This window comes from Pseudomonas sp. DW-iso3 (genome assembly GCF_058725305.1).
Genome location: NZ_JBZXDZ010000008.1, coordinates 111,358 through 342,043, shown reverse-complemented (window position 1 = coordinate 342,043; position 230,686 = coordinate 111,358). Strand labels below are relative to the sequence as shown.

Genomic DNA, 230,686 nt, shown 5'->3' with positions numbered 1-230,686 from the left:
CTGTACCTGAAGGTCAACCGCAAGCTCAGCGCCAGCCAGCGCACCACCAGCTGGCAACGGCTGTTGCTGGAGCGCCTGGCCCACGAATGGGGCTGGGACCAGCGCCAATTGGCGCTGCTGGACAGTCGCAGCCAATGGAAGGTACGCCAGGTCGCTTCCGAGCGGCGGGCGCTGGTCAGCGAGCTCAATTACAGTTATCGCTTCCTGACCCAGTTCGCCCGCACCGAACAGACCGTTAGCCTGATCAACAAGCGCGACCTCAACGTACTGGGGCGGCGCTTGTACGCCGCGTTCGAGCGCAAGGCCGGCAAAGTCGAGTTCATCAACCCCGGCATCGCCCCGGACCTGGCCGAAGACACCCTGACCCTGGTGCAATCGCCCAACCGCAAGGAGCCGGGCCAGCATCATTGGGGCCTGTACAACGGTAACCTGACGGCCCTGGAATGGGAGCACTTCGCGCCGATCAAGCGCAGTCGCGACCTGCTGGAGATGCTCACCTGGTGCCATCGCAACGGCGTGATCGACAGCAGCACGCGCCTGGCCTTGCACCCTGGCACCAGTGACATGACTGAATTCGAGCTGTTCAACCTGCTGGGCAGCCTGCAACAGACCATCGACCTGCCCTTGACCAGCGTGGATGAACAACGCCTGCTGCGCTCGGCAGTGCCCGAAGAAGTGTTGTTGCTGATCAACGTCGGCGTCGACCCGCTCAAGCACCATCGCGACCTGAATATCCTGATGACCACCGAGCGCACCGACTCCCTGAGTTACGCCGGTGTGCGCGACAACCTGGTGCTGACCCTGGACCAGGTCACGCTCAACAGCTGGAACGAGGTGATGGTCAGCCGCTACGACGGCCCCCACGCGTTGCTCGACTGCCTGCGCGACTACCTCAACCAGTTGCCTCCCGACCATCTGCCACGCATGCGAGTGCGCTGCTTCTGTCACAACCGCGCGCAATTCATTGCCCAGCGCGTGGAAGAGATCTTCGACACCGCGCAGAACCTGCTGCTCAGCCAGGGTAATCACCGCTATGTGCTCCAGGTGCAGCAGCACTATCACGTCATGGAGCTGATGCCGGGCCAAGCCAACCATGTATCACTGGCGACCCAGGATGCGCTGGTCGCCTACCTCAGCGAAGAACTGGCCAGCTACAGCCCTTTGCACCTGGACGCCATGGCCTTGGAAGACCACGATCTGGCAGTGTTGCTGCCGATGGGCATGGCCGATTGCGTGCAGGTGTTCTACCGCGTCAACGAGGGTTTTGCCGAGCTGTATGTGCTGGATGAATTCAACGCGCTTTGGCAGCAGCGCTTGCCGTTTCACGATGAACAGAGTCTGTTGGCGCCGTTGCAGCGTTTCTTGCAGTCGATCATTTATCGCCGGGACGCATTGTCCCCGCTGGATCCGCAAGAGCCGCTGGGCGCGGTACAGGTCTTGTATTACCAGCTATTGCCGTCGGTCAGTGGTCGCGCACGCGGCATCGAACCTCGGCCAGCGCCGTTGAACCCGACGAACAAACCGTTTTATGACGTGCAGGCAATTATCGGCAAGGCAGCGCAGGGCCAGGTAGGTATCACGCTGTACTGCAATCAGCGGGAGTTTTCCGAACTGGAATTTGGCGACCAGCTGTTTGCAGTGGTCGCCCAGGAAATCGTCGGGCAACGCCGGGAGACCGAGCGTTACCGCTGCTACATAACGGACCTGGATCTGTCCGGCCTGCTCGGCGATGTGCAAAGCCCAAGCAACCTGTACCTGCGTTACAAGGCCGAACTTGAGCTGTCGCTCAACGAGGCACTGAGCCAGATTTAGAGAGGGAAGGCGCCGCCGTCTTTAGGCTGCCCTTCAACACTGAGCAATTCCAGCTTGAGGGTCTTGCCACCCGGTGCCGGCCAGTCGATGTGCTGGCCAACTTGCAGGCCGAGCAACGCGCTGCCCACGGGTGCCAGGATCGAAATCTTGCCTTCGTCGGCGTTCGCGTCTTTCGGGTAGACCAGGGTCAGGTGGTAGTCCTTGCCGCTGCCTTGCTCTCGGCAATGCACACTGGAGTTCATGGTCACGACACCCGCAGGCACTTCATCGTGACCAACCACGTCTTCGGCGCGGTCGAGTTCGGCTTGCAACGCTTCGACGCCGGGAGATTCGTCGCCCAGGCGGTCGATCAGTTGCTCCAGACGCTGCACGTCAAGACGGGTGAGGATGATGGACGGTGCGGTGGTCATGATTCAGGCAGACTCCTTTTTTCTGCACAAAAAAGCAAAACCCCGCCAGGAAAAGGCGGGGTTCTCACGGGCCTCGATGAGTTGAGGCGTACCCGGACACTACCACAGCGTCACAAATAAACAAGACGGCCTCAGGCGCGCGCCCTGCGCTGCTCGGCTTCCGCGCAGATCAGTCGGCGCCGCGCGTCGTCGGCAGAGCGCCATTCGCGGATATCTTCCACGTGCCGGAAGCACCCGAGGCAGACTTTCTGCTCGTCCAGACGACACAAACTGATACAAGGTGACGGCACCGCCGGGCTGACATTACTGAACAACGGTTTCGGCGGGCGGACAGGTGCAGGCTGGGTCACGGTCAGATCTCGTCAAAATCCAGCTCGGCGCCGGCTTGTTCCAGAACCAGCCGCGCGAGCATTTCACTGAGCAGCTCATCGCTGGTGTCGCACTGCCAATTGTTGTCTTCTTCGTTGTAATCGAAGTGAAAACCACCGGAACGTGCAGCCAGCCACAGCTGACGCAAAGGCTCCTGGCGACTGAAGATCAGTTGAGTGCCATTCTCGAACTTGACGGTCAGCACGCCGGCCGAGTTTTCCAGGTCCACGTCCAGGCCGCTGTCGTCGAAAATATCCTCCAACGCCTGCTGGGTCGAATCCACCAGGTCGTGAAAACGGGCTTCGGTCAAACTCATTGTGGCAACCTCAAAAGTGTCTGGTTTTGCTCAAGCGCCGCACGATACGGGCGAGCCCCGCCGATTGCAAAGGATACCGATTTCAACACGATTGACGGTGTGAAAAATCCTCAAGCAGCGTAGTCCGCTTCCTGACTCTCTCGGCAAACCCCCGCCGGACGGGTATTCCAGCGCATAGGCAAGCTGGCGGGTGGTCGGTATACTCGGGCGCAATTAATGCATATTCAAGGATTTCGCCATGAAGCGCCTGATCTCTTCCCTTGCTGCGCTCGTCGCGGTCGCTTGCCTCGTTAGTGCCTGTGGTCAAAAAGGCCCGCTGTACCTGCCCGATGACAGCAAAGACCCGAATGAACAGGCGCAATCGTCGCAAAAACCATCCAAAGCGCATAAGCACGACACCTACGAATAAGGGTACTCCATGGACGCTTTTAACTACCGGGACGGCGAGCTGTTCGCGGAAGGCGTGGCGTTGTCCGCGATAGCCCAGCGCTTTGGCACCCCGACCTATGTGTATTCGCGTGCGCATATCGAAGCCCAGTACCGCTCGTTCACCGACGCCCTCGACGGCGTGTCGCACCTGGTGTGCTACGCGGTCAAGGCCAACTCCAACCTCGGCGTACTGAATGTCCTGGCGCGATTGGGCGCTGGTTTCGACATCGTCTCCCGTGGCGAGCTGGAACGTGTGCTGGCCGCTGGCGGCAAGGCTGAAAAGATCGTGTTCTCCGGCGTCGGCAAGACCCGCGAAGACATGCGTCGCGCCCTGGAAGTCGGCGTGCACTGCTTCAATATCGAATCCACCGACGAGCTGGAGCGCCTGCAGGTCGTGGCCGCCGAGATGGGCGTGCGTGCGCCGATCTCCCTGCGCGTCAATCCGGACGTCGATGCCGGGACCCACCCATACATCTCCACCGGTCTCAAAGAGAACAAGTTCGGCATCGCTATTGCCGACGCCGAGGATGTGTACATCCGCGCCGCCCAACTGCCGAACCTGGAAGTACTGGGCGTCGACTGCCATATCGGCTCGCAACTGACCACGCTGCCGCCATTCCTGGATGCGCTCGATCGCCTGCTGGCGCTGATCGACCGTCTCGGCGAATGCGGCATCTACCTGCACCACATCGACCTCGGTGGCGGCGTGGGCGTGCGTTATCGCGATGAAGAGCCGCCGCTGATTGCCGACTACATCAAGGCTGTGCGCGAGCGTATCGAAGGCCGCGACCTGACGCTGATGTTCGAGCCTGGCCGCTACATCGTCGCCAACGCTGGCGTGCTGCTGACCCAGGTCGAGTACCTCAAGCACACCGAGCACAAGGATTTCGCCATCGTCGATGCGGCGATGAACGACCTGATCCGCCCGGCGCTGTACCAGGCCTGGATGAATGTCACCGCCGTGACGCCTCGTGCAAGCGAAGCCCGCGCCTATGACATCGTCGGCCCGATCTGCGAGACCGGTGACTTCCTGGCCAAGGATCGTCAGCTCGCGCTGGAGGAAGGCGATCTGCTGGCCATTCATTCGGCCGGTGCCTACGGGTTTGTCATGAGTTCCAACTACAACACCCGCGGGCGTACCGCCGAGGTGCTGGTGGACGGTGATCAAGCGTTTGAAGTGCGTCGCCGCGAGACGGTAGCCGAGTTGTATGCTGGCGAAAGCCTGCTGCCGGAGTAAGCCATGCTGCTGCGTTTTACCAAGATGCACGGGCTGGGCAATGATTTCATGGTCCTCGACCTGGTCAGCCAGCACGCGCACATCCTGCCCAAGCACGCCAAACAGTGGGGCGACCGTCACACCGGCATTGGTTTCGACCAGTTACTGATCGTCGAGGCTCCCAGCAACCCGGAGGTGGATTTCCGTTACCGGATCTTCAACGCCGACGGTTCCGAAGTGGAACAGTGCGGTAACGGTGCGCGCTGCTTCGCGCGCTTTGTGCTGGACAAGCGCCTGACCGCCAAGCGGCAGATCCGTGTCGAGACCAAGAGCGGCGTGATCGAACTGGATATCCGCAGTGACGGCCAGATCAGCGTCAACATGGGTGCGCCACGCCTGGTGCCGGCGGACATTCCGTTCCAGGCCCCCGAGCAAGCTGCCAGCTATGCACTGGATGTTGACGGCAAGACCGTCGAGATCGCCGCCGTGTCCATGGGCAACCCCCATGCCGTGCTGCGGGTCAACGACATCAACAACGCGCCCGTGCATGAATTGGGGCCGAAGATCGAACACCACCCGCGCTTTCCGGCACGGGTCAACGTGGGCTTCCTGCAGGTGATCGACCGTACCCGCGCGCAATTGCGTGTGTGGGAACGCGGCGCCGGCGAAACCCAGGCCTGCGGCACCGGTGCTTGCGCCGCTGCCGTGGCCGCGATCAGCCAGGGGTGGATGGATTCGCCGCTGCTGATCGACCTGCCCGGTGGACGCTTGTCCATTGAGTGGGCAGGCCCTGGCCACCCGGTGATGATGACCGGGCCGGCCTCGCGCGTATACGAAGGACAGGTCCGTCTATGAGTGAGCCAATCTAATGACCGATAAGCCTCAAGTACCCGCACACGCTACCCCGAGCGACAGTCTGGAGGCCGCTGCCGTCGCGGCGTACCTTGAGGCTAATCCGGACTTCTTCGTCGAGCACGAAGAACTGCTGCCGGCGCTGCGCATCCCCCACCAACGCGGCGATACTGTGTCGCTGGTGGAGCGGCAGATGAAGATCCTGCGCGAGCGTAATATCGAAATGCGCCACAAGCTCTCGCACTTGATGGACGTCGCACGCGACAACGACCGCCTGTTCGAAAAAACCCGTCGCCTGATCCTGACCCTGATGGATGCGACCAGCCTGGAAGAAACGGTGATCGCCGTCGAAGACAGCCTTCGCCAGGACTTCCAGGTGCCCTTTGTCAGCTTGATCCTATTCAGCGACAACCCGATGCCGGTGGGTCGCTGGGTCAGCGGCAGCGACGCACAAACGGCCATCGGCGGCCTGTTGTCCGAAGGCAAGACCATCAGCGGCACCTTGCGCGAGCATGAGCTGGACTTCCTGTTTGGTGCCGAGCAGCGCAAGCAGATCGGTTCCACTGCGGTGGTCGCTCTCAGCCATCAAGGCCTGCACGGTGTACTGGCCATCGCCAGCCGCGATCCCCAGCACTATAAGAGCTCAGTGGGCACGCTGTTCCTGACCTACATTGCCGAAGTACTGGGCCGCGTCCTGCCGCGCTTCACCACCGCCCTGCGCGCGGTGCGCTAACCATGGAACGGCAACTGGACGCTTACTGCGCTCACCTGCGCAACGAGCGCCAGGTGTCGCCCCATACGCTGGAAGCCTACCGGCGGGACTTGAACAAGGTCTTGGCCTACTGTGAGAAACAACAGATCAGCAGCTGGAAGGCTCTGGATATCCAGAGCCTGCGCAGCCTGATCGCGCGCCTGCACCAGGCGGGTCAATCCTCGCGCAGCCTGTCGCGCCTGCTCTCGGCGGTACGCGGGCTCTATCACTATTTGAACCGCGAAGGCCTGTGCGATCACGACCCGGCCAACGGCCTGTCGCCGCCCAAGGGCGAACGACGTCTGCCCAAAACCCTGGACACCGACCGCGCCCTGCAATTGCTGGATGGCGCCGTCGAGGATGACTTCCTGGCCCATCGCGACCAGGCCATCCTGGAGCTGTTCTATTCATCTGGCCTGCGTCTGTCGGAGCTGACTGGCCTGAATCTCGACCAATTGGACCTGGCGGACGGCCTGGTGCAAGTACTCGGCAAGGGCAGCAAGACCCGCGTGCTACCGGTGGGCCGCAAAGCCCGGGAAGCCTTGCAACTGTGGCTACCGCTGCGCCTGCTGACCAATCCCGCGGATGACGCGGTGTTTGTCAGCCAGCAAGGCCGGCGCCTGGGGCCACGGGCGATTCAAGTGCGGGTCAAGGCCGCCGGTGAGCGCGAGCTGGGTCAGAACCTGCACCCACACATGCTGCGACACTCCTTTGCCAGCCATATGCTGGAATCGTCCCAGGACCTGCGCGCGGTTCAAGAGCTGCTCGGCCACTCCGACATCAAGACCACGCAGATCTACACCCATCTGGATTTCCAACACCTGGCAACGGTGTACGACAGCGCCCATCCACGGGCCAAACGCATCAAGGGCGGCGACTCATGAGTATCAAGCTGATCACTTTCGACCTGGACGACACGCTCTGGGACAACGTACCCGTCATCATCAGCGCCGAAGCGTCGATGCGCGAATGGCTGACGGTCAACGCTGCGAAGGTCGGCGATTTGCCGCTGGAGCACTTCGCCAGTCTTCGCCAACAGGTGCTGGAGCGCCATCCCGAGCTGAAACACCGGATCAGCCTTTTGCGTCACAGGGTGTTGATGCATGCGTTTGAAGAGGCTGGTTATCCACAGCCTGAGGCCACGGAAATGGCGGATGTATGCTTCGAGGCGTTCATACACGCGCGCCACCAACTCGCCCCCTTCCCCGAAGCGGAGCCCATGCTCAAAGCCTTGCGCCAGCACTTCTTGCTGGGGGTGATCACCAACGGCAATGCCGACGTGCAGCGCGTGGGCCTGGCGGACTACTTTCACTTTGCCCTGCGCGCTGAAGACATCGGCATCGCCAAGCCGGATGCGCGACTGTTTCAAGAAGCGTTGCAACGCGGTGGCGTGGATGCCAGCGCAGCGGTGCATATTGGCGATCATCCAGGGGATGACATTGCCGGGGCGCAGCAGGCGGGGCTTCGGGCGGTGTGGTTCAACCCGACGGGTAAGGTTTGGGAAGCCGATAAGCGCCCGGATGCAGAGGTTCGCAGCTTGGCCGAATTAGCGCCTTTGCTGGCTGGCTGGAAATAACGCCCATGAAAAAGCCCGCAGCGACGGCGGGCTTTTCCTTACAAGCTGGTGACTGACCTCAGATAGGTCGGCTGCCGTACTTGTTATCAGGCTTCTTCGGTGGATCTGCCACCACGTTGGCCTCGACTTCCTGCACTTTGCCGCCTTTAGCGAGGAATTCTTCCATCGCACGGGCAAGGGCATCACGCTCTTTGTTCTTGGCTTCAACGCTCGGCAATTCATCTACCGACACAGCAGCCTTGGCTTTGCCCTTGGCAGCCGGGGCAGGTGCGTCATCGCCACCGTCGTCGTCAGCCACGTCTTCCGCCGCCGCTTCCAGACCTTCTTCGGTGTCGTCGTCGTCACCTACTTCCAGGTCGTCGTTTTCCAGATCATCGTCGCTCATGTTCTACCTCATGACTTGCGAAAAGCAGATTAGTTATAGCCCAGCTTCACCTTCTGTCGACGGCTGCCGGAAAAAAATCAACATCCACGGGATAACCAGTGGCTTATGCCCCATCACCCTGCAAGGTGGCGAGGACTTTACGAGCACCGCCATGATCACGGTGCTCGCCCAGATAAACACCTTGCCAGGTCCCCATCGCCAAGCGGCCGGCCTTCACCGGCAAACTCAGCTGGCAGCCCAGGAGACTGGCCTTGAAGTGCGCCGGCAGGTCATCCGGACCTTCGTCGTTGTGTTCAAACCCGGCAAGGCCTTGCGGCACCAGCGCGTTGAAATAACGTTCGAAGTCACGGCGAACCGCCGGGTCGGCATTCTCGTTGACGGTCAACGAGGCCGAAGTGTGCTGCAACCACAGATGCAACAAGCCCACGCGACAGGCCTTCAACTCAGGCAAGCCGGCCAGCAACTCATCGGTCACCAGGTGAAAGCCCCGAGGCTTGGCCCGCAGGGTAATCAAGGTCTGTTGCCACATACAGTTCTCCGCCCATCGGCGCGCATTCTAGCGCGCTCTGGGAAAAAACAAAGTGCCGAATACGCCTACATGCCTGTAAGACATTGGCACGCGGAAAAGTGCCGGGTGAACCTCATCACAAACTCGACGAAAAAACCGACACAGCGTGTTATGACTGACAAACGCCAGGCAAAAAAATGCCCGGCAAGCCGGGCATCTTTTTTATGCGTACTTACAAGTTGTAGCCGCGCTCGTTGTGTTGCGCCAGGTCGAGGCCGACGGCCTCCTCTTCTTCGGTCACCCGCAGGCCCATGACCATGTCCAGCACCTTGAGGATGACGTAGGTCACGATCGCCGTGTAGATCACAGTGAAGCCAACGCCTTTGCACTGGATCCAAACCTGCGCGGCAACGTCAGTCACGGTGCCGAAGCCGCCCAGCGCAGGGGCTGCGAACACACCGGTGAGAATCGCACCGACGATACCGCCGATACCGTGCACGCCGAACGCGTCCAGGGAGTCGTCGTAGCCCAGCTTGCGCTTGAGGCTGGTGGCGCAGAAGAAGCAGATCACACCGGCAACCAGGCCGATCACCAAGGCGCCCATCGGGCCCACGGTGCCAGCCGCTGGGGTGATGGCTACCAGGCCCGCCACCACACCCGAGGCGATGCCGAGTGCGCTTGGCTTACCGTGGGTGATCCACTCGGCGAACATCCAGCCCAGCGCTGCAGCAGCGGTAGCGATCTGGGTAACCAGCATTGCCATGCCGGCAGTGCCGTTGGCCGCAGCCGCGGAACCAGCGTTGAAGCCGAACCAGCCGATCCACAGCATGGCTGCGCCGATCAGGGTGTAACCCAGGTTGTGCGGAGCCATTGGAGTAGTCGGGAAGCCTTTACGCTTGCCGAGCACGATGCACGCCACCAGGCCAGCCACACCCGCGTTGATATGCACCACGGTGCCGCCGGCGAAGTCCAGCACGCCCCAGTCCCACATCAGGCCACCGTTGCCGCTCCAGACCATGTGCGCGATCGGCGCATAGACCAGGGTGAACCAGATAGCCATGAAGATCAGCATCGCGGAGAACTTCATACGCTCAGCGAAGGCACCGACGATCAGCGCCGGGGTGATGATCGCGAAGGTCATCTGGAAGGTGATGAACACCGCTTCCGGGAACAGCGCTGCAGGGCCGGTGATGCTGGCCGGGGTCACGCCCGCCAGGAACGCCTTGCCCATGCCGCCGAAGAAGGAGTTGAAGTTGACCACACCCTGTTCCATACCGGTGGTATCGAACGCGATGCTGTAGCCGTATACGACCCAGAGGATGCTGATGAGGCCGGTGATCGCGAAACACTGCATCATCACCGACAGAATATTCTTGGAGCGGACCATGCCGCCGTAGAACAGCGCCAGGCCAGGGATGGTCATGAACAGCACCAAAGCGGTGGCGGTCAACATCCAGGCGGTGTCGCCGGAATTGAGGACTGGAGCAGCCACTTCGTCTGCCGCCATGGCCAGGCTTGGCATTACGATGGACAACAGGGCTCCGAGCCCTGCGAATTTACGCAGAGTCATATTGTTTTCTCCTGGGGCGTTGGGGTTTGGCGGCTTAGATTGCGTCGGTATCGGTTTCGCCGGTACGGATGCGAATAGCCTGTTCCAGATTGACCACGAAGATCTTGCCGTCACCGATCTTGCCGGTGTTGGCGGCCTTGGTTATCGCCTCGATAACCCGGTCAAGATCCTTGTCGTCAATGGCGACATCAATCTTCACCTTCGGCAGGAAATCGACCACGTATTCCGCGCCGCGATACAGCTCGGTATGACCCTTCTGCCGACCGAAGCCTTTGACCTCAGTAACGGTAATGCCCTGCACGCCGATCTCGGACAACGACTCGCGTACATCGTCCAACTTGAACGGCTTGATGATGGCAGTGACTAGCTTCATGAAAACTCTCTCCCGAATTGGTGGACTTGCCCCAGGAAAACAAACCCGTCTCAAGTCTAAGCGCAGTGCCTGGCTTTGTAACGCGTCGTCGCCTCGGCATTTGCCTTTGCGACGCCAGCGAACCACTGGTGACGAAACCTGTACCCCTGATCCGTCGGCGCACTGCATTCGTCACAGCGACTGCATCAGTGCATGGGTCATGTTCGTCTAAGCAGAAACCTTGCCAGCTCCGTAAAAATCACTGAAATCAGTCCTTTGCCCACTTATCCCCACCTGCGAGGCTTTTGGGCGACGGCAATGCGCACAAAAACAGTGCGTAGCCGCCCGACCCTCTGCGCGAAAAGCGTGCGCCCGCCGTCGTGAAAAAGACTATAGACGCTGCGTGATACACTGCCGGCCAACAGTTTTCCGGAATATTTCCCATGCTCGCGCCCAAAGACCTCCTCGACGCCCTGAGCGGCCACGCCTCTCGCCTGTTCAGCGGTGACACCCCATTGCCCCGCAATGAAATCGAAAGCCAATTCAAGGCCTTGCTGCAAAGTGGTTTCAGCAAGCTCGACTTGGTGAGCCGCGAAGAATTTGATAGCCAGATGGTGGTACTTGCCCGCACGCGTGCGCGGCTGGAGAGCCTGGAGGCAAAAGTCGCGGAACTGGAAGCGCGATTGACGCCAGCGGGCGAATAACCGGCATCAACCGGTCCCTGTGGGGCTTGCCGGCCCTCGACCGGCGCCTGCTGAAAATACAATTCAGCTTTTTACTGGTGGTGCTCGGTGGCCGCTGCAACCAACTCGCCGTGGCGTGGTGGGCCTTGCAGGAAACCGGTTCCGCCGTCGTCTTCGCCAACATGATCGCCTGCTCCATCGCGGCGCAGGTGCTGGCCCGCCCTCTGCTGGGATGGCTGGGCGACAAGTACAACAAGATCCTGATCCTCAGGCTGGTTTCCCTGACCAGCGTGTTGACCGCGCTGTTGATGTTTTTTCTGTCTGCGACGCAGCTGTTCAACCCCTGGAGCGTCGGCGCCCTGATGCTCATCAGCAGTGCCGTCGCCGGTGTGCGCGAGCCGCTGCAGTCGTCGATCATTCCATTGTTTGCGCGTGACGATCAGGTCTCACTGGCCGTGCGCACCAAAAGCATGCTGTCGTCCATTTCCAACCTGCTCGGGCCAGCCATGGCCAGCGCGTTGATTTTCAGCTTCGGTACCCCGCTGGCGTTTGCCGTCGACTTCATTGCGATGCTTGGCGCGGCAGTGTTGATCGCATCCATTCCACTCCACCTCGGCGCCAGCGCCCCAGATGAACCTGAACCGACCTCCAGCGGCTGGCGCATGATTTACTCGGGTTTCAAGGCGGTCTATGGGGTGAAGGTCGAGTTCTACCTGGCTCTTGTGGCGATGCTCGTCAACTTTGCCCTGTTTCCATTTTTTACCATCCTGCTGCCGCTGTACGTGAAGACAGTTATCCACTACCCGATCACCTACCTCGGCCTGCTGGATGCGTGCTTCGGCCTGGGCATCCTGGCGGGCAGCTACACGATCACCGGCTGGTTGACCCAACGGGTACCCCGCGACCTGTGTGTCGCGGCAGGCTTTGCACTGTTGGGGGGCAATATGTGGCTGGCCGGCGCGCTCTCATCGATAGTCGTCGTGCCCCTGGCGTTTTTCTGTGGAGGGGTGGGCCTGATGCTGATCAACATTCCGACCTCTGCCGTGAGATTACTGGCGACCCCCAAGCAGCACCGCAACCGGATCTTCGCCACCGTGTCCTTTCTGTCCGCGGCAGCCAGCCCGCTGGGCAGTTTCGCCATGAATGGCCTGATCGCCAACCTCGGTGTCACCCTGACCATCACGTCGCTGGGGGCGATGGTGCTGGGGTTGTCACTGCTGGTGTTCCTGATTCCCGATTTCCGCACCTTCATGCGTGCCCCGGACACCCAACTCAACGGCGCCTATCTGGATAAGTATCCCAACGCCTTTGCACGTTGATACGTCCTGTAAAAGTCTGATTCGTTGCCCATGCGTTCCCTCGACTACCTTTGAGAAACCGCAGGAAGCGGCCTCAATTCTTCAAGGAACGAGCATGTCCCTCGCCATCGTCCACAGCCGTGCCCAAATTGGCGTCGAAGCTCCCGCCGTCACCGTCGAGGTGCACATGGCCAATGGTCTGCCGTCCCTGACACTGGTGGGTTTGCCGGAAACGGCGGTCAAGGAAAGCAAGGACCGGGTGCGCAGCGCCATTCTCAATTCTGCCCTGCAATACCCGGCCCGCCGCATCACCCTGAACCTGGCGCCTGCCGACCTGCCCAAGGACGGCGGGCGTTTTGACCTGGCGATTGCCTTGGGAATCCTCGCGGCCAGCGTGCAGGTGCCGGCGTCGATGCTCGATGAGGTGGAATGCCTGGGAGAATTGGCCCTGTCCGGCGAAGTGCGGGCAGTGAAAGGCGTGTTGCCGGCAGCATTGGCGGCGCGCAAGGCGGGGCGCACCGTAATCGTGCCGCGGGCGAATGCGGAAGAAGCCTGCCTGGCGTCGGGGTTGAAAGTGCTCGCCGTGGATCACTTGCTGCAGGTGGTGGCACACCTGAACGGACATCAGCCTATCGAGCCCTACCAATCCGACGGATTGCTGTATCTGAACAAACCTTACCCGGACCTGAGCGAAGTACAGGGCCAGCTCGCCGCCAAGCGCGCACTGCTGATCGCGGCGGCGGGGGCGCATAACCTGCTGTTAAGCGGCCCGCCCGGCACCGGCAAGACATTGCTCGCCAGTCGCCTACCGGGTTTGTTGCCACCGCTGAGTGAGCAGGAAGCCCTGGAAGTGGCGGCGATTCAATCGGTCGTCAGCGTGGCGCCACTCAGTCATTGGCCGCACCGACCGTTTCGCCAGCCGCATCATTCGGCGTCGGGCCCGGCGCTGGTGGGAGGCGGGTCAAAGCCGCAACCGGGAGAAATCACCCTGGCCCATCACGGCGTGCTGTTTCTGGATGAGCTGCCGGAGTTCGACCGCAAAGTATTGGAGGTGCTGCGCGAGCCACTGGAATCAGGGCACATCGTGATTTCCCGTGCCCGCGACCGCGTGAGCTTCCCGGCCCGCTTCCAACTGGTCGCCGCCATGAACCCCTGCCCTTGCGGGTACCTCGGCGAACCCAGCGGACGTTGTCGCTGTACGCCGGAGCAGATCCAGCGCTATCGCAACAAGCTCTCCGGGCCGCTGCTGGACCGCATCGACTTGCACCTCACTGTGGCGCGAGAAACCACTGCGTTGAATCCTACCCAGCAGGCAGGCGATAACACAGCCGAGGCGTCGGCACGGGTCGCCCAGGCCCGCGATCGCCAACAGCAACGCCAAGGCTGTGCGAATGCTTTCCTTGATCTGCCGGAGCTACGCAAGCACTGCAAGCTGGCGAAGGTCGACGAATGCTGGCTGGAAAACGCCTGTGAACGGCTGACGCTTTCCCTGCGCGCAGCCCATCGACTGCTCAAAGTGGCACGCACCCTAGCCGACCTTGAGCACACCGATAGCATCAACCGGGCGCATCTGGCGGAAGCGTTGCAGTATCGGCCCGCGGCTGTTGGCTAGGGTGACTGTGGAAAGTCCAGCAGCAACCGCGCCACTTCCATCACTTCATCCAAGGCCGCTTCGGCCGACTCCGTGGAGGGCTGGAGCATCAGGTCGTCGGCGTAGCCCATCGCCACTGCAAAGATTTGGCGGGCAGCGCGTTGTGGCGAGTCACAACGCAGGACATTGGCAGCGACACCTCGCTCGATCACTTCGGCGAGCATGCCTTGCCATTGAGCATTGATCACCAGGTAAGCCTGGGCCATTTGCGGGTCTTGCATCGCTTCGTCCCAGGCATCCAGCCACAGCGCCCAGCCTGCATCGGCGGTGCTCGGAAGGCAGTCACGCAAAAAACCCACAAAGGCATCCAGCGGGGGGGCTTCTGCCAGAGGCGCCCGTACTTCGTCCAACTGCTCATTGGCAAACCGCACGAAGGCTTCGCGGCGCAGCTCCTTCCAATCACTGAAGTAGTGATAAACGTGGCTACGGGACAGCCCGGCATGTTCGGCCAGGTCGCGGGTGGACACATCGGCAAACCCCTTGCTGCGAAACAACTCCAGGGCGGCGGCGATGATCTGGTCTTTACGGTCGATACGCGACATGGCAATTCCTTTCGGCACCGGCAGATAAGCGGCGCTTGCTTTTTGAGCGATCGCTCAAGGATACTTGAGCAGTCGCTCAATAATAGCGTCTATCATCCCTTTGGTGCACCCATGACATCCGTCACGCCTCAAATCCTGATCGAAGAAAGCAAGAAAATCGGCCAGCAATCCGCCGGCCAGACCCTCAATGCGATCGCCAAAGCCTATCCCGGCAAGCTGTTCGGCACGCTGTCATTGGTTGCATTGGAAAATGCCCTGCTGCTGGCATACCCGTTGTTTGCAGGGTTTGCGGTGGATGCAATCATTCGGGGCGATGCCAGCAACGCTCTGTTCTACGCCGCCGTGGTCCTGGCGTTCTGGGTCGTCGGCGCGGCACGCCGGGCGCTGGACACCCGAACCTTCACCCGGATCTACGCCGACCTGGCGGTGCCGGTGATTCTGAACCAGCGCCTGCAGAATCACAGCACCTCCAAGTCAGCGGCACGGGTGGTGCTCGCACGAGAGTTCGTCGACTTCTTTGAGAAACACGTGCCGATCATCGCCACGGCGCTGGTATCGATTATTGGTGCGGCGGTGATGCTGATCGTGATCGAGCCCTGGGTCGGTCTCGCGTGCCTGGGCGCACTGGTGCTGTGTATCACGCTGTTGCCGCGCTTTGCCCAACGTAACCAAGCGCTGCATGAGCGCCTGAATAATCGCTTGGAAAAGGAAATCGGCCTGGTGGAAAAAGTCGGTGCGCCGACCCTGCGACGCCACTACCAGGTGCTGTCTCGCCTGCGGATCTGGCTGTCAGACCGCGAGGCCGCTGCGTACCTGTTTCTCGGCACACTGGCTGCCTTGCTCTTCGTGGTCGCCATCAGCCAGTTGGCCTTGTCCCCCGCAGTCAAGGCCGGTCATGTGTATGCGGTCATGACCTACCTGTGGACCTTCGTCACCAGCATGGACGAAGCCCCTGGCATGGTCGACCAACTGGCGCGCCTCAAAGACATCGGCAAGCGCGTGGACCCAGGGCTGGGCGACCGCTAGGTCTCAACGAAACCGATCCACTTCATGCCGCAGGCCCGCCGCCAGGGTCTCCAGTTCCTTGGCCGTGATCGCCAGGTTCGACACCACCTCGCGCTGCTCGCTGTTGGCCAGCGCAATGCTCTGCAGGTTGCTGCTGAGCAAAGTCGCGGTGCTGCTCTGTTCCTGGGTGGCGGTGGTGATCGCAGCGAACTGCTGACCGGCCGAGCGGCTTTGCTCGTCGATACGCGCCAGGGCCGACGCCACATCGGCGTTGCGCGACAGGCCTTCCTGCATCAATACGTTGCCGCGCTCCATGGTGCTGATGGCGTTGCCGGTTTCCTGCTGGATGCTCTGGATCATCCCGGAAATTTCGTCGGTGGCCTCACGGGTACGCGACGCCAGGTTACGCACCTCATCAGCGACCACGGCAAACCCACGACCCTGCTCACCCGCCCGTGCGGCTTCGATGGCGGCGTTGAGTGCCAGCAGGTTGGTTTGTTCGGCGATCGAGGTGATCACGCCGACGATCCCGCCAATTTCCTGGGAACGCTGGCCCAGGGTGTTGATCACCGTAGCCGTGCTGTTGAGCGCGGCGGCGATGTGTTCCAGGGACGACGACGCTTCTTGCATCGAGTTGCGCCCGATACGGGTTTGCTGGGCGTTTTCCTGGGCGAGGCGTTCGGTGCTGCCCATGTTATCGGCGATGTTCAGCGACGTGGCGCTGAACTCTTCCACTGCACCAGCCATGCTAGTGATCTCACCGGACTGCTGCTCCATGCCCTCATAAGCACCACCGGATAACCCAGACAACGCCTGGGCACGGCTGTTGACCTCTTCGGCTGCCTTGCGGATATGCGAGACCATGGTCGACAGCGCTTCACCCATCTGGTTGAAGCTGCGCGCCAACTGGCCGATTTCGTCATGGCTGGACACATTCAGGCGTACGCTCAAGTCCCCCGCACCCAGGGCTTCGGCCTGGCGCACCAGGTCGCCCAACGGCGCCAACTTGCTACGCAGCAACCAGACCGTTGCGCCGACCGCCAGCAGCATGGCAAGCACGCTGCCGATCACCAGGCGGATGCCGACGTCCCAGGTCACCGAGCGAATCTCGGCCTTGGGCATGCTCGCGACAACTGCCCACGGCCCGCCGTCGAAGGGCACAGAGACGCTGTAGAATTCTTCGTTCTTGTCCGTCCAGAAGCGACCTTTGCCTGGTGTTTTGGCCAGGTCCAACATCACTGGAACCGCCTGGTCCAGCGCCTGCACGCCAGCCGGGGGCACCAGCCAGCGCTTCTGCTCGTCCAGCAGGGCCAGGGAGCCGGTCTGGCCGATACGGAAGCGCTTGAGATTCTCGAACTGGGCATTCTGCGCATCGGTGTAGTCAAAACCGATGAACAGCACGGCGATGACCTGGCCGCTGCTATCACGCACGGGGCTGTATTGGGTCATGTAGGAGCGGTCGAACAATACCGCCCGGCCGATGTAGGTTTGCCCGCTGAGCACACGCTGATAAGCCGGGCCTTGGCGATCCAGGACCGTACCGATGGCGCGGTTACCATCCTGTTTGGTCAACGACGTGCTGATGCGGATGAAGTCTTCGCCGCTGCGTACAAACACCGTGGCCACGCCGCCGGACATCTGCTTGAACTCATCCACATCCTCGAAGTTGTTGTTCAACACCTCGCTGCCCAGATACAGGCTCGGGGTCTGCACACCGGCCACGGTCACTGGTTGGTCTGCACGCACACTCAAACCGGCACCAAAACGCTTTTCGAACAGCCCGCTCAACCGCTGGGTACTCTCGCGCAAGGTGCCGTGGAAGGTGTTGAGTTGATCGGCAAGCAAGCGCGCCTCGCTGGCCAGGTGTTCCTCGCGGGTGGCGAGGTTGGCGGAGTCGAGGGAACGCAGAGCAAACACAGTACTGCCGCTGATGACGACAGCCAGAATCACGGCGAGTGCGAGGCCTAGCTGTGAGGCTATCCGAGCGCGAGGTTGAGTCATGAAGGCTCCTGGCCGAGGCCAGGATCATCCTGATCTCATAGCGTTGCTCGGCAAATTATCTGGTGGGAAACGTTGGTGCACGATTGTTCCAACACACCTTCTTCGGCTGGGCGAAGCAATACTTGAGCGAATCACAGGGGTATCACGCAAACGATTGCACGAACGCTCTGCAACCACTCAATCGAGACGTTCGACTGAAGGCAACGCCATCGCCTTGACCTCCGCCTGGAGAAACTCCGCCAAGCGCCGCAGCCGCTCACCGCCGGGGCGGGTCTTCGGCCACACCAGGTAATAACTTTCACCACTGGCTACGGCTGTTGGCCAGGGCAGGCTCAATCGGCCCTGGGCCACGTCTTCGGCCACCATCAGCAGGTCACCCATGGATACGCCGTAACCCCGCGCAGCGGCGATCATGCCCAGTTCGAGGGTATCGAACACCTGCCCGCCCTTGAGCGACACCTGGGATGACAAGCCCATGCGCTCCAGCCAGTTGCGCCAATCACGACGGTCAGGCGTGGGGTGCAGCAACTCGGCGGTGGCCAGGCGCTCGACATCCCAGGGTCCATCCTCCAGCAGGTTGGGGGCGCCCACCGGAATCAGCAATTCCGGGAATAGATAACTGGCCTCCCAATCCGCCGGAAAATGGCCGTAGCTCAGCAGCACGGCGCAGTCGAACGGTTCCTGGTTGAAGTCCACCTCGTCCACACTCATCCAGGCGCTGGTCAGTTGCACCTCATTGCCGGGCTGCAACGCACGGAACCGGCTGAGCCGCGCCAACAGCCAGCGCATGGTCAGGGTGGACGGTGCCTTCATGCGCAGGATGTCGTCTTCGGCATTCAAGGTATGGCAGGCCCGCTCCAGCGCGGCGAAACCTTCGCGCACGCCAGGCAACAACAGACGCGCCGCCTCGGTGAGCTGCAAGGTGCGGCCGCTGCGCTGGAACAAGCGGCAGGCGAAGTGCTCTTCCAATGTGCGGATGTGTCGGCTCACCGCACTTTGCGTAATAGACAGTTCCTCCGCCGCACGGGTGAAGGAATTGTGCCGCGATGCCGCCTCAAACGCGCGAAGGGCATAAAGGGGAGGAAGGCGACGTGACATTTGGCAAGCTCCTACAAGCAATGCCGTAACGTACCAGATTCATCAGGCATGAGTTTTAGTCATATGAACGATCGCATTTATCCCTTTGTGCAATGCGCTGAGAGCGCCGAGAATCAACCCTCCCTCAACCCTTCGACTATTCGAGCGTGATGATCATGCAGCATCCGGCACGTACCGAACTCTGGGCCATTCTGCGGCTGTCAGGGCCGTTGATTGCCTCACAGTTGGCGCACATGCTGATGGTGCTGACCGACACCCTGATGATGGCGCGCCTGAGCCCCGAAGCCCTGGCCGGTGGCGGCCTGGGCGCGGCAAGCTATTCGTTCGTGTCGATTTTCTGCATCGGCGTGATTGCCGCCGTGGGCACCTTGGTGGCAATCCGTCACGGCGCGGGGGATATCGAAGGCGCCACCCGCCTGACCCAGGCCGGGCTGTGGCTCGCCTGGCTGATGGCCTTGGCGGCCGGCTTGCTGTTGTGGAACCTCAAGCCGCTGCTGCTGCTGTTCGGCCAGACCGAGACCAACGTGCACTCGGCGGGGCAATTCCTGACGATCCTGCCGTTCGCCCTCCCGGGTTTCCTGAGCTTCATGGCCTTGCGCGGCTTCACCAGCGCGATTGGCAAGGCCCAGCCGGTGATGGTGATCAGCCTCGGTGGCGCGGTGGCCAACTACCTGCTCAACCATGCGTTGATCGAAGGCATGTTCGGCCTGCCGAAACTGGGCCTGATGGGCATCGGACTGGTCACGGCCGTCGTCGCCAATGGCATGGCGTTGGCGCTGATGTGGTACATCCACCGCAACCGTACCTATGCGGCGTACCCGTTGAGCACCGGCCTGCTGCGCCTCAATACCCAGTACCTGCGCGAGCTGTGGCGCCTGGGCCTGCCGATTGGCGGCACTTATGCGGTGGAAGTCGGGTTGTTCGCGTTTGCGGCGCTGTGCATGGGCACCATGGGCAGCACGCAGTTGGCGGCGCACCAGATCGCGCTGCAAATTGTCTCGGTGGCGTTCATGGTGCCGGCGGGGATGTCTTACGCGGTGACCATGCGTATCGGCCAACATTACGGCGCTGGGCAGTTGCTGCAGGCACGCCTGGCCGGGCGCGTCGGCATCGGATTTGGCGCAGCGGTGATGTTGGGATTTGCCGCCGTGCTGTGGCTTTATTCCGATCCTTTGATCGGATTGCTTATCGACCATAACGACCCGGCCTTCCATGACGTGATCGTCCTGGCCGTCAGCCTGCTCGCTGTCGCCGCCTGGTTCGAGCTGTTCGACGGTGTGCAAACCATCGCCATGGGCTGCATTCGCGGGCTCAAGGACGCCAAGACCACCTTCCTGATCGGCGCGGGTTGCTATTGGTTGATCGGGGCACCGTCGGCCTGGCTGATGGCCTTCACCCTGGGCTGGGGACCGACCGGCGTATGGTGGGGCTTGGCGCTGGGCCTGGCGTGCGCGGCAGTCAGCCTGACTTGGGCATTTGAAGCGAAGATGAAGCGCATGATTCGGCGAGAGCCTGAAACCTACAGCACGTTGCAAGCAGCTCAGCCGGATTGAAGGCTGTAATCGGTCAGTGTGGGAGCTGGCTTGCCTGCTCCCACAGTTGATTGGGTGGGCACCCAATCAACCCAGCAAGGCCTGCTGGCTTTTCCCGAAGGTCAGGTACTCCACAAGCTCCGCCAACGGCAGCGGCTTGCTGATCAGGTAACCCTGGGCCTGGTCGCAGCCAAACAAGCGCAACAGTGCAAGTTGCTCCGGCGTTTCCACGCCTTCGGCGACCACTTCAAGGTTGAGATTGTGGGCCAGGTTGATCATGGCGTGCACCAGTTTGCGGTTCTCTTCGCGCTCTTCCATACCGCCGACAAAACTCTTGTCGATCTTCAACAAGGCGATCGGCAGGCTGTTGAGGTGCACGAACGATGAAAAGCCCGTGCCGAAATCGTCCAGGGAGAACCGAACACCGAGGCGGCCGAGGGCGTCCATGGTCTGCTTGACCAGGTCACTGCGGCGCATCACGGCGGTTTCGGTGAGTTCGAACTCCAGCCACTGTGCCTCAACGCCCCGCTCGGCAATCAGCCGGCTGAGGGTGGAGAGCAACTGGCTGTCCTGGAACTGACGGAATGACAGGTTGACCGCCATGTGCAGCGGCGGCAGGCCGCGTTCGCGCAGGTCCTGCATGTCGCGCAGCGCGCGGGAGATCACCCAGTAACCCAACGGCACGATCAGGCCGCTTTGTTCGGCCAGGGGCACGAACTCACTCGGCGGCAACAGGCCACGCTCGTCGTGGCGCCAGCGCACCAAGGCTTCAAGGCCGACGATATGCCCGTCGTCGAGGTCCAGGCGCGGTTGGTAGTGCAGCTCCAGTTCGTCACGACGCAAGGCGCGGCGCAGCTCACTTTCCAGGTCGGCCAGGCTGCGCGCGTTGCGGTTGATGCGTTCGTTGAAGATATGAAAGGTGCAGCCTTGGGTGCTTTTGGCCTGCTGCATGGCGATATGGGCGTGCCACATCAGCGGGTCGGCGCCGGCGCGGGCACGGGCATGGGCCACCCCCAGGCTGCAGCCGATCAGCAGGCTTTCGCCATCCACCCAGTACGGTTCGGCCATGACTTCGGTGATGCGCTCGGCCATCCACTCGGCACGCTGGGGCGCGCGGCGGGTGTCGATCAAGAGGGCAAACTCGTCACTGCCCAGGCGCGCCAGTTGGTCCCCGACCTCAAGTTGGCTCTTGAGCCGCGAGACCACTTGCAGGATCAGCCGGTCGCCGGCCTGGTGGCCGAGGGCGTCGTTGGCGTGGCGGAAATTGTCGAGGTCCAGGTGGCCGAGGGCCAGGCCACGGCCTTCATTCTCGACCAGTCGTGCGGCGAGCAAGGTCTGGAAGCCCTGGCGGTTGGCAATACCGGTGAGCGGGTCCTGTTCGGCCAGGCGCTGCAGGGTGTTTTCCAGTACGCCACGCTCGCGGACGTGGCGCAGGCAGCGGCGCACTGTATCGGCATCCAATACATCGCGCACCAGCCAATCGCTGACGCCCAGCGGCGAAACCAGCGGTTCCTGCTCCAGCAGCAATACGCACGGCAGGCTGCAGCGGCCAGGGCCGGGCTGCAAGCTGGGCGTGGTCAACAGCACGGCGCTGTGGTCGTCATCGAACAGACGGCTCACGGACTCCCAGTTTGGTGCGCTGATCAGCACAGCCCCATCGCCCATCGGCGCCAGGCACTCGCGCAACAACGCTGCCCACGCGGGCTCGTCGGCCAGCAGCAGCAAACGCAAGGGTTCGACAGGCGTAGACAAGCTAGCTCCCTAGACTCTGCAAAATTTCGTGACAGCGGGCATTATGACGTGCGGCCAGATGATCACCAATGATAGGGGTTACCAAACACGCGAACTGTAAAGATTAGTCGCAAATAACCCCGACATCCTGCGGCAAAGTATCAAAACCGGCAAATTTAGATCGAGTGGTACGTCACACTGTCGTTCTGACAGAGCAGAATCCTGCGAGCCTGTTAAAATGCCCGCCCTTTTGAACAACGACTCCCTGAATTCTGTATGTCCCGACTCAATCCCCGGCAGCAAGAAGCCGTGAACTACGTCGGCGGCCCTCTATTGGTGCTCGCCGGTGCAGGCTCCGGCAAGACCAGCGTGATCACCCGCAAGATCGCGCACCTGATCCAGCAGTGCGGCATCCGCGCCCAGTACATCGTCGCCATGACCTTTACCAACAAGGCGGCGCGGGAAATGAAAGAGCGTGTCGGCACCCTGCTCAAGGGTGGCGAGGGCCGTGGCCTCACCGTGTGCACCTTCCACAACCTGGGCCTGAACATCATCCGCAAGGAGCATGCGCGGCTGGGCTACAAGCCGGGCTTCTCGATCTTCGACGAGACCGACGTGAAGTCGCTGATGACCGACATCATGCAAAAGGAGTACGCAGGCGACGACGGCGTGGACGAGATCAAGAACATGATCGGCGCCTGGAAAAACGACCTGATCCTGCCCGCCCAGGCCCTGGAAAACGCACGCAACCCCAAGGAACAGACCGCCGCCATCGTCTACACCCACTACCAGCGCACGCTCAAGGCGTTCAACGCAGTGGACTTCGATGACCTGATCCTGCTGCCGGTGAAGCTGTTCGAGGAACACGCCGACATCCTCGAAAAATGGCAGAACAAGGTGCGCTACCTGCTGGTAGATGAATACCAAGACACCAACGCCAGCCAATACCTGCTGGTGAAAATGCTGATCGGCAAGCGCAACCAATTCACCGTGGTAGGCGACGACGACCAGTCCATCTACGCCTGGCGCGGCGCCCGCCCGGAAAACCTGATGTTGCTCAAGGACGACTACCCGTCCCTGAAAGTGGTGATGCTGGAGCAGAACTATCGCTCCACCAGCCGCATCCTGCGTTGCGCCAACGTGCTGATCTCGAACAACCCCCACGAGTTTGAAAAACAACTGTGGAGTGAGATGGGCCACGGCGACGAAATCCGCGTGATCCGCTGCCGTAACGAAGACGCCGAAGCCGAGCGCGTGGCCGTGGAAATCCTCAGCCTGCACTTGCGCACCGACCGGCCCTACAGCGATTTCGCAATCCTGTACCGCGGCAACTACCAGGCCAAGCTGATCGAGCTGAAATTGCAGCATCACCAGGTGCCGTATCGCCTGTCGGGCGGCAACAGCTTTTTCGGACGCCAGGAAGTCAAAGACCTGATGGCCTACTTCCGGCTGATCGTGAACCCGGACGACGATAACGCCTTCCTGCGCGTGATCAATGTGCCGCGCCGCGAGATCGGCTCCACCACCCTGGAAAAACTCGGCAACTACGCCACTGAACGCAAGATCTCGATGTACGCCGCCACCGACGAAATCGGCCTGGGCGAGCACTTGGACTCGCGCTTCACCGATCGACTGGCGCGCTTCAAGCGCTTCATGGACAAGGTCCGCGAGCAGTGCGCCGGCGAAGACCCGATCAGCGCCCTGCGCAGCATGGTCATGGACATCGACTACGAGAACTGGCTGCGCACCAACAGCTCCAGCGACAAGGCCGCGGATTACCGCATGAGCAATGTCTGGTTCCTGATCGAAGCGCTGAAGAACACCCTGGAAAAAGACGAAGACGGCGAGATGACCGTCGAGGACGCCATCGGCAAGCTGGTACTGCGCGACATGCTTGAGCGCCAGCAGGAAGAGGAAGACGGCGCCGAGGGTGTGCAGATGATGACCTTGCATGCGTCCAAGGGCCTGGAATTCCCCTACGTGTTCATTATGGGCATGGAAGAGGAAATCCTCCCGCACCGCTCCAGCATCGAAGCCGACACCATCGAAGAAGAACGCCGCCTGGCCTACGTGGGTATTACCCGCGCGCGTCAGACTTTGGCCTTCACCTTTGCCGCCAAGCGCAAGCAATACGGCGAAATCATCGATTGTGCCCCCAGCCGGTTCCTGGACGAGCTGCCGCCGGACGACCTGGCCTGGGAAGGCAATGACGACACCCCGACCGAGGTAAAGGCCGTTCGCGGCAACACCGCCTTGGCGGACATACGCGCGATGTTAAAGCGCTAGAATCGACTACTTTTTAATCTACTTTCGGCACGCATCGCGCCATTAGAGGAAGCTTTCCGTGGAAGCACTGCACAAGAAAATTCGCGAAGAAGGCATCGTGCTTTCCGATCAGGTACTCAAGGTCGACGCCTTTCTGAACCACCAGATCGACCCGGCACTGATGAAGCTGATCGGCGACGAATTCGCCGCCTTGTTCAAGGATTCGGGCATCACCAAGATCGTCACCATCGAAGCCTCGGGCATCGCCCCGGCGATCATGACCGGCCTGAACCTCGGCGTACCGGTGATCTTCGCCCGCAAGCAACAGTCCCTGACCCTGACGGAAAACCTGCTGTCGGCGACGGTGTATTCCTTCACCAAGAAAGTCGAAAGCACTGTGGCGATCTCCCCGCGCCACCTGACCAGCAGCGACCGCGTGCTGGTGATCGATGACTTTTTGGCCAACGGCAAGGCGTCCCAGGCGCTGATCTCGATCATCAAGCAGGCCGGCGCGACCGTCGCCGGTTTGGGGATCGTGATCGAGAAGTCGTTCCAGGGTGGTCGTGCCGAGCTGGATGCGCAGGGTTATCGGGTTGAGTCGCTGGCACGGGTGAAGTCGCTGGCGGGTGGCGTGGTCACTTTCATCGAGTAATCGCTGCCTGAATGCCGTTAACCCTGTGGGAGCGGGCTTGCTCGCGAATGCGCTGTGACAGTCAATGTAGACGTCGACTGATACACCACTTTCGCGAGCAAGCCCGCTCCCACATTCGGTTTTGCGTTGGGCTGTCAGTGCACGGTGGCCTGCAGGCCGGCGAGCAATAAACGTTGATACAAATCCTCTTTCAGCCCCTCCGGGTTATCCAACCGCATCCGTTTCAAATGCTCGGGATACGCCTCCGGCTCCGGCGCATCCAACGCCGCCTTACCCAGCTCCAGAATCTCCGTCAGCTTGAATTTGCTCTTGAGCCAGTTCAACGCCCGCAACAGATCCCGCTCTTCATCCGTAAAATCGCTGCCCAGCGGATACTCCGGGAACAACCGGCGATGCCGCGCCTGAATACCTTGGAGCCGCTCCGGCGTGTTATCGGCAAAGCGCGGATCCAACTGGAAATCCTTCGGCAACTTGCCGGCCTTCTGCGCCTTTTCGATCAAGTCATCCTGGAAGCGCGAGTCGGTTACGTTGAGCAGCGCTTCGATCACCTTGGCATCCGTCTGGCCGCGCAAATCGGCGATTCCATACTCAGTGATGACGATATCCCTCAGGTGCCGGGGAATCGTGCAGTGGCCATAGTCCCAGACGATATTGGAACTGACCTCCCCCGCCGATTCGCGCCAGCTGCGCAGGATCAAAATCGAGCGCGCGCCCTCCAGCGCATGACCCTGGGCAACGAAGTTGTACTGCCCGCCCACGCCGCTGAGCACGCGCCCGTCTTCCAACTGGTCCGCTACCCCCGCGCCCAACAAGGTCACCATGATCGCACTGTTGATAAAGCGAGCATCCCGCCGTTGCAGTCGTTTGAGTTCTTCCTGGCCGTACAGCTCATTGATGTAACTGATGCGGGTCATGTTGAATTCGAGGCGCTTGGCGTGGGTCATTTCCTGCAGGCGCTGGTAAAAACTTCGCGGGCCGAGGAAGAATCCACCGTGGATCGAGATCCCGTCGGGCTGCGCGGCGTCGTCGAGCGTGCCTGCGTTAGCCTGCTGCTGCGTCGCCACATCCGGGTAGACCTTGCGGCGGATAATCCCCGCGTCCGCCAGCACCAGCAGCCCGTTGACGAACATTTCGCTACACCCGTAGAGGCCACGCGCGAACGGATCGACACCGCCTTCGTGGCTGATCAACGGCGCCCACTGATAGACGTCCAGGTCAGTCAGCAGCAATCGGTAGGCCTCATTGTCCGCCTGGCGCGCCAGCAGCGCGGCAGTCAGCGCATCCCCCATGGAGCCGATGCCGATCTGCAGAGTGCCACCATCGCGCACCAAGGTGCTGGCATGCAGGCCGATAAAGTGGTCCTGGAAGCCCACCGGCATGTTCGGTGTGGAGAACAGCGTGGTGCTGTCTTTTTCATCGATCAGGTAATCGAAGGCGTCCATTCCCAGCTCCGCATCACCCGGCATGTAGGGTAAATCGCTGTGGACCTGGCCGACGATCAGCACGGTTTCACCGGCATCACGGCGCTTGGCGATCATTGGTAACAGGTCGAGGGTGATATCCGGGTTGCAGCTCAGGCTCAGACGATCAGGGTATTCGCTGCTGCTGGCAACCAGTTGAGCGACCAGGTTCAGGCCGGCGGCGTTGATGTCGCGGGCGGCGTGGCTGTAATTGCTGCTGACGTAATCCTGCTGGGCCGACTCGCTGTGGAGCAAGCTGCCGGGCTGCATGAAGAACTGCTGCACGTGGATATTTTTCGGGAGGTTGTCCTTGTGCAGGGCGGCGAGGAAATCCAGTTCGGGATAATCGCCAAACACTCGCTCGATAAAGGGTTCGAGAAAGCGTTTCTGCAAGCCATCGCCCAGTGTTGGCCGGCCCAGGCTCAAGGCGGTATAGATCGTCAGCGACCGCTCCGGCAATTTGGCAATGCGCCGGTACAGCGCGTTGGCAAACAGGTTCGGCTTGCCCAGGCCAAGCGGCATGCCCATGTGGATATGCGCCGGCAACCGCTCCAGCACATCGTCAACTGCTTGCTCGATTGAACACAACTGCACCATCCGACCCTCCTGAACATTCCATGATTAGGGGTTGGACCGAGCTTGCCGGGTCTTTGCTGCAAAGAACAGCGCTGAAACACAAATCACGGGTACAAAAAAGCCGCTTGTAAGCGGCTTTTTGGCGAAGATCAGTTTATTTCAAACCGGACATCTTCTCGATCGCACCTTTGAGGTCATCATCCGAGCAATCGGCGCAGGTGCCCTTTGGCGGCATGGCATTGATACCGGTAATGGCCTTGGCGAGGATGCCATCCAGGCCGCCCTGGTGGTCAGCGCGTTCTTTCCAGGCAGCGGTGTCACCGATTTTCGGCGCGCCCAACAGGCCAGTGCCGTGGCAAGCGTTGCAATGCTTGGCGATGATTTCATCCGGCGTCTTCGCAGCGCCGCCGCCTGCGGCGACCGCCACTTCCATGCCTTTGCATTCCTGGCCCTGGACGCAAACCTGGCCGACAGGCTCCAGGCGCTTGGCAATGTCATCATTGGTCGCAGCTTGAGCGCTGACAGCCCATAGGGCCAGTACGGTTGCTGGTGCAGCCAGCATTTTCATAATTAGGTTCACGCGTTCACCCTCAATGGTGGCTATTCACGCCTGCGGCCACGGTTTCGCAGGCGGCGAAAGTATAACGGTTAGCCCGCCCTGCCGAAACAACCCTATTAAATAAAGGGAGATTCAGCTTCACGGATACAGCTACGGGAGTCTCTGCCACGCAGGCAGGACGCCTCTTTTCTTAAAAGTTCGCGGGTGTGGCTGCGCTGATTAGTCGCGCCGGCACGTCGAACGGATTGCGAAAACGATGAGGCTTGGTGCTTTCAAAGTAGTAGCTATCGCCCGCTTCGAGCACAAAAGTTTCAAGACCGACCACCAACTCCAGACGACCTTCCACCAGAATCCCGGTTTCTTCGCCTTCGTGGGTGAGCATTTCTTCGCCCGTGTCGGCGCCCGGCGGGTAGATTTCGTTGAGAAACGCAATCGCCCGGCTGGGGTGAGCCCGGCCTACCAGTTTCATGGTGACGGCGCCGTCAGAGATATCAATGAGCTCATTGGCTTTATAGACGATCTGCGTCGGTATTTCCTGGAGGATCTCCTCGGAAAAGAACTCGACCATGGACATAGGGATGCCGCCCAGCACCTTGCGCAAGGAGCTGATCGAGGGGCTGACGCTGTTTTTTTCGATCATCGAAATGGTGCTGTTGGTGACACCCGCGCGCTTGGCGAGCTCGCGCTGGGAAAGACCCTTCAGTTTACGGATGGATTGCAGTCGTTCGCCGACGTCCAATGCAGGAGCCTCCTAGGATTCAGGCTTTGTTGTAATTGAGCGTTATCATGGCGACAGCGTTCAGTATTTACAACACTTGGGCCTAAATCCCGGGCGCTTGTGTTCGTGACTGGCGGTCAAGCCTCGGAATAGAGCCTTGGCACGCGGCGCAGGTTGCAGAACAGTTGGTAAGGAATGGTCTCGGCGGCGACCGCCACATCACTGGCCAGGATGTTTTTGCCCCACAACTCCACCGTGGAACCGAGCCCGGCCTGAGGCAGGTCAGTCAGGTCGATGCACAGCATGTCCATGGACACACGGCCCAGCAACTGGCTGCGCTGCCCGGCCACCAGTACCGGCGTACCGGTCGGCGCGTGGCGCGGGTAGCCATCGGCATATCCCATGGCAACCACGCCGATACGCATGGGTTTCGGCGTAATGAACTTGGCGCCGTAGCCCACCGGCTCCCCGGCCGGCAGCTCACGTACGCAGATAACCTTGGACTCCAGGGTCATTACTGGCTGCAAGCGCGAGGCTACGGCCTGGTCTTCGCCAAAAGGCGTCGCACCGTAGAGCATGATGCCGGGACGGACCCAATCGCTAGACACATTCGGCCAGCCCATCACCGATGGCGAGTTGCGCAGGCTCACCTCGGCCGACAAGCCCTGGCGCGCCGCGTCAAACACCGCCACCTGTTCATCACTGCGTACGCAGTCGAGTTCATCGGCGCGGGCAAAGTGGCTCATCAGTACGATCTTGGCCACCTTGCCGCTGGCCAGCAAGCGCTGATAAGCCTCGTGATAATCCTTGGGGTGCAAGCCAACACGGTGCATGCCGGAATCGAGCTTGAGCCAGATAGTCAGCGGTTTGCTCAGCTTGGCCTGTTCGATGGCCTCCAACTGCCACAGCGAATGCACCACGCACCAGAAATCATGCTCGATGATCAGTGGCAGCTCATCAGCCTCGAAGAAACCTTCCAGCAGCAGCACCGGCGCACGAATCCCGGCGGCGCGCAGCTCCAACGCCTCTTCGATACAGGCGACGGCGAACCCATCGGCCTCGGCTTCCAACGCCTGGGCCACACGCACGGCGCCATGTCCGTAGGCATCGGCCTTGATCACGGCAAGGGCCTTGGCCCCCGTGACTTCACGGGCCAATTGGTAGTTGTGGCGCAGGGCTTGGAGGTCAATCAGGGCACGGGCAGGACGCATGGCGGCAGGCTTCTAGGCGGCAGAGTGAAGAAAAACCGGCACCGACAGGCAACCTCGGCACCGGGAGAGGGATCGTTGTTTAAGGCAGGGCAGCCACGACGGACAGCTCTACCAGGATTTCCGGTTCGCACAGCTTGGCTTCAACCGTGGCACGGGCCGGCGCAACACCTTTGGGCAGCCACTTGTCCCATACCGCGTTCATGCCGGCGAAATCCGCGTCGATGTCTTTCAGGTAGATCGTCACCGACAGCAACTTGGTCTTGTCAGTGCCGGCCAGGTCCAGCAAACGCTCGATATTGGCCAGGGTTTCACGGGTCTGCTGTTCAATTCCGGCATTCATGTCGTCGCCGACTTGCCCGGCCAGGTACACGGTACCGTTGTGGACAACGATCTGGCTCATGCGCTCATTGGTGAGCTGGCGCTGGATTGACATGTTGTGCGGACTCCTGGTGGTTGCCGTAACGGGAAATATCGAGGCCTTCCGCACTGATCTGCGGCGTTTTCTTGGCCATCAGGTCGGCCAGCAAGCGACCGGAGCCACAAGCCATGGTCCAACCGAGGGTGCCGTGGCCGGTATTCAGGAACAGGTTCTTGAACGGGGTAGCACCGACAATCGGCGTGCCGTCGGGGGTGGTCGGGCGCAGGCCGGTCCAGAACGTGGCTTCGGTCAAATCGCCGCCCTGAGGATAAAGGTCGTTGACGATCATCTCCAGGGTTTCGCGCCGACGCGGGTTAAGCGACAGGTCAAAACCGGCTATTTCAGCCATGCCGCCGACGCGGATGCGGTTGTCGAAACGGGTGATCGCGACCTTGTAGGTCTCGTCGAGAATGGTCGAAGTCGGCGCCATCGCCGGGTTGGTGATCGGCACGGTCAGCGAGTAGCCCTTGAGCGGGTACACCGGCGCCTTGATCGCCAGCGGCTTGAGCAATTTCGGCGAGTAGCTGCCGAGGGCCAGCACGTAGCGGTCGGCGGTTTCCAGCTTGCCGTCGACCCACACGCCGTTGATACGGTCACCGGCGTAATCGAGGCGCTGGATGTCTTGCTCGAAGCGGAATTCCACGCCGAGCTGCTTGCACATGTCGACCAGGCGGGTGGTGAACATCTGGCAGTCACCGGTCTGGTCGTTAGGCAGGCGCAAGGCGCCGGCGAGGATATCGGTGACGCTCGCCAGGGCCGGCTCGACGCGGGCAATGCCGGCGCGGTCGAGCACTTCGAACGGCACGCCGGACTCTTTCAACACGGCGATGTCCTTGGCTGCGCCATCCAGCTGCGCCTGGGTGCGGAACAGTTGGGTAGTCCCCAGGCTACGGCCTTCGTAGGCAATGCCGGTTTCCGCGCGCAGTTCGTCGAGGCAGTCGCGGCTGTACTCGGACAGGCGCACCATGCGCTCCTTGTTCACCGCATAACGGCTCGCGGTGCAGTTGCGCAGCATCTGCGCCATCCACAGGTATTGGTCGATATCGGCGGTGGCCTTGATCGCCAGCGGCGCGTGGCGTTGCAGCAGCCACTTGATGGCCTTGAGTGGCACACCCGGTGCGGCCCAGGGCGATGCATAGCCTGGCGACACCTGGCCGGCGTTGGCGAAACTGGTTTCCATGGCAGCAGCAGGCTGACGGTCGACGACAACCACTTCAAAGCCGGCCCGCGCCAAATAGTAGGCACTGGTCACACCAATGACGCCGCTACCCAAGACCAGAACGCGCATTTTTATATCCTCATCGCGGGCATGGCCGCTGACGTGTGTTATTCGAGCAATGATGAGCGCAGTGTAAAAAACAATTGCCAGTGCATTTCACTATATAACTGCCTATATTTGGCGACAATTCTCGGCAAAAACCCTTTTCACAGAGGCGTATCCCCTATGCGTACCAACACCCAGACCAAGCGGGAGCTGGACAAGATCGACCGCAACATCCTGCGCATCCTGCAAACCGACGGGCGTATTTCGTTTACGGAGCTGGGGGAAAAGGTCGGGCTGTCGACCACGCCCTGTACCGAGCGCGTGCGCCGGCTAGAGCGTGAAGGGATCATCATGGGCTACAACGCGCGGCTCAACCCGCAGCATTTGAAAGGCAGTTTGCTGGTATTTGTCGAGATCAGCCTCGATTACAAGTCCGGCGACACCTTTGAGGAGTTCCGCCGCGCCGTGTTGAAACTGCCCCATGTGCTGGAGTGTCACTTGGTGTCGGGCGACTTCGACTACCTGGTGAAGGCGCGAATTTCCGAGATGGCGTCGTACCGCAAACTGCTGGGCGATATCCTGCTCAAGTTGCCCCATGTGCGGGAGTCAAAGAGCTATATCGTGATGGAAGAAGTGAAGGAGAGCCTGAACCTTCCGATCCCGGACTGACTGACACAACACAGTAACCGAGTTAAACCAGTACCTGCCGGGTACTCGCCATGTATTCGTGGATCTGTTTTTCCACCCGCGGGTGAATCAGCTCCACCGGCCTGCGCCCGTTGGGGCACGGCAACGTCTTGGTCGTGCCGAACAGCCGGCAGATCAACGGTCGCTCGTCGTACACCGTGCAGCCGTGGGGGCCCAGGTGCACGCAGTTCAGTTCATCCATGGCCGCGTCCTGCTCGGCGGCGGTCTTGCGCGGCAGGCGCGACATTTCCTCCGGCGAGGTGGTCACCGGCCCACAGCAGTCGTGGCAACCGGGAACGCACTCGAACGAAGGAATCTGCCGACGCAGCGCGCTGATTTTCTGACTGTTGCAACTCATCGAAACACATACCGAACGGCGAATAGACGTGGATTCTGACGCAAAACGCCCTGCGCAGACAGTTTTGTCCGACCGCTGTATCCTGCGTCAAATTTTCCAAACAGGGATGCTCCCCATGACTGCCAGCGCCCGGCACGCTCCGTCCTATTATGCAGCCAGCAGTGTGGCGCAACCCGATTACCCGGTGTTGACGGGCGACATGACGGCCGATGTATGCGTGGTCGGCGGGGGCTTTTCCGGGCTGAACACGGCGCTGGAGCTGGCCGAGCGGGGTTTCAGCGTGGTGTTGCTGGAGGCACGCAAGATCGCCTGGGGCGCCAGCGGACGCAACGGCGGCCAATTGATTCGTGGCGTCGGGCATGGCTTGGACCAGTTCGCCAACGTGATCGGCACCGAAGGCGTGCGCCAGATGAAGCTGATGGGCCTGGAAGCGGTGGAGATCGTGCGTGAGCGCGTCGAACGCTTCCAGATCCCCTGCGACTTGACGTGGGGCTACTGCGACCTGGCCAACAAGTCCCGCGACCTGCAAGGCCTGGCCGAAGACGCCGAAGAGCTCCGCGGCCTCGGCTATCGCCATGAAGTGCGCCTGCTGCACGCTGACCAAATGAGCAGCGTGATCGGCTCGGACCGTTATGTAGGCGGCATGATTGACATGGGGTCCGGCCACTTGCACCCGCTGAACCTGGCCCTTGGTGAGGCCGCCGCCGCGCAGCAGCTGGGCGTGAAGCTGTTCGAGCAGTCCGAAGTCACGCGCATCGACTACGGCCCCGAAGTCAACGTACACACCGCCCAGGGCAACGTACGCGCCAAAACCCTGGTGCTGGCCTGCAATGCCTACCTCAATGGCCTCAACCCACGCCTGAGCGGCAAAGTGTTGCCCGCCGGCAGCTACATCATCGCCACCGAACCGTTGAGCGAAGCCCAAGCTGTCGATTTGCTGCCGCAGAACATGGCGGTGTGCGACCAGCGTGTCACGGTGGATTACTTCCGGCTGTCCGCCGACCGTCGCCTGCTGTTCGGCGGCGCCTGCCATTACTCCGGTCGCGATCCCAAGGACATCGGCGCCTACATGCGCCCGAAAATGCTGCAGGTGTTCCCGCAATTGGCCGACGTGAAAATCGATTATCAATGGGGTGGCATGATCGGTATCGGTGCCAACCGCTTGCCGCAGATTGGCCGCCTGACCGACCAACCCAACGTGTATTACGCCCAGGCCTACGCCGGCCATGGCCTCAACGCCACCCACCTGGCGGGCAAGTTGCTGGCCGAAGCCATCAGTGGCCAGCAACAGGGGCGCTTTGACCTGTTCGCCCAGGTGCCGCACATCACCTTCCCCGGCGGCAAGCACCTGCGCTCGCCGCTGCTGGCATTGGGGATGCTCTGGCACCGCCTCAAAGAGCGGATGTGATTCAATCGCGCCAGAAGGATTTCAGACCTTCCTGGCGCGCTTGTTCGGCGGTCAATCCGACATCGCGCAGCTGTTCGCTCGTCAGATGCAGCAGAGCCTTGCGCGTGTGACGACGGTGCCAGAACAGACTCCAGCGGCCGATGTCGCGCGGCGCCGTAGCCCGCTCCTGCTCTGCCTCCAGTTCCTGACTGTGTAACGCCAGCCGCACATCGCTCATGCCGTTCATTTTGCTGCCCCTCATTTGCATTGTTGCCTTGAGTGACAAGCATGGGCGTACGGCAGAAACCATTACAGATTCAACCCACCTTTATTAAATACATACAGATACTGCCTATGGTTGGCTGAATCCTGTATTTTCTGCCTATCTGTAATGGTTTATCGGGAGCAAACGCCATGACCCTGTACATGAACCTCGCCGAGTTGCTGGGCACCCGCATCGAACAGGGCTTCTATCGCCCTGGTGATCGTTTGCCTTCTGTACGGGCCTTGAGCGTGGAACATGGGGTCAGCCTGAGCACCGTGCAGCAGGCCTATCGATTGCTGGAAGACAACGGCCTGGCGATGCCCAAGCCAAAATCCGGCTATTTCGTGCCGGTCAGTCGCGAGCTGCCGGCCCTGCCCGAGGTTGGCCGTCCGGCACAGCGGCCCGTGGAAATCTCCCAGTGGGATCAGGTACTGGAGTTGATTCGCGCAGTTCCGCGCAAGGATGTCATACAGATGGGCCGAGGCATGCCGGATGTATTGTCGCCGACCATCAAGCCCCTGCTGCGCAGCCTGGCCCGCGTGAGTCGCCGCCAGGATCTACCGGGCCTGTATTACGACAACATCCTCGGCTGTGTGGAATTGCGCGAGCAAATCGCCCGTCTCTCCTTGGATTCCGGCTGCCAGCTGACGGCCGAGGACATCGTGATCACCACCGGTTGCCATGAGGCACTGTCCGCCAGCATCCATGCGATCTGCGAGCCAGGCGACATTGTCGCGGTGGATTCGCCGAGCTTTCACGGCGCCATGCAGACCCTCAAGGGCCTGGGCATGAAAGCCCTGGAAATCCCCACCGACCCGATCACCGGCATCAGCCTTGAAGCCCTGGAATTGGCGCTGGAACAGTGGCCGATCAAGGTCATCCAGCTGACCCCCAACTGCAACAACCCCTTGGGCTACATCATGCCCGAGGCGCGCAAAAAGGCGCTGCTGACCCTGGCGCAGCGCTTTGACGTGGCGATCATCGAAGACGATGTGTATGGCGAGCTGGCCTACAGCTACCCGCGCCCGCGCACCATCAAGTCCTTCGACGAAGACGGCCGTGTATTGCTGTGCAGTTCATTCTCGAAAACCCTGGCACCGGGTTTGCGCATCGGTTGGGTCGCACCGGGCCGATACCTGGAACGGGTGCTGCACATGAAATACATCAGCACCGGCTGCACCGCAACCCAACCGCAGATCGCGATTGCCGAATTCCTGAAAGGTGGTCACTTCGAACCGCATTTGCGGCGGATGCGTACCCAATACCAGCGTAATCGTGACTTGATGATCGACTGGGTCAGCCGCTACTTCCCTACCGGCACCCGCGCCAGCAGGCCCCAGGGTAGTTTCATGCTCTGGATCGAGCTGCCGGAAGGCTTTGATACGCTCAAGCTCAACCGTGTGTTGGTAGAGCAAGGCGTGCAGGTGGCCGTCGGCAGCATCTTTTCGGCGTCGGGCAAATACCGGAACTGCCTGCGCATGAACTACGCTGCCAAGCCAACGCCGCAGATTGAAGAAGCCGTACGCAAGGTGGGTGCTGCCGCAATCAAGATGCTGGCCGAGGCGGCCGACTGACCTTTTGCAGGAATTTGCCGTCACATGCCGACAACCGCCCTGATCTGGAAGCAACTCCCTTGATGATTCAACGGCTATTACCGTTTTTCCTGCTGGGAGCCCTGGCCCTGGGCGGCTGCGCAACGGTGAGCACACCGCGCATCCCCAGCGACGCCCTGCCCGCCGCACAATCATCGTTCGGCCGCTCGATCCAAGCGCAGGCGGCGCCGTATCAAGGCCGCTCCGGCTTTCGCCTGCTGCCCAATAGCAGCGAGGCTTTCATGGCCCGCGCCGAACTGATCCGCAACGCCCAGATCAGCCTCGATCTGCAGTACTACATTGTGCATGACGGCATCAGTACGCGCATGTTGGTGGACGAACTGCTCAAGGCTGCTGACCGTGGCGTGCGCGTGCGCATCCTGCTGGACGACACCACCAGCGACGGCCTCGACCAGATCATCGCCACCCTCGCCGCCCATCCCAAGATCGAGATCCGCCTGTTCAACCCCTTGCACCTGGGCCGCAGCACGGGTGCCACACGGGCCATGGGACGGCTGTTCAACCTGTCGCTGCAGCATCGGCGCATGCACAACAAGCTGTGGCTGGCGGACAACAGCGTGGCGATCGTCGGCGGACGCAATCTGGGGGATGAGTATTTCGACGCTGAGCCCAACCTGAACTTCACCGATATCGACATGCTCAGCGTGGGGCCCGTCGCCGAGCAGCTTGGTCATAGTTTCGACCAATACTGGAACAGCGCCCTGAGCAAGCCGATCGATGACTTTGTCGCCAATATGCCCTCCAAAAGCGACCTGGCCGCCGCGCGTGTGCGCCTGGAAGCGTCCCTGGCCGAATCGCGCCAGCAGAACCACGCGTTGTACAACCGCTTGCGCACCTACCAGACCCAACCGCGCATGGACACCTGGCGCCGCGAGCTGATCTGGGCCTGGAACCAGGCATTGTGGGACGCGCCGAGCAAGGTGCTGGCCAAGGCCGACCCGGATCCTCGGTTGTTGCTCACCACCCAACTGGCACCGGAGCTGGAAGGGGTCAATCATGAGCTGATAATGATCTCGGCGTACTTCGTGCCAGGGCAACCCGGCCTGGTGTACCTGACCGGGCGCGCCGATGCCGGTGTGTCGGTGAGCCTGCTGACCAACTCCCTGGAAGCCACCGACGTGCCTGCCGTGCACGGCGGTTATGCGCCCTATCGCAAGGCGCTGCTGGAGCACGGCGTGAAACTCTACGAGCTGCGCCGCCAACCGGGCGACCCCAGTGGCGGCAGCGGCCCACACCTGTTTCGCCGAGGCACCTTCAGGGGCTCCGATTCGAGCCTGCACAGCAAGGCGATGATCTTTGATCGCGAGAAGTCGTTTATTGGTTCATTCAACTTCGACCCGCGCTCGGTGCTGTGGAATACCGAAGTGGGTGTGCTGGTCGAAAGCCCTGAGCTGGCAGAACATGTGCGCAACCTGGCGCTGCAAGGCATGGCGCCGCCCTTGAGCTACGAGGCGAAACTGCAGGACGGCCAAGTCGTGTGGGTGACCGAAGATAACGGCCAACTGCACACCTTGACCCGCGAGCCTGGCAGTTGGTGGCGACGGTTCAATGCCTGGTTTGCCACCTCAGTAGGCCTGGAACGCTTGCTGTAGGAGCGAGCTTGCTCGCGAAAAACGTTAACGATAACGCGTGCCGCCTGGTTTAACGCGGCGTCCTTGAGTTCTTCGCGAGCAAACTCGCTCCTACACCGGTTGTGCCGCTCCGAATGCGCCTTGGCGCAGCAACAACAGCACCAGGCCCAGCGCACCGGCCGCCATCAGCAACGGCAACGCATGCCCGCTGATCCACTGGCTGCCAGCGCCGGCCACCAGCGGACCGATCAGGCAACCGATCCCCCACAACTGCGCCACATGGGCATTGGCGCGTACCAGTGCATCGTCACGGTAGCGCTCGCCGATCAGGATCAACGACAGGGTGAACAACCCTCCGGCACTCGCGCCGAACACCACCCAGACCAGCCAGATCAGCGGCGTGTGCATCAGCAGTGGAATCGCCAGGCTCGACACCAGTAACAGCACCGCACAACTCAGGAACAGCGTACGTCGCGGCAGGTAGTCGGCCAATGCGCCAATAGGCAATTGCAGCAGCGCATCGCCGACCACTACGGTGCTGACCATGGCCAGGGCCATCTCGGCGGTGAAGCCCTGCTGCAGGCAATACACCGGCAACAGCGTCAGAATCATCGCCTCGAACGCGGCGAACAACGCCACCGCCCAGGCAATCGCGGGCAGGCTCAGGCAGAAGCGCCAGAGGTCGGCGAAGGTCACGCTGAAGGACTCGGCGGTGGGCGCGCCGGAGCGGCCCAGCAACAGGAATGGCGCCACTACCAACAAGCCCACGCCGACCCAGAAGCCGTAGTCATGGCCTGTGCCGATCAGGCCCAGCAGCAACGGACCCGACAGCTGGCTCAAGGCATAGCTGCAGCCATACAGCGCCACCAGCCGTCCGCGCCACTGCTCCACCACCAACTGGTTGATCCAGCTTTCGCCCAAGATAAATACGATGGTCAGGATCACCCCGATCATCAGGCGCAATACCAACCACACCGGGTAGCTGGGCAGGATCGCCAGCAAGCCGATGGACACCGCGCCCGCCCACAGGCACAGGCGCATGAGGTTGGCGGTGCCGAGCCATGAGGCCATGCGACTGGAGACCTTCGCGCCCAGCAGTACGCCAAAGGCCGGCATCGCTGCCATCACGCCGATTGCGAAACTGCCGTAGCCCCAGCTTTCGAGGCGCAGGGACACCAGCGGCATGCTGACGCCCAGGGCCAGGCCGACACTGAGCACCGAAGCCAGGACTGCGAAATAAGTCGCCCAACGCATTTCCACGCTCCTGTGGATAATTCTTGAGGTCATGCAAAACAGTGTGGGAGCGGGCTTGCTCGCGAAAACGGTTGCACATTCAACATTGATGTCGACTGTCATACCGCTTTCGCGAGCAAGCCCGCTCCCACATTTGGACTGCGGTGTTGCTTAGAGCTTGATCCAGGTCGCCTTCAGCTCGGTGTACTTGTCGAACGCATGCAGCGACTTGTCGCGACCGTTGCCCGATTGCTTGAAGCCACCGAACGGCGCGGTCATGTCGCCGCCGTCATACTGGTTGACCCACACACTACCGGCGCGCAGGGCTTTGGCGGTGAGGTGCGCCTTGGAGATATCGGCTGTCCACACGGCTGCGGCCAGGCCGTAGATGGTGTCGTTGGCGATGGCGACAGCTTCTTCGGCGCTGTCGAAGGTGATCACCGACAGGACGGGGCCAAAAATCTCTTCCTTGGCGATCTTCATGGCGTTGGTCACACCATCGAAAATCGTCGGTTCGACATAAGTGCCACCGGTTTCTTCCAGGGTGCGCTTGCCACCGGCGACCAACTTGGCGCCATCGGCATGGCCGGCTTCGATGTACGAGAGCACGGTGTTCATTTGCTGGGTGTCCACCAGCGCGCCCACATTGGTTGCCGGGTCCAGTGGGTTGCCGGGCTTCCAGCCCTTGAGGGCCTCGATCACCAATGGCAGGAATTTATCCTTGATGGAGCGTTCCACCAGCAGGCGGGAACCTGCGGTGCAGACCTCGCCCTGGTTGAAGGCAATGGCACCGGCGGCGGATTCGGCGGCGGCTTGCAGGTCAGGCGCGTCGGCAAACACGATGTTCGGGCTCTTGCCGCCAGCTTCCAGCCACACACGCTTCATGTTCGATTCACCGGAGCGGATCAACAGTTGCTTGGCGATCTTGGTGGAACCTGTGAACACCAGGGTGTCGACGTCCATGTGCAGCGCCAGCGCGTTGCCGACGGTGTGACCGTAGCCCGGCAGCACGTTGAACACGCCTCTTGGAATACCGGCTTCAACGGCCAGGGCCGCGATACGGATGGCCGTCAGCGGGGATTTTTCGGACGGCTTGAGGATCACCGAGTTACCAGTGGACAGCGACGGGCCGAGTTTCCAGCAGGCCATCATCAACGGGAAGTTCCACGGCACGATGGCGCCAACCACGCCAACGGGTTCGCGGGTCACTAGGCCCAATTGGTCGTGTGGGGTCGCGGCGACTTCGTCGTAGATCTTGTCGATGGCCTCTCCGCTCCAGCTCAGGGCATTGGCCGCGCCGGGTACGTCGATGTTCAGGGAGTCGCTGATCGGCTTGCCCATGTCCAGGGTTTCGAGCAGCGCCAGCTCTTCGGCATTGGCCTTGAGCAACGCGGCGAAACGGAGCATGGCGGACTTGCGTTTGGCCGGCGCCAGGCGCGACCACACACCGGAATTGAAAGTGGCGCGGGCGTTTTCCACGGCGCGCTGGGCGTCGGCCGCGTCACAGCTGGCAACAGTGGCCAGCAGGCGGCCATCGACCGGGCTGATACATTCGAAGGTGTCACCGGATACGGCGGCGGTGTACTCGCCATTGATATAGGCACGGCCCTCGATCTTCAGATCCTTGGCGCGTTGTTCCCAGTCGGCACGGGTCAGGGTGGTCATGCGAGTGTCCTCCTCTTATTGAATACAAGGGCCGGGCGGTGTCCCCCGGCAGCCTCAAAGAATTCTTGCCCGGCCAGCCTGCTGTTCGGCTCAAGGCAGCTGCCACCCTAAACCAGCGGCTGGGGATGTTTCAATATATTTGACATAACCCCGGCAAACGCCCTTGCGATGTTCATTTTAATAAACATAGACTTTGGGTTCTCCAACCGCAGGCCAGACGGGACACGCACATGAGCATCCAGGACATCGTCGACTTCAGCCAAGCCAGCACCGCCCCAGAACGCTACCGCCCCGCTGCCGAAAAAATCCTCAAGGGCGATCCCGAGCAAACGATCTATAACCACTACAACAGCCCGTGCGGACAGATGAGTGCCGGCGTGTGGGAAGGTGAAGTCGGGCAGTGGAAGGTCAACTACACCGAACACGAATACTGCGAGATTGTGCAGGGCGTGTCCGTGCTACGTGATGCCGACGGCAATGCCAAGACCTTGCGCGCCGGCGACCGTTTCGTGATCCCCGCCGGCTTCAGCGGTACCTGGGAAGTGCTGGAGCCTTGCCGCAAGATCTACGTGGTGTTCGAACAGAAAGCCTGACCGGCAAATCGCAGGCAAAAAAAAGCCCGAATCGTGAGATACGGGCTTTTTTTCACAAGGAGGAAAATCAATTACTTGATTTTGCCTTCTTTGTAGATCACGTGCTTGCGAACGCGCGGGTCGAACATTTTCTTTTCGAGCTTGTCCGGGGTAGTACGCTTGTTCTTGTCGGTAGTGTAGAAGTGACCAGTACCGGCGCTAGAGATCATTCGAATCAATTCACGCATGATATAGCTCCTTAGATTGTGCCAGCGCGGCGCAATTCAGCCAGCACGACAGTGATGCCACGCTTGTCGATGATGCGCATGCCTTTAGCAGATACGCGCAGACGGACGAAACGTTTCTCTTCTTCAACCCAGAAGCGGTGATGCTGCAGGTTCGGCAGGAAACGACGACGGGTTTTGTTATTTGCGTGGGAAATGTTATTCCCAGTCACCGGACCCTTACCGGTAACTTGACAGACTCTCGACATGCCTCAGCCCTCTAAAACCACATGCCCAACCCGGCATGGGTTGGCCGCTTAATCTCTCAGTCATTTGGCGCCAGGCGCCGCGTTTCTTTAGGGTCTTACCGGCTACACCTACAAGCGAAGGAACCGGGCCCCTAGAAAAGAGCGCTGCTTTATACCAGAAAGACCCCAGTGCAACAACAGCCCGAGTGTTTTTACTGGCGTAAATCTTGGCGGCAGACGCCTGAACCGTTGCCAGGAGGGGCCGCTGTCACAGCCGACCGCTCGTCGCACAGAATGATTTACAGCGCTCGCGGGCACGGTGAAGTGCACGACAAAACGCGCTGAGGTGCCATCAAAACAGTATTTGGGGCAAAAGCACAGGCAAAAATGGGCTAGTCATTTACCAATCAGACCACTACGGTAGGACTTTTCCAGACTGCACTCGCAGATGGGCCTTCGATCTGCAAAGGAAACCGAACATGCGCCTCGCTGCCCTACCGCTATTGCTCGCCCCTCTCTTTATCGCGCCGCTGGCCTCTGCCGCCAGCAACTTGAGCGTCTGCACCGAGGCCAGCCCCGAAGGGTTCGATGTGGTGCAATACAACTCGCTGACCACCACCAACGCCTCGGCCGACGTGCTGATGAACCGCCTGGTGGACTACGATGCGGCGAGCGGCAAACTGGTGCCCAGCCTGGCGGACAGCTGGGAAGTTTCGCCGGATGGCCTGACCTATACCTTCAAGCTGCACCCGGATGTGAAATTCCATCGCACCGAGTACTTCACGCCAAGCCGCACCCTGACCGCCGAAGATGTGCGCTTCAGCTTCGAGCGCATGCTTGACCCCGCGAACCCATGGCACAAGATCGCCCAGAGCGGCTTCCCCCACGCGCAGTCGCTGCAACTGCCGACGCTGGTCAAGAAAATCGACGCCCTCGACCCGCTGACCGTGCGCTTCACTTTGGATCACGCCGACTCCACCTTCCTCGCCGCCCTGAGCATGGGCTTTGCCTCGATCTACCCGGCGGAATACGCCGACAAACTGCTCAAGGCCGGCACCCCGGAGAAGCTCAACAGCCAGCCGATCGGCACCGGGCCGTTCATCTTCAGCCGCTTCCAGAAAGATGCCGTGGTGCGGTACAAGGCCAACCCGAACTACTTCGCCGGCAAACCGCCTGTGGATAACTTGATCTTCGCCATCACCCCGGACGCCAATGTGCGCCTGCAGAAACTGCATCGCGACGAATGCCAGATCGCCCTGTCACCCAAGCCGCTGGATGTGGGCGAAGCCGAAAAAGACCCGGCGCTCAAGGTGGAGAAAACGGCGGCCTTCATGACCGCCTTCTTGGCCATCAACAGCCAGCACCCGCCTCTCGACAAGCCAGAAGTGCGCCAGGCGATCAACCTGGCGTTCGACAAGGGCAGCTACCTCAAGGCCGTGTTTGAAGGCACCGCCGAAGCCGCCAACGGCCCCTACCCGCCCAACACCTGGAGCTACGCCAAGGATCTGCCCGGTTATCCACAGGACCTCGCCAAAGCCAAGGCACTGCTGGACCGCGCCGGGCTCAAGGACGGTTTCAAGACCACCATCTGGACCCGCCCTACCGGTAGCCTGCTGAACCCCAACCCAAACCTCGGCGCACAGCTGCTGCAGGCTGACCTGGCCAAGGTCGGCATCCAGGCCGAGATCCGCGTGATCGAATGGGGCGAGCTGATTCGTCGCGCCAAGGCTGGCGAACACGACCTGCTGTTCATGGGCTGGGCCGGCGACAACGGCGACCCGGATAACTTCCTGACCCCGCAGTTTTCCTGCGCAGCGGTGAAATCCGGCACTAACTTCGCGCGCTACTGCGACCCTGCGCTGGACAAACTGATCAGCGCCGGCAAGACCACCAGCGAGCAAGGCGTACGCAGTAAGCTGTACCAGCAGGCCCAGGCGCAGATCCAGCAACAGGCGCTGTGGTTGCCGCTCGCGCACCCGACGGCGTTTGCCCTGGCTCGCAAGAATGTTGAGGGCTACCAGGTGAGTCCGTTTGGTCGCCAGGATTTCTCGAAAGTCAGCGTCAAGCCCTGAGCACCAGGCCCGTCCCGATGGGGCGGGCTAGATCCACCCATATTCCGCCATCGACAACGGATCGCCATCCCCCACGATGATGTGATCCAGCACCCGCACATCCACCACTTCCAGGGCTTTCTGCAGCAACTTGGTCAATTTTCGATCAGCTGCGCTCGGCTCAAGGCTGCCGGAAGGATGGTTATGGCACAGGATCAACGCCGCCGCGTTGTAGGCCAAAGCGCGCTTGACCACCTGCCGGGGATACACCATCGCCGCGTCGATGGTGCCTTGGGACAACGCCTCGAAGCCCAGCACCCTGTGCCTTGAATCAAGGAACAGGCAGCCGAAGATCTCATGAGGCTCATGGCGCAGCATGGCCTTCAGGTAGTCCCGTACGGCCACGGGGCTTTCCAGCACCGATTCGCTTCGCAGGCGCTCGGCCATGTGCCGCTTGGCCATTTCAAGCACTGCCTGCAACTGGGCAAACTTCGCCGGCCCCAGGCCCAGTTGCTGGTTGAACAACGTCTGGCTGGCCTCCAGCAGTGGGCGCAGGCCACCGAATTGCGCCAACAGATGGCGCGCCAGGTCCACCGCACTCCTGCCGGAAACCCCGGTACGCAGGAAGATCGCCAACAGTTCGGCATCCGACAGACTCGCCGCGCCCCACTCCAAAAGCTTTTCCCGGGGCCGTTCTGCCACCGGCCAATCACGAATACTCATCCCACCTCCCTGCGCGTGCGCCGCTGTTGCCTCGCGGACGCTGTGTTATCGTAGGCCCTCTTTTTTGCATGTGATTTCCCCTGGGGAGGGGGCATCGCAGGCGTCACTGAACTGGCATCACTGAACTGGAAAGGCAAACCAATGCAGCGTCTGTATCGGAAACGCATCGTTCTCGGCGTTGGCGGCGGCATTGCCGCCTACAAGAGCGCAGAACTGGTTCGCAGGCTCCTGGACCAAGGCGCCGAAGTGCGCGTGGTCATGACCCGCGGTGGCAGTGAGTTCATTACCCCACTGACCATGCAAGCGCTGTCCGGCCACCCGGTTCACCTGGACCTGCTCGACCCGGCAGCTGAAGCCGCCATGGGCCATATCGAGCTGGCCAAATGGGCCGACCTGGTGCTGATCGCGCCGGCCACCGCCGACCTGATCGCACGCCTGGCCCAGGGCATCGCCGATGACCTGCTGACCACCCTGGTACTGGCCACCGACGCCACCGTCGCCATCGCCCCGGCCATGAACCAGGCCATGTGGCGCGACCCGGCCACCCAGGCCAACACCCAACTCCTGCAAAGCCGTGGCCTCAAAGTGTTCGGCCCGGCCTCCGGCAGCCAGGCCTGTGGCGACGTCGGCATGGGCCGCATGCTTGAAGCAACCGACCTGGCGCTGTGCGCCGCCGAGTGTTTCCAGCACCTGGCCCTGACCGGCAAGCACGTGCTGATAACGGCGGGGCCGACCCAGGAAAACATCGACCCGGTGCGCTACATCACCAACCATAGCTCAGGAAAAATGGGCTTTGCCTTGGCTGAAGCGGCGGTCGAGGCAGGCGCACGCGTCACCTTGATCACCGGCCCGGTGCATTTGCCAACCCCTGACCGGGTCACGCGAATCGACGTAGTCAGCGCCCGCGACATGCTGGCGGCCTGTGAGGCAGCCATTCCGTGCGACCTGTTCATCGCCTCGGCGGCGGTGGCGGACTACCGCCCGGAAGTCGTCGCCCCGCAAAAACTGAAGAAAGACCCTACAAGCGGTGACGGCCTGCTCCTGCAAATGGTGCGCAACCCGGACATCCTGGCGACCATCGCCACCCGTGCGGACCGTCCGTTCAGTGTCGGCTTTGCCGCCGAGACCGAACACCTGCTGGACTACGCAGCACGCAAATTGAAAGACAAAAACCTCGATCTGATCGTTGCCAACGATGTCGCCAACCCGAGCATCGGCTTCAACAGCGAGGAAAATGCCATCAGCGTGATCGACCGCGAGTTGCACGCCACCGTTTTCGCCCAGACCAGCAAGGGCAAGATTGCCCGCCAACTGATCTCTTTTATCGCCCAACGGCTGAACCAGGTTTAATGTCCATGCACGCTTTGCAAGCCAAGATCCTCGACCCACGCATCGGTAACGAATTCCCACTGCCGGCCTACGCCACTCCAGGCTCCGCCGGCCTCGACCTGCGCGCCATGCTCAAGGAGGACACCGTCCTTGAGCCGGGCCAGACCATCCTGATTCCCACCGGCCTGTCGATCTACGTCGGCGACCCTGGCCTGGCGGCGCTGATCCTGCCCCGCTCCGGCCTGGGCCACAAACACGGCATCGTACTGGGCAACCTGGTGGGCCTGATCGACTCGGACTACCAGGGCGAGCTGATGGTGTCGTGCTGGAACCGTGGCCAGACCGCGTTCAACATCGCCGTCGGCGAGCGCATTGCCCAGTTGGTACTGGTGCCGGTGGTGCAGGCGCACTTCGAGCTGGTCGAGGAGTTCGATGAAACCCAACGCGGCGCAGGCGGTTTTGGGCATTCCGGAAGTCACTGACTAAGCTGAATCTGGCCGGGCGCCATTGCCCGGCCAAACGCCACCGCAAGGCTTTTCAGGACGAAGAATGCGCGGACCTTATCAGCGAGATTTCTCCATAGAAATCAACGAATTACGCGACAATCCAGACGAAACCAGCGCTCCGATGGCATTTTTGCACCACGAACTCTCTGCCGAAAACACCGTCATACCCTTCAGTTTGAGCCTGCCGGTCAGCCACATTAAGGCCAGCCTTGCCCCCTTCAGATGGAGTTCCCCCCCGCGATGAGTACCGCAGCCCGAGTAGTCCCGACATTCCCCGACAGCATCTTTCGCGCCTATGACATTCGTGGCGTGGTGCCCAAGACCCTGACTGCCGAAACCGCCTACTGGATTGGCCGCGCCATCGGCTCCCAGAGCCTGGCCCAGGATGAGCCCAATGTTTCGGTCGGCCGTGACGGTCGCCTGTCCGGCCCGGAACTGGTGGAGCAACTGATCCAGGGCCTGGCCGACAGCGGTTGCCATGTGAGTGACGTTGGCCTGGTGCCAACACCTGCGCTGTACTACGCAGCCAACGTACTGGCCGGCAAATCCGGAGTGATGCTCACCGGCAGCCATAACCCGTCGGACTACAACGGCTTCAAGATCGTCATCGCTGGCGACACCCTGGCCAACGAACAGATCCAGGCGCTGCACGACCGCCTGAAAAACAACGACCTGACCAGCGGCAAGGGCACCGTCACCAAAGTTGACATCCTGCAACGCTACTCTGATGAAATCACCCGTGACGTCAAACTCGCGCGCCGCCTCAAAGTGGTGGTGGATTGCGGTAATGGTGCGGCCGGCGTGATCGCCCCGCAGCTGCTCGAAGCCCTGAACTGCGAAGTGATCCCGTTGTTCTGCGAGGTCGACGGCAACTTCCCCAACCACCACCCGGACCCAGGCAAGCCTGAAAACCTGGTGGACCTGATCGCCAAGGTCAAGGAAACCGGGGCTGATGTCGGCCTGGCCTTTGACGGTGACGGCGACCGTGTGGGCGTGGTGACTGAAACCGGCGAAATCGTATTCCCGGATCGCCTGCTGATGCTGTTTGCCCGCGATGTGGTAGCGCGCAACGCCAACGCCGAGATCATCTTTGACGTGAAGTGCACCCGCCGCCTCACTCCGCTGATCAAGGAATATGGCGGCCGCCCGCTAATGTGGAAGACCGGTCACTCGTTGATCAAAAAGAAAATGAAGGAAACCGGCGCGCTGTTGGCCGGCGAAATGAGCGGCCACGTGTTCTTCAAGGAGCGCTGGTTCGGCTTTGATGACGGTATTTACAGCGCCGCACGCCTGCTGGAGATCCTCAGCAAGGAAAAATCCACCGCCGAAGAGCTGTTCCAGACCTTCCCGAACGATATTTCTACGCCAGAGATCAATATCCATGTGACCGAGGAGAGCAAATTCAGCATCATTGACGCACTGCACGATGCGCAATGGGGCGAAGGCGCCAACCTGACCACCATTGATGGTGTGCGAGTCGATTACGCCAAAGGCTGGGGCCTGGTTCGCGCGTCCAACACCACACCGGTGCTGGTCCTGCGTTTCGAGGCGGATACCGAGGCTGAGTTGCAGCGCATCAAGGACGTGTTCCACGCCCAGTTGAAACGTGTTGCCCCTGATCTCCAATTACCGTTCTGATTTTTTACCGGAGCCCTGAATGACCCTCGAACGCGAAGCCGCTGCCAACACTGCCAAGGTCCTGTCCGAAGCGTTGCCGTACATCCGACGCTACGTCGGCAAGACGCTGGTGATCAAGTACGGCGGCAATGCCATGGAAAGCGACGAGCTGAAAACCGGCTTTGCCCGCGACATCGTGTTGATGAAAGCCGTGGGGATCAACCCGGTGGTGGTCCACGGTGGCGGCCCGCAAATCGGCGACCTGCTCAAGCGCTTGTCGATCGAGAGTCACTTCATTGATGGCATGCGCGTCACTGACGCGCAGACCATGGACGTGGTGGAGATGGTCCTCGGTGGCCAGGTCAACAAAGACATCGTCAACCTGATCAACCGTCACGGCGGCAGTGCCATCGGCCTGACCGGCAAGGACGCGGAGCTGATCCGGGCGAAAAAACTGACCGTGACCCGTCAGACGCCGGAAATGACCCAGCCGGAAATCATCGACATCGGCCAAGTGGGCGAAGTGATCGGCATCAACACCGACCTGCTGAACCTGCTGGTCAAGGGCGACTTCATTCCGGTGATCGCGCCGATCGGTGTGGGTGCCAATGGCGAGTCCTACAACATCAACGCCGACCTGGTGGCCGGCAAGGTGGCCGAAGCACTGAAAGCTGAAAAGCTGATGCTGCTGACCAACATCGCCGGCCTGATGGACAAGCAAGGCAAAGTGCTGACCGGCCTGACCACCCAACAGGTGGACGACCTGATCGCCGACGGCACCATCTACGGCGGCATGCTGCCGAAGATCCGTTGCGCGCTGGAAGCGGTGCAAGGCGGCGTCGGCAGCTCGCTGATCATCGATGGCCGGGTGCCGAATGCGGTACTGCTGGAGATCTTCACGGATACCGGCATGGGCACGTTGATCAGTAACCGCAAGCGTCCTTAAACGCCAAAAACTAAAAAGCCCCGCACAATCCGATTGAGCGGGGCTTTTTTATGGACGCTGATTTTGCAGCAGTGCGGAGATCCCCTGTGGGAGCGGGCTTGCTCGCGAAAGCGGTGGATCAGTCAGCACCTGTATCACTGAAAGACCGCCTTCGCGAGCAAGCCCGCTCCCACACAAGCCCACTCCACAGGTTTTACTGTGTCAGACGCCGAATTGCTCGCGGTACGCACGCACCGCCGGCAGGTGCTGCTTGAGCTGCGGATCATCCTCCAGGAACTGCAACACCTGGTTCAACGACACGATGCTCACCACGGGAATGCCAAAATCACGCTCCACTTCCTGGATCGCCGACAACTCACCGTTGCCACGCTCCTGGCGGTTCAGCGCGATCAGCACACCGGCGGCCTTGGCGCCGTCCTGGGACGCGATGATCTGCATCACTTCACGGATAGCCGTACCGGCCGTGATCACGTCATCGATGATCAATACATCGCCGGTCAGCGGCGCACCCACCAGGCTGCCGCCTTCGCCATGAGCCTTGGCTTCCTTGCGGTTGAAGCACCACGGCAGATCGCGCCCATGATGTTCCGCCAGGGCCACGGCCGTTGCAGCTGCCAGGGGGATACCCTTGTAGGCCGGGCCAAACAGCACGTCGAAGGAAATACCGCTTTCAACAATGGCTGCCGCGTAGAAACGCCCCAACTGAGCCAGGGCCGAACCCGAGTTGAACAAGCCCGCATTGAAGAAATACGGGCTGGTGCGCCCGGACTTGAGGGTGAACTCACCGAAGCGCAAAACCCCGCGATCGATGGCAAAACGAATGAAATCGCGTTGATACGCCTGCATGAAAAAAGCCTCAGATACCACGGATTTAGCTAATTAGGTAGACGGCGTGTATCATACACGCACGCGATTTTTGGGGCCATTTATGCGGATCATCAGTGTGAACGTTAATGGTATTCAGGCTGCAGTCGAGCGTGGTTTGCTCAGTTGGCTGCAAGCCCAGAATGCCGACGTCATCTGCCTGCAGGATACCCGCGCCTCCGCCTTTGAACTGGACGACCCAGCCTTCCAACTGGATGGCTACTTCCTTTATGCCTGCGATGCCGAAGTGCCCACCCAAGGTGGCGTGGCTTTGTATTCGCGGTTGCAACCCAAGGCGGTCATCAGCGGCCTCGGCTTCGAGACAGCCGACCGCTACGGGCGCTACCTGCAAGCCGATTTCGACAAGGTCAGCATCGCGACCTTGCTGCTCCCTTCGGGGCAGAACGGCGATGAAGACTTGAACCAGAAGTTCAAGCTAATGGACGATTTCGCCCGTTACCTGGATAAACAGCGACGCAAGCGTCGCGAGTACATTTATTGTGGCTCGCTGTACGTGGCGCAACAGAAGCTGGATATCAAGAACTGGCGCGACAGCCAGCAATCCCCGGGCTTCCTGGCGCCGGAACGTGCCTGGATGGACGAGATTGTCGGCAACATGGGCTATGTGGATGCCCTGCGCGAAGTCAGCCGCGAAGGCGACCAGTACAGCTGGTGGCCGGATAACGAACAGGCTGAGATGCTCAACCTGGGCTGGCGTTTCGACTACCAGTTGCTGACCCCAGGTCTGCGCCGGTTCGTCCGCAGTGCACGCCTGCCACGCCAGCCACGCTTCTCGCAGCATGCGCCGCTGATCGTGGACTACGACTGGACACTGACCATCTGAGGTCTTTTTCCAGCCACAAAAAAACCGACATCGCTGTCGGTTTTTTTGTGGGTGCTCATTATTTGATCACACGCCAGGTCAACGGGTAGCGATAGGGAATCCCTTTGTTGGCCTTGATGCTGCCGATGATGGTCAGCACGATCGTGGCGACCGCCAGGGCAAACATCAGGAAAAACCCAACCACCGCGAAGGCCAGCACGATGCAAGCGATCCAGGCGATGGCCACGGTGATCTGGAAGTTCAAGGCTTCCTTGCCTTGATCATCAATGAACGCATCCTTTTCCTTCTTCATCTGCCACAGGATCAGCGGCCCCACGACACTGCCGAAGGGGAACACAAACCCCAGAAACGCCGCGAGATGGCACAACATTGCCCCCTGGCGCACTTCGTAGGAAGGCGTCGGCACCGGCACTTGGCTGTTGTCATTCATGGCGTTTCTCCTTGAGGCGGGCTCAGTCAGCCAGGGCGGCGTTCTGCAACTCGAAGATTTCGGTCATGCCTTTCTGGGCCAGGGCCAGCATGGCATTCAGGTCGGCCGGCTGGAATGGCGCGCCTTCGGCGGTGCCCTGCACTTCGATGAAACCACCGGTGCTGGTCATGACCACATTCAGGTCGGTTTCGGCGGCCGAGTCTTCCAGGTAGTCCAGGTCCAGCACGGGCTCGCCCTGATACATGCCTACCGACACAGCGGCGATCATTTGCTTGAGCGGGTCGCCCGCCTTCAGGCCGCCGCGCTTCTTGATCACTTTCAGTGCGTCAACCAGGGCCACCATGGCGCCGGTGATGGACGCGGTACGGGTGCCGCCGTCGGCCTGGATCACGTCGCAGTCGACGTACAGGGTCACGTCGCCCAGCTTGGACATGTCCAGGGCTGCGCGCAGGGAGCGGCCGATCAGGCGCTGGATTTCCAGGGTACGACCGCCCTGCTTGCCACGGCTGGCCTCACGCTGGTTACGCTCGCCGGTGGCGCGCGGCAGCATGCCGTACTCGGCGGTCAGCCAACCCTGGCCCTGGCCTTTAAGGAAGCGCGGCACGCCGTTTTCAACGCTGACGGTGCAGATGACCTTGGTATCGCCAAACTCGACCAGTACAGACCCCTCGGCGTGTTTGGTGTAGTTGCGGGTGATGCGGATCGAGCGGAGCTGATCGGCAGCGCGACCACTTGGACGTTTCATAGGGAGACACCTGTACTGAGGACGAAAAACTGCCGAGCATTATAGAGCCGCGAGCCGATTCGGGGCACTGCTAAAAAATTCGGTTACGAATGCTCGGGTTTGGGCGTGTCCGCCCCACTGCGCTACAATCCTGCGCCTTCTTAATCATCAGCCCGTGTTTTCGGGCTGCAACGCGAGGTACCTCCATGGTGCACAGCATGACCGCCTTCGCGCGCGTCGAGAAAGCCGGCGTCCAAGGCACCCTGAGCTGGGAGCTGCGCTCGGTCAACAGCCGTTACCTGGAGCCGCACCTGCGCCTGCCGGAATCGTTCCGCGACCTCGAAGGCGCCGTGCGTGAAGCGCTGCGCCAGGGTATTTCCCGTGGCAAGCTGGAATGCACGCTGCGTTTCACCGAAGAAACCACCGGCAAAGCCTTGCAGATTGACCGCGACCGTGCCGCGCAACTGGTCGCCGCCGCCGAAACCATCGCCGGACTGATCAAGCAGCCCGCCGCGCTCAACCCGCTGGAAGTGCTGGCCTGGCCCGGCGTGCTGGTGGCCGACGCCACCGACCCGCAAGCCCTCAACGCTGAAGCCCTCGCCCTGTTTAACCAGGGTTTGAAGGAGCTGAAAGCCGGCCGCGAGCGCGAAGGTGCCGAACTGGCCCGCCTGATCAACGAGCGCCTGACCTCCATCGAAGAAGATGTTGTCACCTTGCGCGAACTGGTGCCGCAAATGCTCGCCACCCAGCGCCAGAAGGTGCTCGACCGCTTCACCGACATGAAGGCCGACCTCGACCCGACGCGACTGGAACAGGAAATGGTCCTGCTTGCGCAAAAGAGCGATGTCGCCGAAGAGCTGGATCGCCTGAGCACCCACATCCTCGAAGTGCGCCGAGTGCTCAAGTCCGGCGGTGCCGCCGGTCGGCGCCTGGACTTCCTGATGCAGGAACTCAACCGCGAAGCCAATACACTGGGCTCCAAGGCGTTCGATCCGCGCAGCACCACCGCGGCGGTCAACCTCAAAGTGTTGATCGAGCAGATGCGCGAACAAGTACAGAATATTGAGTAAGGCAACCTCCATGACCCACAGCACCGGCACCCTTTACATCATTTCCGCCCCGTCGGGCGCGGGCAAAAGCAGCCTGGTCAAGGCCTTGACCGACGCTGACGAGCAGATCCGCATCTCGGTCTCCCACACCACCCGCGCCATGCGCCCAGGTGAGGTGAACGGCGTGCACTATCACTTCGTCGAGCGCACCGAGTTCGTCAAGATGATCGAACACGGCGACTTCCTGGAACGCGCCGAAGTGTTCGGCAATCTCTACGGCACCTCGCAGAGCCACTTGCAGCAGACCCTGGACGAAGGCCACGACCTGATCCTGGAAATCGACTGGCAAGGCGCCGAACAAGTGCGCCGGCTGATGCCCCAGGCGCGCTCGATCTTCATCTTGCCGCCGTCGCTGGAAGCCTTGCACCAGCGCCTGACCAATCGTGGCCAGGACAGTGACGAGATCATCGAAGGCCGCATGCGCGAAGCCGTCAGTGAAATGAGCCACTACGTCGACTACGACTACCTGATCATCAACGACGATTTTGCCCACGCACTGGATGATTTGAAGGCGATTTTCCGCACCAATCAACTCCAGCAAAAGCGTCAGCAACAGCGTTTCGGCAAATTACTGGCCGAACTGCTCGGTTGATTGGCTCTTCCCAAAACCGCTGCAAGGGCTTTACATTGGCACTTGTAGCGGTTTTGCGAGGGCCTGCGAGAAATCAGCGCTTCCCTAAACGCTGGTGATTTTTTAAACTGTTCAGTCCGCTCGCCCAACCGGGCAGCGCGCATCTTGCATTCGCTCCGAGGAATACCATGGCCCGCGTAACCGTTGAAGACTGCCTAGAACACGTGGATAACCGCTTTGAGCTGGTCATGCTCTCTACCAAGCGTGCCCGTCAACTGGCCACTGGCGGCAAAGAGCCCCTGGTCCAGTGGGAAAACGACAAGCCTACTGTTGTAGCCCTGCGTGAAATCGCTGAAGGCCTGATGAGCTACGAGTTCATCGCCAACGCTGAAATCGTTGAAGACGAACCGCTGTTTGCAGCGTTCGAGGACGAGTCCAACGAGGCCGTCTAAGCCTATGCCTGGTCGACGTAGCACGGCGCGGGGTCACAGCCAACGGCAGGAGTTCACACTTTGCCGAGCATAGACGCCCTCGCCGATCGCTTATCGGCCTACCTCGGCCCAGACCAGGTCAACCTGGTCCGCCGAGCGTATTTCTACGCCGAACAAGCCCACGACGGTCAGCGCCGCCGCAGTGGCGAGGCGTATGTCACCCATCCTCTTGCGGTGGCAAATATTCTTGCCGATATGCACATGGACCATCAGAGCCTGATGGCTGCGATGCTGCATGACGTGATCGAAGACACCGGTATTGCCAAGGAAGCGCTCAGCGCGCAATTTGGCGAAACCGTGGCCGAACTGGTCGACGGGGTCAGCAAACTGACCCAGATGAACTTCGAAACCAAAGCCGAAGCCCAGGCGGAAAACTTCCAGAAGATGGCCATGGCCATGGCCCGCGATATCCGGGTGATCCTGGTCAAGTTGGCCGACCGGCTGCACAACATGCGCACGCTGGAAGTGCTGTCCGGCGAAAAACGCCGGCGCATCGCCAAAGAAACCCTGGAAATCTACGCCCCCATCGCCAACCGGCTGGGCATGCACGCCATTCGTATCGAATTCGAAGACCTCGGTTTCAAGGCCATGCACCCGATGCGTTCGGCGCGCATCTACCAGGCGGTCAAGCGCGCGCGTGGCAACCGCAAGGAAATCGTCAACAAGATCGAAGAGTCGCTGAGCCACTGCCTGGCGATCGACGAGATCGAGGGCGAGGTCAGCGGGCGGCAGAAGCATATCTACGGCATCTATAAAAAGATGCGCGGCAAGCGCCGGGCCTTCAACGAGATCATGGACGTGTATGCGTTCCGGATCATCGTCGACAAGGTGGACACCTGTTATCGCGTGCTGGGCGCTGTACATAATTTGTACAAACCTTTGCCGGGCCGCTTCAAGGATTACATCGCGATCCCCAAGGCCAACGGCTATCAGTCGCTGCACACCACGTTGTTCGGCATGCATGGGGTGCCGATCGAGATCCAGATCCGCACCCGCGAAATGGAAGAGATGGCCAACAACGGCATTGCTGCCCATTGGCTCTACAAATCCAGCGGCGACGAGCAGCCCAAAGGCACCCATGCCCGCGCCCGCCAGTGGGTCAAGGGCGTGCTGGAAATGCAGCAACGGGCCGGCAACTCCCTGGAATTCATCGAAAGCGTGAAGATCGACCTGTTCCCGGACGAGGTCTACGTATTCACACCCAAAGGCCGGATCATGGAGCTGCCCAAAGGCTCCACGGCGGTCGACTTTGCCTACGCCGTGCACACCGATGTGGGTAACAGCTGCATCGCCTGTCGGATCAATCGTCGTCTCGCGCCGCTGTCCGAACCGCTGCAGAGTGGCTCCACGGTCGAGATCGTCAGCGCTCCGGGCGCACGCCCGAACCCGGCATGGCTGAACTTCGTGGTCACCGGCAAGGCCCGCACGCACATCCGTCACGCGCTCAAATTGCAACGCCGCTCCGAGTCCATCAGCCTGGGCGAACGCCTGCTGAACAAAGTCCTCAACGGTTTCGACAGCGCCTTGGACAAGATTCCTACAGAGCGCGTGCAAGCGATGCTCCACGAGTACCGCCAGGAAACCATCGAAGACCTGCTGGAAGATATTGGCCTGGGCAACCGCATGGCCTATGTAGTCGCCCGCCGCCTGCTCGGCGAAGGCGAACAGCTGCCGAGCCCCGAAGGTCCGCTGGCGATTCGTGGTACCGAGGGCCTGGTGCTCAGCTACGCCAAATGCTGCACACCGATCCCCGGCGACCCGATTGTCGGCCACTTGTCGGCCGGTAAAGGCATGGTGGTGCACCTGGACAACTGCCGCAACATCACCGAAATCCGCCACAACCCGGAAAAATGCATCCAGCTCTCATGGGCCAAGGATGTCACCGGCGAATTCAACGTCGAGCTGCGGGTGGAGCTGGAACACCAGCGCGGCCTGATCGCCCTGCTCGCCAGCAGCGTCAACGCGGCCGACGGCAACATCGAGAAGATCAGCATGGACGAACGCGATGGCCGCATCAGCGTGGTCCAGCTGGTGGTCAGCGTGCACGACCGCGTGCACCTGGCCCGTGTGATCAAGAAACTGCGCGCCTTGACCGGGGTCATCCGCATCACCCGTATGCGTGCATAACCGCTCTACTACAAGGAGTCATTCATGACCAAGACTGTTATCACCAGTGACAAGGCCCCAGCCGCGATCGGCACCTACTCCCAGGCGATCAGGGCGGGCAACACCGTCTACATGTCCGGCCAGATCCCGCTGGACCCAAAGACCATGGAACTGGTGGAAGGCTTCGAAGCACAGACCGTACAGGTCTTCGAAAACCTCAAGTCGGTCGCCGAGGCTGCCGGCGGCTCGTTCAAAGACATCGTCAAGCTGAACATCTTCCTCACCGACCTGAGCCACTTCGCCAAGGTCAACGAGATCATGGGCAAGTACTTCGAACAGCCGTACCCAGCCCGCGCCGCCATCGGCGTTGCCGCCCTGCCAAAGGGTGCGCAGGTTGAGATGGACGCGATTCTGGTCATCGAGTAAAACACCCGGCGCAGCCCCCATAGGCTGCGCCGATTTCGTTTCAGAAGGATTTCATGATGCGCAAAGCGCTTGTAGCCTCATCACTGCTCGCCCTGTTGCTTGGCGGCTGCGCCAGCAACCCTGCCGACCGGGATGCGGGCGGCACCTGGATCAACCAGGTCGCCATCGATGCGGCAGCCAAAGGCGGCCCTTTGCGTGAAGCCCTGCAAAGCTTCGGCCCGAACCTCGAATGGGAGGTCAATACCAAGGCCTCGCAGGCACGCTACTACAACGGTTTTGAAGTAGCGGAAGGCAAGTTGCTGAGTGAAAAATCCGGCGCCTGGAGCGTGGACTTCTACGGCAGCTCCGCCACCGAACTCAAGCGCAAAGGCAAGCAACTGCTGCAAGTGGCTAATGATAACGAGCCTGAACAGTTGTTCGCCCGCCCCAAAGAGCCTGCGCCGGACGGTGCGCCCATCGGCGCCAACTTTGAGCGTGCGTTGTATGCAGCCTACATGGGCGGCGACTGGAAGATCAGCGACGGCTTCGGCAGCGGCGCCATCGTACAGTTCCAGGCTAACGGCAAGGTCGCCGGCCTGCCGAATGTCGATCAGTACTCGCTGTGCCTGGCGGGCGATTGCGCGTCGATGAGCGGCGGCTACGACAGCATCTGGCTGCAACTGAATGGCCAGGGCAATCCGTGGATCTTTATCCGCAAGGGTAAACAACTGGAGATCTTCCAGGCGGTCAACACCGCGCAGGCGGATGAAGTGCCTTCGTTTACGCCAGGCCCACGCCAGTGGTTGCTTGAAAAGCAATAAGTAGCCGAACGCAGACCCAAATGTGGGAGCGGGCTTGCTCGCGAAAGCGGTGTATCAGCAACACATTCAGTGCCTGACACTGCGCCTTCGCGAACAAGCCGGCGCCCACATTTTTCACCGCATTTCAGCCTTTGAGGATCGCCGCGTAGCCTTCCCGGTAAGTCGGGTACGTCGGCACCCAACCCAGCGCCTTGATACGCGCATTGCTGCATTGCTTGCTGCCGGCGCGCCGCACACTGGCGTCATCGGCCCATTCGGTCACACCCAGGTACTCGCGCAACCAGTCCACCACTTCGGCCAGTGGCGCGGGCGCATCGTCGACGCCGATGTAGACCTTGTCCAGCGAACCGCCCTTTTCTACATGCCGCAACAAAAAGGCCAGCAAACCCGCAGCGTCTTCCGCGTGAATGCGGTTGCCATATAAAGGTGGGTCGATTGCGACGCGGTAGCCTTGGCGAACCTGAGTCAGCAGCCATTCGCGACCGGGGCCATAAATGCCCGTCAGGCGCACGATACTGGCCGGGATGCCGCTGTTGAGCGCCACCTGCTCAGCCTCCAACATGACTTGCCCGGAATATCCCTTCGCCTGGGTTTCCGACGTTTCGTCGACCCACTCACCCTTCTGCTGTCCGTAGACACTGCTGCTGGATACAAACAGCAGGTGCTTCGGCTCCTGGCCGTAGTCGCCCAGCCACTCCAGCACATGTTTCAGCCCTTGTACGTAAGCGGCGCGATAGCCAGCCTCGTCGTGATCCGTCGCAGCGGCGCAGTACACCAGGTAATCCACCCCGCCGATCGGCCAGGTGTCAGGGCACTGCTTCTTGAACAAGTCCCCGGCAATACCGATCACGCCATCAGGCAGCCGCGAAATATCGCGGCGCAGGCCATGGACCTCCCATTCCGAGGCCAGCAACTGGCTGGCCAGCCGACTACCTACATCGCCACAACCGGCTATCACAACAGAAGGCGCTGCCATCACAAAAAACTCCGTACTGAAAGGTCTAGGTTAGCCTTCGCAGATGACCGTCGGCCAGAAAAAGGACAAATAAAGTAACTGTATTACTTTTGTTAACAAGAATTACTTGCAATAATAACCGCCCATTTGTCCTCGACCCCATGGGTCTGGAAGGACGATCACTCATTTTTTTACTCAGGTCCGGCCAGCATGACACGTAATACAACCCCCGCTTCGCCAACCAAGCTTCACAGCCCATCCCGCGCCTGGCGTGCGATTGCTGCGCTGCTGTTCAGCGTACTGCTGGCACCGACCGCTGCCTTCGCTGACGCCACCGCGCCAGCCACCCCGGCTGCAGCCGAGCAAAACGCCGCGGCACCGGCCGCTCCCGCCGCAGCGCCCGCTGCTACCGACCCGGCCCAGGCTGCTGACCCAGCCTCCGCCGACGAGACCGGGGTGGTTCTGGAAGGAGACAACACCCTGGGCATGGCCCACGACCTGTCGCCATGGGGCATGTATCAGAACGCTGACGTGGTAGTGAAAGCCGTCATGATCGGCCTGGCCATCGCCTCGATCATCACCTGGACCATCTGGATTGCCAAAGGCTTCGAGTTGCTGGGCGCCAAACGTCGCCTGCGCAACGAAATCGTCCACCTGAAAAAGGCCACCACCCTCAAGGAAGCCAGCGAAAGCGCGACCAAGAAAGGCACCCTGGCCAACACCCTGGTGCACGACGCGCTGGAAGAAATGCGCCTGTCGGCCAACACCCGCGAAAAAGAAGGCATCAAGGAACGTGTGGCCTTCCGCCTGGAGCGCCTGGTGGCGGCCTGCGGTCGTAACATGAGCAGCGGCACCGGCGTGCTGGCGACCATTGGTTCGACCGCGCCCTTCGTCGGTCTGTTCGGTACCGTGTGGGGCATCATGAACAGCTTCATCGGCATCGCCAAAACCCAGACCACCAACCTTGCTGTCGTTGCCCCAGGCATCGCCGAAGCCCTGCTGGCTACCGCCCTGGGCCTGGTTGCCGCGATTCCTGCGGTGGTGATCTACAACGTCTTCGCCCGTTCGATTGCCGGCTACAAGGCTCAGGTATCGGACGCGTCGGCAGAAGTCCTGCTGCTGGTCAGCCGCGATCTCGATCACCTGCCTACCGAGCGCAGCTCGCAACCGCACATGGTGAAAGTGGGGTAATCGGCCATGGGCCTGCATTTGAATCAAGGCGACGACGAACTCGTCGAGAACCACGAAATCAACGTCACGCCGTTTATCGACGTGATGCTGGTGCTGCTGATCATCTTCATGGTGGCGGCACCGTTGGCGACCGTGGACATCAAGGTTGACCTGCCCGCGTCCAGCGCCAAGCCGGCGCCGCGGCCGGAGAAGCCGATCTTCCTCAGCGTCAAGGCGGACCAACGCCTGTTCCTGGGTGAAGAAGAAGTCAAGGCTGAAACCCTGGGGCCGGTGCTCGACGCCAAGACCCAAGGCAAGAAAGACACGACGATCTTCTTCCAGGCTGACAAGGGCGTGGACTACGGCGACCTGATGAGCGTGATGGATGCCCTGCGGGCAGCCGGCTACCTCAAGGTAGGCTTGGTCGGACTTGAGACGGCAGCCAAGAAATGATCACGACGCGCCACAAACTGACGCGTTATGGCACCAGCCTCGCCGTCGTACTGGGCGTGCATGCCGTCGCGATCGCTATCGCGCTTCATTGGTCAGCGCCGCGTACGGTGCAGTTGCCGCCGGCGGCCATGGTCATCGACCTGGCACCGATGCCCGCACCGCCACCGCCAGCGCCGCCCAAGGTGGTGACGCCGCCGCAGCCGCCTGCACCGGTGGAAGAGCTGCCCCTGCCGAAACTGGCCGAGGCACCCAAGCCAACGATCCAGGTGCCCAAGCCGGTCAAGCCCAAGCCCAAACCACAGCCGCCGAAGCCAGTGGAGAAGAAGATCGAGCCGCCCAAGGAGAAACCCTCCGAGGATCCGCCGAGCGACGCTCCACCGACCCAGGCACCGGCTGAGAAATCGGCCCAGCCTGTACCAGGCCCCTCTCCGCAGCAAATCGCAGCGAAGGCATCCTGGGAAGGCACCCTGCTGGCTCACCTGCAGAAGTACAAGAAGTATCCGCCAGGCGCCCAGGCCCGTGGCAAGGAAGGCCTGAACCGCCTGAAGTTCGTGGTCGATGCCGACGGCAACGTGCTGTCCTACGAGTTGGTGGGCCGCTCCGGCAACGCCGACCTGGACCGCGCCACCCTGGATATGATCCGCCGTGCCCAGCCGTTGCCCAAGCCACCGGCAGACATGCTCAGAGGCGGCAGTATCGAGATCGTTGCACCGTTCGTGTACAACATCGAGAAACGCCGCCGCTAAGGGTTGCAGGCATCAGCTTGTGTAGGAGCTGGCTTGCCTGCGATAGCATCACCTCGGTGCAATTGATAGACCGAGGTGCCTGCATCGCGGGCAGCCCAGATGGGTTTATCGCATCAGCAAAATCACCGATATTCCCCGCTCAATCCCCAGCAAAGTTCTGATAACGTGCGTCTATCGATTGCAGCCGGTATGCTTGGCCCGCAACCTCATGGACGCCCGCTATGACTCTTACAGAATTACGCTACATCGTTACCCTCGCCCAAGAGCAGCACTTCGGCCACGCGGCCGAGCGTTGCCATGTCAGCCAGCCGACGCTGTCGGTGGGCGTGAAAAAGCTTGAAGACGAACTCGGTGTGCTGATTTTCGAGCGCAGCAAGAGCGCCGTGCGCCTTACGCCGGTGGGTGAAGGCATTGTTGCCCAGGCCCAGAAGGTGCTGGAGCAAGCGCAGAGCATTCGCGAACTGGCCCAGGCCGGCAAGAACCAGCTGACCGCACCGCTGAAAGTCGGCGCCATCTACACGGTCGGCCCGTACCTGTTCCCGCACCTGATCCCGCAACTGCACCGCGTCGCACCGCAGATGCCGTTGTATATCGAAGAAAACTTCACCCACGTGCTGCGCGACAAACTGCGCAACGGCGAGCTGGACGCGATCATCATCGCCCTGCCGTTCAACGAAGCCGACGTGCTGACCCTGCCGCTCTACGACGAGCCGTTCCAGGTGCTGATGCCGGCCGACCATCCGTGGACCAAAAAAGACACCATCGACGCCGCCTTGCTCAACGACAAGAGCCTGCTGCTGCTCGGCGAAGGCCACTGCTTCCGCGACCAGGTCCTGGAAGCCTGCCCGACCCTGACCAAGGGCAACGACGGCGCCAAGCACACCACCGTGGAATCCAGCTCCCTGGAAACCATCCGCCACATGGTCGCGTCCGGTCTGGGTATTTCGATCCTGCCGCTGTCAGCAGTGGACAGCCATCACTACGCCCCCGGCGTGATCGAAGTGCGCCCACTCACGCCGCCGGTGCCGTTCCGTACCGTGGCGATCGCTTGGCGCGCCAGCTTCCCACGGCCGAAAGCGATTGAGATCCTCGCCGATTCGATCCGCCTGTGCTCGGTGGCCAAGCCGACAGCTGCGAGCTAAGCAACGGTATGACTGAGCTGTCGCAGGTGTCGGTGACGGCACTCAAGGGTGTCGGTGAAGCCATGGCCGAGAAGTTGGCCAAGGTCGGCCTGGAAAACCTCCAGGACGTCTTGTTCCATTTGCCCCTGCGCTATCAGGACCGGACCCGCGTCGTGCCCATCGGCCAGTTGCGCCCTGGGCAGGATGCCGTGATCGAAGGCACCGTCAGCGGCGCCGACGTGGTGATGGGCAAGCGTCGCAGCCTGGTCGTGCGCCTGCAGGACGGCACCGGTGGCCTGAGCCTGCGCTTCTACCATTTCAGCAACGCGCAGAAGGAAGGGCTCAAGCGCGGCACCCGCGTGCGCTGTTACGGCGAAGCACGGCCCGGGGCATCGGGCCTGGAGATCTATCACCCGGAATACCGCGCGATCACCGGCGACGAGCCGCCGCCGGTCGACACCACACTCACCCCCATCTACCCGCTCACCGAAGGCCTGACCCAGCAACGCCTCCGCCAACTGTGCATGCAGACGCTGACGATGCTCGGCCCGAAAAGCCTGCCCGACTGGTTGCCGTTGGAGCTGGCCCGCGATTATCAATTGGCGTCGCTGGACGATGCGATCCGCTACCTGCATCACCCGCCCGCCGATGCCGATGTCGACGAACTCGCACAGGGTCATCACTGGGCCCAGCACCGCCTGGCCTTCGAAGAGCTGCTGACCCACCAACTGTCCCAGCAACGCCTGCGCGAAAGCATGCGTTCGCTACGTGCGCCGGCGATGCCCAAAGCCACCCGCTTGCCCGCGCAGTACCTGGCCAACCTCGGCTTCGCACCGACCGGTGCCCAACAGCGCGTCGGGAATGAAATCGCTTACGACCTCAGCCAGCAGGAGCCCATGCTGCGCCTGATCCAGGGCGATGTGGGCGCGGGCAAGACCGTGGTCGCCGCCCTCGCCGCCCTGCAAGCGCTGGAAGCCGGTTATCAAGTGGCGTTGATGGCACCGACCGAGATCCTCGCCGAGCAACACTTCATCACCTTCAAGCGCTGGCTCGAACCCCTGGGCCTGGAAGTCGCGTGGCTGGCCGGCAAGCTCAAGGGCAAGAACCGCGCGGCAGCCCTGGAACAGATTGCCGGCGGCGCACAGATGGTGGTGGGCACCCACGCGCTGTTCCAGGACGAAGTGCAGTTCAAGAACCTCGCGCTGGTGATCATCGACGAACAGCACCGCTTTGGCGTGCAACAACGCCTGGCCCTGCGTCAGAAAGGCGTGGGCGGACGTATGAACCCACACCAACTGATCATGACCGCCACGCCGATCCCGCGCACCCTGGCCATGAGCGCCTACGCCGACCTCGACACCTCGATCCTCGATGAACTGCCGCCCGGCCGGACTCCGGTCAACACCGTATTGGTCACTGACACCCGGCGTGTCGAAGTGATCGAGCGCGTGCGCGGCGCCTGTGCCGAAGGGCGCCAGGCGTACTGGGTGTGCACGCTGATTGAAGAGTCCGAGGAGCTGACCTGCCAGGCTGCCGAGACCACTTATGAAGACCTCACCAGCGCTCTGGGTGAGCTCAAGGTCGGCCTGATCCACGGGCGCATGAAGCCCGCTGAAAAAGCCGCGGTGATGGCCGACTTCAAGGCCGGCAACCTGCAACTGCTGGTGGCCACCACCGTGATTGAAGTAGGTGTGGACGTACCCAATGCCAGCCTGATGATCATTGAAAACCCCGAACGCCTGGGCCTGGCGCAGCTGCACCAGTTACGCGGCCGGGTCGGCCGGGGCAGCGCCGCCAGCCATTGCGTGTTGCTCTACCACCCGCCGCTGTCGCAGATCGGTCGTCAGCGCCTGGGCATCATGCGCGAAACCAACGACGGTTTTGTCATTGCCGAAAAAGACCTGGAGCTGCGCGGCCCTGGGGAAATGCTCGGCACTCGCCAGACCGGCCTGCTGCAATTCAAGGTCGCCGACCTGATGCGCGACGCCGACCTACTGCCGGCCGTGCGCGATGCGGCGCAAGCGTTGCTCGAACGCTGGCCGGATCATGTCAGCCCGTTGCTGGATCGCTGGCTGCGCCATGGGCAGCAATACGGCCAAGTGTGACCTGAGGCTTTGTAGGAGCGGGCCAGCCCGCGCCTACAAATGAACCGCGTCACAAACCTCAGTTAGTCGACCAACAGTTGTATCAAGCTGGTTATACTTCGTTGACTGTAAGAAATTGGATCAGGCCATGTCAGAAGTTGCCCTCGCCACAGCCCCACTGACCGCCCCGCCGGTCATTCGGGCTCTGCTCGCAAAACTCGCCATCCCCTACACGGAAGTCGCCGATCTACCGGGCCTGAATCCTGCGCAAAAAATCCAGGCAGTATTGCTGGAAGACGCGGTGGGCGCACTGATGGTGCTGTTCCCGCAGAACCAGTTGCTTGACCTCAACCGCCTCGCCGAACTCACCGGTCGCCGCCTCACGGCCGTGTCGCCGGATCGCGTCGAGCGCATGCTGGGCAAACACGAACTGACCCTGCTGCCGGGCCTGCCACCGCTCACCAGTTCACCTTGCCTGTACGAAGGCAGCCTGCTCGACGAACCCAGCCTGCTGGTGCATTCGGGTGAAGCAGGCCTGTTGCTGGAGATCTCCAGAGACGCCTTCAAGACGATGCTCACCAAGGCCAGCGCCGGCCACTTCGGCGAGCCGTTGAGCAATATCCGCCCCAACCTCGACCGCCCCAATGATGACCGTGAGGAAATCACCCAGGCGATGCAGGCGTTCACCGCCCGCCGTATCCAGCAACGCCTGGAAGCGACTATCGAGATTCCACCGCTGGCCGATACCGCGCAGAAGATCATCAAGCTGCGCGTCGACCCGAACGCCACCATTGATGACATCACCGGCGTGGTCGAGACCGACCCGGCGCTGGCCGCACAAGTGGTGAGCTGGGCCGCGTCGCCGTACTACGCCTCGCCGGGCAAGATCCGCTCCGTGGAAGACGCCATCGTGCGCGTGCTGGGCTTTGACCTGGTGATCAACCTGGCGCTGGGCCTGGCACTGGGCAAGACGTTGAGCCTGCCCAAAGACCATCCGCACCAGTCCACGCCGTACTGGCACCAGTCAATCTACACCGCCGCCGTGATCGAAGGCCTGACCCGCGCCATGCCGCGCGCCCAGCGCCCGGAAGCCGGCCTGACCTACTTGGCCGGCCTGCTGCACAACTTCGGTTACCTGCTGCTGGCCCACGTGTTCCCGCCGCACTTCTCGCTGATCTGCCGTCACTTGGAGGTCAACCCGCACCTGTGCCACAGCTATGTCGAGCAACACCTGCTGGGCATCAGCCGCGAGCAGATCGGTGCCTGGTTGATGCGCTACTGGGACATGCCGGATGAGTTATCCACCGCCCTGCGCTTCCAGCATGATCCGACCTACGATGGTCAATACGCCGAATATCCGAACCTGGTGTGCCTGGCCGTGCGCCTGCTGCGCAGCCGCGGCATCGGGTCCGGGCCGGATGAAACCATCCCCGACGAGTTGCTTGAGCGCCTGGGGCTGAGCCGGGACAAGGCGGATGAAGTGGTGAGTAAGGTGCTGGATGCCGAAGTGTTGTTGCGCGAGCTGGCTTCGCAGTTCAGCCAGGGCTGAGCCACCCACACCCTGTAGGAGCGAGCTTGCTCGCGAAAAACCTGACAACACCGCGGGGCTCCAGACACCCCGCGTCATCGTTCACGACCTTCGCGAGCAAGCTCACTCCTACGGTAGTTACTTCTTTTTCTTCGGCTTCAAATACTTGGTCAACCCCTGGAACCAGATCACCAGCGCCGGGTTGCCCTTGATCTGGATCGACTTGTCCTGAATCCCCGTCATGAATGCCAATTGCTTGTTCTTCGCCTGCATCGTAGCGAAGCCGTAGGCGGCATCTTTAAAGGCGATGGCGAACGCCGGCGACGGGTGAACACCCGAGCGACTGGTGATGCGCTGGTCTTTGACGATGAAATGACGAGCAACCTTGCCGTCGAGGGTCTGCAGCTGGAAGGCCAGGTCTTTGTCACCCAGTTGCTGCTGGAAGGCGGGATTGGTGCGGCTGGCTTTGCCCATCATCAGGCCCAGCACCCACAGGAGAAGACGAAATTTCATGCACACGGCCTCGGTGTAATTATTGAGTGGCCGCAGCAGTTTAACGATTTGCTAAAGGAACGCCACCGATCTTGCGCATTAGCGGAAGATCGGCTGGCGTTTGACGCTTATAGCAGCATGTTGTTTAAACGTTAGGGCAAGGTACCGGTGCCCAGTCGGCCAGGTTCGGATCGCGGCAGCTGCCTTCGAGTTGTGCCTTGCCGGCGCTGGCAACCTGCTTGCTTTCAGCTTGCTTGGCCTGCACGGTCTGGATGCTCTTCTCGGTGGTGACTGCTTCTTTTGGCACAACCGGCAGCTTCTTCGCGACTTTCGGTGGCGTCTTGCCTTTCTTGGCGGGTACCGGTGGCGGCGTCACGTCGGCTTGGGCCACGGTGACTACGTCGTTACGCTGCACACCCACTTGCTGCAGGTCTTTTTCGTAGGCCTGGGTGTAGTTGTTCAGGTCTTCGCTGGCCTTGCCGTTGACGGCAACGATCAGGTCATTGGACTCCTTCAAACCCGCAACGATTTCCGCCAGGCGCTTGCGGCCTTCGGTGTCGTTGACGGTCTTGGCTTTGCGGTCGGCCACCAGCTTGGTGAACGCGCTCTGGTAGCACTGCTGCGAGGCTTTGGCGTAGGCGGTGCTGCGGTCGATATCCGATGCGCTTTTATTGAAGTCTGTGGAGTAAGAAGCAATGCGCTGGTTGTCATCGCTGATCTGCTTCTGACGCTCGGTGTAGTAACCCGCCGCGCCGCCGGCCAGGGCGCCGCCAGCGGCACCGATGGCAGCGTTACGGCCGCGCTTGTCGGAGTCGCCGGTCAGGGCGCCCAGCAGTGCACCACCGGCAGCGCCGATGGCTGCACCGGTCACAACCGACTTGGTCATGTCCGAATCGGTCGCGCGCAGGTGTTGCACCGGCTCGTAGCAGTTGGGGTAGTACTCGACCTTGGTGCTGGACGCGACCTTGGAGGCCGGCGACGTGGCGCAACCGGTCAGCACAGTACTGAAACCGGCCGCGATCAGCAGCAAGTGACGCTTGGAAACCGCCTTACGGGAAAAAAGCATAGGTGTGTTCTCGTTTAAGTTTGACTTGCCCAGCACGGCCCACCGCCGCCTGAGTCCCTTCCAAGCTCGCCATACAGCCAGCGCTCATCGCTGACCGCTCGCTGCGAGCAGTTCCTTCAAGATCGTTGCCGGGTCGGCCCGCTGTTGCTTGCGGTAGTTGCCAACATGGCGAACGAACAGTGTTGCGCGCGTCACCAGGCTCTTGCCGAGCACCGGCTTGCGATCCAACTCCTCCTTGATCCGTTGAAACTGCGCCTGGATCACCGCATCGGTGTAACGCGTGCCGGTGGCCAGGTTGTCGATATAAATCGCCACCGCGCCATCGAGCGCGCTGCGGCCATTGGTGATGGCCATGTCAAACAGCTGCGCGCTGGCCTCGTCCTTGTTGTCCTGGGCCTGCTGGCGACTCTTCTGCAGGTTGGCCAGGCGGATGTTGTAGTTGGCGATGGTTTCGGCCACCAACGCGGCCGACTGGATCAGGTTGCCCGCCGCCTCTTCGCGTTGCTGGGCGATCAGCGAGACGTTGCGCTTGAGCTCTTCATTGACCAACCCCAGCTCGGCTTGCAGCTTGGGGTCGACGCTGGCGGCGATGATGCTGTCCAGGCGCTTGGTCGGGTCCTGGGCGTCGTCGATGGCGTCGGTCAGCGAGGCGAGGCGACCTTCTTTCTGCCACTGGGCGAACAGTTCCTTGTAGCGCGAACGCGGTGCCGACAGTGCGCCGATCGCCACGCGAAAACCGGTGGTCTCGTTGCTTTGCTCGGTGCCGTCGGCGGCGAACAGTGGGTACTCACGGCGCATGCCGGTAAACAGCGTGCCCTCGCCTTCGAGGTAGTTGCCGCCCTTGACCACAAAGCCGCCATAAGCGCCCTGGCGACGCCCGGCGTGCACCAGCTGGAAGGACTCCTGGACCATTTCGGCCGCATTGCCGATCACATCAAACAGGCCAATCGGGTTGGGCAATTTGGTGCCGATAGGCATCAGGCGCGCGGCTTGGCCGGTACCGCCGGCCACCTGGTTGAACACAGCGTAATCGCCGAGCGGGCCGTCGCTGTCACTGCCGTCGACACGACGGGGGAACAGGCGCCCTTCCAAGTCCTGGCGGCTGACCGCATGGCCGCCGCGTGCGGCGAATTCCCACTCCACTTCGGTGGGCAGGCGCACAAAACCGAGACCACCGTCATCCGCCGAAGAACCGCGACCACTCACCGGCAGTAGCTCACGGTGGTATTTCATCAGCCAGGCGCTGTACACCGCCGAGAAACGCTCGGCCTCAAAGCGCGACAGCTTCACCTTGGGCAAGCGCGCGGCCATGCCAGTGGGCGCATCGCACGCAGGCGCGGGTTCACCGCTGGCCAGCGACTGGGCCTGGGACATCACCTGGGCGTACTGGCGTGCGGTCACTTCGTACTTGCCGATGAAGTACAACATGGGCTTGAGCGGGGTCTTGGCGTCGGTCTTCGGCATCAACGGCGCGATGACTTTGTTCCAGTCTTTCGGGAGATCCTTGAGGGTGAACTGGCCATTGATGAAGTCGCGGCGGTAGCCGGAAATAAACGACTGCTGATAGCCCGCCTCGCCTTCGGCAAAGGGGTAGCCGAGGTTGATTTCGCGGTCGTCCAGGGAGCCCTGGGCCAGCACATAGGCATAGCGGAACACCATGTTGCCTTCGCACGGCAGCGGCAGGCTGACGTCGCCTTCCAACGGCTTGGGGTTGTCGAGCTTGTCGCTTGCCTCGTCGGCCCAGGCCATTGAGGCCAGGCTCAGCGCCACACAGGCGCCCAGTAACTTAAACATCTCTGATTCCTTCAGAAGCCTGGATCCGCGCCACTCGCCAACCACCACAGGCCGCCGCCACGGCGCTGACGCCCATGACTGCAATCAGGGCCAGGCCGTAATGACGCGCCAACAGGTGGCTGGCGTATTCGCCCGGCACCTGCACAAAAAGCTTATTCAACGCCGCCTCGGCCACGCCATACAGCCCAGCACTGAGCACGGCAGCAAACCCTGCGCTGTACAGCGCCTGCACCACCACGAACAACAGCAGCCCGCCCGTGGAAAACCCCAGCAGGCGCAGCACCGACAATTCCCGCCGCTTGCGCGCGACGGCGGCCAGGGCCCCGGCAAAGATCGCCGCAAACGCCCCCGCCAACGCCAAGCCGCAGATCACCCAGAACACGATCGACAGGTTGCGGCTCAACGACTGCACCTGCGCGATGGTCTGTGCCTGGGTCGACACTAATAAATTCTGCCCCGCGAAGTACACCCGCAGCGGCTCCACATCAGTGAGGTTACGGGCATACAAGCGAAACGCCGGGTAAACCCGCTGCTCATTCGTCCCCACCGCCTCACCGCTCCAACCCAACGCGGGCACTGCACGACCGTCGCGGTAGTCTTCCGCCCCTTCCAGCAGTTTCAGATCGGCAAACAAGCCGTCACGGGCAAAGACTTCCAACGGCAATACCGCCAGCACCTGCAGGCGCGTGCGTTGGGCTTCCACGCGTCCCGCCACTTGCCGTGCAAAGCTGGTTTCCAGCCAATCCCCTGGCCGCGCCGCAAGCTTCTCGGCGGCGGTGTGGCTCAGCACGATCTGACCCAGGCCCTGCGGCACCGGCAGGCCGGCCAGCAACGGGTCACCCGAGGCGGTCGGTAGCATCTCCAGGACCAGCGTGCCCACCTGCGCGGTCGCCGCAATCTGCCGCGTACGCGGCAGCGCGAATGCCACATCGTTGCGCTGACCGAGCTGCTCGATAAAGGCGCTGCTGAATCGACCACCGCCCAGCGGAATAATTTCACGGGTGGCGGGGTCGGTCTGCAAACGTTCGGTCAAACTGCTAACCAGTCCAAATTTCAGGCCGAATAACACCAACAACGGTGCGATGACGGCGACCAGTGCCAGCACCGAACAGGCGGACAGCCAGGCATCGTTGCGATAGTCCTGCCAGGCCAGCGACGCCACCAGACCGATGCGCATCAGCACACCTCCCCGAGGGTCGCCGTAACGCCGCCATCGGCGTCGCGACGGCAACTGATGCGCCGCACCTGCAAGCCACTGGCGCGGGCCAGGGGTTCGTCATGGGTAGCGATCACACACGCCGCACGGTGTTCGCGAGCCTGGGCCAGCAACGCCTGCATCACGCGCTCGGCATTCAAGGGGTCGAGGGACGCCGTCGGTTCATCCGCCAGCACCAGTTGTGGCGCATGGGCCAGGGCGCGGGCACAGCTGACGCGTTGGCGTTGGCCCACCGAAAGCGCCGTCGGCTTCTTGGTCAACTGGTCGCTGATCTCCAACTGCTCGGCCAGGCGCGCCACGCTGCCATCGTCCTTCAAACCCAACAGTTGCCGGGACAACGCGATATTGCCGCGCACATCGAGAAACCCCAGCAGACCGCCGGTTTGCAGCACATACCCCAGATGCTGGCTACGCAGCGCGGCCAGGGTGGATTGCTGATCGCCGTGCCACAGCCCGGCTATGTCCTGCTGATGGAATTCGAACTGCCCGACCTGATCCGGCGCCAATACCAGCGCCAGCAAATCCAGCAAGGTGCTCTTGCCGCAACCACTGGGCCCGACAATCGCCAGTTGCTCACCCGCACGCAGCGCCAGCGCCGGGATCACCAGGCTATAGCGCTGGCTACCGACGCCTCGGCTCTTGTGCACCGCGCTCAGGTTCAGCATTACGGCAACGTCGACAACGGCACGCGGTACAACGCATCGCCCGGCTCGGCATCGCCGAAACGGACCCAGTTGGCCAGGTCATTGTGGAAGGTTTCGTAGAGGCGGATCTTCGAGTCCAGCTCATCGATGAAGTCTTCCTGCTCGGCCACGCTCAACGACAACCACAGGTCCTGGGTCATGTTCAGCGACTTGCTGCGGTACGGCAGGCCTTCCAGGTATTCGCCGAGAATGCCGCCGTCGGCCAGGTTGCCGCCCTTGCGCAAGGCCTGCGGGTCGCGACTCATGTAGGCCGAAGCGCTGGCGATTTCCTGAAAGAAGTCCTTGGGCGAGGTCTGCGTCTTGCGCGCCGCGTCGACGATCAACTTCAGCGACTGCTGCAGATCGTTGAGCTGCAGCTTGGTCAGCATCACGCACACCTGGAACGCCGGCAGTGCCGGGTTGGTCAGGTCGCGGTCGGCGGTCCAGGCGCTGACCAGTTGCGGCGCCTGGCTTGCGGTTTTGCGACCGAGGAAATCCATGTGCATGGCATAACCGACGGCGGCGGATTTGTCCGCCAGGCTCGGTGCGCTGTTCAGCAACGGCACCGGCTGCGGCGTGTTGCTGCGTACCTGGTGCACCAGGTTGGCGAACACCGTACCGATCTCATCCACGCGCTCACCGAGTTTGCGCACGTCGCCCCCAGGCACCGCGGTGTAGAGGTCGCCGATCTGCGGGTTGGCGTCGGCGGTGAGGATGCGGTACTGGCTCTCGGCGCCGGCATGGGTTTTCTTGCCGGCGTCGGTGCGCAAGTGCAGGGCGTAGATCTTGATCTGCTTGCCCAACGCGGCCTGGCGCACTTCGGCTTCGTTCATCTGGGTGGCGGCAAAAGGATCGTTCTTGCGCAGCGCACCCGCATCGGTGACCAGCAGAATGATGCGCCCGCCATAGCCGGACCAATCCATGCCATCCACCGCCTGCATCACCCCGGCGAACGCGTCTTCGTTGAACGAGTGGCTGGACACAGTGGACGCCTTGACCTGGCGCGCCATGTCGAGGAAACGCTGCGGGTCGCGGCCCTGGTCGAGGGTGATCAGGGTCTTGGCGACGTATTCCAGGCCAGGGGTTTTCTTGATGCTGCTGCGAAAGCCCACCATGCCGAAGCTCACGCTGTCCAACTCGCCCCGCTCGCCGATACGGGTTTGCAGCTCATGCACGACGTCGCGGACCTGGTCGATGTAGGGCTGCATGGAAACGGTGGTATCGACCACGAGAACCACCGCCGTGCGAAAGGCGTCGGCATTGGCGCTGATCACCGGTGTAGCCGGTTTGGCGGCGCTGGTGCCTGGGTCGATGGAGGCCACATTGAGCAACTGCACCGGCTGGCCGTTTTCGTCGAAGCTCTCTTTGGCGTCGAAGATCGGCAGCAGGTAGAACTGGTTTTGCGGCACGGCGCTGGCGGCCGGCTCCAGCGCCAGGATCTGGCTGTTGTCTTCGCTGTTTTTCTGCGCCTTGGCCAGTACGCCTTTGGCGGCGGCCGGGTCAGTCAGCAGCTTTTCCACTTCAGCGGATTGGCGCAGGAACATCACCGGCGCCCGCCCCGAACGCTCGGTGAATTTGAGCACCAGGCTCTGCTTCCAGTCGCTGACCTGGGACGCAGGCAACCAACCGTCACTGCGACCATCGGTGGCGGCGCCGACACGTACCCACGGGCTGCCGTCAACGTCCTTGCGTTGGTAGACGTAGAGCACGGAGAACGCCGGCAGGGCTTTGCCCGGCGCGCTGCCGGCGTCAGCGGACAGCTTGGCGCCCGGCTTGCTGAGCACGCGCTGGAACAGCGTCTTCTTGCCTGCCATGAGCAACGGACGTTGACCGCCATCCGCTTCGGCCACAGGCGAAGCCACCGTAGGCACTGCCGCAGCGGGCGGTTTGGCCACAGGCTCATCGCCGCCACTCAACCACCAATAGCTCGCGCCACCAATGGCCAACGCAACCGCCACCGCAACAGCGGCCAGTGCCAACACCGGACCACGGCGCTGCTCGCTGTGCTGGATCGGCGGCACCACCGGTTGGCGCACCGGCTGGGGTTTTTCGGTAGGGATTTCGATGGATTCCGGGGTGATGCCGGCTAAATCAAAACTCATCGGGATCGGCAGCGGCCGCACTAACGTGGCTTCCGGCGACTCCGACGGCAGGTTATCCAATGCTTGTAACAACGCTGCCGCATCCGGAAAGCGCTCCGCCGGATCCTTTGCCAACAGCTTGCGTAGCACGTCCTGATAACGGCCGTGGTGCACCGGTAATTCGGGCAGCGGTTCGGTCAGGTGCGCCAGCGCCGTCGACAGTGCATCCGTGCCGGTGTACGGCAGCTTGCCGACGAGAATCTCGTACAGCACCACGCCCAGCGCGTACAGGTCCGCCCGACCATCAATCTCTTGGCCCCGCGCCTGCTCCGGGCTCATATAGCTCGGCGTGCCCACGGCAAAACCGGCCTGGGTGAACTGGGTGCGATCATCCAGCGACTTGGCGATACCAAAGTCGGACAACACTGCCGTGCCATCCGCGCGGAACAGAATGTTCGCCGGTTTCACATCGCGGTGTACCAGGCCCTGAGCATGGGCATAGCCCAGTGCCGAGGCGATCTGGCGGATCAGCGTCACCCCCTGCTCCGGCGTCATGCCGGCGGCGATGCGCTCTTTGAGCGTGCCGTTGGGCAGGTATTCCATGGCCATGTAGTACAGCTCACCGACATTGCCGATGTCATGGATGGTCACCGTGTGCGGATGCGACAAGCGCGCCAGGGTCTTGCCCTCGCGCAGGAAGCGCTCGCAGAAGCTCGGGTCGGCCGCCAATGCCGCCGCCATCACCTTCAAGGCCACTTTGCGCTCCAGGGAACGCTGGGTCGCCAGGTACACGCTGGCCATGGCGCCTTCGCCAATTTCGCCTTCGATGTCATAACCCGGGATGACGATGTTCATGGTGATACCTTCACGACGATGGCAGTGATGTTGTCCGGCGCACCCCGGCTGAGCCCCAGATGCACCAGGCTGCGCACGATTTCATCCGGCGTGTCGTGGCCCAGGACTTCGCGGATTTCATGGTCTTCAACGGTCTTGTTCAGGCCGTCGCTGCACAACAGGTAGCTGTCACCGGGGGCGATCAGCAGGTCGACCACCGCCAATTCCAGGTACGCCTCCACGCCAATCGCTCGGGTGACGATGTTGGCGCGTGGATGCGTGCGCGCATCAGCTTCGCTGAGCAGACCGCTGTCTTGCAGGTCTTGCACGTAACTGTGGTCGCGGGAGATCCCTTCGAGCACGCCATCGCGCAGGCGGTACAAGCGACTGTCGCCAGCCCACAAGCACACGCCGCGCAAGCCACGCGCGGCCAACAGCACCACGGTGCTGCCCATCATGGTTACGCCACGGTGGGCGGTTTCTTCGCGCACGGCGGCATTGATGCGCAGCAGGTCATTACGCAGCGCTGCGGTGTATTCATCCAGGGAACGCCCTACCGGCACGCTGCGCAGGCTGTCGACGATCAGGCTGCTCACATAGTCCCCCGCCGCATGCCCGCCCATGCCGTCGGCCACCACCCACAGGCGGTTTTCCGGCAGGTCCAGGCAGGCGTCTTCGTTGACCTGGCGGACCATGCCCACATGGCTTTTGCTCGCGGATTTGTACGTCGACCCCATCTACACCACACCTTCTTGTCCGAGCAAAAACTGCGCAAAATCGCCAGCGGCAGGCAGGCCCTGACACCGCAACAAACCAGGGGAAATACGTTGTGACCCACGGCCCCACCACAGGCTCGCGCCGTCGCAGGCCTGTTCGGCGAGGGCGGTCATACGCTGGTGCGGTTCGGTGGCGGCCACCCGTTGCAGGCCGGCGAAACGGCTGTCTACCGCGCGCGACTCAGTCGACGGGAGGCCCAGGGCATCGAGGCCTTCATTGAAGCTTTCGAAGGTAGCCCCGGCATCCAGGGTGCTGAGCAACAGCGCTTCGGTCTGCTCGAACCAGCTGTCCGGGCCACCTACCAGGGAGGCAGGATTGGTGTCGTGATCGAGCAACGCCACCACCGCCAGCGGGAAGTAGCGTCCGACCCGATCGATGCTCGGCATCACCACGCCTGCCGCCGCGTCCGGCCCGCACACCCCGGGCGCCAGCACAAAACGCCACAACGGGCTGACCAGGTACGTGTTGAGCCAGTCACCGCCGAGGCTGTTTTGACTGGCAAGCAAACCTGCTGCCAGCCAACTGTCCCATGGGCCGATGAAACTCTGGGGCAAGGCGCGGCTGACAAAGTCACCGCGGCTGGCCAACTTGCCGTAGAAACCCACAGTCGTCATAACCGCTCCGGCAGGCTGAAGCCACTGAGCACGCGGCTCTTGAACGGGTTGAAGGCGCTGTTGGCGCGCAATTCGTAGGCGATGCTTGCGCCATCGACGCGCAGGCGCAGGTTGAAACGGTCCGGCGAGTTACCGGCGGTGAGGTCTGACTGCTCCAGCAAGCGGAACCAGGCCCAGGGCCCGTCCAGGGTCACGCCGGAACGGCCACTGGCCGACGGCGGCATGATGGAGATACGCACCACGCCAATGCTGCCGGGGTTTGGCCATTGCATCGCTACCGGGCGGCTCGGGCCGTGATCGTAGCTCAGTTGTTGGCCGTCGAGGTCCAACAGGAACTGAGTGATGGTCGGGTCCATCGACACCGGCTTGAGTTCGAAACGCACAATCGGCTGGGTGCCACCGGCGCGGAAGAACGCATCGCGAATGGTCGCGGCACGCTGGAAGGTTTGCAGCACGCCCGGCGCAATCCCAAGCTTCTGCGCCGCGCCCGGCTGCCAGCGCCAGGTCTGCGCGGAGGTGTCGACGTAAGGCTGCAGGTACTTGCGGAAGTAGTTGTCCATCACCCCGCCCACGCCAAAGAACTGCCCGAAGTCATCCAGGGTCGCGTCACGCGCGCTGCCCGGCGACATCGGGTAACGCCCGGCCAGCGACTGGCGATACACGTTGACCACTTCGCTGACCCAGGCCGCGTTCAGTTGATTGCGCACCCCGCCCATCATGCTATTGGTGGTGGAATTGACCACCGACTTGACCATGCCCTGCACCAGCGGTGGCTGGCGCTCGGCATTCAGGCTGACGCGCGTGGCCGCAGCCGCCGCTTGGTTTTTCGCCTCACCGAGCAACGCGTCGCCGCTGGCGCCGACCATGGCGCTGACCTGCACATACAGCGCATTCATGTCCGTGAGCAGGCCATCGATGGCCGCCGGCTCGCCTTCGTTCTTGCTGACGATGCTGTTGAGTTCGGCAAAGTGCGCGGTCACAGGATCATCCGCCGCCGCTGGCGCATTCGCAGCCGGCTGCTCTTGGCCGAGCAGGCTGCCCAGGCGCTCCTTGAGCTTGTCGACACCCCCTTCTACCGGCACGCCTTTGGCGGCCAACTGGCGTTCTTCGGCTTGCAGATCGGTTTCCTTGGCCACGGCCACCAGCAGCTTTTTCAGCGGCGAGGTCGGGCCGGAAATCACCCGCAGCACGTCGGCCGCCTGGGCCACGCTGGTGATCGGCACGAAGTCGATGTCCGCCAGCAACGCATCCCACTGGCGCTGGTAATCCTGGAAATACAGGCGCCGCACATCGGCAGCCAGGCTCACCACGTTCTGCTGGTCGGCCTGTTCGTGCCCCAACACCCATTGTTCTTCAGCGAGGGTGCCGGTCTGGTTCAGGCTGCTCAGCAGAAACGCCTGGCGATAGCCCTTGGCGGTGAAGAACCCACTCAACGGCTCGCCCAATGGCTTGCCACTTTTGCGGCTGAACACCAGCGCAGCGTCACGGCCGGCGGCTTCGTTGAGGCGAAAGTCCGGGATGCCTTCAGGCAGTTTCTGGCGCTTGACCCGGTCATACACACGTTGGGCCACCGGCAGTTGTTGCAACTGGCGACGCAGGTCGTCGATCAGCCGGGGATCCAGGCGCGCAGTGGGCGGATGGCGTTCGAACAGCGACTGCAAGTGCCCGGCCAGCGCCTGGCGCTGATCCGCCGGCAGGTCGCGTGGCAGGTTGCGGTCCCAGTCGAGGGCGATCCAGGCCTTGATGAAGTCCGGGTCGTAATGCTCGGAATCGGCGAGCATCAGGTAGGCCTTGAGGCCTTCGTAAAGGAAGTCGGAATTGCCGCCGCCGTGCAGTTGTTCTTCGATACGCGTCACCAGGCGTGGTGCGAACACCGCGATCAACAGCTTGCGGTAGACGCTGGCAGACTCGGCTTCAAGCATGTCGCCCTGGTACAGCCCCAACCCTTCGGACCAGCTTGGAGAGTCGCCCGCCAGGTTCTTCACAGCGTTGAGCAATGGCAGCACAGCGAGGATGTCACGCTGCGCCGGGCTCAGGTTCTGCACAGTCTGGCCCAGCGGCGCGACCTTCTGGTCGACCTGGGCGATATACGCCTGGTTGGCGCGGTAACTCACCCACCACAAACTGCTGACCACCACGACCAACGCAACGGTGGCGGCGAGCACACCGCGCGCAATCCACTTGCGTCGACGCTCGACCTTGGGGTTCACACCCACTAGGCCACGCTCGGCAAACGCCACGGCGGTGAAGAGTTTTTCGATGAAGTAACTGCGCCCTGTGCCGCTCTGACGCGCCAGGTGCTGGCGGTCCAGGTTCATGCTCTGCGCCATCGCACCGATCAAGCGATCAATCGGACTGCCTTCTTGGGTGCCGCTGGTGAAATACATACCGCGCAGCAGCACACGCTCTTCAAAGGCATTGGGCTTGAACACACCTTCGAGGAAGCTTTGCAGGCAATCCTTCAACGCACCGAACTGCTGCGGGAAGCCGTAGATCAGGTCGCGCCGCGCCGGGTCACGCTCCTGTTGCAGGCGTTCGACCAGACGTTCGTTGAGGCGCTGTTCCAGGCCGGCGAACTCGCTTTGCAGGTGCGCCAGCGGGCTGTCAGTGTTTTTGCCGTCGTCCAGGGCAAAGGTCATGCCCCACACCTGGGCGCGCTCTTCCTTGCTCAGGTTGTCGAAGAACTCCATGAACCCTGGCACCAGGTCGAGTTTGGTGAGCATCAGGTAGATCGGGAAACGCACACCCAGCTGGGTGTACAGCTCCTGGATACGCAGACGGATAGCGGCGGCATGGGCGGCGCGCTCGGCGTCGGTGCCGAGCAACAGGTCCGACAGGCTGATGGCAATGAAGGCACCATCGATGGGGCGGCGCGAGCGCTGCTTTTTCAGCAGGTCGAGAAAGCCCAGCCACGCGGCTTTGTCCACCGTGGAGTTGCTGTCCTGGGTGGTGTAGCGGCCGGCGGTGTCGAGCAACACCGCTTGATCGGTAAACCACCAGTCGCAGTTGCGCGTACCGCCGACGCCGCGCACGGCACCGGCGCCCAACTGGGCAGCCAACGGGAAGTGCAAGCCGGAGTTGACCAACGCAGTGGTCTTGCCCGAACCCGGAGGGCCGATAATCACGTACCACGGCAGCTCGTAGAGGTTGCGGCGTTCGTCGCCGCCCAACTTGGCCTTTTTCAGCAGCGCCAGGGCCTCGTCCATGCGCTGACGCAGGGTGGTGAGCTCTTCGGCAGTAGCAACGCTGTTGGGGTCGGCCGGGGTTTCTGCCGCCAGGCTGCGCATCACTTCGGCCGCTTGGCGCCGCGCCTGGATGATGCGAAACACGCGGTAGGCGATCCACACCGCGAACACCAGGATAATCAGCGCCCAGCGGCGCCCTTCCGGCACCAGCACGTCGAGCAACGGCCCCACAAACCAGATGATCAGGCTCAGCGCGATCAAGCCCAGCACGGGGATCACCCAGCGAATCATGAAACTGAAAAACGCCTTCACTCGACGCCCTCCGCCAATACGGTGATTTCAACCCGACGATTGCGGGCACGGCCTTCGGCGGTGGCGTTGGTCGCCACCGGCTCGGTGTCGCTGCGACCCTCGGCGCTGAAGCGATCCGCCTGGCCCGTCTTGGCCGCCAGGATCTCCAGCACCGACTTGGCCCGCGCTTCGGACAGCGCCCAGTTGGACGGGAAGCGCAGCGTGGCAATCGGGCGATTGTCGCTGTGTCCGGTGACGCGCACCTGGCCCTTGACCTTGCGGATGGCGTCGGCGATGCGCAGCATCAGTGGCTGGTAGTCATCGACGATGCTCGAGCTGGCGGACGCAAACAGTTCATCGCCACGGATGGTCACCACGGAACGGTCGACTGCATCTTCAACGGCAACGCGCCCGGCCTTGATATCTTCCACCAGGAAGCCAGCCAGGCGCGGGCGTTCGATGACTTTGGGCTGCGCCACCGGGCGGTCGATGGCCTGCACCGGTATCTCGCCCAGGGCATGGATATTCTTGAACACCGGCTCGGCATCCGACGCCAGCTTGAGGCGCAAGCCGAACAGCAGCGCCAGCAGCAGCGCGACACCGATGGCCACGGCGATCCACGGTGGCATGAATTGCGCCAGGCGATCACGGGCCACGGTCACGCCACGCCAGTGCGGCGACAGTTCACGCTCGTGTTCGCCACGCGCACTGCGAATGGCCGCAGCGGTACGTTCACGCAGGGTTTCCAACTGGCTGCGACCGTCGTTCATCACGCGGTAGCGGCCTTCAAAACCCAGGCACATGCACAGGTACAACAGCTCCAGCAGATACAGGCGTTCCCGTGGGCTTTGCAGGCAGTGATCGAGCAACTGGAAGACCTTTTCGCCACCCCAGGCTTCGTTATGCACGGTGATCAACAGGCTCTGTTTACCCCAGTCACTGGTGCTGCCCCAGGGTGTGCTCAACACCGCTTCATCCAGCGCGGTGCACAGCGCATAACGGGCCAGCAGCACTTCGTTGCGGGCGATACCGGCCGCTTCGGCGCGCTCTTCGAACTGGCGCAGGTAGGCCAGCAACTGCGCGCGCAGGCTGGCCGGCGCTGGATGGGCGATGGTGTTGCGCAGGCGCGTCAGCAATGCCAACAGCGGGCCAGCGGCGCTTTCCAGCGGGTTGAGGCCCTGGCTCTTGCCGGTAAGCATCGGCGCGGCCGGCATGGCCAAAGGCGCAGGTTCGGCACGCGCAGGTTCCGGCGCTCGGCCACCCGGACGCGGCATGAACTGGGTGCGGTCATCATCATTGGGATGCATCGCGGATTATCCTCGGATCGCCCAGAAGGCCAGGTTCAAGCCCGGGAACTGCCCGGCGATGTGGAAGGCGAAGCCGCCGGAGTTGCCCAACTGTTGCCAGGCATCGCTGCCGCGATCCAGCTCGTAATAGGTGGAACCTGCGTGGTACGGCAATTGGCGCGGCGCCACGGGCAGAGGCAACAGGGTGATGCCCGGCAGTTGCAGGTTGACCAGGTCGCGGATGTGCTCCACCGAGCCGACCTTGCTCTGCTGGCCGAAGCGCGCACGCAGGGTCTCGCCGGGGACATCGGCACGCACCACCAGAATGAAGCTGGCGCTATCGAGCAGGGTCTTGTCGGCCAGCATCGCCACGTGGACACCGTAGGCTTTCTCGACAATCGGGATCGGCGTGGCCTTGCTGTCGATCAGCATCGACAGCGCTTCACGCAGGGCGGCCATCACCGGGGCAAAGCTCAGGGCCAGGTCGTCGTGCTGATACTGCGGGTATTCCTGGGGGCGTCGGCCCGAGGTCGAGAACGTCGAGAACTCACCCGCCAGGCTCACCAGTTCGCTGAAGAAACGCTCCGGGTGCAGCGGGCTCAGTTGGCTCAAATGCTGGATCAGCGGTTGGGCACGGTTGACCAGTTGCAGCAGCATGAAGTCGGCAATCTCCGATGCGCCACCGGCGCCCGAGGCGACCACGCGCCCCGCCAGGGCTTCGCCGCGTTGGTGCAGCAGGCCAAGCAGTTCGCTGCGAAATGCCGTCAGTGGCTTGCTCGCGGCCACGTCCAGCACCGGCGGGATGTAGGTGTCGTCGAGTACCAGTGCGCGGTCGGCGCGCTTTTCCTTGATGCGCACCAGGCCGATGGCGGCGTAATCGCTGATGCCATCCTGGGCGGTCAGCAGGCGCAGGGCCCGGGCGCCCACGGCCACCGGAGCGCGGTTTTCGAACGGTGCGTTGTCGTCGCGCACTTCGCGCACCTGGCTCACGTAACGCGCGGCTTCCAGGGCTTCGCCTTCATCCACCGTATCGCGAGCACCGGCACGCTTGAGCGGCAGCGCCAGGTACACCAGGCCATCACGCAGGTTGTCATCGATGTTCAACGGGCTCGGCGCCAGGTCGTCCTGGGGAATGTTGAACGGCGTGCCGTCGGGCAACAGACCGCGCGCCGAGACAATCGCCAGCTTGCCCTGGGCCAGCAGGCCCTGGTCGATCAGCAATTCGGAAAAACCCCAACTGCCTGCGGACAGCGGGCGGCTACGGGCGTCGATCAGGTTTTCCAGGTAACGGTCATGCTGCTGGAAGTGCTGCGTTCCGATGAACATGCCTTCCGACCAGACCACGCGATTGTTCCAGGACATGGGGGCTCCGATTGCTTCTTATTGGGCAGGGCTGGATGGGGTGACCACGACGTCGGCGCGCACGGCACGCACATCGAGGCTGATCTGGTATTCGGTGTATTGGCGCGCGGGCACATTGATCACCGTGCGCCACTGCGCGCGGTCCAACTCGCGATAGCCCACGAGCAAACCGATCTGGCGCGTGGACGGGTCGAGATCGCGCTGGATGGTCAGTTGCTCGCCGGGTTGCACCATCACTTCATCCTGGTCCAGCAGGTCCAGGCCAAGGGTGGATTGGGCGCGGTCGGCCAATGCGAAGTAATCGGAGCGGGCGAAGGTGGCGGCGTTTTTCAGTTCGAAGATGCGCACCCGCACCGGGGCGGCCTGGCCGTTGGCGCCGGGGTTGAGCCCGCTGATCGCGTGAAAGTGCAGCTCGACGGCAGCCGTATCCGCTTCGGCCTCGGCGGTGGTTTCGGGTTTGGCGGCGTCTTTGGCACACGCCGTCAGCAGCAGCAAGGTGGCGGCTGCGAGTAAAAACCTGGGAATCATCCTGCGTCCTCAATGACGTACTTAGCTATCCGTTAATCCATGTGTTGCGGCGCGGTTTTACCGACGCTGTCGTGCGCTGTGCTCTTCGTAGGCCCGGCTGAATTCACGGCCGAACAGGTCCTGGAAGTCTTCCTGGGCCTCGCGGGAAATATTGCTGTAGAGCTCGGTGAACTGTTGCCAGTACTGCGCCTGGCGCGAGCCATTGAAAAGGCTCGACAGCCCGCCAGGCTTGCCCATGCGTTCTTCCAATTGCGCCGGTTCGAATCGGCTGAGCAAGTGCTTGATGGCCGCTTCCACGCCGGCCATCACCGCCAACTGGTGGGCACGCAAGTCGTTAAAACTGTCGCGCACGGCGAGGTCCGGTGCCATAAACGCTTGGTTACCGTGACGCAGCAAAAGCAGCAACGCTTCATCAGCATTGGGGGCAAATTTCAACGGATTGTTTTCCGCAGGCTGAATCATCGTCTGCTGCATGCGGAACTCGCCCTTGAGGCTGGCGCGGGCACGCAACACGTCGATCAGGCCTTCGACCATCAGGCGGTAGCTGCGGCCGATGCTTTCCATCTGGGCCTCGGCCTGGGCTTTGTCCAGGCGCAATTGGTCCAGGCCAGCGCCGCGCAGGAAGGCTTGCAGGAGGTCGGGTTGTTGGCTGTCTGCCACGGGGAGCATGGGCTCGACCACGGGTGGCGGCGGGGTGACTGGCTGTGGCGTCGGCGGTGGTGGAGCACTGACGACAGGCGCAGGCGCATCGCCAAACAGGTCCCAGTCTTCGGGGATCACCGCGCACGATACCACAGGCGGCTCGGCCACAGGCATCGCGACCGGCGTCGGCGGGCGGAAGTCGTGTTGCTCGGAAGGCACGTGGTCCGGCACCGTCGGTGGTGGCACGGCAGTGGGACTGAGGAAATCAAACAGGTCCGGCAGCGTGTCCATTGAGGACGCTCCCTGGAACTGCGGCGCAATCACCGGCGTGGCGACGGGCGCGGGCGTATTCACCACAGCGCCCATCAGCGCTTCAAAGCTGTTCGGAGAGTCACCGGCAAACGGCTGGCTGTCGATGGATTGCACATTGAAGTCGATGCGCGCCTGGATCTCGTAATCGCCGATGCGGATCAGTTCACCATCTTGCAACAGTTCACTATTACCCCGGCGCATACGAATACCGGCTTTAACCAACTCCACACCATTTGTGCTGTTATCGGTTAAATAATAGCGGCCATCTTTGTATTGAATAACGCAATGTTGCGAGGACACCAGGCGCTCTGGATCAGGCAATACCCAGTCATTATCCGAGCTGCGGCCGATAGCCATCGCGCCCTGATTCATGGACTTTTCGGAGCACTGCCCAGGGGTAATCTTGTGATAACTAGTGATAGTCAAGCACAGCGACATCTTGCCTCCTTGCTGATACTTCGCGCGCGGTCGATTCCCGGAACAGCGCTTCCCGGGGTATCCCCATCAGGTCGAGCAATCGACCGTCCAAAACCTGTCAATACCAGCATGATCGCTGATCTTAACTGGGCTCTATGACAAAAATCCTGTCCCGGTGCGTCGTTCGACCCACCAGTCGCGCAGGTTGTTAAGCACCGCACATCTGTCACAGAGGGCGAATAGCTTACCTTGACAAGCCCTAAGTACTACACCAAAAATGCACAACTTCTTGAATACCAGTGATGGCACATTAGTGGCATCTTGCTTATATGACCAAGAAAACATGCAAAGTTCCTCGCGCAACTAATGCATGAATTGCCCGCCATCTAACGGGCTGATAGGGAGATCAAATTCAGTGGATGTGCCGTTGCTGCTCACCGCCGTTTCCGCGACTTCGCCTTGTGGCGAAGACATGGAATATGACGCGCAATTTCTGCAATTGGAGCGTGATGCCAAGGGCCAACCCGAGCGCAGCATGGGCGACGCCATCCTGCCCGCTGAACCGCCGGAATGGCGCAGCATCCAGCAGCAAAGCCTCGACTTGCTCGCGCGCAGCAAAGACCTGCGCATCACTCATTTCCTGTTGCAAAGCGCCCTCGCCCTCCAGGGCGTGGCCGGCCTGGCCGAAGCCCTGACGCTGATCGACGCCCTGCTGCGCGACTACTGGGCCGACCTGCACCCGCGCCTGGACGCCGACGACGATAACGACCCCACCGTGCGCATCAACGCCCTCACCGGCCTGACCTGCGACACCAACATCCGCCTGCTGCGCGAAAGCATCCTCACGCGCTCGCGCACCTTCGGCCCCGTGACCCTTCGCGCGGCGCTCAACGCCAGCGGCCTGTTGAACTTCCCCGATGAACAACTCGGCGCCCAGCAACTCAACGCCGCGTTCCTCGACAGCGACCCCGAGCAACTGCAGGCCACCCGCGACTCCCTGATTGCAGCGCGTACGGCGTGCGAAGCCATCGAGCAACAGGTCAACGATCAGGTCGGTTCCGCCCAAGGCGTGGACCTCAGTGCCTTGAAGCAACCGCTCAAGCAGGCGTTGCAGATACTCAACCAAGCGGTGCCCGGCACCGCTGGCAGCAGCGAACCCGAGGCCGTCAGTGACGACAATGCCCCCTCGGTCGACTTCGCCGCCGCCCCCGCAGCACCGCGTCCCGTTGGCGATATCGCCAGCCGCGACGATGTGCTGCGCAGCCTCGACAAGATCCTTGCGTACTACACCCGGCACGAGCCTTCGAGCCCGCTGCCGGTGCTGTTGAACCGGGCCAAGAATCTGGTGCATGCCGACTTTGCGGCCATCGTGCGCAATCTGATTCCCGACGGCATGTCCCAATTTGAAAACCTGCGTGGCCCGGACGGCGAGTAAGCCGCCCGACTGTGCAGTAACAACACCGTCGCTCAAGCGACCAGGAGCAGCAACGTGGCGAAGCAAAGTTCTCAGAAATTCATCGCGCGCAACCGCGCGCCTCGAGTGCAGATCGAGTACGACGTCGAGCTTTACGGCGCCGAAAAAAAGGTCCAGCTGCCCTTCGTGATGGGTGTGATGGCCGACCTCGCCGGCAAGCCCGCCGAGCCTCTGGCGCCAGTGGCCGACCGCAAGTTTCTTGAGGTGGACGTCGACAACTTCGACTCACGCCTCAAGGCCATGCAGCCGCGCGTGGCGTTCCACGTACCGAACGAACTGACCGGCGAAGGCAACCTGAGCCTGGACATCACCTTCGAAAGCATGGACGACTTCAGCCCGGCCGCCGTGGCCCGCAAGGTCGACTCGCTGAACCAACTGCTCGAAGCCCGCACCCAGCTGGCCAACCTGCTGACCTACATGGACGGCAAGACTGGCGCTGAAGAAATCATCATGAAGGCGATCAAGGACCCGGCACTGCTTCAGGCACTTGCCAGCGCGCCCAAGCCTGCAGGGGATCAGTAATCATGACCGACAATACCGCCCGCGAAGGCAGCCAGATCCTGGGTGCCACCGAAGAAGCCAGCGAGTTCGCCAACCTGCTGCTGCAAGAGTTCAAGCCCAAGACCGAGCGTGCCCGCGAAGCCGTGGAAACCGCCGTGCGCACCTTGGCCGAACAGGCTTTGGCACAAACCGACCTGGTGTCCAATGACGCGATCAAGTCGATCGAATCGATCATCGCCGCCATCGACGCCAAGCTGACCGCCCAGGTCAACCAGATCATCCACCACCAGGATTTCCAGCAGTTGGAAAGCGCCTGGCGCGGCCTGCACTATCTGGTCAACAACACCGAGAGCGATGAGCAGCTGAAGATTCGCGTGCTCAACATCTCCAAGCCGGACCTGCACAAGACCCTGAAGAAATTCAAGGGCACCGCATGGGACCAGAGCCCGATCTTCAAGAAGATGTACGAAGAAGAATACGGTCAGTTCGGCGGAGAGCCATACGGCTGCCTGGTGGGCGACTACTACTTCGACCAGTCGCCACCGGATGTGGAACTGCTGGGCGAACTGTCGAAAGTCTGCGCCGCCATGCACTCCCCGTTTATCGCTGCCGCTTCGCCGACCGTGATGGGCATGGGCTCGTGGCAGGAACTGTCAAACCCGCGCGACCTGACCAAGATCTTCACCACCCCGGAATACGCTGGTTGGCGCTCGCTGCGTGAATCGGAAGACTCGCGCTACATCGGCCTGACCATGCCGCGTTTCCTGGCACGCCTGCCGTACGGCGCCAAGACCGACCCGGTGGAAGCGTTCGCCTTCGAAGAAAACACCGACGGTGCCGACAGCTCCAAGTACACTTGGGCCAACGCCGCGTACGCGATGGCAGTGAACATCAACCGTTCGTTCAAGCACTACGGCTGGTGCTCGCGCATCCGTGGCATCGAGTCTGGCGGTGAAGTGGAAAACCTGCCGGCGCACACGTTCCCTACCGATGACGGTGGCGTGGACATGAAGTGCCCGACCGAAATCGCCATCAGCGACCGCCGTGAAGCGGAGCTGGCGAAGAACGGTTTCATGCCGCTGCTGCACAAGAAAAACACTGACTTCGCCGCGTTCATTGGCGCCCAGTCGTTGCAGAAGCCGGCCGAATACGATGACCCGGACGCCACCGCCAACGCCAACCTGGCCGCGCGCCTGCCGTACCTGTTCGCCACCTGCCGCTTCGCCCACTACTTGAAGTGCATCGTGCGCGACAAGATCGGCTCCTTCAAAGAGAAGGACGAGATGCAGCGCTGGTTGCAGGACTGGATCCTCAACTACGTTGACGGTGACCCTGCGCACTCCACCGAAACCACCAAGGCCCAGCACCCATTGGCGGCCGCCGAAGTGATCGTGGAAGAAGTGGAAGGCAACCCGGGGTACTACAACTCCAAGTTCTACCTGCGCCCGCACTACCAGCTCGAAGGGCTGACCGTGTCGCTGCGCCTGGTATCGAAGCTGCCTTCTGCCAAGAGCGCATAAGTAACGGTTGAACCGGTTCTTCTGTGGGAGCCGGGCTTGCCCGCGATGCAGGCGACGCGGTCTGCCAGCCAGACCGCGGTGATGCTATCGCAGGCAAGCCAGCTCCCACAGAAAAGCACTGCCCCATTGGCGGTAACCCAATATCGTGGCTGAGACCACACAGGGAGAAAACATGGCTGTTGATATTTTCATCAAGATCGGCGACATCAAGGGCGAGTCCATGGACAAGGCCCACAAGGACGAAATCGACGTACTGAACTGGAGCTGGGGCATGGCCCAGTCCGGCAACATGCATGTCGGCGGTGGCGGCGGCGCGGGCAAGGTGAATATCCAGGACCTGTCGCTGACCAAGTACGTCGACAAGGCTTCGCCGAACCTGATGATGCACTGCGCCAGCGGCAAGCACATCGACAAGGTCAAGCTGACCGTGCGCAAGGCCGGTGGCGAAAGCCAGGTCGAGTACATGGTGATCAACCTGGAAGAAGTGCTGGTGACTTCCCTGAGCACGGGCGGTTCGGGCACCGATGACCGCCTGACCGAGAACGTCACCCTGAACTTTGCCCAAGTGATGGTCGACTACCAGCCGCAGAAAGCCGACGGCACCAAAGACGGCGGCGCGATCAAGTTTGGCTGGAACATCCGCTCCAACACCAAGCGCTGATAGCCCTGGTGGCCGTGGCTGCGCGCCACGGCCCCAGGCCTCCCCGCTCACCCACCGTCCCCCTCACAACCCGTCCGTGGAGCTGCTTTGGTGGTAACTGAAATCGCTTCCCGCGACCGTCTGCAACCGTCCCTGCTGGACCGGCTGACCGACGACGACCCGACCAATCCCAAGGAAAGCGCCGACAAACGCGTGCTGTCCCTGACCCAATTAAAAGCCTCGGTGCTGCGTGACCTGGCATGGCTGCTCAACACCACGTCGTTGCTCGATGCCGATGCCACGCTGCACACCCCGGCCGGCACATCGGTGGTCAATTACGGCCTGCCGGCGCTGGCGGGCAACAGTGTTTCCAGTGTCGACATCAAGGCCCTGGAAGCCCTGATCTACCAGGCCATCGCAACCTTTGAACCGCGCATCCTGCGCCACACCCTGCGGGTCAAAGCCCGCGTCGGCCATGGCGAGATGAACCATAACGCCCTGAGTTTCGAGATTGAAGGCGACCTGTGGGCCCAGCCGGTGCCATTGCGCCTGCTGCTGCAAACTGACCTCGACCTGGAATCAGGCCACGTACGCGTGGTGAATGCCGACCAGCGGAGACGCTCATGAACCCGCGCCTGCTGGAGCTGTACAACCAGGAACTGCACCACGTGCGCGAAAGCGCCGCCGAGTTCGCCAAGGAATACCCGAAGATCGCCAGTCGGCTGACCCTGTCCGGCATGGACTGCGCCGACCCGTACGTCGAACGCCTGCTCGAAGGTTTTGCCTACCTCACCGCCCGCGTGCAACTCAAGCTCGATGCCGAGTACCCGACCTTCACCCACAACCTGCTGGAAATCGCCTACCCGCACTACTTGGCGCCCACGCCGTCGATGACCGTGGTGCAATTGCAGACCGACCCGGACGAGGGCTCCCTGGCCAGTGGTTTCCCACTGCCCCGCGACACTGTCCTGCGCGCCGCATTAGGCCGTGAAACCCAGACCTGCTGCGAGTACCGCACTGCTCATCCGGTGACGTTATGGCCGTTGCAAGTGAGCAACGCCGAGTACTTCGGCAACCCCGCCGCCGTGTTGGGCCGTTTGGCCGCCAGCGAGCCGAAAGCCAAGGCCGGCCTGCGCCTGACCCTGCGCACCGGCGCCGAATTGCCCTTCAACAGCCTCGACCTGGATAACCTGCCGCTGTACCTCAGCGGTGCTGACGAACAACCGTTCCGCCTTTACGAGCAACTGCTGGGCAACGCCTGCGCGGTGTTTGCACGCAAGCCGGGGGGCGATTGGGTCGAGCGCCTGCCACAAGACGCACTGCGCTCGCGGGGTTTCGATGACGCCGACGCCGCCATGCCGGTTGTTGCGCGTGCGTTCCAGGGCTATCGCCTGTTGCAGGAATACTTTGCCCTGCCCCACCGCTTCCTGTTCGTCGAGTTCGCTGAGCTGAGCCGCGCGGTCAAACGCTGCGACGGCCAGGAACTGGAACTGATCGTGCTGTTCGACCGCCATGAGCCGAGTTTGGAAGGCAGCGTCGGCGCGGCGCAGTTCCTGCCGTTCTGCACCCCGGCGATCAACTTGTTCCCCAAGCGCGTGGACCGCATCCACTTGTCTGACCGGGTCAACGAACACCATGTGATCGCCGACCGTACGCGCCCGATGGATTTCGAGATTCATTCGTTGAGTGGCATCACAGGACACGGCACTGGGCCGGAGCAGCCATTTTTGCCGTTCTATGCAGTGCGTGATCCCTCCCGCTACGGCCGGGACCAGGCGTACTACACGGTGCGCCGCGAGCCGCGCGTGTTGTCCAGCGACCAACGCCGCAACGGTCCGCGCTCCACTTATGTCGGCAGCGAAACCTTCGTCAGCCTGGTGGACAGCCGGCAGTCACCGTACCGCCACGACCTGCGCCAACTCGGCGTGACCGCGCTGTGCACCAACCGCGATCTGCCACTGTTCATGAGCATCGGCAACGGCAAGACCGACTTCACCCTGGCCGACAGCGCCCCGGTGCTGTCCGTACGTTGCGTGGCAGGCCCCAGTCGTCCGCGCGCCAGCCATGCCCATGACGCCAAGGCCTGGCGCCTGATAAGCCAGTTGTCGCTCAACTATCTGTCGTTGAGCGAACAGGGCCAGGGCGCCGCGGCCTTGCGCGAACTGTTGCGCCTGTATGGCGACAGCAACGACGCCGCCCTGCAATTGCAGATCGAAGGCCTGCGCGACGTCAGCAGCAAAGCGGTGACCCGCCGCCTGCCGATGCCCGGCCCGATCGTATTTGGGCGCGGGCTGGAGATCACCCTGGAATTCGATGAAAACGCGTTTCGCGGCACCGGCGTGTTCCTGCTCGGTGCGGTGCTGGAACGCTTCCTGGCACGCTACGTGTCGATCAACAGTTTTACCGAGACGGTGATCCGTACCACCGAACGCGGCGAGATCATGCGATGGAAAGCCAAGCCCGGACGTCGTCCGACCCTGTGAGTACCCTGGATGCGATGCATCAGGAGCCCTGGGAATACGATTTCTTCCAGGCGCTGCGGCGTATCGAGTGCGAATCGCCGGACCTGCCGCGCCTGGGCCATTCCCTGCGCCTGGCGGATGATCCGCTGCGCCTGGGGCAACAGGCCGACTGCACCTTCGCGCCGGCCACGCTGGCCTCGGTCGATCCCGGTGGCGACGGCAAGCCGGCGCGGCTCGAGCAGTTCTTCTTCGGCCTTGGCGGACCCAATGGCCCGCTGCCGCTGCATATCACCGAATATGTGCGCGAGCGCCAGCGCAACAACGCCGACAGCACCAGCAAGCAGTTTTTGGATGTGTTCCACCATCGCCTGCTCAGCCTGTTTTACCGGGCATGGGCAGAGGCCCGGCCGACGGTCAGCCACGACCGCCCGGACGATGATTACTGGTCCGCGCGCCTCGCTGCGTTGAGTGGACGGGGCATGCCGAGCCTGCTGAATCAGGGACTCATCCCGGACACCGCGAAGCTGCATTACAGCGGCCATCTGTCCGCGCAAACCCGCTATCCCGACGGCCTGAAAGCCATTCTCGGCGAGTACTTCGGGCTGCCTGTGGAGATTGAAGAGTACGTCGGCCAATGGTTGGAGTTGCCCGAACGCAGCCGCGTCAGCGTGAGCGCCAACCGCCTGGGCGTGGACTTTTGCCTGGGCAGCTTCGTATGGGACCGCCAGCACAAATTCCGTATCCGCCTGGGCCCGCTCACGCTGGAGGACTACATGGGCATGCTGCCCGGCCAACAGCCGTTCAACGAGCTGGTGGCGTGGGTGGCCGAGTACCTGGGCCATGAACTGGACTGGGACCTCAACCTGGTTTTGCAACAACCTGAAGTGCCGGCACTGCAACTCAACGGCCAGTTCCGCCTGGGCTTCAACACCTGGCTCGGTAGCCCTGCGCACGACGCCAACGACCTAATCCTGGCCCGGCATTACGCCGATCAGGCCACCACCTCAAGGAATCCAGAGCATGGGTGAAATCAGTCGCGCCGCACTGTTCGGCAAACTCAACAGCGTGGCCTACAAGGCCATCGAAGCCGCCACCGTGTTCTGCAAGCTGCGGGGCAACCCGTATGTGGAACTGGCTCACTGGTTTCACCAGTTGCTGCAACTGCAGGACTCGGACCTGCACCGCATCATCCGTCAGTTCAACGTGGAGCCGGCGCGCCTGGCCCGTGACCTCACCGAAGCGCTGGATCGTTTGCCGCGTGGCTCGACCTCGATCACCGACCTGTCCTCGCATGTGGAAGAAGCGGTTGAGCGCGGCTGGGTCTACGGCAGCCTGATGTTCGGTGAAAGCCAAGTGCGCACCGGTTACTTGGTGCTCGGTATCTTGAAGACACCCAGCCTGCGTCATGCGTTGCTGGGCTTGTCGTCGGAATTCGACAAGATCAAGGCCGAAGCCCTGAGCGAGCGCTTTGACGAATACGTCGGCGATTCGCCGGAAAATGCCCTGAGCGCAAGCGACGGTTTCAACGCCGGCGCCGTTCCGGGCGAAGCCAGCGGTGCGATGGCGCCGAGTGCGATGGGCAAGCAGGAAGCCCTCAAGCGTTTCACGGTCGACCTGACCGAACAGGCGCGCAGCGGCAAACTCGACCCGATTGTTGGCCGTGATGAAGAAATCCGCCAACTGGTCGACATCCTCATGCGCCGCCGCCAGAACAACCCGATCCTCACCGGTGAAGCCGGGGTGGGCAAGACCGCGGTGGTCGAAGGTTTCGCCCTGCGTATCGTCGCCGGTGACGTGCCGCCAGCATTGAAAGACGTGGAACTGCGCAGCCTTGATGTGGGCCTGCTGCAAGCCGGCGCCAGCATGAAAGGCGAATTCGAACAGCGCCTGCGCCAGGTTATAGAAGACGTGCAGGCCTCGCCCAAGCCGATCATTCTGTTTATCGACGAAGCCCACACACTGGTGGGTGCCGGTGGTGCCGCCGGCACCGGTGATGCAGCCAACCTGCTCAAGCCGGCGTTGGCACGTGGCACCTTGCGCACCGTGGCCGCGACCACCTGGGCCGAGTACAAGAAGCACATCGAGAAGGACCCGGCGCTGACCCGGCGTTTCCAGGTGGTGCAAGTCGCCGAGCCGTCGGAGGACAAGGCGCTGCTGATGATGCGCGGCGTGGCGTCGACCATGGAAAAACACCACCAGGTGCAGATCCTCGATGAGGCGCTGGAAGCCTCGGTGAAGCTATCTCATCGCTACATTCCAGCGCGCCAGTTGCCGGACAAGTCCGTGAGCCTGCTGGACACCGCCTGCGCTCGCGTCGCCATCAGCCTGCACGCGGTTCCGGCCGAAGTGGACGACAGCCGCCGTCGCATCGAAGCCCTGGAAACCGAGTTGCAGATCATCGCCCGCGAACACGCCATCGGCATTGCAATTGGTGCGCGCCAGACCAACACCGAGACGCTGTTGAGCGCTGAGCGTGAGCGTCTTGAAACCTTGGAAAGCCGTTGGGCTGAAGAGAAAGCGCTGGTAGATGAGTTGCTCGCCACCCGGGCAACGTTGCGCGAAAAAGTCGGTGTCGTGGACAGCCCTGCCGGCAACAACGAGAGCGATGAATTGCGCGCCCAGCTGGTCGACCTGCAACAACGCCTGACCGCGCTGCAAGGCGAAACCCCACTGATCCTGCCCACCGTGGATTACCAGGCCGTGGCCTCGGTGGTCGCCGACTGGACCGGCATCCCGGTCGGCCGCATGGCGCGCAACGAGCTGGAAACGGTGCTCAACCTCGACCAGCACCTGAAGAAACGCATCATCGGCCAGGACCACGCCCTGCAGATGATCGCCAAGCGCATCCAGACATCCCGCGCCGGCCTCGACAACCCGAGCAAGCCGATTGGCGTGTTCATGCTGGCCGGCACCTCCGGCGTGGGCAAGACCGAAACCGCCCTGGCCCTGGCCGAAGCCATGTACGGCGGCGAGCAGAACGTCATCACCATTAACATGAGCGAGTTCCAGGAAGCCCATACGGTGTCGACCCTCAAGGGCGCACCTCCGGGCTATATCGGCTACGGCGAAGGCGGCGTGCTGACCGAAGCGGTACGGCGCAAACCCTACAGCGTGGTGCTGCTGGATGAGGTGGAAAAAGCCCACCCGGACGTGCATGAAATCTTCTTCCAGGTGTTCGACAAGGGCGTGATGGAGGACGGCGAAGGCCGGGTGATCGACTTCAAGAACACCCTGATCCTGCTGACGACCAACGCCGGCACCGAGCTGATTTCCCAGGTGTGCAAAGACCCGGCGAACGTGCCGGAGCCGGAGGAAATCGCCAAGGCCCTGCGCCAGCCGCTGCTGGAGATTTTCCCGCCTGCGCTGCTCGGCCGCCTGGTAACCATCCCTTACTACCCGCTGAGCGACGAGATGCTCAAGGCAATCACCCGCCTGCAACTCAACCGCATCAAGAAGCGTGTGGAGACGACGCACAAAGTGGCCTTCGATTACGACGACGCGGTGGTCGACCTGATCGTCTCGCGTTGCACCGAGACCGAAAGCGGCGGGCGCATGATCGACACCATTCTCACCAACAGCCTGCTGCCGGACATGAGCCGTGAGTTCCTCACGCGCATGCTCGAAGGCAAGGCGTTGGCGGGGGTACGGATCAGCAGCCGGGATAATGAATTGCACTACGACTTCAGCGACGCAGATTGACCTGACGGAACACGGTCAAAATGTGGGAGCTGGCTTGCCTGCGATAGCGGTGTATCAGTCAACATCAATGTTGAATGTTCAATTGCTATCGCAGGCAAGCCAGCTCCCACATTGGATTCGGTTCCTTCAGTAATCAAGACCTTTACAGGACGCCCAATGCTATTCAACCAAGCCTCACGCCTGGCCAAGATCACCAGCCCCCTCGGGCCGGATGTGCTGCTGCTCAATGAAATGGGCGGCGGTGAAGAGCTGGGCAGGCTGTTCAACTATGAGCTGCAACTGACGTCCCTGGACGCCAACATCGACCTCAACCAGTTGCTCGGCAAGCCCATGAGCGTGGGCCTGCAACTGGCGGACGGAGGTGAGCGGCATTTTCACGGCATCGTCGCGCGGTGCAGTCAGAACATCGACCAGGGCCAGTTCGCCAGTTACCAGGTGACGCTGCGTCCTTGGTTGTGGCTGCTCAGCCGCACGTCCGACTGCCGGATTTTCCAGAACCTGAGCATCCCGCAGATCATCAAGCAGGTGTTCCGCGACCTGGGGTTTTCCGACTTCGAGGACGCCCTGAGCCGGCCGTACCGCGAGTGGGAATACTGCGTGCAGTACCGCGAGACCAGCTTTGATTTCGTCAGCCGTTTGATGGAACAGGAAGGTATCTACTACTTCTTCCGCCACGAGCAGGACCGCCATGTGCTGGTGCTGGCCGACGCCTACGGCGCCCACACCACCGTGCCCGGCTACGCGTCGATCCCGTACTACCCCAAGGACGAGCAGCAGCGCGAACGCGACCACATGCACAACTGGCACCTGGCGCACGAGGTGCAGCCGGGCTCGATGGAGCTCAACGACTACGACTTCCAACGCCCCAGCGCCAGCATCGACGTGCGCTCGGCCATGCCGCGCCCGCACACCGCCGGCGACTATCCGCTGTACGACTACCCCGGCACCTACGTGCAAAGCGAAGACGGCGAGCACTATGCGCGCACCCGCATCGAAGCCCTGCAAACCCTGCATGAACAGATCGAGTTCAACGGCAACGCCCGTGGCCTGGGTTCGGGGCATTTGTTCAGCCTGACCGGCTTCAGTCGCCAGGACCAGAACCGCGAATACCTGATCGTCGGCTGCCGCTACTACATCGTCCAGGAAAGCCTGGAAAGCGGCGGCGGCTCGGGTTCGGCGCAGTTCGAAAGCAGCCTCACCTGCATCGACGCCCAGCAGAGTTTCCGCCCGCTGGCCAACACCCATCGGCCCATCGTCAAAGGCCCGCAGACCGCGCTGGTGGTCGGCCCCAAGGGCGAGGAAATCTGGACTGACCAGTACGGCCGCGTAAAAGTGCACTTCTACTGGGACCGTCACGACCAATCCAACGAGAACAGCTCATGCTGGATTCGTGTATCGCAATCCTGGGCCGGCAAGAACTGGGGATCGATGCAGATCCCACGGATCGGCCAGGAAGTGATTGTGAGCTTTCTGGAAGGCGACCCCGACCGGCCGATCATCACCGGCCGCGTGTACAACGCCGAGCAGACGGTGCCCTACGACCTGCCGGAGAACGCTACCCAGAGCGGCATGAAAAGCCGCTCCAGCAAGGGCGGCAGCCCAGCCAACTTCAATGAAATCCGCATGGAGGACAAGAAGGGGTTGGAGCAGTTGTATATCCACGCCGAGCGCAATCAGGACATCGTGGTGGAGGTGGATGAGAGCCATTCGGTGGGGCATGACCGTAACAAAAGCATCGGGCATAACGAGACGGTGACCATCGGCAACAACCGCCTGCGCATCGTCAAGCAGGAAGACATCCTCTCAGTAGGCCAGAAGAAGACCGACAGCATCAGCCAGAGCTACGTCATCGAAGTGGGCGAAAACCTGCGCCTGGTCTGCGGCGAAAGCATTTTGGAGTTGAACGCCAGTGGGCAGATCAACCTCACCGGCGTGCAGATCAGCTTCTATGCCAGCGGCGACGCAGAGTTCAACACCGGCGGCGTCCTGCACCTGAACAACGGCGGCGGCCCCGGCGCCACGCCGGATGGCCAGGGCCAGAAAGGCGCTATCGACGCCAATATCAAAGCCGCGTTCCCCGCGCCTAAAAGTTCCTGACGAGACCTGTTTTCATGACGTATCGAATCAACGAATTCCAGTTTCAACTGCCCGCCAGTGAGTTGCAGGACGCGACGATCAATATCCTCAAGTTCCCTGAATTGGGAACATCCCTGATTGTCAGCCGCAGCCTGCTGGCCGAGGGTGAAACCCTGCACAGCAACTTCAACGACCAGCTCCAGCGCCTGGAAAAACAGGTGCAGGATTTGCGCTACCAACCCGGTGTGGACGTGCGTTTGGGCGCAGCCCAAGAAGTGGAAGGCATCGAACTGCGCAGCCAGTTCAACAAGGGCAATGACAAAGTGTTCCAGTACCAGTTGGCGCTGGTGCTACCGGGAACGCGCAAGATGCTCGCCTTGAGTTACGTGAAGGCCGACAAGCTCGGGGATGCCGAGGCGGCGCATTGGGCGTTGATTAAAAATTCGCTGTCGTTCGACGCCATTTCTTGATGAGCTGCTTGTATGTCTGACGCTCTATGGGCTGCCCGGATGGGCGATGCGCTGACCCACACCTCCATGATGGCCGACATCCTCGGCGGTGTGCTGGAGGTGGCGGCCAACGTGGCGATTACTGCGCTGGCGACTGCTGCTGTCGCGGCGGCCGTGGGGGTGACGATTGCTACCGCCGGTATCGGCGGCTGCATCCTCGGCGCGGTGGTGGGCATTGTCGTCGGCATGGCCATGAGCAAGACGGGGGCCGACAAGGGCCTCAGCAAGATGTGCGAGAGCTTCGCCAACGCGCTGTTCCCGCCCGTGGTGGAAGCCACGATTGCGGTGGGTTCGACCGACACTTTCGTCAACAGCATTCCGGCTGCACGGGCCGCAGGCTCCATTCCTTCGCACGTGGCACCCGCTGGCACAGAGCTTGAGCAAGTGCCGCCGGAGCCCGATCCCGAGCCACGACCCGAGCCCGGCTTTCTGGACATGGCCGAGGGTTTCTTCTCCCAACTATGGCGCCCCACTGTCGCCACGCCTGCACCGGGCGTGGTACCGGCCCTCACCGACATGGTCCTGTGTGCCCGCCATCCGCCGATGCCACCACAGCTTCTGGCCGAAGGGTCTGACAAAGTCACCATCAACGGCCAGCCCGCCGTGCGCAGTGGCGACCGCAGCATGTGCGATGCGACGGTGGTGTCGTCGGGGCTGATCTCGCCAAACGTCACCATTGGTGGTGGGACGGTGGTGGTGCAGGAGATTCGCAGCGGGAAAACCCCTGGGGTGGGGTTGGCGATTGAAGCGCTGATGATGCTGAAAGGTGCCAAAGGCAAGACGCTGAGTAATTTGCCGTGCATGTTGCTCGCGGGGGTAACTTCTTATGCCGTCAGCCAAGCGATGGGCGCTGCAGCCAATGCGACGATGGGGTCACCTAACCCGGTGCATGCGGCAACTGGGGCCAAGGTATTGGGTGGCGAGACTGAGCTGGATTTTGTATTGCCCGGCATCCTGCCAATCGATTGGCAACGTTTTTATAACTCGCGAGATGAGCGCCGCACCGGGATGTTTGGTGCAGGCTGGAGTGTCCCGTACGAGATCAGCGTAGAGATACTGCTACACCCTGACGGCGGTGAAGAATTGCTCTACACCGACGAGCAAGGCAGGCGAATCAACCTTGGCGGTATATCACTTGGCAGCGCGATGTTCAGTCCGGGAGAGGGTTTGAGCATTCGGCGACATCGCAATGGTCAGTTGCTGATCGAAAGCGCCGACGGTATATATCGCTTGTTCGAATCCACTCCGGCAAACGTATCACTGCTACGCCTTACTCAGCTTGGTGACCGCAACGACCATCGCATCCACCTCAACTACGACGCCGCCGGGCGTTTGGTGCAGTTGCACGACAACCTTGATCTGGTGCAGGTTGAATTAATCCGCGACCAGGGTCACGTGTCCAAGATTGAGCGTGTTTACCCTGATCAGCGTCGTGAAGTGCTCGTGAGTTACAGTTACAACGCAACTGGCGATCTGACAGAGGTGCGCGATGCCACCGGTCAGATACAACGACGCTTCAGTTACGACGCAGGCAGGCGGATGGTAGAGCACCAACTGCCTGCCGGACTGCGCTGTTTTTATGAGTGGGCCTTGGTTGAGGACGTGGAATGGCGCGTATCACACCATTGGACCGATGAAGGCGATGCTTACCATTTCGAGTACGACCTGAGTGCCGGTGTCACGCGCATCACCGACGGCATGCAGCGCATCAGCATTCGTCATTGGAACAACCAGCACCAAATCACCAAGTACAGCGACAATCTCGGCCAGACCTGGCTGTTCGACTGGAACGATGAGCGCCAATTGCTCGGCGCTACCGATCCTCAGGGCGGGCGCTTTGAATATAGCTACGACGAAACCGGTAACCTCATCAGTGAAATCGACCCGCTGGGCCGTCGCGATTCGACGATGTGGCTCGAACACTGGGCATTACCTCTGGTTGAGACCAACCCCGCCAACCACAGCTGGCACTATCAATACGATCAGCGCGGTAACTGCATCGCCGCCACCGACCCGATGGGCCACATTACCCGTTATCGCTACGACAGCCACGGCCACCCCGTGGAAATCATCGACGCTACCGGCAAAAGCAAAAAGCTGCGCTGGAGTCCGTTTGGGCAATTGGTCGAACACATCGATTGCTCGGGTTATTCGACGCGATTCGGTTACGACGAGCGGGGATTTTTACAGTTCATCACTGATGCGCTCGGAGAACGTACTCAGTTCAGCCATGACGCCCGTGGGCGGCTGATCAGCAGCCAATTGCCTGACGGGCGAACCGAACAGTACACACGTGATACCAGTGGCCTATTGCTGGGTTACACCGACCCGGCAGGGCACACCACGTTGTATCAACACAATAGGCGTGGCCAGGTGTGTCAGCGAACGGATGCCTATGGCCGACGGGTGAAGTTCGCTTATGACAGCTATGGACGGCTGAAAGCCCTGATCAACGAGAATGAAGAAAGCTACCAGTTTGTCTGGGACGCCGGGGATCGCTTGACCGAACAGCGAGACCTCGATGGCAGCGCCAAGCGCTACACCTATGATCTGCTGAACCACATGACTGCAATGACGGCCGTTCCCGCGCATTTCGACAATACTCTGGTCAACGCTGCCGAGACGCCGTCACCTATCGTTCACCGGATGGAACGCGACGCTGTTGGCCGACTGATTGCAAAAATGACCGATGATGGCCGCACCGAATACGTTTACGATTCGCTGGACCAGCTCTGCGCCGTCACCTTTACCGATCTGTCGGGCGATACCCAAGTCCTGAGTTTCGCATACGCTCCTCTCGGCCGGTTATTGACCGAACAAAGCCCTATGGGCACCTTGCAACATCACTATGACGAACTCGGCAATCTAACCCAGACCCAACTGCCTGACGGCCGCTGGCTTAATCGGCTGTATTACGGCAGCGGCCACTTGCATCAGATCAATCTGGACGGAGAAGTTATCAGCGACTTCGAGCGCGACCGCCTTCATCGTGAAGTGCTACGTACTCAAGGCCAGCTCAGCACACGTAGCGAATACGACCGGAGCGGTCGCCTGCGTTCACGCCATTGCCGTCATAGCCACCAGCCCATGCTGACGCCGGCGGCAATGCAACAGCACTTCGAATACGACCCCGCTGACAATTTGACCGGCAAACTCGATCAGCAACCAACGACCCAGCAGCGCCAGCTGTTGCACTACGACGCTACCGGCCGCATCACTGCCAGCCAGGATAACCTGCTGGGCCAGCGCGAAACCTTTACTTACGACGCCGCCGCCAACCTGCTGGACAGTCCGCACCCCGGAGCGGGCCTAGTAGTACATAACAAGCTGATGACCTATCAGGACAAGCGCTACCGTTATGACGGCTTCGGACGCATGATCGAAAAACGCAGCACCTCCCGAGGCGTACAACGATTTGCCTACGATGCAGAAAGCCGACTGATTGAAGTCCGCAATGAAAACGGCAACGTGGTGAAAATGCACTATGACCCACTGGGCCGACGCATCAAAAAAACGGAACACGGTATTGATGGTTACCCACTGAGTGAAACTCGTTTTTCCTGGGACGGCTTGCGTCTCTTGCAGGAACACAAATACAGCCAGACCAGCCTATACGTGTACGAAAATGAGGGCTATGAACCCCTGGCCCGCGTAGATGGCATTGGACAACTGCAGAAATTGCGTTATTACCATAACGATCTCAACGGCCTTCCGGCACAACTCAGCGAAGCTGACGGCCACATCGTCTGGCAGGCAACGTACCGGGTGTGGGGCAACACGCTGGAGGAAGTGCGAGAACCTCATTACATTGAAGAACAGAACCTGCGATTCCAGGGGCAGTATCTGGATCGAGAAACAGGGCTGCACTACAACACTTTCAGATTCTACGATCCGGATATAGGGCGCTTTACATCCCCTGACCCGATCAGCTTGATGGGAGGACTGAATCTCTACTTATACGGCTTCAACCCTTTCAGCTGGGTTGACCCGCTTGGCCTGGAAGGCATTGAGCTGGGCCCAGGTGAGCAATTAGGAAACCCGAAGGACATCAACTTTGCCCAGCGAACCATCAATAGCGCGTTCGATACTCCCGAAGGAAAAAAACCTATCCAATCTGTCGTCAACCAAGTTAAAAAGGGCAAACTGAAAGTTACCGATTTCCCACCAATTGAAGTGGTGAATGTCAAAGGCCAGCTTGTCGCACGGGATGGCAACAGCCGCCTGGCGATTGCTGTGCTGGGCAAGGCAAAACAAATTAAGTACAAGGTCATTACCGACCCTACCCTGCTACGCGACTTTAATACCCGACTCAGGAATAATGGCTTGCCAAATAGCGGTACGTCCAAAGTACCAACATGCAAAGGATAACGGCTATGACAGTACCTACAAGTAAAGATCGGGCATTCGCTATTGAGTTGCCAGTATGGCAGGCGCCGAATGACAACGTTCGCATCACCCTTGAGCGAGATGATGTAAGAGCCGAGTTTCCTACTTGGACCAAAAACGCAAACTACTCCAAATATATCGGCATTCTGGATTTCTCTAATGTATGGGCCCTCAGGCTGGAGCGTAATAAACACCTGCACTATTACGAAAACCGCGAGGACGATGAGTTCAAGTCCTCCTATTGGGTAATCCCTGAGTCCTCTTGGCTTGAAGGTCTGACAAAAGAAAGGGATATCACTTCACCCAACTGGAGAGCCTATGACAAGAACAAATACACACACTATATTATCCAAAGCCATGATTATTACATTGAAATTATTGCGGGTGACGTGCGCTTTTCAAAAAGAATTGGCAGGTCCAATGATGACTCTAAATAAGAGGACGGCGCGTCTACACCCGTGAGCTTGCTGGTTGGCCTGCAGACTCTGTAACACCAAGGACAAAAAATGGGCACCCGACCCAGTCGGCGTGCCCATTTTTCCTACCACCCCGCCCCGTTCGAGACGGTAACGCCATTACGCGTTAACAGTGTCTTTCAGCGATTTACCCGGTTTGAACGCAACGGTGTTGCTCGCCTTGATTTTCACCGGCTCACCGGTTTGTGGGTTTTTGCCGGTGCGGGCGCCGCGATGGCGTTGCAGGAAGGTGCCGAAGCCAACCAGGGTGACGCTGTCCTTGCGGTGCAGGGCGCCGGTGATTTCTTCGAGAACAGCGTTAAGGACGCGGTTAGCCTGTTCTTTGGTGAGATCCGCTTTTTCAGCGATGGCGGCTGCGAGTTCTGGTTTACGCATAAGTGAAGCCTCTTTGACGGTTTTTTGTTGTTATGTCCGTGCTGCTCTCTTCTGGAGCAGCGCCCAAAGCGCCGCAGGCTCTACTCTGCGGCAGACGGGAGTGAGGATGGCATGCCCTCGCACGCTCCGCCAGTCTCGCGGCGACCTTTCTAGGGTGAAAAACGCGGTTATTCCGACAGAACGACCGCTATTTACGCCAGCAACGGTGGAAGTTCTTTATTGAGCGCGAGTTTTTCCATCACGGCGCTGCCGGTCAGTGCGTAGCCCAGCAGGCGGCCGCTGGCGTCGCGGCACAAGGCCTTGATGTCGGCACCCTCGCCTTCAACGCTCCAGACGCCTTCGGTGCCGCGAGGCGGTGGCGAGACCACCAGTGGGCAGACCGGCGTCTTGACGGTCACCGGCATCGGGCCGTAGCTGACTGCGGTGGCGTTGCCGGCCAGGGTCTGGGCCAGGGCGCGGGCGCAGCTCATCAGCGGCATCACGTACAGCAGGTTCAGGCCGTCGACCTCGGCGCAGTCGCCCAGGGCGTAGATATTGGCGTGGGAGGTCTTGAGGTGGCGATCCACCATGATCCCGCGGTTGGTCTGCAGGCCGGCGGCGGCGGCCAGGTCCACGCGTGGACGCAGACCGATGGCCGAGACCACCAGGTCGCAGGCGATCACTTCACCGTCCGACAGATGGGCTTCCAAGCCGTCAGCGGTGCGCTGTAGGCGATTGAGGACAGGACCCAGGTGGAAGCGCGCGCCAAGGCTTTCCAGGCCGGCCTGTACCGCTGCGGCGGCGGCCGGGTGCAGCAGGGTCGGCATGACTTGCTCGCACGGTGCCACCAGGTCGATTTCATAACCGCCAAGGATCAGGTCATTGGCAAATTCACAGCCGATCAGGCCGGCGCCGAGCAGCAGCACACGGCGTTTGCCGGCAGCGGCGGCACGAAAGCGTGCGTAATCTTCGAGATCGTTGATAGGGAAAATCAGTTCAGCCGCATCGCCTTCCACCGGCACACGCACGGTTTCTGCGCCCCAGGCCAGGATCAGGTCGCGGTACGCCACCGCTTCCTCGCCGATCCACAGGCGCTTGTGGCCGGGGTCGATGCCGCTGACGCGGGTGTGAGTGCGCACTTCGGCCTTGAGTTGCTCGGCCATGGCGCCGGGTTCGGCCATGCTCAGGCCATCGGCTTCCTTGTTCTTGCCAAAGCCGGTGGAGAGCATGGGCTTGGAGTAGGAGCGCCCGTCATCCGCGGTGATCAGCAGCAATGGGGTCTCGCTGTCGAGCTTGCGAAACTCCCGGGCCACGTTGTAACCGGCCAATCCTGTGCCGATGATCACGACAGGTGCGTTCATTCCTTTCTCCTTGTAGTACTTATCTGAAAGCTGAAAATTAGCCGATTTCGATCATTTCGAAATCCATTTTGCCCACGCCGCAGTCAGGGCACAGCCAGTCTTCCGGGACGTCTTGCCACAGGGTTCCCGGAGCGATTCCGTCATCCGGCCAGCCGTCTTTCTCGTCATAGATCAGGCCGCAGACTACACATTGCCACTTCTTCATTACTTACTTCCTCAGGGTCCAGGCAGTTTGGCCGACGGTCGATGGATCCAGCGTTGCCGTGCGGCTCAGGGCGTTTTGTACTGATCGGGGCGGGCAGATGCAAGCACGATCGACGCAAACAGCCAGTTCGGTCCGGCAAAAACCAGGGACGCCATGGTAAGCTCGCCGCCTCTTTTGCTGCCAATACTGACTCACCGTGCCGCACTCAATCGACTCTTCCGATGCTTGCCAATGGCTGACCCAGAGCCTTCTGCACCCTGCGCCTGCGCCTTTGACCCTCAATTGGCTGTTCAACGAAGACTCACTGACACGGCGGCTGACGTGGCTGTCCAACGACGGTTTCAGCGTGACGCCACTGTTCGAAGGGTGGCAGCCACTGCGCGATGATGAATGCGCTGCCCTGGCACTGGCCCCGGCCAGTATCGGCTGGGTGCGTGAAGTATTTTTGCGTGGGCAGGGCCAGCCTTGGGTGTTCGCGCGCAGTGTGGCGGCGCGCAGTGCCTTGCAGGGCGACGGCTTGCATATGGATGAGTTGGGCAGCCGCTCACTGGGTGAATTGCTGTTTTGCGACCAGGCATTCACCCGCCAGGCCATTGAGGTGTGCCATTACCCGCGACAATGGCTGCCCACGACGGTCCAGACCGACGGGCTGTGGGCGCGCCGCTCACGCTTCGATCGCGGTTCGCTGAGCGTGCTGGTGGCGGAGATCTTTTTGCCGAGCTTCTGGCACGCGCTGCATGCCCATCCGGAGAACTGCTGATGTATCAACGCCTGCTCAAATCCCTGAACCGCCTGAACCCGAGGGCCTGGGATTTCATTCAGTTGACCCGGATGGACAAACCCATCGGCATTTACTTGCTGCTGTGGCCGACGCTGTGGGCACTGTGGATTGCAGGCAAAGGTTCGCCGTCCCTGATCAATATTGTGATTTTCGTGCTGGGCGTGGTGCTGACCCGGGCGGGCGGCTGCGTGATCAATGATTGGGCCGACCGCAAGGTCGACGGCCATGTGAAGCGCACCGAGCAGCGCCCACTGGTGAGCGGCAAGATCAGCTCCAAGGAAGCGCTGGTGTTTTTTGCGGTGCTGATGGGCATCAGTTTCCTGCTGGTGCTGTTGACCAACGCCACCACTGTCCTGTTGTCCCTCGGTGGTTTGGCTTTGGCGGCGAGCTACCCGTTCATGAAGCGTTACACCTATTACCCTCAAGTGGTGCTGGGCGCGGCGTTTTCCTGGGGTATGCCGATGGCGTTTACCGCCGAGACCGGCAGCCTGCCCGCCGCCGCGTGGCTGCTGTATATCGCCAACCTGCTGTGGACGGTGGGCTACGACACTTATTACGCGATGACCGATCGCGATGACGATTTGAAAATCGGCGTGAAATCCACCGCCATTTTGTTTGGTGAAGCTGATCGCGTGATCATCCTGACCCTGCAAGGCCTTTCGCTGGCGTGCCTGCTGCTGGCGGGCGCACGGTTCGAGCTGGGCGGCTGGTTCCACCTGGGCTTGCTGGCGGCGGCGGGCTGTTTTGCCTGGGAGTTCTGGTACACCCGCGACAAGGACCGGATGAAGTGCTTCAAGGCGTTTCTGCACAACCACTGGGCCGGGCTGGCGATATTTGTCGGGATTGTGGCGGACTACGCATTTCGCTGAATGCTGTAGGAGCGAGCTTGCTCGCGAAAAACCTGAGAGCGCTGTTGTGTGTCAGGCACCCAGCGTTATCGTTAACGCCCTTCGCGAGCAAGCTGGCTCCTACAGGGGTGATCAGGGCTTGATCACATGCCACGCCCCACCCTTGCCATCACCCGTCTTGTCACCCGCCTTGTGGTCATCCTTGTAGGTGTAGACAGGCTTACCGTCATAGGCCCACTGGCTGGTCTGGTCGTCGCGAGTGATCACCGTCCATTTGCCCGTCGACGTATCGGTGGACTCAGCCTTGAGCGGCGGCCAGTTGGTCGCGCACTGGTCCTTGCACACTGACTTGCCGTCGGCATCCTTGTCGAACGTGTAGAGCGTCATGCCCTTGTGGTCCACCAGCATCCCGTCTTTCGTCATCGCGGGTTCGGCCGCGAACGCCAGGGTCGGTAGCGTCAACGCTGCCGTTACCAGCAGGGCTTTCCAGGAAATCGTGCTGTAAGTCATCGGAACCTTCCTTTTTTGGTTGTCAGGATTCGGACCCAAAGCGTAGTCCAGAGAGGCGGGAATTGCCCGAGCGACTAAATTACTGTCACACGACTGCAATAATTCCGTTATCTAATGCGGCGCAAGACAGTTAAATGACAAGAGGATTTTTGAGCATGGTTGGCAGGAGCATTCTGATTGTTGACGACGAAGCGCCCATCCGCGAGATGATCGCCGTTGCGTTGGAAATGGCCGGCTACGACTGCCTGGAGGCGGAGAACTCCCAGCAGGCCCATGCCATTATCGTCGACCGCAAGCCGGACCTGATCCTGCTGGACTGGATGCTGCCCGGCACCTCCGGCATCGAGCTCGCCCGCCGTCTCAAGCGTGACGAGCTGACCGGGGACATCCCGATCATCATGCTCACCGCCAAGGGCGAGGAGGACAATAAGATCCAGGGCCTGGAAGTCGGTGCCGATGACTACATCACCAAGCCGTTTTCCCCACGCGAACTGGTCGCACGCCTGAAAGCCGTGCTGCGCCGCGCCGGCCCGACCGATGGCGAAGCACCGATTGAAGTCGGTGGCCTGTTGCTGGACCCGATCAGTCACCGCGTGACCATCGACGGCACGCCGGCCGAGATGGGCCCTACCGAATATCGCCTGCTGCAGTTCTTCATGACCCACCAGGAACGCGCCTACACCCGTGGCCAACTGCTCGACCAAGTGTGGGGCGGCAACGTCTATGTGGAGGAGCGCACCGTGGATGTGCATATCCGCCGCCTGCGCAAAGCCTTGGGCGAGGCCTACGAGAATCTGGTACAAACCGTGCGCGGCACTGGCTACCGCTTCTCCACCAAAGGCTGAGCCCGTCCCTTCTTTCCTTAACCGCTGACAAGGACGCATGTTTAAGTGAACCAGAACTGGCATGGCACCCTGATCCGCCACATGCTTTTGCTGATCACCGGCTGCCTGTTGGTGGGCCTGGTCAGTGGCTACTACGGCTGGAGCCTGGCAGTCGGCATTGCCTTGTACCTGGGTTGGACCCTCAAGCAACTGCTGCGCCTGCACGAATGGCTGCGCCAGCACAAACCCGACGAAGCACCGCCCGATGGCTACGGCCTGTGGGGCGAAGTGTTCGACAGCATTTACCACCTGCAACGACGCGACCAACGGGTGCGCGGGCGCCTGCAAGCGGTGATTGACCGGGTGCAGGAGTCCACCGCCGCGCTCAAGGATGCGGTGATCATGCTCGACAGCGACGGCAACCTGGAATGGTGGAACCGCGCCGCCGAAACCCTGCTGGGCCTCAAAACGCCCCAGGACAGCGGCCAGCCGGTGACCAACCTGGTGCGCCATCCGCGCTTCAAGGAGTACTTCGAGCAGGAAAACTACGAAGAAGCCCTGGAAATCCCCTCACCCACCAATGACCGCGTACGCATCCAGCTGTACCTGACGCGCTACGGCAACAACGAACACCTGATGCTGGTGCGCGACGTCACCCGCATCCACCAGTTGGAACAGATGCGCAAAGACTTCGTCGCCAACGTCTCACATGAGCTGCGTACGCCCCTGACCGTGATCTGTGGGTACCTGGAGACGCTGCTGGACAACGTCGACGAGATCAATCCGCGCTGGAGCCGAGCCCTGCAGCAGATGCAGCAGCAAGGTTCACGCATGCAGACGCTGCTCAACGACTTGCTGTTGCTGGCCAAGCTTGAGGCGACCGATTACCCCTCGGATAACCACCCCGTCGCCGTACAAAGCCTGCTGCAAACCATCAAGAACGACGCCCTGGCCCTCTCCGGCCAACGTGGGCAACAGATCACCCTGGAAGCCGACCCGAACGTGCTGCTCAAAGGCAGCGAAGGTGAGTTGCGCAGTGCGTTTTCCAACCTAGTGTTCAACGCCGTGAAGTACACCCCGGACAAAGGTAATATTCGCATCCGCTGGTGGACCGACGAACAGGGCGCGCACCTGAGCGTGCAAGACTCCGGCATCGGCATCGACGCCAAGCACCTGCCGCGTCTGACCGAGCGTTTCTACCGCGTCGACTCCAGCCGCAACTCCAATACCGGCGGTACCGGGCTCGGCCTGGCGATTGTCAAGCATGTGCTCTTGCGCCACCGCGCGCGCCTGGAAATCAGCAGCGTGCTGGGGCATGGCAGTACGTTTACCTGCCATTTCCCGCCGACGCAGATGACCCGTTCGCGGGGGGTCACTGCCGATGAATAACCTGAGAACGACCCAAACCTGAAAGGTGAAGGCGGGCGTGCTCACGAATGCGGTGGGTCAGCCATGAAGGTGTTGACTGACCCACCGCATTCGCGAGCACGCCCGCTCCCACATTAGATTTCCAGCGTGTCGAAGTGCGTATTCCACGCCCCGCCCGGCAGTGGGCACTAGGCAAGCGCCCCGTCAGCCGCTACATTGGCCGACTTGCGCCTGCCCTTCAGGCCCACCTGCCACCCCTTATTGAACACACGGAACCTGCAAAACCCCATCATGGACCCTTCCCCTGGTATCACCCTCGCTACACTCTTCGCCGACTTCGGCATGATTCTTTTTGCACTGATCCTGGTACTGCTCAACGGTTTCTTCGTTGCGGCGGAATTTGCCATGGTCAAACTGCGCGCCACCCGGGTCGAGGCGATCGCCCACAAAAACGGCTGGCGCGGGCAGATCCTGCGTACCGTGCACAGCCAGCTTGATGCCTACCTGTCGGCCTGCCAGCTGGGCATTACCCTCGCCTCCCTGGGCCTGGGTTGGGTCGGTGAGCCCGCCTTCGCGCACATCCTCGAACCGCTGCTGGGCGCCGTGGGCGTCGAGTCGCCGGAAGTGATCAAGGGCGTGTCGTTCTTTGCCGCCTTCTTCGTGATTTCCTACCTGCACATTGTGGTCGGTGAGCTGGCGCCCAAGTCCTGGGCGATTCGCAAGCCCGAGCTGCTGTCGCTGTGGACGGCGGTGCCGCTGTACCTGTTCTACTGGGCCATGTACCCGGCGATCTACCTGCTCAATGCCAGCGCCAACGCCATCCTGCGCATTGCCGGCCAAGGCGAGCCTGGCCCGCACCATGAACACCATTACAGCCGCGAAGAACTCAAGCTGATCCTGCACTCCAGCCGTGGCCAGGACCCAAGCGACCAAGGCATGCGTGTACTGGCTTCCGCCGTGGAAATGGGCGAGCTGGAAGTGGTGGACTGGGCCAATTCCCGGGAAGACCTGGTCACCTTGGACTTTAATGCGCCGCTCAAGGAAATCCTCGCGCTGTTCCGTCGCCACAAATTCAGCCGCTACCCGGTGTATGACGCGGTGCGCAACGAGTTTGTCGGCCTCTTGCACATCAAGGACCTGCTGCTGGAACTGGCAGCCTTGGACCACATTCCCGAGTCGTTCAACCTGGCTGAGCTGACCCGCCCGCTGGAGCGTGTGTCGCGACACATGCCGTTGTCGCAGCTGCTGGAGCAGTTCCGCAAAGGCGGCGCGCATTTCGCCCTGGTGGAAGAGGCCGACGGCAAGATCATCGGCTACCTGACCATGGAGGACGTGCTGGAAGTGCTGGTGGGCGATATCCAGGACGAACACCGCAAGGCCGAACGCGGCATCCTGGCTTATCAGCCGGGCAAGCTGCTGGTGCGCGGTGACACCCCGCTGTTCAAGGTCGAACGCCTGCTGGGTGTCGACCTGGACCACATCGAGGCCGAAACCCTGGCCGGCCTGATCTACGACACCCTCAAGCGCGTGCCGGAAGAGGAAGAAGTGCTGGAGGTGGAAGGTTTGCGGATCATCATCAAGAAGATGAAAGGACCGAAGATCGTGTTGGCCAAGGTACTTCTGCTGGATTGACCCTCAATTGCCCAACGCAAAGTTGGGCAATGCACCCACCGGCTGGTTGAACTCATACGGGATCGACACCAGCCCCGCCTCGGTGGCGCGCTGCACCACAAAGTGCAGGTGCGGCCCGCTGCTGTTGCCGGTATTACCCGACAACGCCAGCGGGCTCCCCACCGCCACACGCTGCCCAGCTCGGACACTGACCGAACCTTGCTTGAGGTGCAGGTAAACGCCCTCGGTGCCATCATCGTGGCGCACCCTCACGAAATTCCCCGACGCATCACTGCCCCGCCCGGCCTGCTCGTTTTCGGTCTTCACCACCACACCGCTGCGTGCCGCAATGATCGGCGTACCTTCGGGCATGGCGATGTCCATGGCGTAGCGGCTTTTGGCGTCTGTATGGCTGAACGTGCCGTTGGGGCCTTGGGTCATACGAAACGGTCCGCCACGCCAAGGCAAGGGATAGCGGTGCGCCTGAGGTGGGTAACGGGAAGGCGGCCTGTCAAGTATCGGCCGTTCGAGCTTGCGCTCCTGCATCACGAATGCCTGGGCACCCGGCGTATAGCGATCGCTGAAAAACACCACGCCATTGGCATCGATGGATTTGTAGAGGGTCATGGCCTGGGTCGACACGGTGACCGTGGCCAGCCCGCAGCACAGCAAAAAGCGCATGATGGCGTGAACCTGCCGGGATAACGGAACGGCAGGCTAACAAGGGATCATGACAACTTTAGACTGGCAGCCCGCTGAAACAAATATCCACGTTCATTTAGGCAGACGCCGACAGTCAGATAATCGGTCAATTTCCGGTATCAAGAGGTCAGGCACCCGGCACAAAGTGCTTCTGCGCCGTACCCCGTGCGATCAGGCGAGAGATGTAGTCGAGCTTCTGCGCGTCCTGGTCGATAAACCGGAAGGTCAGCTGCAACCAATCGCTGTCAGGCTTGGGTTCGAAGGCGACGATGGCGTGCAGGTAGCCGTTGAGACGGGCCACTTCGGCATTCTCACCCTGCTCCAGGTCGAGCACGGCGCTTTCCAGTACCTGAGGCAACACTTCGCCACGGCGCACCACCAGCAGCGCTTCCTTGATGCTCAGCGCCTTGATCACGCATTGCTGGCTGCCGCTGGACAGGCGCAGTTGGCCCTGGCCACGACCGCCGGCCGGCGCCGCTGAAGGTGCCTGTACCGGTGGGTTGTTGAGCAGGCCTTTGTTGGGCACAGGCGCCGCAGCAGCAACCGGCGCTGCGCGTGCGGCTTCCGGTTTGCCACCGGTCAGCGCGCTGAGTGAATCGTTGCCGAAAGCCGAGTTCATTTTGGTCGGTGCACTGGCGACCAGCGCGTCGAGGCGACCGATCTTGTGCAGGGCTTGCTTGACCTTGTTCAGCAACTGCTCGTTGGTGAACGGCTTGCTGACATAGCCCGAAACGCCGGCCTGGATGGCCTGGACCACGTTTTCCTTGTCGCCACGGCTGGTCACCATCACGAACGGCATGGCCTTGAGGTGAGGCTGCTCGCGGCACCAGGTCAGCAGTTCAAGGCCAGACATCTCCGGCATTTCCCAGTCGCACAGCACCAGGTCGAAGCTCTCGCGCATCAGGATGGCCTGGGCCTTTTTGCCGTTCACCGCGTCTTCAAGCTTGATCCCGGGGAAGTAGTTGCGCAGGCACTTCTTCACCAGGTCGCGGATAAACGAGGCGTCATCCACCACCAACACACTGACTTTACTCATCGACCCTTCATCCTATTAACACTTCGGCACGCAACACGCCTGACTGGTGGCATTTTGCCAAAACTCTGTAGTCACGTTGGGAATTTATCTCACTCAACGTGCAAAAAATTCAGTGGCCGCAAACAAAAACGCCCGACCAAAGGCCGGGCGTTAATTTCTCGGGCAACCTTACTTATCGTCAGATTCGCCCGGAACATTAGGGATAAGATCCGCCGAACCTTCAACTTCGGCCTTCATGCGCTTGAGGCCCATGTGCCGAACGTCGGTCCCGCGCACCAGGTAAATCACCAGTTCCGAGATATTGCGTGCGTGGTCGCCGATGCGCTCCAGAGAACGCAGTACCCAGATAATGCTCAAGACCCGCGAAATAGAGCGTGGGTCTTCCATCATGTAAGTCGCGAGTTCACGCAGCGCGGTCTTGTATTCGCGGTCGATGATCTTGTCGTACTGCGCCACCGAGAGTGCCAGCTCAGCATCGAAGCGGGCAAAGGCGTCAAGGGCATCGCGCACCATGTTGCGCACCTGATCACCGATGTGGCGCACTTCCACGTAACCGCGTGGCGCTTCGCCTTCTTCGCAGAGCTGGATGGCGCGGCGGGCGATCTTGGTGGCTTCATCGCCGATGCGCTCCAGGTCGATCACCGACTTGGAGATGCTGATGATCAAACGCAGGTCGGACGCCGCCGGCTGGCGACGGGCCAGAATGCGCAGGCATTCTTCATCGATGTTGCGTTCCATCTGGTTGATCTGGTCATCGATCTCACGCACTTGCTGGGCCAGGCCCGAGTCGGCCTCGATCAGCGCAGTCACGGCGTCGTTGACTTGCTTCTCCACCAGCCCGCCCATCGCCAGGAGGTGACTGCGCACTTCCTCAAGCTCGGCGTTGAACTGCGCGGAGATGTGGTGGGTAAGGCCTTCTTTGCTAATCATGTTGGCGTCCTTGGAGCGTCCGGTAAGGTGCGGAGAACCGCAGCGTCAGTGCGATGAGAACCACAGCTCTCTAGCCGTATCGACCGGTGATGTAGTCTTCGGTCTGCTTCTTCGCCGGATTAGTGAACAGGGTATCGGTATCGCCGAATTCCACCAGTTTGCCCATGTACATGAACGCGGTGTAGTCGGAAACCCGCGCCGCCTGTTGCATGTTGTGGGTCACGATGACGATAGTGAACTTGGACTTGAGCTCGTAGATCAGCTCTTCGACTTTCAGCGTCGAGATCGGGTCGAGTGCCGAGCACGGTTCGTCGAGCAGCAGCACTTCCGGCTCAACGGCGATGGTCCGCGCGATCACCAGACGCTGCTGTTGGCCGCCGGACAGGCCGAGGGCTGACTCGTGCAGACGGTCTTTGACTTCGTCCCACAGCGCCGCGCCTTTCAAGGCCCACTCGACTGCTTCGTCGAGGATGCGTTTCTTGTTGATGCCCTGGATGCGCAGGCCGTAGACCACGTTTTCGTAGATGGTCTTGGGGAACGGGTTGGGCTTCTGAAACACCATGCCCACGCGGCGACGCAGCTCGGCCACGTCTTCGCCCTTGCGGTAGATGTTGGTGCCGTAGAGGTTGATCGCACCGTCTACGCGGCAGCCGTCCACCAGGTCATTCATGCGGTTGAAGGTCCGCAGCAGTGTGGACTTGCCGCAACCCGACGGGCCGATGAAGGCAGTCACGCGCTGCTTGGGGATGTTCATGCTGACGTCGAACAGTGCCTGTTTTTCACCGTAGTACAGGCTCAGGCCCGGCACTTCGATGGCCACGGTTTCCTGGGCCAGGCTCAGGCTCTGCTTGTCGCGCCCCAGGGCAGACATGTTGATGCCGTGGGTGTGGGTGTCTTGTTGCATGGGATGCTCCCTGTGCTACCAATTCGTTTCATTGAACCGCAGACTTCTGGATCGGGCTGGCGGCTTACTAAAAAGCTGTGTCTGGCGCAGTTCGGTGTGGGAGCGGGCTTGCTCGCGAAAGCGGTGTGTCAGTCAGCACATGTGTTTCCGATACACCGCTTTCGCGAGCAAGCCCGCTCCCCCATTCAGTCCGCGCTCACTTCAATTAGCTGTCCAACGCTTTATATTTTTCGCGCAGGTGGTTACGGATCCACACCGCCGACAAGTTGAGCGTGGCGATCACCAGCACCAGCAGCAACGCGGTGGCGTACACCAGCGGTCGTGCGGCTTCAACGTTGGGGCTCTGGAAGCCGACGTCATAGATATGGAAGCCCAGGTGCATGATCTTCTGGTCCAGGTGCAGGTACGGGTAGTTGCCGTCCAGCGGCAGCGACGGCGCCAGTTTCACCACACCGACCAGCATCAGCGGCGCCACTTCACCGGCGGCGCGGGCCACGGCGAGGATCATGCCGGTCATCATCGCCGGGCTGGCCATCGGCAGCACGATCTTCCACAGCGTCTCCGCCTTGGTCGCGCCCAGGGCCAGGGAGCCTTCACGTACGGTGCGAGGAATCCGCGCCAGGCCTTCTTCAGTGGCTACGATCACCACCGGCACCGCCAGCAGTGCCAGGGTCAGCGAGGCCCACAACAGACCCGGCGTACCGAAGGTCGGCGCCGGCAGGGCTTCGGCGAAGAACAGGCGGTCGACCGAGCCGCCCAAGACATACACGAAGAAGCCCAGGCCGAACACGCCGTAGACGATGGCCGGCACACCAGCCAGGTTGTTCACGGCGATACGGATGACGCGGGTCAGGGTGTTCTGCTTGGCGTATTCACGCAGGTACACCGCCGCCAGCACGCCGAACGGGGTGACGATCATCGCCATGATCAGGGTCATCATCACGGTGCCGAAGATGGCCGGGAAAATCCCGCCTTCGGTGTTGGCTTCCCGTGGGTCGTCGCTGAGGAATTCCCAGACCTTGCTGAAGTAGAAACCGACCTTGGTGATCGTGCCCATCGCGTTCGGCTGGTAGGCGTGCACCACTTTGCCGATGCCGATTTCGACTTCCTTGCCGTTGCCGTCACGGGCGGTCAGGGCGTCGCGGTTGAACTGGGCATGCAGATCGGCCAGGCGCGCTTCGATGTCCTGGTAGCGGGCATTCAGCTCGGCGCGGTCGGCGTCCATGTCGGCCTGGGCGGCAGCGTCGAGCTTGCCTTCCAGTTCCAGTTTGCGGCCGTGCAGACGGATGCGTTCGAGACCGGCGTTGATCGCGCCAATGTCGGACTTCTCCAGGGTCTTGAGTTGGGCGGCCAGCTTATTGACGCGCTCGACACGGGCTTGCAGTTCCGGCCACGCGGCTTCGCCTTCGGCGATGACCTTGCCATCCTGCTTGACGTTGACCAGCGTGCCGTAGAAGTTGCCCCACTCACGGCGCTCGATGGTCATCAGGTTCGCAGGCGTGGTCTGGTCCTTGAGCCACTCGCCGACGATCCAGGTGAAGTCGTTGCCGTTCAGGTCGCGGTTGCCGACCTTGATCAGCTCGCGGGTCATGAATTCCGGACCTTGCTCCGGCACAGGCAGGCCAGCGCTTTTCAGGCGCTCACGCGGTACTTCTTCTTTCTGCACCACTTCGCCGATGACGATATGGTTGGCCTGGCCCGGTACGGTGTAGTTGGCCTGGATCAGGTCGGCTGGCCAGAAGTGGCCCAAACCACGCACCGCAATCACGGCCAACAAACCAATGGTCATGATGACCGCGATGGACACTGCGCCACCGCTGATCCAGACGCCGGGGGCGCCGCTCTTGAACCATCCATTCAGGGAGTTCTGTTTCACAGACTTCTACCTTTCTTAAAGCGACGAGTATTTCTTGCGCAGACGCTGACGGATCAGCTCGGCGAGGGTGTTCATGATGAAGGTGAACAGCAGCAGCACCAGCGCCGAGAGGAACAGCACGCGGTAGTGACTGCCGCCCACTTCCGACTCGGGCATTTCCACCGCGACGTTGGCCGCCAAGGTGCGCAGGCCTTCGAACAGGTTCATCTCCATCACCGGGGTGTTACCGGTGGCCATCAACACGATCATGGTCTCGCCGACAGCACGCCCCATGCCGATCATCAGCGCCGAGAAGATGCCCGGGCTGGCGGTCAGGATCACCACGCGCGTCATGGTCTGCCACGGCGTGGCGCCCAGGGCCAGCGAGCCCAGGGTCAGCCCGCGAGGCACACTGAATACGGCGTCTTCGGCGATGGAATAGATGTTCGGGATCACCGCGAAACCCATGGCCAGGCCGACGACCAGGGCGTTGCGCTGGTCGTAGGTAATGCCCAGGTCATGGGAGATCCACATGCGCATGTCGCCGCCAAAGAACCAGGTTTCCAGGTACGGGCTCATGTACAGCGAGAGCCAGCCCATGAACAGGATCACCGGGATCAGGATCGCGCTTTCCCAACCATCGGGCACCCGCAGGCGGATCGACTCAGGCAGGCGGCTGAACACGAAACCGGCGACCAGGATGCCAATCGGCAACAGCATCAACAGACTGAAGATGCCCGGTAGATGCCCTTCCACATACGGCGCCAGGAACAGGCCGGCGAAGAAGCCGAGGATCACCGTCGGCATTGCTTCCATCAGTTCGATCACCGGCTTGACCTTGCGGCGCAAGCTCGGGGCCATGAAGTAGGCGGTGTAGATCGCCGCGGCAACGGCCAGTGGCGCCGCCAGCAGCATGGCGTAGAACGCGGCCTTCAGGGTGCCGAAAGTCAGCGGGGCCAGGCTCATCTTGGGTTCGAAGTCGGTGTTGGCGGCGGTCGATTGCCAGACGTATTTAGGCTCGTCGTAGTTCTCGTACCAGACCTTGCTCCACAACGCGCTCCACGACACTTCCGGGTGCGGGTTATCGAGCATCAACGGTTGCAGCTTGCCGCCGGCTTCGACGATCACCCGGTTGGCCCGTGGCGACATGCCGTACACGCCTTGGCCATCGACTACAGGGTCGACCAACAGGGTGCGGTGCGCGGTGCTGTGAAACACGCCGAACTGGCCGGAAGCGTCGAGGGCGGTGAAGCCTTTGCGGCGCTCTTCGGCGGAAATTTCTACGATAGGCGTGGTGCCCATCTGGAAGGTGCGGATCTGTTTGAAGCGCTGCTCGCCATCCGGATCGCGGGCCATGAACCATTGGGCCAGGCCGCCCTTGGAGTTACCGATGATCAGCGAGATACCGCCCACCAGCTGCGTGCTGGCGGTCACCTCGGCATTGCCGTCTTCGAGCAATTTGTAACGACCATTGAGGCTCTTGTCGCGCAAGCTGAACACGTCGGCCAGGGCGCGACCGTTGATCACGTACAACCATTGCTGGCGTGGGTCGATGAAGATCGCCTTCACTGGCTCGGTCATCTGCGGCAGTTCGATGCGCTTTTGCTCGCTGGTGACTTCGCCGGTCATCATGTTTTCTTCGCGGCTCAGGGACAGCACGTTCAAATGCGAACCGGCGGAACCTGCAACCACCAAGGTGGAATCAGTGGCATTAAGGGCGACGTGCTCCAGCGGGCGACCGGCGTCATCCAGCACGATCGGCGTTTCACCGTAGGGGTATTCGATCGCAGGCGTGATGGTTTTCTTGCCGTCCGGGTAGGACACCTTATACGTGTGGCGGAACACCATGGACTGGCCATTGGACAGACCCAGGATCACCAACGGGCTACCGGGCTGGTCTTCACCGATAGAGGCAACGCTGGTGCCAGCGGGCAGTGGCAGGTCGACGCGCTTGAGTTCAGCGCCGGTTTCCACATTAAAGAACAACGCCTGGCCCTTGTCGGAAACCCGCATGGCGACTTGGTTCTGTTCTTCGAGGGAGATCATCAACGGCTTGCCCGCGTCCTGGATCCAGGCGGGAGTCAGGGCGTCTTCCTTGGTCAATGAGGCGCCTTGGAACAGCGGCGCGACGACATAGGCCAGGAAGAAGAAAATCAGGGTAATGGCGCCGAGGACGGCGAGGCCGCCGACCAGCACATACCAACGGGTCAGGCGATCCTTGAGCGCGCGAATGCGGCGCTTGCGTTGCAACTCAGGCGTATTGAAGTCAATGCGCTTGGGGGGAGAAGTCGTCGTCATGGTGGAATTGGCCAGATCATTCATGCGCACACCCTAGCGATCCTGTATGACAGAAAGATGACAGTGCAGTGACGCAACAAAGCCGCCGCGAAGCAAGGCTGGCAGCGGACTAGAAAATTCGGATGCGGGGCCGGTACTCCGGCCCCGCAGAGGCAATCAGTTGCCTTCTTTCAGACCCAGTTCAGCCAGGGCCTTGGCGGCTACTTTGGCTGGCAGTGGGATGTAGCCGTCTTTCACCACAACTTCCTGGCCCTGTTTGGACAGAACCAGCTTCACGAACTCAGCTTCCAGCGGGGCCAGAGGCTTGTTCGGGGCTTTGTTGACGTAAACGTAGAGGAAGCGCGACAGCGGGTATTTGCCGTTCAGGGCGTTTTCTTCACTGTCTTCGATGAAATCCGTGCTGCCTTTCTTGGCCAGGGCCACGGTTTTCACGCTGGCGGTCTTGTAGCCAATGCCCGAGTAACCGATGCCGTTCAGCGAGGAGCTGATCGACTGCACGACCGAAGCCGAGCCAGGTTGTTCGTTCACGTTTGGCTTGTAGTCGCCTTTGCACAGGGCTTCTTCTTTGAAGTAGCCGTAGGTGCCGGAAACCGAGTTACGACCGAACAGTTGTACTGGCTTGTTGGCCAGGTCGCCGGTCACACCCAGGTCACCCCAGGTTTTCACGTCGGCTTTGCCACCGCACAGACGCGTCGAGGAGAAGATCGCGTCGACTTGTTCCATGGTCAGGTGCTGGATCGGGTTGTCCTTGTGCACGAACACAGCCAGGGCATCCACGGCAACCGGGATAGCGGTTGGCTTGTAGCCGTACTTCTGCTCGAAGGCCGCCAGTTCGGTGTCCTTCATCTTGCGGCTCATCGGGCCCAGGTTGGAGGTGCCTTCAGTCAGCGCAGGTGGCGCGGTAGCGGAGCCGGCAGCTTGAATCTGGATGTTGACGTTCGGGTATTCCTTTTTGTAACCCTCGGCCCACAGGGTCATCAGGTTAGCCAGGGTATCGGAACCAACGCTGGACAAGTTGCCCGACACACCAGTGGTCTTAACATAAGCCGGAATTGCCGGATCAACACCAGCGGCCACCGCGTTGGCGGTCGCAACGCCAGCAGCGACAAAAGTCATTGCCGCCATCAAACGTTTCAGTTTCATGCCTTGCTCCTAGCAGATAGGGATAGTTGGATCGGGGCCAAGTATCGGGAGGCCGTGTGAACACTCTATGTCTGGAATGTGACAGTTAGATGAAAGGCCACTATTGGCAAGGAGAAGGGGCATAGCGAGGCGTTGCCATCGCTCCCACGCAGGGCGCGGGAGCGGTCATTGTCAAAGCGTCAGCGCGAACGCTTCCACAGATACCCACCCACCACCATCCCCATCAAGCACAGCGCGGCAACGTAGTAGGCCGGGCCCATCGGGCTTTCCTTCATCAGCAGCGACACTGCCAGCGGCGTCAGCCCGCCGAACACGGCATAGGCCACGTTGTAGGAAAACGACAAGCCGCTGAAACGCACCACGGGCGGGAAGGCCTTGACCATCACGTACGGCACCACGCCGATGGTGCCTACGAACAGGCCGGTCAGGGCGTACAGCGGGAACAACCAATCCGGGTGGGCCATGAGGCTGTGATACAGCGTCCAGGACGTTGCCAGCAACAGCGCACAACCGGTAACCAGCACGCGGCCGGCACCGAAGCGGTCAGCCAATGCGCCCGAGGCTATGCAGCCCAGGCTCAGGGTGACGATGGCCAGGCTATTGGCCTGCAGCGCCACGGTCGGGCTGAAGTGGTAGACGGTCTGCAGCACGGTCGGGGTCATCAGGATGACCACCACCACGCCAGCTGACAGCAGCCAGGTCAGCAGCATCGACAACACGATAGCGCCGCGGTGATCCCGCAGTACCGCGCGCAATGGCAGCTCGGCGGCCAGGGTCTTGCGCTGCTGCATCTCGGCGAAGATCGGCGTTTCATGCAGCCAGCGACGCAGGTACACCGACAACAGGCCGAACACGCCGCCGAGCAGGAACGGGATCCGCCAGGCGAAATCCGAGACCTGCTCCGGGCTATAGAGCGTGTTGATCGCAGTGGCCACCAGCGAACCCAGCAAAATACCGGCAGTGAGGCCGCTGGTCAGGGTGCCACAGGCGTAGCCGATGTGACGCGGCGGTACGTGTTCGGAGACGAACACCCAGGCGCCAGGCACTTCACCACCAATCGCGGCGCCCTGGATGATGCGCATCAGCAGCAACAGCACCGGTGCCCACAGACCGATCTGCGCGTAGGTTGGCAGCAGGCCCATGATCAGGGTCGGCACGGCCATCATGAAGATGCTCAGGGTGAACATCTTCTTGCGACCCAACAGGTCACCGAAGTGCGCCATGATGATGCCGCCCAGGGGGCGTGCCAGGTAGCCGGCGGCGAAGATGCCGAAGGTCTGCATCATGCGCAGCCATTCAGGCATGTCCACGGGGAAGAAGAGTTTTCCGACCACGGTGGCGAAAAACACGAAAATGATGAAATCATAAAACTCCAGCGCCCCGCCCAAGGCAGACAGCGACAGGGTTTTGTAGTCGTTGCGGGTCAGCGGGCGCGACGGTTGCGCACTGCTTGCGGGCACGGAGGACATAGCAAGGCTTCTCTTATAGTAATCAGGATGGCAAGCGGGACTTGCGGCAGGTTTGGCAAGATAGCAAATCGCTAGAAAAAGCACAGCGTTGAGCGAATAACCATTTATAGGGGCGCAATATTCCCCTTTCCTGCTGTTTATTTGCGCCGATAAGCACAGTTGCCGGAAAAAGCCGCGATACAGCCGCTAAATGCCGACCAAATGAACGCCCAGAGGTCGTCGTGGCGCCAGGGTCTCGATATACTCGGCCCTTGCAAGCGCAAGAACCGCAGTCTTGAGGGGCTGCTGTGCCAAAACGTCGTTGGGCGCCATCCAGCCGATTTGGCAGAGTTTCCCTTTAGTACGCCTTACGAGAAACGCATCACGCGGTGTATGTTGGTGCTGAAACGTTTTTTTCGAAGACGGCTATCCACTTGAAATACCCATGAAGCGTTACGGGTCAGAGGCCCTCGGCATGATCGAACTCGAACAAGAAGATCCTATCCCGCAAGGCGACCTCGCCCTGCAAATCACCGCGCTCCCGCGTGAAACCAACGGTTTTGGCGACATCTTCGGCGGCTGGCTGGTCGCGCAGATGGACTTGGCCGGCACCGCCATGGCCAGCAAGGTGGCAGGCGGGCGTGTCGCCACTGTGGCCATTGATCGCATGGCGTTCCTGGTGCCGGTCGCGGTGGGCGCACAGCTCTCCTTTTATACCCAGGCCCTGGAAATCGGCCGCAGCTCGATCCAGATGATGGTCGAAGTGTGGAGCGACGACCCGCTGTCCAGCGAATGGCGCAAGGTGACCGAGGCGGTATTTGTATTCGTCGCCATCGACGGCAGCGGCCGCACGCGCTCGGTTCCATCGCGCGCACGTTAAACCTCGCCGGGTTTTGACGGTCAATTGCCCCATTGCCTGCCATGAAGAGTGCTTTGTTATGCCGACGCCCCACGTTGAAACCGTGAAAATCGACGAGCTGGATTGCTGGCGCATCCGCCACAACGGTGCCGAACTGATAGTGGCCCAACAGGGCGCGCATCTCTTCAGTTATGGGCGCGACGGCGAACAGCCACTGATCTGGCCGAATCCTGAAGCGGTGTTCAAAAAGGGCAAGGGCATTCGCACCGGCGTACCGGTGTGCTGGCCGTGGTTTGGCGTATTTGACCGCAACCCGCAGAGCGTGAAAGCGATGCGTCAGAGCGAGCAGCCCGCTGGCGCACACGGTTTCGTGCGCACAGCGTTGTGGGAATTGGCCGCGACCGAGCTTGAAGGTGAAGCGCTACGCGTGGATCTGGTACTGCCGGTGCCGGCAGGCGGCTTTCCTGGTTGGCCCCATCAGGTCGACCTGACACTGAGCCTGCTGCTGGATGAGCAACTGCATATCCGCCTGACCAGCCACAACCGTGGTACCGACACCGTGACCCTCAGCCAGGCGCTGCACACCTACTTCGCCGTAAGCGATGTGCGCAATGCGCAGGTCGAAGGGCTGGACGGGCGCGCCTATATCGATACCGCCGACGGCTGGACCGAAAAGACACAATCCGGCCTGCTGCACTTCACCGCCGAGACCGATCGCATCTACCTCGACACGCCGTCACAGTTGACTATCGTCGACAAAGACTGGCAGCGCCGTATCCAGCTCACCAGCGAAGGCTCAAAGTCGACCGTGATCTGGAACCCGTGGACCGAACGCGCCAAGGCTTTTGACGACATGGCCGATGATGGCTGGACAGGCATGCTGTGCATCGAGACGGCGAATGTGCTGGATGATGTGGTGAGCCTGGCACCCGGTGAAAGCCATACGCTGGGCGTGAGCATCGCCGCTATAGCCCTGTAAACCCAATCGAAATGTGGGAGCGGCGATTCGACTTGCTCGCTCCCACATTGGGTGATGTGCCGCGCCTTATAAATCCGACTCCTTCACCACCCGTACTTTCCCCGCATCCAGCGCATACGCCGCATCGGCAAGGTCATTGTTGACCTTCTCCACCTTCAGCGTGCCCGTGACCCACAGCGGCGTGTAGATATCATCCAGCTTCAGCCCCTTGGGATAGCGCACCAGCACCAGCTGATTGGGCGGCGGCGGCGGCACGTGGATACAGGCGCCCGGATACGGTACAAGGAAGAACAAAGTACTTCGGCCCTTGGCGTCGGTTTCCAACGGCACCGGGTAGCCGCCGATGCGGATGTTCTTGCCGTTCATGGCGGCCACGGTCTTGGTGGAATACATCACCGCCGGCAAGCCTTTGCTTTGCTTGAGGCCACCTTTGTCGGTGAAGGTGCCCTGGGCTTCGGGGGAGTTGTGATCGATCTCGGGCATGGCTTCGAGGGCTTTCTGGTCGGAAAGCGGCATCAGGTCGAGCCAGTCGGTTTCCGGCAGTTCACCGGCGTGCGCCAGGCCAGGGCCCAGCAAAAGGAGAGTCAACAGAAGACGGCGCATGGAGAAGCTCGGCAAGTACAAGTGCCGAGCATTCTAGCCCCCTGCGCCTGCGCAGCGCAGAGGACTTTGTCGGCTGATTACTTCTTTTTGATCAGGCCGTAGATCACCAGCAACACAATGGCACCCACCAGCGCGCCGATGAAACCTGCACCTTGACCGGCCTGGTAGATACCCAGTGCCTGACCACCGTAGGTCGCGGCCAGAGAGCCAGCGATACCCAACAGGATGGTCATGATCCACCCCATGCTGTCGTCGCCTGGTTTCAGGAAACGCGCCAGCAGGCCGACGATCAAGCCGATAAAAATGGTTCCGATGATACCCATGGCATTTCCCTCTGATTGAAGTGAGCTATGCCAAAGCCTAGTCAGGCTTTGGCATCCTGCAATCAGAGAGACGACGGTCACCAATGGTTCCCGTCGGGCTCACCTTATTGCTCGGCGATCAGCGCTTCAACCTTGAGGATCTGCGCTTCCAGCGTTGCGCGGTCCTTGCAGCGCAGGTTGGCGTGGCCGACCTTGCGCCCGGCCTTGAAGGCCTTGCCGTAGTGGTGCAGGTGGCAGTCGTCGATGGCGATGACTTTTTCCACCGCAGGCACGGTGCCGATGAAGTTGAGCATGGCGCTCTCGCCGACTTTGGCCGTGGAGCCCAATGGCAAGCCCGCAACCGCCCGCAGGTGGTTTTCGAACTGGCTGCACTCGGCGCCTTCGGTGGTCCAGTGCCCGGAGTTGTGCACGCGTGGGGCGATTTCGTTGGCCTTGAGGCCACCGTCGACTTCAAAGAACTCGAACGCCATCACGCCTACATAATCCAGTTGCTTGAGCACACGGCTGGAATAATCTTCCGCCAAAGCCTGCAACGGGTGGTCGGTGCTGGCCACTGACAGCTTGAGGATGCCGCTGTCGTGGGTGTTGTGCACCAGCGGGTAGAAACGGGTTTCGCCATCACGGGCACGCACGGCGATCAGCGAGACTTCGCCGGTGAACGGTACGAAGCCTTCCAGCAGGCAGGCGACGCTGCCCAGTTCGGCGAAGGTACCGACCACATCAGCTTCAGTGCGCAGGACTTTCTGGCCCTTGCCGTCATAACCCAGGGTGCGGGTTTTCAGCACGGCCGGCAGGCCGATGCTGGCGACTGCAGCGTCCAGGTCTGCCTGGGACTGGATATCGGCGAAGGCCGGGGTCGGAATGCCCAGGTCCTTGAACATGCTCTTCTCGAACCAGCGGTCACGGGCAATGCGCAAGGCTTCGGCGCTGGGGTACACCGGGACGAACTGCGACAGGAACGCAACGGTTTCGGCCGGGACGCTTTCGAACTCGAAGGTCACCAAGTCGACTTCGTCGGCCAGTTGGCGCAAGTGGTCCGGGTCGCTGTAGTCAGCGCGCAGGTGTTCACCCAAGGCGGCAGCGCAGGCGTCCGGCGCCGGGTCCAGGAAAGCGAAGTTCATCCCCAGCGGGGTTCCCGCCAGAGCCAGCATGCGACCCAGTTGGCCGCCACCGATTACACCGATTTTCATCGTCAACAACCTCAGGCGATGCGTGGGTCTGGATTGTCCAGCACGCTGTCTGTCTGCTCAGCACGGAATTTCTTCAGCACCGCGTGGAACTGCGGGTGCTTGGCGCCCAGGATGCTGGCGGACAGCAACGCGGCGTTGATCGCACCGGCCTTGCCGATCGCCAGGGTCGCCACCGGGATACCGGCCGGCATCTGCACGATGGACAACAGCGAATCCACACCCGAGAGCATCGACGACTGCACCGGCACACCGAGCACCGGCAGGTGGGTCTTGGCCGCACACATGCCTGGCAGGTGCGCCGCACCGCCGGCACCGGCGATGATCACCTCGATGCCACGGGATTCTGCTTCATCGGCATACTGGAACAGCAAATCCGGGGTGCGGTGGGCAGAGACCACCTTCACTTCATACGGAATGCCGAGTTTTTCCAGCATATCGGCGGTGTGGCTAAGGGTGGACCAATCGGACTTGGAGCCCATGATCACGCCAACCAATGCACTCATCGTCGTGCCTCTTCTCTCTGGGCGCCCGCAGGCGCGTCAAAAAACAACAAGCCACGCGGGAAATCCGGCGTGGCTTGTTGTACGAATTAAGGCCGGTTGGACCGGCCGAAGGCCGCGCAGTATACCGTAATAATCAAGATAAACAGCCCCTGGAATGACCATCTGTCCAGTGGCGCAAACCGGCGGTTTTATTGACTCAAGAGTCAGCCAGGGACGCTGTAAAACCCTGTGGGAGTAAGCTTGCTGGCGAATGCGCTGGGGCAGTCAAAATAGCGGTGTCTGATACACCGTCTTCGCGAGCAAGCTTGCTCCCACAGTTGATCTGCATCGCGCTCAGGCGCTTTGCGCCGCGCCACCCTCCAACTTGCGCCACAACAACCGCACGTTCGCCTTGCGCACCAACGCACAGCGATACAGGCGGATCTCCAGCGGCACATGCCATTGCGGGCCGCCGCACACCACCAGTTCGCCACGGGCCAACTCCGCCCGTACGCTAAGTTGCGGTACCCAGGCGATGCCCAGGCCTTCCAGGGCCATGCTCTTGAGGCTGTCCGCCATGGCCGTTTCGTACACGGTGGTAAAACGCAGCGCACGCTGGCGCAGCAGCAAATGCACCGAACGCCCGAGGAACGCGCCGGCGCTGTAGGCCAGCAGCGGCACACTGCCCTCGCCTTCCAGATCGAACAGCGGCTTGCCGTCGACATCAGCGGCGCACACCGGGAGCATTTCGGTGTTGCCCAGGTGCAGCGACGGGAAGATCTCGGCGTCCATCTGCATGGCGGCGTCCGGATCGTAGAACGCCAGCATCAGATCACAGCCGCCTTCGCGCAGCGCGTGTACCGCGTCACCGACGTTGGTGGCGACCAGGCGCGTGGCGATGTTCAAGCCTTCGTTACGCAATTGTGCGATCCAGCGCGGGAAGAACCCCAGGGCCAGGGAGTGGGCGGCTGCCACTTGCATGACTTCGCCCTGCCCGCCTTCCAGGTGATGCAAATGGCGCAGAACCTCGCCGAGCTGTTCAACCACCGTGCGCGCAGTCACCAGGAACAACTGCCCCGCTGCCGTCAATTCCACCGGTGTGCGCGAGCGGTTGACCAGGGTCAGGCCCAACGCCGCCTCCAGGCTACGGATACGTCGGCTGAACGCCGGCTGGGTCACAAAGCGTCGCTCTGCCGCCTGGGAAAAGCTGCGGGTGGCCGCCAAGGCGCTGAAGTCTTCCAGCCATTTGCTCTCAAGGTTCATCACTTCCTCCCACGGGTATGCACCATTTTGGCACACACGCCCGTCATGATAACCGGGTCACACCTGCATTATGCCGTTTGTGCATAGGCCAGTGTTTAACAGCATTGGCCCAAAAAGTTCTACAAGCCTAGCATTCGCAGCGTTCCGGCCAGTTCCGGGTCCATATCGAGATGATTTCCGTCATGTCCTCCGCTGCATCTTTCCGTACCGAAAAAGACCTGCTTGGCGTACTCGAAGTACCTGCTCAAGCGTATTACGGCATCCAGACCCTGCGAGCGGTGAACAACTTCCGCCTCTCGGGCGTTCCGATTTCGCATTACCCGAAATTGGTGGTCGGTCTGGCAATGGTCAAGCAAGCGGCGGCTGACGCCAACCGCGAACTGGGCCAGCTCAGCGAAGCCAAGCACGCTGCCATCAGCGAAGCCTGTGCCCGCCTGATCCGCGGCGATTTCCACGAAGAGTTCGTGGTGGACATGATTCAAGGCGGCGCTGGCACTTCAACCAACATGAATGCCAACGAAGTCATCGCCAACATCGCGTTGGAGGCCATGGGCCACAACAAGGGCGAATACCAGTACCTGCACCCCAACAACGACGTGAACATGGCGCAGTCGACCAACGACGCCTACCCGACCGCGATCCGCCTGGGTCTGCTGCTGGGCCATGACGCGCTGCTCGCCAGCCTCGACAGCCTGATCCAGGCCTTCGCCGCCAAGGGCGAAGAGTTCAGCCACGTGCTGAAAATGGGCCGCACCCAGTTGCAAGACGCCGTGCCGATGACCCTCGGCCAGGAATTCCGCGCCTTCGCCACCACCTTGGGCGAAGACCTGGCGCGCCTGAAGACCCTCGCGCCCGAGCTGCTGACCGAAGTCAACCTGGGCGGCACCGCCATCGGTACCGGCATCAACGCCGACCCGCGTTACCAGGCCCTGGCTGTACAACGCCTGGCCGTTATCAGCGGCCAACCGGTTGTTCCAGCCGCCGACCTGATCGAAGCCACCTCCGACATGGGCGCCTTTGTACTGTTCTCCGGCATGCTCAAGCGCACGGCGGTGAAGCTGTCGAAGATCTGCAACGACCTGCGCCTGCTGTCCAGCGGCCCACGCACCGGCATCAACGAGATCAACCTGCCAGCGCGTCAGCCAGGCAGCTCGATCATGCCCGGCAAGGTCAACCCGGTGATTCCGGAAGCCGTGAACCAGGTAGCGTTCCAGGTCATCGGTAACGACCTGGCCCTGACCATGGCAGCCGAAGGTGGCCAACTGCAACTGAACGTGATGGAGCCGCTGATCGCCTTCAAGATCTTCGACTCGATCCGCCTGCTGCAACGCGCCATGGACATGCTGCGCGAACACTGCATCGTCGGCATAACCGCCAACGAAGCGCGCTGCCGCGAACTGGTGGAGCACTCCATCGGCCTGGTCACCGCGCTGAACCCGTACATCGGCTATGAAAACGCCACCCGCATCGCGCGTATCGCCCTCGAAAGCGGCCGCGGCGTGCTGGAACTGGTGCGCGAAGAAGGCTTGCTCGACGACGCCATGCTCGACGACATCCTGCGCCCCGAAAACATGATTGCTCCACGCTTGGTTCCCCTGAAGGCCTAAGCGTTTGTTGCACCGCTCACCAGGTTGAGGGACTAGACACCTCTCACCTTTTGAGGGCCTGAAGGCTCGTTCTTCAGGCCCTTTTTTTTGCCTCAAGGTTGTGAAATGACGCCCATAAAAAATCCAATATCGCCCTGCAAACCCTCCTTGCCCGACTCGAGCGTGCTGAAACCTTTAATCGGCCTGTGCAGACGGATCACGCTCGCCTAGGTATAGTGCCGCCCCTCTTCGCGTCAGAGATCGTCGTTATCGAGGTCCTGGACAGCGCGAAACCGCATGAATAACAACACCCGCAAAAGGATTGGGGTCCAAGCGTCGTGCACTGCCTGGTGCCGAGCGATGCATTGAACCGTCCTGCGTTTGCCATTAGAAAAATCAGCGAGGAACACTCCATGCTCGAAGTCATCAACGACTTCCTCTCAGGGAAAGTACTGATCGTGCTCATTGTCGGGCTCGGCGGTTATTTCACGATTCGCTCGCGTTTCGTTCAGTTGCGCCACTTTTTCCACATGTTCTCGGTGTTTAAAGACAGCCTCAAAAGCAGCGCCGGCCAGCTCAGCTCCTTCCAGGCGCTGATGCTCAGCCTGGCCGGCCGCGTGGGTGCCGGTAACATCGCGGGTGTCGGCATTGCCGTGACCCTGGGTGGTCCCGGTGCCGTGTTCTGGATGTGGGTCACCGCGTTGGTCGGCATGTCGTCGAGCTTCATCGAGTGCTCCCTCGGCCAGTTGTACAAGCGCACCGACGCCGAAGGCACCTACCGTGGCGGTCCGGCCTACTACATCCAGCACGGCCTGCAGAAGCGCTGGCTGGGTATGGTCATGGCATTCCTGCTGCTGGTGACCTTCGGTTTTGCGTTCAACGGCCTGCAAGCCCATGCCGTGACTCACTCGCTGAACAACGCCTTTGGCCTGGACACCACCTACACCGGCCTGGCCCTGGCCGTATTGCTCGGCCTGGTGTTCATCGGTGGGATCAAGCGCATCGCCTCGATTGCCGACCTGCTGGTACCGGTCAAGACCCTGGTCTACATCGCGGTAACCCTGTACGTGATCGTGCTGCAATTCGACCACGTACCCGCCATGCTCGCGACCATCGTCAAGAGCGCTTTCGGCCTCGACCAAGCCTTCGGCGGCCTGGTGGGCAGCGCGATCATCATGGGTGTGAAGCGCGGCGTGTTCGCCAACGAAGCCGGTTTGGGCAGTGCGCCTAACGTGGCAGCCGTGGCGTCGGTAGAGCATCCGATCGCCCAAGGCGTGGTGCAAGCGTTCAGCGTGTTCCTCGACACCTTCGTGATCTGCACCTGTACTGCGTTGCTGATCCTGCTTTCCGGCTTCTACACCCCGGGCTTCGAAGGCGACGGCATTGCCCTGACCCAGAACTCCCTGGCGGCCGTGGTCGGCGACTGGGGTCGCATGTTTATCTCGGTGGCCCTGGCGTTGTTCGTGTTCACCTCGATCATGTACAACTACTACCTCGGCGAGAGCAACCTGCGCTTCCTGGTCGGCAACAACCGCAAGGTGTTGATGGGCTACCGCGCGCTGGTGCTGGTGCTGATTTTCTGGGGTTCCATCGAGAACCTGAGCACCGTGTTTGCCTTCGCCGACATCACCATGACGATGCTGGCGTTCGTCAACCTGTTCGCCCTGGCGTTCCTGTTCAAGATCGCCATGCGCATCCTGAACGACTACGACAACCAGCGCGCGGCGGGTATCAAGACGCCGGTGTTCGACTCCAGTCAGTTTCCTGATCTGGACCTTGACCGTAAGGCGTGGCCGGCGAACCCGGTAAAACCTGAAGCAGCAACGTCGGCTGAGCTGAACGCTCAAGTGCAACGCTAAGCGTAGATAGATGACACGCCGCACGACCTTGGGCATGCTCAAGGCCGTGCGGCGTTTTTCGTTCAGGAGAATTATCGATGTCCTCATCCAGTAACGTCATGGTGCTCTACACCGGCGGCACCATCGGCATGCAGGCCAGCACCCATGGCCTGGCTCCCGCATCCGGCTTCGAAGCACGCATGCGCGAACAGCTGGCACACCTGCCAGCGCCTGCCTGGCGCTTCCAGGAAATGGCCCCGTTGATCGACAGCGCCAACATGACCCCCGCTTACTGGCAGCGCCTGCGCACCGCCGTGGTTGAGGCCGTGGACGACGGCTGCGATGCCGTGCTGATCCTGCACGGCACCGACACCCTGGCCTACAGCGCGGCGGCCATGAGCTTTCAACTGCTCGGCCTGCCTGCACCGGTGGTGTTTACCGGCTCGATGCTGCCAGCCGGCGTGCCCGACAGCGATGCCTGGGAAAACGTCAGCGGCGCCCTGGCGGCGCTGGGCAAAGGCATCGCGCCGGGTGTGCACCTGTACTTCCACGGCGCGCTGATGGCACCGACCCGTTGCGCGAAAATTCGCAGCTTCGGTCGCAATCCATTCGCGGCGCTGAATCGCCAGGGCGGTGCTGCGCGTGCAGAGTCCATTCCCAAGGCCTTGGACTATCGCCAGCCCAAAGCCTTGGCCAGCGTCGGCGTGCTGCCTCTGGTGCCGGGCATCGGTGCGGCGCAGTTGGACGCGGTGATTGGCAGCGGCATTCAAGCGCTGATCCTGGAATGTTTCGGCAGCGGCACCGGGCCCAGCGATAACCCCGAGTTCCTCGCCAGCCTTCAGCGTGCGCAGGCGCAAGGTGTGGTCGTGGTCGCGATCACCCAATGCCATGAAGGCGGCGTGGAACTGGACGTCTACGAAGCCGGCAGTCGTTTGCGTGGCGTGGGCGTGTTGTCCGGTGGCGGCATGACCCGTGAAGCCGCGTTCGGCAAGCTCAACGCGCTGATCGGCGCCGGGCTCGATATCCAGGAGGTCCGCCGTCTGGTAGAGCTGGACCTGTGCGGCGAGCTGCGCTGAGCGGCATATAACTTGCTCCACTTCCAGCCATCCTCTGGCTGGAAGCCCCTATGTTGCACTCCCACCTCACGACCCTCAACGCCGTCTCGCTGGTCATTAACGCGTTCAAGGCCGAAGGCTTGCCGGCTGAAACGTTGCTCGCGGGCAGCGGTATCTGCGCCGCCGACTTGAGCCGCGCCGACGCCTGCATCACCACCAACCAGGAGATGCGTGTGTGTACCAACGCAGTCGCGCTGCGGCGGGATATTGGCCTCGAATTGGGCCGCAAGATGCATGTGTCGTCCTACGGCATGCTCGGTTATGCCCTGCTCACCTGTGCCACCTTCGGTGACGCGTTGCGCCTGGCGCTACGCTACCCGGCGCTGTTGGGAACACTTTTCGAGCTGAGCCTGGAAAACGACGGCGAGCGTATCTGGCTGACCGCCGCCGATTACCGGGAAACGCCCGCGCTGGAAATGTTCAACGTCGAATTCTGCCTGGTTTCGCTGAAAATCATCTGCGACGACCTGCTGGGCCAGCCGCTGCCGTTACTCGGTGCACGTTTCGAATACAGCGCGCCGGACTATCACGCGCGCTACCACGAGTGCTTCGCGTGCTCGCTGCATTTTGAAGCCAGCGCCAACGCCTTCGCGTTTGACAAGCGCTGGCTCGACCAGCCGCTGCCACTGGCCGACGCCGTCACCCATCAAGCCATGACCGATCGCTGTCGCAAGCAGAACTTGGAGTTTACCGGGCGCCAGGCCTGGCTGGGTCGGATCCGCCATTTGCTCGCCGCCCAGCTCCACGCCGCGCCCGGCATTGAAGGCTTGGCTGCGCAGATGAACTGTTCCGCGCGAACCTTACGTCGGCATTTGCATGACTTGGGCAGCAGCTACCAGGAACTGCTCGATGAGCTGCGCTTCGAGCGCGCCAAGCAGTTGCTGGGGCAGGACGAACTGCCGATCTACCGAATCGCGGAACAGCTCGGTTTCAGTGAAACCGCCAGCTTTCGCCACGCATTTGTACGCTGGAGCGGCGTGGCACCCAGTCAATTTCGCCCCTGACGCCTCGCAATGACGGGTCGATGCGCGCTAGCGGGGCGAATTGCGGTCACACAATTTGGCCGTATTTATCCCCTTTTGGCCGCTCTTGCCGTTTTCTTAAAACCGTCCCGCCGCAAGACTGCATCCACTGATACAGCCTGCGGAGAACAAAAAATGCTGACGATCTACTCAGACGATCATCACCTGCATCACGGTCGGTGCGAATTGATGGACGGGCAACTGATGCCCTGTTTCGAAATGCCCTCGCGCGCGGACCACGTGCTGCAACGGGTCAAGGACCGCGAACTGGGCCCGGTGCAAGCGCCGCAGGATTTTGGCGTGGCGCCGCTGCAACGCATCCACAGCCGCGACTACCTGGAATTTTTCAAAGGCGCCTGGGCGCGCTGGACTGAATTCGCCACGGATGGCGACCTGCTGCCCTATACCTGGCCCGCCCGTACCTTGCGCAGGGTATTGCCCACCAGCCTGCACGGCCAGCTGGGTTACTACAGCTTCGACGGTGGCGCGCCGATTACCGCCGGCACTTGGCAAGCGGCGTACAGCGCAGCGCAAGTCGCGCTCACCGCGCAACAGGCGATCCAGCAAGGCGCCCACAGTGCCTTCGCCCTGTGCCGACCACCGGGACATCACGCCGCCAGCGACTTGATGGGCGGTTATTGCTACCTCAACAACGCCGCCATTGCCGCCCAAGCCTTTCTTGATCAGGGCCACAAAAAGGTCGCGATCCTGGATGTGGACTACCACCACGGCAACGGCACCCAATCGATTTTTTACGCACGCCGCGACGTGCTGTTCACGTCGATCCACGGCCACCCCGAGGCGGAGTTTCCGTTTTTCCTGGGCTATGCCGACGAATTGGGTGAAGGCCCAGGCGAAGGCTTCAATTTCAACTACCCGCTGCCTGCAGGATCAGGCTGGGAGCGCTGGAGTGCAGCGCTTGAGGAAGCCTGTAAAGAGATCGAGCGCTATGGCGCCGACATCATCATCGTGTCCCTGGGTGTGGACACGTTCAAGGACGACCCCATCTCACAGTTCAAACTCGACAGCCCGGACTACCTGGCAATGGGTGCACGCATCGCCGACCTGGGCAAACCCACGCTGTTCGTGATGGAAGGCGGCTATGCCGTGGAAGAAATCGGCATCAATGCCGTCAACGTTCTTGAAGGATTTGAAGGGGCAGCCCAATGAACATGCTCAAGTCACTCGTCCTCTGCGCTGCCGTTATCAGCGGTATGGCCCACGCCGAAGAGAAAACCCTGCGGGTCTACAACTGGTTCGACTACATCACGCCCAAGGCACTGGAAGACTTCAAGGCGCAGAACCCCACGATCAAACTGGTGTATGACATCTTCGACACCAACGAAGCCCTGGAAGCCAAGCTGCTCACCGGCAACGCCGGGTATGACGTGGTGGTGCCATCCAATGTGTTCCTGGCCAAGCAGATCGAGGCCGGAGTTTTCCAACCTCTGGACCGCAGCCAGTTACAGAACTGGAAGCACCTCGACCCCAAGCTGATGAAGCTGATCGAAGCCAATGACCCAGGCAATAAATTTGCCGTGCCGTACATGTACGGCACCATTCTCATCGGTTTCAACCCCGACAAGGTCAAGGCCGCGCTGGGCGTCAATGCGCCGGTGGACAGTTGGGACCTGATCTTCAAAGAAGAAAACATCAGTAAGCTCAAGCAATGCGGTGTGGCCCTGCTCGATTCCCCGTCGGAAATCCTGCCCCTGGCCCTGCAACACCTGGGTCTGGACCCCAACAGCAGCAACCCCAAGGACTATGCAAAGGCCGAAGCGCTGCTGTTGAAGATCCGCCCCTACGTCACTTACTTTCACTCCTCCAAGTACATGGCCGATATCGCCAATGGCGACATCTGCGTGGCCGTCGGTTACTCCGGCAGCTTCTCCCAGGCCGCCAACCGCGCCAGGGACGCCAAAAATGGCGTGACCGTAGATATGCGCCTGCCCAAGGAAGGCGCGCCGATCTGGTTCGACATGCTTGCCATCCCAAAAGGCGCGAAAAACCCGCAGGACGCCTACACCTTCATCAACTACCTGTTGCAACCGCAGGTGATCGCGCCGATCAGCGATTTCGTCGGCTACCCCAACCCGAACAAAGACGCCACCGAACAGGTTGACCCCTCGATTCGCAACAACCCCAACCTGTACCCCACCGAGGCGGCGATGGCCACGCTGTATACCCTGAAACCTTTGGGCCGTGACGCGGAGCGCGCCAGGACCCGAGCCTGGAGCAAGATCAAGTCGGGTATCTGAATACCACCTCCTGACAGACCTGCGCTTTAGCGTGATTGAGGTCTTGAGCTGCATTCGGCAGCCCTCATCACCTTGCCTGTCAGGAGCCCCTCTTGCCCACATTCCCCTCCAGCGCCAAAGATTTACTGACCCAACTGACCACCGGCCCTTCATTACGCGAAGTAGCCGCGGCCACCCTGCGTTCGAGCTTACGCGAGTTGTATCCCGACCTCGACATTGACCCCGACCTGGCGCTTCTGATCACACCCGGCTGGCAAATCACTGCAGAGGTGATCCTGCCCGGTACGCCGCACGCCCAATCGCTTACCGGGGCGCTGTCCCGGTGCGTGATGTCCAACACCACAGTGACCTGGATCGACGGCGAGCATTACCTGATCTATCAAACCACCCTCGGGCCGAACGTGCATCTGCCGGTCAAGGTGGACACTGTCGGCAGCCTGATCAATGAGCTGGCACCGCTGCTGCCCGTCGCGTACCAAGAGCAGCAACTTCTGTTCTGGAACCAGAGCCCGCAAGAGAACGGCCCGCGCTGGCAGAGCTTTGCCAATGCCTTGCGCAGAATCTGGAATATCGAAAGCGTCGAGGGCTGGGATGAAGATGAGTGCAACGTCGCCAGGAACGTTTTTCTCTATCCCGACTACGCCGACCGCCAGCTCCACGACAAGTACAACACCAAGGCCTACCTGATTGATATCGACGTGCAGCAAGCCACGCAGGTCAGCCACTCCAACCTGGCAGCGTTGGCGGTGCTGATCGGGCGCCTCGGGGAGCGTGAAATTATCCTCAGCTATTCGATTGGCACTGGCTACGCCGCCTTCAACAGCCAGAAGGAGTTTGGCGAATCCTTGAGCACTCACGGTGCCATTGCACGGTCTTCCTCGATGCACTGGCGCCTGTTCGAGCCGGCCGGCAATTTTTTCGAGCAACAGGCCTGCACGTTTATAGCCTTGCAAATTCAAGCGATCGGCGCGGTCACCTTCGAAAACGGCGAAGTGGTAGCCACCGTGGCCCAAGCCGCCCCCAGCAACACGGTTGACTTGCTGTCACTGATAGCCCCATCCAGGCTCGACGCGGTTCATCATGCACTGCCCACCTGGTTGCTCGACGCGTCTCCCACCGATCAATCAGCCTATGGGCGATACTCGATGGATGTGGCGGCCCAGCACTTTCAGGACGCGGGTAAAGCCTTTGATGATGGCATCAAGTCCATCGATGAATTCGCCCTGGATGCCATTCATACGCTCATGCTCACTGAGCACCCAGAGGTTGCCCGCGCAACACTCAACAATGTACGGATCACCATTACCAGCGTGCAGGCCTGGGGCACCTTGATTGTGCCGGGCAATACCCAGATCCAAACCCTGACGCTGGCGCAACTGGCCCTGGAAAACCTGATAGCCCTGCCTTTGGGCAACAAAACCGTCAGCTATAAAAACGGCAGCGATGTGCCTGCCTGGATGACGGCTGCCTACCTGGAAGCGTTGATTACCCAGGCGAATGTCGGTGAGCGCTATCCGGCCTTGGTCAAGCGCACACTCCTTGACGACCCTGTCGAATCCCTGCGTCGGCAACAGCTCTACATCGCTCACCTACGCCTGCAATTACCGTTGCTGGCGCTGCAGTGCAAAGTTCAGCGCGTCTTCGGGGTGAGTGAACAAGGCTATCGCTACGTTTGTGCCGCCTTGAGTCCTGACAGCGCGGCCCGTGAAGTCGACGGCGCGGCCATCGTCATTCGCCCGCTGTCCCTGCGCCCCAAGTTGCGCCTGACCGCCTCAGTCGACGTGGTCAGCAACATGTTCATCATTGGTCCTCAAGACCCGAAGAAGGGGCCTTGCCTGCTCTATCGTCCGCTGTCCGATGTACAGTTGATGGAGTTCCCATCGCCCTCCAACCTGCTGTACGCGATCAAGCAAGACACCCCATTGCGCCAATCGGTGCTGGCTTGGCTGCCTGACAATGTGCGCACGGCTTACGCACAGTTTGTCTTTCCCGGCAGCCTGCCCTCGCCCTGGGTGCTCACCAGCCTGGTGAACGACCCGCTGAACGCATTAGTGATGACCGGGCCCATCGACTTGGGGCAGGAGGTACTGCGCGGTGATTACTTCGCAACACTGTTCAAGGCCAACGCCGCTGCAATGGTTACGCTGGCCGATCGCCAATCGCTGTCCAACGCCGAGGCGCGCTGGCAAAGCCTCAAGAACGCCGGGTGGCTGATCTTTAACACCGTGCTGCCGTTCATGGGCCGCTCAGTGGGCGCCGCGACCTGGATCTGGCAACTGATGGATGACTTGCAACAGATGGTCGACGCCAAAGAAATCGACGACCGTACAACCGGCATTTCGGCCCTGGTGGATATCTTCCTGACGCTGGGCATGGTGCTGGCAACGCACGTAGCCACACGGCATGGGCCTGGGCCGGCCATCGAGAAGCCTGGCGTACTGCCAAAGTTGCCACCCCCTGCGGCCAAGCCAGAACTCATACAAAAACCTACGGTGGACGGCGTAGGGCCCCCCATCGGCCACGAGCACACCTTGCATATCAGTGGAGCCATAACCCGCAACTCGCCAAGCCTGGGGACTTTCCTGGACAGTTTCACGTTACCCAAGCCCGATAAATTAGGCGAACAACATACGGTCGCCGGGCCCTACCTGAATCTCTATGCCAAAGACCAACACTGGTACGCCCCGGTGGGTGAGCGATGGTTTGAAGTGATCGTCGATGAAAACGACGCAGTATTGATCGTCGATCCGCAACAACCGGGCCGGCACGGTCCGCTGCTAATCGGTAACCAACTGGGCCAATGGTTTGTCGATACACGCTTGCGTCTTCGTGGCGCAGGCCTGCGCAGTCGGCGCAAAAAAGGTGAAGCCCTCAGGCCACCGAAAATCGCTGACTTACGTCAAAAACTGGAGCTATTTGAAAACACGCGAGCCGAGCGCACTGCCAGTCTTGAAAAACTGCGCAGCGCCATCGACAGTGCTGCGGATGACGCAAAGGAGTTGGCCAGGGCCACCTTTCTCGAACAGATCGATACGCGCCTCAAAGAGATAGACGTGCCGATTTCACAGCTTAAATCCTTGAAGATCATCGACACGGTTCCCAACTACCAGGACGGCATGGCGAGTTACCTGAAACACCAGCTATTGCTGGCGCGTTCAGCCATCTATGAACAAGGAATTCCATTTCGCAAACAGTTGCAAGCCTCACAGGGCCACTTCGATATCGAGAATATTCAAGAAGATACCTGGCCTACGGTTCACTATCGCGACTTGTATACCGCGACACAGGCCATGATCGATCGATTGGAATATGTACGAGAACGCCGCGAGCAGGCCCTGGACCTGGGTGCGTTGGGAGCAGAGCTGGTCCAAAGCGATGATAACTTCGCGTCAGGCCATGACGTTGATGACCTCAAGGCGTTCAAGGTCAGCTTGAGCCACTTCTTGTGCGTAACAGAAGGCGAGTCGCCATCGCGCGTCGATGCCAGGGAGGCCTTACGCCGCATCGTCGACGCGGCGGAGCTGACGGTGCAAAGCTTCAGGGAGGCCGTGCAACCCGTCAATGTGGCCCCCCTGGAGCAATTGATCGAAACACTGGATAGCCTGACGGACCAGTTCTCCAGGGTTGATCAGAACCTCGTGGACCTGCCGGCGGAGTTTCCCACCGACCTCAACAGGCCCGACCTCGAAAACCTGCGCACGCAAGTGGATGAGTTTGCCCAACGCGCAAAGAAACAACTGACGGCCCTGCTTCGCGAGCGCAAAACACTTGAACCCACCCCAGGCCCGTCCAACGCCACCTCCAGAGTGAAGCGTAAGTACATCAAGACGCGCTCCAAGGGGATAGTGGTCGGCGAACAGCGAGAAACTCCCGCTGAAGACGGCAAAGCGCTGGTCGATGTGAAGGAGCCGATGACGGGCAAGGTTATTGCCACCTTCCACGAGAAAGAGCCCGGGGTCTGGGTGGAACAGGAACATGTGCTCAAGCCCGTTCCACGCACCCGGGTCCGCGATCTGCAAATTGCCATCAATTCGGGCCTGGATCTGATCGATGGCGTCGACGCATTTATCACCCGTAAGGAAGCCTGGGCTAAAAAAACCGCACAGCTGCCAGTGGAAATCGAAGAAAGCTTTCATCGGCACGCCAAAAAATTGGAACAGGCCAGCCTGGACATCGAAGACGCATTGACCGCCAGCAACCTGACAGGAATCGACTCGCCGTCAGCCGCGCTGGCCAGCCGCAACCTGGATGAGGCAGGCAAAAAACTGTACCGAGAAGGCAAACGCGTCAAGATCGACGTGCTCAAGCGCCGCCCACCGGAGGCCGCACATATCGAAATACTGTTGCATGAGGGCGCCGTGACGGTCGATCCACCGGTTGGCGAGCGCATTAAACTCAGGGGGCGCGACAAGGGCTATCTACGGGAATACACGGTGGTGGACGCCACAACCAAACTCCCGCTGTGGTATGCACACTTTCACTACCCCACCCCAACCGGTCCGAACGAGGCCTACACCGCGGCCCACCTGAAAACCCACAAGCAGCGAAAGATGGGTGGCCAACGCGAATCGTTGAGCGACATCGCCGTGTACCGTAGAGAAATCGGTCCACAGTTGGCGCGCTCGCTGTTCCTCAAGGCTAAACCACCTCAGCCTGTCGCCTAACCTGTCCAGGCCTTGCGCAACCGGCCCAGCGCCTGCCTGATCGCCGCCTCGGGCACCGCGGCAAACCCCAGCACCAGCCCGGCGCGTTGATCGGGGGGTGTGCTGGAGTCGGGCAACCAGTAGTTGCTCAGGGCACTGATCTCCACCTCAACCGAGCGCGCTTGCGCCAGCAGTTGCTGTTCGCGAGCGAGGCTGTCCACCCGTACTGTAAGGTGCAGGCCCGCAGCGGCATTGGGCAGACTGCCGACGCCCGCCAGCTCGCCCGACCAGGCGTTCAGCAGCGCGTTACGCCGACTGAGTGCAGCACGGCGCATGCGTCGGATATGCCGTTGAAAATGCCCCGTGGCCATGAACTCCGCCATCACCGCCTGGGTGCTGACCTCCGAATGCCGTACATCCACCGCGCGGCGCTGGGCGAACGCCTCCACCAGCGTCGGCGGCAACACCAGGTAACCCAGGCGCAATGCGGGGAATGCGACTTTGCCGAAGGTGCCCACATAAAGCACGCGCCCGCTGCGATCCAAGGCCGCCAGCGGGGCCAACGGGGCGCCGCTGTAGCGATATTCGCCGTCGTAGTCGTCCTCGATGATCCACCCCCCGCTACGCTCGGCCCAGGCCAACAACTCCAGACGCCGGGCCAGGCTCATGACTACGCCCAACGGGTACTGATGAGACGGGGTGACATAGGCCAGGCGGCAATCGCTCAAGGTGTTCAACACGTTGCAATCAATGCCCTCTGCATCCACCGCCACGCCGCGCAGCTGTGCGCCAGCCAACGCGAAGGCATGGCCGGCCGCACGGTAGCCAGGGTTTTCAATCGCCACACCATCGCCAGGCGCCACCAGCAACTGTGCACAAAGGCTAATTGCCTGTTGCGCTCCACTGGTGATCACAATTTGCTCAGCCGAGCACTGCATGCCCCGCGAGCTGCGTAGATACGCGGCGATCAGCCCGCGCAATCGCGGGTCGCCTGCGGGGTTGCCGTAACACAGTTGTTCCAAGTCCGGTTTGCGCCAAAAAGCCGCATTCAGCTTGGCCCAAACGTCAAAGGGGAACAGATCAAACGCCGGCACACCCACGCGAAAAGCGCGCGGTGGCCCCGTGGGCGGCAGGGGCAAATGGTTGTTTTCCAAGCGCCCCAGCGCTGCGCTGTGGATAACTTTTACCGGCGCAGCTTGAGGGTTTTGAGAGGGATTTGTGGATAACCCTGGGGATAAGCCTGTTGATAACCCTGTGGACAGGTTTGTGGACAGCTTTTTTGCAGTGGGCAGTTTCGCCACATAAGTTCCGTCACCCACGCGGCTCTCCGTGAAACCCTCGGCATACAGCTGATCGTAGGCACGCACCACGCTGTTGCGGGAGATCGACAGCGCGGCCGCCAAGTCACGGGTAGCAGGCAAGCGCGTGCCACTGACCAGCCGCCCGTCCAGTACTCGTTGGCGCAAGGCGTCATACAGTTGGCGAGTCAGGCCCTGACGGCGATCCAACTCAATACCGGCGGGGTTGAATGACAGGGGTGGCGAGACAGGCGACATATTGGACCTATGAAATTGGTTCCAGATGGCTCTTACAACGAGCCATTAGCCTGCCTACGATGCAAGCATTCGCCAAGGAAAATTTGCATGTACACACCACGCTCATTCGCCCTCGATGATTTGCCCGAACTGCATCAGCTGATCCAACACACTCGCCTGGCGCAAGTGGTGACGTTTGGTGAGCACGGCCTGCTGGCCAGTCACTTGCCACTGCTGCTCAACCCGGATGAGGGCCCGAACGGCACGCTCTACGGGCACCTGGCCAAGGCCAATCCACAATGGCAAGACCTGCACAACGGCAGCGAAACCCTGGTGATCTTTGCCGGTGCCGAGGCCTACATCAGCCCGGCGTTTTACCCGGCCAAGGCCGAGCACGGCAAAGTGGTACCCACCTGGAATTACATCGCCGTGCACGCTTACGGCAAGGCCGAGGTATTCAGCGACGCCCAGCGCCTGCTCGCCGTGGTCACGGCGTTGACCGATCGCCACGAAGGCAGTCGCGCGCAGCCGTGGAAAGTCAGCGACGCCCCGGCCGACTACATTGACGGCATGCTCAAAGCCATCGTCGGCTTCGCCCTGCCGATCGAGCGCCTGATCGGTAAACGCAAACTCAGCCAGAACCGCAGCTCGGCGGATATCGCCGGTGTACGCGAAGGCCTTGCCGCCAGCATCGATGTGCGTGACCAGACCCTCGCACGCTTCATTCCCCAAGGAGCCACAGAATGAGCCAGATCGACATCCGCCCAGTCACCGCCGCCGACCACGCCGCTTGGCTGCCGCTGTGGCAAGCGTATCTGACGTTCTACAACACCGAACTGCCCGACGCCGTCACCCAAAGCACCTGGCAGCGCCTGATCGACGCCAGCGAGCCTACCTACTCGGCCCTGGCCTGGCAGGACGGCAAGGCGGTGGGCATGGTCAACTTTATCTACCACCGCTCCAACTGGAGCATCGAGAACTCCTGCTACCTGCAGGACCTGCTGGTGGTCCCGACCGAACGCGGCACCGGCGTGGGCCGCAAGCTGATCGAATTCGTCTACGCCACCGCCAAAGCTGACGGTTGCTGCAAGGTCCACTGGCTGACCCACGAGACCAACGCCACCGCGATCCAACTCTACGAACGCATCGCCGAACGCCCTGGCTTCATCCAATTTCGCAAAGGCCTTTAAGGAGCGCAGCATGATGACCTCTCTCGCCAACTGGAAAGGCGTCCCGGCGCCCACAGCTCAACTGCTGGAAGGACGCTTTATCCGCCTGGAAAAACTCGATCCGGCCCGCCATGGCGACGACTTGTTCCACGCCCTCCATGGCCCAGGCGCGGATCCAAAACTGTGGGACTACTTGCCCTATGGGCCGTTTCCCGAGCGCAGCACATTCGATGCCTGGCTGAACAATCACGCCGCCAACAGTGATCCGTACTTTTTCAGCGTGATCGACCGCGCGACCGGTCAGGTACAGGGCATCCTCAGCTTGATGTCCATCGTGCCGGCGCAAGGTCGTATTGAAATTGGTCACGTCACCTTCGGTGCGCCGATGCAGCGCTCGCCCAAAAGCACCGAGGCGGTGTACTTGCTGGGCAAGTATGCATTTGAGCAGGGCTATCGCCGACTGGAATGGAAATGCAACAACGGCAATGCCCGTTCCAAATATGCGGCCGAGCGCTTGGGATTCAGTTTTGAAGGGGTGTTCCGCCAGCACATGGTGGTGAAGGGGCAGAACCGAGATACCGCGTGGTACTCGATCCTCGATTCGGAATGGCCGGCGATTGAGGCGGGGTTTGAGCGCTGGTTGTCGGAGGCGAATCAAACATCCTCAGGCCAGCTCAACACACTGGCAGAGTGCCGAGCCTAGCCCCCACGGTCACCACAACATGAATGTGGGAGCGGGCTCGCTCACGAAGGTGGTGTTTCAGCCAACGACGATGTCGCCTGACCCACCGCTTTCGCGAGCAAGCCCGCTCCCACATTTGGGCCTGTGTGGGTTCAATTAACCCAGCTTCTGCGCCAACACGGCGATATGCTCCGGCCCAATCCCGCAGCACCCGCCCAAATGGCTGGCGCCACGTGCCTGCCAATCCGCAGCCCAGTGCAGATAGCCCGGCGGGTCAAGGTCGTCGCGCAGTGGGTCCAGACCATCGTTGGCCGTGGCTTCCTTGGGTTGCGGCGGGAAGGCGTTGGCGTAGGCCCCTATTTCAATGTGCACGCCGAGCCGCTCGAAGGTTTGGCGCGCGGCATCAATCGCATCGCCGATCACTTCCGGCTGGCTGCAGTTGAACAACAACACCTGCACACCCAACTGCGCCGCCGCTTCGGCCGCGTCCGCCACTGGCTCGCCGGAGCGCAGGCGCGGCACGTCGTCGGTGTCTTCGTCCTTGAGGGTAAACGACAGCCAGAACGGCTTGCCGTCCTGCGGCAGCCCGGCCTGGATCGCACGCGCTTCAGCGATGGAGCTCTGGGTTTCCGCCAGCCACAGGTCAACGTAGGGCGCCAGGCCCTGCACCAGTGGAGTCAGCAACTCGGCCACGCGCTGCGGCTCGAACAGATCGGGGCGATATGAGCCAAACAACGGCGGCAACGAACCCGCTACTCGCACGGCCTGACCGGAAGCTTCCACAGCACGTCGTGCCAGCGTACCGGCCAGGGCCGCCAGGGCCTGGCCCTCGGCGGCAAACCGCTCCTCGCCAATGTGAAACGGCACCACCGCGTAGCTGTTGCTGGTGATGACATTGGCACCGCTCTGGATATAAGCCGCATGCACCGCTTCAACCGCCTGCGGTGCTTCGCTCAACGCCAGTGCTGACCACTCCGGCTGCCGAAACGGCGCGCCGCGGCGCTGCAGTTCACGGCCCATGCCGCCATCGAGAATTACTGTTGCTGTGGCCATATGCTTTTTACTCATAAGCTTATGAAAATAACTCACTATGAGAGTCGTTCTTATAACTATTTAATACGCTCCATTCGGTACATAACAACTCTTTTTTCTAACGGTGTCCTTCATGAAACTTCAACCGCTGCTGGCCCTGGGCCTGACCCTGCTGGCCGCCTCGACTCAAGCCTTCGGCGGTGCGACGCTGGATCGCATCGAGAAGAACAAAGAATTGGTGGGCGTGCTGATGGAAAGCTATCCACCGTTCTCGTTCTTGAACGAGCAAAACCAGCTGGATGGCTTCGACGTTGACGTGGCCAAGGCCGTGGCGCAGAAACTCGGTGTGAAGTTGCGTCTTGAGACCCCGTCCTGGGACGTGATCGCCGCCGGGCGCTGGAGCGGGCGCTACGACATCTGCATCTGCTCCATGACCCCGAGCAAGGCTCGCGCCGAAGTGTTCGACTTCCCCGTGGAGTATTACGCGTCGCCGGCGGTGATCGTGGTCAACGCCAAGGATGATCGCATCCACAGCGCCAAGGACCTGAGCGGCAAGAAAGTCGGCCTCACCAGCGCCTCCAGCTACGAGAGCTACCTGAATAAAAACCTGGTGATTGAAGGCGCCGAGGACACCCAACTGCAATATCCATTCGAGGATGTGCAGATCGCCCCGTATGACACCGACAACGTGGCCTTCCAGGACCTGGGCCTGGGCGCCGGCGTGCGTCTGGATGCGATCCTCACCAACCTGGTCACCGCCCAACCGCGCCTGACCCAGGACAAGCGTTTCAAGCTGGCCGGCGAGCCGCTGTATTCCGAGCCCAATTCGGTGGCCATCGAAAAAGGCGACCCGCAATGGGACAGCAAAGTGCGTGAAGTCTTCGCGCAGCTGAAACAGGACGGCACCTTGAGCAAGCTGTCGCAAAAATGGATCGGCGCTGACATCAGCCAATGACAGCATTTCCAACGCCTCCCAAGCCGCCGGTCAATGCATCGCGGCTTCAGCGCCTGCTGGGTTTCCGCACGCGGCTGTACCTGACCTGGGCCGCGCTGTTTTGCCTGTTTGCGAGTTTTTTCCTGAGCTTTGACCTGAAGTTCTCGATCATTCTCGACAAACTGCCCAACCTGGTGGGCCTGCACCTGGCGCCTAACGGTTTTCTGCAAGGCGCGGCGCTGACAGTGTTCCTGTGCCTGTGCGCAATCGTGGCCTCGTCGATACTGGGCTTTGTCACCGCGCTGGGACGCCTGTCCAAAAGCGCCGTGGCCTTTGGCATTGCCAGCTTTTACGCGTCGTTCTTTCGCGGTACGCCGCTGCTGATCCAGATCCTCCTGATCTACCTTGGCCTGCCCCAACTGGGCCTGGTGCCAGGCGCCATCGTCGCAGGGATCATCGCGTTGTCGCTGAACTACGGCGCCTACCTGAGCGAAATTTTTCGCGCCGGCATCCTCGGCGTGCCTCACGGCCAACGCGAAGCGGCCCTGGCGTTGGGCATGCGTGACAGTGTGATCTTCTGGCACGTGACCCTGCCCCAGGCCATGCGCACCATCATCCCGCCCGCCACCAACCAGTTCATCTCGATGCTCAAGGACTCGTCCCTGATCTCAGTGATGGGCGTGTGGGAAGTGATGTTCCTGGCGCAGTCCTATGGACGCTCAAGCTATCGCTACATCGAGATGCTCACCACCGCAGCAATCATCTACTGGGTGATGTCCCTCGGCCTGGAACTGATCCAGGCACGGATGGAGCGGCATTACGGCAAGGGCTACGTACGGCGCGGGTGAGGGTCAGTCGCTCCATTTACGACGGACCTTGACCACGCCCATCTGCAAGCCGAAGGGGCGGAACACCGCGTTCAGCGATTTCAGGGTCTGATTGCCTTCGCCGTGTTCGATACGCGGCCACAGCAGATGCGTTTTTAATCGCGCCGGACTAGAGACAACTCCCGCAAACCAGGGGTAGTTGGCCTGACAGTTATCACCCCGCGATCTCGCTAAATTCCCGGCCTCATTCATCAGAGGTTGGGATTTCATGTCCTTTACACAACACCGACTCGCACTTGTCATTGCCCTTGCCCTCAGCGCCGCCAGCCTTCAAACCGCGCAGGCGCGAGGCGATATCGAATACCTGCCGTATCCGTTTCAACCCGACGATGCGCTGCCCGACGCGTGGCCTTACGAGCCCGAAGCCAACGCGGAGCCCCTCGACGGTTATCTCACTCAGAAAGCGACCTCCCACAATGGCTTGCAGGTGGCCAAGGTGCTGGAGCCCGCGTTGATTCGGTTACTGGAGTCCGGAGAACTGAACTCCGAGCAAATCAAAGCCCTGGAAAAATTCGGCGATGCACTGGGCAAACAACCCGGAGGGATCGGCGCAAGCCTTGAGCAGTTGGCCGGCAGCCAGAACGCCAACCTTGCCACGGCAACGCACAACACCACGCAGCACCTGAGCAACCAATTGCTCTCGACCCTGCGCTCGTTGCCCACCGACGACGAAGGCCACGTCTGGGTGCAAGGCTTGGGCAACGGCGGCAGCCTCGACAAACAAGGCGGCAGCGCCGGGATGAAATACGAAAGCCAAGGCCTGTTGCTGGGTGCCGACTGGGCACTGGATGACGCGTGGAGAGTCGGTGTCATGGCCGCGAAATCCACCAGCAACCTCGATGCCCAACGTTTCTCCGCCAACTTGGACAGCTGGCACCTGGGGGGTTATGCCGTGCGCCAGGACGGACCGCTGGCCCTGCGCCTGGGTGCGATCTACAGCGACCATGCTGGCCAGAACAAGCGCAACGTCAACCTGCTTGATTACAAGGAGCAGCTAAAGGGCAAATACAACGCTCAAAGCCAAACCCTGTTCTCTGAAATGGGCTATCAATTGGGCGTCGCGGATCTGAGCATCGAACCCTTCGCAGGCCTCGGCTTCCAGCGCTACCACCGCGACAGTTTCAAGGAAACGGGAGGTCTGACCGCGCTGAACGTCGGCGCACAAACCCAGCAAAACCTGAGCAGCACTTTTGGCCTGCGCTTGGCAACGCTGTATCGATTCGATAACCAGATCAGCCTCACACCTCACCTCAGCACAAGCTGGAAACACCTCTACGGCGACGTCGACAGCCAGGTCCGCCAGTCCTATCGAGCCCTGCCGGCCATGGCAGACGGTTTCACCATCAATGGCACCTCGCTGGACCGCAATAGCCTGGACCTGCACGCTGGCCTGGACCTCGCGTTGTCGACACAGCACACCGTAGGCCTTACCTACAGCGTCCAAGCCGGTACAAACAGCCGTAACCAAGGCTTGATGGGCCAATGGAAGATGAGCTTCTAAACCTACCAGATTTCGGGCAAAAAAAAGGGGGGCACCTGCCCCCCCGAGGATTAAACGGTAGTTTCGAAGGCTGGATCAGCCTTCGATTTCAATCAGGATTTCGCCAGGGTTGACCCGGTCGCCCTTGGCCACATGAACCGCGGTCACCTTGCCGGCAATAGCGGCCTGCACTTCGGTTTCCATCTTCATGGCTTCGGTAATCAGCACGGCCTGGCCGGCCTTGACCACGTCGCCTTCCTTGACCAGCACGTCGACGATATTGCCCGGCATTGCGGTGCTGACATGACCCGGCGCCGTAGCGTGCTTGCGGTTGCTGCTGCCACCGCTGACAAACTCGTTGAGCGGTTCGAACACCACTTCTTCCGGCATGCCATCGATGGAAAGGTAGAAGTGGCGCTTGCCTTCAGCCTTCACGCCCACACCGGTGATGTCCACGCGGTAACTTTCACCGTGCACGTCGATCACAAATTCAGTCGGTACGCCCTCGCCACCGACGCGCGCCACGCCGCCGGCTTCAGGGATCGGCAACAGCACTTCAGGCGCCAGGGTGCCGGCGTCGCGTTCTTCGAGGAACTTGCGCCCGATGTCCGGGAACATGGCATAGGTCAGCACGTCTTCTTCAGACTTGGCCAACGCGCCGATCTCGCCGCGCAGCTTGGTCATTTCCGGCTTGAGCAGGTCGGCCGGGCGTACGTCGATCACCTCTTCGCTGCCGATGGCCTGGCGACGCAGTTTCTCGTTCACAATGCCTGGCGCCTTGCCGTAGCCGCCTTGCAGGTAGAGCTTCACTTCGTTGGTGATGGTTTTGTAGCGCTCGCCAGCCAACACGTTGAAGAACGCCTGGGTGCCGACGATCTGCGAGGTCGGAGTGACCAGCGGCGGGAAGCCGAGGTCTTCACGCACACGCGGGATTTCCGCCAGCACTTCGTTCATGCGGTTGAGCGCACCCTGCTCTTTCAACTGGTTGGCCAGGTTGGAAATCATCCCGCCGGGCACCTGGTTGACTTGAACGCGGGTATCGACCGCGGTGAATTCGCTTTCGAACTGGTGGTATTTCTTACGCACGGCGTAGAAATACAGGCCGATTTCCTGCAGCAGTTCCAGGCTCAGGCCAGTGTCGAATTCGCTGCCTTTAAGGGCGGCGACCATCGACTCGGTGCCTGGGTGGCTGGTGCCCCAGGCGAAGCTGGAGATGGCGGTATCGATGTGGTCGGCACCGTTTTCGATGGCCTTGAGCTGGCACATCGCAGCCAGGCCGGCGGTGTCGTGGGAGTGGATGAAGATCGGCAGGCTTTGCTCGGCCTTCAACGCCTTGACCAGTTCGCCGGTGGCGTACGGCGTCAGCAGGCCGGCCATGTCCTTGATCGCAATCGAGTCGCAACCCATGGATTCCAGCTGCTTGGCCTGGGCCACAAAAGCTTCGACGGTGTGCACCGGGCTGGTGGTGTAGGCGATGGTGCCTTGGGCGTGTTTGCCGGCGGCTTTCACCGCTTCGATCGCCACGCGCAGGTTACGCACGTCGTTCATGGCGTCGAAAATGCGGAATACGTCGATGCCATTTACGGCAGCCTTGGCGACGAAGGCTTTGACCACGTCGTCGCTGTAGTGGCGGTAGCCCAGCAGGTTCTGGCCGCGCAGCAGCATCTGCAGGCGAGTGTTGGGCAACGCGGCGCGCAGTTTGCGCAGGCGCTCCCACGGGTCTTCCTTGAGGAAGCGCACACAGGCGTCGAAGGTCGCGCCGCCCCAGACTTCCAGGGACCAGTAGCCGACTTTGTCGAGCTTGTCGCAGATCGGCAGCATGTCGTCGGTACGCATGCGGGTCGCCAGCAACGATTGGTGGGCGTCGCGCAGGATGGTGTCGGTTACGAAGATTTTCTTGCTCATTCTTATATTCCTCACAGGCCTGCGTGGGCGGCGATGGCGGCGGCGATGGCCAGGGCCAGCTCTTCGGGTTTGCGCTTGATCGAGTAGTTGGTCAGCTCAGGGTGGCTTTCCACAAAGCTTGTATTAAATTGGCCGCTGCGGAATTCCGGATTGCGCAGGATTTCCTGGTAGTAGGCGGCGGTGGTCTTCACACCTTGCAGGCGCATGTCGTCCAGGGCTCGCAGGCCGCGGTCCATGGCTTCTTCCCAGGTCAACGCCCACACCACCAGTTTCAGGCACATGGAGTCGTAGAACGGCGGGATGGTGTAACCGGTGTAGATCGCCGTGTCGGTACGCACGCCAGGGCCGCCGGGGGCGTAGTAACGGGTGATCTTGCCAAAGCTGGGCAGGAAGTTGTTCTTCGGGTCTTCAGCGTTGATGCGGAACTGCAACGCGAAACCACGGTGCTGGATGTCTTCCTGTTTCACCGACAGCGGCAGGCCGGAGGCGATGCGAATCTGTTCGCGGACGATATCAATACCGGTGATTTCTTCGGTGATGGTGTGTTCCACCTGCACCCGGGTGTTCATCTCCATGAAGTACACCTCGCCCTCGGCGAGCAGGAACTCCACGGTGCCGGCGTTTTCGTAACCCACGGCCTTGGCCGCACGCACCGACAGGTCGCCGATGTAGGCGCGCTGTTCTGGGGTCAGCTGGGGGCTGGGGGCAATCTCGATAAGCTTCTGGTTGCGGCGCTGGATCGAGCAATCGCGCTCGAACAGGTGCACCACGTTGCCAAAACTGTCACCGAGGATCTGCGCTTCGATGTGCTTGGGATTGACGATGCACTTTTCCAGGAACACTTCCGCCGAACCGAAGGCCTTGGTGGCTTCGGAGATCACGCGAGGGAAGGCTTGTTCAAGTTCTTCACGGCTGTTGCAGCGACGGATACCACGGCCACCGCCACCGGAAGTGGCCTTGAGCATCACCGGATAACCGATGCGGTCGCCTTCGGTCAGGGCTTCGTGGATATCCGCAACGTTGCCTTCGGTGCCCGGCGTGACCGGTACACCGGCCTTGATCATGCTGCGGCGCGCTTCGGTCTTGTCGCCCATGCGGCGAATCACTTCTGCCGACGGGCCAATGAATTTGATGCCGCGTTCGGCGCAAATGTCTGCCAGTTCGGCGTTTTCCGACAGGAAGCCGTAACCAGGGTGCAGCGCATCACAACCGGTTTCCACCGCCAGGTTCACCAGCTTGCGCGGGTTCAGATAGCCGGCCAGGGGCTCGGCACCAATGCTGTGGGCTTCGTCGGCACGCTTGACGTGCAACGCGTGGCGGTCGGCGTCGGAATAGACCGCGACCGAGCGAATGCCCATCTCGGCGCAGGCACGCACGATTCGTACGGCGATTTCACCACGGTTGGCGATCAGGATCTTTTTTATCACTTGGAAATTCCCTTGAGCCGATTGCTGCGTTCTTCGACCCGCTAGACCCGGGTCGGCGCGTGACCAAATGTTTCATGACAGTCGCGAGACACACACTAAGCCTGCAGAGGGATTAACAAAAATCAATAATTATTGGGTCGTGCATAAGTAAAGACTTATAGTTGGCCGGACGGCCTGGGGCGAAAGGATTGAAATAATGCGTAAATCATTGATGCGTATGACATTGCGTCAATTGCAGATCTTCAATGAAGTCTGCGATTTGCGCTCCTACAGCCGCGCAGCCGAGGAAATGTCCCTCACTCAACCGGCCGTGAGTCTGCAAATCCGCCAGCTGGAAGAGCTGATCGGCCAGCCGTTGTTCGATTATGTCGGCAAAAAGCTCTACATGACCGAGGCCGCCGAAGCCTTGCAACGCGCCAGTCGCGACATTTTCGGGCGCCTGGAAAACCTCGATATGCAGCTGTCGGATATGCAGGGTTCGCTGCAAGGCCAGCTCAAGCTGGCGATTGAGTCCAGCGCCAAGTACTTCGTGCCGCACCTGTTTGCCGCCTTCAAGCGCCAGCATCCGGAAGTGCAGTTGCACCTCACGGTAGTGAACCGCGCCCAGGTGATCCGAAGGCTCTCGGACAACCGCGATGACTTGGTGATCATGTCCATGGTGCCCCAGGACATGGGCCTGGAATTCCTGCCGTTCCTCAACAATCCGATCGTCGCCGTGGCGCCACACGATCACCCGCTAAGCCTGCAAGGGCCGCTGCGCCTGCAGGACCTGGAACCCTACACACTGTTGCTGCGCGAGCCAGGCTCCGGCACGCGACTGGCCTGCGAAGAGTATTTCAAGGAAAAACGCGTGCACTTCACCCAGACGGTGGAAGTGGCCTCGGCCGAGGCGCAGCGTGAATGTGTATGCGCGGGGTTGGGCGTGGCCCTGCTGACGCGTCACGCAGTCAACATGGAACTGGCCACCGGCGGGCTCAAGGAGCTGCCGGTGGAAGAACTGCCGCTGTACCGCAGTTGGTGCCTGGTGCAAGCCAAAGCCAAGCGCCTGTCACCGGTGGCCCATGCGTTCCTGGGCTTTATCCGCAGCGAGCGGGTGCAGATCAGCGCACTGGCTGAGCGTTTCGCTGGGCAGCCGCGGGTGCCTGCCAATGGAGTTCCGGGTAGTCACTGATGCTCTGGAGCAGTTGACGCTCCTCGCAACGGTCTTCGATTGCGCGACGGAACGCCATGCGGCGCTGGTCTTCCTGCTGACGACGGGTTTTGACGGAGCTGTTGCTGTCTTCGTAGGGCCGGGCCATTTGGAGTCTCCCAATGCGAGTACGGGGAGTTCAGGATGGCCCTGGGCGATGACGGTTTGGCGGCGCGGGGGTTACAGGACGATGAATCTTCTAAAGCTGACGCAAACCCACTGTGGGAGCTGGCTTGCCTGCTCCCACATTTGACCGTGCGTGACTTTGAATCAATCGTCGAGGGCTTTGACCGATTTAGGCGACAGGCGAAGACTGCGCAAGCTGCGCTTCACGCTCTTGAGGTGGTTGACCAGGCTCGGCCCGCGCGCCATGGCCACGCCCATCGCCAGCACGTCGATCACCACCAGATGGGCAATACGCGAGGTCAGCGGCGTATAGATTTCCGTGTCTTCATGCACATCAATCGCCAGGTTGACCGTGGACAGTTCCGCCAACGGCGTCTGGCTCGGGCACAGGGTGATCAGCGATGCACCGCTTTCACGCACCAGGTTGGCGGTGATCAGCAGGTCTTTGGAACGGCCCGACTGGGAAATGCAGATGGCAACGTCCGTAGGCTTCAAGGTCACCGCCGACATCGCCTGCATGTGCGGGTCGCTGTAGGCCGCTGCGGTGAGCAGCAAGCGGAAGAATTTGTGCTGGGCATCGGCAGCCACCGCGCCAGAAGCACCAAAACCATAGAACTCGACACGCTGGGCCTGGGACATGGCGGTCACGGCCTTTTGCAACTCCACCGGGTCAAGCTTCTCCCGCACTTCCATCAAGGTGTGCAGGGTGGTGTCGAAGATTTTCAGGCTGTAGTCGGCGACGGAGTCGTCTTCATGGATCGCGAATTGGCCAAAGCTGGCACCCGCGGCCAGGCTTTGCGCCAGCTTGAGTTTCAAGTCCTGGAACCCGGAGCAGCCGATGGCGCGGCAGAAGCGCACGATGGTCGGCTCGCTGATGCCCACGCTGTGCGCCAGGTCGGCCATGGAACTGTGCATCACAGCCGCAGGGTCAAGCAGCACGTGATCGGCAACCTTGAGTTCCGATTTGCGTAACAGGTGGCGCGACTGGGCGATATGTTGCAACAGGTTCAAAGGGCAGGACTCTTGTTATGGGCAGGGCCAGGGATGTAGCAAGCTTGTAGTTATACTACAAGAATTGTCGTTTTGCCCGTCCGGCGCATCACTAAATCGCCCTGCCCCCCTTTGAATCTAAGGGCGGCCAAGTTGTAGCCACGGGGCGGCCCCAGGCATCACTAGGGAAAATCCGCATTTTTCCGTAACAAATCTGCCAGCCCTTTGGCCTCCATCGGCCGACTGATCAAATAGCCCTGCACCTCGTCACAACGTTCACCGCGCAGGAAATCCAGCTGCTGTTGATCTTCCACGCCTTCGGCCACCACTTTGAGCGCCAGCCCGTGGGCCATGGCGATGATGGCGCGGGTGATGGCCGCGTCTTCACGCCCCTGGCCCAGCCCACGGATGAAGGTCTGGTCGATCTTCACATAGTCCACGGGAATGCGTTTGAGATAGCTCAGGGACGAATAACCCGTGCCGAAATCGTCGATCGCCAGTTTCACGCCCAGGTCCCGCAGTTGCTGGAAGGTGGCGATGATGTGTTCGACGCTGTCGAGCAATTGGCTTTCGGTCAGTTCCAGCTCCAGGTATTGCGGGTCCAGGCCGGTTTCTTCGAGCACCTGGCGCACCAGGCTGACCAGCTTGCCTTGGCGCAGTTGATGCACCGACAGGTTCACCGACACCCGGATCGGCGCCAGCCCCTGGCGCTGCCATTCACAAGCCTGCCAGCAGGCTTCGCGCAGCACGAACTCGCCCAATGGCACGATCAGACCCGTCTCTTCGGCCAGGCCGATAAAGTCCCCCGGCGGCACCATGCCCCACTGCGGATGCTCCCAGCGGATCAACGCCTCGGCAGCATTCAGCTTGCCGGTGGCCAGGCAGAGTTTCGGCTGATAGAACACCGTGAGCTGGCCCTCCTCAATGGCTTTGCGCAAGTGGTTTTCCAGCTGTAAGCGCTCCAGGGTGCTGGCTTGCAGGCTGTCGGTGTAGAACTGGAAGTTATTACCGCCCAGGTGTTTGGCATGTTGCATGGCCATGTTGGATTGGCTGACCAATGCGGAAATTTCCCGCGCATTGTCCGGCAACAGGCTGACACCCATCGAGGCACTCACTACCAGCTCATGCCCCTCCACCGTCACGGGCACCCGCAGTTTGGCCAGTAACCGCGTGGCCACTCGCGCAAGACTGGACAGGTTGCCGTAGGCGTCGAACAGCACAGCGAATTCGTCCCCGGACAGACGCGCGATGGTGTCAGCCTCAGGTAAAGCGTTGATCAGGCGGCGCGCCATTTTCTGCAGCAGTTGGTCGGCAACTTCATGGCCCAGGCTGTCATTGAGCAATTTGAAGCGGTCGAGGTTGATGTGTAGCAACGCCAGGTTGCGCCCGCCCTGGCGTACGCGCTGGTGAGCCTCGCGCAGCCGTTCGCGGAACAGCGAGCGGTTGGCCAGGCCGGTCAATTCGTCGTAATGGGTCAGGTAGCGCATGCGCTCTTCGGACTCGCGCCGCGCCGAGAGATCGGCGAAGAAGCCCACAATGTGGCTGACTTTTCCTCGGACATCGCGCACCACATTCAATTGCAGCCACTGCGGATACAGCTCGCCGTTCTTGCGTGTCTCCACCAGTTCACCCTGCCAGGTACCGTGGCTGAGCAACGCCTGGCGGATCACTGGGAAGTGGCGGCGGGCATCGCGGCTGCTGGGCAGTTCGACCACATTGCGACCGATCATGTCGTCGGTTTCAAAACCCGTGACACGGCTGAACGCCTGGTTCACGGCGATCAGCTTGTAGTCCGGGTCAAGGATAACGATGCCTTCGCTGGCGGCCTCGAATACTGTCGACGCCAAACGCTGCTGTTCTTCCAGGGCCTTGCCCGCAGTGATATCGCGGCGCGTACCCAGCATGCGCGTCACCCGCCCACTGGGCGCACGCTCCACGGCGCGGCCACGGTCTTCGATCCACACCCAGTGCCCATCGCCGTGGCGCACGCGGTATTCCACCTGGTAGTCCTCGCTGCGGCCCTTGAGGTGTTCCACCAAGGCACGCTTGAGCAGCGGCAGGTCATCAGGGTGCAAGCGCGGCTTGAGGTGGCTGAGCATGGCCGTGACGTATTCCGGCTCCAGGCCGAACAACTCCTTGAGTTGGGTGTGATGGACTTCGTCGGTTTGCAGGTTCCAGTCCCACAGGCCCAACTCACTGGCTTGCAGCGCCATGGCCAGGCGCGCTTCGCTTTTATTCAGGGCCAGATGGGTGGCGTCCAGCTCCTGACTGCGTTGCGCCACGCGGTCCTGCAGGCCGACCTGGGCTTCGCGCAGTTCGTGCTCGACCTGACGACGTTGTTCAACTTCGCGCACCAGCTCCTGATTGAGTTGCTCGCTGCGCTGTTGTGCCTGTTGCAGATGTTCGATCAGTGCCTGATTCTGAAACCGCCGCAGCAGCCCGCGCTGGATCAGGCGATTGACCTGCCACGCCACCAGGCTCAAGGATGCCAGCAGGATCAGGCCCAGCACACCCCAACCGCGTTGCTGCGGGTCGCCGGTCCAGAACAGGTACAGGATCGCCGGCACCAGACACGGCAAGGCGAACGACAAGAACGCCGGCAGGCTCACGGCATAGGCCACACTGGCGGACAGCGTCGCCGCGCCGATCAGGCCGAACACCCAGGCCTGTTGCATGAAGCTATCGACCGGCACCAGCGCGATCGCGGCCGTGGCCAAGGTCAGACCGCTGACGGCCGAACCCAGCATGAACATACGCCGCCACACCGGCTGAGCCTGGCGGCTGGGCATGGCCGAGTCGAACGCCGCCACTTGGATCACACGCATCGCCACCAGGGCCAGCAGCCAGACCAGCCAGATACTGTCCAGCAGGTATTGCTTGGGGTTCCACAACAGCCAGGCGCAGACCAGGCCATTCACCAGCATCAACAGGGTCGGCAACAGCGAACCCTGATACAGCAGGCGCGTGCGCTCGACCGCCATCTCCGTGGCGTAGTGTTTGCGAAGAACCTGCGCGGGCGCCGCTGAGGGGCCGAGCAGATCAGTGCTGAAGGTCATAGGCAGTGTTCTTATAATGGTGAGCCCGAAACGTCGACGGAGCATACACAAGCAAGCGCCTGGGCCAAACTGCTCTACGTCATAAAATCTGCACGGTCGTGCGGCGCAAACTTCGGTGCCAGAGGGCTCGAGCGAGACGCCCCGCGGGCTGCGGCCATTGACCGACCGGTCATCACCCGGGCGGTTTTCCGTCGACCACCCGGCATTGGTATTTGCCCCACTTCCCCGGGGGCCATAGAATGCGCCGATGCGCGATGATCTCTCCCTTTTGCTGAACTCCCTCAACGATGCCCAACGCCAGGCCGTAGCGGCCCCTGTTGGCCGTCAGTTGGTCCTGGCCGGTGCTGGCTCCGGTAAAACCCGAGTGCTGGTGCACCGTATCGCCTGGTTGATCCAGGTCGAAAACGCGTCCCCGCATTCCATCCTGTCGGTGACCTTCACCAACAAGGCCGCTGCCGAGATGCGTCATCGCATCGAGCAGTTGATGGGCATCAGCCCGGCCGGTATGTGGGTGGGCACCTTCCACGGCCTGGCACACCGCCTGTTGCGGGCACACTGGCAGGAGGCGGGCCTGGCCCAGACCTTCCAGATCCTCGACAGCGATGACCAGCAACGCCTGGTCAAGCGGGTCATCCGCGAGCTGGGCCTCGACGAGCAGCGTTGGCCGGCGCGTCAGGCGCAATGGTTCATCAACGGCCAGAAAGACGAAGGCCTGCGCCCACAACATATCCAGGCCAGCGGTGATTTGTTCCTGGCCACCATGCGCAGCATTTATGAAGCCTACGAGGCCGCCTGCGTACGCGCCGGGGTTATCGATTTCTCCGAGCTGCTGTTGCGCGCCCTCGACCTGTGGCGTGACAACCCAGGCCTGCTGGCCCATTACCAGAAGCGCTTCCGTCACATTCTGGTGGACGAGTTCCAGGACACCAACGCCGTGCAGTACGCCTGGTTGCGCCTGCTGGCCAAGGGTGGCGACAGCCTGATGGTGGTGGGCGACGACGACCAGTCGATCTACGGCTGGCGTGGCGCGAAAATCGAGAACATCTACCAGTATTCCGAAGACTTCCCAGACGCGGTGACCATCCGCCTGGAGCAGAACTACCGCTCCACCGCCGGCATCCTCAAGGCCGCCAACGCCTTGATCGCCAACAACACCGGGCGCCTGGGCAAAGAGCTGTGGACCGACGGCGGCGAAGGCGAGGCCATCAACCTGTACGCCGCGTTCAACGAGCACGATGAAGCGCGCTACGTGGTGGAAACCATCGAAAGCGCGCTGAAGACCGGCCTGGCGCGCAGCGACATCGCGATCCTTTACCGTTCCAACGCCCAATCGCGGGTCTTGGAAGAAGCCTTGCTGCGCGAGCGCATCCCGTACCGCATCTATGGCGGCCAGCGCTTCTTTGAGCGCGCCGAAATCAAGAACGCCATGGCCTACCTGCGCTTGCTGGAAGGTCGCGGCAACGATGCGGCGCTGGAGCGGGTGATCAATATCCCGGCGCGCGGCATCGGCGAAAAAACCGTCGAAGCCATCCGCGATCACGCACGCCATGCCGATGTGTCGATGTGGGAAGCCATGCGCTTGCTCATCGTCAATAAAGGCCTGACTGGCCGCGCAGCCGGTGCGTTGGGGGTGTTTGTCGAGCTGATCGAGAACCTGGCGGCCAAGTGCGCGCAAATGCCCCTGCATTTGATGACCCAGACGGTAATCGAACAGTCCGGGCTGATCGCCTATCACGAAGCGGAAAAAGGCGAGAAAGGCCAGGCCCGGGTAGAAAACCTTGAGGAACTGGTGAGCGCCGCCCGTGCCTTCGAAAACACCGAGGAAGACGAAGAGCTGACGCCGCTGGCTGCGTTCCTCGGCCACGCGTCGCTGGAAGCCGGTGATACCCAGGCCGATGAGCATGAAGACAGCATCCAGCTGATGACCTTGCACAGCGCCAAGGGCCTGGAATTTCCGTATGTGTTCCTGGTGGGCATGGAAGAAGGCCTGTTCCCGCACAAGATGAGCCTGGAAGAACCCGGCCGCCTTGAGGAAGAACGCCGCCTGGCATACGTGGGCATCACCCGCGCCATGCAGAACCTGGTGATGACCTACGCCGAGACCCGACGCCTGTATGGCAGCGAGACCTACAACAAGGTGTCACGCTTCGTACGTGAAGTGCCGAAGGGTCTAATCCAGGAAGTGCGCCTGTCCAACAGCGTCAGCCGCCCATTCGGCGGAGGCCAGCAGCAGAACTCCAGCAGCCTGTTTGCCGGCTCCGAAATCCCGGAAACCCAGTTCAGCCTTGGCCAGCAGGTCAGGCATTCAGTGTTCGGTGAAGGCGTGATCCTCAACTTCGAAGGCGCGGGTGCCCAGGCACGGGTGCAGGTGAACTTCGCCGAAGGCAGCAAGTGGCTGATGATGGGTTACGCGAAACTCGAAGCCCTCTGAGGTCTTCCCCGCTGTCAGAGCTGAAACATTTGCCTACATGAAGGTTATTGGCCCGCCCTTGTATTTAACGAGCGCGGGCCAATATCTGTAATAAGTCCTACAGACCATTCTGAATCGGTCCTACGCAAAAGCCCGAAACATTATGTCGCTAGCCAGTGTCACTACACCTGTGCAACATGGCGCGCGTGCAATCCACAAATGGGAATTCCCTTTATGAAACGTTTTCTTAGCATCGCCATGGCGTTGTGCATCGGCCTGACGATGAGCCTCGACGCCAACGCCAAACGCTTCGGTGGCGGCAAAAGTTCCGGTGCGGCACCGACTCACCAGACCAGCCAAATGGCTCCATCCGCCGGCGCCACGGGCGGTGCAGCCGCGACCGCAGGCGCAGCCGGTGCTGCAGGCGCCGCGGCCAAGGCCGGCGGTGCTTCGCGCTGGTTGGGCCCTCTGGCCGGTATCGCCGCCGGTGGCCTGCTCGCGTCCATGTTCATGGGCGGCGGCTTCCAGGGCATGCAGATCTTCGACATCCTGATCCTGGCGGTCATCGCCTTTGTGATCTTCCGCTTTATCGCCGCCCGTCGCCGCAAGCAGCAGGAGCACCTGGCTCCAGCCGGCGCGCCGATGCAGCGTGAAGTGTTCGAGCAAAAACCAGCCATGGGCTCGATCTTCGGTGGTTCTGCAGCCCCTGCTGCAGCCCGTCCGGTGATCAACGCGCCGGCCTGGTTCAACGAAGAGCGTTTCGTCGAAGCGGCCCGTAGCCACTTCCAGTCCCTGCAGCAACACTGGGACGCCAACGAAATGGACAAGATCTCCGAGTTCGTGACCCCACAGCTGCTGGAGTTCCTCAAGCGCGAACGCGCCGACCTGGGCGACGGCTTCCAGTCGACCTACATCGACGACCTGCGCGTCCAGCTGGAAGGTGTGGATGATCGCGCCGACAAGACCATCGCCACCCTGACCTTCAGCGGTGTGTCGAAGACCTCGCGTTTCGATCAGGGCGAAGTGTTCAGCGAAAGCTGGAACATGGAACGTGCCCAGGGCGACAACCAGCCTTGGCTGGTGGCCGGTATTCGCCAGAACGGCTGATCCCTGCACGCTTAGCACGCAGATACAAAAAACCCCGGACCTGTCCGGGGTTTTCTATTTCACGGTTGCACTTATAGCGAGCTACTGTATAAAACGCCCCTATAAACCGCGCCATCTAGCAAGAGGATCCCGGCCGTGGAAGAAATCATCGAACAATTGCGTGAAGCCAACGAACCGGTCCCGGTTCCTTTGGAGCTGCCTGACGAAGACCTGCTGGTGGAAATCGAGGAACAACTGTTCATCGACATCCCGTTTGTCTTCCGAGAGTTTCTGCTGACCGTCAGCGACGTGGTGTACGGCAGCCTGGAGCCGGTGACCGTCACCGACCCGCAATCCCACACCTACCTGCCAGACGTTGCCGCCAACGCCTGGGACGCCGGTGTTGATCGTAGCCTGATCCCGATCTGCCAGGACGGCGACGACTACTACTGCGTCGAAGAAGACGGCACTGTAGTGCTGTGGTCCGGCGAAGAAGAAATCGTCACCGAGGAAACCTGGGAATCGGTGTGGCACTGGGCGCGGGACGTCTGGCTGGAAAGCTGACCCCACCCCCAGGCGCTTAGTGCTCCGGCGTATCCTTGTGATTATCCAGCGTCTCCAACAAGGCGACCTGCATCCGCGTATGCACGCGGATGAACCACCGCCAGAGCACGGCCGCCACTGCCGCCGTGACCACGGCGATCAGCACCAGCAACTTGTTGGTCGGCAGAATACTGGCCGACAAGGCTGCCAATAGCAGGAAGATCACCAGCAGCGAGAGGATCGGGATCAGCTCCGCGATCACCCTCCGCACGCGCTGGGTATGCCGCCCGGCCATTTCCGGCTTCACACTCATCTCCGCCAGCAGCATCGACAGCGCCTTGAGCTTACGGTACGCCGCAATCAGGAAGGGCAGCGACAGCAACAACGCCCCACCCCAGATCAGCGCCTTCTGCCAGCTGGGATCACTGATCCAGCCTTCCAGATACCCTCCGATTCGCACAGCAAAAAAGCTGCCGGCAAAGAAGATCGCCACCACCAGCGCCAGGTTCACCCCTACTTGCAGGATGATTTTGCGGATCATCGACGCCAGCATCGCGCCCTCGCCCTGAGGCTGAATGCTGCGCAGCCATTCGCCATACATGCCGAACACCCGGCTCAAACGCTTGGGCATTACCGACGCGATCTTCAATGACAGCGGGTCGGCGCCACGGATCAGGTACGGCGTGAGCAGTGTGGTAATCGCCGAAACCGCCACCGCTACGGGATAGAGGAAATCACTGGTCACCTGCAACGTCATCCCCAACGCCGCGATGATGAAGGAAAACTCACCAATTTGTGACAGCCCCATGCCCACGCGCAGTGAGGTACGGCCATCATTGCCGGCGATAAACGCACCCAGGCCGCAGGACAACATCTTGCCCAGCACCACCGCCACGGTAATCACTGCAATCGGCCAGGCATATTGCAGCAGGATCTGTGGGTCGATCATCAAGCCAATTGCCACAAAGAAGATGGCGCTGAACATGTCGCGAACCGGTTCGATCAGACGTTCGATCTTAATCAACTGGCGGGATTCGGCCATGATCGCGCCGATCAGGAACGCGCCCAGCACCATGCTGTATTCCAGCTTTACCACCAGCAGGCAGAAGCCGAAACACAGGCCCAGCACGGTGATCAGCAGCATCTCGTTGCTTTCGAACTTGGCCACGTAGGCCAGCAAACGCGGCACCAGCAAAATGCCGATAACCAGCGCGACAATCATGAACAGCGAGAGCTTGCCGACCGTTGAGAACACCTCGCCGGAGCTGACCGTGCCGCTGACGGCAATGCTCGACAGCAAGGCGATGATGCCGATGCCGAGGATGTCTTCCACGATCAACACGCCAAAGATCAGCTGGGCGAAGCGCTGGTTCTTCATCTTCAGGTCATTGAGCGCCTTGACGATGATGGTGGTCGAGGAGATCGCCAGGATCGCGCCGAGGAACAGCGAGTCCATCGTGCTCCAGTCAAACCAGCGGCCGATCTCGTAGCCGATCCAGATCATCAGGATGATTTCCAGGAAGGCCGCGATAAACGCCGTGGCACCGACCTTGAACAGTTTGCGCAGGCTGAACTCCAGGCCCAGGCAGAACATCAGGAAGATCACACCCAGCTCGGCCAGGGTCTTGATAGTGTCTTCGTCGTGGATCAGGCCGAACGGAGGGGTGTGGGGGCCGATGATGAACCCGGCGACGATGTAGCCCAGCACCACCGGCTGCTTGAGGCGGTGAAACAGGATGGTGACAACCCCTGCCACCAACATGATCACGGCCAAGTCCTGGATAAAGCTGATGGCGTGCATGGCGAGGGGCTCCTTGAGGGTACAGACACTTTTCCCACTTCCGTTCACGCCGTTGAACTGTCGCAAAGTGCGGAAGGAAAAGTTTGCCTTGATCGTAAGAAATGCCCTGAGACGGGCTTTTGAAGGTTAACACCGCGACTTCCGGCAGAAAGCCGGTGCAATATATGGAAACAGATCGGTGCATGCGTGACGGCAAGCCGCCCACTGGCGTCCCGTTATGGATGGCGCTGCAAAGATTCCAGCACCCGCAGAGGTGCCCCCCCAAACCAATGCCTACAACCCGTGAGTGTGCTATGGAACCCGGAAACGCCCAGCTGTCGATGACGGTATTGATGACCCCTGATATGGCCAACTTCTCAGGTAATGTCCACGGCGGCACCCTGCTCAAGTACCTCGACGAAGTGGCCTATGCCTGCGCAAGCCGCTATGCCGGGCGCTATGTCGTGACGCTGTCGGTGGACCAGGTGATTTTCCGCGAGCCGATTCATGTCGGCGAGCTGGTGACGTTCCTCGCGTCGGTCAACTACACCGGTAACACCTCGATGGAGGTGGGCATCAAGGTGGTGACCGAGAACATCCGCGAACGCTCGGTGCGCCATACCAACAGCTGCTTCTTCACCATGGTGGCCGTAGACGACCAGCGTAAACCAGCCCCCGTGCCGCCGCTGCAACCGCACAACAGCGAAGACAAGCGCCGGTTCGTCCAGGCCCAGCAGCGCCGTCAGATCCGTCAGGAGCTGGAAAAGCGCTACCAGGAAATCAAAGGCTGACAGCGGCGAACACGATTCAAATGTGGGAGCGGGCTTGCTCGCGAATGCGGTGTGTCAGTAAATGCATCTTTGACTGATCCACCGCATTCGCGAGCAAGCCCGCTCCCACACTGGGTTCTGTGTATTTATAGACCGATCGGCGTGGCTTCAAAGCGCACACGCGGATGGGCGATGCGATCCTGGGCACGTACCAGTTCCAGTTCCCAACTGGCACAGGCTTGGGTTTCCAGCAGCACTTCGTGCACCGCAGCGGCGGTGAATTCAAAGGCGGCCAGCAGGCTGTCGCCCAACAGTACCCGCGCCAGGAACAACCCCGAGGTCAGGTCGCCCACGCCCACTGGCTGACGCGGAAACGCCAGCAGCGGCCGGCGCAGGTGCCAACTGCCTTCGGCGGTCACCAGCAGCATCTCGAAACCGTCCGGCAGCTTGCCGGGGTAATCCAAGTGCTTAACCAACACGGCCTTTGGCCCGCGCGCCAGCAACGCCTTGGCCATGGCCAGGCAATCGAATAGCGACTGCGGCTTGCGCCCGGCAAAGCTGTCCAGCTCCAGCTGGTTAGGGCACAGGAAGTCGGCCATGGCTGCGGCTTCGTCCAGTAGGAAATCGCTGACTTCCTGGGGCACGATGCAGCCTTTTTCCGGGTGGCCCATCACCGGATCGCAGAGGTACAGCGCCTTGGGGTTGATGGCCTTGATACGCGCCACACCGCTGAGAATCGCCCGGCCCTGGTCCGCACTGCCCAGGTAGCCGGACAGCACAGCGTCGCAGTTGCCCAGTTCGCCAATCGCGGCGATACCTTCCACCAGCGCCGGAATCTGCTGCGGCGCCAACACTTCGCCCGCCCATTGGCCATACTGGGTATGGTTGGAGAACTGCACCGTGTTCAACGGCCAGACGTTCACCCCGACTCGCTGCATGGGGAATACGGCGGCGCTGTTTCCGGCGTGGCCAAAGACCACATGAGACTGGATCGCAAGCAGATGAGGTGTGCGTTTCATGCGCGGGATTTCCGTAAAGCCATTGAAATTCTGGCCGCGCAGTATGCGACTAAACGCAGCCTGTACGACAGACCGGCGACACAGTTAAGCTGCTCTCACTTTGTTGGAGTCTTTCGCATGCTGACCCTGGGAAACATCTTCGTGTTGATGCTGCTGGCGACCGGTGCCGCCTGGGTGTGGCACAACCACGGCCTGCGCGAGCGGGCGCTGGAGCGGGTCAAGCAGCATTGCGCCAAGCTCGACATCGAACTGCTGGACGGCGCCGTAGCGCTCAAGCGCATAGGGCTTGTGAGGGATGCCAACGGGCGGCGGCGCCTGGCGCGCATCTACAACTTTGAATTCACCGTGACCGGCGAAACCCGCCATCCGGGAACCATCACCCAATTTGGCGCCCACAGTGCGCAGATCGAACTGGCGCCCTACCCGTTCGAGATCAAGACGCCGTTGCCCAGCGCCGAAGTGATCGAGCTAAGCCAGTGGCGTCAGGACCACGGCACCAAGAACCGTCAGTGACGGCAGGCGTTTAACGCGACCTGCAAGGCGGCCACGTCCTGTGGCTCGCTGAAAATCAACTCGATACGTGAATCGCGGCGCCACTCGCTGGCCTGCCAAGTGAGCTCGCTGTTATCCACCGCGTTGGTCGAAACCCAGCCTTCGGCGCTGTGGATAACCAATTTGGCGCGGCGCCATTCAAGGCTTGTCAGCCACTGGTGAAGACGGCGGGTGTCGAATTGCTGGCTTGGGTGCCAGCGCCAGCCGACACTCCAACCGCCTTCCTGGGCCTGGCTCAGGCAGATCGGTTGCGTGGGATCGCCCCAGATAGCCGGCATTTGGGCAAGGCCTTCGGGCACTTCAACCTTATCCACAGCGGCTGAGGCCTGCGCGTTCAGGCCTGGTAACTGGTCCAAGGGTAATTGCGCTTGGCGGGTCCAGTAGAGCGGGCATTCGGGCAACTGCCGTTCGATCGCACGGCGCTGTCCCGCGTCCAACCCTTCATCCTTGTTCAATACCAGCAACCCAGCACTCGCCAGCGCCGCCTGCTGTGAGGGTGGCAACGGTTTACCCGCTGCCAGCGCCTGGGCATCCAACACCACCACACAGGGCTGGACTGACAACACGTCCTGCCATGGCGCCTGTCGCAGCTGCTTGAGCAACTGCGCCGGATGGCCCAGACCTGACGGTTCGATCAGCAGCCGGTCGGGCTTGGCCTTACGCAACAGACGACCCAGTCCTACCTGAAAAGGCGCACCATTCACGCAACACAGGCAGCCTCCGGCAACTTCGCCCAGGGCAATGCCGTCGTCATCCTGGGTGAGCAAGGCGGCGTCCAGGCCGATCTGCCCGAACTCGTTGATCAACACAGCCCAGCGCTCGTTGGCCGGACGCTGGGCGAGCAGATGCTTGATGAGGCTGGTCTTGCCGGCGCCCAAGGGCCCGGCAATCACGTGGGTGGGAATGTTCTGCAGCATGAGGGGCATCGTTCGGACCGTGTAGAGCGTTTGATCCTACGCGGTTATGCGAGCCAATCCAGTGTCAGGATCAAGCGACGTTCGTCAGCCTTGAGTGCGGGCGAACGGTGAATCAGTCCATAACCTTCATTGCCATGCCATTTGGTGCCCTTCAACAGAGCGACTTCGCCGCAATGGATCTGCTCGATACACCCGGTGGGCTCGGCATCCGGCTGGCTCAGCTGGCGGCGATCCATCACGCCTTCGCGCAACCACTGGCTGCCGACTCCGGCATAGGTGGTGATCAGCCGCACCGGCACATGATCGACGTGAAAACGTGGGCACATCGCCTTGTCCAGCAACCTCAATCGCACGCCGATACGTTTGGCACCCAGCAGGCAGGCAAACGCGCTGACCAGCCACGACACATCGGCGATAAAGCCTTCGTAGCCCTCAAGGTCACGGCAACTGGACGCCAAACCCTGCAGGTTGGGCAGGGCGTCTTCATTGTTGAGCTCGATCACCAGGGAATCGGCCAATGGCTCATTGAGCGCCACCAGCAAGGCGCCGAACTCGGCGATGTGCAACGGCAACTGCCGCTCCCACACGGCCAGGTTGACGCCATCTTCCAGAATGTCGGACAGCGCCAGCGGGGTGTCACCGCGTGTCTGGCGAATCACGGGACGCAGGGAAATAGCCGGGGCCAGCATCAGGCGACGGCCTCCTCATACCAAGGGCCAAAGGGATCGACCAGCAGGCGCCAACCTTCGACGCCCAGGGCCATTTCTTCATCGGTGAGCAGGCATGCGTCCAGCTCGGCACGCAGTTGGGTGAAGTCGAGGTTTTGCCCGATAAACACCAGTTCCTGGCGGCAATCACCTGTGCTCAGTTGCCAGTTGCCCATGATCGCCGCGATGCTTTCTTCGTCCTGAGGCCACTGACTTTTAGGCACAAAGCGCCACCAGCGTCCGGCAAAACCATGGCGCATCAAACCGCCGGCCTGGGACCAGCTGCCCGCCTCCTTATGCTTGCTGGCCAACCAGAAAAAACCTTTGGAGCGCAGCAGTTTGCCGTTGACCCACGGACGGTCGATGAAGTCGAAGAAACGCTGGGGATGGAACGGCCGGCGCGCACGGTAGGCTGTGGAAGCGATGCCGTATTCCTCGGTTTCCGGCACATGCTCACCGCGCAGTTCCTGCAACCAGCCCGGGGCCTGAGCGGCGCGTTCAAAGTCGAAACGGCCGGTGTTGAGGATTTTGTTCAGCGGCACTTCGCCCATGACCATCGGAATGATTTCCGCTTGGGCGTTGAGGCGTTCAAGGATCGCCATCAACTCTTCGCGTTCGCGGCTGCTGATCAGGTCGATCTTGCTGATGAGGATCACGTCGGCGAATTCGATCTGCTCAATCAGCAGGTCAGTGATGGAGCGCTCGTCATCTTCACCGAGGGTTTCACCGCGCGAGGCCAGGCTCTCGGCAGCCTGATAGTCGAGTAGGAAATTCATGCCGTCGACCACGGTGACCATGGTATCCAGGCGCGCGATATCGGCCAGACTTTGCTCATTTTCGTCGCGAAAGGTGAAGGTTTCGGCCACGGGCAAGGGTTCTGAAATACCGGTGGACTCGATCAGCAAGTAATCGAAGCGACCTTCCTTGGCGAGTTTTCCGACTTCTTCCAGCAAGTCTTCCCGCAAGGTGCAGCAGATGCAGCCGTTGCTCATCTCCACCAGTTTTTCTTCGGCGCGGTTGAGCGTGACGTCGCGTTGGACTTCACTGCCGTCGATGTTGATTTCGCTCATGTCATTGACGATCACCGCCACTCGCAGGTTTTCGCGGTTGCGCAGGACGTAATTGAGCAGCGTGCTTTTACCGGCACCGAGAAAACCGGACAACACGGTAACGGGGAGACGATTGGGCATCAGGTATTCCTCATCAGGGTTGGCCGGTCAACTCGCCCGTCTATGGCGTTCGCGCAGCTCTTCACGTTCTTTGGCTTCGATACACAGGGTGGCGGTAGGACGCAGCAACAAGCGCTGTAGGCCGATGGGCTCGCCGGTTTCGCGGCACCAGCCGTATTCGCCGCGGGCCAGCAATTCCAGGGCGTCGTCGATCTTGTCCAGCAGCTTCTTTTCCCGTTCCAGCAGGCGCAGTTGCCATTGCCGCTGTTCTTCGGCGCTGCCGACATCGGCTGGATCACTGTTGGTTTCCTGCTCGCGCAGTACCAGGAACTCAGCGTCGATGCGTGCTTGCAATTCAGTGCGTTGGCTCAGCAGCAACTCACGGAAGAAACCTTGCTGGGCTTCATTCATGTAGTCGGCGCAAGACTGGGCCAGGAGGTCTTGTTCGGTCATGGGAGCGGTTCACGGGTCAGGCTGTTTTTCAATGTTATAGTATAACAATGCAAATAAGCCAATCCCCTCTTGCTCGCCACGACGAAGGGCGCAATGCTTCAACACTCTCCAGCCTTGAGAAACCCGATGAGATACTTGGTGTGCGCCCTGTTATTGATTGCCGCAGGACCTGCCTGCGCCCAGGCGCCTAGCCTGTTGGCCCACTGCACGCGCAGCGCCAACCTGCTCGCGTGTGTCGACCCCTTGGGCAATGCCTACAGTGTGGCGACGGTCGGCAGCACCACGTATTTGCGCGGCTACGAGGTGATCGGCAAACGCTATTGGGCACAGACCAACAGCCGCTACGGGCAGCTGACGTTCTTTACCGGGTTGGCATCGGATGGGGAAGCGTGGGTCGGCTATACACGGCGTGTGGGCTGGACCACCCTCAACCGGTTTTCCAGTTCGGGTGGCGCCAGCGCCAAATTCACCTGCAGCCGTATGACCGGCTGTTAGACCTGACCGTTCTTCTGTTCCTGTACCCACGCCATGTAGCTGTTCATGGGTGGGTTCTTCTGGAAGTATTTTTTCAGACCTTCGAACAGGCCATCGGCAACCGCCTGTTGATGACGCGCGGTGACCAGCCGCGCACTGTCCCGCGCGTTGGAAATAAACCCGGTTTCCACCAGGATCGACGGCACGTCAGGTGACTTGAGCACCGCGAAACCCGCCTGCTCCACACGCCTCTGATGCAGGCTGGTGATGCCTTCCAGGCTGCCCAGGATCGAGTTGCCCAGTTGCAGGCTGGAAGCGATAGTGGCGTTCATCGACATATCCAGGATCACCCCGGCGAGCATCGGGTCCTTGTCCTTCAGATTGAGCAGGCGGGTGGCACCGAGCAGATCGGCACCGTTTTCCCGTTGTGCCATGAAGCGCGCCGTGGCTGATGTCGCGCCCCCTTCCGACAAGGCATACACCGAAGCGCCCGACGCAGTGACCCGCGGCGCCGCATCCGCATGCACCGAGATAAACATATCGGCATTGTGCTTGTGGGCGATTTCCACGCGTTTGCGCAGCGGTACGAAGAAGTCGTCGTTGCGCACCAATTTCACGTCGAAGCCTTTCTCGCGTTTCAACCGTTTAGCCAGCAACTGAGCGATGGACAGCACCACATCTTTCTCGCGCTGCCCCTTGGAGCCGACCGCGCCCGGGTCCTTGCCGCCGTGGCCGGGGTCAACCACCACAATGATGTCGCGCTTGGGGTGGGCCTTGTCCACCAGTGGCTTGGGCTCGGCCGCAATTTGGCGCGGCGCCTGGGTGGCGCTGGTCAGGTCCAGTACCAGGCGATGCCCCTGGCCATCCTGGGGCGGCAACAGAAAGCTGTTGAGCTGCATCGGCGCTGCGAGGTCCAGCACGATGCGCGTGTCGCCTTTGCCGAAATGCCCGGAGCGAATCGAGGTGATCCCGCTGTTCTTCAGTGCCAACTGAGAGAAGTCACCACTGAGCCCGGCGCCGCTGAGGTCGATGATCAAGCGTTCCGGCGCGCTCAGGGTGAAGGTCTTGTATTGCACCGGTCCGCTGAGATCGAACACCAGCCGCAACTTTTCGTCCGAACGCCACAGGCGTGCATTGCTGATCTGCGTGGCGTGGGCGGCGAACGGTAACGTGAACAGAGGGCTGGCCAGAAGCAGGTTTAGGAGCTGACGTCTGTGCATGAAAAATACCGCAAATAAAGGAGCGTCCGTACTCGACATGACTGAAAAAAGGCTGGAGCAGAAAAACCATCGTCGACACAATCGTTATACTATAACATGTCTTTTTATTTCCAATGATGGACCTGCTCATGAATGCGCTGACTCTGCCGGATATCGCCGCGCAGGCTTCACGCCAAGCCTTGCCACTCGACTGGGTAGGCATGTGTGGCATCGCCCTGCCCATTCTCATCGACGGACAACGCCTGACTGCCACCGCGGATGCCGGCGTGAGTCTGGACGATGGCGCCGCCCGTGGCATTCATATGTCACGCCTGTACCTGGCATTGGAGATGCTCGACCAACAGCCTCTTACGCCTGCACTTCTGCGTAATGTACTGCAGCGTTTTCTCGACAGTCATGAAGGTTTATCTAACAACGCCTACCTGCGTATCCACACCGATTTGCTGCTGAAACGCCCAGCGCTGGTGAGCCCCCTGGCCGGCTGGAAAGGCTACCCGGTGAGCATCGAGGCGCGTCTGGAAAACCAGATGTTCCACGTGGAACTAAAAATTGACGTTACTTATTCCTCAACCTGTCCTTGCTCCGCTGCCCTCGCCAGGCAGTTGATTCAGCAGCAATTTCTTGAAGACTTCGCCAACACGCCTTTACAGCATGAAGACGTATTGAGCTGGCTTGGCTCCGCCAACGGCATCGTCGCGACACCCCACAGCCAGCGCAGCAGCGCGCAACTACTGATTGCATTGGACAGCGAACACCCCAGCCTGCCCATCACCGAGCTGATCGATAACGTCGAAGCTGCCCTCGGCACCGCCGTACAAACCGCCGTAAAACGGGCGGACGAACAAGCCTTCGCACTGGCCAATGGGCAGAACCTGATGTTCTGCGAAGACGCCGCCCGCCGCCTGAACCTCGCCTTGAAACGCTCGGATGCCGTCAAAGCCTTCCACCTGAAAGTGATCCACGCCGAAAGCCTGCACGCGCACGATGCCGTGGCTGAAAGCCGCTGGACGAGACACCCTGCATGATCACCTGTACCGCTTTACGCTGGGGCGCACCCGGCCAACCGCTGACGCCCGCCATCGACCTCACGCTGGAAAAAGGCAGCCTCACCGGCATCATCGGCGCCAACGGCACCGGCAAGAGCAGCCTGCTCAAAGTTATCGCCGGCCTGCAAAAACCGCTGGCGGGCAAAGTGACGGTGGACGTTCCACGCCGTGGCGGCCTGTCGTTCCTGCCCCAGCAGCAACACTTGGACCGACAGTTCCCCATTAGCCTGCAAGAGCTGGTCGCCGCCGGTTTCTGGGGCACGCAACAACGGTCACCGCAACAACGCAGCCAGCGCCTGGAAGCGGTACTCGAAGAGTGGTGCCTGAGCGGCCTGGAAAACCGTCCGTTGATGGCCTTGTCCGGAGGTGAATTGCAGCGCGCTCTGCTCGCCCGCATGAGCTTGGCGGAGGCTCCGGTTCTGCTGCTCGATGAGCCCCACGCCGCCCTCGATGAAGATGGCCAGTCGCTGTGCTGGAAACACATCCACGCCTGGCACGACGCCGGTCGCACGCTGATCGTGGTCTGTCATGATCTCGCCGCAGTACGCCACCACACCCCGCACGTGGTGCAGATCAAAAGCACCGGCTGCGTATTCGGCCCAAGCAAAGAGCTGATCCGTCCGCAGCCACAGATGCAGGTGGCCTGATGCACTTCGCCGCCCACCTGTGGATGCCCTTCGTCGACTTCGTCTTCATGCGCCGCGCCCTCATCGGTGGACTGGTGCTCGCCTGCAGCACCGCGCCACTGGGGGTATTCCTGATCCTGCGGCGCATGAGCCTGATCGGTGACGCCGTCGCCCACGGCATTCTGCCCGGCGCCGCCCTCGGCTTCTGGTTCGCCGGCCTCAGCCTGCCCGCCCTGACCATCGGCGGCCTCGGCGCGGGCCTAAGCATGGCCGGCTTGTCCGCCTGGATCACCCGCCGCACCGGCCTGCGCGAAGACGCCAGCCTCGCCGCTATCTACCCCATCTCCCTTGCCGCCGGCGTGCTGATCCTCGGCCTCGCCGGCAAACGCCTGGACCTGCTGCACCTGCTGTTTGGCTCCGCCCTGGCCGTGGACGGAACCACCCTCACCGGCATGCTTTGGGTTTCCAGCTTCAGCCTGATCGCCATGGCCGTGATCTACAAACCCCTGCTGCTGGACACCCTGGACCCGCTGTTCCTGCAGACCGTCAGCCGCCTTGGCCCGTTGGCCCATGGCTTGTTCCTGACCTTGGTGGTGCTGAACCTGGTGATTGGCTTCCAGGCCATCGGCGCCTTGATGGTGGTGGGCTTGATGATGTTACCGGCCATCGCTTCACGCTTCTGGAGCCGGCGCCTGCCGGTGTTGATCGCGGTATCGGCAGTGCTGGGATGCCTGTCGGTGTGGTTGGGTTTGCTGCTGTCGTTCTACTACTCGTTGCCCAGCGGCCCGGCCATCGTGCTGGTGGCTGGCGCCGGGTACCTGCTGTCCGTGGTCTTCGGTCCGGTGCACGGTTTGCTGCGCCGCCCACCCTTGCTGTCATCCCAATGAGGTGTTTCCCGATGCGCGCCCTACTCGTGCTGTTCAGTCTCGTCCTGTCGTTGTCGACGGCCCAGGCCGCAGACAAGCTTCAGGTGGTTACCAGCTTCAGTATCCTTGATGACATCACCCACCAGATCGGTGGCGATCACATCCAGATCAGCAACATGGTCGGCCCTGACGCCGACGCCCATACCTACGAACCCACCCCCGACGATGCCAAGGCGTTGCTCAAGGCCAAGGTGATCATCAAGAATGGCTTGGGCTTCGAACCCTGGCTGGACCGCCTGGTGACCAGCACCGAAACCAAAGCCACGGTGGTAACCGCCAGCAAGGGCGTGATCTCCCACACCATGGAAGAGGACGGCGAGACCATCCCTGACCCGCACGCCTGGCACAACCTGGCCAACGCCGAAATCTACGTGAACAACATCACCAAGGCGCTGATCGCTGCTGACCCGGCCAACAAAGCCGACTACAAACAGAACAGCCAAACCTACCTGAAAGAAATCTATCGCCTGCTGGCCGAAGCGAAGACCAAGTTCGGCGCACTGCCCGCCGGCAACCGGCGCATCGTCACCTCCCACGACGCCTTCGGTTACCTGGGCCAAGCCTACGGCATCGAGTTCCTGGCGCCCCAGGGCCTGTCCACCGAGCGCGAGCCGTCCGCTGCCGAAGTGGCTGCGCTGATCACCCAGATCCGTAAAGACAAAGTCAAAGCCGTGTTCATGGAAAACATCAAGGATTCGCGCTTGCTCAAGCAGATCGCTGACGAAAGCGGCGCGCAGATCGGCGGCACGCTGTACTCCGATGCCCTCGCCGCAGAAGGCCCGGCCAGCACCTTTACCGGTCTGTTCGAATACAACCTCAACACTCTGTGCACGGCCCTGAGCAAACCATGACTTTGAGCATGCTCGACCTGGAAGGGGCTGCCGTCGGTAGCCGCTTTCCACTCGAACCCGTGCTCGATGCCTTGCCGTGGAACAGCGATGGCCTGATCGCCGCCATCGCCCAGCAACACGGCAGCGGCGAGGTATTGATGCTGGCCTGGATGAACCGCCAGGCCCTCAAGGAAACCTTGGACACCGGGCAAGTCTGCTACTGGTCGCGCTCACGCCAGCAGTTGTGGCGCAAGGGCGAAAGCTCCGGGCACTGGCAACAGTTGGTGGAAGCACGCCTGGATTGCGACGGCGACGCGGTCCTGCTGATCGTCGACCAGCAAGGCCCGGCGTGCCACACCAGACGGCCCACCTGCTTCTACAACGCCATCGACGGCGACTACGTTCACATCATTACGGAGCCCCTCGCATGATCCGCAAAAATCCGTCCGGCGATCTGCCCGTGATTGCCGAATCGGCCTACGTCGACAAGACCGCCATCATCTGCGGAAAAGTCATCATTGGCGAAAACGTTTTCGTCGGGCCCTACGCTGTGATCCGTGCCGACGAAGTCGACGCCAGCGGTGGTATGGACCCGATCGTCATCGGCGCCAACTCCAATATCCAGGACGGCGTGGTCATCCACTCCAAGTCCGGCGCGGCGGTGACGATCGGCGAGTTCACGTCCATTGCGCACCGTTCCATCGTCCACGGCCCCTGCACCGTCGGCGACCGTGTGTTTATCGGTTTCAACAGCGTGTTGTTCAACTGCGCCGTGGGCGACGGCTGCGTGGTGCGCCACAACTCGGTGGTCGACGGCCGCGACTTGCCCGCCGCGTTCTATGTGCCCTCCACGACCCGCATCGGGCCCCACACCGACCTCTCGCAGTTCCCCCCCGTGAGCGTCAGCGCCTCGGAATTTTCCGAAGACGTGGCACGCACCAACGTTGATCTGGTGCGCGGGTACAAAGCCCTGCAAAACGAGTTCTGAACCATGAGCCGCCTGCTGATCCGCAACGCCCGCCTGGTGAACGAAGGCCAGGAATTCGACGCCGATGTGCTGGTCGCCAATGGCCGTATCGAGAAAATTGCCAGCAGCCTGCAAGGCTACAACGAGCCCGTGGAAATCGACGCTCAAGGCCAATGGCTGCTACCCGGAATGATCGATGACCAAGTGCACTTTCGCGAACCTGGCGCGCCGGAAAAAGGCAGTTTCTACAGCGAATCCAGGGCAGCGGTAGCCGGTGGTATCACCAGCTTCATGGACATGCCCAACACCCATCCCGCCACCCTTGACCTGGATGCCCTGACCGACAAGAAACGCCGCGCCGCCCTGCACTCGGTAGCCAACTATGGTTTTCACTTCGGCGTAAGCAACGACAACCTCGACACCGTCGCCGCCCTCGACCCGCGCGAGGTGGCCGGGGTCAAAGTGTTCATGGGCGCTTCGACCGGCAATATGTTGGTCGACGATCCGCGGATCCTGGAACGCCTGTTTGCCGAGGTTCCCACGATTCTGCTGGCCCATTGCGAACACACACCAAGCATCCAGGCCAATGAAGCGCGGCTGCGTGAGCGTTTCGGCGAGCATATCCCCGCCGTCGCGCACCCGCTGATCCGCGATGCCGAGGCATGCTTCCGCTCTTCATCCTTTGCGGTGGAATTGGCCAAGCGCCACGGCACCCGCCTGCATGTGCTGCACCTGACCAGCGCACGCGAGCTGGCGCTGTTCGAAGACAAACCCTTGAGCAAAAAACGCATCACCGCCGAAGTCTGCCTGCACCACTTGATGTTCGATGATCGCGATTACCACCGCCTCGGCCATCAGATCAAATGCAACCCGGCGATCAAGACCCGCGCCGACCGCGACGCCTTGCGCCAAGCCTTGTTGAGTGATCGTCTGGACGTGATTGGCAGTGATCATGCGCCGCATACGTGGGCACAAAAACAGTTGCGTTATCGCGAGGCGCCGTCGGGATTACCCCTGGTGCAGCACGCGCTGCCGGCGTTGTTGGAGTTGGTGGCCGACGAGCTGCTGCCGCTGACCACCCTGGTGGCGAAAACCAGTCACCGTGTGGCCGACTTGTTCGCCATCCCGGATCGCGGCTACCTACGTGAGGGTTATTGGGCCGACCTGGTGTTGATCAAACCGGAGCCCGAAGGCAAACCCGTCAGCAGCCAGCCGATCCTGGCCCGCTGCGGTTGGACGCCCTTCGCCGAACGCAGCTTTCGCCACAGCGTCAGCACCACCCTGGTTTCCGGCCACTTGGCCTGGCACAACGGTCAGGTCGTCGACAGTTGCCAGGGTCTGCCTCTGCACTTTGAGCGCTGACCCCACGCACACCTGTAGGCGCAAGCTCGCGCCTACAGAGGGGGAAGTCAGGCGCGAGGCTTGACCGTTCCGCAATCGTTGCCCAGCCACTGGGCATGGCTGTCCAGGCTGCCCTTCTGCTGAATGCCAGTGGCATTGAAGGTGCCGTTGACGGTGGTGCTGAATTCTTTCTGGCTTTGGAAGGTAGCGACGCCAGTGCCCTGGGCTTTCGGGCAACTGAAGCGGAATTTCCACTGATTGCCGGTCTTGTCGGTCACTTCCTGTTTGCAGCCCGATTGTGGGTCGGTCAGCGGGATCGAATCGGAGGCGACTTGAGCTGGGGTCAGGCACACCTGCACGCCTTTACCGGCCATGGTGATGCCTTGTTTTTCCAGCATGGCGCGCTGTTCCGGGGTCATCTGTTGCTTAAGCTGACCGAGGATCAGCGACAGGTCCGGCAGGTCCTGGTTATCGACTTTCATATTGCTGGTGGTCAGTTCCCACAAGCCCGGCGCCAGCATCTGCGCCTGCGCCGCCACCGGCAGCGACAAACCAATCATCATGGCCAAAGACAGCAGACGAGCATTCATCGGGTAACTCCTGGGTAATGTTGGGCGTTAGACGCCGCAAAGGTGCCAGGGTTGCACGGCAAATAAAATAGCGACATTCCTGACCAGACATGGTCTGTTAGGCACTTGGATTGCCTGGAGTAACGTCGTCCATGGATTTTTTTGGCCCGCACCTGCTCGCCTACTTCATCGCCACGCTGCATTTTCTCGGGACCCTCGCCGCGATTCACGCGGTGCTGACCGTCAGGACCGCCCAAGGCTCGATCGCCTGGGCATTGTCGCTGATGTTCATGCCCTACCTCACGCTGATCCCGTACCTGATCTTCGGCCGGAGCACGTTCGACGCCTACATCCAGGCCCGTCGCCAGGCCAACCAGGAAATGCACACCGCCATTGCCGAGCTGAACTGGCGCCCATGGGTCGAAGAAGCCCTGGCCGCCCGTAACTCCAGCGCCTATGCCTCGCTGCGCGCCATGCCCAAGCTGGGCCGCATGCCGTGCCTGGCCAACAACGAAGTGCGTTTGCTGATCAATGGCGACGCCACCTTCGGCGCGATCTTCGAGGCGATTCGCAACGCCAGGACGGCGGTGTTGTTCCAGTTTTTCATCATTCATGACGACGACCTTGGCCGACAGTTGCACGTCCTATTGAAGGAAAAGGCCGCAGAGGGTGTCGCCATTTACGTGCTGTATGACCGTATCGGCAGCCACGCCCTGCCCCATCGTTATGTGCAATCCCTGCGCGACGCCGGAGTCAACGTGAAAGCCTTCGCCACCCGCAGCGGCTGGCTCAATCGCTTTCAGGTCAACTTCCGCAACCACCGCAAGATCGTGGTGGTGGATGGCATCACCGGGTTTGTCGGCGGGCATAACGTCGGCGATGAATACCTGGGCAAGCAACCACCGCTGGCACCGTGGCGCGATACCCATGTGCAGGTGATCGGCCCGGTGGTGGCGTGCTTGCAGGAATCGTTTGCCGAAGACTGGTTCTGGGCTGCGCGAGAACTGCCGCCACTGATATTGCCGGACGCCTACCCCGAAGACGGCGTGCTCTGCCAATTGCTCGCCAGCGGTCCAGCCGACCCCTATGAAACCTGCTCACTGTTTTTCGTCGAAGCCATCCATGCAGCGACTGAGCGCGTATGGATCACCAGCCCCTACTTCATCCCCGACGAAGCGGTGTTTTCCGCCCTGCGCCTGGCAGTGCTGCGGGGTGTCGATGTGCGCCTTCTGCTGCCCTCACGGCCTGATCACCGCATCGTCTACGCCGCGTCCAGCCTTTACGCGATCGAAGCCGTGCGCGCTGGCGTGCGGGTGTTCCGCTATACCCCAGGCTTCCTGCATCAGAAGGTGGTGTTGGTTGACAACGAAATCAGCGCCATCGGCAGTGCGAACATGGACAACCGTTCGTTCAGGCTGAATTTCGAAGTGATGTTGCTGACGGTCGACGAGGCCTTTGCCAAGGAAGTCGAACACATGCTGCTGGACGACTTCTCCCTGGCCCATGAAGTCAGCCAGGCGGAAAGCCGCGAAACCCGCCGCCTTCAACAACTGGGCATGCGGGTTGCGCGGCTGATTTCACCGATTTTGTAACCCACTCAACGGTAGATATCTTCCCGTGTCCACGGCAGGTCATGGCTGCCATCGGCATGGGGTTTCACCGCCAGAATCTGGTGCAGGTTGATCCAGCCCCGCGCAAACGCATACGCACAACCCGCCAGGTACAGCCGCCAGATGCGCAACGCTTGCTCCGGCACCATTTTCGCCGCCGCTTCAAGGTTGTCTTCCAGGCGCTCGCTCCAATGGTCCAAGGTGCGCGCGTAGTGCAGGCGGAGGCTTTCGACGTCGACCACTTCCAGCCCGACTTCGCTGATCTCGGCCGTCATCATCGCCAAATGCGGCAGTTCGCCGTTGGGGAACACGTAACGCTCGATGAACTCCCCGGCGCCGCGCCCTACAGGACGACCGTCGGTGTGCTTGGCGGTAATGCCGTGGTTCATCACCAGGCCGCCTTCGCGCACCGCGCCGAACAGGATCTTGCAGTACTCCGCCAGGTTGGCGTGGCCGACGTGTTCGAACATACCCACGCTGACCACTTTGTCGAAACGGCCGTCTTGCGGCAGGTCACGGTAGTCGAGCAATTGCAGGTCCACCTGGCCTTCCAGGCCTTCGGCTTTGACCCGTTCCCGCGCCAGCGCCAACTGCTCCCGGCTCAGGGTGATGCCAAACACCTTGACCCCGAATTCCCGCGCAGCAAACCGCGCCAGCCCGCCCCAGCCACAGCCGACATCGAGCAGGTACTCACCTGGCTGCAACCGCAACTTGCGGCACAGGTGGCGGAATTTGTCTTGTTGGGCCTGATCGATGGATTCGCTGCCGGTTTCGAAATAACCGCAGGAGTACGCCATGTCCTGGTCCAGCCACAGCTGGTAGAACTCATTGGACAGGTCGTAATGGTAGGAAATAGCCGCTGCGTCAGTGGCCTTGTCGTGGATCGAGCGCACCGGACGACTCCCCTCGTCGTCTGCGATCAGGGCGTGACTCAATTCATCACAAACCCGGATGACCTCGGAGATGGAGCCTTCCAGCTCCAACTTTCCCTCGACGAAGGCTTCGCCCAGTGAATCGAGCGTTGGATGGGACAGCTGGGTCACGACCGTGGGGTCCTTCACCACGATGGTCACACTGGGCTCGGGGCCCAAGTTGAATTCATGGCCGTCCCAGAGTCGAAGACGCAGCGGTAGCTGAAGATTCTGTAAGGCCGGTGGAAGTTGCGCGAGCATGGATGATCCCCCCTTGTTTCAGACGTCTGCTGAGAGGTTAGACCATCCGAAGACAAAGTAGGAGGCTATCGATTTGATAGCCCTCTTCTATGGGGCTCGGCGCTCGAGCAACCCGTCCTGGACCCATTGCTTCAGCCATGTGACGGCCTGCAGTGGCGCACCCTCTGCATGAGTGACTGCCAACTCGGCGCACAGTTCGGCAAAGCTCCAACCGGTGGTCGCCATTCCTGTCAAGGCAGAGGCTTCGGCGGGCTCCAGGCTACGGTAATGGCAGACATTCTGATGGCGCCACACCAGGCACATCTGCGCCGGGGCTAGCGTGTGGCTGTCGGGGAATTCGGATTCGTCCTTGCTGGCACGCCAGATGGCTACGCTGTTGAACCGGCACAGCAGCGGTTGCACCGAGGACGCCAGGGAGACCTGCAACACCGGCCACGCGTCGGGCGGCAACGACGCCATGTCGTTCAGCGTCAGCGGTTCACCCTGCGGCGCATCAAATGCCAGGGTAAACGCCCATTCCAAGCGCGCCAGCTCCGCCAATGGCGCACTCTGCTCCACCCTCCAATGCTCAAGGATAAACGCCGGGAAACGCTCGCCCAGCCAGCGCAGGCTGTAATGAGCCGAGGGGTAGCGACGCAGGTAAGCCTCGGTCAACGCGGCAAACTCGTCATCGCCCAACCAATAAAGGAGGGCGCTGAAGTCATGCCGCAAGACTTCCTGCAACCGTGAGAGGTAGGCGTTGTGGTAAATCGCCAGGCCCGTGTCCACATCCAGCGTCGGCCCGCCGAGCAACGTGGCGGCGAAGTCACTGCGGGCAGTCGAGGTTTCCGTCAGCAGGTGCTGTTCGAAGGCCAACTGCCAATCGGTCAGGCGCATAACGGCCTCCTGGCCAGTGCCGTCGCGCCCAGTTCACGGGCCTTGTTCAGTTCGGTGAGCAGCTCTTCAAAGGGTGGGAAATGGTCGTCCCGCTCCAGCAGCGTCGACACGGGTCCCAGATGTTCAAGCGTCTGTTGGTAAAGCGCCCACACCGGGTCACACACCGGATGGTCATGGGTGTCGACCACGTAGTCGCCATAATCCATATGCCCCGCCAGATGCAGTTGGCGGATACTCTCCGGTGGCAGGTTGCGGATAAACGTCCAGGCGTCGAAGCCATGATTGCGCGAGCTGACGTACACATTGTTGACGTCCAGCAACAGCTGGCAGCCCGACAGGTGGGCCAAGGCATTGAGGAATTCCCATTCGGTGAATTCGTCCGCTTTCGAACGCACATAACTGGAGACGTTTTCCAGCACCAACGGGCGTTGCAGCACGTCCTGCACCTGGAGCACACGGGCGGCCACGTGGTAGAGGCTTTCTTCGGTGTAGGGCAGCGGCAGCAGGTCATGCAACTGGTGGGCGCTGCCGCGGCTCCAGCACAGGTGATCGGACACCCACGCCGGCTGGATACGCTCAGCGAGCTGTTTGATCTGCTGCAGGTAATCGGTATCGAGGGGATGGGGCCCGCCGATGGACAGGGACACACCGTGCATCACCAGGGGATAGCGCTCGGCTATCGCATCCAGGTAATACAAGGCTTTACCGCCCTGGACCAGGTAATTCTCGGAGATCACTTCGAACCAATCCACAGGTGGCGATTGTTCAAGGATCTGCTGGTAGTACTCGCTGCGTAAACCCAGGCCGTAACCGAGGCTCGGAAGAGAGGTAGGCATAAGACACTCCTGGGAAAGTGTCCGCAGCGGTGGGGGCGACCGCTGCGGGTGCACTGAGCTGTCGGTTATTCGCCGACTTTGCCGCCAGCCTTGGTGCAGGCATCGGCACTGGCCATCGCCTTGAAGCCCTGGCCTTTGCAAGAACCCTGGCCTTTACAGGCGTGGTCCTTGGTTTTGCAATCGTTCTGGCCTTTGCACGCGTTGATGCCGTAGCAGTGAACGGCGGTGTCGGCGGCTTGAGCCTGAGTGACAACACCGGCGAACAGGGTAGCGGCGGCCATTGCGAGAGCGGCACCGGCAGCAGCGGATTTGATGTTCATTGTTGTATTCCTCATGATCGTAGGGGTGTCGGTCCGAACGGGTTGTTCAGTCTCGACACACCACTAGAGTGAGGCCCCTCATCGGCGTTACAGCGGTGTGCAAATATTTCTGAAATTACTCTTCAAGCTTCAAAAGCGGTTCCTGAAAGCGCAGTAACCGCCCCGCGTTTCCCAGTACCAGCAAAGTGCTGAGGTTATGCAACACCGCTGCAATCATGGCGCCCGCCGCACCCAACCAGCCGAAAGCGGCGAACACGACAATGGCCAAGGTCCAGCCCAGGCCGATGATCACGTTGACCTGCAAAGTCTGCCGACACTGGCGACTCAAGCGCACACACGTGCCCAGGCGTCGCAAGTCGCTGCCGATCAGCACCACGTCCGCAGACGCCAGGGCAATATCCGCCCCACCCGCGCCCATGGCCACGCCAACCACACCGGCCTTGAGAGCCAGGGAGTCGTTGATGCCGTCGCCCACCACCATCGGGCGGAAGCCGTTGCTGATCTCACCCAACACGCGGTTGAGCTTGTCTTCGGGCAAGGCCTGGGCTTCGACATCGCTGATGCCTACCTCCAGCGCCAGGCTGTTGGCCACGCTTTGGCGATCGCCGGTGAGCAGCAGTTGGCGACCGAGGCCAAGGTCACGCAGCTCTTGCAGAGCCTGGCGTGCCTCCGGCTTGACGCTGTCGGCCAGCAGCAACCAGGCGAGAAACTGCCCGTTCAGCGCCAGCCCGGCGATGGGGCCATCGTGATTCGGCACGGCGGTGGTGGTGATACCCAGTTGCTCAAACAATTCCGGCCGACCCAAGGCCGCTTCACCCCGATCAGTCTGCGCCACTACCCCCAAGCCCTGACGCTCACGAATATCCGTCAACACCAACAGCTGTTCCTGTGTTGCCAAACCCGCCAACGCCCGACTGACCGGATGGCTGCTGGCGGAGCCGAGACTGGCCGCCAGGTTGAGCAGCACCTGCCGATCCGGCGCAGTGGTTTCGATGGAGTGCAGGCGCAAGGTGCCGAAGGTCAGCGTCCCGGTCTTATCGACCACCAATGAGGTCAGGTCCGCCAGCTCCTCCAGGAACGCGGAGCTGCGAATCAGGATTCCATGCCGCGCCGCGACGGCTATCCCGGCGATCGCGGTGGCTGGTGCCGACAGCACCAACGCGCACGGGCACGCCGCCACCAACACGGCGAGCATCGCCTGGGCGTCGTTGGTCACGAACCAGGTCACCGCCGCCAGTAGCAACACCAGCACCATATAGCTGCCGGCATAGCGTTCCAGCAGCCGCGTAATCGGTGGCTTGGACCGCTCGGCGTTCTGCATCAACGCGATGACTTTGCCCAACGTGGACTCATTACCCGTGCGGGTCACTTGCAGGCGCAGCAGGCCGTCGAGATTGATCGCCCCACCAAACACCTGCACGCCCACACTGGCTTCCAACGGCACCGACTCACCGGTAATCGGCGCCGTATCCAGGCTCGCCTGGCCCGACAGCACCACGCCATCTGCCGGCACCCGATCACCGGCCCGCACTTCGACGACATCGCCGGTGTTCAGCGTGCCGTTATCCACTTCGACAATGCTGCCATCCGCCTGTACCAACCGCGCATGGCTGCGAGTCAGCTTGCCCAACGCGTGGATCGCTTCCTGGGAGCCGATCACGCTGCGCTCCTCCAGTACGTGACCGAAGATCATGATGATCGGCAACAACGCGGCAGTCAGCAGATCGCCCGTCGCCCAGGCGCCGAGCATGGCCAGGGCGATCAGTTGGTCGGTGATGCCATGCAGGCTGGGAAACCGCAGGCTGTACCAGGCCGAACGCATCACCGGCACGGCCACCAGCAACGACGCGACGCCCAGCAGGAGTTGGCTCACGCCGGATTGGTCCGGCGCCAGCCAGCGCCATGCCAGGCCCAGTACCAGCAAACCCAGGGCCAGCATCGCCAGGGTCAATTGCCGGGCAGCGCTGCGCTGCTCGGCGGAGGTCAGCATGGGTGCGCTCATTGTTCGGCTCCCTGAATGATCAAGCGGGAGTCGTCTTTCGGATCCACCGTGGTCACGGCACCGGCCTGGCCGAGAATCTTCGGCAAGCGCTCACGGTACAGGCGCAGCAACAGGCCCGGGTCTTTCACTTGGGCCAGGCTAACAACGGTCGCGGTTTGCGCCTGGGCATTGGCCAGACGTTCGCTGGCCTGGGCGTGGGCGACTTGCACCAGGCGGTCGGCCTGCTGGGTCGCTGTCTGGGTGAGTTTTTCCGCGTCGGTGCGCGCATTGGCCACGGCCTTGTCGGCTTGCTGGCTGGCAGTCAGCACGGCGTTGAACGCATTCACCGCCGGGCCCGGCAGGCTCGATTGCACGTCGACACGGGTCACTTCGATGCCCAGCCCCAAACCAGTGGACGCCAACTCCGTAAGGCGTTTATTGATGCCTTGCACCAAGTCGCCGCGCAACCGCTCACGGCGTTCAGCGGCGCCGTTGTCGGTGCCGATCAACTCGGGGCGCGCGACCAAAATAGTATCCAAGTCCCGCGCCGCTGTGAGGGCTACCGCGCTGCGCGTCACCACCCGATCCAGGGCCGGCAGCACATGATCGCCCTGCAACACAAACGCATAGGGCTCGGTGACCTTGTAGAACACCCGCACATCCAGTTGCACCACACCGGCATCGCCCGTCAGCAGGTAACCGGAACCGGCCAACGCATCACTCAATGGCGTCGCGAAACTGGCCACACGGTCGGCCTGGATCGCTGCGTCGGAGCGCAGCAGGTTCTCCACGCGGCGTTCGATCACGCGGTCAGCAGCCGGCAGCAGTACCACTTGCTCGAACGGCTGCGGCCACGCCACCAACAACCCGGCATTCTGGATACGGTCGAGCGCGCCGAAATGCAGGACTACCGCGCGGTTCTGCGGGTCAATCTGACGCACATTGGAAAACGCCCAGGCCAGCGCCGCCAATACAGTCACCGCGTACAACGCCAGGAAGGCCAGGCGCCCGGCCTGGATCCATGGGCTGTCCGGGGTGTCACGCTCGGTCATGGCTGGACATCCTTTGGCCCGTCCACCAAGGCGCGAAACGGTGCGGCGTCGGTGCGCAGGATGATCTTGGTGCCCGGTGTGACAACCGTGCCCAAGGTGTCCAGGGACCGCAGCAGGTTGTAAAGCTGCGGATTACCGGCGTAAGCGCGAGCATAAATCTGCGCCGCTTCGACCCGCGACTGGGCCTCGATATCGGCGGCCTTCACCGTGGCATCGGCCTGCACAATCCGCGCATCACGCTCGGCGGCGGAGCGGATCTGCGCAGCTTCACGCTTGCCCACGGCGGTGCGTTCGGTGGCAATGGTTTCACGCTCGGCACGCATGCGGTCGACGGTGGCGGTGAGGGTCACCGACGGCAGGGTCAGGCGTTCAATGCCGACCTGGGCCACGCGCACACCGTAGGTAGTGAGCAATTGTTGATCAATCTGCTGGCGCAACTGTGCTTCGAAATCAGCGATACGCACCTGGCTGGCGTCGGTGTTGATCAAGCTGGACAGGTCGAAGCTCGCCGCCGTGGTTTCCAGCGCCGAACCCACGAAGGTACGAATCTGCCGCGCCGCTTCATCCGGCTGGTTCTGCACCGCACGCATGAAGCGCTGCACGTTGTCCGCGTCGCCCTGTACCTGCCACGCCACGTACGCCTGCACGATGATGCGCAGGCCGTCGCGGGTGCCCACATCCTGCAAGCCGCTGGAAGTGGTGCGCAGGCGCAAATCGACCGGGATCGCCGCTTCGAACGGCGCCGGCCAGCGCCAGCCCAGGCCCGGTTCCAGCAGCACCCGCGATGGGTTGCCGAAACGCGTGATCACCGTAGCTTCGCCGGATCGCACTTGCACCAGGCTGGCGGCGGCGACTGCAAACAGCACCAGCAACAGCGCCCAGGTCATACGCCGCCAGGGGAACGGGCCGGCAGCCTGTTCATCACCGTGATGATGGTGGTGGTGATGGCCGTGATGATGACCGTGATCGTGAGAATGAGCGCTCAACAGACCGACTCCTTATTGAACGGCTTTACGCGGCACCGAAGGATCGGCCGGCAAGGTAAAAGAACGTAGATCGATCGTCGGCGCGCCGTCGGCACCCAGGCGATGATCCAGAATAAGCAGCTTGGCGTGGGCCAGGCCCTGGCTGAGTTGGCCCAGGTACTGTTCCAGCACGAACGCCTGCCCCGCCGTGGCGTAGGCCTTTTGTTCGGCGGCGAAGCGCAGGTTGGCCGCTTGCGCGCCCGCGTTCACTTCGCGGGCTGTGGCCGTGGCCTGGTCGCGGGCGGTGCTGGCTTGCAGCAACGCCTGGTTGGTTTGTTCGCTGGCCGCGCCGCGTTCGCGGGAGATCAGGGCCTGGGCGCCGATCTGTGCAGCCTGCACACCGTGGTAAGCGTTGGCGGCACCGGCCGGAGGGTGGATCGCCTCCACCACCGTGGCGAGGATTTCCACGCCGCTGTCGAGTTTTTGCAGATCGGCCTGTACGGCGCGGCCGATTTCGTCAGCCAGGCGGGTGCGTTGTTCACCGAGCAATTCGTCGAGGGTGCGCGAGGCAAAGTCATGCACGAGGATGCGGCTGGCGGTGCTGCGGAGCAGGGTTGTTACGTCCGCGCTGTTATAGGTGGCGGCGAGCGCGGCCTGATCGGTAAGGCCGATGCGGTAGACGAAACGCACATCCATATTGACGATCTGGAAGCTCTGTTTGTCGCCGCTGCTGCTGGCGATCACCTGAGACTTGTCATTCACATGGCTGGCGTCCCACAAACGGTTGGCAATCAACGGCGCCGGGCCTTCGGCAGGGGCCAGTTCCGACGTGGCCGCTTCACTGACACTGGTGGCCAGTTCATGCACTACGCCGTTTTCCACGTTGATGACGCGGCCCAATGGCCACGGCAATCCCGCATGCAGGCCTGGGCCGAAGACCTGTACCGGCTTGCCAAAACGTTCATAGATCCCACGGCCTTGCAGGGGCACTTCGTGCACGCCGGTCAGCGTCCAGCCTACCGCCAACACCACCAGCAACACCGGCAGGAACGCCCGACGCATGTAAGTAAACGCCCAGATCTGGCGCAGGTCGATGCCAAAGCGGTTGTGCAATTCATGCTGCAGCGCGAGCAAGGGTTGCGGCGGCCAGCGCAGCAGCCCGGCGATAAAGCTTTGCGCCATCAGCCGGGGCTCGAGGCGTGGCTCGCGCGGGCTGAACAGGGACAGCACCGCTCTTAATAGAAACTCCAGCGAGACCAGTGCTGGCAGCAAGCCGATCCCTACGGCCAACCTTAGGGGCCAGACGGCGTTCGCACCGGCAAAGAGCAGGCACACCGCACTGACCACCAGGCAAATAATCGCTACCCGGCTCAATTGCGCCAGTTGCGACGCTTCCGGCCATTGCGCGGCGGTCTCCTGGGCCAGGCGGCGTTCAAACACCAGCAAACCAAACGCCAATCCCAACGCGAGCGCGGCTCCAACGCTTGCCGATTGACCGACCGGTGCGGCGGGCAAGGCCAGGTTCCAGAACTCGACAATGCTGACCAGCGCCAGCAACGACCACCCCCCCAGCCACAACACTGGCGTGCCAATCTGTTGGCCAAAGCGCTCCACAAGACGCGCGTAACGGCTCGCGTCTTCAACCGGTAGCTGAACCAACGGTTCTTCCAACGCCTGGGCGCGCCAATCCGCCACCCACCACGCCGATTGCAATCCGGCCACCAGCAGCAGCAACGCCGACGCGCAGTTAATCAATACCACCGGCCAGATCGACAGCGGCGCAAACAACGCGACAAACAACGCCAGCACCCAGCCGGCAATGGCCAGCACCGTCAGGCTGATACCGGCCTGGCGCACTCGGCGCGCATGGAACAGCCCCTGTTGAAAACGCGGAAGGCCTTGCGCTGAAGCGCCGTCAGCTTCCAGATCCACTCGCATCCACTTACGTCCGCTTGTACACAATTAGTTACGATATAACACACGGCGTGAAATTTTTGTTTGCTTAAGAGCAGACCGTGACTAAACCCCCAGAAACACGCGCCATCACTGGTGCAGGCCACGATTAATCGGCACACTCCAGAACAGTTTTTCGCGGGTCCACGGACAAGGAAGCGTCACCTCCCATGATTTCGATCTATCAGCTCAAGCCGCGTTTTCAAAACCTGCTGCGCCCTCTTGTGCAGCGCCTCTATGACAATGGCACCACCGCCAACCAGATCACCGTGCTGGCCGGCGTGATTTCCTTGCTGGTCGGCCTGCTGATCGCCGGCTTCGCCCAACACCTGTGGCTGTTTGCCCTGATCCCGCTGTGGATGATCCTGCGCATGGCTCTCAACGCCATCGACGGCATGCTCGCCCGGGAATTCGGCCAGCAGTCGCGCCTGGGTGCCTACCTGAATGAACTGTGTGATGTGATCGCCGACAGTGCGCTGATCCTGCCGTTCGCGCTGATCCCCGGCGTGAGCCTGGCGCCGGTGCTGCTGGTGGCGTTGTTGGCAGTGTTCAGCGAATACGCCGGCGTGCTGGGGCCGATGGTGGGCGCATCACGGCGCTATGACGGGCCGATGGGCAAAAGCGATCGCGCGTTCGTACTCGGCGTACTGGCCACCGGCGTGGCGCTGGGCTGGCTGGGCGCGGGCTGGGTCGACACGGTGATGTGGCTGGTGGCCGCCCTGCTCGCTTACACCATGGTCAATCGGGTGCGTCAGGGCCTCAAAGAACAACCAGAAACCTCCCCTTCTGCATAAGGACTTTGCAATGCGCGAACAGCAACAGCACACCTTCAGCACCCATGACGGCGTCGAGCTTTTCTACCGGCACTGGCCGGCCACGCAGAGCGACAGGCCGCGCCAGGCTATCGTGCTGTTCCATCGCGGCCATGAGCATTCGGGGCGTATCGCCCACCTGGTGGATGAACTGAACCTGCCGCACTTCGACTTTTTCGCGTGGGACGCCCGTGGCCACGGCCAGTCCCCCGGCGAACGCGGTGACAGCCCCAGCTTCGCCACCAGCGCCCGTGATGTGCAGACCTTCTGTGACCACATCGGCACCACCTATGGCATCGAGGAAGAGAACTTCGCGGTCATCGCGCAAAGCGTTGGCGCGGTGATTGCCGCGACTTGGGTGCACGATTACGCGCCGAAAATCCGCGCGCTGGTGCTCGCTTCCCCCGCTTTCAAGGTCAAGCTCTACGTGCCTTTTGCGCGGCCAGGCCTGGCGTTGATGCGCAAGTTCCGTGGCAACTTTTTCGTCAATAGTTACGTCAAGGCCAAGTTCCTCAGCCATGACCCGGAGCGGGTCGCGTCCTATGACAGCGACCCGCTGATCACCAAGGCGATATCGGTCAATGTGCTGCTCGGCCTCTACGAAGCGGCCGACCGGGTTGTCGCCGATGCCCAGGCGATCCAGGTGCCGACGCAGCTGCTGATCTCGGGTTCGGACTTTGTGGTGCACCGCAAGCCCCAGCAGCAATTTTTCGACCGCCTTGGGAGCCTGAAAAAAGAGCTGCACATCCTCCCCGGTTTCTTCCACGACACCCTGGGCGAACGCGACCGCGCCACCGCCGTGAACAGCGCCCGGCGTTTCATCCTGCAAAATTTCGAACACCCGCTGGACCGTGCATCACTGTTGGATGCCGACAAGCTGGGCGCCACCTGTGCCGAGTCCGAAGCCCTCGCCGCCCCCCTGCCGCGCAACTCCTTGCGCGACCTGTACTGGCGCATGACCCGCGCCAGCATGGGCCTGGGCAAGAGCCTGTCGGACGGCGTAAAGCTGGGCTTCGACACCGGCTTCGACTCCGGCAGCACCCTGGACTACGTGTACCGCAATACACCTACCGGCAAGGGCGGGGTGGGGCGGCTGATCGACACCAACTACCTCAACTCCATCGGCTGGCGTGGCATTCGCCAACGCAAGTTGAACGTCGAAGAGCTCCTGCGCCTGGCAATGGCGAAGTTGCGTGGGGAGGGTCGCGAAGTCCGTATCGTGGATATCGCCGCCGGTCATGGCCGCTATATTCTGGAAGCCTTGCAGGGCGTGTCGCCGCTGCCGGAATCGATCCTGCTGCGCGACTACAGCGACATCAACGTGCGCGACGGTGGCGCGCTGATTCGCGAGAAAGGCCTGGGGGACATTGCGCAGTTCGTCAAAGGCGATGCATTCGACCGTTTGGATCTGGCTGCGCTGGAACCCAAGCCGACGCTGGCGGTGGTGTCCGGACTGTATGAGTTGTTTGCCGATAACGGCATGGTTGGCAATTCACTGGCGGGCCTCGCTGAAGCCGTGGAACCTGGTGGCTATCTGGTCTACACCGGCCAGCCATGGCACCCGCAACTGGAGCTGATCGCCCGTGCGCTGACCAGCCACCGCCAGGGGCAGGCCTGGGTCATGCGCCGCCGTAGCCAAGCGGAAATGGATCAGTTGGTGGAAGCTGCCGGTTTCCGCAAGATCACCCAGCGTGTGGATGAATGGGGCATTTTCACCGTGTCCCTGGCACAGAAGATCTGAGCATGCGCGAACCCGGTTTGTTGAAACCCGCGGTCCTGTGGCTGCTGCTGTTGGCGCCGCTGTTCTTCAGCACTTACGGCTTTGCCACGTGGGTGACCAGCCAACGCAGCGACGTCGGCACGCTGGTGTTCGATTGGGAAACCCATATGCCGTTCTGGGCCTGGACCATCGTGCCCTACTGGTCCATCGACCTGCTCTACGGGTTTTCCCTGCTGCTGCCCAACACCCGGCATGAGTTGAAACAGCATGCGCTGCGCTTGCTGAGTGCCCAGGTGATCGCCGTGAGTTGCTTCCTGATCTGGCCGCTGCGCTTCACCTTCGAGCGGCCGGAACTGAATGGCGTGTTCGGCTGGCTGTTTGCCGTGCTGGCGGGGTTCGACAAACCGTTCAACCAGGCGCCTTCGTTGCATATCGCGCTGCTGGTGATCCTGTGGGTCATGTATCAGCGCCACACCCAGGGGTTATGGCGCTGGCTGGTGCATGGCTGGTTCGCGTTGATCGGCATTTCGGTGCTGACCACTTATCAACATCACTTTATCGACTTACCCACAGGCGCCCTCGCCGGTTGGCTGTGTGTGTGGTTGTGGCCGGTGGAACATCCAAGCCCATTGCTGAATGCACGGCTTACCCGGGATTCGAAGCGCTGGCGCTTGGGTCTGCGCTACGGCCTGGGGGCGTTGGCACTGGCAGTACTCGCATTTTCCCTGGGCGGCGGCTGGTTATGGCTGCTCTGGCCGGCGGTGTCCCTGGGCCTGATCAAGGTGAATTACCTAGTGCTCGGCGCGTCGGGCTTTCAGAAACGCACCGATGGCCGGCTCACACCCGCGGCGCGTTGGCTGTATGCACCTTACCTGGCCGGGGCGTGGATAAATTCGCGCCTGTGGACACGCAAACACCCACAGCCGGACCTGATTGTGGATAACGTGTGGCTTGGACGGATTCCCAGTGCGAAAGAGCAGGATTCATTCAACGCCATCGTCGACCTCTGTGCCGAGTTGCCAATTAATCCACAGGGTCGCGCGTATCAAAGCATCCCCGTGCTGGACCTGATCGCTCCGACACCCACCGAATGCCAGCAAGCCGCCGAGGCCATCGAGCGTCTGCGTTCAAGCGGCCCGGTGCTGGTGTGCTGCGCCCTTGGCTACTCACGCAGCGCCACCGCGGTCGCCGCCTGGCTGCTGCACAGCGGGCGCGCCGCCACGGTGGACCAGGCGCTGGCTATTATTCGTACAGCGCGGGCCCATGTGGTCCTGCATCCTGCTCATCGTCAAGCGTTGGAGGGTTTGCCCCATGCCCGCTGATATGGAACTCCAGGTGGTCGCCAGCCTGCTGCGCCGTGGCCGTTCACTGGATCAGTTATCCACAGGCCTGACCGTGGCCGGTGTGTTATTTGGCCTCGCCCAGTTGCTGATGGCGAGTATTTCAACCATCTGCCTGCTGCTCAGCCTGTGGATGATTATCCTGGGGCTGCTGCAAAAATACTGGGCGTTGCGCGTGGCCTTCGACGCCGACCTGTTCACCCTGCTGGCCCGCGACATCGACCGCACCCCGGACCTTGACCAGGCCCTGCAAACCCTTGGCCTGCAATCGGCCAAGCGCATTGGCCGGCCCTGGACCGAACGCCGTCGCGGCGCCCTTAAACTGTTGCGCAAACAAGCCTGGCTACTGGGCGCGCAAGCGCTGCTGACCCTGGGCGTGATCCTCGCCAGCCCTTGGCTGCCTTTCGCCGGATAAGGAATTCCCATGTTCGAACCCGTGGTCGCCACGCTGATTACCTCCATGGCCCGCACTGTCACCGGTGCCCGCAGCCTGTGGCTGGGGTGCGCGCCGGTGCCGGTGCAACGCATCTACTTCGCCAACCACAGCAGCCACGGTGATTTCGTGTTGCTGTGGGCCTCGTTGCCGCAGAACCTGCGCAAATTCACGCGCCCGGTGGCCGGCAGCGATTACTGGAATAAAAGCGCCTTGCGTCGCTACATCATCAACCGGGTGTTCAACGGCGTGCTGATCGACCGCGAACGCAAGGACCCTGTGGATAACCCACTGCAGCCCATGCTGTCCGCGCTCGAAGGCGGCGACTCCTTGATCATCTTCCCGGAAGGCACGCGCAACCTCGAAGACGGTTTGCTGCCGTTCAAAAGTGGCTTGTATCACTTGGCGAAAAGTTACCCACAGGCCGAATTGATCCCCGTGTGGATCGCCAACCTAAATCGGGTCATGCCCAAGGGCCGCGTACTGCCGCTGCCCCTGCTGTGCACCACCAGCTTCGGCGCGCCGCTGCAATTGGAAGAAGGCGAAGAAAAAACGCTGTTCCTCGCCCGCACCCGCGACGCCCTGCTCGCCCTTGCCCCGGAGCATGTCTGACATGGATAGCCAAACCCTGATGTTGTTCGGCGGCATCGGCGCGATCCTGGTGCTCGCCTCGCTGATCGGCCTGATCCTCAAGCTACGCACCCGTGGCAGCCCAAACGCCGTCATCGACAACCTCAACGCCCGCATCAACGCCTGGTGGGTCATGGTGGTAGTCATCGGCATCGCCTTCTGGCTCGGCACCGGCGCGGTGATCCTGCTGTTCTACGCGGTGTCCTTCTACGCCCTGCGTGAATTCCTCACCCTTACGCCCACCCGCCGCAGCGACTACCCGGCGCTGGTCGCCGCGTTCTACCTGGCGCTGCCGCTGCAATACCTGCTGATCTATTCAGACTGGTACGGGCTGTTCTCGATCTTCATCCCGGTGTACGTGTTCCTGCTGCTGCCGATCCTCGCTTCGCTGGGTGGCGACAGCACGCACTTCCTGGAACGCGCGTCGAAGGTGCAATGGGGCCTGATGATCGCGGTGTTCTGCGTGTCTTTCGTACCCGCCCTGCTCACCCTCGACATTCCCGGCTACGAAGGCCGCAACCTGCTGCTGATTGCCTACCTGGTGATCGTGGTGCAACTGTCGGACGTATTGCAGTACGTGTGTGGGAAGTTGTTCGGCAAACACAAGATCGCGCCCAACCTGTCGCCGTCGAAAACCGTGGAAGGCTTTGTCGGCGGGATCCTGTTGTCGTCCCTGATCGGCGCGGCACTGTGGTGGACTACGCCATTCAACCCGTGGCAGTCGTTCTTGATTGCGCTGCTGATCAACCTGCTCGGCTTTGCCGGCGGCATCGTGATGTCAGCGATCAAACGCGACCGGGGCGTGAAAGACTGGGGCCATATGATCGAAGGGCACGGCGGGATGTTGGATCGGTTGGATTCGGTGTGCTTCGCCGCCCCCATCTTCTTCCACCTCGTGCGCTACTGGTGGACCTGACGCTCCTACAGGGGCTCAGACATCAACCTGGCAAATGCCCCAGCGGCAAAGCGCCTGGGGTTTTCACGGTCTGGATCGCGAAGTTGCTGCGGATGTCCCTCACCCCCGGCAGTTTCAACAGGCTGCCCGTGACAAATCGCTCGTAGCCGCGCAGATCCGGCACCACCACCTGCAACAGAAAGTCCGATTCCCCCGACACCAGGAACGCCGAGATCACCTCGGGCAAGGCCATCACCGCTTCGCGAAAGGCGTTGGCCTCGGTGTCGTTGTGCCGCTCCACCTTCACGCCAACGAACACCATCATCCCCAGGCCCACTTCGTCACGGTCCAGCGTGGCCTGGTAACCCCGAATCACACCGGCTTCTTCCAGCAGACGCACGCGCCGCAGGCAGGGTGAGGCAGACAGGCCGATCTCATCCGCCAGTTGCACATTGCTCAGGCGGCCGTCGCGTTGCAGGGCTTCGAGAATCTTGCGGTCAAACGCATCGAGTTTCAGGTTTGGCATAAGTGAATGGCCGATCAAGTTATCAGTGGCAGAGAATGCCAAGACTAGACGCTTTTGTGGCTGACTACGCAAGCACCTGCCCCACCCTTCAGCCCTAGAATTGGCCAACACACTAGGGGGTGAGACATGGCGGAACTTTACATGGCGGAACTTTGGTTGTTTTTGGTGGCGCTGTCGGTGGCGTACCTGTTGCCCGGGCCGGACATGATCCTGCTGCTGCAGACCGGAGCCCGCCAGGGCAAAGCCCTGGCGCTGACCACGGCGATTGGCTTGGGACTGGCCCGCGCCTGCCATGTGGCCTTGGCGGGCATGGGGCTGGCGACCTTGTTCAAGGTGGCGCCGTGGACCTTTGATGTCGTGCGCCTGGGTGGCGCGGCCTATCTGTTGTGGCTTGGTATTCAATGCCTGCGCGCGTCTATGCTGCCGCCTCTGGATATGGCAAACACCCCGCTGGCAGCCCATGCTTGGCGTGCAGCGTTTCAACGCGGCTTGCTGACCAACCTGCTCAACCCCAAGGCGCTGCTGTTCTGCTCGGTACTGCTGCCGCAATTCATCAACCCCCAAGCCGGCCCGGTGGCGGCGCAGTTTGCGTTACTGGGCGTGATCCTGGTGGCCGTCGGTTTCGTGTTCGACTGTTGCTACGCACTGACCGGCGCGCGCATCGGCCAGTGGCTGGCGCGCAATCGCTCGGCGCAGCGTATGCAGCAGTGGTTATTCGGCAGTCTTTTGATCGGTTTTGCGGTGCGTCTCACTTTTGTACAACACGCCTAGCGGCGCAGCGTATCGGCGTCATCTTTTGTGTCAAAGAGGCGTGTAAGATACGCCGCACTTAGCCAGGGATGCTCACCATGTTCGATTCGTTCAAAGCGATCAGCCGCCGTGTTGTCGGTGCGTTATTGACTGTGGTGGGGGCCGTCTTTGGTCAATGGCATCCGCCGTTCTGGTTGCGTGCCATCGGCCGTGGGCTGGCGAACCTGGGCAACAAGGCGCGCGCTTATCCGCGCCAAACCGGTGCCGGCTTATTGGGTCTGGTGTTGCTGGCGGCCGCCGGCTTCTACGGCTGGCACTGGTATTCCAACCTGCCGCAGCCGCATACCGCGAGCTATTCGCTGCACAAACCGAACCTCACCGACTACACCCAGCAAACCCCGCTTGTGGATAACTTGCAGGTGCGCTTCAGCGAATCCGTGGCGCCGCTGTCGGCCATCGGCAAGCCGGTTACCGAGGGCATCACCCTCAAACCAGCGGTTGCGGGCACCTGGCGCTGGGCAGATGACCGCAGCCTGTTGTTCGTACCGGAAAAAGACTGGCCCATCGACGCCCATTACACCTTGGACATGGCGAAGAAAGACCTGTTGGCCGATGGCGTGTTACTGGACCAATACAGCACGCAGTTTTCCACCCAACCGTTTCGCGCCACCCTGGCACAAAACGAGCTGTACCAGGACCCGTCCAACCCGACGCTGAAACAGCTGGTGGCGACCTTCCATTTTTCCCACCCGGTGGATGAAGACAACCTACGCAAGCGCGTCACGGTAACCCTCGGCAAAGGCCTGGCCTACCGCGACGCCCAATTGCCCAACCGCCCGGAAATCACCTTCGACGAGAAAAAACTCAACGCCTACGTACGCTCCGCCGCCCTGGCCACGCCACTTGAAAGCACGCCGGTCAGCGCCAAGCTCGACGAAGGTATCAAGGCCCGCGACGGTGGCAACGCCAGCACCGCGCCGCTGGTGGCGGAAGTCACCGTGCCCGGTCGCTATCGCCTGACCTTTACCGGCGCCGAAGTGAGTTTTGTCGACAACGCGCGTGGTGAACCAGAGCCGGTGTTGATGTTCAGCAGCTCCAACGCTGTAGCCGACGACACCATCGCCGGTAAGGTCCAGGCCTGGCTGTTGCCGGAAAAAGCCCAGGACGACACGCGCCCCTACAGCAGCAACGACATCGACGACGCCCTGCTCGCCCGCAGCAGCAAGGTTAACCTGACCCACGTGCCGAGCGTCGAACCGCTGAATACCCTGCACGCCTTCAAATTCAAGGCCCCGGCGGGTCGCGCCGTGTATGTACGCGTACCCGCCAACCTGGAAGCCATCGGCGGCTACCTGGCGAAGAATCCTACGGCGTCGCTGATCAGCATGCCCGCGTACCCGCGCACCCTGCAGTTCCTGTCTGAAGGCGCCTTGCTCAGCCTCAACGGTGAAAAACGCCTGGGCTTCATGGCCCGTGGTGTGCCTGGCGCCCATGTGGAAATCGCCCGCCTGCTGCCCAACCAGTTGCAACACTTGGTGGACCAGAGCAGCGGCAGCTTTGCCCGGCCGAACTTCGGCAACGAATACTTCGACCGCATGGTTGAGCGTCAATCGCTGGACATCCCGCTGTCGTCCAATGACCCCGCGAAAACCGTCTACGACAATGTGGACCTCAGCCACTACCTCACGGCCAATGGCGGGCGCCGCGGCATTTTCGTGCTCAAGCTGAGCCCCCAGGATGATCCGGCCCAGCGCACCTTCGAATACGACCGCGGCAGCACCAGCGACCTGCGTTTTATCGTGGTGACGGACCTGGGCATCATCGCCAAGCGTTCCAGCGATGGCAGCCACGATGTGTATGTGCAGTCCATCGGCAATGGTTCGCCCGTCGCCGACGCGCAAGTCGACATCATCGGCCGCAACGGTTTGCCGGTGAGCAGCGGCCACACTGACGGCGAAGGCCACGCGCATTTCGCCAAGCTGGATGAACTGCGCCGTGAGAAAACGCCGCTGATGTATGTAGTCACTCGCGGCAATGACCAGTCGTTCCTGCCGATCGCCCGTCAGTCCCAGCAACTGGATCTGTCGCGATTCGATGTAGGCGGTTTGGAAGAAGACGGTGCGATCGATCGCCTCAGCGCCTACCTGTTTACCGACCGCGGCCTGTACCGGCCTGGGGAAACCGCGCATCTGGGCATGATCGTGCGCAGCGGCAATTGGAAAGGCGCCCTGCAAGGCTTGCCGGTGGAACTGCAAATCACCGACCCGCGCGGACTGGAAGTGATTCGCCAGCCGTTGAAGCTGTCCGCCAGCGGTTTTGAAACCTTTGATTTCCCCAGCAGCGAAGTCGCCCCCGCCGGGGAATACACCGCGACCTTGCAGTTGATCGGCCAAAAGCAGACCCGCACCGACCTGGGCAGCGTGAGCTTCAAGGTCCGCGACTTCGAGCCGGACCGCATGAAGGTCAGCCTGAGCCTGCATGACACACCTGTTCAGGGTTGGATTCCACCGGACCAGGTGGTGGCCAAGGTCACCGCCATGCACCTGTTCGGCGCTCCGGCATCAGGGCGTCGTGTCACCGCGAAGATGTCCCTGAGCCCGACGCTCGCGGCGTTTGACCGTTACCCGGATTACCGTTTCCGCCTCAACGACTCCCTGGAAGACGCCACCACTGAAGACCTGGCGGAAACCACCGTCGACGACAACGGCCAGGCCGTGCTCGACCTCAACCTGCAACGCTTCGCCAACAGCACCTACCGCCTGCAGGTAATGACCCAGGTGTTCGAGGCCGAAGGCGGCCGTAATGTGGCGGCGCAAAGTGCCTTGCTGGTGTCGTCCGCACCTTATCTGGTCGGTGTGAAAAGTCAGGACTCGCTGTCGTACGTCGCCAAGGATGCGCCGCGCCAGGTTCAATGGCTGGCCGTCGCGCCGGACCTTTCGCCACTGGCGGTGGACGGCCTGACCAGCGAAGTGGTCGAGCACCGTTATGTGTCGGTGCTGGTGAAACAGTCCAACGGCGCCTACAAGTACGAGTCGCGCATCAAGAACATCAGCCAACCCGCCTCACCGCTGGTGATGACGAAAGAAGGCGCCAAGCAAACGTTAAACACGTCAACGCCGGGCGATTTCACCCTGCAGTTAAAGGACGCCAACGGCAACCTGCTCAACCAGGTCGACTACAGCGTGGCCGGGCACGGCAACACATCGCGCTCCCTGGAACGCAACGCCGAGCTGCAACTGCGTCTGGATAAACCCAGCTACGCCACCGGTGATGAGATCGCCATCAGCATTCGTGCCCCGTATACCGGTGCCGGCTTGATCACCATCGAACGCGACAAGGTCTACACCCAGCAGTGGTTCAAGGCCGACAGCACCAACAGCGTGCAACACATCCGCGTACCGGCAGGGCTTGAGGGCAATGCCTACGTCAACGTGCAGTTTGTGCGCGACATGGGCTCGGCCGAGGTGTACATGAGCCCCCTGTCCTACGGCGTGGTGCCGTTCAGCATCAACCTGGATGCGCGGCGCATGGCATTGAAGGTTGAAGGCCCGGCGAAGATCGAGCCGGGGCAGACGCTGGATATCAAGGTTAACGCTGACCGTCCGGGCCGCGCAGTGGTTTACGCGGTAGACGAAGGCATTCTGCAAGTGGCGCGTTACCAGACGCCGGACCCGTTGGGCTTCTTCTTCCAGAAGCGTGCGCTGGAGGTAGGCACCAGTCAGATCCTTGACCTGATCCTGCCGGAATTCAGCCGTTTGCTCAGTGGGGCAGCGCCCGGTGGCGATACGGAAGGCGCCCTGGCCAATCACCTCAACCCGTTCAAACGCAAACATCAGCCGCCGGTGGCTTGGTGGTCTGGACTGGTCGATCTACCCGCCGGCGAAACCGTGCTGCATTATCAGGTGCCGGACAGCTTCAACGGTAAGTTGCACCTGTTTGCGGTGGCGGTGGACACCGACAGTGTGGGTGTCAGCGAAACCAATACCGAAGTACGCGGCCCGATCGTGATCACGCCAAACGTGCCTGCCTTTGTGGCACCGGGGGATGTGTTCAACGTCAGCGCCGGGGTGTTCAGCAACCTCGACTCCACGGCGGATGTGAAGTTTGAACTGCAGACCAGCGATGGCCTGAAGGTACAGGGCGACAAGGGCAGCACCCTGTCCCTGCAACCGCGCAAGGAAGGCACCGCCGAGTTCAAGATCAAGGTCGGCGAAACCCTGGGTTCGGCGGACTTGCGTTTTGTCGCAGTGCTGCCGGACGGCAAACGTATCCAGGTGGCCGAAACCACCTCGATTCGCCCACTGAGCGAGCATCGCGTCGCCCTGAGCCTGGGCCGCTTCGACAGCGCCAGCAAAGAGCTCAAGCCCACCCGCGAGCTGTTCAGCCAACTGCGTGACGTACAACTGGGCGTGGCGGCGTCGCCGCTGGTGTGGGCCAACGGCCTTAAGCATTACCTGGACGACTACGGCTACGCCTGCACCGAGCAGCTGGTGTCCAAGGCCATGCCGGCGTTGATCTGGGGCGGTAACGCGCCGGAAGCCGAACAAGCCTTCGGCAGTGCGGTACGCATGCTGCGCCAGCGCCAGAACCAGGCCGGTGGCTTCGGTTTATGGGCGGCAAACCCGGACGTGGCGCCGTACGCCAGCCTGTACGCCACCGACTTCCTGATCGAAGCCAGGGAGCGCGGCTTGCCGGTGCCGGAAGACCTGCTGGTGCGTTCGAATGCCTATCTGACGGACCTGGCCAATGGCCCGAGCGAAGGCCTGTCGGAATTGCGCAACCGCGCCTACGCCAGTTACCTGCTGAGCCGTCAGGGGATTCTGGTAAGCGGCGCATTGAGCGATATCCGCGAGCGCTACGAAAACTACTTCAAGGACAGTTGGCAGAACGACTTGGGCGCCGCCTACCTGGCGGCCAGCTATAAACTGCTCAAACAGGATCGCCAGGCTGACACGCTGTTCCGCAAAATCCCTTGGCGCTCACTTGTGGATAAGTGGGACAGCGACGGCCTCTACTACGACCCACTGGTGCACGATGCCGAACACTTGCACCTGCTGGCGCGGCATTTCCCAGAGCTGATGGACGATGTACCTACAGCGCTGCTGGATAAACTCGGTAAGCGCCTCAACGAGCAGCGTTACAACTCGCTGTCGGCGGCCCTGCTGCTGCGCGCCCTGGACAATTACGGCCAACGTGCGCAAAGCGACATGACCCTCAAGGCCACGGCCTGGCTGGGGGACAAACAGCAGCAATTGCTGGAGATGACCGGGCAACCGCCGCGCGCCGCTGTGCCGGGCGCTACGCAGAAGCTGGTGATGGAAAAATCCGACGGCCCGGCAGCGTTCTACATGCTCAGCGAAGCCGGTTTCGACAAGGGCGCCAAGCTCAAGCCGATCAACAATGGCCTGGAGATCATCCACGAATACCTCGACCTCAAGGGAGAGCCGGTGAGCACGGTCGCGGTAGGCGATGAGTTCCTGGTGCGCCTGCGTCTGCGCGCGATCGACCGTGACCAGGTGCAGCAAGTGGCGGTGGTCGACCTGCTGCCCGGTGGCGTCGAGCCTGTGTATAACTTGCCGCCGGAGCCAGAAGCCGTCAGCAGCGAGGACGGTGAAGGCGAAGCGTCCGAGTACGTGGAAGAGGACAGCCAGGAAGAAGAAAGCTGGCAAGCACCTATCGGCGAAACCGAGCTGAGCAACTGGCAGCCGGAGTACGTGGACGTACGTGATGATCGAGTGGTGTTGTACGGCACCGCACTGCGCGATGTAGGCACCTTCGTCTACCGCGTGCGTGCCACCAACGCCGGCACCTTCAACACGCCACCGGCCTACGCCGAAGGCATGTACGAAACCACCCTGCAAGGGCGCGGTAAAGTAGGCCAGCTTGAAATCACCCAGCCTTAAGCGCCTGACGCCGCTGCTCGCAGCGGCGGTGATGCTGGCGGGGTTGCGGCTGTGGCCCCATGTCCCGCTGGAGCAAGCAGTCACGTCATCACGCGTGGTGTTGGCCGATGACGGCTCGCTGCTGCGCATGACGTTGGCCGATGACGGGCAATACCGACTTTGGCTACCGCTGGAGCGGATATCGCCTTCACTGGTCGAAGCCTTGCTGCTCAAGGAAGACCGCAACTTCTACTGGCACCCGGGGATCAACCCCCCGGCATTGGTGCGCGCGGCTGTGGCCACCTACAGCGGTGGCCAGCGCCAGGGCGGCTCGACCTTGAGCATGCAACTGGCACGGCGCCTGTGGGACTTGAACACCCGACAGGTGCCGGGCAAGTTGCAGCAGATGGCCTTGGCGCTGTGGCTGGAGGCGCGCTACAGCAAGCACGACATCCTTGAGGCCTACCTGAACCTCGCGCCCATGGGCGGCAATATCGAAGGCGCCGAGGCGGCCAGCCGGATCTACTTTGGCAAGTCGGCGGCGCAGCTGTCGCTGTCCGAAGCACTGGCGCTGGCGGTGATTCCGCAGCAGCCGGGGCGACGCGCGCGCTTCGGGCCGTCGCTGCAACATGCGCGGCAGCGCTTGATGGCCGACTGGCGCGAGACGTATCCACAAGACCCACGTAACGACAGTTTGCTGGACTTGCCTCTGGAGGCGCGCAACCGCCAGCAGATTCCGTTCCTGGCGCCGCATTTGAGTGAACAACTGCTGGCGTCCCAGCCTGGCAATGAGCTGAACAGCACCCTCAACCTACCACTGCAACACTTGCTCGAACGCCTGATCAGCGGCTTCATCGCCGAGCGTCGCAGCACGGGTGTGGAAAACGCCACGGCGATCCTGATCGACAGCCGCGACCAGAGCGTCAAGGCGCTGGTGGGATCGGCGGATTACTTATCCACACGCCTTCACGGCCAGGTCAATGGCGTGCTGTCGCGGCGCTCGCCGGGCTCGACACTCAAGCCGTTCCTGTATGGGCTGGCGCTGGACCAAGGGGTGATTCACCCCATGAGTATCCTCAAGGACCTGCCGAGTAACTTCGGCTACTTCCAGCCGGAAAATTTCGACGGCAGTTTTGTCGGGCCGCTGACCGCGCGGGATGCCCTGATCCGTAGTCGCAACATCCCGGCGGTGTGGCTTGCCAGCCAAGTCAAGTCGCCTTCCTTGTATGGATTGCTGCAACGCGCCGGGATAAAAGGCCTGCGTGACGAAAGCCATTACGGCCTGGCCCTGGCCCTCGGTGGGGGTGAAATGACCCCGGAGGAACTGGCGCGACTGTATGTGATGCTGGCCGGTGACGGGCACCTGCGGCCATTGCGCTATCTGCAGGAACAACCGCAATCCACCGGCGCGCAACTGCTCACGCCCCAGGCGGCGTTCATGGTGCGCGACATGCTGCGCCGAAACCCACGCCCGGATGGCCTGCCCGGCCGCCATTGGCGCACCGCCTGGAAAACCGGCACGTCCTGGGGGTTTCACGATGCGTGGAGTGCGGGATTGGTGGGTCCCTACGTGCTGGTGGTGTGGGTGGGCAACTTCGATGGCCGGCCGAACCCTGCATTCATCGGCGCCAAGACCGCCGCGCCGTTGTTCTTCCGCATCGCCGACGCCCTGCCCCTGGCGTTGCCCAACGTGGTGATCAAAGCCGACAAACCGCCTGCCGGCTTAGTGCGCATCGACGTCTGCGCGGCGTCCGGCGAGTTGCCCAACCGCTGGTGCCCGCAGACCCGCAAGACCTGGTACATCCCCGGTGTGTCGCCGATTCGCGTGTCCAACCTGCACCGCCCCGTGCTGATCGACACCCGCACCGGCAAGGCCGCCTGCCCACCGTTCGACGCACACTACACGCGCGAAGAAGTCTTCGAATTCTGGCCCAGTGACGTGCAACGCTTGTACCGCGCCGCCGGCCTTCCACGGCGTACCCCGCCAAACGTAATGAAAAACTGCCAGCCCAACCGCCTCAGTGACCAGAGCGAAGCCCCGCAGATTCGTTCACCGCTGACCCAGGTGAGCTATCAATTGCGCCTGTCCCAGCCCCAGGAAAGCATCCCGCTGAATGCCAACGCCGCCAGCGACGCTGCCACACTGTACTGGTTTGCTGATCAAACTTTGATCGGCCAGGGTCCGCCGCACACCACGCTGAACTGGCGCCCGGGAAAGTCGGGGGAGTATCGGTTGCGAGTCAGTGATGATCAGGGGCGCAGCGCGAGTCGCGGGTTGAAGGTGGAGTTTGTGCCCTGATCAGGCTGCTTATTGCGCAGCACCGACACGCGCTGGTTAACGGGAGACACACTCCACGTAACCGGACTCTCCACCGCCCATGGCCCCCGACAACCAGCCCCATTCAAAAGCCAGCGTCGTCAGACCCGCGTGATCAATGCCTACCGTGCCACGCGACCAACCGGACAGCAGCTCACCCTCCAGCGTCAGGCACTGAAACAGCAATTCGATAGTGTCCGGGCCTGTCACTCGTCCCACTTGCGTGCCCAGGCGAATCCGCCCGCCCTGGTAAGTGCCAGAGATGGCATCACCTTCGACAAGGTAATGAAATACCGTGCCCGAACCGGACAGCCCCTGGGCATTGTTGGCGACGGTGAACCGGCGGTTGTTCAAACGCTGGTGGATCTGGGAGGGGGGTTGCATCGAGGGCGCGTCCTTTCGCGGGAGCCTGGAGACCCGGGCGGGCCTCCAGGAGGGGGCGTGTTACTCCACCGTCACCGACTTAGCCAGGTTGCGCGGCTGGTCGACGTCAGTGCCTTTCAACACAGCGACGTAGTACGACAGCAACTGCAGCGGAATGGTGTAGAGGATCGGCGACAGGGTGTCGTTGATATGCGGCATGTTGATGACGTGAGTGCCTTCACCATTGGTCATGCCGGCTTTTTCATCGGCGAACACCACCAGTTGGCCGCCACGGGCGCGGACTTCCTGCAAGTTGGACTTGAGCTTTTCCAGCAGTTCGTTGTTCGGCGCCACGGTGACCACCGGCATGTCGTCATCCACCAGGGCCAGTGGGCCGTGCTTGAGTTCGCCGGCCGGGTAGGCTTCGGCGTGGATGTACGAGATTTCCTTGAGCTTGAGCGAACCTTCCATGGCCACCGGGTATTGCGCGCCACGACCGAGGAACAGGGTGTGGTTCTTGTCGGCGAACAGCTCGGCGACTTTTTCCACGGTGCTGTCCATGGCCAACGCTTCACCGAGACGGGCTGGCAGGCGGCGCAGTTCTTCGACCAGCGTGGCTTCGACGCCTTCGGCCAGGGTGCCACGCACTTGACCCAGAGACAGGGTCAGCAGCAACAGGCCAACCAACTGGGTGGTGAAGGCTTTGGTGGACGCCACGCCGATTTCGCGACCGGCCTGGGTCAGCAGGGTCAGGTCGGATTCACGCACCAGGGAGCTGATGCTGACGTTACAGATCGCCAGGCTGGCCAGGAACCCCAACTCCTTGGCATTGCGCAGGGCGGCCAGGGTGTCGGCGGTTTCGCCGGACTGCGAGATGGTCACGAACAGGGTGTCGGGCTGCACCACCACCTTGCGGTAGCGGAACTCGCTGGCGACTTCCACCTGGCAAGGGATGCCGGCGAGTTCTTCCAGCCAATAACGGGCAACCATGCCGGCGTGGTAACTGGTGCCACAGGCAACGATCTGCACGTTGCGCACTTTGGCGAACAGCTCGGCGGCTTGTGGACCAAAGGCGTTGACCAGCACTTGGTTCTGGCTCAGGCGACCTTCCAGGGTGCGTTGCACCACGGACGGTTGCTCGTGGATTTCCTTGAGCATGAAGTGGCGGAACTCGCCCTTATCGGCAGCTTCGGCGCCGTCGCGGTATTGCACGGCTTCGCGCTCGACGGACTGGCCGTTTACATCCCAGATCTGCACGCTTTCACGGCGAATGTCGGCGATATCGCCTTCTTCCAGGTACATGAAGCGGTCGGTGACCTGGCGCAGGGCCAGTTGGTCGGAGGCGAGGAAGTTTTCGCCCAGCCCCAGGCCGATCACCAGCGGGCTGCCACTGCGAGCAGCAACCACGCGGTCCGGTTGGCTGGCGCTGACCACGGCCAGGCCGTAGGCGCCGTGTAGCTCTTTAACGGTGGCCTTGAGGGCGACGGTCAGGTCGCCCAGGTCCTTGAGCTTGTGGTTGAGCAGGTGGGCGATGACTTCGGTGTCGGTGTCCGAGGTGAACACGTAGCCCTGGCCCTTGAGTTGTTCACGCAACACTTCGTGGTTTTCAATGATGCCGTTGTGGACCACCGCCAGGTCGCCCGAGAAATGCGGGTGGGCGTTGCGTTCGCAGGGTGCACCGTGGGTCGCCCAACGGGTGTGGGCGATGCCCAGACGGCCGACCAGCGGCTCACAGTTCAAGGCTTGCTCCAACTCGCTGACCTTGCCCGGACGGCGCATGCGCTCCAGCTTGCCGGCGTTGGTGAAGACCGCCACACCGGCGCTGTCATAGCCGCGGTATTCCAGGCGCTTGAGGCCTTCGATCAAAATCGGGGTGATGTTGCGTTCAGCGACTGCGCCTACGATGCCACACATGATGTTTCTCCTAGATGATTGCCGCGCATATCAGCGTAATGCCGCGGGCTTGGATCTGGTCGCGGGCCTCAAGCGGCAGGCGATCATCGGTGATAAGGGTATGGACGCTGCTCCACGGCAGTTCCAGGTTGGGAATCTTGCGGCCGATCTTGTCGGATTCGACCATCACCACCACTTCACGAGCGACCTCGGCCATGACGCGGCTCAGGCCCAGCAATTCGTTGAAGGTGGTGGTACCCCGTTGCAGATCGATGCCGTCGGCGCCGATAAACAGCTGGTCAAAGTCATAGGAACGCAGCACTTGCTCGGCGACCTGGCCCTGGAACGAGTCCGAATGCGGGTCCCAGGTGCCACCGGTCATCAATAGCACTGGCTCATGCTCCAGTTCGCTTAACGCGCGGGCGACGTGGAGGGAGTTGGTCATCACCACCAGGCCGGGCTGGTGGCCCAACTCGGGGATCATGGCGGCGGTGGTGCTGCCGCTGTCGATGATGATGCGCGCGTGTTCGCGCAGGCGCATGACGGCAGCACGGGCAATGGCGCGCTTGTACACCGAGATGGGCTGGGTGGCGTCGCCCACCAGTTCCTGGGGCATGGTGATCGCGCCACCGTAGCGGCGCAGCAACAGGCCATTGCTTTCGAGGGCGGCCAGGTCCTTGCGGATCGTGACTTCCGAAGTTTCGAAACGCTTGGCCAACTCGTCCACGCTGACTTCGCCCTGTTCATTCAGCAAGGTCAGGATGTTGTGGCGTCGCTGGGGGGTATTTCGTTTCGACATGGTAACGGTAAGTTTCGTTTCGAAAGATAACGAAGGCAATCAAAACCTATTGTCGAAAGGTCGTCAAGAGGGCGAGGACATTTTTTATTTACCCGCACACGAATGTGGGAGCGGGCTTGCTCGCGAATGCGTGGGTCCAGTCGCCACTTCCGGTGACTGGCACTTCGCATTCGCGAGCAAGCCCGCTCCCACAGGGGGTTACTTATCGCTGTCGAGAATGTGGATAAGTCAGGTCTTCTTGATTTTGACCGGGCGTTTCCAGCCGTCGATGTTGCGTTGACGGGCGCGGGCTACTGCCAGTTGGGACTTATCCACATCCTGGTTGATGGTTGAGCCTGCGGCGGTGGTGGCGCCATCGTCGAGGGTAACCGGGGCGACCAGCGAATTATTGGAACCGATAAACACGTCCGCACCAATGGTGGTCTGGTGTTTATTGGCGCCATCGTAGTTGCACGTGATGGTGCCGGCGCCGATGTTGGTTCGCGCGCCGACGGTAGCATCACCCAGGTAGGTCAGGTGACCGACTTTGGCTTCGGCATCCAACTTGGCGTTTTTCAGTTCAACAAAGTTACCCACATGGGCCTTGGCTCCCAGCACGCTACCTGGACGCAGCCGCGCAAACGGGCCGGCGTCGCTGCCCTCGCCCATCACCGCACCGTCTATGTGGCTGTTGGCCTTGATCACCACGCCCTTACGCAGGGTACTGTCCTTGATCACGCAGTTAGGACCAATTACCACGTCGTCTTCGATGACCACACGGCCTTCGAGGATCACGTTGATATCGATCAGCACGTCGCGGCCGACGGTCACTTCCCCGCGCACATCGAAACGCGCCGGGTCACGCAGGGTCACACCCTGGGCCATCAGGCGGCGGCCTTCGCGCAGTTGATAGTGACGCTCCAGCTCGGCCAGTTGCTTGCGGTCGTTGGCGCCCTGCACTTCCATCGGGTCGTGGGGCTGTTCGGTCGCAACCAGCAGGCCATCGCTTACGGCCATTTCGATGACGTCGGTGAGGTAGTACTCGCCCTGGGCGTTGTTGTTGGACAGGCGGCTCATCCAGTCGCCGAGCTTATCGGCTGGGACAGCCAGGATCCCGGTGTTGCCCTCGGTGATCGCACGCTGGGCTTCGCTAGCGTCTTTGTGCTCAACGATGGCGGCTACCTTGCCATCGGCGTTGCGCACGATACGTCCGTAGCCGGTGGGATCATCCAGTTCAACGGTCAGCAGGCCCATCTGGCCAGGCACTACGTGCTTGAGCAGGCGTTGCAGGGTTTCCACTTCAATCAGCGGCACGTCGCCGTAGAGGATCAGCACGGTGTCGGCGGTGATGAACGGCACGGCTTGGGCGGTGGCGTGGCCGGTGCCCAGCTGCTTGTCTTGCAATACGAAATTCAGATCATCCGCGGCGAGGCGTTCACGCACCGCATCGGCACCGTGCCCGATTACGACGTGAATGCGCTGTGGGTCGAGCTGCCGGGCACTGTGGATAACATGGCCCAGCATGGAATTACCGGCAACCGGGTGCAGCACCTTGGGCAAGGCCGAACGCATACGGGTGCCCTGGCCTGCGGCGAGAATGACGATTTCAAGAGACATGAGTGGCTACCAATCCTAGGCGGTCCGGCTTCAGACCAAAGAAGTGTTTTGCAAAAAAAGAAAAAGGGTAGCCGAGGCTACCCTTTTTAATCAATCGCGCTTGAAGCATGACGGCATGGCCGCTTACTTCTTGCGGATCTGCTGGAGCGTGCGCAGCTGAGCTGCAGCCTCGGCCAGACGTACAGCAGCAGCGCTGTAGTCGAAGTCCGCACCCTTTTCGTTCAGGGCCTTCTCAGCAGCCTTGACGGCTTCCTGAGCGGAGGCTTCATCCAGGTCGCCAGCACGTTGCACGGTGTCGGCAAGTACCTTGACCATGTTCGGCTGAACCTCGAGGAAACCACCGGAGATGTAAAACACCTCCTTTTCCCCGCCTTGCTTGGTCAGAGTGATCGGACCTGGCTTCAAGCTGGTGATCAACGGCGCGTGACCCATGGCAATACCAAGGTCACCGAGTTCGCCGTGTGCAATCACCATCTCTACCAGACCGGAGAAGATTTCCCCTTCCGCGCTGACGATATCGCAATGGACTGTCATAGCCATCTGATTGCCTCAACCTGATGAGCGCCCGTTTCCGGGCGCCTGGATTACAGTTTCTTGGCTTTCTCGATCGCTTCTTCGATGCCGCCGACCATGTAGAACGCTTGTTCTGGCAGGTGGTCGTAGTCACCGTTGAGGATGCCTTTGAAGCCAGCAATGGTGTCTTTCAGGGAAACGTATTTACCCGAGGCACCGGTGAAGACTTCAGCCACGAAGAACGGCTGCGACAAGAAACGCTGGATCTTACGAGCACGGTTTACCAACTGCTTGTCGGCTTCCGACAGCTCGTCCATACCCAGGATCGCAATGATGTCCTTCAGTTCTTTGTAACGCTGCAGCACGTACTGAACGCCGCGAGCGGTGTCGTAGTGCTCCTGGCCGATCACGTTCGGGTCCAGCTGGCGCGAAGTCGAGTCGAGTGGATCGACCGCTGGGTAGATACCCAGGGAAGCGATGTCACGGGACAGAACGACGGTGGCGTCCAAGTGGGCGAAGGTGGTCGCTGGCGACGGGTCGGTCAAGTCATCCGCAGGTACGTATACCGCTTGGATCGAAGTGATCGAACCTTCCTTGGTCGAAGTGATACGTTCTTGCAGAACGCCCATCTCTTCAGCCAGGGTCGGCTGGTAACCTACTGCGGAAGGCATACGGCCCAGCAGTGCGGATACTTCAGTACCGGCCAGGGTGTAACGATAGATGTTGTCGACGAACAGCAGAACGTCGTTACCTTCGTCACGGAACTTCTCGGCCATGGTCAGGCCAGTCAGTGCTACGCGCAGACGGTTACCCGGCGGCTCGTTCATCTGACCGTAAACCAGTGCCACTTTGTCCAGAACGTTGGAGTCCTTCATCTCGTGGTAGAAGTCGTTACCCTCACGGGTACGCTCACCCACACCGGCGAACACGGAATAACCGCTGTGCTCGATGGCGATGTTACGGATCAGTTCCATCATGTTTACGGTCTTGCCTACACCGGCACCACCGAACAGACCGACTTTACCGCCTTTGGCGAACGGGCAAACCAGGTCGATAACCTTGATGCCGGTTTCCAGCAGGTCGTTGCCGCCAGCTTGTTCCGCGAACGAAGGTGCTGGACGGTGAATGCCCCAACGCTCTTCGGTGTCGATCGGACCAGCTTCGTCAATCGGGTTGCCCAGTACGTCCATGATCCGGCCCAGGGTCGCTTTACCGACCGGTACGGAGATGGCTGCGCCAGAGTCGACAACGTCCAGACCGCGCTTCAAGCCTTCGGTGGAACCCATCGCAATGGTACGAACTACGCCGTCGCCCAGCTGCTGCTGAACTTCCAGAGTAGTGTCCGCGCCTTGTACTTTCAGCGCGTTGTAGATGCTCGGTACGCTGTCGCGTGGAAATTCCACGTCGATAACGGCGCCGATGATTTGAACGATACGTCCGCTACTCATAGCTGGATCCTCTGAATATTTGAACCGTTAAACCGCGGCAGCGCCGCCGACGATTTCCGAGATCTCTTGGGTGATCGCAGCCTGACGCGCCTTGTTGTAGATCAGCTGCAAATCGCTGATCAGATCACCGGCGTTATCGGTAGCGTTTTTCATCGCGATCATCCGCGCCGCTTGTTCAGCTGCGTTGTTCTCGACCACCGCCTGGTACACCTGCGACTCCACGTAGCGCACCATCAAGCCGTCAAGCAGCTCTTTGGCGTCTGGTTCGTAGAGGTAGTCCCAGTGGTGCTTGAGTTCCTGATCCGGAGTCGCCACCAGTGGAATCAATTGCTCCACGGTTGGCTGCTGGGTCATGGTGTTGATGAACTTGTTGGATACCACGGAGAGGCGATCAATCCGGCCTTCCAGGTACGCATCCAGCATCACCTTCACGCTGCCGATCAAATCATTGATCGACGGCTCTTCACCCAGGTGGCTGATAGCTGCTACGACGTTACCGCCGAAGTTGCGGAAAAAGGCCGCACCCTTGCTACCAACAACACACAGATCGATCTCGACGCCTTTTTCGCGGTTTACCGCCATGTCCTTGACCAGGGCCTTGAACAGGTTGGTATTCAAACCACCGCACAAACCACGGTCACTGCTCACAACCACATAACCCACACGCTTAACTTCGCGGTCGATCATGAATGGGTGGCGGTATTCCGGGTTGGCGTTGGCCAGATGCCCAATTACCTGGCGGATACGCTCCGCATAAGGACGGCTAGCAGCCATGCGCATTTGTGCCTTGCGCATTTTGCTGACCGCCACTTTTTCCATGGCGCTGGTAATTTTTTGCGTGCTTTTGATGCTCGCAATCTTACTGCGAATCTCTTTTGCGCCTGCCATGTAACACCTATCAGGTTAGCAAGCGGGAGCCTTGCGGCTCCCGCTGCGGCTTACCAGGTTTGGGTGGCCTTGAACTTCTCGATACCGGCTTTCAGGCCAGCGTCGATTTCGTCATTGAAGTCACCCTTCACGTTGATCTTGGCCAACAAGTCGGCGTGATCGCGGTTGAAGTAAGCAATCAGCGCTTGTTCAAAGCTGCCGACCTTGGCGATTTCGACGTCAGTCAGGAACCCACGCTCAGCGGCATACAGCGACAACGCCATGTCAGCGATCGACATTGGGGCGTATTGCTTCTGCTTCATCAGCTCGGTAACGCGCTGACCATGCTCAAGTTGCTTACGGGTCGCTTCGTCCAGGTCAGAAGCGAACTGGGCGAATGCCGCCAGTTCACGGTACTGAGCCAGAGCGGTACGGATACCACCGGAGAGCTTCTTGATGATCTTGGTCTGAGCGGCACCACCCACACGGGATACCGAAACACCGGCGTTCACTGCAGGGCGGATGCCCGAGTTGAACATGGCCGATTCCAGGAAGATCTGACCGTCGGTGATGGAAATCACGTTGGTCGGAACGAACGCGGAAACGTCGCCAGCCTGGGTTTCGATGATCGGCAGTGCGGTCAGGGAACCGGTTTTGCCGGTCACTGCGCCGTTGGTGAACTTCTCTACGTACTCTTCCGAAACGCGGGATGCGCGCTCCAGCAGACGGGAGTGGAGATAGAACACGTCGCCTGGGTAAGCTTCACGGCCTGGTGGACGGCGCAGCAGCAGGGAAATCTGGCGGTAAGCCACTGCTTGCTTGGACAGATCGTCATAAACGATCAGCGCGTCTTCACCGCGGTCGCGGAAGAATTCACCCATGGTGCAACCGGCATACGGTGCCAGGTATTGCAGTGCAGGCGATTCCGAAGCACTGGCAGCCACGATGATCGTGTTTTTCAGTGCGCCGTTCTCTTCCAGCTTGCGAACCACGTTGGCGATGGTCGATTGCTTCTGACCGATGGCTACGTAGACGCAGAAAATGCCGCTGTCTTTCTGGTTGATGATCGCGTCGATCGCCAGAGCGGTTTTACCGATCTGACGGTCACCGATGATCAGCTCACGCTGGCCACGGCCGACAGGGATCATGGCATCGACAGCCTTGTAGCCAGTCTGTACAGGCTGGTCTACCGACTTACGCCAGATCACGCCTGGAGCAACTTTCTCGACCGCGTCGGTCTCGGTGTTGCCCAGTGGACCTTTGCCGTCAACAGGGTTACCCAGTGCGTCGACTACGCGACCCAGCAGTTCCTTACCAACCGGAACCTCCAGGATGCGGCCGGTGCACTTGGCGCTCATGCCTTCAGCCAGAGACTGGTAAGCGCCCAGGATAACGGCACCTACGGAGTCTTGCTCCAGGTTGAGGGCCATACCGAAGACGCCGCCCGGAAACTCGATCATCTCGCCGGACATTACGTCGGCCAGACCGTGAATCCGCACAATACCGTCAGATACGCTGACGACAGTGCCTTCGTTACGGGCTTGGGAGGTCACATCGAGCTTGTCGATGCGGCCCTTGATAATTTCACTTATTTCGGAAGGATTGAGTTGCTGCATTGCTCTGCTGCCCCTTCAAACTCAAGATTTCAATGCTTCGGCAAGATTCGCGAGTTTGCCGCGAATCGAGCCATCGATAACCAGGTCGCCGGCGCGAATGACAATGCCCCCAATGAGGGACTTGTCTTCCGCAACTTGCAGGCGCACTTCCCGGTCGAGTCGTGCACTGAGAACCTTGGCGAGTTTGTCTTGCTGTTCTTGGTTCAATGCAAAAGCACTGGTCACTTCAACGTCTACCGACTTCTCTTGCTCGGCCTTGTACAGGTCGAACAGAGCGGCAATCTCCGGCAGAAGCAGGAGACGGTCGTTTTCGGCAACGACGTGGATGAAGTTCTGCACTTTCACATCAAACTTGTCGCCGCACACTTCAATAAAAGTGGCGGCCTTGTCTGCGCTCGTCAGTCGCGGGGCCTTGAGCACGCGCTGCATTGTGTCGTCTTGCGACACTGCTGCAGCCAGGCCGAGCATGGCTGACCAAGAGGCCAGCTGCTGGTGGGCCTGGGCGTGCTCGAAGGCTGCCTTAGCGTAAGGTCGGGCCAACGTGGTCAATTCTGCCATGATCGCCCTCGCTTAAATTTCAGCAGCCAGTTTGTTTACCAGCTCCGCGTGCGCGTTTTGATCGATTGTGGCACCCAGGATCTTCTCAGCACCGCCGACGGCCAGAGCACCCAGTTGGGCACGCAGCGCATCTTTGACACCGTTCAGTTCCTGCTCGATCTCGGCCTGAGCCTGAACCTTCACACGGTCAGCGTCGATACGGGCTTTTTCAACAGCCTCTTCAACAATCTGGTTACCGCGTTTCTTGGCTTGCTCAATGATTTCGGCTGCTTGAGCTTTCGCTTCGCGCAGTTGTTGACCCGCTTTATCTTGGGCCAACTCCAGGTCGCGAGCTGCTCGTGCTGCAGCGTCCAGCCCATCCGCGATCTTCTTCTGACGTTCGTGCAGAGCTGCGATGACCGGAGGCCATACGAACTTCATGCAGAAAACGACAAAAATCAAGAACGCTAAGGACTGACCAATAATGGTTGCATTAATGTTCACGCCAATACCTCGCTCATTCGTTGCACAACACACCAATCACTCGAAAAAACGAGTGATTAACCGGCGAGTTGACCAACGAAAGGGTTCGCGAAGGTGAAGAACAGAGCGATACCAACACCGATCATGGTCACGGCGTCGAGCAGGCCGGCGACGATGAACATTTTAACTTGCAGCATTGGAACCATTTCTGGCTGACGCGCTGCGCCTTCCAGGAACTTGCCGCCCAGCAGGCCGAAACCAATGGCAGTACCCAGGGCGCCCAGGCCGATCAACAGTGCAACAGCGATAGCGGTTAGACCAACTACAGTTTCCATCTTTCCTCCCGACTTTTACGTCGTATGGTTTAGGTTTTTTAGATTTTAAAGCGGTAAAACAAATCGTTTCATAGCCCTGGTGGGCCACCTTCCCGTTTGACCGGGAAGGACATCAGACTAGTCGAGACTGGTCTTAATGGTTCTCTTCGTGCGCCATCGACAGGTAGACGATGGTCAGCATCATGAAGATGAAGGCCTGCAGGGTGATGATCAGGATGTGGAACACAGCCCACGCCCACTGCAGGACAATGCCCAGGCCGCTAAGCCAGAGCAGGCCGCTGCCGAACATCACAGCGATCAGAATGAACACCAACTCGCCGGCATACATGTTGCCGAACAGTCGCAGGGCCAGGGAAATCGGCTTGGCGACCAGGGTCACGAATTCCAGCAGGAAGTTCACCGGGATCAGCAGGGCTTGAACGAAAATGTTCTTGCTGCCGAACGGGTGCAGGGTCAGTTCGCCAATAAAGCCGCCAATGCCCTTGATCTTGATGCTGTAGAAAATGATCAACGCGAATACCGACAGGGCCATGCCCAGGGTAGCGTTAGGGTCAGTGGTCGATACGGCACGGAATGGAATGTGTGGGTCGCCGCTGATCGCCATGGCCAACTGAGGAATCCAGTCAACCGGGATCAGGTCGACGGCGTTCATCAGGAACACCCAGACGAAGATGGTCAGTGCCAGCGGTGCGATCACCGGGCTACGGCCATGGAAGCTGTCTTTCACGCTGCCATCGACGAATTCGACCAGTACTTCAACGAAGTTCTGCAAAGCACCTGGCTGACCGGAAGTCGCCTTCTTTGCCGCCATGCGGAAAATGAAGACGAAAATCAGACCCAATGCGACCGACCAGCCCAGAGTATCCAGGTGGAAAGCCCAGAAGCCCATTTCTTTGGCCTCTGCTGCGGAGTGGGCAAAGCCCCAGCCGCCATTAGGAAGCTGACCGAAGGTCAGGTTCTGCAAGTGGTGCTGGATATAGCCCGAAGCGGTTGTTTCTGCCATGGTTGCCTCAAACGCCCTAAGGTTTCGAAAGTCTTGTTTTCATTAGCAGGGGAGCGAACCAGCTGACCAGTTGGGTCAACACGAAGACGCCGAATACAGCCAGCGGCGCCAATGGCTTCACACCTGCAAAGGTCAGTGCAAACAGCACTGCCGTCAAAATCAGTTTCCCCGCCTCGCCGGCATAAAATGACCGGACGATAGCCTGGGCTGCTCGGGCGCCGGAAAACCGAAAGGCCCTGTGAGCAAAATACATATTGGGCAGCAAGGCTATCAGGCCTCCGCAGAGTCCTGAATATCCGGCAACGACTCCATGCCCGTACCAAAGCGCCAATGCGGCGATCAGCAAAATGACAAATTGAGCCAATAAAACCGGAAAAACGGCCAAGCGACGGAACGGCAACGTGTTTGGCGTGCGGGTTTCCATCACTCTTGCTCCTCAATGGTCGGCTGCCGGATATCAATAACTTGGCATAATTTGTGCCGACAAAATGCGCGCAGAGTATAGGGGCGGTTCTGCCCCTATTCAACTGTCGGGTAGTGATTTCCGATCACGCGCTACATGAGCAAATGTTTCAGTGAATGTTTCAACGGATGTGGGCAAGGACGCCTTGAAGCTCGTCGAGGGAGTTATATCCGATGACCAATTGCCCTTTGCCTTTCTTACCGTGGCGAATTTGCACCGCAGAGCCCAGGCGCTCGGCCAGGCGCTGCTCGAGACGAGCGATATCCGGATCAGGTTTAACCGTTTCGACCGGTGCAGGTTTACCGCTGAGCCACTGGCGAACCAGCGCCTCGGTCTGGCGAACGGTGAGCCCTCGTGCGACAACGTGTCGCGCCCCTTCAACCTGTTGATTTTCCGGTAAACCGAGCAAAGCACGGGCGTGACCCATCTCCAGGTCGCCGTGGGACAACATGGTCTTGATGACTTCCGGCAACGCGATCAGGCGCAACAAGTTGGACACGGTCACGCGGGATTTACCCACCGCCTCGGCCACTTGTTGCTGGGTCAGCTGGAACTCTTGCTGCAAACGCTGCAGAGCGATCGCTTCTTCGATCGGGTTGAGGTCTTCGCGCTGGATGTTCTCGATCAGCGCCATGGCGATGGCGGTTTCATCCGGCACATCGCGCACCATCGCCGGAATGGTTTCCTTGCCAGCCTGCTGGCTCGCACGCCAGCGGCGCTCGCCGGCGATGATTTCAAAGCGGCCGCCACCAATCGGGCGCACCACGATCGGCTGCATCACACCCTGGGCCTTGATCGAATTGGCCAGTTCTTCCAGTGCCTGGGGGTCCATGTCGCGGCGCGGCTGATATTTGCCGCGCTGGATCAGGTCCAACGGCAGGTGTTGCAGCTCGCGCTCGTCGGCCTGCACCGCTTGTTCTTCAAGCGATGTGACGGTCGGACCACTCAACAGTGCATCCAGTCCACGTCCGAGACCTCGTTTCTTGACGGCCATGGGGATTCCTTAAGTTGGCTGGGCTGCAGCGGTGCGTGAGTTGCGGCGTTGGCGACGAACCATCTCGCCGGCCAGCGCCAGGTAGGCAATGGCGCCACGGGATTGCTTGTCGTAGGCCAGGGCCGGCATGCCGTAGCTCGGGGCTTCGGCCAAACGGATGTTGCGCGGGATCACCGTGTCGTACAACTGATCACCGAAGTGTTCCTTGAGCTGCGCCGACACATCGTTCATCAGGCTCAGGCGTGGGTCGAACATGGTCCGCAACAGGCCTTCGATCTGCAAGTTCGGGTTGAGCAACTCGGCGATGCGTTTGATGTTATCCACAAGGTCGCTCAGACCTTCCAGCGCGTAGTACTCGCACTGCATGGGGATAATCACACCATCGGCGGCCACCAACGCGTTCAAGGTCAGCATCGACAGTGACGGCGGGCAGTCGATCAAAATGTAGTCGTAATTCTCACGGATTGGCGCCAAGGCGCTGCGCAGACGGCTTTCTTTCATCTGCATTTCCAGCAGCACCACTTCCGCCGCGGTCAAATCGCGGTTGGCCGGCAGCAGTTGATAACCACCGTGTTCGGAATAGTGCATGGCCTGGGCCAGGTCGCACTCGCCAATCAGCAAGTCGTAGACCGAGTTTTCCAGGCCGTGTTTATCCACACCGCTACCCATGGTGGCGTTGCCCTGTGGATCGAGATCGATCAACAGCACCCGGCGCTTGGTCGCGACCAGGGATGCTGCGAGGTTGATGCAGGTGGTGGTTTTGCCCACGCCACCTTTCTGGTTCGCTATCGCGAATACCTTAGCCATTCTTGCTTGTGTTCCCAATCATGCCGTGCGGCGCAGTATCAGCAGATGGCGTTGGCCTTGGCAACCGGGTACAGCCAAGGCGTGTTCGCTATCGAGGTGGAAGTCTGCCGGCAATGCTAACAGCTCATCGCTTGGATGGACGCCCTTCATTGCCAGCCAGCGGGTGTCGCGGTCGCCAAGATGGCGAGTCCAGTTGCTGAAGTTCTCCATGCTGCTGAATGCCCTGGAAACAATTCCGGTGAAAGGCTGTTCAGGCGTGAAGGCTTCGACACGACTGTGGATAACCTGCAGGTTATCCAGCTTGAGTTCGAGTTTGACCTGGGTCAGGAAGCGGGTTTTCTTGCCGTTGCTGTCCAGGCAGGTCACTTGGGAGCCGGGAAACAGGATGGCCAACGGAATGCCAGGCATGCCGCCGCCACTGCCAACGTCCAACCAACGGCCGTTTTCGATGAATGGCATCACGCTCAAGCTGTCGAGCAAGTGACGGGACACCATTTCGTCGGGATCACGCACCGCTGTCAGGTTGTAAGCCTTGTTCCATTTGATCAACAGGGCCAGATAGCCCAGCAGCAATTCATGCTGGGCCGGGGTCAGGTCGACGCCCAACTGGCGTGCACCTGTGGATAACTCTTCGGCGTGTTGCGAGGTGACCAACGAACTCAAGCGCTTTGCTCCAACTGACGGCCCGCGCCGCGTTTTTTCAAATGAATCATCAGTAGCGATATCGCCGCCGGGGTGACGCCTGGGATACGTGAAGCCTGCCCCAGGGTTTCCGGCCGAGTTATCCCCAGCTTGCTTTGGATTTCTTTCGACAGCCCGGAAATCCCGGTGTAATCGATGTCCGCAGGCAGCTTGGTGTCTTCACTGGCGCGCAGGCGAGCGATCTCGTCCTGTTGGCGGTCAATGTAACCGGCGTATTTGGTCTTGATTTCGACCTGCTCGGCGACCTGTGGATCTTCTGCGCCCTGGCCGGTCACTTCGACCAGACCAGCGTAGTCGATTTCCGGACGTGACAGCAGGTTGAGCAAGTTGTACTCGTGGGTCAGCGGCGTGCCGAATTTTTCAGCGATCGCATCGCCTTGTTCAGTCCCCGGGCGAACCCAGGTGCTTTTCAGGCGCTGCTCTTCCAATGCAATGCTTTCACGTTTTTTGCAGAAGGCTTCCCAACGCACATCATCGACCAGCCCAAGTTCACGACCTTTTTCGGTCAGGCGCAGGTCGGCGTTGTCTTCGCGCAGGATCAAACGGTATTCCGCCCGGGAAGTGAACATCCGGTACGGTTCCTGGGTGCCCAGGGTAATCAGGTCATCGACCAATACACCGATGTACGCTTCGTCGCGACGCGGGCACCAGCTGTCTTTGCCTTGCGCACGCAGCGCAGCGTTGGTTCCGGCCAGCAAACCTTGGGCGCCGGCTTCTTCGTAACCGGTGGTGCCGTTGATTTGCCCGGCGAAGAACAGACCGCCAATGACTTTGGTTTCCAGGCTGTACTTCAGGTCGCGGGGGTCGAAGTAGTCGTATTCGATGGCGTAGCCCGGACGCACGATGTGCGCGTTTTCCATGCCGCGGATCGACTGCACGATCTGGATCTGCACGTCGAACGGCAAGGACGTGGATATTCCGTTCGGGTACAGCTCGTGAGTGGTCAAGCCTTCGGGCTCGATGAAGACCTGGTGGCTTTCCTTGTCGGCAAAGCGGTGGATCTTGTCTTCGATCGACGGGCAATAACGCGGGCCGATGCCTTCGATTACCCCGGAATACATCGGCGAACGGTCGAGGTTCGCGGCAATGATCTCGTGGGTGCGGGCATTGGTGTGGGTAATCCAGCAACTCACCTGTTTCGGGTGCTGCGCTTTGGACCCCATGAACGACATGACCGGGATCGGCGTATCGCCGGCCTGTTCGGTCATCACCGAGAAATCCACGGAACGCCCATCGATTCGCGGCGGGGTCCCGGTTTTCAGGCGGCCGACACGCAGTGGCAATTCACGCAGGCGTTTTGCCAGGGCAATCGACGGCGGGTCACCGGCGCGACCGCCGGAATAGTTCTGCATACCAATGTGGATAAGTCCGCCGAGGAACGTACCGGTGGTCAACACCACGGATTCTGCGAAGAACCGCAGGCCCATTTGGGTGACAACACCGCGTACCTGGTCTTGTTCGACGATCAGGTCGTCCGCTGCTTGTTGAAATATCCACAGGTTCGGCTGGTTTTCCAGGGTTTCGCGCACGGCAGCCTTGTACAGGATGCGGTCTGCTTGAGCACGGGTAGCACGTACGGCCGGGCCTTTGCGACTGTTGAGCACACGAAATTGAATACCACCCTTATCGGTAGCCATGGCCATCACGCCGCCAAGGGCATCGATTTCCTTGACCAGGTGACTTTTGCCGATCCCACCGATGGCAGGGTTGCAACTCATTGCTCCGAGGGTTTCCACGTTGTGCGTCAACAACAGGGTTTTTACGCCCATGCGTGCTGACGCCAGTGCTGCCTCGGTACCGGCATGACCGCCGCCGATGACGATCACTTCAAAACGGGAAGGGAAATCCACCACGCACCTCGTGCCTGCTTATGTAGGTAATCAGGAATTGTCTGTTGAAAGAGTTTTAGAGCTTTGGCGGCAAGTATAGGGACTTAGCCCTTCCTAAAGAACCCTTTGCACAAAATTTAACCAGCTGTGGATGAATCACAGACAATAGAAATTAAAAGAGAGAAATTTATTAAATCTTTGTTTTTATGTTTATTTATACTGAGCAACCTTTCTGTGGATAGATCTCTACAGGCCCCTATTTACTTAGTGTACAGAGATTCAAAAGTCTGTGGTCATGTGCCAATGAGGCCCTTGGATAAGTGCTTTAAGCCTGTGGATTAAAGCGATGGTTATCCACAGAGGGGTTTTTACTCAGGTTTCAGGGCCTGTTATCAACTGGGCACAGAGGCGGTTATTCACAGGGCTTAATCCACATAAATCGCCACACCCCTGGGTATTTCGTCCACGACGAAGCCATCCGAAACCTCCCACCCGGTAGTAAGCACAGCCAAAAAAGAGATCTATTGTGAGAAAACAGCGGGGCAGTTAATAATAGCGATTATCATTAACCTACTTTGTCATGCCCTATGTCCCCTTCTTCACACACGGCTGCGGTCCAGAACATCTACGAGCAGCACCATTCCTGGTTGCATGGGTGGCTCAAAGGCAAGTTGCATAACGCCTGCGATGCGGCCGATGTGGCGCACGATACGTTCGTGCGTATCTTGGGTGGGCGACATGCAGCGCAGATCCTTGAACCACGTGACTACCTGGCGACCATCGCCAGGGGCCTGGTGATTGATCGTTACCGTCGGCATGCCATCGAGCAGGCCTACAAGCAAACCTTGGCCGAACGGCCTGACGCCACGGCCATCAGTGAAGAAGACAAAGCCATCATCATCGAGACACTGGTGGCCGTTGATAAAGCCTTGGCCGGGCTCGGCGAGCGAGCTCGGCGGATCTTCATGCTGTCGCAGGTCGAGGGCCTGACTTATCAACAGATCGCGGATGAACTGCAGGTGTCATTGACCACGGTGAAGAAGCACATGATCCGTGCATTGACTGAATGCTCACTGATCATGGCCAGCCTGTAATGGCGAACCCCGATCGCAAGACCTTTGAGGCCGCTGCCACTTGGTATGTACAGTTTCAATCCCAAGTGCCTACCGCTGCCGAACGCCTGGCCTGGCAACAATGGCTCAACGGCGATCCGTCCCATCAGGCCGCGTGGAACCAGATGGAACAACTGCAGCGCAGCCTTGGCGCACTGCCGCAGGACTTCACCCGCCGCGCATTGTCGACCACCCAGCAACGTCGCCAGGTACTGAAGTGGATGCTGGTGCTCGGCGGTACTGGGTATCTCGGTTGGAATCTCCAGCAGCACACGCCCCTGGGCAATGTGTGGGCTGACTACCGTACGTCTGTGGGGGAACGCCGGCGCATCGAACTGGCCGATGGCACGCGGATTGATCTTAATACCCGCACAGCGATTGACGTGGTGTTCGACGGGCGCCAGCGATTGGTGCGCCTGCGCGAAGGTGAAGTACTTATCCACACTGGGAAATTGGGTGGGCAGACACCGTTTTATGTCGAGACCCGCCAAGGCCGAGTCCAAGCGTTGGGCACCACGTTCACTGTGCGCCAGTTGCCAGACGCCACGCGCGTCGGCGTCCTGGAGGATCGGGTGAGCGTGTCGCCAGGGGACCAACCTAACCACGCACGACTGCTTGGGGCCGGGGAAAGCGCTGACTTTGATCGCCAAAACGTGGGGCTGGACCGTGTGTATAGCGGGTCACAGGCGGCCTGGGTTGATGGCCAACTGATCGTCTTGGACGCTCGCCTCGGAGATGTGATCGAAGACCTCGCCCGCTACCGTCCGGGTGTCCTGCAATGCGACTTGGCTTCGGCACGTCTACGTGTTTCCGGGACCTTCCGCCTGGATTCTACCGACGCAGTACTGGCCAACCTGCAGGCAACCCTGCCGATCCAGGTGAAGTACTTCACTCGTTATTGGGTTTCGGTGAAACGAATCGGTTGATCGCAAAAAAAATCGCACAAGGGGTTATCTTTTTTTTACCTGGAACGGCCCTACAGGTAATCACGACGCCACCTTCAGGGCTTATCCACCTATGCGCCTTCCTCCCAAGCTCCGCCAGCGACTTTCCTACCACGGTATGACCTGCAGCCTCCTGCTCGGCACGGCAGCCACCGCTGGGGTTGTGCTCTCTACTGATGCCATGGCCGCCAGCGCGGTGCAGCATTACATCATTGCCGCGGGTCCCCTGGACAATGCCTTGAGCCAGTTTGCCGCCAGGGCGAATGTGATCTTGTCGTTCTCGCCCCAGCAAACCGCGCGTTTGAACACGACTGGGCTGGAAGGTGACTATTCGGTGGAGCAAGGCTTTGCCCTGTTGTTGCAGAACACGGGGTTGCAAGCCGTCACCCAGGCGCCTGGCAGTTATGTCCTGCAGGCTATTCCCGCAGGGCAACTCACGCTCGCGCCTACCACCGTCAGCACTTATCAACAGGCGGGTTTCAATCAAGAGATTGCCGGGGATGTGGGCTACAAGGCGCAAAATAGCCGTATTGGTACCAAGACCAGCACACCTCTGTCGGAAACACCGCGTTCGGTATCGGTCGTGACCGGCCAGCGCATCAAGGACCAGAAGTCGCAGACCCTGACCGAAGTATTGGGTTACGTGCCAGGTATCTTCGCGCCACCTTTTGCTGCCGGCGATGGTCTGGCGGGTGATTTATTCTTCATTCGCGGTTTCAATGCCACGGATTACGGCTACGGTCTGCTGCGAGATGGCCTGCGCGTACAAGGCAATCGGTACGACACCACCAGTGAGCCCTATGGCCTGGAACGGGTCGAAATCTTCCGTGGCCCCTCTTCCCTGCTCTACGGCGAAAACGCGCCCGGTGGTTTGGTGAATCTGGTGAGCAAACACCCTACTGCGACGCCGCAAGGTGAAGTGCAGCTGGGTTATGGCTCGAATAATCGCCGTCAATTGGGTGTGGATATCTCGGGGCCGCTCAACGACAGCGACAACATTCTTGGTCGCGTTGTAATGCTCGGGCGTAAGTCCGACACGCAGACTGACCATGTGCCCGATGATCGCCTGTATATCGCCCCCTCACTGACCCTGAATTTCGACGATTACAACACCCTCACGCTGTTGGCCAATTACCAGAAGGACCACACCAACCTCGAACTTGGCCTACCGGCCGCTGGCACCTTGCTTACAAATCCCAATGGCAAGCTGTCCAAGCACACCATGCTCGGCGATCCGGATTGGAATACGTTCGAACGTGAAGCCTGGAGCACCGGCTACGAATTCAGCCATAGCTTCAACGATGATTGGCAGTTCCGTCAGAACTCGCGCTATATGCAGTCGCGCATCAACCGCCATGAGACCTGGCCCAGCACGCTGAACAACCGCGGTTTCGGTACTCAACTGAACATGACCGCCTACGACCGCTATAACAAGTCGATGGTCTATTCCCTGGATAACCAGTTGGAAGGCAAATTCCAGGTCGGTGCCCTGGAAAATACAGTGCTGTTCGGTGCCAGTTACGACCGCACCTCTTTCAACCAGGATTGGGACGCAGGCTTCGCCGGCACCATCAATGTGTATAACCCCGTGTACCTGCGCGATCCGCTTACCCCAGTGGCCGTGCAAAACACCTTGCTCGAACAGCAAATGAAGGGCGTTTATGCACAGGTCCAAAGCAAGTATGACCATTGGTTGTTCCTGCTGGGTGGCCGTCAGGATTGGGTCGACAGCGATTTCCGCGACAAGGTCAACAAAGCCAGCAACACCCGCTCGGAAGACCGCAAGTTCACTTACCAAGGCGGGGTGATGTACCAGTTCGACAATGGCCTCACGCCGTATGTCAGCTACTCCACCGCATTCGTGCCTGTGCAGCAGATCTCCAACGCGGGTTCACCGTTAAAGCCGATTACCAGCAGCCAGTACGAAGTGGGTGTGAAATACGAACCGATCGGCTGGGATACGGCGATGACCCTGTCGGTGTATGACTTGCGCAAGGAAGACGACACCTACCTGGACGCCACCACCAACAGCTACCGCCAGGTGGGCGAGAGCCGCGCCAAAGGTGCGGAAGTCGAGGTGAACAGCAACATCACACCCAACCTGAATGTGACAGCGGCCTACACCTACACTGACGCTCGGATTACCAAGGACTCGGCGACATCGCTGGTCGAGGGCCGCCAAATGACGGGGGTTCCACGCAACCAGGCCTCAGTGTGGGGCAAATACCGTTTCCTCGACGGTCAGCTCAAAGGCTTGTCCCTGGGCGGCGGCGTGCGGTATTTCGACAGCACGTTCTCCTACACGGCACCAACGCTTTACGGGAAGCTGGACGCAGGAAGCGTCACCCTGGTGGACGCAGCCGTTGGTTATCAGATCGACAAACACTGGTCTGTGGACGTGAACGCCAAGAACCTGTTCGACAAGGAATATGTATCTGGTTGCAACGATGCGGGCCGCTGCTATTGGGGCGACAGCCGTACGCTGCTTGGGACGGTTTCGTACAACTGGTGATGGATAACGGCCTGAAGAATCCAGATGTTCTTCAGGCCGCCAGTGCCCACAGAGACTGTGGATAACTTGGCTATTTGCCGATGCAAAAGCTGGAAAAGATCCGCCCTAACAAATCATCGGAGCTGAACGCACCGGTGATTTCGCCCAACAGCTGCTGTGCCTGACGCAGATCCTCAGCCAGCAGCTCCCCTGCCCCCGCCAGCGTCAGCTGGGCCCGGCCGTGCTCCAACGCCGCGCTCGCATGGCGCAACGCCTCCAGGTGCCTGCGGCGCGCGCTGAAGCTGCTTTCCGAGGTTTGCTCGTAGCCCATGCAGGCCTTGAGGTGCTCGCGCAGCAATTCCAGGCCTTCTCCCGCCGCCTTGGCGCTGAGGCTGATGGTGACATGGCCATCCGCGCTGGTTTCCATCGCAATGGCTTCGCCCGTCAGGTCGGCTTTGTTGCGAATCAAGGTGACTTTCGCCGGGTCCGGACGTTGCTCGAGGAATTCCGGCCACAATGCAAAAGGATCCATCGCTTCGGGCGCCGTGGCATCGACCACCAGCAGCACCCTGTCCGCTTCGCCGATGGCTTTGAGCGCGCGTTCCACCCCGATCTTTTCCACCTGGTCTTCGGTATCGCGCAAGCCGGCGGTATCGACCACGTGCAGTGGCATGCCGTCGATGTGGATATGTTCACGCAGGATATCCCGAGTGGTGCCGGCAATCTCGGTAACGATAGCGGCTTCACGCCCCGCCAGCGCATTGAGCAAGCTGGATTTGCCGGCGTTAGGTCGCCCAGCGATCACCACCGTCATGCCGTCACGTAGCAGTGCGCCCTGCCCAGCTTCGCGCAGCACTGTGGATAACTCTTCGCGCACTTTATCCAGCATGGCCAACACGTGGCCATCGGCGAGAAAGTCAATTTCCTCCTCCGGGAAATCAATCGCTGCCTCGACGTAGATGCGCAGGCTGATCAACTGCTCGGTCAAGTTATGCACACGCAGGGAAAAAGCGCCCTGCAGCGAGCGCAGTGCATTGCGTGCCGCCTGTGCCGAACTGGCTTCGATCAAATCAGCGATGGCTTCGGCCTGGGCCAGGTCGAGTTTGTCGTTCAGGAAGGCGCGCTCACTGAATTCCCCTGGACGCGCCAAGCGGCAGCCCAATTGCAGGCAGCGCTGCAACAACATATCCAGTACAACCGGGCCGCCGTGCCCCTGTAATTCCAGGACATCTTCGCCTGTGAATGAGTTCGGCCCCGGGAAATAGATAGCCAGGCCTTCATCCAGCACACTGTCGTCAGCATCCAGGAACTGGCCGTAATGGGCGTAGCGCGGCTTCAGCTCACGGCCACTGATGGCCTTGGCTGCCACACTCGCAAGCGGTCCAGAGATACGAACGATACCGACACCGCCGCGACCCTGAGCGGTAGCGACAGCAGCGATGGTTTCACGGGGAGCGCTCATCAGCAGGTTCCAGAATTAAAGTGACGGAAAGCAAAACGCCCCACTATGGGGCGTCTTGAGTGGTTATCCACAGAGTAAATTACGCAGAGGCTTTCGCGGTAGCCGCTTCGATTTTACGTGTGATGTACCACTGTTGAGAGATCGACAACACGTTGTTGACCACCCAGTACAGCACCAGACCAGCAGGGAACCACAGGAAGAAGAAGGTGAAGATGATTGGCATCATTTTCATTACCTTGGCCTGCATCGGATCCGGCGGAGTCGGGTTCAGACGCTGCTGGATAAACATGGTCGCGCCCATGATGATCGGCAGGATAAAGAACGGGTCTTTGATCGACAGGTCAGTTATCCACAGCATGAACGGTGCCTGACGCATTTCCACGCTTTCCAGCAGTACCCAGTACAGCGACAGGAATACCGGCATCTGCACCAGAATCGGCAAGCATCCACCCAGCGGGTTGATCTTCTCTTTCTTGTACAGCTCCATCATGGCCTGCGACATTTTCTGCCGGTCGTCGCCATGTTGTTCTTTCAGCGCCGCCAGTTTCGGAGCCACGGCACGCATGCGCGCCATCGACTTGTAGCTGGCTGCCGACAGAGGGAAGAAGATCCCCTTGATCAGCATGGTGAGGAAGATGATCGAGAAGCCCCAGTTACCCACAATGCTGTGGATATGTTGCAGCAACCAGAAAATCGGCTGAGCAATGAACCACAGGAAGCCGTAATCCACAGTCAGTTCCAGACCTGGGGACAACTCTTTCAGTACGGCCTGGCTTTTCGGACCGGCGTACAGAGTGGCACTGGTTTCAGCCTTGGCACCTGGCGCGACGGTCAACGCCGGGCCAGTAAAACCAATGATGTAGTTACCTTGGCTGTCCTTGCGGGTTTGAACCAGGTTGGCTTCACCTTTGCTCGGGATCCAGGCAGTCACGAAGTAGTGTTGCAGCCAAGCTACCCAACCACCTTGGACAGTTTCTTTCAGCGAGCCCTTGTCGATATCTTTCATCGACACTTTTTTGTACGGCTCGCTACTTGTCCACAGGGCGGCGCCCAGGTAAGTCGCGGTGCCGGTGGCAGTGCTGGAAGAAGGATCGGAGCTGGCATCACGCTTGAGCTGGGCAAACAGGTTGCCGCTCCATGGCTTGTCGCTTTCGTTGTCGATCAGGTAAGTGACCTTCAAGTCGTACAGACCACGGGTAAAGCTGAAGCGCTTGATGTAGTTGACGCCGTCGAGGCTGAATTTCAGGTCGACGTTCAACTGGTTCTGGCCATCAGACAGTTGATAAGTCTTCTGTTCGGTCGAATAAACCGGACGACCGGTAGCACGAGCATCCGGACCGTTGGTGCCGGTCAGGCCGCTTTGCGCCAGATAAGTACGTTCACCACCGTTATCGAACAGTTGGAACGGAACATCCGGATGGTCTTGGCGACGTGGATACAGCGGCAGTTTCAACTGCGCGATATCACCACCTTGTGGGTCGATAGCCAGGTCGAGCACATCCGTTTTGACGTGGATGAGGTCTTTATTGGTGACCACTGGCGTCTCTAAAGGGGCGCTTGTCTCGCCATTCGCGCTGGGAACATCGGCACTCGCGGACGCATTGTTACCCAGCGGGGTGTCCGGAATAGCCGGCGCAGCCTGATTGGTAGCAACATTCTGAGTCGGCAGGGCAGCTTGGCCGTAGTCCTGGTTCCACTTAAGAACCATGACGTAGGACACGATTGCCAGGGCGACGATCAGGATCGTGCGTTTAATATCCATGATTACTCGGCCATCGAAGAAGAACGGGAGGTAGGGATAGGCGGAACCGGGTCATAACCACCGGGATTCCACGGATGACAGCGACCTAAACGACGAAAGGTCAGCCAGCCACCGCGCAGAAGACCATGATTTTCTATGGCCTCTAACGCGTAGCAGGAACAACTGGGGTAGAAACGACAGTGGCTGGCCATCAGAGGACTAATGGCATAGCGATAAAACTGGATCGGAACGAGGGCCAGTTTACGCATCAGTGCTGTCTACCCCTACAGTTTCGGCGTTGGCCGCTGGAGCTGGTTTGTTGGTACGCGCCAGACGTTTCCAGAGCTTGCCGAAATGCTGAATCAATTCGGGGTTTTCTACATCACCCAAGCCTTTGCGCGCGACGATAACAATATCCCAACCAACCAGAGTGTCCTGGTGGAGGCGAAACGATTCGCGCATCAGACGCTTGAGGCGATTGCGCTCAACGGAGAGCTTTACGCTCTTCTTGCCGATCACCAACCCGAGACGGGGGTGATCAAGATCGTTGTTACGCGCAAGGAGCAGGAGATTTTTCCCCGGAACCTTGCCGGTGGGGGAGTCAAAGACTGCCTTGAAATGCCGGGGGGTTAGCAGACGCTTTTCCCGACTGAAGTCCTGACTCACCACCAGTACCGGATTATCAAACTGCCAGACGCGCACGACCTTTGGCGCGGCGACGCGACAGGACAGCACGGCCGTTCTTGGTGGCCATGCGAGCACGGAAGCCGTGGGTACGGGCGCGTTTGATGGTGCTTGGTTGGAAAGTACGTTTCATGGCGTTGTTACCTGGTTCGTCCACAACGGGCCGGAATGGCCCCCGTTTTAAGAGACCGGCGATTCTAGAGAAAGCAAGCCTCTAGGTCAATTTCCAACCAGCTTTTCCTTTAATTAGATATCTACCGGTCATTTACCTTTTTCTGTCCGCTTGGCTTTCCCAGCGCGTGGCATAGATATAAAAATAAAGAAGGAAGTTATTTAAAGCTTTTCTGTAAAGCTTATAAAAGCTAGGCAGGCAATCATCTGTGGATAACTGCATTGAGGCCTTGTTCCACCTGATGTACAGAGAATGACAACACGGGGGAGAAACGGTGCTCTGCCTGTGCTGCGCTGTCGGATAAGCTGTGTGTGGAATGGCGAGTTATCCACAGGCCAGTTACCCACAGACTTTTGACCCCACTTGTACAACGACCTCAAGGGCGCTTATCCACAGAGCTTATGCACAGACCATTGGTCGCCTTTATTGCTGTTAAGACGTTGATTTTGGCTGGCCTGTGATCAACCTACATGTGGATAAGTGGGCGGCTCGCCGCTACAATGGCGGCTGTTTTTGCCTCACCGGCTTTCAACTTAGGGGATATCCGTGTCAGTGGAACTTTGGCAGCAGTGCGTGGAGCTTTTGCGCGAAGAGCTGCCTGCCCAGCAATTCAACACCTGGATCCGTCCGCTACAGGTCGAAGCCGAAGGCGACGAGTTGCGTGTCTACGCGCCCAATCGGTTTGTTCTTGACTGGGTCAACGAGAAGTACCTGAGCCGCGTTCTCGAATTGCTCGATGAACATGGCAACGGCCTCGCGCCCGTGCTCTCCTTATTAATAGGCAGCAAACGTAGCTCGGCGCCTCGTGCTGCGCCGAATGCGCCTCTGGCGGCGGCTGCGTCGCAAGCCCAGGCGGCAGCGGCACCGGCTGTCAGTGCGCCGTCTCCTGCTCCTGCGCCCTCCAAGTCGTCTGCGCAAAAAAATGCACCAGAGAATGAAGAGCCGTCCCGCGACAGCTTTGATCCGATGGCAGGCGCGGCCTCCCAGCAAGCTCCGGTGCGCGCCGAACAGCGCACCGTGCAGGTCGAAGGCGCGCTCAAGCACACCAGCTACCTGAACCGCACCTTTACCTTTGAGAACTTCGTCGAAGGTAAATCCAACCAGCTGGCCCGTGCTGCCGCCTGGCAGGTAGCCGATAACCCCAAGCATGGTTACAACCCACTCTTCCTTTATGGTGGCGTTGGCTTGGGTAAGACCCACTTGATGCACGCTGTGGGTAACCACCTATTAAAGAAGAATCCGAATGCCAAGGTCGTGTACCTGCATTCGGAGCGCTTCGTGGCTGACATGGTCAAGGCGTTGCAGCTCAACGCAATCAACGAGTTCAAGCGGTTCTACCGCTCGGTTGATGCGTTGCTGATCGACGACATTCAATTTTTTGCCCGCAAAGAGCGCTCCCAGGAAGAGTTCTTCCACACCTTCAACGCCCTGCTCGAAGGTGGCCAGCAGGTCATCTTGACCAGTGACCGTTATCCAAAAGAAATCGAAGGCCTGGAAGAACGCTTGAAATCGCGCTTCGGCTGGGGCTTGACCGTTGCGGTAGAGCCGCCGGAGCTGGAAACCCGCGTCGCGATCCTGATGAAAAAAGCCGACCAGGCCAAGGTCGACCTGCCCCACGATGCGGCGTTCTTCATCGCTCAACGCATTCGCTCCAACGTGCGTGAGCTGGAAGGTGCACTCAAGCGGGTCATCGCTCACTCTCACTTCATGGGCCGCGATATCACCATCGAGCTGATTCGCGAATCCCTGAAGGACTTGCTGGCACTGCAGGACAAACTGGTGAGTGTGGATAACATCCAGCGCACCGTGGCCGAGTACTACAAGATCAAGATTTCCGACCTGCTGTCCAAGCGCCGCTCGCGCTCGGTGGCACGCCCCCGTCAGGTGGCCATGGCCCTCTCCAAGGAGTTGACCAACCACAGCCTGCCGGAAATCGGTGATGTGTTTGGCGGACGCGACCACACCACGGTCTTGCACGCGTGCCGCAAGATCAATGAACTTAAGGAATCCGACGCGGATATTCGCGAGGACTACAAGAACCTGCTGCGTACACTGACAACGTGATGACACCAGCGCAGCTTATTAAGGCAAGGGACTAGACCATGCATTTCACCATTCAACGCGAAGCCCTGTTGAAACCCCTGCAACTGGTCGCAGGCGTCGTCGAGCGCCGACAGACCTTGCCGGTGCTTTCCAACGTATTGCTGGTAGTCGAAGGCCAGCAATTGTCCTTGACCGGTACTGACCTGGAAGTCGAGCTGGTGGGTCGTGTGCAGCTGGAAGAGCCCGCCGAACCGGGCGAGATCACCGTACCCGCGCGCAAGCTGATGGACATCTGCAAAAGCCTGCCTAACGACGCGCTGATCGACATCAAGGTTGATGAGGCGAAGTTGGTGGTCAAGGCGGGTCGCAGCCGCTTCACCCTGTCCACCCTGCCGGCCAATGATTTCCCGACAGTGGAAGAAGGCCCAGGCTCGCTGACCTGCAGCCTGGAGCAGAGCAAGCTGCGTCGTTTGATCGAGCGCACAAGCTTCGCCATGGCTCAGCAAGACGTGCGTTACTACCTCAACGGCATGCTGCTGGAAGTCTCGGAAGGCATCATTCGCGCCGTGGCAACCGACGGTCACCGTCTGGCTATGTGCTCTATGCGCGCCGATATCGGTCAGCCGGACCGTCACCAGGTGATCGTGCCGCGCAAAGGTATTCTTGAGCTGGCGCGCCTGCTTACCGAGCCGGAAGGCAACGTCAGCATTGTGTTGGGTCAACACCACATTCGTGCGACCACCGGCGAGTTCACCTTCACCTCCAAGCTGGTTGATGGCAAGTTCCCGGATTACGAGCGTGTGCTGCCCAAAGGTGGCGACAAGTTGGTGCTGGGGGATCGTCAAGCGCTGCGTGAAGCGTTCAGCCGTACCGCGATTCTGTCCAACGAGAAGTACCGGGGTATCCGTCTGCAACTGGCCAACGGTCAGCTGAAAATCCAGGCGAACAACCCGGAGCAGGAAGAAGCGGAAGAAGAAGTGGGCGTCGACTACAACGGCGGTTCCCTGGAAATCGGCTTCAACGTGAGCTACCTGCTGGACGTACTGGGTGTGATGACCACCGAACAGGTTCGCCTGATTCTGTCGGACTCCAACAGCAGCGCGCTGGTACAGGAATCCGACAATGACGACTCGGCGTATGTTGTCATGCCGATGCGCCTGTAATCATGCTCAGCAGAAGCTAGATGTCCCTCAGTCGCGTCTCGGTCACCGCGGTGCGCAATCTGCACCCGGTGACCTTCTCCCCCTCTCCCCGCATCAATATCCTCCACGGCGCCAACGGCAGTGGCAAAACCAGCGTGCTGGAAGCCATTCACCTGCTGGGGCTTGCTCGTTCCTTCCGCAGCGCTCGCTTGTTACCGGTTATCCAGTACGAGCAGTTGGCGTGCACAGTGTTTGGCCAAGTCGAACTCGCTGAAGGTGGGCATAGCAGCCTGGGGATATCCCGTGATCGCGGCGGAGAGTTCCAGATTCGCATTGACGGGCAAAACGCGCGCAGTGCTGCGCAGCTGGCAGAGATCCTGCCGCTGCAATTGATCAACCCCGACAGTTTCCGCCTATTGGAAGGCGCGCCAAAAATCCGCAGGCAGTTCCTCGATTGGGGAGTGTTCCACGTGGAACCGCGTTTCATGGCCACTTGGCAGCGCCTGCAGAAGGCCCTGCGGCAGCGGAACTCATGGCTGCGGCATGGTACACTTGACGCCGCTTCGCAAGCGGCCTGGGACCGGGAACTGTGCCTGGCCAGCGACGAAATAGATGAATACCGCCGTGCTTATATCAAAGCCTTGAAACCAGTCTTTGAGCAGACCTTGAGTGAGTTGCTGGAACTCGAAGGGCTGACGCTGAGTTACTACCGTGGCTGGGACAAAGAACGTGAGCTGAGTGCAGTGCTCGCGACGTCCTTGCAGCGGGATCAGCAAATTGGCCATACCCAGGCCGGACCCCAACGGGCTGATTTGCGTCTTAGACTAGGCGCTCACAATGCCGCGGATATTTTGTCCCGTGGTCAGCAGAAGTTGGTGGTGTGTGCATTGCGCATCGCCCAGGGCCATCTGGTTAGCCAGGCCCGGCGCGGTCAGTGTATTTATCTGGTGGATGACTTGCCGTCGGAGCTCGATGAGCAACACCGCCGCGCGTTATGCCGCTTGTTGGAAGAATTACGCTGCCAGGTGTTTATCACCTGTGTAGACCACGAATTATTGAGGGAAGGCTGGCAGACGGAAACGCCAGTCGCTTTGTTCCACGTGGAACAAGGCCGTATCACCCAGACCCACGACCATCGGGAGTGAAGGCATGAGCGAAGAAAACACGTACGACTCGACCAGCATTAAAGTGCTGAAAGGTTTGGATGCCGTACGCAAACGTCCCGGTATGTACATTGGCGATACTGATGACGGTAGCGGTCTGCACCACATGGTGTTCGAGGTGGTCGACAACTCCATCGACGAAGCTCTGGCCGGTCACTGCGACGACATCAGCATCATCATCCACCCGGATGAGTCTATTACCGTGCGCGACAATGGTCGCGGCATTCCGGTAGACGTACACAAAGAAGAAGGCGTTTCGGCAGCAGAGGTCATCATGACCGTGCTCCACGCCGGCGGTAAGTTCGACGACAACTCCTATAAAGTTTCCGGCGGTCTGCACGGTGTGGGCGTTTCGGTAGTGAACGCTCTTTCTGAAGAGTTGATCCTGACTGTTCGCCGCAGTGGCAAGATCTGGGAACAGACCTACGTTCACGGTGTTCCAAAAGAACCGATGAAAATCGTCGGTGACAGTGAAACCACCGGTACGCAGATCCACTTCAAGCCATCGGCTGAGACCTTCAAGAATATCCACTTTAGCTGGGACATCCTGGCCAAGCGTATTCGTGAACTGTCCTTCCTGAACTCCGGTGTGGGTATCGTCCTCAAGGATGAGCGCAGCGGTAAGGAAGAGCTGTTCAAGTATGAAGGTGGCCTGCGCGCATTCGTTGAATACCTGAACACCAACAAGACCGCGGTCAACCAGGTGTTCCACTTCAACATTCAGCGTGAAGACGGCATCGGCGTGGAAATCGCTCTGCAGTGGAACGACAGCTTCAACGAGAACCTGTTGTGCTTCACCAACAACATTCCTCAGCGCGACGGTGGTACTCACCTGGTGGGTTTCCGTTCCGCACTGACGCGTAACCTGAACACCTACATTGAAGCCGAAGGCCTGGCCAAAAAGCACAAAGTCGCCACCACCGGTGACGATGCCCGTGAAGGCCTGACCGCGATTATCTCGGTAAAAGTACCTGATCCGAAGTTCAGCTCTCAGACCAAAGACAAGCTGGTGTCTTCCGAAGTGAAGACTGCGGTGGAACAGGAGATGGGCAAGTACTTCTCCGACTTCCTGCTGGAGAACCCGAACGAAGCCAAGCTGGTTGTCGGCAAGATGATCGACGCCGCGCGTGCTCGTGAAGCGGCGCGTAAAGCCCGTGAGATGACTCGTCGCAAAGGCGCGCTGGATATCGCAGGCTTGCCAGGCAAACTGGCTGACTGCCAAGAGAAGGACCCTGCCCTCTCCGAACTGTACCTGGTGGAAGGTGACTCTGCTGGCGGTTCCGCCAAGCAGGGTCGTAACCGTCGCACCCAAGCCATCCTGCCGTTGAAAGGCAAAATCCTCAACGTCGAGAAGGCTCGCTTCGACAAGATGATTTCCTCCCAGGAAGTCGGCACCTTGATCACGGCGTTGGGCTGCGGTATCGGCCGCGACGAGTACAACATCGACAAGTTGCGCTATCACAACATCATCATCATGACCGATGCTGACGTCGACGGTTCGCACATTCGTACGCTGCTGCTGACGTTCTTCTTCCGTCAGTTGCCGGAGTTGATCGAGCGTGGCTACATCTACATCGCTCAGCCGCCGTTGTACAAAGTGAAAAAAGGCAAGCAAGAGCAATACATCAAAGACGACGACGCCATGGAAGAGTACATGACGCAGTCGGCTCTGGAAGATGCCAGCCTGCACTTGAACGACGAAGCGCCGGGCATTTCCGGTGAGTCGCTGGAACGTCTGGTAAACGACTTCCGCATGGTGATGAAGACCCTCAAGCGCCTGTCGCGTCTCTACCCTCAGGAATTGACCGAGCACTTCATCTACCTGCCGGCTGTCAGCCTTGAGCAATTGGGCGATCACGCAGCGATGCAAGATTGGCTGGCTCAGTACGAGGTGCGCCTGCGTACCGTCGAGAAGTCTGGTCTGGTGTACAAGGCCAGCCTGCGAGAAGACCGTGAACGTAACGTGTGGCTGCCTGAGGTCGAACTGATCTCCCACGGTCTGTCGAACTACGTCACGTTCAACCGTGACTTCTTCGGCAGCAATGACTATAAGACCGTGGTAACGCTGGGCGCTCAACTGAGCACCCTGTTGGACGACGGCGCTTATATTCAGCGTGGCGAACGCAAGAAGCAGGTCAAGGAATTCAAGGAAGCCCTCGACTGGCTGATGGCGGAAAGCACCAAGCGTCACACCATCCAGCGATACAAAGGTCTGGGTGAAATGAACCCGGATCAGCTGTGGGAAACCACCATGGACCCTGCTCAGCGTCGCATGTTGCGTGTGACCATCGAAGACGCCATTGGCGCAGACCAGATCTTCAACACCCTCATGGGTGATGCGGTCGAGCCTCGTCGTGACTTCATCGAGAGCAATGCCCTGGCGGTTTCCAACCTGGACTTCTGATCCCGGTAAGCCCGTCAAACTAAAATGGCCAACGCTTAAACGTTGGCCTTTTTTATTGGGTAAAACACGTTGATTTTTAAAATGCTCCACGTGGAACATCAGCACACTAACTTTGAGAAGCGGCCGCCACACTCTCCAATCGATAACCATACCCATAGATGGTCAGTAACTGCCAACCTCGGTCCGCCGTCAGCCCGAGTTTGTTTCTTAACCGGTAGATATGTGTATCCAGCGGCCGTGAAGACACCATTTCTTCATGGGTCCAGAATCGCTCGTAGAGGTACTCGCGAGACAGCGGTCGCGCCAGGTTGGCAAACAGACAGCTAGCCAAGCGATACTCCCGTTCTGTGAGGTTGATGGGTTTTCCCGCTCGGGTCACCGTCAATTCGGCATCGTCAAAGGTCAAGTCGTTGAAGCTTTGCACTTCATGGCTAGCAGACTTCTGCAGGCCATGCCGACGCAGCACCGCCGTAACCCGTGCTTTCAGTTCATTGGGGCGAAACGGTTTGCTGACGTAATCATCCGCGCCACTGTTGAGCGCGGTGACGATGTCGCTCTCGGCATCACGGCTGGTGAGCATGATGACGGCAGGCGGGGATTCCATGTGTTCGCGGGTCCAGCGGAGCAATGCGATGCCGGTGATATCCGGCAGTTGCCAGTCGAGTATCAACAGGTCGAAGGTTTCCCGGCGCAATTGACGAAGCAGGTCTTCACCGCGTTCGAAGCAATGCAGCGTCCAGGGCTGTTCGGCGGTGCTGGGGATTTGTCGCAGTGTCTGTTCCACCCGGCGCAGTTCCGCGGGTTCGTCATCCAGTATTGCGACACGCATGGGTGGGTCCTTTCATTTGAAGAGTGCGGCAGCCGTCCGGCCGGTCTTTGAATCTGAAGAATTGTGCGCAGATTC

205 protein-coding genes and 1 pseudogene (1 of these 206 cut by a window edge) are annotated in these 230,686 nt (G+C 60.9%); 100 read left to right on the top strand and 106 right to left on the bottom strand.

Annotated elements, in window-relative coordinates; genetic code table 11:
* Positions 1-1,812: the 3' portion of a class I adenylate cyclase gene (locus tag AC4PS7_RS24090; protein WP_021492608.1), read on the top strand. The gene continues 1,029 nt to the left of window position 1, outside the view; 1,812 of the gene's 2,841 nt are visible here — the last part of the coding sequence; its start codon lies beyond the left edge, outside the window; its stop codon occupies positions 1,810-1,812.
* Here AC4PS7_RS24090 and rnk read toward each other — a convergent pair.
* The 3 genes from rnk to cyaY form a co-directional block, all read right to left on the bottom strand.
* Positions 1,809-2,222, bottom strand: a complete 414-nt coding sequence (gene rnk, locus AC4PS7_RS24085) for a nucleoside diphosphate kinase regulator (protein WP_010207444.1) — start codon at positions 2,220-2,222, stop codon at positions 1,809-1,811. The genes AC4PS7_RS24090 and rnk overlap by 4 nt on opposite strands.
* A 131-nt stretch (positions 2,223-2,353) precedes the next feature.
* Positions 2,354-2,572: a DUF1289 domain-containing protein gene (locus AC4PS7_RS24080; protein ID WP_010207446.1), complete on the bottom strand. Its 219-nt coding sequence runs from the start codon at positions 2,570-2,572 to the stop codon at positions 2,354-2,356.
* Positions 2,573-2,574: 2 nt separating this feature from the next.
* Positions 2,575-2,907, bottom strand: a complete 333-nt coding sequence (cyaY, locus tag AC4PS7_RS24075) for an iron donor protein CyaY (RefSeq protein ID WP_010207448.1) — start codon at positions 2,905-2,907, stop codon at positions 2,575-2,577.
* Between the two features lie 238 nt (positions 2,908-3,145).
* Between cyaY and lptM the strand changes: the two genes are divergently transcribed.
* From lptM to AC4PS7_RS24045, 6 genes are read left to right on the top strand one after another with little or no spacing between them, the layout of a single operon-like run.
* Positions 3,146-3,316, top strand: coding sequence for an LPS translocon maturation chaperone LptM (gene lptM / locus AC4PS7_RS24070; protein WP_010207449.1), 171 nt, complete (start codon positions 3,146-3,148; stop codon positions 3,314-3,316).
* Positions 3,317-3,325: 9 nt separating this feature from the next.
* Entirely contained in the window at positions 3,326-4,573 is a 1,248-nt protein-coding gene (gene lysA, locus AC4PS7_RS24065; RefSeq protein ID WP_010207450.1) for a diaminopimelate decarboxylase, read from the top strand.
* Positions 4,574-4,576: 3 nt separating this feature from the next.
* Positions 4,577-5,407: a diaminopimelate epimerase gene (gene dapF / locus AC4PS7_RS24060; RefSeq protein ID WP_010207451.1), complete on the top strand. Its 831-nt coding sequence runs from the start codon at positions 4,577-4,579 to the stop codon at positions 5,405-5,407.
* 13 nt (positions 5,408-5,420) lie between these two features.
* Positions 5,421-6,137, top strand: a complete 717-nt coding sequence (locus tag AC4PS7_RS24055) for a DUF484 family protein (RefSeq protein WP_010207452.1) — start codon at positions 5,421-5,423, stop codon at positions 6,135-6,137.
* 2 nt (positions 6,138-6,139) lie between these two features.
* Positions 6,140-7,039, top strand: coding sequence for a tyrosine recombinase XerC (gene xerC, locus AC4PS7_RS24050; protein WP_010207453.1), 900 nt, complete (start codon positions 6,140-6,142; stop codon positions 7,037-7,039).
* Complete coding sequence (locus tag AC4PS7_RS24045; protein ID WP_010207455.1) at positions 7,036-7,731, top strand: HAD family hydrolase; 696 nt, start codon at positions 7,036-7,038, stop codon at positions 7,729-7,731. The genes xerC and AC4PS7_RS24045 overlap by 4 nt, the downstream gene beginning before the upstream one ends.
* Positions 7,732-7,789: 58 nt before the next feature.
* On the opposite strand, the gene sutA is transcribed toward AC4PS7_RS24045, so the two are convergent.
* The 4 genes from sutA to glnK all read right to left on the bottom strand — a co-directional run bounded on the left by sutA (position 7,790) and on the right by glnK (position 10,567).
* Complete coding sequence (gene sutA, locus AC4PS7_RS24040; protein WP_010207457.1) at positions 7,790-8,116, bottom strand: dormancy-specific transcriptional regulator SutA; 327 nt, start codon at positions 8,114-8,116, stop codon at positions 7,790-7,792.
* Positions 8,117-8,219: 103 nt separating this feature from the next.
* A complete protein-coding gene (locus AC4PS7_RS24035) occupies positions 8,220-8,645 on the bottom strand; it encodes a secondary thiamine-phosphate synthase enzyme YjbQ (protein ID WP_198831522.1) in 426 nt (141 codons plus the stop codon).
* A gap of 211 nt (positions 8,646-8,856) precedes the next feature.
* Positions 8,857-10,194: an ammonium transporter gene (locus tag AC4PS7_RS24030; protein ID WP_010207459.1), complete on the bottom strand. Its 1,338-nt coding sequence runs from the start codon at positions 10,192-10,194 to the stop codon at positions 8,857-8,859.
* A gap of 34 nt (positions 10,195-10,228) precedes the next feature.
* Positions 10,229-10,567 (bottom strand): P-II family nitrogen regulator, encoded by a 339-nt coding sequence (gene glnK, locus AC4PS7_RS24025; protein ID WP_002555808.1) that lies wholly within the window; start codon positions 10,565-10,567, stop codon positions 10,229-10,231.
* A gap of 422 nt (positions 10,568-10,989) precedes the next feature.
* Between glnK and AC4PS7_RS24020 the strand changes: the two genes are divergently transcribed.
* The 3 genes from AC4PS7_RS24020 (at position 10,990) to AC4PS7_RS24010 (ending at position 14,139) form a co-directional block, all read left to right on the top strand.
* Positions 10,990-11,250, top strand: a complete 261-nt coding sequence (locus AC4PS7_RS24020; RefSeq protein ID WP_010207460.1) for an accessory factor UbiK family protein — start codon at positions 10,990-10,992, stop codon at positions 11,248-11,250.
* Between the two features lie 26 nt (positions 11,251-11,276).
* Positions 11,277-12,548 (top strand): MFS transporter, encoded by a 1,272-nt coding sequence (locus AC4PS7_RS24015; RefSeq protein WP_010207461.1) that lies wholly within the window; start codon positions 11,277-11,279, stop codon positions 12,546-12,548.
* Between the two features lie 94 nt (positions 12,549-12,642).
* Entirely contained in the window at positions 12,643-14,139 is a 1,497-nt protein-coding gene (locus AC4PS7_RS24010; RefSeq protein WP_021492606.1) for a YifB family Mg chelatase-like AAA ATPase, read from the top strand.
* Here AC4PS7_RS24010 and AC4PS7_RS24005 read toward each other — a convergent pair.
* Positions 14,136-14,720 (bottom strand): TetR/AcrR family transcriptional regulator, encoded by a 585-nt coding sequence (locus tag AC4PS7_RS24005; RefSeq protein ID WP_044288170.1) that lies wholly within the window; start codon positions 14,718-14,720, stop codon positions 14,136-14,138. The two genes, AC4PS7_RS24010 and AC4PS7_RS24005, sit on opposite strands and share 4 nt — an antisense overlap.
* Positions 14,721-14,831: 111 nt before the next feature.
* Here AC4PS7_RS24005 and AC4PS7_RS24000 point away from each other — a divergent pair, with 111 nt between their 5' ends.
* Positions 14,832-15,746 (top strand): ABC transporter six-transmembrane domain-containing protein, encoded by a 915-nt coding sequence (locus tag AC4PS7_RS24000; protein ID WP_492179786.1) that lies wholly within the window; start codon positions 14,832-14,834, stop codon positions 15,744-15,746.
* Positions 15,747-15,749: 3 nt separating this feature from the next.
* Here AC4PS7_RS24000 and AC4PS7_RS23995 read toward each other — a convergent pair whose 3' ends face one another.
* Both AC4PS7_RS23995 and AC4PS7_RS23990 read right to left on the bottom strand, forming a co-directional pair.
* Positions 15,750-17,726: a methyl-accepting chemotaxis protein gene (locus AC4PS7_RS23995; protein WP_154847503.1), complete on the bottom strand. Its 1,977-nt coding sequence runs from the start codon at positions 17,724-17,726 to the stop codon at positions 15,750-15,752.
* 177 nt (positions 17,727-17,903) lie between these two features.
* Positions 17,904-18,824 carry a LysR substrate-binding domain-containing protein gene (locus tag AC4PS7_RS23990; protein WP_010207468.1) on the bottom strand — a complete coding sequence of 307 codons (921 nt, stop codon included), beginning with the start codon at positions 18,822-18,824 and terminating at the stop codon, positions 17,904-17,906.
* 149 nt (positions 18,825-18,973) lie between these two features.
* Between AC4PS7_RS23990 and AC4PS7_RS23985 the strand changes: the two genes are divergently transcribed.
* Positions 18,974-20,377 carry a NorM family multidrug efflux MATE transporter gene (locus tag AC4PS7_RS23985; RefSeq protein ID WP_010207471.1) on the top strand — a complete coding sequence of 468 codons (1,404 nt, stop codon included), beginning with the start codon at positions 18,974-18,976 and terminating at the stop codon, positions 20,375-20,377.
* 66 nt (positions 20,378-20,443) lie between these two features.
* On the opposite strand, the gene AC4PS7_RS23980 is transcribed toward AC4PS7_RS23985, so the two are convergent.
* Positions 20,444-22,108, bottom strand: a complete 1,665-nt coding sequence (locus AC4PS7_RS23980) for a putative bifunctional diguanylate cyclase/phosphodiesterase (protein ID WP_010207472.1) — start codon at positions 22,106-22,108, stop codon at positions 20,444-20,446.
* A 255-nt stretch (positions 22,109-22,363) separates the two neighbouring features.
* Here AC4PS7_RS23980 and rep point away from each other — a divergent pair, with 255 nt between their 5' ends.
* Positions 22,364-24,373 carry a DNA helicase Rep gene (gene rep / locus AC4PS7_RS23975; protein WP_010207473.1) on the top strand — a complete coding sequence of 670 codons (2,010 nt, stop codon included), beginning with the start codon at positions 22,364-22,366 and terminating at the stop codon, positions 24,371-24,373.
* A 58-nt stretch (positions 24,374-24,431) separates the two neighbouring features.
* Positions 24,432-25,004, top strand: a complete 573-nt coding sequence (locus tag AC4PS7_RS23970; protein WP_010207474.1) for a xanthine phosphoribosyltransferase — start codon at positions 24,432-24,434, stop codon at positions 25,002-25,004.
* 134 nt (positions 25,005-25,138) lie between these two features.
* On the opposite strand, the gene AC4PS7_RS23965 is transcribed toward AC4PS7_RS23970, so the two are convergent.
* From AC4PS7_RS23965 to dadA, 6 genes are all read right to left on the bottom strand, one after another.
* Complete coding sequence (locus AC4PS7_RS23965) at positions 25,139-27,061, bottom strand: acetyl-CoA hydrolase/transferase C-terminal domain-containing protein (RefSeq protein WP_154973690.1); 1,923 nt, start codon at positions 27,059-27,061, stop codon at positions 25,139-25,141.
* 133 nt (positions 27,062-27,194) lie between these two features.
* Positions 27,195-27,608 (bottom strand): c-type cytochrome, encoded by a 414-nt coding sequence (locus AC4PS7_RS23960; RefSeq protein WP_010207476.1) that lies wholly within the window; start codon positions 27,606-27,608, stop codon positions 27,195-27,197.
* A gap of 181 nt (positions 27,609-27,789) precedes the next feature.
* The gene (locus AC4PS7_RS23955) at positions 27,790-28,338 is read right to left on the bottom strand and encodes a cupin domain-containing protein (protein WP_003176893.1); all 549 of its coding nucleotides are present in this window, start codon (positions 28,336-28,338) and stop codon (positions 27,790-27,792) included.
* Positions 28,339-28,454: 116 nt separating this feature from the next.
* Positions 28,455-29,528, bottom strand: a complete 1,074-nt coding sequence (alr, locus tag AC4PS7_RS23950; RefSeq protein ID WP_021492603.1) for an alanine racemase — start codon at positions 29,526-29,528, stop codon at positions 28,455-28,457.
* 79 nt (positions 29,529-29,607) lie between these two features.
* Positions 29,608-29,961 (bottom strand): RidA family protein, encoded by a 354-nt coding sequence (locus AC4PS7_RS23945; protein ID WP_010207480.1) that lies wholly within the window; start codon positions 29,959-29,961, stop codon positions 29,608-29,610.
* A complete protein-coding gene (gene dadA / locus AC4PS7_RS23940) occupies positions 29,933-31,234 on the bottom strand; it encodes a D-amino acid dehydrogenase (RefSeq protein ID WP_492179784.1) in 1,302 nt (433 codons plus the stop codon). Before dadA ends, AC4PS7_RS23945 begins: the two co-directional genes overlap by 29 nt.
* 156 nt (positions 31,235-31,390) lie before the next feature.
* On the opposite strand from dadA, the gene AC4PS7_RS23935 reads away from it, so the two are divergent.
* Entirely contained in the window at positions 31,391-31,879 is a 489-nt protein-coding gene (locus AC4PS7_RS23935; protein WP_003176896.1) for an Lrp/AsnC ligand binding domain-containing protein, read from the top strand.
* Positions 31,880-31,901: 22 nt separating this feature from the next.
* On the opposite strand, the gene AC4PS7_RS23930 is transcribed toward AC4PS7_RS23935, so the two are convergent.
* Complete coding sequence (locus AC4PS7_RS23930; protein ID WP_010207483.1) at positions 31,902-32,255, bottom strand: YkgJ family cysteine cluster protein; 354 nt, start codon at positions 32,253-32,255, stop codon at positions 31,902-31,904.
* A 115-nt stretch (positions 32,256-32,370) separates the two neighbouring features.
* Between AC4PS7_RS23930 and AC4PS7_RS23925 the strand changes: the two genes are divergently transcribed.
* Positions 32,371-33,663, top strand: coding sequence for an NAD(P)/FAD-dependent oxidoreductase (locus AC4PS7_RS23925; protein WP_236266745.1), 1,293 nt, complete (start codon positions 32,371-32,373; stop codon positions 33,661-33,663).
* A 1-nt stretch (position 33,664) separates the two neighbouring features.
* On the opposite strand, the gene AC4PS7_RS23920 is transcribed toward AC4PS7_RS23925, so the two are convergent.
* Complete coding sequence (locus AC4PS7_RS23920; protein WP_010207487.1) at positions 33,665-33,889, bottom strand: DUF1127 domain-containing protein; 225 nt, start codon at positions 33,887-33,889, stop codon at positions 33,665-33,667.
* Between the two features lie 167 nt (positions 33,890-34,056).
* Here AC4PS7_RS23920 and AC4PS7_RS23915 point away from each other — a divergent pair, with 167 nt between their 5' ends.
* Together AC4PS7_RS23915 and AC4PS7_RS23910 are read left to right on the top strand one after the other, a co-directional pair.
* On the top strand, positions 34,057-35,481 hold the full coding sequence (locus AC4PS7_RS23915; protein WP_010207488.1) for an aminotransferase-like domain-containing protein: 1,425 nt from the start codon (positions 34,057-34,059) through the stop codon (positions 35,479-35,481).
* A gap of 62 nt (positions 35,482-35,543) precedes the next feature.
* Positions 35,544-37,112, top strand: coding sequence for a phospholipase D family protein (locus tag AC4PS7_RS23910; protein WP_492179787.1), 1,569 nt, complete (start codon positions 35,544-35,546; stop codon positions 37,110-37,112).
* A gap of 90 nt (positions 37,113-37,202) precedes the next feature.
* Here the strand turns inward: AC4PS7_RS23910 and AC4PS7_RS23905 are convergent, their stop codons facing one another.
* Positions 37,203-38,345 (bottom strand): MFS transporter, encoded by a 1,143-nt coding sequence (locus tag AC4PS7_RS23905; protein WP_187516850.1) that lies wholly within the window; start codon positions 38,343-38,345, stop codon positions 37,203-37,205.
* Between the two features lie 150 nt (positions 38,346-38,495).
* The gene (locus AC4PS7_RS23900; RefSeq protein ID WP_492179783.1) at positions 38,496-39,989 is read right to left on the bottom strand and encodes an aldehyde dehydrogenase; all 1,494 of its coding nucleotides are present in this window, start codon (positions 39,987-39,989) and stop codon (positions 38,496-38,498) included.
* Positions 39,990-40,219: 230 nt separating this feature from the next.
* Here AC4PS7_RS23900 and AC4PS7_RS23895 point away from each other — a divergent pair, with 230 nt between their 5' ends.
* Positions 40,220-40,582 carry a cupin domain-containing protein gene (locus AC4PS7_RS23895; protein ID WP_010207492.1) on the top strand — a complete coding sequence of 121 codons (363 nt, stop codon included), beginning with the start codon at positions 40,220-40,222 and terminating at the stop codon, positions 40,580-40,582.
* Between the two features lie 71 nt (positions 40,583-40,653).
* On the opposite strand, the gene rpmG is transcribed toward AC4PS7_RS23895, so the two are convergent.
* Positions 40,654-40,809 (bottom strand): 50S ribosomal protein L33, encoded by a 156-nt coding sequence (gene rpmG / locus AC4PS7_RS23890; protein ID WP_003176906.1) that lies wholly within the window; start codon positions 40,807-40,809, stop codon positions 40,654-40,656.
* A gap of 11 nt (positions 40,810-40,820) precedes the next feature.
* Positions 40,821-41,054 (bottom strand): 50S ribosomal protein L28, encoded by a 234-nt coding sequence (rpmB, locus tag AC4PS7_RS23885; RefSeq protein ID WP_010207494.1) that lies wholly within the window; start codon positions 41,052-41,054, stop codon positions 40,821-40,823.
* A gap of 458 nt (positions 41,055-41,512) precedes the next feature.
* On the opposite strand from rpmB, the gene AC4PS7_RS23880 reads away from it, so the two are divergent.
* Positions 41,513-43,105: an ABC transporter substrate-binding protein gene (locus AC4PS7_RS23880; RefSeq protein WP_106119381.1), complete on the top strand. Its 1,593-nt coding sequence runs from the start codon at positions 41,513-41,515 to the stop codon at positions 43,103-43,105.
* Between the two features lie 27 nt (positions 43,106-43,132).
* Here AC4PS7_RS23880 and radC read toward each other — a convergent pair whose 3' ends face one another.
* On the bottom strand, positions 43,133-43,807 hold the full coding sequence (gene radC, locus AC4PS7_RS23875; protein ID WP_042570939.1) for a RadC family protein: 675 nt from the start codon (positions 43,805-43,807) through the stop codon (positions 43,133-43,135).
* Positions 43,808-43,948: 141 nt separating this feature from the next.
* Between radC and coaBC the strand changes: the two genes are divergently transcribed.
* The 4 genes and pseudogenes from coaBC (at position 43,949) to argB (ending at position 48,205) form a co-directional block, all read left to right on the top strand.
* Positions 43,949-45,157 carry a bifunctional phosphopantothenoylcysteine decarboxylase/phosphopantothenate--cysteine ligase CoaBC gene (gene coaBC, locus AC4PS7_RS23870; RefSeq protein ID WP_010207499.1) on the top strand — a complete coding sequence of 403 codons (1,209 nt, stop codon included), beginning with the start codon at positions 43,949-43,951 and terminating at the stop codon, positions 45,155-45,157.
* A 5-nt stretch (positions 45,158-45,162) separates the two neighbouring features.
* Positions 45,163-45,618 (top strand): dUTP diphosphatase, encoded by a 456-nt coding sequence (gene dut, locus AC4PS7_RS23865; RefSeq protein WP_042570951.1) that lies wholly within the window; start codon positions 45,163-45,165, stop codon positions 45,616-45,618.
* A 240-nt stretch (positions 45,619-45,858) separates the two neighbouring features.
* Positions 45,859-47,280, top strand: a pseudogene (locus AC4PS7_RS23860) (phosphomannomutase/phosphoglucomutase); the annotation flags it as partial.
* Positions 47,281-47,299: 19 nt separating this feature from the next.
* Positions 47,300-48,205 carry an acetylglutamate kinase gene (gene argB / locus AC4PS7_RS23855; protein ID WP_010207505.1) on the top strand — a complete coding sequence of 302 codons (906 nt, stop codon included), beginning with the start codon at positions 47,300-47,302 and terminating at the stop codon, positions 48,203-48,205.
* Positions 48,206-48,406: 201 nt separating this feature from the next.
* Here the strand turns inward: argB and pyrE are convergent, their stop codons facing one another.
* On the bottom strand, positions 48,407-49,051 hold the full coding sequence (pyrE, locus tag AC4PS7_RS23850) for an orotate phosphoribosyltransferase (protein WP_021492595.1): 645 nt from the start codon (positions 49,049-49,051) through the stop codon (positions 48,407-48,409).
* Positions 49,052-49,133: 82 nt separating this feature from the next.
* Between pyrE and crc the strand changes: the two genes are divergently transcribed.
* Complete coding sequence (gene crc / locus AC4PS7_RS23845) at positions 49,134-49,913, top strand: catabolite repression control protein Crc (protein ID WP_003195493.1); 780 nt, start codon at positions 49,134-49,136, stop codon at positions 49,911-49,913.
* A gap of 58 nt (positions 49,914-49,971) precedes the next feature.
* On the opposite strand, the gene AC4PS7_RS23840 is transcribed toward crc, so the two are convergent.
* Together AC4PS7_RS23840 and rph are read right to left on the bottom strand one after the other, a co-directional pair.
* Positions 49,972-50,343: a DUF4870 domain-containing protein gene (locus tag AC4PS7_RS23840; protein ID WP_010207510.1), complete on the bottom strand. Its 372-nt coding sequence runs from the start codon at positions 50,341-50,343 to the stop codon at positions 49,972-49,974.
* Between the two features lie 22 nt (positions 50,344-50,365).
* Positions 50,366-51,088 (bottom strand): ribonuclease PH, encoded by a 723-nt coding sequence (gene rph / locus AC4PS7_RS23835; protein WP_010207511.1) that lies wholly within the window; start codon positions 51,086-51,088, stop codon positions 50,366-50,368.
* Between the two features lie 185 nt (positions 51,089-51,273).
* On the opposite strand from rph, the gene AC4PS7_RS23830 reads away from it, so the two are divergent.
* The 6 genes from AC4PS7_RS23830 to AC4PS7_RS23805 all read left to right on the top strand — a co-directional run bounded on the left by AC4PS7_RS23830 (position 51,274) and on the right by AC4PS7_RS23805 (position 56,570).
* A complete protein-coding gene (locus AC4PS7_RS23830; protein WP_010207512.1) occupies positions 51,274-52,137 on the top strand; it encodes a YicC/YloC family endoribonuclease in 864 nt (287 codons plus the stop codon).
* A gap of 10 nt (positions 52,138-52,147) precedes the next feature.
* Entirely contained in the window at positions 52,148-52,768 is a 621-nt protein-coding gene (gmk, locus tag AC4PS7_RS23825) for a guanylate kinase (protein WP_010207513.1), read from the top strand.
* Positions 52,769-52,935: 167 nt separating this feature from the next.
* The gene (rpoZ, locus tag AC4PS7_RS23820; protein WP_003176920.1) at positions 52,936-53,199 is read left to right on the top strand and encodes a DNA-directed RNA polymerase subunit omega; all 264 of its coding nucleotides are present in this window, start codon (positions 52,936-52,938) and stop codon (positions 53,197-53,199) included.
* 60 nt (positions 53,200-53,259) lie between these two features.
* Positions 53,260-55,365 (top strand): bifunctional GTP diphosphokinase/guanosine-3',5'-bis pyrophosphate 3'-pyrophosphohydrolase, encoded by a 2,106-nt coding sequence (gene spoT / locus AC4PS7_RS23815; protein ID WP_016975931.1) that lies wholly within the window; start codon positions 53,260-53,262, stop codon positions 55,363-55,365.
* Between the two features lie 24 nt (positions 55,366-55,389).
* Positions 55,390-55,770, top strand: coding sequence for a RidA family protein (locus AC4PS7_RS23810; protein ID WP_021492594.1), 381 nt, complete (start codon positions 55,390-55,392; stop codon positions 55,768-55,770).
* Positions 55,771-55,826: 56 nt separating this feature from the next.
* Positions 55,827-56,570, top strand: a complete 744-nt coding sequence (locus AC4PS7_RS23805) for a hypothetical protein (protein ID WP_010207518.1) — start codon at positions 55,827-55,829, stop codon at positions 56,568-56,570.
* A 124-nt stretch (positions 56,571-56,694) separates the two neighbouring features.
* On the opposite strand, the gene AC4PS7_RS23800 is transcribed toward AC4PS7_RS23805, so the two are convergent.
* Positions 56,695-57,546 (bottom strand): SDR family oxidoreductase, encoded by an 852-nt coding sequence (locus tag AC4PS7_RS23800; RefSeq protein WP_492179779.1) that lies wholly within the window; start codon positions 57,544-57,546, stop codon positions 56,695-56,697.
* A gap of 189 nt (positions 57,547-57,735) precedes the next feature.
* On the opposite strand from AC4PS7_RS23800, the gene exbB reads away from it, so the two are divergent.
* The 6 genes from exbB to AC4PS7_RS23770 all read left to right on the top strand — a co-directional run bounded on the left by exbB (position 57,736) and on the right by AC4PS7_RS23770 (position 64,648).
* Positions 57,736-58,716, top strand: a complete 981-nt coding sequence (exbB, locus tag AC4PS7_RS23795; protein WP_010207521.1) for a tonB-system energizer ExbB — start codon at positions 57,736-57,738, stop codon at positions 58,714-58,716.
* Between the two features lie 6 nt (positions 58,717-58,722).
* Entirely contained in the window at positions 58,723-59,148 is a 426-nt protein-coding gene (gene exbD / locus AC4PS7_RS23790; RefSeq protein ID WP_003195519.1) for a TonB system transport protein ExbD, read from the top strand.
* Complete coding sequence (locus AC4PS7_RS23785; RefSeq protein WP_010207522.1) at positions 59,145-59,894, top strand: TonB family protein; 750 nt, start codon at positions 59,145-59,147, stop codon at positions 59,892-59,894. Before exbD ends, AC4PS7_RS23785 begins: the two co-directional genes overlap by 4 nt.
* A 221-nt stretch (positions 59,895-60,115) precedes the next feature.
* Positions 60,116-61,036, top strand: a complete 921-nt coding sequence (locus tag AC4PS7_RS23780) for a hydrogen peroxide-inducible genes activator (protein WP_010207523.1) — start codon at positions 60,116-60,118, stop codon at positions 61,034-61,036.
* Between the two features lie 8 nt (positions 61,037-61,044).
* Complete coding sequence (gene recG / locus AC4PS7_RS23775; RefSeq protein WP_305436744.1) at positions 61,045-63,120, top strand: ATP-dependent DNA helicase RecG; 2,076 nt, start codon at positions 61,045-61,047, stop codon at positions 63,118-63,120.
* A 127-nt stretch (positions 63,121-63,247) separates the two neighbouring features.
* The gene (locus AC4PS7_RS23770; protein WP_010207526.1) at positions 63,248-64,648 is read left to right on the top strand and encodes an aminoacyl-tRNA deacylase and HDOD domain-containing protein; all 1,401 of its coding nucleotides are present in this window, start codon (positions 63,248-63,250) and stop codon (positions 64,646-64,648) included.
* Positions 64,649-64,765: 117 nt separating this feature from the next.
* On the opposite strand, the gene AC4PS7_RS23765 is transcribed toward AC4PS7_RS23770, so the two are convergent.
* From AC4PS7_RS23765 to tagH, 13 genes are all read right to left on the bottom strand, one after another.
* Complete coding sequence (locus tag AC4PS7_RS23765; RefSeq protein ID WP_010207528.1) at positions 64,766-65,140, bottom strand: hypothetical protein; 375 nt, start codon at positions 65,138-65,140, stop codon at positions 64,766-64,768.
* Between the two features lie 124 nt (positions 65,141-65,264).
* Positions 65,265-66,185 carry a type VI secretion system-associated lipoprotein TagQ gene (gene tagQ / locus AC4PS7_RS23760; RefSeq protein ID WP_010207530.1) on the bottom strand — a complete coding sequence of 307 codons (921 nt, stop codon included), beginning with the start codon at positions 66,183-66,185 and terminating at the stop codon, positions 65,265-65,267.
* Positions 66,186-66,269: 84 nt separating this feature from the next.
* Positions 66,270-67,979: a formylglycine-generating enzyme family protein gene (locus tag AC4PS7_RS23755; RefSeq protein WP_106119386.1), complete on the bottom strand. Its 1,710-nt coding sequence runs from the start codon at positions 67,977-67,979 to the stop codon at positions 66,270-66,272.
* Positions 67,972-69,156 (bottom strand): ABC transporter permease family protein, encoded by a 1,185-nt coding sequence (locus AC4PS7_RS23750; protein ID WP_492179776.1) that lies wholly within the window; start codon positions 69,154-69,156, stop codon positions 67,972-67,974. The genes AC4PS7_RS23755 and AC4PS7_RS23750 overlap by 8 nt, the downstream gene beginning before the upstream one ends.
* On the bottom strand, positions 69,156-69,860 hold the full coding sequence (locus AC4PS7_RS23745; RefSeq protein ID WP_010207533.1) for an ABC transporter ATP-binding protein: 705 nt from the start codon (positions 69,858-69,860) through the stop codon (positions 69,156-69,158). The genes AC4PS7_RS23750 and AC4PS7_RS23745 overlap by 1 nt, the downstream gene beginning before the upstream one ends.
* On the bottom strand, positions 69,860-72,814 hold the full coding sequence (locus AC4PS7_RS23740) for a serine/threonine-protein kinase (protein WP_252959756.1): 2,955 nt from the start codon (positions 72,812-72,814) through the stop codon (positions 69,860-69,862). The genes AC4PS7_RS23745 and AC4PS7_RS23740 overlap by 1 nt, the downstream gene beginning before the upstream one ends.
* A complete protein-coding gene (locus tag AC4PS7_RS23735) occupies positions 72,811-73,530 on the bottom strand; it encodes a PP2C family protein-serine/threonine phosphatase (RefSeq protein WP_010207536.1) in 720 nt (239 codons plus the stop codon). Before AC4PS7_RS23735 ends, AC4PS7_RS23740 begins: the two co-directional genes overlap by 4 nt.
* A complete protein-coding gene (gene tagF / locus AC4PS7_RS23730; RefSeq protein ID WP_010207537.1) occupies positions 73,531-74,184 on the bottom strand; it encodes a type VI secretion system-associated protein TagF in 654 nt (217 codons plus the stop codon). It lies immediately after the preceding gene.
* Positions 74,181-77,681, bottom strand: coding sequence for a type VI secretion system membrane subunit TssM (gene tssM, locus AC4PS7_RS23725; RefSeq protein ID WP_492179774.1), 3,501 nt, complete (start codon positions 77,679-77,681; stop codon positions 74,181-74,183). The genes tagF and tssM overlap by 4 nt, the downstream gene beginning before the upstream one ends.
* Entirely contained in the window at positions 77,678-78,967 is a 1,290-nt protein-coding gene (locus AC4PS7_RS23720) for a DotU family type VI secretion system protein (protein WP_010207539.1), read from the bottom strand. The genes tssM and AC4PS7_RS23720 overlap by 4 nt, the downstream gene beginning before the upstream one ends.
* Positions 78,968-78,973: 6 nt before the next feature.
* On the bottom strand, positions 78,974-80,308 hold the full coding sequence (tssK, locus tag AC4PS7_RS23715) for a type VI secretion system baseplate subunit TssK (protein WP_183702455.1): 1,335 nt from the start codon (positions 80,306-80,308) through the stop codon (positions 78,974-78,976).
* A gap of 18 nt (positions 80,309-80,326) precedes the next feature.
* A complete protein-coding gene (tssJ, locus tag AC4PS7_RS23710; RefSeq protein WP_021492587.1) occupies positions 80,327-80,836 on the bottom strand; it encodes a type VI secretion system lipoprotein TssJ in 510 nt (169 codons plus the stop codon).
* Between the two features lie 57 nt (positions 80,837-80,893).
* Positions 80,894-82,228, bottom strand: coding sequence for a type VI secretion system-associated FHA domain protein TagH (tagH, locus tag AC4PS7_RS23705; RefSeq protein WP_492179773.1), 1,335 nt, complete (start codon positions 82,226-82,228; stop codon positions 80,894-80,896).
* A gap of 394 nt (positions 82,229-82,622) precedes the next feature.
* Between tagH and tssA the strand changes: the two genes are divergently transcribed.
* From tssA to AC4PS7_RS23645, 12 genes are all read left to right on the top strand, one after another.
* Entirely contained in the window at positions 82,623-83,642 is a 1,020-nt protein-coding gene (gene tssA / locus AC4PS7_RS23700) for a type VI secretion system protein TssA (RefSeq protein ID WP_042570946.1), read from the top strand.
* A 54-nt stretch (positions 83,643-83,696) separates the two neighbouring features.
* Positions 83,697-84,203, top strand: a complete 507-nt coding sequence (gene tssB / locus AC4PS7_RS23695) for a type VI secretion system contractile sheath small subunit (RefSeq protein WP_010207547.1) — start codon at positions 83,697-83,699, stop codon at positions 84,201-84,203.
* A 2-nt stretch (positions 84,204-84,205) separates the two neighbouring features.
* Positions 84,206-85,702, top strand: coding sequence for a type VI secretion system contractile sheath large subunit (gene tssC / locus AC4PS7_RS23690; protein ID WP_010207548.1), 1,497 nt, complete (start codon positions 84,206-84,208; stop codon positions 85,700-85,702).
* 172 nt (positions 85,703-85,874) lie between these two features.
* Entirely contained in the window at positions 85,875-86,363 is a 489-nt protein-coding gene (locus tag AC4PS7_RS23685; RefSeq protein ID WP_005792512.1) for an Hcp family type VI secretion system effector, read from the top strand.
* A 90-nt stretch (positions 86,364-86,453) separates the two neighbouring features.
* Complete coding sequence (tssE, locus tag AC4PS7_RS23680; RefSeq protein ID WP_010207551.1) at positions 86,454-86,969, top strand: type VI secretion system baseplate subunit TssE; 516 nt, start codon at positions 86,454-86,456, stop codon at positions 86,967-86,969.
* Entirely contained in the window at positions 86,966-88,825 is a 1,860-nt protein-coding gene (tssF, locus tag AC4PS7_RS23675) for a type VI secretion system baseplate subunit TssF (RefSeq protein ID WP_010207553.1), read from the top strand. The genes tssE and tssF overlap by 4 nt, the downstream gene beginning before the upstream one ends.
* Positions 88,789-89,832 (top strand): type VI secretion system baseplate subunit TssG, encoded by a 1,044-nt coding sequence (gene tssG, locus AC4PS7_RS23670; protein ID WP_010207554.1) that lies wholly within the window; start codon positions 88,789-88,791, stop codon positions 89,830-89,832. Before tssF ends, tssG begins: the two co-directional genes overlap by 37 nt.
* The gene (gene tssH, locus AC4PS7_RS23665) at positions 89,825-92,503 is read left to right on the top strand and encodes a type VI secretion system ATPase TssH (protein WP_010207555.1); all 2,679 of its coding nucleotides are present in this window, start codon (positions 89,825-89,827) and stop codon (positions 92,501-92,503) included. Before tssG ends, tssH begins: the two co-directional genes overlap by 8 nt.
* Positions 92,504-92,659: 156 nt before the next feature.
* Positions 92,660-94,600: a type VI secretion system Vgr family protein gene (locus AC4PS7_RS23660; RefSeq protein ID WP_010207556.1), complete on the top strand. Its 1,941-nt coding sequence runs from the start codon at positions 92,660-92,662 to the stop codon at positions 94,598-94,600.
* Between the two features lie 14 nt (positions 94,601-94,614).
* Complete coding sequence (locus AC4PS7_RS23655; RefSeq protein WP_010207557.1) at positions 94,615-95,049, top strand: DcrB-related protein; 435 nt, start codon at positions 94,615-94,617, stop codon at positions 95,047-95,049.
* A 12-nt stretch (positions 95,050-95,061) separates the two neighbouring features.
* Positions 95,062-99,456 carry an RHS repeat-associated core domain-containing protein gene (locus AC4PS7_RS23650; protein ID WP_081489119.1) on the top strand — a complete coding sequence of 1,465 codons (4,395 nt, stop codon included), beginning with the start codon at positions 95,062-95,064 and terminating at the stop codon, positions 99,454-99,456.
* Between the two features lie 5 nt (positions 99,457-99,461).
* Positions 99,462-99,911 carry a hypothetical protein gene (locus tag AC4PS7_RS23645; RefSeq protein WP_042571079.1) on the top strand — a complete coding sequence of 150 codons (450 nt, stop codon included), beginning with the start codon at positions 99,462-99,464 and terminating at the stop codon, positions 99,909-99,911.
* Between the two features lie 138 nt (positions 99,912-100,049).
* Here AC4PS7_RS23645 and AC4PS7_RS23640 read toward each other — a convergent pair whose 3' ends face one another.
* The 3 genes from AC4PS7_RS23640 to AC4PS7_RS23630 form a co-directional block, all read right to left on the bottom strand.
* Positions 100,050-100,325, bottom strand: coding sequence for an HU family DNA-binding protein (locus AC4PS7_RS23640; RefSeq protein ID WP_003176958.1), 276 nt, complete (start codon positions 100,323-100,325; stop codon positions 100,050-100,052).
* A gap of 191 nt (positions 100,326-100,516) precedes the next feature.
* Complete coding sequence (locus tag AC4PS7_RS23635) at positions 100,517-101,665, bottom strand: NAD(P)/FAD-dependent oxidoreductase (RefSeq protein WP_010207565.1); 1,149 nt, start codon at positions 101,663-101,665, stop codon at positions 100,517-100,519.
* Positions 101,666-101,702: 37 nt separating this feature from the next.
* Complete coding sequence (locus AC4PS7_RS23630) at positions 101,703-101,870, bottom strand: rubredoxin (protein WP_003213373.1); 168 nt, start codon at positions 101,868-101,870, stop codon at positions 101,703-101,705.
* A gap of 196 nt (positions 101,871-102,066) precedes the next feature.
* On the opposite strand from AC4PS7_RS23630, the gene AC4PS7_RS23625 reads away from it, so the two are divergent.
* Together AC4PS7_RS23625 and ubiA are read left to right on the top strand one after the other, a co-directional pair.
* Positions 102,067-102,630 carry a chorismate--pyruvate lyase family protein gene (locus AC4PS7_RS23625; protein WP_021492580.1) on the top strand — a complete coding sequence of 188 codons (564 nt, stop codon included), beginning with the start codon at positions 102,067-102,069 and terminating at the stop codon, positions 102,628-102,630.
* Positions 102,630-103,520, top strand: a complete 891-nt coding sequence (gene ubiA, locus AC4PS7_RS23620) for a 4-hydroxybenzoate octaprenyltransferase (protein ID WP_010207568.1) — start codon at positions 102,630-102,632, stop codon at positions 103,518-103,520. The genes AC4PS7_RS23625 and ubiA overlap by 1 nt, the downstream gene beginning before the upstream one ends.
* A 111-nt stretch (positions 103,521-103,631) precedes the next feature.
* Here the strand turns inward: ubiA and AC4PS7_RS23615 are convergent, their stop codons facing one another.
* Complete coding sequence (locus AC4PS7_RS23615; protein WP_010207569.1) at positions 103,632-104,009, bottom strand: COG4315 family predicted lipoprotein; 378 nt, start codon at positions 104,007-104,009, stop codon at positions 103,632-103,634.
* Between the two features lie 155 nt (positions 104,010-104,164).
* On the opposite strand from AC4PS7_RS23615, the gene phoB reads away from it, so the two are divergent.
* The 3 genes from phoB to AC4PS7_RS23600 all read left to right on the top strand — a co-directional run bounded on the left by phoB (position 104,165) and on the right by AC4PS7_RS23600 (position 107,833).
* Positions 104,165-104,854, top strand: coding sequence for a phosphate regulon transcriptional regulator PhoB (gene phoB, locus AC4PS7_RS23610; RefSeq protein WP_010207570.1), 690 nt, complete (start codon positions 104,165-104,167; stop codon positions 104,852-104,854).
* 81 nt (positions 104,855-104,935) lie between these two features.
* Entirely contained in the window at positions 104,936-106,222 is a 1,287-nt protein-coding gene (gene phoR, locus AC4PS7_RS23605) for a phosphate regulon sensor histidine kinase PhoR (protein WP_217908576.1), read from the top strand.
* A gap of 270 nt (positions 106,223-106,492) precedes the next feature.
* The gene (locus AC4PS7_RS23600) at positions 106,493-107,833 is read left to right on the top strand and encodes a hemolysin family protein (protein ID WP_010207573.1); all 1,341 of its coding nucleotides are present in this window, start codon (positions 106,493-106,495) and stop codon (positions 107,831-107,833) included.
* A 3-nt stretch (positions 107,834-107,836) separates the two neighbouring features.
* Here AC4PS7_RS23600 and AC4PS7_RS23595 read toward each other — a convergent pair whose 3' ends face one another.
* The 8 genes from AC4PS7_RS23595 to AC4PS7_RS23560 form a co-directional block, all read right to left on the bottom strand.
* Positions 107,837-108,493: a M23 family metallopeptidase gene (locus tag AC4PS7_RS23595; protein ID WP_492179770.1), complete on the bottom strand. Its 657-nt coding sequence runs from the start codon at positions 108,491-108,493 to the stop codon at positions 107,837-107,839.
* Positions 108,494-108,641: 148 nt separating this feature from the next.
* On the bottom strand, positions 108,642-109,550 hold the full coding sequence (locus tag AC4PS7_RS23590; RefSeq protein ID WP_042571081.1) for a response regulator: 909 nt from the start codon (positions 109,548-109,550) through the stop codon (positions 108,642-108,644).
* 168 nt (positions 109,551-109,718) lie between these two features.
* Entirely contained in the window at positions 109,719-110,480 is a 762-nt protein-coding gene (gene phoU / locus AC4PS7_RS23585) for a phosphate signaling complex protein PhoU (RefSeq protein ID WP_010207581.1), read from the bottom strand.
* Positions 110,481-110,550: 70 nt separating this feature from the next.
* Positions 110,551-111,384, bottom strand: a complete 834-nt coding sequence (pstB, locus tag AC4PS7_RS23580) for a phosphate ABC transporter ATP-binding protein PstB (protein ID WP_010207582.1) — start codon at positions 111,382-111,384, stop codon at positions 110,551-110,553.
* Positions 111,385-111,589: 205 nt separating this feature from the next.
* Entirely contained in the window at positions 111,590-113,260 is a 1,671-nt protein-coding gene (gene pstA / locus AC4PS7_RS23575) for a phosphate ABC transporter permease PstA (protein WP_045791493.1), read from the bottom strand.
* 15 nt (positions 113,261-113,275) lie between these two features.
* On the bottom strand, positions 113,276-115,309 hold the full coding sequence (locus tag AC4PS7_RS23570) for an ABC transporter permease subunit (protein WP_175439659.1): 2,034 nt from the start codon (positions 115,307-115,309) through the stop codon (positions 113,276-113,278).
* 384 nt (positions 115,310-115,693) lie between these two features.
* Positions 115,694-116,680: a phosphate ABC transporter substrate-binding protein PstS gene (locus AC4PS7_RS23565; RefSeq protein ID WP_010207586.1), complete on the bottom strand. Its 987-nt coding sequence runs from the start codon at positions 116,678-116,680 to the stop codon at positions 115,694-115,696.
* 179 nt (positions 116,681-116,859) lie between these two features.
* Positions 116,860-118,149 (bottom strand): MFS transporter, encoded by a 1,290-nt coding sequence (locus AC4PS7_RS23560; protein ID WP_010207587.1) that lies wholly within the window; start codon positions 118,147-118,149, stop codon positions 116,860-116,862.
* A gap of 454 nt (positions 118,150-118,603) precedes the next feature.
* On the opposite strand from AC4PS7_RS23560, the gene AC4PS7_RS23555 reads away from it, so the two are divergent.
* Together AC4PS7_RS23555 and AC4PS7_RS23550 are read left to right on the top strand one after the other, a co-directional pair.
* On the top strand, positions 118,604-119,008 hold the full coding sequence (locus AC4PS7_RS23555; RefSeq protein WP_003176975.1) for an acyl-CoA thioesterase: 405 nt from the start codon (positions 118,604-118,606) through the stop codon (positions 119,006-119,008).
* Between the two features lie 58 nt (positions 119,009-119,066).
* Positions 119,067-119,966, top strand: a complete 900-nt coding sequence (locus AC4PS7_RS23550) for a D-hexose-6-phosphate mutarotase (protein WP_010207589.1) — start codon at positions 119,067-119,069, stop codon at positions 119,964-119,966.
* Between the two features lie 66 nt (positions 119,967-120,032).
* On the opposite strand, the gene AC4PS7_RS23545 is transcribed toward AC4PS7_RS23550, so the two are convergent.
* From AC4PS7_RS23545 to AC4PS7_RS23525, 5 genes are all read right to left on the bottom strand, one after another.
* Positions 120,033-120,569 (bottom strand): DUF3299 domain-containing protein, encoded by a 537-nt coding sequence (locus tag AC4PS7_RS23545; RefSeq protein ID WP_010207590.1) that lies wholly within the window; start codon positions 120,567-120,569, stop codon positions 120,033-120,035.
* Positions 120,570-120,646: 77 nt separating this feature from the next.
* Positions 120,647-120,892 carry a GlsB/YeaQ/YmgE family stress response membrane protein gene (locus tag AC4PS7_RS23540; protein WP_005792540.1) on the bottom strand — a complete coding sequence of 82 codons (246 nt, stop codon included), beginning with the start codon at positions 120,890-120,892 and terminating at the stop codon, positions 120,647-120,649.
* Positions 120,893-120,996: 104 nt separating this feature from the next.
* Positions 120,997-122,082 carry a 5-(carboxyamino)imidazole ribonucleotide synthase gene (locus tag AC4PS7_RS23535; RefSeq protein ID WP_010207591.1) on the bottom strand — a complete coding sequence of 362 codons (1,086 nt, stop codon included), beginning with the start codon at positions 122,080-122,082 and terminating at the stop codon, positions 120,997-120,999.
* Between the two features lie 11 nt (positions 122,083-122,093).
* A complete protein-coding gene (gene purE, locus AC4PS7_RS23530; protein ID WP_003195648.1) occupies positions 122,094-122,585 on the bottom strand; it encodes a 5-(carboxyamino)imidazole ribonucleotide mutase in 492 nt (163 codons plus the stop codon).
* Positions 122,586-122,918: 333 nt separating this feature from the next.
* Positions 122,919-123,827, bottom strand: a complete 909-nt coding sequence (locus AC4PS7_RS23525; protein WP_045791491.1) for a LysR substrate-binding domain-containing protein — start codon at positions 123,825-123,827, stop codon at positions 122,919-122,921.
* A 182-nt stretch (positions 123,828-124,009) separates the two neighbouring features.
* On the opposite strand from AC4PS7_RS23525, the gene aspA reads away from it, so the two are divergent.
* From aspA to AC4PS7_RS23490, 7 genes are all read left to right on the top strand, one after another.
* Positions 124,010-125,434, top strand: a complete 1,425-nt coding sequence (gene aspA / locus AC4PS7_RS23520; RefSeq protein ID WP_010207594.1) for an aspartate ammonia-lyase — start codon at positions 124,010-124,012, stop codon at positions 125,432-125,434.
* 392 nt (positions 125,435-125,826) lie between these two features.
* A complete protein-coding gene (locus tag AC4PS7_RS23515) occupies positions 125,827-127,272 on the top strand; it encodes an alanine/glycine:cation symporter family protein (protein ID WP_010207595.1) in 1,446 nt (481 codons plus the stop codon).
* A gap of 77 nt (positions 127,273-127,349) precedes the next feature.
* Positions 127,350-128,327: an asparaginase gene (locus tag AC4PS7_RS23510; protein ID WP_198729614.1), complete on the top strand. Its 978-nt coding sequence runs from the start codon at positions 127,350-127,352 to the stop codon at positions 128,325-128,327.
* A 50-nt stretch (positions 128,328-128,377) separates the two neighbouring features.
* The gene (locus tag AC4PS7_RS23505) at positions 128,378-129,370 is read left to right on the top strand and encodes an AraC family transcriptional regulator (RefSeq protein ID WP_010207597.1); all 993 of its coding nucleotides are present in this window, start codon (positions 128,378-128,380) and stop codon (positions 129,368-129,370) included.
* Positions 129,371-129,523: 153 nt separating this feature from the next.
* On the top strand, positions 129,524-130,558 hold the full coding sequence (locus tag AC4PS7_RS23500; protein ID WP_106119393.1) for a histone deacetylase family protein: 1,035 nt from the start codon (positions 129,524-129,526) through the stop codon (positions 130,556-130,558).
* A complete protein-coding gene (locus AC4PS7_RS23495) occupies positions 130,555-131,646 on the top strand; it encodes a polyamine ABC transporter substrate-binding protein (RefSeq protein WP_010207600.1) in 1,092 nt (363 codons plus the stop codon). Before AC4PS7_RS23500 ends, AC4PS7_RS23495 begins: the two co-directional genes overlap by 4 nt.
* Before the next feature lie 92 nt (positions 131,647-131,738).
* Positions 131,739-136,310: a dermonecrotic toxin domain-containing protein gene (locus AC4PS7_RS23490; RefSeq protein WP_154847489.1), complete on the top strand. Its 4,572-nt coding sequence runs from the start codon at positions 131,739-131,741 to the stop codon at positions 136,308-136,310.
* On the opposite strand, the gene pdxR is transcribed toward AC4PS7_RS23490, so the two are convergent.
* Positions 136,307-137,845 (bottom strand): MocR-like pyridoxine biosynthesis transcription factor PdxR, encoded by a 1,539-nt coding sequence (pdxR, locus tag AC4PS7_RS23485; RefSeq protein ID WP_047542430.1) that lies wholly within the window; start codon positions 137,843-137,845, stop codon positions 136,307-136,309. The genes AC4PS7_RS23490 and pdxR overlap by 4 nt on opposite strands.
* A gap of 87 nt (positions 137,846-137,932) precedes the next feature.
* Here pdxR and AC4PS7_RS23480 point away from each other — a divergent pair, with 87 nt between their 5' ends.
* From AC4PS7_RS23480 to AC4PS7_RS23470, 3 genes are read left to right on the top strand one after another with little or no spacing between them, the layout of a single operon-like run.
* Positions 137,933-138,571: an FMN-binding negative transcriptional regulator gene (locus AC4PS7_RS23480; protein WP_010207606.1), complete on the top strand. Its 639-nt coding sequence runs from the start codon at positions 137,933-137,935 to the stop codon at positions 138,569-138,571.
* Entirely contained in the window at positions 138,568-139,014 is a 447-nt protein-coding gene (locus AC4PS7_RS23475) for a GNAT family N-acetyltransferase (RefSeq protein ID WP_010207608.1), read from the top strand. The genes AC4PS7_RS23480 and AC4PS7_RS23475 overlap by 4 nt, the downstream gene beginning before the upstream one ends.
* A gap of 10 nt (positions 139,015-139,024) precedes the next feature.
* Positions 139,025-139,696 carry a GNAT family N-acetyltransferase gene (locus tag AC4PS7_RS23470; protein WP_021492574.1) on the top strand — a complete coding sequence of 224 codons (672 nt, stop codon included), beginning with the start codon at positions 139,025-139,027 and terminating at the stop codon, positions 139,694-139,696.
* 135 nt (positions 139,697-139,831) lie between these two features.
* Here AC4PS7_RS23470 and AC4PS7_RS23465 read toward each other — a convergent pair whose 3' ends face one another.
* Positions 139,832-140,728 carry a homocysteine S-methyltransferase family protein gene (locus AC4PS7_RS23465; protein ID WP_069672969.1) on the bottom strand — a complete coding sequence of 299 codons (897 nt, stop codon included), beginning with the start codon at positions 140,726-140,728 and terminating at the stop codon, positions 139,832-139,834.
* Positions 140,729-140,840: 112 nt separating this feature from the next.
* Here AC4PS7_RS23465 and AC4PS7_RS23460 point away from each other — a divergent pair, with 112 nt between their 5' ends.
* Together AC4PS7_RS23460 and AC4PS7_RS23455 are read left to right on the top strand one after the other, a co-directional pair.
* Positions 140,841-141,662: an ABC transporter substrate-binding protein gene (locus AC4PS7_RS23460; RefSeq protein WP_010207612.1), complete on the top strand. Its 822-nt coding sequence runs from the start codon at positions 140,841-140,843 to the stop codon at positions 141,660-141,662.
* Positions 141,659-142,489 carry an amino acid ABC transporter permease gene (locus AC4PS7_RS23455; protein WP_010207614.1) on the top strand — a complete coding sequence of 277 codons (831 nt, stop codon included), beginning with the start codon at positions 141,659-141,661 and terminating at the stop codon, positions 142,487-142,489. Before AC4PS7_RS23460 ends, AC4PS7_RS23455 begins: the two co-directional genes overlap by 4 nt.
* Positions 142,490-142,492: 3 nt before the next feature.
* Here AC4PS7_RS23455 and AC4PS7_RS23450 read toward each other — a convergent pair whose 3' ends face one another.
* Entirely contained in the window at positions 142,493-142,738 is a 246-nt protein-coding gene (locus AC4PS7_RS23450; RefSeq protein WP_137205824.1) for a hypothetical protein, read from the bottom strand.
* Between AC4PS7_RS23450 and AC4PS7_RS23445 the strand changes: the two genes are divergently transcribed.
* Complete coding sequence (locus AC4PS7_RS23445) at positions 142,737-144,029, top strand: autotransporter outer membrane beta-barrel domain-containing protein (protein ID WP_010207616.1); 1,293 nt, start codon at positions 142,737-142,739, stop codon at positions 144,027-144,029. The two genes, AC4PS7_RS23450 and AC4PS7_RS23445, sit on opposite strands and share 2 nt — an antisense overlap.
* A gap of 75 nt (positions 144,030-144,104) precedes the next feature.
* On the opposite strand, the gene oadA is transcribed toward AC4PS7_RS23445, so the two are convergent.
* Together oadA and AC4PS7_RS23435 are read right to left on the bottom strand one after the other, a co-directional pair.
* Positions 144,105-145,913 carry a sodium-extruding oxaloacetate decarboxylase subunit alpha gene (gene oadA, locus AC4PS7_RS23440; protein WP_010207617.1) on the bottom strand — a complete coding sequence of 603 codons (1,809 nt, stop codon included), beginning with the start codon at positions 145,911-145,913 and terminating at the stop codon, positions 144,105-144,107.
* A gap of 11 nt (positions 145,914-145,924) precedes the next feature.
* Complete coding sequence (locus AC4PS7_RS23435) at positions 145,925-147,340, bottom strand: acetyl-CoA carboxylase biotin carboxylase subunit (RefSeq protein ID WP_003195732.1); 1,416 nt, start codon at positions 147,338-147,340, stop codon at positions 145,925-145,927.
* A 196-nt stretch (positions 147,341-147,536) separates the two neighbouring features.
* Here AC4PS7_RS23435 and AC4PS7_RS23430 point away from each other — a divergent pair, with 196 nt between their 5' ends.
* Positions 147,537-148,511: a LysR family transcriptional regulator gene (locus tag AC4PS7_RS23430; RefSeq protein WP_010207619.1), complete on the top strand. Its 975-nt coding sequence runs from the start codon at positions 147,537-147,539 to the stop codon at positions 148,509-148,511.
* Here AC4PS7_RS23430 and AC4PS7_RS23425 read toward each other — a convergent pair.
* The 3 genes from AC4PS7_RS23425 to AC4PS7_RS23415 all read right to left on the bottom strand — a co-directional run bounded on the left by AC4PS7_RS23425 (position 148,441) and on the right by AC4PS7_RS23415 (position 152,701).
* Positions 148,441-148,638: a PA3496 family putative envelope integrity protein gene (locus AC4PS7_RS23425; protein ID WP_074900515.1), complete on the bottom strand. Its 198-nt coding sequence runs from the start codon at positions 148,636-148,638 to the stop codon at positions 148,441-148,443. The two genes, AC4PS7_RS23430 and AC4PS7_RS23425, sit on opposite strands and share 71 nt — an antisense overlap.
* A 161-nt stretch (positions 148,639-148,799) precedes the next feature.
* Positions 148,800-149,666: a transcriptional regulator HexR gene (gene hexR, locus AC4PS7_RS23420; protein WP_003177007.1), complete on the bottom strand. Its 867-nt coding sequence runs from the start codon at positions 149,664-149,666 to the stop codon at positions 148,800-148,802.
* A 161-nt stretch (positions 149,667-149,827) separates the two neighbouring features.
* The gene (locus AC4PS7_RS23415) at positions 149,828-152,701 is read right to left on the bottom strand and encodes an EAL domain-containing protein (protein WP_010207621.1); all 2,874 of its coding nucleotides are present in this window, start codon (positions 152,699-152,701) and stop codon (positions 149,828-149,830) included.
* A 247-nt stretch (positions 152,702-152,948) separates the two neighbouring features.
* On the opposite strand from AC4PS7_RS23415, the gene uvrD reads away from it, so the two are divergent.
* From uvrD to AC4PS7_RS23400, 3 genes are all read left to right on the top strand, one after another.
* Entirely contained in the window at positions 152,949-155,132 is a 2,184-nt protein-coding gene (gene uvrD / locus AC4PS7_RS23410) for a DNA helicase II (RefSeq protein WP_010207622.1), read from the top strand.
* A 213-nt stretch (positions 155,133-155,345) separates the two neighbouring features.
* On the top strand, positions 155,346-156,218 hold the full coding sequence (locus tag AC4PS7_RS23405) for a Tim44 domain-containing protein (protein ID WP_010207623.1): 873 nt from the start codon (positions 155,346-155,348) through the stop codon (positions 156,216-156,218).
* Between the two features lie 135 nt (positions 156,219-156,353).
* On the top strand, positions 156,354-156,761 hold the full coding sequence (locus tag AC4PS7_RS23400) for an SMI1/KNR4 family protein (RefSeq protein ID WP_010207624.1): 408 nt from the start codon (positions 156,354-156,356) through the stop codon (positions 156,759-156,761).
* 16 nt (positions 156,762-156,777) lie between these two features.
* On the opposite strand, the gene AC4PS7_RS23395 is transcribed toward AC4PS7_RS23400, so the two are convergent.
* Entirely contained in the window at positions 156,778-158,541 is a 1,764-nt protein-coding gene (locus AC4PS7_RS23395; protein ID WP_010207625.1) for a cation:proton antiporter, read from the bottom strand.
* 293 nt (positions 158,542-158,834) lie between these two features.
* Between AC4PS7_RS23395 and AC4PS7_RS23390 the strand changes: the two genes are divergently transcribed.
* Positions 158,835-159,311: an acyl-CoA thioesterase gene (locus tag AC4PS7_RS23390; RefSeq protein WP_010207626.1), complete on the top strand. Its 477-nt coding sequence runs from the start codon at positions 158,835-158,837 to the stop codon at positions 159,309-159,311.
* Between the two features lie 125 nt (positions 159,312-159,436).
* Here the strand turns inward: AC4PS7_RS23390 and pdxY are convergent, their stop codons facing one another.
* Entirely contained in the window at positions 159,437-160,309 is an 873-nt protein-coding gene (pdxY, locus tag AC4PS7_RS23385; RefSeq protein WP_010207628.1) for a pyridoxal kinase PdxY, read from the bottom strand.
* A 117-nt stretch (positions 160,310-160,426) separates the two neighbouring features.
* Between pdxY and AC4PS7_RS23380 the strand changes: the two genes are divergently transcribed.
* On the top strand, positions 160,427-160,822 hold the full coding sequence (locus AC4PS7_RS23380; protein WP_010207629.1) for a DUF3301 domain-containing protein: 396 nt from the start codon (positions 160,427-160,429) through the stop codon (positions 160,820-160,822).
* Here AC4PS7_RS23380 and AC4PS7_RS23375 read toward each other — a convergent pair.
* Genes AC4PS7_RS23375 through dksA form a run of 4 tightly spaced genes read right to left on the bottom strand, consistent with a single transcriptional unit; the run spans position 160,816 to position 164,107 of the window.
* Complete coding sequence (locus tag AC4PS7_RS23375) at positions 160,816-161,778, bottom strand: CobW family GTP-binding protein (RefSeq protein ID WP_010207630.1); 963 nt, start codon at positions 161,776-161,778, stop codon at positions 160,816-160,818. The genes AC4PS7_RS23380 and AC4PS7_RS23375 overlap by 7 nt on opposite strands.
* 44 nt (positions 161,779-161,822) lie before the next feature.
* Entirely contained in the window at positions 161,823-162,467 is a 645-nt protein-coding gene (locus AC4PS7_RS23370; protein ID WP_021491458.1) for a DUF1826 domain-containing protein, read from the bottom strand.
* Positions 162,467-163,675: a zinc metallochaperone GTPase ZigA gene (gene zigA, locus AC4PS7_RS23365; RefSeq protein WP_010207635.1), complete on the bottom strand. Its 1,209-nt coding sequence runs from the start codon at positions 163,673-163,675 to the stop codon at positions 162,467-162,469. Before zigA ends, AC4PS7_RS23370 begins: the two co-directional genes overlap by 1 nt.
* A 27-nt stretch (positions 163,676-163,702) precedes the next feature.
* The gene (dksA, locus tag AC4PS7_RS23360; RefSeq protein ID WP_010207636.1) at positions 163,703-164,107 is read right to left on the bottom strand and encodes an RNA polymerase-binding protein DksA; all 405 of its coding nucleotides are present in this window, start codon (positions 164,105-164,107) and stop codon (positions 163,703-163,705) included.
* A gap of 126 nt (positions 164,108-164,233) precedes the next feature.
* On the opposite strand from dksA, the gene AC4PS7_RS23355 reads away from it, so the two are divergent.
* A complete protein-coding gene (locus tag AC4PS7_RS23355; RefSeq protein ID WP_010207637.1) occupies positions 164,234-164,602 on the top strand; it encodes a hypothetical protein in 369 nt (122 codons plus the stop codon).
* On the opposite strand, the gene AC4PS7_RS23350 is transcribed toward AC4PS7_RS23355, so the two are convergent.
* On the bottom strand, positions 164,599-165,801 hold the full coding sequence (locus AC4PS7_RS23350; RefSeq protein ID WP_010207638.1) for an N-acetylmuramoyl-L-alanine amidase: 1,203 nt from the start codon (positions 165,799-165,801) through the stop codon (positions 164,599-164,601). The two genes, AC4PS7_RS23355 and AC4PS7_RS23350, sit on opposite strands and share 4 nt — an antisense overlap.
* 128 nt (positions 165,802-165,929) lie before the next feature.
* Between AC4PS7_RS23350 and folE2 the strand changes: the two genes are divergently transcribed.
* From folE2 to AC4PS7_RS23315, 7 genes are read left to right on the top strand one after another with little or no spacing between them, the layout of a single operon-like run.
* Positions 165,930-166,826 (top strand): GTP cyclohydrolase FolE2, encoded by an 897-nt coding sequence (gene folE2, locus AC4PS7_RS23345; protein WP_042571091.1) that lies wholly within the window; start codon positions 165,930-165,932, stop codon positions 166,824-166,826.
* The gene (locus AC4PS7_RS23340; protein ID WP_187516906.1) at positions 166,823-167,494 is read left to right on the top strand and encodes a metal ABC transporter ATP-binding protein; all 672 of its coding nucleotides are present in this window, start codon (positions 166,823-166,825) and stop codon (positions 167,492-167,494) included. The genes folE2 and AC4PS7_RS23340 overlap by 4 nt, the downstream gene beginning before the upstream one ends.
* Positions 167,494-168,360: a metal ABC transporter permease gene (locus tag AC4PS7_RS23335; protein ID WP_010207641.1), complete on the top strand. Its 867-nt coding sequence runs from the start codon at positions 167,494-167,496 to the stop codon at positions 168,358-168,360. The genes AC4PS7_RS23340 and AC4PS7_RS23335 overlap by 1 nt, the downstream gene beginning before the upstream one ends.
* A gap of 11 nt (positions 168,361-168,371) precedes the next feature.
* Complete coding sequence (locus tag AC4PS7_RS23330; RefSeq protein WP_305436756.1) at positions 168,372-169,250, top strand: metal ABC transporter substrate-binding protein; 879 nt, start codon at positions 168,372-168,374, stop codon at positions 169,248-169,250.
* Entirely contained in the window at positions 169,247-169,660 is a 414-nt protein-coding gene (hisI, locus tag AC4PS7_RS23325) for a phosphoribosyl-AMP cyclohydrolase (RefSeq protein ID WP_154973705.1), read from the top strand. Before AC4PS7_RS23330 ends, hisI begins: the two co-directional genes overlap by 4 nt.
* A complete protein-coding gene (locus AC4PS7_RS23320; RefSeq protein WP_010207647.1) occupies positions 169,657-170,217 on the top strand; it encodes a gamma carbonic anhydrase family protein in 561 nt (186 codons plus the stop codon). Before hisI ends, AC4PS7_RS23320 begins: the two co-directional genes overlap by 4 nt.
* 3 nt (positions 170,218-170,220) lie before the next feature.
* Positions 170,221-171,558, top strand: coding sequence for a dihydroorotase (locus AC4PS7_RS23315; protein ID WP_069672974.1), 1,338 nt, complete (start codon positions 170,221-170,223; stop codon positions 171,556-171,558).
* A 47-nt stretch (positions 171,559-171,605) separates the two neighbouring features.
* On the opposite strand, the gene AC4PS7_RS23310 is transcribed toward AC4PS7_RS23315, so the two are convergent.
* Positions 171,606-172,127: a DUF3617 domain-containing protein gene (locus tag AC4PS7_RS23310; protein WP_010207650.1), complete on the bottom strand. Its 522-nt coding sequence runs from the start codon at positions 172,125-172,127 to the stop codon at positions 171,606-171,608.
* A gap of 131 nt (positions 172,128-172,258) precedes the next feature.
* Here AC4PS7_RS23310 and cls point away from each other — a divergent pair, with 131 nt between their 5' ends.
* Positions 172,259-173,698, top strand: a complete 1,440-nt coding sequence (gene cls / locus AC4PS7_RS23305; RefSeq protein WP_044288081.1) for a cardiolipin synthase — start codon at positions 172,259-172,261, stop codon at positions 173,696-173,698.
* Between the two features lie 5 nt (positions 173,699-173,703).
* Here cls and cfaB read toward each other — a convergent pair whose 3' ends face one another.
* The 8 genes from cfaB to hflK (AC4PS7_RS23265) form a co-directional block, all read right to left on the bottom strand.
* Positions 173,704-174,888, bottom strand: a complete 1,185-nt coding sequence (cfaB, locus tag AC4PS7_RS23300) for a C17 cyclopropane fatty acid synthase CfaB (protein WP_021491451.1) — start codon at positions 174,886-174,888, stop codon at positions 173,704-173,706.
* 87 nt (positions 174,889-174,975) lie between these two features.
* Positions 174,976-175,764, bottom strand: coding sequence for an HvfC/BufC N-terminal domain-containing protein (locus AC4PS7_RS23295; protein ID WP_305436760.1), 789 nt, complete (start codon positions 175,762-175,764; stop codon positions 174,976-174,978).
* Positions 175,755-176,600, bottom strand: coding sequence for an MNIO family bufferin maturase (bufB, locus tag AC4PS7_RS23290; RefSeq protein ID WP_010207655.1), 846 nt, complete (start codon positions 176,598-176,600; stop codon positions 175,755-175,757). The genes AC4PS7_RS23295 and bufB overlap by 10 nt, the downstream gene beginning before the upstream one ends.
* 65 nt (positions 176,601-176,665) lie before the next feature.
* Positions 176,666-176,920, bottom strand: coding sequence for a BufA2 family periplasmic bufferin-type metallophore (gene bufA2, locus AC4PS7_RS23285; RefSeq protein ID WP_010207657.1), 255 nt, complete (start codon positions 176,918-176,920; stop codon positions 176,666-176,668).
* A 115-nt stretch (positions 176,921-177,035) separates the two neighbouring features.
* Positions 177,036-178,922, bottom strand: a complete 1,887-nt coding sequence (locus AC4PS7_RS23280; RefSeq protein WP_021491450.1) for a cation-translocating P-type ATPase — start codon at positions 178,920-178,922, stop codon at positions 177,036-177,038.
* Positions 178,919-179,953 carry a protease modulator HflK gene (gene hflK, locus AC4PS7_RS23275; protein WP_021491449.1) on the bottom strand — a complete coding sequence of 345 codons (1,035 nt, stop codon included), beginning with the start codon at positions 179,951-179,953 and terminating at the stop codon, positions 178,919-178,921. Before hflK (AC4PS7_RS23275) ends, AC4PS7_RS23280 begins: the two co-directional genes overlap by 4 nt.
* On the bottom strand, positions 179,950-180,939 hold the full coding sequence (gene hflC / locus AC4PS7_RS23270; protein WP_031290624.1) for a protease modulator HflC: 990 nt from the start codon (positions 180,937-180,939) through the stop codon (positions 179,950-179,952). Before hflC ends, hflK (AC4PS7_RS23275) begins: the two co-directional genes overlap by 4 nt.
* A gap of 12 nt (positions 180,940-180,951) precedes the next feature.
* Positions 180,952-182,856 carry a protease modulator HflK gene (gene hflK, locus AC4PS7_RS23265; protein WP_069672975.1) on the bottom strand — a complete coding sequence of 635 codons (1,905 nt, stop codon included), beginning with the start codon at positions 182,854-182,856 and terminating at the stop codon, positions 180,952-180,954.
* 185 nt (positions 182,857-183,041) lie between these two features.
* Here hflK (AC4PS7_RS23265) and AC4PS7_RS23260 point away from each other — a divergent pair, with 185 nt between their 5' ends.
* Genes AC4PS7_RS23260 through AC4PS7_RS23235 form a run of 6 tightly spaced genes read left to right on the top strand, consistent with a single transcriptional unit; the run spans position 183,042 to position 188,722 of the window.
* Positions 183,042-183,665, top strand: a complete 624-nt coding sequence (locus AC4PS7_RS23260) for a CDP-alcohol phosphatidyltransferase family protein (protein ID WP_010207663.1) — start codon at positions 183,042-183,044, stop codon at positions 183,663-183,665.
* Positions 183,666-183,675: 10 nt separating this feature from the next.
* The gene (locus tag AC4PS7_RS23255; RefSeq protein ID WP_021491446.1) at positions 183,676-185,424 is read left to right on the top strand and encodes a bifunctional alpha/beta hydrolase/class I SAM-dependent methyltransferase; all 1,749 of its coding nucleotides are present in this window, start codon (positions 183,676-183,678) and stop codon (positions 185,422-185,424) included.
* Positions 185,425-185,426: 2 nt separating this feature from the next.
* A complete protein-coding gene (locus tag AC4PS7_RS23250; RefSeq protein ID WP_021491445.1) occupies positions 185,427-186,725 on the top strand; it encodes a phosphatase PAP2/dual specificity phosphatase family protein in 1,299 nt (432 codons plus the stop codon).
* The gene (locus tag AC4PS7_RS23245; RefSeq protein WP_010207666.1) at positions 186,715-187,158 is read left to right on the top strand and encodes a hypothetical protein; all 444 of its coding nucleotides are present in this window, start codon (positions 186,715-186,717) and stop codon (positions 187,156-187,158) included. Before AC4PS7_RS23250 ends, AC4PS7_RS23245 begins: the two co-directional genes overlap by 11 nt.
* 9 nt (positions 187,159-187,167) lie before the next feature.
* The gene (locus AC4PS7_RS23240; protein WP_021491443.1) at positions 187,168-187,788 is read left to right on the top strand and encodes a lysophospholipid acyltransferase family protein; all 621 of its coding nucleotides are present in this window, start codon (positions 187,168-187,170) and stop codon (positions 187,786-187,788) included.
* Position 187,789: 1 nt separating this feature from the next.
* A complete protein-coding gene (locus AC4PS7_RS23235) occupies positions 187,790-188,722 on the top strand; it encodes a phosphatidate cytidylyltransferase (RefSeq protein ID WP_010207670.1) in 933 nt (310 codons plus the stop codon).
* A 22-nt stretch (positions 188,723-188,744) separates the two neighbouring features.
* Here the strand turns inward: AC4PS7_RS23235 and AC4PS7_RS23230 are convergent, their stop codons facing one another.
* A complete protein-coding gene (locus AC4PS7_RS23230; RefSeq protein ID WP_029529034.1) occupies positions 188,745-189,218 on the bottom strand; it encodes an Lrp/AsnC family transcriptional regulator in 474 nt (157 codons plus the stop codon).
* A gap of 150 nt (positions 189,219-189,368) precedes the next feature.
* Here AC4PS7_RS23230 and AC4PS7_RS23225 point away from each other — a divergent pair, with 150 nt between their 5' ends.
* The 3 genes from AC4PS7_RS23225 to pbpC all read left to right on the top strand — a co-directional run bounded on the left by AC4PS7_RS23225 (position 189,369) and on the right by pbpC (position 198,158).
* Complete coding sequence (locus AC4PS7_RS23225) at positions 189,369-189,998, top strand: LysE family translocator (protein WP_029529035.1); 630 nt, start codon at positions 189,369-189,371, stop codon at positions 189,996-189,998.
* A 77-nt stretch (positions 189,999-190,075) separates the two neighbouring features.
* Positions 190,076-195,880 carry an MG2 domain-containing protein gene (locus AC4PS7_RS23220; protein WP_492179766.1) on the top strand — a complete coding sequence of 1,935 codons (5,805 nt, stop codon included), beginning with the start codon at positions 190,076-190,078 and terminating at the stop codon, positions 195,878-195,880.
* Positions 195,861-198,158, top strand: a complete 2,298-nt coding sequence (pbpC, locus tag AC4PS7_RS23215) for a penicillin-binding protein 1C (RefSeq protein ID WP_044288089.1) — start codon at positions 195,861-195,863, stop codon at positions 198,156-198,158. The genes AC4PS7_RS23220 and pbpC overlap by 20 nt, the downstream gene beginning before the upstream one ends.
* 36 nt (positions 198,159-198,194) lie before the next feature.
* On the opposite strand, the gene AC4PS7_RS23210 is transcribed toward pbpC, so the two are convergent.
* The 17 genes from AC4PS7_RS23210 to mnmG form a co-directional block, all read right to left on the bottom strand.
* The gene (locus AC4PS7_RS23210; protein WP_021491439.1) at positions 198,195-198,560 is read right to left on the bottom strand and encodes an avidin-fold protein; all 366 of its coding nucleotides are present in this window, start codon (positions 198,558-198,560) and stop codon (positions 198,195-198,197) included.
* A 60-nt stretch (positions 198,561-198,620) separates the two neighbouring features.
* Positions 198,621-200,453, bottom strand: coding sequence for a glutamine--fructose-6-phosphate transaminase (isomerizing) (glmS, locus tag AC4PS7_RS23205; protein ID WP_492179765.1), 1,833 nt, complete (start codon positions 200,451-200,453; stop codon positions 198,621-198,623).
* A 10-nt stretch (positions 200,454-200,463) separates the two neighbouring features.
* Entirely contained in the window at positions 200,464-201,231 is a 768-nt protein-coding gene (locus AC4PS7_RS23200; RefSeq protein WP_010207681.1) for a DeoR/GlpR family DNA-binding transcription regulator, read from the bottom strand.
* Positions 201,232-201,459: 228 nt separating this feature from the next.
* Positions 201,460-202,827: a bifunctional UDP-N-acetylglucosamine diphosphorylase/glucosamine-1-phosphate N-acetyltransferase GlmU gene (gene glmU / locus AC4PS7_RS23195; RefSeq protein WP_010207682.1), complete on the bottom strand. Its 1,368-nt coding sequence runs from the start codon at positions 202,825-202,827 to the stop codon at positions 201,460-201,462.
* 123 nt (positions 202,828-202,950) lie between these two features.
* A complete protein-coding gene (locus AC4PS7_RS23190) occupies positions 202,951-203,367 on the bottom strand; it encodes a F0F1 ATP synthase subunit epsilon (protein ID WP_003177061.1) in 417 nt (138 codons plus the stop codon).
* A gap of 44 nt (positions 203,368-203,411) precedes the next feature.
* Positions 203,412-204,788 carry a F0F1 ATP synthase subunit beta gene (atpD, locus tag AC4PS7_RS23185; RefSeq protein WP_010207684.1) on the bottom strand — a complete coding sequence of 459 codons (1,377 nt, stop codon included), beginning with the start codon at positions 204,786-204,788 and terminating at the stop codon, positions 203,412-203,414.
* 27 nt (positions 204,789-204,815) lie between these two features.
* Positions 204,816-205,676 (bottom strand): F0F1 ATP synthase subunit gamma, encoded by an 861-nt coding sequence (atpG, locus tag AC4PS7_RS23180; protein WP_010207685.1) that lies wholly within the window; start codon positions 205,674-205,676, stop codon positions 204,816-204,818.
* A gap of 50 nt (positions 205,677-205,726) precedes the next feature.
* Entirely contained in the window at positions 205,727-207,271 is a 1,545-nt protein-coding gene (gene atpA, locus AC4PS7_RS23175; RefSeq protein ID WP_010207686.1) for a F0F1 ATP synthase subunit alpha, read from the bottom strand.
* A 21-nt stretch (positions 207,272-207,292) separates the two neighbouring features.
* Positions 207,293-207,829, bottom strand: a complete 537-nt coding sequence (locus AC4PS7_RS23170) for a F0F1 ATP synthase subunit delta (RefSeq protein WP_010207689.1) — start codon at positions 207,827-207,829, stop codon at positions 207,293-207,295.
* Positions 207,830-207,841: 12 nt separating this feature from the next.
* Positions 207,842-208,312 carry a F0F1 ATP synthase subunit B gene (locus AC4PS7_RS23165; RefSeq protein WP_008439543.1) on the bottom strand — a complete coding sequence of 157 codons (471 nt, stop codon included), beginning with the start codon at positions 208,310-208,312 and terminating at the stop codon, positions 207,842-207,844.
* A gap of 56 nt (positions 208,313-208,368) precedes the next feature.
* Positions 208,369-208,626, bottom strand: coding sequence for a F0F1 ATP synthase subunit C (gene atpE, locus AC4PS7_RS23160; RefSeq protein WP_002555987.1), 258 nt, complete (start codon positions 208,624-208,626; stop codon positions 208,369-208,371).
* 133 nt (positions 208,627-208,759) lie between these two features.
* Positions 208,760-209,629, bottom strand: a complete 870-nt coding sequence (gene atpB / locus AC4PS7_RS23155; protein ID WP_010207690.1) for a F0F1 ATP synthase subunit A — start codon at positions 209,627-209,629, stop codon at positions 208,760-208,762.
* A gap of 16 nt (positions 209,630-209,645) precedes the next feature.
* Complete coding sequence (locus tag AC4PS7_RS23150; protein WP_010207692.1) at positions 209,646-210,053, bottom strand: F0F1 ATP synthase subunit I; 408 nt, start codon at positions 210,051-210,053, stop codon at positions 209,646-209,648.
* A 160-nt stretch (positions 210,054-210,213) separates the two neighbouring features.
* The gene (locus AC4PS7_RS23145) at positions 210,214-211,086 is read right to left on the bottom strand and encodes a ParB/RepB/Spo0J family partition protein (protein ID WP_010207694.1); all 873 of its coding nucleotides are present in this window, start codon (positions 211,084-211,086) and stop codon (positions 210,214-210,216) included.
* Between the two features lie 9 nt (positions 211,087-211,095).
* On the bottom strand, positions 211,096-211,893 hold the full coding sequence (locus tag AC4PS7_RS23140) for a ParA family protein (RefSeq protein ID WP_010207696.1): 798 nt from the start codon (positions 211,891-211,893) through the stop codon (positions 211,096-211,098).
* A gap of 18 nt (positions 211,894-211,911) precedes the next feature.
* Positions 211,912-212,556, bottom strand: a complete 645-nt coding sequence (rsmG, locus tag AC4PS7_RS23135; RefSeq protein WP_038454092.1) for a 16S rRNA (guanine(527)-N(7))-methyltransferase RsmG — start codon at positions 212,554-212,556, stop codon at positions 211,912-211,914.
* Complete coding sequence (gene mnmG, locus AC4PS7_RS23130; protein WP_010207706.1) at positions 212,553-214,445, bottom strand: tRNA uridine-5-carboxymethylaminomethyl(34) synthesis enzyme MnmG; 1,893 nt, start codon at positions 214,443-214,445, stop codon at positions 212,553-212,555. Before mnmG ends, rsmG begins: the two co-directional genes overlap by 4 nt.
* A gap of 566 nt (positions 214,446-215,011) precedes the next feature.
* On the opposite strand from mnmG, the gene AC4PS7_RS23125 reads away from it, so the two are divergent.
* The 3 genes from AC4PS7_RS23125 to AC4PS7_RS23115 all read left to right on the top strand — a co-directional run bounded on the left by AC4PS7_RS23125 (position 215,012) and on the right by AC4PS7_RS23115 (position 218,992).
* Positions 215,012-215,518, top strand: coding sequence for a sigma-70 family RNA polymerase sigma factor (locus AC4PS7_RS23125; RefSeq protein ID WP_029529036.1), 507 nt, complete (start codon positions 215,012-215,014; stop codon positions 215,516-215,518).
* Positions 215,518-216,462: a FecR domain-containing protein gene (locus AC4PS7_RS23120; RefSeq protein ID WP_010207708.1), complete on the top strand. Its 945-nt coding sequence runs from the start codon at positions 215,518-215,520 to the stop codon at positions 216,460-216,462. Before AC4PS7_RS23125 ends, AC4PS7_RS23120 begins: the two co-directional genes overlap by 1 nt.
* 91 nt (positions 216,463-216,553) lie before the next feature.
* Entirely contained in the window at positions 216,554-218,992 is a 2,439-nt protein-coding gene (locus AC4PS7_RS23115) for a TonB-dependent siderophore receptor (protein ID WP_236266759.1), read from the top strand.
* 70 nt (positions 218,993-219,062) lie between these two features.
* Here AC4PS7_RS23115 and mnmE read toward each other — a convergent pair whose 3' ends face one another.
* The 5 genes from mnmE to rpmH form a co-directional block, all read right to left on the bottom strand.
* On the bottom strand, positions 219,063-220,433 hold the full coding sequence (mnmE, locus tag AC4PS7_RS23110) for a tRNA uridine-5-carboxymethylaminomethyl(34) synthesis GTPase MnmE (RefSeq protein WP_042571104.1): 1,371 nt from the start codon (positions 220,431-220,433) through the stop codon (positions 219,063-219,065).
* A 79-nt stretch (positions 220,434-220,512) separates the two neighbouring features.
* The gene (gene yidC, locus AC4PS7_RS23105; RefSeq protein ID WP_154973715.1) at positions 220,513-222,195 is read right to left on the bottom strand and encodes a membrane protein insertase YidC; all 1,683 of its coding nucleotides are present in this window, start codon (positions 222,193-222,195) and stop codon (positions 220,513-220,515) included.
* A gap of 2 nt (positions 222,196-222,197) precedes the next feature.
* Positions 222,198-222,443, bottom strand: a complete 246-nt coding sequence (yidD, locus tag AC4PS7_RS23100; RefSeq protein ID WP_010207715.1) for a membrane protein insertion efficiency factor YidD — start codon at positions 222,441-222,443, stop codon at positions 222,198-222,200.
* Entirely contained in the window at positions 222,436-222,840 is a 405-nt protein-coding gene (rnpA, locus tag AC4PS7_RS23095) for a ribonuclease P protein component (protein ID WP_029529038.1), read from the bottom strand. Before rnpA ends, yidD begins: the two co-directional genes overlap by 8 nt.
* A gap of 16 nt (positions 222,841-222,856) precedes the next feature.
* Positions 222,857-222,991: a 50S ribosomal protein L34 gene (gene rpmH / locus AC4PS7_RS23090; protein WP_003213577.1), complete on the bottom strand. Its 135-nt coding sequence runs from the start codon at positions 222,989-222,991 to the stop codon at positions 222,857-222,859.
* A gap of 585 nt (positions 222,992-223,576) precedes the next feature.
* On the opposite strand from rpmH, the gene dnaA reads away from it, so the two are divergent.
* From dnaA to gyrB, 4 genes are read left to right on the top strand one after another with little or no spacing between them, the layout of a single operon-like run.
* Positions 223,577-225,094, top strand: coding sequence for a chromosomal replication initiator protein DnaA (dnaA, locus tag AC4PS7_RS23085; protein WP_010207718.1), 1,518 nt, complete (start codon positions 223,577-223,579; stop codon positions 225,092-225,094).
* Positions 225,095-225,132: 38 nt separating this feature from the next.
* Positions 225,133-226,236: a DNA polymerase III subunit beta gene (gene dnaN / locus AC4PS7_RS23080; RefSeq protein ID WP_010207719.1), complete on the top strand. Its 1,104-nt coding sequence runs from the start codon at positions 225,133-225,135 to the stop codon at positions 226,234-226,236.
* 20 nt (positions 226,237-226,256) lie between these two features.
* Positions 226,257-227,360: a DNA replication/repair protein RecF gene (recF, locus tag AC4PS7_RS23075; protein WP_021491432.1), complete on the top strand. Its 1,104-nt coding sequence runs from the start codon at positions 226,257-226,259 to the stop codon at positions 227,358-227,360.
* Between the two features lie 4 nt (positions 227,361-227,364).
* Positions 227,365-229,782: a DNA topoisomerase (ATP-hydrolyzing) subunit B gene (gene gyrB / locus AC4PS7_RS23070; RefSeq protein ID WP_010207722.1), complete on the top strand. Its 2,418-nt coding sequence runs from the start codon at positions 227,365-227,367 to the stop codon at positions 229,780-229,782.
* 106 nt (positions 229,783-229,888) lie between these two features.
* Here the strand turns inward: gyrB and AC4PS7_RS23065 are convergent, their stop codons facing one another.
* Positions 229,889-230,611: a response regulator transcription factor gene (locus AC4PS7_RS23065; protein ID WP_010207724.1), complete on the bottom strand. Its 723-nt coding sequence runs from the start codon at positions 230,609-230,611 to the stop codon at positions 229,889-229,891.
* Positions 230,612-230,686: the final 75 nt, after the last annotated feature.

Coding starts and splice junctions, on each gene's coding strand:
- rnk (WP_010207444.1), bottom strand. CDS start 2,222: ATGACCACCGCACCGTCCATCATCCTCACCCGTCTTGACGTGCAGCGT.
- cyaY (WP_010207448.1), bottom strand. CDS start 2,907: ATGAGTTTGACCGAAGCCCGTTTTCACGACCTGGTGGATTCGACCCAG.
- lptM (WP_010207449.1), top strand. CDS start 3,146: ATGAAGCGCCTGATCTCTTCCCTTGCTGCGCTCGTCGCGGTCGCTTGC.
- lysA (WP_010207450.1), top strand. CDS start 3,326: ATGGACGCTTTTAACTACCGGGACGGCGAGCTGTTCGCGGAAGGCGTG.
- dapF (WP_010207451.1), top strand. CDS start 4,577: ATGCTGCTGCGTTTTACCAAGATGCACGGGCTGGGCAATGATTTCATG.
- AC4PS7_RS24055 (WP_010207452.1), top strand. CDS start 5,421: ATGACCGATAAGCCTCAAGTACCCGCACACGCTACCCCGAGCGACAGT.
- xerC (WP_010207453.1), top strand. CDS start 6,140: ATGGAACGGCAACTGGACGCTTACTGCGCTCACCTGCGCAACGAGCGC.
- AC4PS7_RS24045 (WP_010207455.1), top strand. CDS start 7,036: ATGAGTATCAAGCTGATCACTTTCGACCTGGACGACACGCTCTGGGAC.
- sutA (WP_010207457.1), bottom strand. CDS start 8,116: ATGAGCGACGATGATCTGGAAAACGACGACCTGGAAGTAGGTGACGAC.
- AC4PS7_RS24035 (WP_198831522.1), bottom strand. CDS start 8,645: ATGTGGCAACAGACCTTGATTACCCTGCGGGCCAAGCCTCGGGGCTTT.
- AC4PS7_RS24030 (WP_010207459.1), bottom strand. CDS start 10,194: ATGACTCTGCGTAAATTCGCAGGGCTCGGAGCCCTGTTGTCCATCGTA.
- glnK (WP_002555808.1), bottom strand. CDS start 10,567: ATGAAGCTAGTCACTGCCATCATCAAGCCGTTCAAGTTGGACGATGTA.
- AC4PS7_RS24020 (WP_010207460.1), top strand. CDS start 10,990: ATGCTCGCGCCCAAAGACCTCCTCGACGCCCTGAGCGGCCACGCCTCT.
- AC4PS7_RS24010 (WP_021492606.1), top strand. CDS start 12,643: ATGTCCCTCGCCATCGTCCACAGCCGTGCCCAAATTGGCGTCGAAGCT.
- AC4PS7_RS24005 (WP_044288170.1), bottom strand. CDS start 14,720: ATGTCGCGTATCGACCGTAAAGACCAGATCATCGCCGCCGCCCTGGAG.
- AC4PS7_RS24000 (WP_492179786.1), top strand. CDS start 14,832: ATGACATCCGTCACGCCTCAAATCCTGATCGAAGAAAGCAAGAAAATC.
- AC4PS7_RS23995 (WP_154847503.1), bottom strand. CDS start 17,726: ATGACTCAACCTCGCGCTCGGATAGCCTCACAGCTAGGCCTCGCACTC.
- AC4PS7_RS23990 (WP_010207468.1), bottom strand. CDS start 18,824: ATGTCACGTCGCCTTCCTCCCCTTTATGCCCTTCGCGCGTTTGAGGCG.
- AC4PS7_RS23985 (WP_010207471.1), top strand. CDS start 18,974: ATGATCATGCAGCATCCGGCACGTACCGAACTCTGGGCCATTCTGCGG.
- rep (WP_010207473.1), top strand. CDS start 22,364: ATGTCCCGACTCAATCCCCGGCAGCAAGAAGCCGTGAACTACGTCGGC.
- AC4PS7_RS23965 (WP_154973690.1), bottom strand. CDS start 27,061: ATGGTGCAGTTGTGTTCAATCGAGCAAGCAGTTGACGATGTGCTGGAG.
- AC4PS7_RS23960 (WP_010207476.1), bottom strand. CDS start 27,608: ATGAAAATGCTGGCTGCACCAGCAACCGTACTGGCCCTATGGGCTGTC.
- alr (WP_021492603.1), bottom strand. CDS start 29,528: ATGCGTCCTGCCCGTGCCCTGATTGACCTCCAAGCCCTGCGCCACAAC.
- AC4PS7_RS23945 (WP_010207480.1), bottom strand. CDS start 29,961: ATGTCAATCCAGCGCCAGCTCACCAATGAGCGCATGAGCCAGATCGTT.
- dadA (WP_492179784.1), bottom strand. CDS start 31,234: ATGCGCGTTCTGGTCTTGGGTAGCGGCGTCATTGGTGTGACCAGTGCC.
- AC4PS7_RS23935 (WP_003176896.1), top strand. CDS start 31,391: ATGCGTACCAACACCCAGACCAAGCGGGAGCTGGACAAGATCGACCGC.
- AC4PS7_RS23930 (WP_010207483.1), bottom strand. CDS start 32,255: ATGAGTTGCAACAGTCAGAAAATCAGCGCGCTGCGTCGGCAGATTCCT.
- AC4PS7_RS23925 (WP_236266745.1), top strand. CDS start 32,371: ATGACTGCCAGCGCCCGGCACGCTCCGTCCTATTATGCAGCCAGCAGT.
- AC4PS7_RS23920 (WP_010207487.1), bottom strand. CDS start 33,889: ATGAACGGCATGAGCGATGTGCGGCTGGCGTTACACAGTCAGGAACTG.
- AC4PS7_RS23915 (WP_010207488.1), top strand. CDS start 34,057: ATGACCCTGTACATGAACCTCGCCGAGTTGCTGGGCACCCGCATCGAA.
- AC4PS7_RS23910 (WP_492179787.1), top strand. CDS start 35,544: ATGATTCAACGGCTATTACCGTTTTTCCTGCTGGGAGCCCTGGCCCTG.
- AC4PS7_RS23905 (WP_187516850.1), bottom strand. CDS start 38,345: ATGCGTTGGGCGACTTATTTCGCAGTCCTGGCTTCGGTGCTCAGTGTC.
- AC4PS7_RS23900 (WP_492179783.1), bottom strand. CDS start 39,989: ATGACCACCCTGACCCGTGCCGACTGGGAACAACGCGCCAAGGATCTG.
- AC4PS7_RS23895 (WP_010207492.1), top strand. CDS start 40,220: ATGAGCATCCAGGACATCGTCGACTTCAGCCAAGCCAGCACCGCCCCA.
- rpmG (WP_003176906.1), bottom strand. CDS start 40,809: ATGCGTGAATTGATTCGAATGATCTCTAGCGCCGGTACTGGTCACTTC.
- rpmB (WP_010207494.1), bottom strand. CDS start 41,054: ATGTCGAGAGTCTGTCAAGTTACCGGTAAGGGTCCGGTGACTGGGAAT.
- AC4PS7_RS23880 (WP_106119381.1), top strand. CDS start 41,513: ATGCGCCTCGCTGCCCTACCGCTATTGCTCGCCCCTCTCTTTATCGCG.
- radC (WP_042570939.1), bottom strand. CDS start 43,807: ATGAGTATTCGTGATTGGCCGGTGGCAGAACGGCCCCGGGAAAAGCTT.
- coaBC (WP_010207499.1), top strand. CDS start 43,949: ATGCAGCGTCTGTATCGGAAACGCATCGTTCTCGGCGTTGGCGGCGGC.
- dut (WP_042570951.1), top strand. CDS start 45,163: ATGCACGCTTTGCAAGCCAAGATCCTCGACCCACGCATCGGTAACGAA.
- argB (WP_010207505.1), top strand. CDS start 47,300: ATGACCCTCGAACGCGAAGCCGCTGCCAACACTGCCAAGGTCCTGTCC.
- pyrE (WP_021492595.1), bottom strand. CDS start 49,051: ATGCAGGCGTATCAACGCGATTTCATTCGTTTTGCCATCGATCGCGGG.
- crc (WP_003195493.1), top strand. CDS start 49,134: ATGCGGATCATCAGTGTGAACGTTAATGGTATTCAGGCTGCAGTCGAG.
- AC4PS7_RS23840 (WP_010207510.1), bottom strand. CDS start 50,343: ATGAATGACAACAGCCAAGTGCCGGTGCCGACGCCTTCCTACGAAGTG.
- rph (WP_010207511.1), bottom strand. CDS start 51,088: ATGAAACGTCCAAGTGGTCGCGCTGCCGATCAGCTCCGCTCGATCCGC.
- AC4PS7_RS23830 (WP_010207512.1), top strand. CDS start 51,274: ATGGTGCACAGCATGACCGCCTTCGCGCGCGTCGAGAAAGCCGGCGTC.
- gmk (WP_010207513.1), top strand. CDS start 52,148: ATGACCCACAGCACCGGCACCCTTTACATCATTTCCGCCCCGTCGGGC.
- rpoZ (WP_003176920.1), top strand. CDS start 52,936: ATGGCCCGCGTAACCGTTGAAGACTGCCTAGAACACGTGGATAACCGC.
- AC4PS7_RS23810 (WP_021492594.1), top strand. CDS start 55,390: ATGACCAAGACTGTTATCACCAGTGACAAGGCCCCAGCCGCGATCGGC.
- AC4PS7_RS23805 (WP_010207518.1), top strand. CDS start 55,827: ATGCGCAAAGCGCTTGTAGCCTCATCACTGCTCGCCCTGTTGCTTGGC.
- AC4PS7_RS23800 (WP_492179779.1), bottom strand. CDS start 57,546: ATGGCAGCGCCTTCTGTTGTGATAGCCGGTTGTGGCGATGTAGGTAGT.
- exbB (WP_010207521.1), top strand. CDS start 57,736: ATGACACGTAATACAACCCCCGCTTCGCCAACCAAGCTTCACAGCCCA.
- exbD (WP_003195519.1), top strand. CDS start 58,723: ATGGGCCTGCATTTGAATCAAGGCGACGACGAACTCGTCGAGAACCAC.
- AC4PS7_RS23785 (WP_010207522.1), top strand. CDS start 59,145: ATGATCACGACGCGCCACAAACTGACGCGTTATGGCACCAGCCTCGCC.
- AC4PS7_RS23780 (WP_010207523.1), top strand. CDS start 60,116: ATGACTCTTACAGAATTACGCTACATCGTTACCCTCGCCCAAGAGCAG.
- recG (WP_305436744.1), top strand. CDS start 61,045: ATGACTGAGCTGTCGCAGGTGTCGGTGACGGCACTCAAGGGTGTCGGT.
- AC4PS7_RS23770 (WP_010207526.1), top strand. CDS start 63,248: ATGTCAGAAGTTGCCCTCGCCACAGCCCCACTGACCGCCCCGCCGGTC.
- AC4PS7_RS23765 (WP_010207528.1), bottom strand. CDS start 65,140: ATGAAATTTCGTCTTCTCCTGTGGGTGCTGGGCCTGATGATGGGCAAA.
- tagQ (WP_010207530.1), bottom strand. CDS start 66,185: ATGCTTTTTTCCCGTAAGGCGGTTTCCAAGCGTCACTTGCTGCTGATC.
- AC4PS7_RS23755 (WP_106119386.1), bottom strand. CDS start 67,979: ATGTTTAAGTTACTGGGCGCCTGTGTGGCGCTGAGCCTGGCCTCAATG.
- AC4PS7_RS23750 (WP_492179776.1), bottom strand. CDS start 69,156: ATGCGCATCGGTCTGGTGGCGTCGCTGGCCTGGCAGGACTATCGCAAC.
- AC4PS7_RS23745 (WP_010207533.1), bottom strand. CDS start 69,860: ATGCTGAACCTGAGCGCGGTGCACAAGAGCCGAGGCGTCGGTAGCCAG.
- AC4PS7_RS23740 (WP_252959756.1), bottom strand. CDS start 72,814: ATGAACATCGTCATCCCGGGTTATGACATCGAAGGCGAAATTGGCGAA.
- AC4PS7_RS23735 (WP_010207536.1), bottom strand. CDS start 73,530: ATGGGGTCGACGTACAAATCCGCGAGCAAAAGCCATGTGGGCATGGTC.
- tagF (WP_010207537.1), bottom strand. CDS start 74,184: ATGACGACTGTGGGTTTCTACGGCAAGTTGGCCAGCCGCGGTGACTTT.
- AC4PS7_RS23720 (WP_010207539.1), bottom strand. CDS start 78,967: ATGCATCCCAATGATGATGACCGCACCCAGTTCATGCCGCGTCCGGGT.
- tssK (WP_183702455.1), bottom strand. CDS start 80,308: ATGTCCTGGAACAATCGCGTGGTCTGGTCGGAAGGCATGTTCATCGGA.
- tssJ (WP_021492587.1), bottom strand. CDS start 80,836: ATGATTCCCAGGTTTTTACTCGCAGCCGCCACCTTGCTGCTGCTGACG.
- tagH (WP_492179773.1), bottom strand. CDS start 82,228: ATGTCGCTGTGCTTGACTATCACTAGTTATCACAAGATTACCCCTGGG.
- tssC (WP_010207548.1), top strand. CDS start 84,206: ATGACCGACAATACCGCCCGCGAAGGCAGCCAGATCCTGGGTGCCACC.
- AC4PS7_RS23685 (WP_005792512.1), top strand. CDS start 85,875: ATGGCTGTTGATATTTTCATCAAGATCGGCGACATCAAGGGCGAGTCC.
- tssF (WP_010207553.1), top strand. CDS start 86,966: ATGAACCCGCGCCTGCTGGAGCTGTACAACCAGGAACTGCACCACGTG.
- tssG (WP_010207554.1), top strand. CDS start 88,789: ATGGAAAGCCAAGCCCGGACGTCGTCCGACCCTGTGAGTACCCTGGAT.
- tssH (WP_010207555.1), top strand. CDS start 89,825: ATGGGTGAAATCAGTCGCGCCGCACTGTTCGGCAAACTCAACAGCGTG.
- AC4PS7_RS23660 (WP_010207556.1), top strand. CDS start 92,660: ATGCTATTCAACCAAGCCTCACGCCTGGCCAAGATCACCAGCCCCCTC.
- AC4PS7_RS23655 (WP_010207557.1), top strand. CDS start 94,615: ATGACGTATCGAATCAACGAATTCCAGTTTCAACTGCCCGCCAGTGAG.
- AC4PS7_RS23650 (WP_081489119.1), top strand. CDS start 95,062: ATGTCTGACGCTCTATGGGCTGCCCGGATGGGCGATGCGCTGACCCAC.
- AC4PS7_RS23645 (WP_042571079.1), top strand. CDS start 99,462: ATGACAGTACCTACAAGTAAAGATCGGGCATTCGCTATTGAGTTGCCA.
- AC4PS7_RS23640 (WP_003176958.1), bottom strand. CDS start 100,325: ATGCGTAAACCAGAACTCGCAGCCGCCATCGCTGAAAAAGCGGATCTC.
- AC4PS7_RS23635 (WP_010207565.1), bottom strand. CDS start 101,665: ATGAACGCACCTGTCGTGATCATCGGCACAGGATTGGCCGGTTACAAC.
- AC4PS7_RS23630 (WP_003213373.1), bottom strand. CDS start 101,870: ATGAAGAAGTGGCAATGTGTAGTCTGCGGCCTGATCTATGACGAGAAA.
- ubiA (WP_010207568.1), top strand. CDS start 102,630: ATGTATCAACGCCTGCTCAAATCCCTGAACCGCCTGAACCCGAGGGCC.
- AC4PS7_RS23615 (WP_010207569.1), bottom strand. CDS start 104,009: ATGACTTACAGCACGATTTCCTGGAAAGCCCTGCTGGTAACGGCAGCG.
- phoB (WP_010207570.1), top strand. CDS start 104,165: ATGGTTGGCAGGAGCATTCTGATTGTTGACGACGAAGCGCCCATCCGC.
- phoR (WP_217908576.1), top strand. CDS start 104,936: ATGCTTTTGCTGATCACCGGCTGCCTGTTGGTGGGCCTGGTCAGTGGC.
- AC4PS7_RS23600 (WP_010207573.1), top strand. CDS start 106,493: ATGGACCCTTCCCCTGGTATCACCCTCGCTACACTCTTCGCCGACTTC.
- AC4PS7_RS23595 (WP_492179770.1), bottom strand. CDS start 108,493: ATGCGCTTTTTGCTGTGCTGCGGGCTGGCCACGGTCACCGTGTCGACC.
- AC4PS7_RS23590 (WP_042571081.1), bottom strand. CDS start 109,550: ATGAGTAAAGTCAGTGTGTTGGTGGTGGATGACGCCTCGTTTATCCGC.
- phoU (WP_010207581.1), bottom strand. CDS start 110,480: ATGATTAGCAAAGAAGGCCTTACCCACCACATCTCCGCGCAGTTCAAC.
- pstB (WP_010207582.1), bottom strand. CDS start 111,384: ATGCAACAAGACACCCACACCCACGGCATCAACATGTCTGCCCTGGGG.
- AC4PS7_RS23565 (WP_010207586.1), bottom strand. CDS start 116,680: ATGAAACTGAAACGTTTGATGGCGGCAATGACTTTTGTCGCTGCTGGC.
- AC4PS7_RS23560 (WP_010207587.1), bottom strand. CDS start 118,149: ATGTCCTCCGTGCCCGCAAGCAGTGCGCAACCGTCGCGCCCGCTGACC.
- AC4PS7_RS23555 (WP_003176975.1), top strand. CDS start 118,604: ATGATCGAACTCGAACAAGAAGATCCTATCCCGCAAGGCGACCTCGCC.
- AC4PS7_RS23550 (WP_010207589.1), top strand. CDS start 119,067: ATGCCGACGCCCCACGTTGAAACCGTGAAAATCGACGAGCTGGATTGC.
- AC4PS7_RS23545 (WP_010207590.1), bottom strand. CDS start 120,569: ATGCGCCGTCTTCTGTTGACTCTCCTTTTGCTGGGCCCTGGCCTGGCG.
- AC4PS7_RS23540 (WP_005792540.1), bottom strand. CDS start 120,892: ATGGGTATCATCGGAACCATTTTTATCGGCTTGATCGTCGGCCTGCTG.
- AC4PS7_RS23535 (WP_010207591.1), bottom strand. CDS start 122,082: ATGAAAATCGGTGTAATCGGTGGCGGCCAACTGGGTCGCATGCTGGCT.
- purE (WP_003195648.1), bottom strand. CDS start 122,585: ATGAGTGCATTGGTTGGCGTGATCATGGGCTCCAAGTCCGATTGGTCC.
- AC4PS7_RS23525 (WP_045791491.1), bottom strand. CDS start 123,827: ATGAACCTTGAGAGCAAATGGCTGGAAGACTTCAGCGCCTTGGCGGCC.
- aspA (WP_010207594.1), top strand. CDS start 124,010: ATGTCCTCCGCTGCATCTTTCCGTACCGAAAAAGACCTGCTTGGCGTA.
- AC4PS7_RS23515 (WP_010207595.1), top strand. CDS start 125,827: ATGCTCGAAGTCATCAACGACTTCCTCTCAGGGAAAGTACTGATCGTG.
- AC4PS7_RS23510 (WP_198729614.1), top strand. CDS start 127,350: ATGTCCTCATCCAGTAACGTCATGGTGCTCTACACCGGCGGCACCATC.
- AC4PS7_RS23505 (WP_010207597.1), top strand. CDS start 128,378: ATGTTGCACTCCCACCTCACGACCCTCAACGCCGTCTCGCTGGTCATT.
- AC4PS7_RS23500 (WP_106119393.1), top strand. CDS start 129,524: ATGCTGACGATCTACTCAGACGATCATCACCTGCATCACGGTCGGTGC.
- AC4PS7_RS23495 (WP_010207600.1), top strand. CDS start 130,555: ATGAACATGCTCAAGTCACTCGTCCTCTGCGCTGCCGTTATCAGCGGT.
- pdxR (WP_047542430.1), bottom strand. CDS start 137,845: ATGTCGCCTGTCTCGCCACCCCTGTCATTCAACCCCGCCGGTATTGAG.
- AC4PS7_RS23480 (WP_010207606.1), top strand. CDS start 137,933: ATGTACACACCACGCTCATTCGCCCTCGATGATTTGCCCGAACTGCAT.
- AC4PS7_RS23475 (WP_010207608.1), top strand. CDS start 138,568: ATGAGCCAGATCGACATCCGCCCAGTCACCGCCGCCGACCACGCCGCT.
- AC4PS7_RS23470 (WP_021492574.1), top strand. CDS start 139,025: ATGATGACCTCTCTCGCCAACTGGAAAGGCGTCCCGGCGCCCACAGCT.
- AC4PS7_RS23465 (WP_069672969.1), bottom strand. CDS start 140,728: ATGGCCACAGCAACAGTAATTCTCGATGGCGGCATGGGCCGTGAACTG.
- AC4PS7_RS23460 (WP_010207612.1), top strand. CDS start 140,841: ATGAAACTTCAACCGCTGCTGGCCCTGGGCCTGACCCTGCTGGCCGCC.
- AC4PS7_RS23455 (WP_010207614.1), top strand. CDS start 141,659: ATGACAGCATTTCCAACGCCTCCCAAGCCGCCGGTCAATGCATCGCGG.
- AC4PS7_RS23445 (WP_010207616.1), top strand. CDS start 142,737: ATGTCCTTTACACAACACCGACTCGCACTTGTCATTGCCCTTGCCCTC.
- AC4PS7_RS23450 (WP_137205824.1), bottom strand. CDS start 142,738: ATGAAATCCCAACCTCTGATGAATGAGGCCGGGAATTTAGCGAGATCG.
- oadA (WP_010207617.1), bottom strand. CDS start 145,913: ATGAGCAAGAAAATCTTCGTAACCGACACCATCCTGCGCGACGCCCAC.
- AC4PS7_RS23430 (WP_010207619.1), top strand. CDS start 147,537: ATGCGTAAATCATTGATGCGTATGACATTGCGTCAATTGCAGATCTTC.
- AC4PS7_RS23425 (WP_074900515.1), bottom strand. CDS start 148,638: ATGGCCCGGCCCTACGAAGACAGCAACAGCTCCGTCAAAACCCGTCGT.
- AC4PS7_RS23415 (WP_010207621.1), bottom strand. CDS start 152,701: ATGACCTTCAGCACTGATCTGCTCGGCCCCTCAGCGGCGCCCGCGCAG.
- uvrD (WP_010207622.1), top strand. CDS start 152,949: ATGCGCGATGATCTCTCCCTTTTGCTGAACTCCCTCAACGATGCCCAA.
- AC4PS7_RS23405 (WP_010207623.1), top strand. CDS start 155,346: ATGAAACGTTTTCTTAGCATCGCCATGGCGTTGTGCATCGGCCTGACG.
- AC4PS7_RS23395 (WP_010207625.1), bottom strand. CDS start 158,541: ATGCACGCCATCAGCTTTATCCAGGACTTGGCCGTGATCATGTTGGTG.
- AC4PS7_RS23390 (WP_010207626.1), top strand. CDS start 158,835: ATGGAACCCGGAAACGCCCAGCTGTCGATGACGGTATTGATGACCCCT.
- pdxY (WP_010207628.1), bottom strand. CDS start 160,309: ATGAAACGCACACCTCATCTGCTTGCGATCCAGTCTCATGTGGTCTTT.
- AC4PS7_RS23380 (WP_010207629.1), top strand. CDS start 160,427: ATGCTGACCCTGGGAAACATCTTCGTGTTGATGCTGCTGGCGACCGGT.
- AC4PS7_RS23375 (WP_010207630.1), bottom strand. CDS start 161,778: ATGCTGCAGAACATTCCCACCCACGTGATTGCCGGGCCCTTGGGCGCC.
- AC4PS7_RS23370 (WP_021491458.1), bottom strand. CDS start 162,467: ATGCTGGCCCCGGCTATTTCCCTGCGTCCCGTGATTCGCCAGACACGC.
- zigA (WP_010207635.1), bottom strand. CDS start 163,675: ATGCCCAATCGTCTCCCCGTTACCGTGTTGTCCGGTTTTCTCGGTGCC.
- dksA (WP_010207636.1), bottom strand. CDS start 164,107: ATGACCGAACAAGACCTCCTGGCCCAGTCTTGCGCCGACTACATGAAT.
- AC4PS7_RS23355 (WP_010207637.1), top strand. CDS start 164,234: ATGAGATACTTGGTGTGCGCCCTGTTATTGATTGCCGCAGGACCTGCC.
- AC4PS7_RS23350 (WP_010207638.1), bottom strand. CDS start 165,801: ATGCACAGACGTCAGCTCCTAAACCTGCTTCTGGCCAGCCCTCTGTTC.
- folE2 (WP_042571091.1), top strand. CDS start 165,930: ATGAATGCGCTGACTCTGCCGGATATCGCCGCGCAGGCTTCACGCCAA.
- AC4PS7_RS23340 (WP_187516906.1), top strand. CDS start 166,823: ATGATCACCTGTACCGCTTTACGCTGGGGCGCACCCGGCCAACCGCTG.
- AC4PS7_RS23335 (WP_010207641.1), top strand. CDS start 167,494: ATGCACTTCGCCGCCCACCTGTGGATGCCCTTCGTCGACTTCGTCTTC.
- AC4PS7_RS23330 (WP_305436756.1), top strand. CDS start 168,372: ATGCGCGCCCTACTCGTGCTGTTCAGTCTCGTCCTGTCGTTGTCGACG.
- hisI (WP_154973705.1), top strand. CDS start 169,247: ATGACTTTGAGCATGCTCGACCTGGAAGGGGCTGCCGTCGGTAGCCGC.
- AC4PS7_RS23320 (WP_010207647.1), top strand. CDS start 169,657: ATGATCCGCAAAAATCCGTCCGGCGATCTGCCCGTGATTGCCGAATCG.
- AC4PS7_RS23315 (WP_069672974.1), top strand. CDS start 170,221: ATGAGCCGCCTGCTGATCCGCAACGCCCGCCTGGTGAACGAAGGCCAG.
- AC4PS7_RS23310 (WP_010207650.1), bottom strand. CDS start 172,127: ATGAATGCTCGTCTGCTGTCTTTGGCCATGATGATTGGTTTGTCGCTG.
- cls (WP_044288081.1), top strand. CDS start 172,259: ATGGATTTTTTTGGCCCGCACCTGCTCGCCTACTTCATCGCCACGCTG.
- cfaB (WP_021491451.1), bottom strand. CDS start 174,888: ATGCTCGCGCAACTTCCACCGGCCTTACAGAATCTTCAGCTACCGCTG.
- AC4PS7_RS23295 (WP_305436760.1), bottom strand. CDS start 175,764: ATGCGCCTGACCGATTGGCAGTTGGCCTTCGAACAGCACCTGCTGACG.
- bufB (WP_010207655.1), bottom strand. CDS start 176,600: ATGCCTACCTCTCTTCCGAGCCTCGGTTACGGCCTGGGTTTACGCAGC.
- bufA2 (WP_010207657.1), bottom strand. CDS start 176,920: ATGAACATCAAATCCGCTGCTGCCGGTGCCGCTCTCGCAATGGCCGCC.
- AC4PS7_RS23280 (WP_021491450.1), bottom strand. CDS start 178,922: ATGAGCGCACCCATGCTGACCTCCGCCGAGCAGCGCAGCGCTGCCCGG.
- hflK (WP_021491449.1), bottom strand. CDS start 179,953: ATGACCGAGCGTGACACCCCGGACAGCCCATGGATCCAGGCCGGGCGC.
- hflK (WP_069672975.1), bottom strand. CDS start 182,856: ATGCGAGTGGATCTGGAAGCTGACGGCGCTTCAGCGCAAGGCCTTCCG.
- AC4PS7_RS23260 (WP_010207663.1), top strand. CDS start 183,042: ATGATTTCGATCTATCAGCTCAAGCCGCGTTTTCAAAACCTGCTGCGC.
- AC4PS7_RS23255 (WP_021491446.1), top strand. CDS start 183,676: ATGCGCGAACAGCAACAGCACACCTTCAGCACCCATGACGGCGTCGAG.
- AC4PS7_RS23250 (WP_021491445.1), top strand. CDS start 185,427: ATGCGCGAACCCGGTTTGTTGAAACCCGCGGTCCTGTGGCTGCTGCTG.
- AC4PS7_RS23245 (WP_010207666.1), top strand. CDS start 186,715: ATGCCCGCTGATATGGAACTCCAGGTGGTCGCCAGCCTGCTGCGCCGT.
- AC4PS7_RS23240 (WP_021491443.1), top strand. CDS start 187,168: ATGTTCGAACCCGTGGTCGCCACGCTGATTACCTCCATGGCCCGCACT.
- AC4PS7_RS23235 (WP_010207670.1), top strand. CDS start 187,790: ATGGATAGCCAAACCCTGATGTTGTTCGGCGGCATCGGCGCGATCCTG.
- AC4PS7_RS23225 (WP_029529035.1), top strand. CDS start 189,369: ATGGCGGAACTTTGGTTGTTTTTGGTGGCGCTGTCGGTGGCGTACCTG.
- AC4PS7_RS23220 (WP_492179766.1), top strand. CDS start 190,076: ATGTTCGATTCGTTCAAAGCGATCAGCCGCCGTGTTGTCGGTGCGTTA.
- AC4PS7_RS23210 (WP_021491439.1), bottom strand. CDS start 198,560: ATGCAACCCCCCTCCCAGATCCACCAGCGTTTGAACAACCGCCGGTTC.
- glmS (WP_492179765.1), bottom strand. CDS start 200,453: ATGTGTGGCATCGTAGGCGCAGTCGCTGAACGCAACATCACCCCGATT.
- AC4PS7_RS23200 (WP_010207681.1), bottom strand. CDS start 201,231: ATGTCGAAACGAAATACCCCCCAGCGACGCCACAACATCCTGACCTTG.
- glmU (WP_010207682.1), bottom strand. CDS start 202,827: ATGTCTCTTGAAATCGTCATTCTCGCCGCAGGCCAGGGCACCCGTATG.
- AC4PS7_RS23190 (WP_003177061.1), bottom strand. CDS start 203,367: ATGGCTATGACAGTCCATTGCGATATCGTCAGCGCGGAAGGGGAAATC.
- atpD (WP_010207684.1), bottom strand. CDS start 204,788: ATGAGTAGCGGACGTATCGTTCAAATCATCGGCGCCGTTATCGACGTG.
- atpG (WP_010207685.1), bottom strand. CDS start 205,676: ATGGCAGGCGCAAAAGAGATTCGCAGTAAGATTGCGAGCATCAAAAGC.
- atpA (WP_010207686.1), bottom strand. CDS start 207,271: ATGCAGCAACTCAATCCTTCCGAAATAAGTGAAATTATCAAGGGCCGC.
- AC4PS7_RS23170 (WP_010207689.1), bottom strand. CDS start 207,829: ATGGCAGAATTGACCACGTTGGCCCGACCTTACGCTAAGGCAGCCTTC.
- atpE (WP_002555987.1), bottom strand. CDS start 208,626: ATGGAAACTGTAGTTGGTCTAACCGCTATCGCTGTTGCACTGTTGATC.
- atpB (WP_010207690.1), bottom strand. CDS start 209,629: ATGGCAGAAACAACCGCTTCGGGCTATATCCAGCACCACTTGCAGAAC.
- AC4PS7_RS23150 (WP_010207692.1), bottom strand. CDS start 210,053: ATGGAAACCCGCACGCCAAACACGTTGCCGTTCCGTCGCTTGGCCGTT.
- AC4PS7_RS23145 (WP_010207694.1), bottom strand. CDS start 211,086: ATGGCCGTCAAGAAACGAGGTCTCGGACGTGGACTGGATGCACTGTTG.
- AC4PS7_RS23140 (WP_010207696.1), bottom strand. CDS start 211,893: ATGGCTAAGGTATTCGCGATAGCGAACCAGAAAGGTGGCGTGGGCAAA.
- AC4PS7_RS23125 (WP_029529036.1), top strand. CDS start 215,012: ATGTCCCCTTCTTCACACACGGCTGCGGTCCAGAACATCTACGAGCAG.
- AC4PS7_RS23120 (WP_010207708.1), top strand. CDS start 215,518: ATGGCGAACCCCGATCGCAAGACCTTTGAGGCCGCTGCCACTTGGTAT.
- AC4PS7_RS23115 (WP_236266759.1), top strand. CDS start 216,554: ATGCGCCTTCCTCCCAAGCTCCGCCAGCGACTTTCCTACCACGGTATG.
- mnmE (WP_042571104.1), bottom strand. CDS start 220,433: ATGAGCGCTCCCCGTGAAACCATCGCTGCTGTCGCTACCGCTCAGGGT.
- yidC (WP_154973715.1), bottom strand. CDS start 222,195: ATGGATATTAAACGCACGATCCTGATCGTCGCCCTGGCAATCGTGTCC.
- yidD (WP_010207715.1), bottom strand. CDS start 222,443: ATGCGTAAACTGGCCCTCGTTCCGATCCAGTTTTATCGCTATGCCATT.
- rpmH (WP_003213577.1), bottom strand. CDS start 222,991: ATGAAACGTACTTTCCAACCAAGCACCATCAAACGCGCCCGTACCCAC.
- dnaN (WP_010207719.1), top strand. CDS start 225,133: ATGCATTTCACCATTCAACGCGAAGCCCTGTTGAAACCCCTGCAACTG.
- recF (WP_021491432.1), top strand. CDS start 226,257: ATGTCCCTCAGTCGCGTCTCGGTCACCGCGGTGCGCAATCTGCACCCG.
- gyrB (WP_010207722.1), top strand. CDS start 227,365: ATGAGCGAAGAAAACACGTACGACTCGACCAGCATTAAAGTGCTGAAA.
- AC4PS7_RS23065 (WP_010207724.1), bottom strand. CDS start 230,611: ATGCGTGTCGCAATACTGGATGACGAACCCGCGGAACTGCGCCGGGTG.